This window comes from Bradyrhizobium sp. DOA9, from assembly GCF_000617845.2.
Lineage (GTDB): Bacteria > Pseudomonadota > Alphaproteobacteria > Rhizobiales > Xanthobacteraceae > Bradyrhizobium.
The window spans coordinates 4,951,891-5,177,771 of record NZ_DF820425.1 but is presented as its reverse complement, the minus strand read 5'-3'; the positions used below and the strand labels follow the sequence as shown (position 1 = coordinate 5,177,771).

Sequence of the window (225,881 nt, the reverse complement as noted above, 5' to 3'; positions counted from 1 at the left end):
TCGGCGCGCGTGATCTCGACGGCGACACGCTGCGCAAGAGCTTGCGCGATTTCATCCAGAAGGCCCAGGCGTCGGGGCCGGGCACCGTCGCGATGATCTATCTTGCCGGCTACGGCGTGCAGCTCGCCGGCGAGAATTATTTCATCCCGGTCGATTCCAACATCAGCCGCGACACCGACATTCCGACCGAGGCCTTGCGCGTCAGTGACTATGTGCGCCAGCTCGCAGCGATTCCGCTCAAGGCCAACATCGTCGTGCTCGATGCGGCCCGGGCGCAGCCCTTCATCGAGGGCGGACAGCCGATCGCGAGCGGCCTTGCGCTGGTCGAGCCCGAGGCGAACATGCTGATCGCCTTCAACGCCGCGCCCGGCACGGTCGCACCGGAGGAGCCGGGCCCCTACGGCATCTACGCGCAGTCGCTCGCCGAGATGATCCGCACCGGCGGCCTGCCGCTGCCCGAGGTGTTCGACCGCGTCCGCCTGCGCGTCAACGAAGCCTCCAAGGGCGCGCAGGTGCCCTGGAACGAGCAGAAGATCTCGGCGCCGTTCTCGTTCTTCGAGCGCGCGCCCGATGCGCCGCCGCCGGCGGCCGCGCCCGACCAGGTTGCCGCCATTCGCAACAAGCCGATCCGCGATCTCGGCGTGCAGGACGCCTATGCCGCCGCGCTCGAGCGCGACACGCTGCCGGCCTATGAGGAGTTTCTCGCGGCCTATCCGAGCGATCCGCTCGCCAAGCGCGTGATGGCGATCGTTGCCGCGCGCCGCGAAGCCATCACCTGGCGCCGAACCTACCGGACCGACACGCCGGAGGCCTATTGGTCGTATCTGCGCCGCTATCCCCGCGGGCCGCACGCGGCGGACGCACGGCGCCGCCTTGCGATCCTGACCGCGCCGCCCGAGCCGCCGCCGAGCTTCGCGATGATCGACTACGACGTGCCGCCACCGCCGCCGGAGGAGGTGGTCTATGTCGACCGTCCCGTGCTGTATTTCAGCGATCCCGATTTCGGCTTCGCGCCGCCACCGCCGCCGCCGGTCTATTATCTGCCGCCGCCGCCGCCGGATTTCGTCGTGCTGCCGCCGCCGCTGCCCGTGGTCGGCCTGTTCGTGCTGCCGCAGCCGGTGTTCGTGCCGATCCCGGTGTTCGTCAGGCCGCCGGTCTATGTCGCGCCGCCGCCGAACAACATCATCTATCAGAACATCCACAACACGACGGTCATCAACACCGTGATCAACCAGCCGCCGCCGGCGCCGCCTCCGGCTGCGGGACCGGCGCCCGGACCGGGCAATCTGGCGCCGGCCGTTGCCGGCCGCGCCACGCCGGCAGGTCCGGCCGTGCCGCAGGCGGTCGTCCAGCGCGCCGCCTTGATCCAGCAGGGCAAGGCGCCGATGCCGCCGAGTGCGACGATCCAGCCGATGGCGAGGCCGGGTCTCGCGACACCGGCTCCCGCCAATGTCGCGCCTGGCGCGACAGCGCCGCCGCCCGCAGGCGCCAAGCTGCCGCAGACCACTATCGCGCCGGCGCCGGGAGCTCCCGGCAGCCCGCCGGCCGGAACGGCGCCCGGGACTGCGACACCGGCCGGCGCACCTCGTCCGACCGCGACCGCTCCCGCCGGTACCGCTGCGGCACCCCCGCAAGCGCTGGCGCCGACCAAGCTGCCGCAGGCCAATACGCTCCCTGTGCCCGGCACACCCGGCGGGCCGCCGCCGGCGGGGGCAGGGGCCGCGCCCGGGACTGTCCCGCCCCCTGGCAGGCCCGCCGCGACAGCGACAGCGCCGAGCGGCAACATCCCGCCGGCCCGGCCGAACGCGGCGACGACGCCCAATCTCCCGCCGGCTTCCGGAAGCGCGACGAACCCGTCCGCGGCCTTGCCCAGACCGCCGGGGACAACGACCGCGCCTGCCCCTGACCTCCGCGGCCGGCCGGCCGGGCCCCAGCCGGGCGCTTTGCCGCCGCCGAGCGCGGCCACCGGCAAGCCCGCCGCCCCGACCGCGGCCAGGCCCACGATACCTCCGCCGCCGCCACCAGTGGCGGCGCGGACACCGTCCGGAGCCCAGGACCGTCGGCCACCGCCATCGCCGCAGGCCGCCAGGCCTTCCGCTGCACCTCCGCATCCTCAGGCCCTGGCAAGGCCGACGCCGCCGCCTCCGCCGAGGGTTGCGCCGCCTCCGCCGCCGCGGGCTGCACCTCCGCCCGTGGCGGTAGCGCGGCCCGCGCCACCGCCGCCTGTCGCCCGGCCGGCGCCGCCTCCGCCTCCGCCAGCGATGGCGCGGCCGGCACCACCTCCGCCGCCGGTGGCCCGCCCAGCGCCGCCGCCGATGGCCGCCGCGCCGCATCCGCCTCCGCGACCGGCCGGCCCGCCACCGAAGAGCTGCCCGCCGGGCCAGCCAAAGTGCTAGGAGGCCTAAGGGGCAGGGGACGCTGGGAAGCGACGCAGCCTAGAGGCGTCCCCAAAGGCCGTTATTTCCTTGCTTCTGGCCGAAATGGCGCTATATAGCGCGCCATCTCACACGGAAACATGGCTCACAAGGCCGTCCGGTGGCAGCCGGGGCGAGAACGCTCCGTTTTGCTCACACGTTTCCGGAGGAACCAACCGGAGAATTAGAACGATGGCACTGCCCGATTTCACTATGCGTCAGCTGCTTGAAGCTGGCGTGCACTTTGGTCACCAGTCTCACCGCTGGAATCCGAAAATGGCTCCGTTCATTTTCGGCACCCGCAACAACATCCACATCGTCGACCTCGCCCAGACCGTGCCGATGCTGCACCAGGCCCTCCAGGCCGTCAGCGACACGGTGGCCAAGGGCGGCCGCATCCTGTTCGTCGGCACCAAGCGCCAGGCGCAGGATGGCGTTGCCGACGCGGCCAAGCGCTGCGCGCAGTATTTCGTCAATTCGCGCTGGCTCGGCGGCACGCTGACCAACTGGAAGACGATCTCGGCCTCGATCAAGCGCCTGCGCCACCTCGACGACGTGCTCTCGGGCGGCGAAGCCAATTCCTACACCAAGAAGGAGCGCCTGACGCTTCAGCGCGAGCGCGACAAGCTCGACCGCTCGCTCGGCGGCATCAAGGACATGGGCGGTCTGCCCGATTTGATCTTCGTGATCGACACCAACAAGGAAGACATCGCGATCCAGGAGGCCCAGCGCCTGAACATCCCGGTCGCCGCGATCGTCGACACCAATTCGGACCCGAAGGGCATCACGTATGTGGTCCCCGGCAATGACGACGCCGGCCGTGCCATCTCGCTGTATTGCGACCTGATCGCGCGTGCCGCGATCGACGGCATTTCGCGAGCCCAGGGCGATTCGGGCATCGACATCGGTGCATCGGCCAAGCCGCTCGCCGAAGAGCTGCCGGCTGCATCCTCGAGCGGCTTCCAGGGCCTTGCGGGTCCCCGCGGTACCGCCGACGACCTCAAGAAGCTCCCGGGCGTGTCGGGCGCGATCGAGAAGAAGTTCAACGACCTCGGCATCTTCCACTATTGGCAGCTCGCCGAGCTCGACCACGACACCGCGCACACGATCGGCGAGGAAGTCGGTCTGCCGAGCCGCGCCGATGCCTGGGTGGCCAAGGCCAAGGCGCTGACCGCGGAAGCGGAATAGTCAAAAAGAGCGATGGGTTGGCCGGATAGGATCCGGCCACCATTTCAGTTGACGCGAATCCCTGAGATGGACCGCGGCGGGGCGCTTCGATGCCGCGCCGCTGCAAACCAGCAGGCACAAAGGATTTCAACGATGGCAACGATCACAGCTGCGATGGTCAAGGACCTGCGCGAATCGACCGGCGCGGGCATGATGGACTGCAAGGCCGCGCTCACCGAAAACGACGGCAACATGGAAGCGGCGCAGGACTGGCTGCGCAAGAAGGGCCTGTCCAAGGCCGCCAAGAAGTCGGGCCGCGTCGCGGCCGAGGGCCTGATCGGCGCGCTCACCAAGGGCACCAAGGGCGTCGTGGTCGAGGTCAACTCCGAGACCGACTTCGTGGCGCGCAACGGCCAGTTCCAGGGCCTGGTCAAGATGATCGCGCAGGTCGCGTTCGACGTCGGAGCGGACGTCGAGAAGATCAAGGCCGCCAAGGTCGGCGACGTCACGATCGAAACCGCCATCAATGATGCGATCGCCACCATCGGCGAGAACATGACGCTGCGCCGTGCCGCCCAGCTCGAGGTGAGCCAGGGCGTGGTCTCGCATTACATCCACGGGGCCGTCATCGACGGCGCTGGCAAGATGGGCGTGATCGTGGCGCTGGAATCGCCCGGCAAGGCCGACGAGCTCGCTAGCCTCGGCCGTCAGATCGCGATGCACGTTGCGGCTGCCAACCCGCTGGCGCTCGATCCGTCCGGCCTCGATCCGGCCGTGGTCAAGCGCGAGAAGGACGTGCTCGCCGACAAGTACCGTCAGCAGGGCAAGCCAGAGAACGTGATCGAGAAGATCGTCGAGTCCGGCCTCAAGACCTACTACAAGGAAGTCTGCCTGCTCGAGCAGGCCTTCATCCACGACACCGGCAAGTCGGTGGCGCAGGCGGTGAAGGAGGCCGAGGGCAAGGTCGGCGGCACCGTGAAGATCGCCGGCTTTGTGCGCTATGCTCTCGGCGAGGGAATCGAGAAGCAGGAAAGCGACTTCGCGGCCGAGGTCGCCGCGGCCAGCGGCAAGAAGTAAGCGCCGGAACGTTCCTTCCGGCAAGCCGCCGGAAGCGGCGCCCGGACAAGGAAGGTGCTCATGACTGATCCGGTCTATCGTCGCGTCGTGATCAAGCTGTCCGGCGAATATCTCGCGGGACAGCAAGGCTTTGGCATCGATCAGCCGACCGTGGACCGGGTTGCGGACGACCTGATCGCGGCCCGCCATCTCGGCACCGAGGTCGCGGTCGTGATCGGCGGCGGCAACATGGTCCGCGGCGTCGAGGTCTCCTCCCGCGGGGTGTCGCGCACCACCGGCGACACCATGGGCATGCTCGCCACCATGATGAACTGCCTCGCGCTGGAAGCGGCGATCGAGCGCAAGGGCACGCCGGCACGGACGCTGTCGGCCTTCGTCATGCCCGAGATTTCCGAGCTGTTCACCCGCACCGCGGCACACAAATACCTGGCCGAGGGCCGGATCGTGCTGCTCGGCGGCGGCACCGGCAATCCGTTCTTCACCACCGACACGACCGCGGTGCTGCGCGCCGCCGAGATCGGTGCGCAGGCGGTCCTGAAGGCCACCAATGTCGACGGGGTCTACTCGGCCGATCCGAAGAAGGATCCGGCCGCCACGCGGTTCGACCGCCTGACGCATTCGCAGGCGATCGAGGGCGGCTACAAGGTGATGGATGCGACCGCCTTCGCGCTTGCCCGCGAGACATCGCTGCCTATCATCGTATTCTCGATCGCGGAGCCGGGCTCGATCGGCGCGATTCTGCGTGGCGTCGGCCACGGAACCATCGTCGCCGGCTGACGGCTCATCTGGCGCGCCCGAAAGGGAACGGCGCGGAGCGGTCGCCGGGATTTTGAAGGAGAGAACGTGATGGCCACGGGTAATTTCGACCTCAACGAAGTGAAGCGCCGCATGCAGGGCGCCGTCGCCTCGCTCAAGCACGAGCTCGGCGGCCTGCGCACGGGACGCGCCTCGGCCTCGATGCTCGATCCGGTGCAGGTCGAGGCCTATGGCAGCCACATGCCGCTCAATCAGCTCGCCACCGTCAGCGTGCCGGAGCCGCGGCTGATCTCGGTGCAGGTCTGGGACAAGTCGATGGTCAAGGCCGTCGAGAAGGCGATCGTCGATTCCAATCTCGGCCTGTCGCCCGCGACCGAGGGCCAGGTGCTGCGCCTGCGCATTCCCGAGCTCAACGAGGAGCGCCGCAAGGAGCTGGTGAAGGTCGCGCACAAATATGCCGAAGCCGCCAAGGTCGCCGCGCGCCACGTCCGCCGCGACGGTCTCGACGTGCTCAAGAAGCTCGAGAAGAATCACGAGATGTCGGAGGACGACCAGAAGCGTCACGCCGACGAGGTGCAGAAGGCGACCGACGGAACCATCGCCGAGATCGACCAGTTGCTGGCCGCCAAGGAAAAAGAAATCCTCACCGTTTAAGGCATCGCCTTCATGTCCAACGCCGCCGCGCCCGCAACGGAAGGGCCCGACAGGTCCGAGGCGCCCGCGCATGTCGCCATCATCATGGACGGCAACGGGCGTTGGGCGGCCGCGCGCGGTCTGCCGCGTGCGGAGGGGCATCGCCGCGGCGTGGACGCGCTGCGCCGCGTCGTGCGCGCATCGCACGAGCTCGGCATCCGCTATCTCACCATCTTCTCGTTCTCGTCGGAGAACTGGTCGCGCCCGGCGAGCGAGATCGGTGATCTGTTCGGCCTGCTGCGGCGCTTCATCCGCAACGATCTGGCGAGCCTGCACCGTGACGGCGTCAAGGTCCGCATCATCGGCGAGCGCGAGGGGCTCGAGAGCGACATCTGCACTTTGCTGAACGAGGCCGAGGAGCTGACGCGCGACAATACGCGACTGACGCTCGTCGTCGCCTTCAACTACGGCTCGCGGCAGGAGATCGCGAAGGCGGCGCAGAAGCTGGCCCGCGAGGTCGCGGATGGCAGGCGCGATCCTGCCACGATCGATGCCGAGACGCTCGGCGCCTATCTCGATGCGCCCGACATTCCCGATCCCGATCTCATCATCCGCACCAGCGGCGAGCAGCGCCTGTCGAACTTCCTGATGTGGCAGGCCGCCTATAGCGAGCTCGTGTTCGTGCCGATCCATTGGCCCGACTTCGACAAGGCGGCGCTGGAAAGCGCGATCGCCGAATTTGCCAGGCGTGAACGCCGTTTCGGCGGCCTGGTCGCAAAGACCGCCTCGTGAACGAACCGGATCCTGCATCGGCGGGCGCCAAGCCTGCCCCGAGCAATCTGGTGATGCGGATCCTCGCAGCGCTGGTGCTGGCGCCGCTGGCGATCGCGATCGCCTATGCCGGCGGATGGTTGTGGGCGCTTCTCGTCACCCTGGTCTCGATCGGGCTGTTTGCGGAATGGCTGATGGTGGTGGGCGCAGCATCGGCCGCGCTGACCGGGGCAGGGACGGTCGTGATCGCCATGATGGGAGCCTCCGTCGCGTTCGGCGCGCTGAAGACCTCCGTCGTCACCGGCCTCATCGGCGGCGCCATCGTGACGCTGATCGCGCGGGGCAAGTTCGTGTGGGCGGCCACCGGCTTCGCCTACGCGGCGGCGGCGCTGCTGGCCTCGATCCTGGTGCGGAAGGATCTCGTCAACGGCTTCTCCGCGCTGATGTTCGTGCTGCTCGTGGTCTGGGCGACCGACATCGGCGGCTATTTCGCGGGACGCAGCATTGGCGGTCCGAAATTATGGCCTCGCGTGAGCCCGAAAAAGACCTGGGCCGGCGCGCTCGGCGGCCTTGCGGCGAGCCTTGCGGTCGCGGCCGGCTTTGCCGCCTGCGGGATCGGAAAAGCGGTTCCACTGCTGGTCGTCGGCGCCGTCCTGTCGGTCGTGTCGCAGCTCGGCGATCTCTTCGAATCCGCTGTGAAGCGGCGCTTCGGTGTCAAGGATTCCAGTCACTTAATTCCCGGCCATGGCGGGCTTATGGACCGCCTGGACGGTTTTGTCGCCGCCATCCTGGCGGCCTGGATTATCGGCTTTTTCCGCCATGGTGTGCATAGCGCCGGAAGCGGTCTTATGGTTTGGTGAGGATATGAGCGCCGTTCCCTTGCGTAACAACAGGCTTGCTGCGTCCGACATTCGCAGCGTCACAGTCCTCGGTGCCACCGGCTCGATCGGCGACAGCACGATGGATCTCTTGCGCGCCTCGCCCGAGCGCTACCGTGTCGAGGCGCTGACGGCGAACGGCAATGTCGTGGCGCTGGCCAAGCTCGCCAAGGAATTCAACGCACGCTATGTCGCGATCGCCGACACCTCCAGGCTCGCCGAGCTGAAGGACGCGCTCGCGGGCACCAGCACCGAATGCGGCGCCGGCGAAAGCGCGGTGATCGAGGCCGGTGCGCGTCCGGCGGACTGGGTGATGGCGGCGGTGAGCGGCGCTGCCGGGCTGAAGCCGGCGCTCGCCGCGGTCGATCGCGGCGCGCATGTCGCGCTCGCCAACAAGGAGTGCCTGGTCTGCGCCGGCGACTTCTTCATGCAGCGCGCGGCAAAAGCGGGCGCCTGCATCCTGCCGGCCGATTCCGAGCACAACGCGCTGTTCCAGGCGCTGAGTTCAGGCAATCGCGACGAGCTCGTTCGCGTCATCATCACGGCCTCCGGCGGCCCGTTCCGGACCTGGAAGCCCGCAGACATCGAGCAGGCGACGCTCCAGCAGGCCCTGAAGCATCCGAACTGGAGCATGGGTCAGAAGATCACGATCGATTCGGCTTCGATGATGAACAAGGGCCTCGAGGTGATCGAGGCGTCCTATTTGTTCGCGCTCTCGCCCGACGAGATCGACGTGCTGGTTCATCCGCAGTCGATCATCCACGGCATGGTCGAGTTTTCTGACTGCTCGGTGGTGGCTCAGCTCGGCGCGCCCGACATGAGGACGCCGATCGCCCATTGCCTCGGCTGGCCCGATCGCATCAAGGGCCCGGCGGCCAAGCTCGACCTCGCCAAGATCGGCCAGCTGACCTTCGAGGCGCCGGACTTCGAGCGCTTCCCCGGACTGCGGCTGGCTTACGAATCGCTCCGGACCGGGAAGGGGGCGACCACGGTCTACAACGCCGCCAACGAGGTCGCGGTGGCGGCCTTCATCGCCGGCAAGATCCGGTTCGGCGCGATCGCCCGGCTGGTCGAGGCGACCCTTGAGGATTGGATCAAGGGGGGCAACCAGGCACCCTTGGCGTCCGCGGACGATGCAATCTCTGTTGACCATGTTGCGCGAAATAGGGCTGCCGCCCTATTGCCTCAAATTGCCTTAAAGGCATCCTAGTTGGTTCGGGACCAGGGCCTTTGCGGTGCTGGATGAGGGAATTCGATGATCGACTTTTTCGTCCATAGTTTCAATACGTTGAGCCATGGGCTCCTCGGCTACGCGGTTCCCTTCCTGTTCGTCCTGACCATCGTGGTGTTCTTCCACGAGCTCGGCCATTTCCTGGTCGCGCGCTGGGCGGGCGTGCGCGTGTTAACCTTTTCGCTCGGCTTCGGCCCCGAGCTGGTCGGCTTCAACGACCGCCATGGCACCCGCTGGAAGATCTCGGCGATCCCGCTCGGCGGCTACGTCAAGTTCTTCGGCGACGAGAGCGAGGCCTCGACCCCGTCGGCCCAGGCGTTGGCTTCGATGTCGGCCGAGGAGCGCGCCGGCAGCTTCCACCACAAGAAGGTCGGCCCCCGGGCGGCGATCGTCGCGGCCGGGCCGATCGCCAATTTCATTCTGGGTGCTCTGATCTTTGCCGGAATGGCCCTCTATTACGGCAAGCCGAGCACGATCGCCCGGGTCGACGGTGTCGTCGCCGATGGCGCGGCGGCGGCGGCCGGCTTCAAGGTCGGCGACGTCGTCATCCAGATCGACGGCAAGCCGATCGAGAGCTTTGCCGACATGCAGCGAATCGTTGCGATGAACGCCGGTTCGGCGCTTACCTTCCAGGTGAAGCGCGACGGCGCCATCGTCTCACTGACCGCGACCCCGGCGCTGCTGGAGCGCAAGGACCCGTTCGGCAACAGTCACCGTCTCGGCGTGCTCGGCGTCGAGCACAAGTCGCAGGCCGGGGAGGCCTCGACCACCGCGGTCGGCGTCGGCGAAGCGCTCAAAATCGGGGTTGAGCAGGTCTGGTTCATCATCACCAGCACCTTCAAGTTCCTGGGTGCCCTGTTCGTTGGCCAGGGCAATCCGAACGAGGTCAGTGGCGTCCTGGGAATCGCGAAAATGTCGGGGCAGGCGGCCAGCGCCGGGTTCCAGTTCGTGATCAATCTCTGCGCGGTGCTGTCGGTCTCGATCGGCCTTTTGAACCTGTTCCCGATCCCGCTGCTCGATGGCGGCCACCTGATGTTCTATGCGGCCGAGGTGGTCCGGGGCCGGCCGTTGTCGGAGCGGACCCAGGAAATGGGGTTCCGAATCGGGCTTGGCCTGGTGCTGATGCTGATGGTGTTTGCGACCTACAACGACATCCTGCGGATGGCCGCCTCCTGAGTGGGGCTTTTTTGTGGCGTTGCTGTTGAGCAACGTCTTGCAATGAATTTGAAATTACGGCGCTTTCGGCCGTTTGCGGCGTCGGCGAAATTGGCTACAAGCGGCCTGAACTTGGGGAATCTCCGGACCGGCGTTGGGGTTGGGTCTGGCACGGAATGATAAGGGCGCGTTGCGCGATGAAGTTTGGACTGCGACTCCGGGGGGGCTTGATCGCAACCCTGATCTTGTTCGGCGCGCCGGTGGTTGCCCCGGTTGGGGCTGTTTTCGTGTCTTCGTCTGCGCTCGCTCAGACCGTCCAGTCGATTTCCGTCGAAGGGAATCGCCGCGTCGAGGTGGAGACGATCCGCTCCTATTTCAAGCCGGGTCCCGGCGGCCGGCTGGATCAGGCCGCCATCGACGACGGCCTCAAGGCGTTGATCGAGACCGGCCTGTTCCAGGACGTCAGGATCAACCGCGGCTCCGGCGGCCAGCTGATCGTCTCCGTGGTGGAAAACCCGGTGATCGGCCGCATCGCCTTCGAGGGCAACAAGAAGATCAAGGACGAGCAACTCACCGCTGAAGTCCAATCCAAGGCGCGCGGCACCTTCTCCCGCGCCATGGTGCAGTCGGACACGCTCCGTATCGCCGAAATCTATCGCCGCTCCGGCCGCTACGACGTGCGCGTCACGCCCGAGATCATCGAGCAGCCGAACAACCGCGTCGACCTGATCTTCACGATCGAGGAGGGCGTCAAGACCGGCGTCCGGTCGATCGAGTTCGTCGGCAACAACGCCTTCTCGTCCTACCGCCTCCGCGACGTGATCAAGACCCGCGAGACGAACCTGCTGAGCTTCCTCGGCAGCGGTGACGTCTACGATCCCGATCGCGTCGAAGCCGATCGCGATCTGATCCGCCGATTCTATCTCAAGAACGGCTTCGCCGACGTGCAGGTCGTCGCAGCGCTGACCGAGTACGATCCGGAGAAGAAGGGCTTCAACGTCACCTTCAAGATCGAGGAAGGCGCGCAATACCGCGTCGGCGCGGTCGATTTCCGCAGCTCTATTCCGAACTTCGACCCGACCTCGATGCGCGGCTATTCGCGCGTCAATGTCGGCTCGCTCTACAACGTCGAATCGGTCGAGAAGTCGGTCGAGGAGATGCAGATCGAGGCCTCCCGCCGCGGCTATGCCTTCGCCGTGGTCCGGCCGGGCGGCGACCGCAACTTCGAAGCGCATACCGTGTCCGTCGTGTTCAACATCGACGAGGGCCCGCGCACCTATATCGAGCGCATCAACCTGCGCGGCAACACCCGCACGCGCGACTACGTGATCCGCCGCGAGTTCGACATCTCGGAAGGCGATGCCTACAACCGCGCGCTGGTCGACCGTGCCGAGCGGCGCCTGAAGAACCTCGACTATTTCAAGAGCGTCAAGATCACGACCGAGCCGGGCTCGTCGAGCGACCGCGTCATCCTGATCGTCGACATGGAAGAGAAATCGACCGGCGACTTCTCGGTCTCGGGCGGTTACTCCACGACCGACGGCGCGCTGGCCGAAGTCTCGGTGTCAGAGCGCAACCTGCTCGGTCGCGGCCTGTTCGCCAAGGCTGCGGTGACCTATGGCCAGTATGCGCGCGGCTACTCGCTGTCGTTCGTCGAGCCGTACCTGCTCGACTATCGCGTCGCGCTCGGCCTCGACCTCTATCAGCGTGAGCAGAAGTCCAACAGCTACATCTCCTACGGCACCAAGACGCTCGGCTTCTCGCCGCGCCTCGGCTTCTCCTTGCGTGAAGATCTCTCGCTCCAGCTGCGCTACTCGATCTATCGGCAGGAAATCACCCTGCCGTCCTATCTGGCGAACTGTAACAACGTCGTTGGTTCGTCTGCTTTCAACCCCAGCCCGGCCTTCTCCGCTGCCACCGGTATACCTCTGGATCCGTCCACCAACGGTCTCGGCTGCTACAACGATGGCGAAGCTTCGCTGCCGGTGCGCAAGGAGCTCGCCAACGGCAAGACGCTGACCTCGGCGCTCGGCTACACGCTGACCTACAATACGCTGGACAACAACAAGAACCCGACCGACGGTCTGCTCGTCGACTTCCGGCAGGACTTCGCGGGCGTCGGCGGCGACGTCTCCTATCTGAAGTCGGTCGTCGACGCGAAGTACTACACTCCGCTCGTGTCCGACATCGTCGGCCTCGTTCGCCTGCAAGGCGGTATGCTGAACAAGATAGGCAGCACCGATCTGCGCATGCTCGACCACTTCCAGATGGGCCCGAACCTCGTCCGCGGCTTTTCGCCCAACGGCATCGGTCCGCGCGACTTGAACCCCTTCGGCACGCAGGATGCGCTCGGCGGCACCAAATACTGGGGCGCTTCGCTCGAACTGCAGATGCCGTTCTGGTTCCTGCCCAAGGAAGTGGGTCTGAAGGGCGCGGTCTATGCCGACGCCGGCGGCCTCTACGATTACAGGGGACCGACGAGCTGGACCGCCACCAACGAGGTCAACGCGCCGGGCTGTATCCCGTCGAGCATCAATCCCTCGAGCACGGGGACCTGCACCGGTCTCGTGTATGACGACAGCAAGGTCGTTCGCTCGTCGGTCGGTGTCGGCGTGATCTGGCAGTCGCCGTTCGGACCGCTGCGCTTCGACTACGCCGTGCCGCTCAGCAAGGGCAAATACGACCGTACGCAGGAATTCCGGTTCGGCGGCGGCACCACGTTCTAATTCGATCAGCACGGCACGATCCGGGCCACCGGAGCCGGTTTCCGAAAGGGATCGTGCCGATCCAAGACATGAGGCATGATGCGGCCCGACCGCTTCATGCCGAAGCCGGACCGCGACGGGGTGGAATGGCGCAGCCGACCTTCTTCACAAAACCGCCTGCCGCAGCGTTGGCCGACATTGCCACGCTGACCCAGGCGCAGCTTGTCGACCCCGCGCGGGGCGGCCACGTCATCTCGGGCCTTGCTTCGCTGGGCGAAGCGGGTCCGATGCATTTGGCCTTTTTCGACAACCTCAAATATCTCGAGGAACTCAAAGCGACCCGCGCCGGGGCCTGCCTGGTGAGTCCACGCTTCGAGGCCCAGGTGCCTGCCCACGTGGCCGTGCTGCGGGTGGCGCAGCCTTTCCGCGCCTTCGTCCGGATCGCACGGGAATGGCACGCCGATGCGCTGCGGCCGCAATCCTGGTTCGGCATCGAGGGTGTTGCACCGTCCGCCATCATCGATCCCTCGGCCCGGCTTGAGGACGACGTCATCGTCGAGCCCCTGGCGGTCATCGGCCCCGACGTCGAGATCGGCAGCGGCACGGTGATCGGCGCCGGCGCGGTCATCGGCCCCGGCGTCAAGATCGGTCGGGACTGCAATGTCGGCGCCCGCACGGCGATCCAATGCGCCCTGATCGGCAACAACGTGCTGATCCATCCCGGCTGCTCGATCGGCCAGGACGGCTACGGCTTCATCTTTTTCGGCCCCGAGGGGCATCTGAAGGTCCCCCAGACCGGCCGCGTGCTGATCCAGAACAACGTGGAGGTCGGGGCCGGCACCACCATCGACCGTGGCTCCTTGCGCGACACCGTGATCGGGGAGGGCACCAAAATCGACAATCAGGTCCAGATCGGCCACAATGTGACGATCGGCCGGAATTGCCTGCTGGCGGCCCAGATCGGCCTCGCGGGCAGCCTGACGATCGGCGACAACGTGGCGCTGGGAGCAAAGGTCGGCATCAACAATCACCTCAAGATCGGTGATGGCGCCCAGGTTACCGCGATGAGCGGGGTCAAGGACGACATCCCGCCGAATGGCCGTTGGGGTGGCTTCTTCGCCAAACCGACCAAGCAATGGTTCAAGGAGATCATCGCGGTGGAGCGCCTGGTACGCGACAGCAAGGCCGATCCGAAGGACGAGGGACGGGAATGACGGCGGAATCACCTGTTAAGTTCGAGCTGGTGGACATCAACGCGATTCTGCAGACGCTGCCGCACCGCTTTCCGATGCTGCTGATCGACCGCGTGATCAACATCCGCGCCGATTACAGCGGCATCGGCATTAAGAACGTCACCTTCAACGAGCCGGCGTTTCAGGGGCATTTCCCCGAGCGTCCGGTCTATCCCGGCGTCATGATGATCGAGGCGATGGCGCAGACCGCGGGCGTGATCGGCATCAAGTCGGTCGAGGGCACCGAGAAGCCGCGGGCGGTCTATTTCCTCACCATCGACAAGTGCAAATTCCGCAAGCCCGTGCTGCCGGGCGACACGATCGAGTATCACATGCGCTCGCTCGGCCGACGCAAGGCCATGTGGTGGTTTCACGGCGACGCCAAGGTCAACGGGCAGGTCGTCGCCGAAGCCGACGTCGGCGCCATGCTGACCGACTGAGCGGCCCCGGACTCAGGTGCAATCGTAGCGGCTGCCGGCCGCCTCGCGCCTGATGTTTCGGTTGAAGAACTGGCCCATGGACGGCGCGCCGAGGAGGCGCTCGACCGTGTCCGCCGGCACGCCGCAATAGCGGTGATAGGCGCCGTTGCTCGCGACGATCAGGTCCTGCTGCGCGCGATCGTAACAGACGCGCTGAAGCACCGTGCTGCGGGTGATGTCCCGGCATTCGAAGGTTCGGAGATCGACCAGGCGGTCTTCGCCGGTCTCGACCGCCTCCGACACGATCGGCGTGCTCGCGAGCTGTGCCAGCAGAAGGACCAGGGCCCTGACCACGATCGTTGAAGCTCCGCATGAACTTGTTGATGGGCGGGGAAGGCCGCCTCATCCAGCACTTGAAACACGCCGAGATGATACGTCACTGGACAGATCGGGCATAGTCGCGCTAACCACCCGAAAACCGAGCGACTTCAATACATAACCAGACCTTCTTGACGAGTAAGATTGGCTTGATGAGCAAGATTGATCCCACCGCGCGGATCGCGGACGGCGCCGTGATCGGCGAGGGTACCGAGATCGGACCCTATTGCATCATCGGCCCGAACGTCGTGATCGGCGCGAACTGCAAGCTGATCGGGCATGTGCACGTCACGGCGCAGACCACGATCGGCGACGGCTGCACCATTTATCCGTTCGCTTCGCTCGGCACGCCCCCGCAATCGCTCAGCTATCGTGGCGAGCTGACGCAGCTGAAGATCGGCTCGGGCTGCACCATCCGCGAATCCGTGACCATGAACGCAGGGACCGTCGCCGGCGGGGGCGTCACCTCGGTAGGCGACCGCGGCTATTTCATGAATTGCAGCCACGTCGGCCACGACTGCCATGTCGGCAACGACGTGATCTTCGCGACCTCGGCAACGCTGGGCGGCCATTGCGAGATCGGCGATTTCGTCTTCATCGGCGGGCTGTCCGCCGTGCACCAGTTCACCCGCATCGGGGCGCAGGTCATGGTCGGCGGCGTGTGCGGCGTGCGCGACGACATCATTCCGTTCGGTCTCGTCAACGGCCAATATGCCGTGCTCGAAGGCCTCAATCTGATCGGCATGAAGCGGCGCAAGTTCACCAAGCAGCGGCTCGCCACCGTGCGTGCGTTCTATCAAAAGCTCTTCCATGGCGCCGGCACCTTCGCCGCGCGGCTGGAGGCGGCGCGGCCGCTCGCGGGCGAGGATCCCGCCATCGCCGAGATCCTCGACTTCATCGGCAAGGGCAAGCGCCCGCTCTGTCTTCCCGCCATCGCGAAGTGATGCTGGGATGGCCGAGGGCACGACATCGGCGGCTTTGCAGGTTTCGTCACCGGTCGGCATCGTCGCCGGCGGCGGCGCCATGCCGTTCGCGGTCGCCGAGTCGCTCGCCGCGCACGGAATCACGCCGGTGCTGTTTCCGCTGCGCGGGGCTTGCGATCCGGCACGGGTGGAGAAGTTCCGCCATCGCTGGATATCGGTCGGCCAGCTCGGCCGCGCGATGCGGCTGTTTCGCGAGGAGGGCTGCCGCGACCTGATTTTCATCGGCACGTTGGTGCGGCCGTCGCTGTCGGAGATCCGCTTCGACGTCACGACGCTGCGCCTGCTCGGCAACGTCATCCGCGCTTTCCGCGGCGGCGACGATCATTTGCTGTCGGGTGTCGGGCGCATCCTCGAGCAGGACGGCTTCCGCATGGTCGGCATCAAGGACGTCGCGCCGGATCTCTTGATGCCCGAGGGCTGCATCAGCCGCGCCTGGCCGAGCGACGCCAGCAAGAGCGACATCGCGCGCGGCCGGGCGGTGCTGACCGCGCTTGGTCCGTTCGACATCGGCCAGGCTGCGGTCGTGATCGACGGTCATGTCGTGGCGGTCGAGGACATCGAGGGCACCGACGCGCTGCTCGCCCGCGTCGCGCGGCTGCGCGAGGAGGGCCGCATCCGCGCCGCCACGGGACGCGGCGTGCTGGTGAAGGCGCCGAAGAGCGGCCAGGATCTGCGCTTCGACCTGCCGACGATCGGTCCGCGCACCATCGAGGGCGTCGCGGCCGCCGGCCTTGCCGGCATCGCCGTCATCGCCGGCAACACCATCGCCGCCGAGCCGCAGGCGATGATCGCGCTCGCCGATGCCAAATATCTCTTCATCATCGGCCTGCCCGCGTGATGTCGCGCGATCCCAAGCGCAAGATATTCCTGATCGCGACGGAGGAATCCGGCGACAGGCTCGGCAGCGCCCTGATGAAGGTGCTGCGCCAGCGCCTCGGCGGCGGCGGTGTGCAGTTCGTCGGCGTCGGCGGCCGCACCATGGCGCGCGAGGGCCTGGACTCGCTGTTTCCGATCGAGGAGCTGTCGATCGTCGGATTTGCCGCGGTGGTGCAGCAATTGCCGAAGATCCTGCGGCTGATCCGGCAGACGGCCGACGCGGTGACCGAGGCCGCGCCCGACGTGCTCGTCATCATCGACAGCCCCGACTTCACCCACCGCGTCGCCCGCCGCGTGCGCTCGCGCAGTCCGGCGATCCCGATCGTCGATTACGTCTCGCCGCAGCTCTGGGCGTGGCGGCCGGGACGGGCGCGGACCATGCTCGGTTATGTCGACCACGTGCTCGGCCTGCTGCCGTTCGAGCCGGAGGAATACCGCAAGCTGGGCGGGCCGCCCTGCAGCTATGTCGGCCATCCCCTGATCGAGCAATTGGGCTCGCTGCGGCCGAGCGCGGAGGAGCAGAAGCGCCGAGACGATGAGCCGCCGGTGCTGCTGGTGCTGCCCGGCAGCCGCCGCAGCGAGGTCAGGCATCATCTCGACGTGTTCGGCGCAACGCTCGGCCGCTTGAGGGGTGAGGGCCGTGCGTTCGAATTGATGCTGCCGACCATGCCGCATCTCGAAGCCACCATCCGCGAAGGCATCGCAAACTGGCCGGTCAAGCCGGAGATCGTGGTCGGCGAGAACGAGAGGCGGGCCGCCTTCCGCATCGCCCACGCGGCGCTGGCGAAATCCGGCACGGTGACGCTCGAGCTCGCGCTGTCGGGCATTCCGATGGTGACGGCCTATCGCGTCGGCGCCATCGAGGCCTTCATCCTGCGCCGCGCGATCCGCGTCTCATCGGTGATCCTCGCCAATCTCGTGATCGGCAAGGATGTCATTCCGGAGTATTTGCAGGAGGAATGCACGCCGGAAAAGCTGGCACCTGCGCTGTCCGCGCTGCTGACGGATTCGCCGCTCCGCCGCGCGCAGGTCGAGGCCTTCGCCCGGCTCGATCGGATCATGTCGACCGGCAACACGTCGCCGAGCGTGCTCGCCGCCGACATCGTGCTCGCGACGATGCGCCAGGGCGTGCAAACGAGCTGAGAAAGTTCAGCCCACGAACCTGGTTTGCACGGTTTGCTGGTCCAGCTTTTCCGGTTTCGACAATGGCGCGGTCCGATGCGGATTGTCGCGGACCTCGATCATCTTGATCAGCCTGGCATTCTCCAGATCTTGAGGCTGAAAGCCGATCCCGCCGGTGCCCGCGAGCGCGAAGCAATCCACGAACTTCGTCACGTCATAATTGGGCAAGCGATAGAGGTCGGTCGCATGCAGGACGGTGGGGCGCTCCGTGACCCACTCCGCCGTACGGCCGCGTGCCGGAAATTCGATCGGAATTCCGATCGGGGAGGGAAGCGGAATCGTCGGCGCAAGGAGATCGACCGAAAGCGACTTTCCGCCCTTCGATTCATTCTTGATGAAAAAACGGACGTGGTCTGGCGCCATGACGGTCAGAACACATCTGACGTGGTCCCCCGGGTCCACTGGAAAGTTGGGAAGTGTCCACGGACCGGTGTCGCGGTCACCGCGAAACCACCATTGAACCCATGCTTCCGCGGTCGGCGTGCCGACGCTGCCGTCGTTGGCGACCACGATCTTTTGCGTCGTTCCGATCTGCGGCAGCGAAATATCGAAACGCCGATGACCATCGATCCCGATCCAGGTCGAACAGCGATAATCGCCCGGCGCGGGCGAGGGGGCGGTTGGCGTAGGGACCTTCCAGGCCCCCCACACCTGTGTGAACTGGGTGCCCTCCGTCGCCGCAATACATGCGCCCGACCAATTGAAGCTGGTTTCGTGTCGGCCGGGATAGCCCGCGCCCAAACGGCCGCGGTTGACACGAAAGTCGGGAGCGGAGCCCGGATAGATCATAGGCAGGACTTCGATAGGCTTGGAAAAAAGCTTGGCCCATAACGCCTCTGCCGTGCGTCCCGCGCCCGGGGGCGGCTTGGGCGGAAGCCGGTAGAATTCGAGGTCCCGCGCATCGGCAGTCAGCGCGTCGAAGTTCTTGGGCGGCGGTGGCGGTGGCAGCAATATCTGCCGACCCAGACTCGCGTTCAATTCATCCCGCGTAGGAAGCTTGCTCAGCTCGAGACCACTCGCGCGCGCGCTCATGGCCACTCCCCCTTGGCAGCTGTGACCAAGTCATCGAAACTTGGCACGGACGTTTTGTTGTCCAGAATACCGAAGAGATCACTGGCCAATCGAACGCCGGCGTCCGTGTCACTCTGGTAGTGGAGACCGGCGATCTGGCGGTTTCGCGCAATCCGACCTGCGAGCACGGTGAGATCATCCGCCATCGGCTTCACCGACGCCGGGAGGACCAACTTCAGGCAGAGCGCCACCAGATGCGCCTGAGTCGCGTGCCCGCTGGGATAGGACGCGTGGCCGGGAACCTGGATCGGCGGCAACAGCGCGGGGCAGATTTGCGACGGTCGCGGCCGCTTGTAGTAGGCTTTCCAATGCATCGCGACCTGGAGCGCGATCAGGCTTGCCGTCATCATCACGCGACAGGTGTTTGGATGCGAGTTTGGCGTGACGTTGAGAAGCGCCATGAAGTAGCTCAGAAACTCGTCGTTCTGTGCAAAAATCTCGCCAAGCGCATCCGCCCGCTCGTCTTTGGCCATTGTGACGAGCGTGTCGATCTCGGCTCCCGTGTTTGCACTGGGGGCGGTAACCGTGATCGAGCTCCATCCACCGTTAATGGCGAATTCGGCCAGCAGCCGCCAGGCGTACCAGTCCGGAGTCCAGTTGCGCTCCGGGAATTCGGTGACGGTGGTGCGGTTGGTGCTGACGCCTGTTTCCGTGATGAACGGCAGGTCTACGCGATCCGGAAAGATCCAACCGCCGCCAGAGCCTGCATTGCCGACGTTTCCAGCATTCCCAGCGTTGCCTGCGTTTCCTGCATTCCCGGCGTTGCCTGCCATCGCAGCCTCCCAATGATTTGCCGCCTATCTCTTGCTAAAAACTCAGTCTGGAAATCCTGCCGCCTTGAGTCGTTGTCGAAGATTGTCGCGGGTGGCCGCGTTGAGCGGCGTGCGGTCCGCCCAGGCCTGCAAATGGAAATTCGGATCAACCAGCATATGGCGTTGTGCGATCTGGCGCGCGTCTACAAACTTTCCGATGGCCACCAGGCTGGCTGCGAGGATGCGGAAGTTCGAGGTGAAGCGCTCATTATGCTTCGCCGCTCGCCAACCCCAGGCAGCCGCTTCATCGAAATTGCCGTTGATGTAGTGGGCCTGGGAAAGCAGGTGCTCGTGCCAGAACACGTGTGAATCCAGCGGCGACAAGCGCAAGCCATGTTCGGCGCGCAAGACGGCGGTCGAGCCTTCGCCGAGATAGCCGCAGGTCGCACTGCTCATCGTCCATGCCATGGCCGAATTGGGTCCGACCGTGATCGCGCGGTCCAACAGGCGGGTCGCTGTCTCGAAATCCTTGAACAGGAACGAATGCACGTGACCGTCGATCGCCAGAGCGAGCGCATCGTTGCCATCGCGCTCGATTGCCTTGGCGGCGTTGCGCGACGCCTCCATGCTGTCGGCCGCGGCGTCGGTGGACCAGCCCTGGCCGACCCTGAACATGTACCAGTATGCGAGGTATGAATAGGCCGGCGCATAACTGGGATCATGCGTGATGGCCTGCTGCAGCAAGCCGCGCGCCCGCGAGAACGAGTCATAGTCCATGCGGTACAGATAGCTCAGCGCCTGGAGAACCAGATCGTAGGCGGTCAAATTCTGCGGATGCTTGCGCAGGGCCCGTGCACGCTCCCACTCGCGAACATGTGGCGCGATCGTCGTGACCACGCGCGTCGAGATTTGCTCCTGCAGCGCGAACAGCTCGCTGAGCTCGCCTTCGTGACGATCGGAGTAGATGATGTTGCCCGACTCGGTGTCGTTGAGCTCGGTATTGATACGCAGCCGCCCGCCGGAGCGGCGAACGCTGCCGTAGAGCACATAGCGCACGCCCAGTTCGCGCCCGATGGCGCGGACGTCGATGATCTCGCTGCCATAACCCAGCGTCGATCCGCGCGATATCACGAACAGCTCCTTCAGCGCGGAAAGCGCGTGAATGATCTCGTCGACGATCCCCTCGGCGAAATAGGCATCATCCTGACTGGCGAGATTGCGAAATGGCAGAACGACGATGGATGGCCGTCCCTGCGCCCTGACCGGACTATCCGCCAGCGGACGCGGTGACCGCTCGATGCGCAGCCCGAACGCTTTCACGGGACGCGACAGATTCCGAAGATGCAGCTCGCCGAAGTCGACGACGGAGACGCCGGCCTGCTCACTGATCTGATCCGCGACAGCGCCCGAGACCACGATGCCGCCGGGCTCGGAGTAGGTCTGAAGCCGGGCCGCGATGTTCACGCCGTCGCCATAAATATCCTCCCGTTCAAAGATCGCGTCGGCAACGTTGATTCCCATCCGGAGACTGATGAAGCGATGTTCCGGTTCTTCCGCCGACATCGCATTGGCGCCGTGCTGAATTGCGAGCGCGCATTGGGAGGCGTCATTTGCGCTGTCAAACACCGCAAGAAAACCGTCTCCGGTGTTCTTGATCACTTGCCCCCTGTGCTTTGCGATCGTCGGGTCGATAATTGTCGCGCGGAGCGAGAGGACCCGCTTGTGGGTATCTTCCTCGTCCGCTTCCATTAATCGGCTGTAGCCGACAATGTCGGCCGCGAGCACGGCCACCAGCTTGCGCTGGCCGGCAGCAACCTCTCGCGCGGCGTCCGGCCCTACAAGCGCGTCGGGTCTCGGGCTGGCATCGGGTTCACGGGGGATGGCCATAGTGTTTCCGTGGTCACTCTGATGCGTCGGTCCTTGCCGCCGTTTGGACGCTGTTCCCTTAGCTAAGCCTGTTTTCCCGGGTTTCACAAGCCGCGGTTGTTTCGCGCAAATGGATTAATCCTCATTTTCGCAACCAGCCCGTGAATACGGTCGGGGGCAGGTCGCGATTCTCCGGCGAGAACGGCACCGGCCTATGCCGCGTGCGACAGAAGCGGCCTGGTCGATAGCCGCGATCGCCGGCTTGTGACCCCATTGCGGGCGTCAGTCTCCTTCGATCCGAATTCCTGCTTCGCTCAGGGCGTTGAGAATGCGGTCTATGTCTTTGGGGTCAAGCATCGCCCCCTCACAAAGCTCGTTCAGATCATCGAAGGTAATCCTACCGTCAAGTGTACCGATCTCGATGGCTCGTCCAATGATTTCGGGCACGTTCATGTTCTCTCCGTTTCGGCAGCGCCTACTATGGGGGAGAGAGTCGGAGGCCGGGCAGTCGCTATCATTTGAACTGTATTCTTCATGCGGACGAAAGCCTGCCTGGCTATCGTGGTGCAGGGCAAATAAGACGCTTCATCCCATGCCAAAATGGCTTGTTGTACTTGTCGCTCTCCTCGCCGCAACGGCCTACATCCCTCGGGTCCGCCACGGGGCGATCAACTGGCTCAAGACGCACCCTGTGCTCATTGGACCAGCTCTGACCATCGCCGGGATAATGGCAGTCGTGTATTTGCTCATCGATCCTACCACGGTCCTGTTCTTGGCGGTTGTCGCAGTCGTCTCCGGTCTCGCCGCATTTTTTGACCCAAGAACCTATTCGAGCCGATGAGAGCCTCGTACGAACGGCAGCTCGCGGCCTTGGAAGCTGCATATGGCGAATTGCTTCTGCCCGCTTTGCAAGCGTGCGCCAAGGGAGAATGGGGTCTCTTCGGCTCGTATGAACGGGTCGGCTTGCGCAGCCCGGCAAGGGAAGAACTGCTTGAATTGGGCTCAAGAATCGAACGCCTGCGTGACAAGTGCGGCTTGGAGCCCTTCGCGCTTCATGCACGATTCCTGCAGATGGGCACTCGCCTTTCAAACACTCCGGGGGAGCCGAAACTGGCTCAGAGATGGTTGGACGAGCTCACGTAAGCGTTCTCACGGCTGCAATCACGTCCAGGCCACTCCACATGCTCTATTTCGGAGTGCCGGTCTGACCACCCGAGCCGGTGGTCTGCTCACTTCCCGGTCGGCCCGGTGGATGCGGGGAAGCGGCGGGCTTGTCTTGATCGGCCACGTATCCGGACTCTCCGGAGTTGCGAGTCTTGATCCCTTTGTCTGCTTCGCGCTGCATCTGCTCATTGGGCTGGCCAGCCTTGAGTCCCTGGTCTACATCCCGGTTCATCTCCTCCTTGGTTTGCTCACTGGGTGCGGCCTTTTGCTGTTGGGCCGTTGCTTGGAAAGCAATTGCGCTTCCGGCAACTACAATCAATGCGAGAATTGCTGTTCGCATGTCTTCCTCCACCGCTTGCTCCGGCCCCTAAACGCGCGAACGTCCCAAGGTTTCCTGGTTCCGACCATTATTGTCGAAAGCCACGGAGGGCCAAGCAAAGAGGACTCGAACGGTCTTATGCGGACCCGCCCTAGGCGAGTCCGCCATCGACCCTGAAACACTGGCTGGTGATGCGCAGGCTTTCGTCGGAAGCGAGGAATAGCGCCATGTTGGCGATATCCTCGGGCGTCACCGCATCCGGAACGGCCTGGCGGGAGCGCATCTCGGCGATGACCCGATCGTCCGGATACCACAGCCGGCGCTGGCGCTCGGTGATCACCATGCCCGGCGCGATCGCGTTGACGCGAATGCGATCGGGGCCGACCGACCGCGCCAGCGAGTTGGTGAAGCCGACGATCGCCGCTTTCGCCGCGGCATAGACCGGCAGCGCCGGCGCGCCGCGCATCCATGCGATCGACGACATGTTGATGATCGAGCCGCCGCCGCGCGCCTGCATCTGCGGCACCACCGCTTGCGCGGCGAAGAAGACGTGCTTGAGATTGACGCCGACCATCCAGTCGAACTCGGCCGGCGTCACCTCGGCGAGAACCTGGCGTTGATCGTTGGCGGCGTTGTTGACGAGAACGGCGGCATCGCCGAGCGAACGGTGGATTTCTGCCATCGCCTTGCGCAAGGCATCGATGTCGAGGAGATCGCAGGGCACGAACAGCGGCGCGGCCCCGGACGAGGCCGCAATCTCCCGCACCAGGGCTTCGCCGGCGTCCTTGTCGATGTCGAGGAAGGCGACGCGGGCACCTTGGCCCGCGAAGGCCCGGACGAAGGCGGCGCCGATGCCGCTGGCTCCTCCGGTGATCAGGACCACGCGGCCGGCAAGGCTGGAATAGGTCGTCTTCGTCATGCGATCAGTCGCTCCGTCTCGGGGTCGAACAGGCAAATGCGGCGGGTGTCGAGCGCGAAGGCGGCGGTCGCGCCGGACGCGGGACGGATATCCGGCGAGATTCGCGCCATCGCGGGCTCGCCGGCGAGCCGCAGCAACACCATCGTCTCGGCACCGGTCGGCTCGACCAGCTCCACCGGCGCCTCGACGATGACGGGCGCTTCGCTGGAAAACGTGCGGCTGCCCTCGGCAATGCATTCCGGCCGGATTCCGAACACCACCTTGCGCCCGACAAAGGGGGCTGCGGCGTCGTATCCCGCGAGGCGCAGACGAAGCTCGTCCGGCCGCCCCGCGCCGATCACGACGACCGGGCCGCCATTTTCGGCCTCGAGCCGCGCCGGCATGGTGTTCATCGGCGGCGAGCCCATGAAGCGGGCGACGAACAGATTGGCGGGATAGCGGTACACGGTGTCGGGGTCGGCGAATTGCTGCACGCTGCCCTGATGCATCACGGCGATACGCGTCGCCATCGTCATCGCCTCGATCTGGTCGTGGGTGACATAGACGATGGTAGCGCCGATGCGCTGGTGCAGGCGCTTGATCTCCATCCGCATCTCGACGCGCAGCTTGGCGTCGAGGTTGGAGAGCGGCTCGTCGAACAGGAAGAGCAGGGGATTGCGCACCAGCGCGCGCCCCATCGCCACGCGCTGGCGCTGGCCGCCGGACAATTGCGAGGGCTTGCGGCCGAGCAGCGGCTCGATCTGGAGCAGCTTTGCGACATTGCCGACCGCAGCGTCCTGCTCGGCCTTGGGAACGTGGCGGCATTCCATGCCGAAGGTGATGTTCTGGCGCACCGTCATCGAGGGATAGAGCGCGTAGGACTGGAACACCATGGCGATGTCGCGGTCTTTCGGCGCGACGTCATTGACGACGCGCCCGCCAATCTCGATCGTTCCCGCGCTCGGGCGGTCGAGCCCGGCGACGATGTTGAGCAGCGTGGACTTGCCGCAGCCGGACGGGCCGACCAGCACGGTGAACTCGCCGCTCTCGATGTCGAGCGCGATGTCCTTCAGCACCTCCAGATTGGCGTAACGCTTGGACAGGGCGCGGATGCTCAGTGCTGCCATGACAACTCCATTGACGGCAACTCCATCATTTCACGGCCCCGGCAGTCAGGCCGCGGACGAAGTACTTGCCGGCGAGCAGGTAGATCAACAGCGTGGGCAGCGCGGCGATGATCACTGCGGCGCTCTGCACCCCATGCTGCGGGATATCGGCGACCGCGGCGGACAGCGCGATGAGCGCTGCGGTGACGGGCTGCTGCTGGCCGGTGGTGAACGTCACGCCATAGAGGAACTCGTTCCAGATATGGGTGAACTGCCAGATCACCGTGACGATCAGGATCGGGCCGGAGAGCGGCAGGATAATGCGCCAGAAGATGCGGAAGAAGCCCGCGCCGTCGATGCGCGCGGCCCGGATCAATTCAGGGGGAATGGCGACGTAATAGTTGCGGCAGAACAACGTGGTGAAGGAGAGGCCCTGGATGGTGTGGATCAGCACGAGGCCGGTCAGCGTGTTGATGAGGCCGACGTCGCGCAGCACGATGGTCCAGGGCAGCAGGCGCATCTGCTGGGGGAGGAACAGGCCGAGCGTCACGATGCCGTAGATCCAGTTGTCGCCGCGAAAGCGCCAGAGCGACACGGCGTACCCCGCGATTGCGCCGAGCAGGGTCGATAAGATCGTGGCGGGAATCGTGACCAGCGCGGAATTCAGCATGTAGGGCCGGATGCCGGCGCAGGTCTCGGCGACGCAGAAGCCGCTCCAGGCTGCGGCGTAATTGCGCCAGGCGACATGCTGCGGCCAGCCGATCATCGATCCCTGCGCGATCTCCTCGTTGCTCCGCAGCGAGTTCAGCACCACGACGACCAGCGGCGCGAGCCAGGCCGCGGCGATCAAGAAAACCGCGAGATAAATCAAGATCCGGCTTGGTGCGAAGCTGCGATCAGGCATGGGCGGCCCGCCGTCGCTGGATATATCGCCACGCCGCATAGGGCAGCAGTACCGCGAGAAGAATGAGCAACATGAGCACGGCCGCCGCCGCGCCGCGGCCGAGCAGGCTGCGCTGGAACATCAGATCGTACACCACCAGTGCCGGCAGCTGGGTCGCGATTCCCGGCCCGCCGTTGGTGAGTGCGCGCACGAGATCGAAGGTCGAAATCGCGAACTGCAGCTGGATCACGACGACCGTGATAGTGATTGGCCACAGCGACGGCAGGATGATGCGCCGGTAGGTTCGGACCGGTCCCGCGCCGTCGATCTGCGCGGCCTTGATGATGTCGGAATCGACGGAGCGAAGGCCGGCAAGGAAGAGCGCCATGGCAAAGCCCGAGGATTGCCAGATCGCAGCGACGACGATGGTCCAGATCGCCATGTCGCGGTCGATCAGCCAGTCGAACTTGAAGGAGGTCCAGCCGAGGTCGTGGACCAGCTTCTGGATGCCGAGCCCGGGATTGAGCAGCCAGCTCCAGACCGTGCCGGTGACCACGAACGACACCGCCAGGGGATAGAGGAAGATGGATCGCAGCACGTTCTCGCCGCGAATGCGCTGATCGAGCAGGATCGCGAGGATGAGGCCGGTCGCTGCGCTCAACAGCACGAAGGCGCTGCCGAACAGCAGCAGATTGTCGAAGGCGATCTGCCAGTTCCGCGATGCCGCGACCGCCGTGTAGTTGCGAAAGCCCACCCAGCCCGTAACGGGGACCAGCGTGGACGGCGTGAACGAGATCCAGATCGTCCACAGCGAGAACGACACCAGATGCGCGGCCGACAGCAGCAGCGGCACCCAGATCATCAGATATTCGGGCAGCCGGCGTACCCATTCGGGAAGCGCCGGCCGGCCCGGTCTCATCGCAGCGGCATTGCTCAACGCGCGCCCTCGACGGCCTCGGCGAGGCGCGTGGCCGCCTGCTCGGGCTTGATCGACTTGTTCTTCACGTACTCCGTGATCACGTCGATCATCGCGGCCGTCATGCCGTTTTCCTGCGCCATGTTGTGCGCCATGCTGAGGACGGCCTGATTGCTGGCGATGGCGTCCTTCAGGGCCTTTGCGGTCGTTCGTTGCCCATCCGACCAGCCTTCACCGGACAGGTCGACATCGGTGCGCACCGGGATGGAGCCAGTGATCTGCGAATACATCGTCTGAATCGCCGGATCCATGACGAGCTGGGCCATCAGCGTCTGGCCGGCCTGCAGGTCCGCCTCCTTGCGTTGCCAGAAGATGAAGGCATCGGCATTCAACAGGAAGACTGGCTTGCCGTTGTCGCTCGGACCCGGCGTAATCATGAAGTCCTCGAGCTTGAAGCCGGCATTGCGCAATACGCCCTGCGCCCAGCCGCCCATGATCATCATGCCCATGTCGCCGTCGATGAAGCGCTTCAGGTTGGTCGAAAAATGCTGGGCGCCGACGTTGGGGTCCATCCAGTCGGCGATCTTGCGCAGCTGGGCGAACGCGGCCTTGATCTCGGGACCCTCGAGGGCCTTCTTATCGAGATTCATGATGGCCGCGCGATAGGCGAGGGGACTGATGCCGGCGAGAGCGGCCTCGAACTTCTGTCCGTCGTCAGGGCGGGTGCCGCCGTTGGCGATGGGAGAGGCGACGCCGCCCGCCTTCATCTTTTCGGCGAGGTCGTTGAAGTCGGCCCAGGTGACGGGGACCTTGTCCGCCTTGGCCTTGTCCATCGCGCGCTTGGACAGGAACAGCATGTTGGTGCTGTAGATCTGCAGCGGCAGCGCAATCCATTTGCCGCCGGGCTTGTGCAGTTTTGCAAGGTCCGGAGCGACCACCTTCTCGTAGCCGGCGGCCGCGACGAGAGCGTCGAGATTGACGGTCGGGGCAATCTTCGACCAGGCCGCAATCTCGGGACCTTTGAGCTGCGAGCAGGCGGGCGGATCGCCGGCCATGATTTGCGCGCGCAGCTTGTTCATCATCTCGGTGGTGAAGCCGGGGACCGGCGAGTGCTGCCAGACCCCGCCCTTCTCCTCGAATTTCTTGCCGAGCGCCGTAATGGCCGCCCCGTCGCTGCCCGCAGACCATTGCGAGATCGCGGTCAGTCGCGGCTTGGCCGCGCCTTGCGCGCGGGCAAGGTGCGGAAATGCGAGCGCGGCAGCAGATCCAGCGAGCAGACGACGCCTTGTTGTTGTGATCGGCATGGCAGTTCCTCCCGGTGTGAAATCTTTCGCCCTTGTGGGGTCGTTCAGGCTCAGCGCATGTCAGGCCGCCTCCGTCGATGCCGTTGGCATGCCGCCGCGGCTGGCGAGACAGAAGGCGGCGAAGGCGAGCGCAGCCTGCGGGTCGTTGCCGGTCGAGGGCGGCACGAAGGCGAGCGAGACCTGCGCCAATTTGCGTCCGCCCAGCAGGCAGGCGTCGATCCCGTCGACCAGTGCTTTCCGATCCTCGTCCGACAGAAGCGACGGCCAGCCGCTGATCGCAACGCCGCCGCACGGCTTGACGTTCAGCGTGTTGCCGATCGCAAGACCGAGCCGGAACAGCCGCCGGCGCAATTCCTGCCGCACGCGCGATGGGATCGGGACCGTGTTCACCCATTCGTTGCCGAGCTGGAGCAGCTCGATTTCGGAAACGCCGAGAAGCTCGGCCAGCGCGGGGATCGACGCGTAGGCCTCGACGCAGCCGTGATGTCCGCAGCGGCAGCGCGGTCCGTCAGGACCGAATACCATGTGGCCGAGCTCGATCGGCTGCAGGGCATCGGCCTCGGCCGGATCATCCATCCAGGCGCCGGCGACACCGTGGCTGACGAGCACGAACAGATGCGTGTCGCTGAACGGATAGTTTTCCGTGCGGCAGCGATGAAAGGTGGCATGCGCGACGACAGAATTGGTGAATTCGAGCGGCACGCCGGCGAACATCTCGCCGAACATGTCACCGATGCGAGCGACGTCGCAGGGAATGATCGGATTGGCCGAGATGCTGAGGCGGCCGAGGCCGGGAATCGAGACGCCGATCTGGGACAGGGTGATCCGGCGGCGTCGCGTCCAGTCGCGCAGCAACGTCATCGCTTCGCGAAACGCCCGGCCGACGGTCTCGGCATTCGGCGTCTTCGGCAGCGGCACCTGCTCGGTGTAGTGCAATTCGCCCGACAGGCCGCCGACACCGACGCTGAGCCGCTGCGCCGTCAGTTCGAAGGCTGCAAGCGCCACCGCGCCGTCGAGCAACACGAGGCCGGTCGGGCCGCCGACGTAAGGGGCAGGGCGCCGCACTTCCTCGATCAGGCCCTCGGCCTTCAGGTCAAGCAGGATGCGCGACAGGCTCGCTTCCGACAGGCGCACGGCCTTGGCCAGCGGCGGACGAAACGAGCCGCCCGACTGAAGCAAATGAGTCAAAATGGCAGCACGCGTCTGCCGCCGACTTCTCGGCTGCTCCGGCATTTCCATCCCTGTCGTCATTCTTACTTAGTGTAAGAATGCGCGCGGAGCATTTGGGCTGTCAAGGCGCCTGCCGCCGTTAGCATGGACTTGTTGTTGTGCGCGGCAGCATGGATCGGTGGCGTGCTCCGTCTCTCAAATGAAAACGGCGCCATCTTGCGATGACGCCGTTTCGAAGCCGTGATGGCTGACGTTAGCGCTTGTCGATCGGCACGTAATCGCGCTTGGCGACGCCGGTGTAGAGCTGGCGCGGGCGGCCGATCTTCTGCTGGGGATCCTCGATCATCTCGCTCCACTGGCTGATCCAGCCGACGGTGCGGGCGACCGCGAACAGCACGGTGAACATCGAGACCGGGAAACCCATCGCCTTCAGCGTGATGCCCGAATAGAAGTCGACGTTCGGGTAGAGCTTGCGGTCGATGAAGTACTGGTCGCTGAGCGCGATCTTCTCGAGCTCCATCGCCACCTTCAGCATCGGATCGTCGCCATGGCCGGTCTCCTTGAGCACGGCATGACACATCTTCTGCATGATCTTGGCGCGCGGATCGTAGTTCTTGTAGACCCGGTGGCCGAAGCCCATCAGGCGGACTTCGGAGTTCTTGTCCTTCACCTTGGCGATGAACTCGGGGATCTTGTCGACCGTGCCGATCTGATAGAGCATGTTCAGCGCGGCCTCGTTGGCGCCGCCATGGGCCGGGCCCCAGAGGCAGGCGATGCCGGCCGCGATGCAGGCGAACGGGTTGGCGCCCGAGGAGCCGGCGATGCGCACCGTCGAGGTCGAAGCGTTCTGCTCGTGGTCGGCGTGCAGGATGAAGATCTTCTCCAGCGCGTCGGCGAGAACCGGGCTGACCTTGTAGTCCTCGCAGGGCACCGCGAAGCACATGTTGAGGAAGTTCTCGGCAAAGCCGAGCGAGTTCTTGGGATAAACGAAGGGCTGGCCGACGGTGTATTTGTAGGCCATCGCAGCCAGCGTCGGGATCTTCGCGATCATGCGCATGGAGGCGATCATGCGCTGCTTCGGATCGTTGATGTCGGTGCTATCGTGATAGAACGCGGCGAGGGCGCCGACGGCCGCAACCATGATCGCCATCGGGTGGGCGTCGCGGCGGAAGCCCTGGAAGAAGCGGGCCATCTGCTCGTGCACCATCGTGTGATGGGTCACGCGGTAGTCGAAATCCTTCTTCTGGGCGGCGGTCGGCAGGTTCCCGTAGAGCAGGAGATAGCAGGTCTCCAGGAAGTCGCCGTGCTCGGCGAGCTGCTCGATCGGGTAGCCGCGGTATTCCAGCACGCCCGCGTCGCCGTCGATATAGGTGATCTTGGACTGGCAGCTCGCGGTCGAGGTGAAGCCCGGATCGTAGGTGAACAGGCCGGACTGGCCGTAGAGCTTGCCGATATCGACGACGTCAGGCCCGACGCTGCCGCTGAGGATCGGGAGATCGAAATTCTTGTTTCCGACCGTCAGCGTCGCGGTCTTTGGGCTTTCTTTTGCGTCCATCAGAGGTCCCCGATGTGTGGTGAAACGGGCCGGAGCCGGAGTCCCCCAAGGGAGAAATGGGGCAGGCCGGATGTTCCAGAATGTACGGGGAGATGGGTATATTATTGCTATGTGCGCTGCAAGATGGCCACTCGCATGGTCGACTTACGTCGTAGACTGGTCCTCGAGCCGGGCGAGGCTCTCCTGGCGTCCGAGCACGTCCAAAACCTCGAATATACCAGGCGACGTCGTCCGTCCGGTGAGCGCCGCCCTGAGCGGCTGGGCGACCGCGCCGAGCTTGAGACTATTTTCCTCGGCAAAGGCGCGCAGCGCCGCCTCCGTGCTGGCGCCGCTCCACGTCTCGACTTTCTCCAGCGCGGAATGAAGCTGGCCGATCAGCTTGCGGTTTTCGGGCGTCAGCAGCGCCTGCGCCTTGGGATCGGGCGCGAGCGGCCGGTCGGCGAAGATGAAATGGGCGCCGTCGATCAGCTCGATCAAGGTCTTGGCGCGCTCCTTGAGGGCCGGCATGGCCTTGAGAAGCTGCGCGCGCGTGGTGTCGTTTAACTTGGCCTTGATCTCGTCGCGGCTCGGCACGATGTGGTCGAGCACGTCCTCGAACATCCTCACGAGGGATTGATCGTCGGCGTGGCGGATGTAATGGCCGTTGAGGTTTTCCAGCTTGGCGAAATCGAAGCGGGCGGCGGCGCGGCCGACGCTGGCGAGATCGAACGCTTCGATCATCTCCTCGGTCGAGAAGATCTCCTGGTCGCCGTGGCTCCAGCCGAGCCGGACCAGGTAGTTGCGCAGCGCAGCCGGCAGGTAGCCCATGGCACGGTAGGCATCGACGCCGAGCGCGCCGTGCCGCTTGGACAGTTTGGAGCCGTCCGGGCCGTGGATCAGCGGGATGTGGGACATGCTCGGCAGCGCCCATCCCATGGCATCGTAGATCTGCTTCTGCCGGGCGGCGTTGATCAGGTGGTCGTCGCCGCGGATCACATGGGTGACGCCCATGTCGTGGTCGTCGACCACGACCGCAAGCATGTAGGTCGGATTGCCGTCGCCGCGCAGCAGGACGAGATCGTCGAGGTTCTCGTTCTGCCAGACCACGCGGCCCTGGACCTGGTCCTCGATCACGGTCTCGCCGGTCTGCGGCGCGCGCAGGCGGATGGTGGGCTTGACGTCGCTCGGAGCCGTCGCGGGATCGCGGTCGCGCCACATGCCGTCATAGAGGCGGGTGCGGCCCTCTGCGCGCGCCTTCTCGCGCATGGCGGCGAGCTCCTCGGCGGTGGCGTAGCAGCGATAGGCCTTGCCGGCGGCCAGCAGCTGCTCGGCGACCTCGCGGTGGCGGGCGGCGCGGGCGAACTGGTAGATGACCTCGCCGTCCCAGCCGAGCTCCAGCCACTTCAGCCCGTCGAGAATGGCGCCGATCGCAGCCTCGGTGGAGCGTTCCCGGTCGGTGTCCTCGATCCGCAGCAGCATCTTGCCGCCATGCTTCTTGGCGTAGAGCCAGTTGAACAGCGCCGTGCGGGCGCCCCCGATGTGGAGGAAGCCGGTCGGCGAGGGAGCGAAGCGCGTGACGACGGAATCGGACATTCTTGGCAGGGCCTATGCATTGGAGGCGGTGGTGTATAGCAGGAACGGGACATAACTAAAGGGCGACGGCGGACCTCACTGGCCTTGCTTAAGCTCTTGGCGCGGCCACGCGAATTTGGCAGAAGAACCGCTGATTTCCCTACAGGATTTTCGTAATGACAGAACCGGTGGCAGCTGAGGTCGGGCGCGATTTCATTCGTGACATCATCCAGGCCGACCTCGACCAGGGCAAATACAAGGAGATCGTGACCCGGTTCCCGCCGGAGCCGAACGGGTATCTGCATATCGGCCACGCCAAGTCGATCGCGCTCAACTTCGGCATCGCCCAGGAGTTTCCGGGTCGCTGCCACCTGCGCTTCGACGACACCAATCCGGTCAAGGAAGAGCAGGAATATATCGATTCCATCCAGGCCGACGTGCGCTGGCTCGGCTTCGACTGGGGCAAGAACCTGTTCTTCGCCTCGGACTATTTCGACCGTCTGTACGAATGGGCGGAGCAGCTGATCCAGGACGGGCTCGCTTATGTCGACGACCAGACCCAGGAGGAGATTCGCCTGTCGCGCGGCACGCTGACCGAGCCCGGGAAGAACTCGCCGTTCCGCGACCGCAGCGTGGAGGAGAACCTCGACCTGTTCCGCCGCATGAAGGCCGGTGAATTTCCGAACGGCGCGCGCGTGCTGCGGGCCAAGATCGACATGGCCGCGGGCAACATCAATCTGCGCGACCCCGTGCTGTACCGCATCCTGCATGCGCACCATCCGCGCACCGGCACCAAGTGGAGCATCTATCCGAGCTACGACTACGCGCATGGGCAGTCGGACGCGATCGAGGGCATCACGCATTCGATCTGCACGCTGGAGTTCGAGGACCACCGGCCGCTCTACGACTGGTTCATCGAGAAGCTGCCGGTGCCGTCCAAGCCGCACCAGTATGAGTTCGCGCGGCTGAACCTGACCTACACGCTGCTGTCCAAGCGCGTGCTGACGCAGCTCGTCCGCGACGGCCATGTCGCCGGCTGGGACGATCCGCGCATGCCGACCATGGCGGGCATGCGCCGCCGCGGCGTCCCGCCGGCCGCATTGCGCGAGTTCGTCAAGCGCATCGGCGTTGCCAAAGCCAACAGCGTCGTCGATGTCGGCATGCTGGAGTTCTGCATCCGCGAGGAGCTGAACCGCACGGCGCAGCGGCGCATGGCGGTCTTGAAGCCGCTCAGGGTGGTGATCGAGAATTATCCGGACGGGCAGACCGAGGAGCTCGAGGCGATCAATCATCCCGACGATCCATCGGCGGGCACGCGCAAGATCACGTTCGGCCGCGAGCTCTATATCGAGCAGGACGACTTCATGGAGAACCCGCCGAAGAAGTTCTTCCGCTTGTCGCCGGGCAACGAGGTGCGGCTGCGCTATGCCTATTTCGTCAAGTGCACCGGCGTGATCAAGAACGACAAGGGCGAGGTGGTGGAGCTGCGCTGCACCTACGACCCCGCGACCAAGGGCGGCAACGCGCCCGACGGCCGCAAGGTCAAGGCGACCATGCACTGGCTGCCGGCGGCGACGTCGAAGCCGGCGGAGATCCGCATCTACAACCAGCTGTTCGCCAATCCGAGCCCGGACGCTTCGAATTTCGCCGCCGATCTCAACCCGAACTCGCTGGAGATCCTGTCCGATGCGCGGATCGAGGCATCGGTGGCCGAGAGCAATTCGACGGAGCCGATGCAGTTCGAGCGCCAGGGCTATTTCGTGCGCGACAAGGACTCGACGCCGGGCAAGCCGGTGTTCTCGCGCACCATCGGCCTGCGCGATACCTTCGCGAAGGAAGTCGCCAAAGGCTGAGTGACGACAATGAGCAGTGAAGCCGACGCTATCGTTTCCGCCATCATCGCGAAATGGTGTACCGGCTTCGGCAGGCTTGATGCAGCCGCGCTCTCGTCGCTCTATGCGAAGAATGCGTTCTTCTTCGGCTCGAACCCAAAACTCTATCGGGGCAGGGACGGCGTCGCCGATTACTTCAACGGCCTGCCCCGCTGGCGGAAACCCAGCGCGACCTTTTCCGAAGTGAACGCGGAGCAAGCCGGCCCGGGCCTCATCAACATGGGCGCGACCATCACGTTCGATCTCGCCGGCGAACGCCCGGAACTCGTCGTCAAGATGAGCTGGGTCATCATCCGCGAGGACGGTGATTGGAAGATCGTCAATCACCACGCCTCGGCGAAGGCGCCGTTGATCTGATCGGCGTGCACGGCATTGTCATCCCGTCGATGGCAACGAAGGTGCGTCCGGCGCGTTGGGTGGGCTCAAAAGAGGGTCTCACCATGCAGAACATCGCAGAGCATATGGAAGTGATCGGCGCCGACGGCGTCCATGTCGGCACGGTCGACAAGGTCGAGGGCGACCGCATCAAGCTGACCAAAAAGGACAGCGGCGAGGGCAGCCACAAGGGCCATCATCATTTCATCGACAAGGGCCTCGTCGCCGACGTCGAGGGCAACAAGGTGCGGCTGTCCGCCAAGGCGGACGTTGCCGTGACGATGGAAGAGGAAAAGTAGGGCGCACCGTCGCCTGTTCCCGATCTGTACCGCTATTCGTCGGCTTGCACGTTCCGGTAGCCTAGGCGCTGATCACGTCGCGTAGGGTGCAGGGGAATGGCGGAGCCGGGGCGGCCAGGACGCTCCCAGGGAGTTGCGGGGACGTGGCCGGTCGGCCGCGCCGCCCCGGCCGGCGGCTTGGCGCCAGCGGGCCTCGGCATCTGGCCGGCCAGCGTCGACACGCTGCGCCAATGGGCGCGCGCCGAGGCCGGGCCCGGCCGGCTGTTGCCATGGGTGCCGGTCGCCTTCGGCGGCGGCATTGCGCTTTATTTCGCGGCCGATCATGAGCCAGTGCTGTGGGTGGTTGCCGCGACGGCCATCGCGCTGATGCTCGGCGCGGTGCTGCTGCGGCGGAGCCGGCTGTTTGCGCCTGCCATCATGCTCGCGGCGGTCGCGGCTGGTTTTGCCGTGGCGACCGGGAAGTCCGCGCGCATCGCGCACACCGTTTTGGCAAAACCGCTCTATTCGGTGTCGCTGTCCGGCTTCGTGGAAGCGCGCGACATCCGCGAGCGCACCGATCGCTTCGTGCTGCGCGTCAGCGCGATGGAGGCGCAACGCAGCGACGTCAAGCTCGAACGCGTCCGCCTCTCGGTGCGCAAGGGCACGGCGCCCGAGGTCGGCAGCTTCGTGCAGTTGAAGGCGCGGCTGATGCCGCCGATCTCGCCGGTGCGTCCCGGCAGCTATGACTTCTCGCGCGACATGTTCTTCCAGGGCATCGGCGCCTCCGGCTTCGCGATGGGCGCGATCACGGCGTCCACGCCGCCGGACGCCGGCGGCTTGCGGCTGCGCTACGCCGCCTTCATGCAGGGCCTGCGCGACGCGATCGATGCGCGCATCCGTGCAACGCTCGATGGCGACAACCGCGCGATCGCAACGGCGCTGCTCACGGGCCGGCGCGATGCGATCACCGCGCCGGTGAACGATGCCATGTTCGTCTCGGGGCTCGGCCATGTGCTGTCGATCTCCGGCTATCACATGGCGGTCGTCGCCGGCGTCGTCTTCTTCGCGGTGCGCGCCCTGCTGGCCCTGATCCCGGGGCTGGCGGCCGGCTTTGCCATCAAGAAATGGTCGGCGGCGGCGGCGCTGGTCGCGGCCGCGTTCTACCTGCTGCTGTCGGGCGCGGAGGTCGCGACGCAACGCTCGTTCTTCATGACGGCGGTGGTGCTGATCGCCGTCATGGTCGACCGCCGCGCCATCACCTTCCGGACGCTGGCGGTGGCGGCGCTGATCGTGCTCGCGGTCGCGCCGGAAGCGCTGGTGCATCCGAGTTTTCAAATGTCCTTCGCCGCGACGCTCGGGCTGGTGGCGCTGGTGCAGATCGGCATGCCGAACCTGCTCGCCTCACCCGATCATTCCGCGACGGCGCGGATCGCGCTGTGGGGCGGCCGCGAGATCGCGATGCTGCTCCTGGCCTCGCTGATCGCGGGGCTCGCGACCACGCCCTACGCCGCGTTCCACTTCCATCGCGTGACGCCCTACGGCGTCATCGCCAATCTCGGCGCCATGCCGGTGGTATCAGTGCTGGTGATGCCGGCCGGTCTGCTCGGACTGCTCGCGGCGCCGTTCGGGCTCGACAGCGTGTTCTGGTGGCTGATGGGGATCGGCATCGAGTGGATGGTCCTGGTCGCGCGCTGGGTGGCGGCCCTGCCGGGCGCCGTCGGCCGCATTCCGGCGTTCGGGATCGCGCCGCTGATCGCCGCGAGCCTCGGGCTCATCGTGATGGGCCTGTTGCGCACGCCCTTGCGCTGGTCCGGCGCCCTGGTGCTGCTGGCGGCGATCCTCTGGGGTCTGTCAGTGCGGCAGCCCGACATCCTGATTGCCGGGGATGGCGCGAGCGTCGCGGTCCGGGGCGGGGATGGGCGCTTGCAGGTGATCCGCGCCGGCAAGGACGGCTTCCTGCTGAAGGAGTGGCTGGCTGCCGATGCCGATCCGCGCGATGCCGGCAACGCCTCGTTGGCGAGCGGCGTATCGTGCGACGAGTCCGGTTGCGTGGCGCCGCTTGCGGATGGACGGCTGGTCGCGTTGGCGACGCGCATCGACGCGCTGGCTGATGATTGCGCCCGCGCCGCGCTGGTGGTGACGGCGCGGCCCGCGCCGCCCGATTGTGCGGCGATGGTGGTCGATCGGGCGCGCCTTGCCAGTCAGGGCGCGCTGGCTCTGACGCGCAGCGGAGAGGGTTTTTCGCTGCAGGCGGTGCGGGCGAGGGGAGCAAGCCGTCCCTGGCTGCCGGCAGGTGCCGGCGAAGGGGATTTCGACGGCAGCCTTGTGCCGAAGGCGGCCGCGCCCCGCAACCGGGACGCAACGCCATCGGAGGCCGACTTGCAGGCCGACGATTGACGCGGGCGATTACAGATACCAGGCCAGCACGGCGCCAAGCCTTGCGTTGTCGATGACCGGCAGGGCCACCATGCGGCTCAGCCCGGCTGCGCAGGCTTCGGAGCCGGCGATCGAGCCGTCACGGGTGAGATCGTCGTTGAGCGCGGGCATGCCGGCGGCCCAGGCGCCGCCGATGCTGCCTTCGCCCCTGGCGATGGACTGCGCCGCATAGCGTGCGGCGAGGTCGGTCTGCGCGCTGCAATCGCCGGCGCGAAAGACCAGCGCCGAACGGGCCTCGTTCGGGACCCATATCTCGAAGCGTCGCGCAATCGGCGTTGCCTGCGCGGAGAGGAATGTCAGAACCCAGGTCTGGTCGGTGCCGGTTCGGTAGGGCACGCCGACGCCGAGATTGATCCCGACCTTGGCGGCGTCCTCCCAGCGCAGGAAGCTCTTGGCGTCGTGCAGGTCCTTGATGATCAGGGGCAGGCCCGCCTTCCAAGTGCGTCCGGGCAGGCCGAAGCCGCGCGGAAATCTGGTGTGGCGGGAGTTGAATTCGAACATGTCCGCCGTGCCGTAATAGCCGTCGACGAGCTTCATCTCATGCGAGAGATCAGGATCGTTGTGCCAGAGTTCGATCGCGCCGACATGCGCCTCGTCGTCGCCGCAGAACAGCACCAGCACGGCTTGCAGGAATTCGCCCGCGAACACGGGCACCGCCACGCCGCAGGTGAGGCCGGCCGCAAGCGCCTGATCGGTCCGCTTGAAATAGGAGTTGGCGAATTTCGTGAGGATGACGGGGTGGCCACAGGCCCAGGCCTTGCCTGGAAGCCCCTCGTCATATCCGAAGCGCAGCTCTTCGCTGACGGCCTTGAACGCGGACAGTCCTTCGTCGTAAAGGCCGCCGCCGAATTCCAGCCGCATGCGCGTCCGGTCGGGTACCCAGAGTTCAACGACGCGAATGAAGGTCTTCATCGAGCGTGTCCGCCGGCTCAAACCACGGCAGCATCGGTCATTTGGCTGCGGAGCGGACGTTCAAAATTCAGGCAGGGCGGCCCAAACTTCGTGCGGCGACGAGGCGGGGCGGCGGGCTCGCCGATCAAATGTCCTGAAACACAAACCCGCCGGGCTCGCCGGCCTCGGCCGGCGACGGCAATTGCAATCCTTGCCTCGGCCTGTAGGCCGTAGGGCGTCAGCCGATCGGCAGGCGCGTGATCGTGGGCCGCGTGTCGGCGACGATCTGCGGCTTGTGCTCGCGCTCGGGGGCCGGCTGCGTCACCGGCAGTTGCAGCACGGTCGCGCGCTGGCCTTCGACGAGCTGCGTCACCAGCACGTATTTGCCATCAGGGAATTCGATCGCGTCATGATGGCGATCGGGAATGTGCGGGTCGATCTTGCCGAACTTGCCGACGCGGGAGTTGACGGTGCGCGTCCAGATCCAGCGGTTGTCGTAGCGGACGTTGTCGGCGAAAGCGAGCTCCGTCCCCGGCAGCAGACAGACCGCGACGGAGGGATCGGCTTCGGAAGCGAAGCCGCGCGTCGAGGTGCCGCGGAAGGTTGTCGTGACGATCGTCTCGCCGACTTCGGCGGGGCGCGTCGCGACGGCATGCAGGCTGTAGTCACACATCGGGTGCTCCTCATGCTGGGATAGCGACCCGCGTCTCTTTCGAGGCGCGGGCCTCTATCAGAGTGGAAGCCCGCAACGCTCTGCTCGGTTATGGGCAAATCTGCGGCTCGTATCCGCAGCACGCGATCACATTATCTTTCCCGGATACGATAGGAACAAACCTCGCGTCCTTGCATTCGGCCGGCACCATCAGCACTGCCGGCACAACTCTACCGGCGAAGCAGAAGCGGCTGCGTGCCTGCGCGAGCGAACGTCGCGCGGGAAGAGGGGCCGGACAGTCGGCGCAGAACCAGAGAGACCATCCAGCCGGAGCGGACAAGCGTCCGCTCCTAGTTGAGCGACCGCCGGACAGCTCAATATTTCCGGTAGAGCCCGATCAGCTTGCCCTGGATCTTCACGCGGTTCGGCGGAAGAATGCGGACCTCATAGGCGGCATTGGCGGGCTCGAGCGCGATCGAGGCGCCGCGGCGGCGGAAGCGCTTGAGCGTGGCCTCCTCGTCATCGATCAATGCCACCACGATGTCGCCGGTATTGGCGGTCTCGTTGCGCTGGATCAGCGCCATGTCGCCGTCGAGGATGCCGGCCTCGACCATCGAATCGCCGCGCACTTCGAGCGCGTAATGCTCGCCCGCGCCGAGCATGTCCGGCGGTACGCTGATGGTGTGGCTGCGGGTCTGCAGCGCCTCGATCGGCGTGCCGGCGGCGATGCGGCCCATCACCGGCACCGCGACCGGGCGCTCGCCCTCGTCCGCGGGCAGGCCCGAGCTCGCGCGCACCTTGCCGAGATTGCCCTCGATGACGCTCGGGGTGAAGCCGCGGCGATTGCCGGCGGCGGCCTGGAGCTCGGGCAGCTTGATCACCTCGATGGCACGGGCGCGGTTGGGCAGGCGGCGAATGAAGCCGCGCTCCTCGAGCGCAGTGATCAGGCGATGGATGCCTGACTTCGAGCGCAGGTCGAGCGCATCCTTCATCTCGTCGAAGGACGGCGGCACGCCGCTCTCCTTCAGACGTTCACTGATGAACCGCAGAAGCTCGTATTGTTTGCGCGTCAACATCTCGACCAAAGTCCCCCGGTTGATGTCGTTCGATTCCGAGACGGTGAAGTCGGCGATAAGCCGCTACATCCTCGAAACAAATCATGAACGGACACTATATGTTCGATATGTGTTCCGCAACTGCTTAATTTATGGTGAACGAAGCGAAGCTCGCGGAATGCGTGTGGCTCGGCAGCTCAGACGGGCAGCCGCAGCACCTCGCAAGGCGTGCCGGCCACGGCCTTCGGCGCGAACGGTGCGCGCACGAGAAGTACCTGTGCCGCAGCGAGATTCGCAAGCAGGGAGGAGTCCTGATGGCTGACGGGAAGCGCGACGCGCGTGCCGTCGTCGCGCACTTCTAGCCGCGCGCGCAGATAATCCTCGCGCTGGTCGTTGGCGCCGAGATCGCAGGCGAGCACGGCGCGCTCGCGCTGATGATGAATCACGGAACGGCCCGACAAGGCGCGAATCAAGGGCACCATGAACAGGAAGGCGCACACGTATGACGACACGGGATTGCCGGGCAGGCCGATCACGCGCATCGCGCCGAGACGGCCATGCATCATCGGCTTCCCCGGCCGGATCGCGATCTTCCAGAACGCCATGGCGATGCCTTCGCCCTTGAGCGCCTGCTGGACCAGATCGTGGTCGCCGACCGAGGCACCGCCGGTCGTGACCAGGATGTCGGCGCCGCTCTCGCGCGCGCGGCGGATGCCGGCGGACGTCGCCTCCAGCGTATCGGCGGCAATTCCGAGGTCGATGGTCTCGGCGCCCTCGCTGCGGGCGAGCGCGTGCAGGGCATAGCCGTTGGAATAGACGATCTGGCCGGGACCAGGCGTGGTGCCGGGCATCACCAGTTCGTCTCCGGAGGCGAGAATCGCGACCTTCGGGCGGCGGATCACGGCGAGCTGCGGATGATTCATTCCGGCGGCGAGGGCGAGATCGCGCTCGGTGAGGCGGATTCCCTTGCGCAGCAGCACGTCCCCTTCGCGGAAGTCGACGCCTGCGGGGCGGATGTGCCGGCCGAAAATGGCGGCTTCCTTGATCGTGACATGCTTGCCGTCGGCGGCCGTGTCCTCTTGGATCACGACGGCGTCGGCGCCGTCGGGAACGACGCCGCCGGTGAAGATCCGCACGGCTTCGCCGGGGCCGACGCTTCCCGCGAACGGCCGACCCGCCGCGACCTCGCCGATGACGGTCAGCCTGGACTCGACCGCCGCGTCGGCCGCGCGCACGGCATAGCCGTCCATCGCCGACATCGCCTCCGGCGGCTGCGTGCGCCGTGCCGCGACATCGTACGCGAGCACACGGTGGTAGGCCTCGTCGAGGCCGACCTTCTCTTCAGCCAGCGGCTCGACGCCGGCCAGCACCGCGGCGAGCGCGTCAGAAACCGGCATCAGGGCCACGGGCGAACTCCTGCTATGCGCATCAGTCAATGGACGGCGAGAGTTCTAGCCGAGCGGAGGCGTGAGGCAAAGCAGCGCGCAGGATGATTTGTCCCTGCATGATCGCCGGGACGGAGGAGGTCGGCTCAACTCCGCCGCGGCATGATGCGGAAGGCGAGACAGACCGGAACGAGGATAGCCATGGCCAGGACGAGAATGACGAGCGCCACGGCCAACATCGGTCAACGCCCCGTCGGACCGCCTGGACTGATGTCCGCGACGTCGGGCGCCTTGGGGCCTTGATCCTTGTCGGGCAGCGGATCGGCCTGGGATTTCAGGTCGGCTGCCTTGCTGATCAGCTTGGCGGAGAGGTCAGAATCCGAGGTGGTTCTGGCGAATTCGAGCAGGAGAGAGGCTTGCTTGGTGAGGTAGGTCTTGCCCAGCACGTCGATCAGTCCAATGTAGATGTCCCAACAGACTCATGAGTCCGAAGGGTGGTATTCCGTTCCCGGAACTCTGTATAAAAATGCACAAAGTGATTAGGTTCCTCATCAGAACCCAAATTTAGCTCCTGGAACCGAGCACGCTCCTCCGCAGCTCAGATCCCCAGCGCTTTCAATGCGTTCCCGACGTCACGCGGCGAGGTGACATGCACGGCGGTCAAGCCGCGCGCCCGCGCTCCCTCGATGTTCTCGGCGAGATCGTCGAAGAAGACGATTCGCTCGGCCGGTACGCCGATCGCCGCGACGACATGGTCGAACGCCTCGGCATCCGGTTTGCGCAGGCCGATGCTGGACGACAAATACAGCTCGCGGAAATGGCCCAGCAGACCGGCATATTCCCTGGAGAAATAGTCGACGTGCGGCCGATTGGTGTTGGAGAAGGCGTAGAGCGGCATCTGCTTCGCCGCACGCGGCAGCAGCTCGGCGATATCGGGCATCTCGCCGGCGAAGATCGCGTTCCAGCCTTCCAGAAACTGCGCATCCGAGATGCCGATCCCGAGCGAGGACCGCAGCGTGGCGAAATAGTCCGCGTCGCTGATCTTGCCCATCTCATGCAGGCGGTAGGCCTCGTCACGCACATAGCGCGCGATGATGGCCTCCGGCTGGCAGCCGGCATGTCCCGCCCAGCAGGCGATCGCCTTGGAGAAGTCGATGTCGAGCACCACGCGCCCGAGGTCGAACAGCAGCGCATCCGCGCTGCCGGGAGAGAGCGATGTCATTGCGTCCTTTTCACTGCAGTATCGCGCATCAATAACGATAAGGCTCGTGGTCGAACAGCGGGAACGCGCTGAACACGCTGGGCGCGTTGGTCGCGGTCGCCGGATGCAGGCAGGATTTGTCGATCTCGGCGAATGAGGTGGCGCCCAGGAGGCCGAGGCAGCGCAGCACCTCGTCTTCGAGCAGCTCCAGCATCCGCACGACGCCGGCTTCGCCGGCCGCCGCCAGCGCCCAGCATTGCAGCCGGCCGATGCCGACGAGATCGGCGCCCGCCGCGATCGCCTTGACGATGTCGGTGCCGCGGCAGAAGCCGCCGTCGACCATGATCTTGGCGCGGCCCTTCACGGCGTCGACGATCTCCGGCAGCACGTGCATGGCGCCGCGGCCGTGGTCGAGCTGGCGGCCGCCGTGATTGGAGACGTAGATCCATTCGACGCCGTGATCGAGCGCGATCTGCGCATCCTCGGCGGTGGCGATGCCCTTGAGGATCAGCGGAATTTTGAACTTGTCCTTGATCATCTTCACGGTGCGCCACTCCAGGCCCTTCTGGAAATCGCCGCCGGTGGCGCGCAGACGGCTCTCGCGAACGTAGCGCTTGGCGATGTCACGTTCACGACGGCTGTAATGGGCGGTGTCCACGGTCAGGCAGAAGGCGGCATAAGCGTTCTTCTCGGTCCGGCTGACGACGTCGGCGACGAAGGCATCGTCGCCGCGGACATAGAGCTGATAGAGACGCAGCGCATCGGGGGCAGCCTCGGCGGTGGTCTCGAGACCGGGCTCGGACACCGAGCTCAGCATGTGCGCCGCGCCGAACCTGCCCGCAGCGCGCGCGACGCTCGCCGCGCCATCCGGATCGAAGATCTCGAGTGCGCCGACGGGAGCCAGCACCACCGGCAGGCGCATCTTGCGGCCGAACTGCTCGACGCTGCCATCGACCTTGCGGACGTCGCGCAGCACGCGCGGGCGGAAGGCGATCTCGTCGAGCGCCATGCGGTTGCGCCGCATCGTGGTCTCGGTCTCGGCGGCGCCGACGATGTAGTCCCAGGCATTCTGGTTGAGGTTGGCGCGCGCCTTCCGGACGAACTCGTGCAGGTTCTGGAACGGCTCGTCGCTGGCACCGAGCTCGACGTTCCGTTCCGGCCGGATGCGGGGCGCTTCATTCATTGTTGTCCTCCCGAGAATTTGAAGTCTTATCGTCATCGCCTATCGCGTCCGGCCCTCCAAAACCATCCTAAAATCGCATAGCTGCGAGGCGTGGGCGGCCCGACCGGCGCCGTCTTGCGTTGAAGCAGGTTTCGGAACGTTGCCAAAAGTTTAGGCCAAGGCGAAGGGATTTCTTCGGTCTGCCCGCCAGCGTGGCATCCCGGCCTTGAAGAAACCAGAATGGTATTGTGAGAGATGGGCTGGGTCGCCATTTGCATGGCGCGTCCCAGCCTCGAGAGAACCGCCAAGCAAAAGGCACCCCCATCCATGCGGAAATCCCTGCTGTTCCCCCTCGGCGCGCTCACCGGAGCGTGTCTGACCTTTCTGGTAGCCAGCCCGCAGGGCGGCGTATGGGCGGCGCGGGCGGCAGTGAGCGCGGATGATGCCTATGCCCAGCTCAACCTGTTCGGCGCGGTGTTCGAGCGGGTCAAGGCGAGCTATGTCGAGAAGCCCGACAACGCCAAGCTGATCGAGGGTGCGATCACGGGCATGGTCACCTCGCTCGACCCGCATTCGCGCTACATGAACGCGAAGGCCTGGACCGAGATGCAGGAGACCACCTCCGGCGAGTTCGGCGGGCTCGGCATCGAGGTCACCATGGAGGAGGGGCTCGTCAAGGTCGTCTCGCCGATCGACGACACGCCGGCCTCGAAGGCCGGCATCATGTCCGGCGACCTCATCAGCAAGATCGACGGCGAGGCCGTGCAGGGCATGACGCTCGAGCAGGCGGTCAACAAGATGAAGGGACCGGTCGACACCAAGACCAAGCTGACCATCATCCGCAAGGGCGCGGATGTGCCGCTCGACGTTGCGATCACGCGCGAGATCATCCATGTGCGTCCGGTGCGCTTCCGCGTCGAGAACGGCGACATCGGCTATATCCGCATCACCTCGTTCAACGAGCAGACCACCGACGGCCTGAGGAAGGCGATCACCTCGGTCTCCAAGCAGGTCCCGCCGGAGAAGCTCGCCGGCTACGTGCTGGATCTGCGCAACAACCCGGGCGGCCTGCTCGACCAGGCCGTGTCGGTGTCGAGCGCCTTCCTGCAGCGTGGCGAGGTCGTTTCGACCCGCGGCCGCTCTCCGGAAGAAACCCAGCGCTTCACCGCCCATGGCGGCGATCTCACCAAGGGCAAGCCGATCGTGGTGCTGATCAACGGCGGCTCGGCCTCGGCCTCCGAGATCGTTGCCGGCGCCCTGCACGACCACAAGCGTGCGACGTTGATCGGCACGCGATCGTTCGGCAAGGGCTCGGTGCAGACCATCATTCCGCTCGGCTCCGGCAACGGCGCGCTGGCGCTGACCACGGCGCGCTACTACACGCCGTCGGGTCGCTCGATCCAGGCCCAGGGCATCGCGCCCGACATCGAGATCCTCCAGGACGTGCCGCCCGAGCTGAAGGGGCGCATGGACACCATGGCGGAGTCCCAGATGCGCGGGCATCTGTCGGCCGCCGACGGCGGCGAGCAGACCGGATCGCAGTCGTACGTTCCGCCGGAAGAGAAGGACGACAAGGCCTTGCACGCGGCCTACGACTTCCTCCACGGCGTGACCGCAAATGCCGTCGCTGCGAAGCCTGCGACGAAGGCTGCGGTGCCGAACTAGGCCTTACGACGTTCCGGATAATGTTTCGCCCGGGAGCGGATGACCGCTTCCGGGCGAATTCGTTTTGCGCGCCGTTCAGACCTAACCGACCTCGCGGCGGCGGCTCTCGCTGCCTTCGCGCCGGGCGAGCCGGCTGCGGTGCAGGGCGAACAGTTCCAGCATCTTGTCGGCGGGCTTGGCGGCGCTGAACAGATAGCCCTGCATCTCGGAGCAGCCGAGCGTGCGGAGCAGGCGCTGCTGCTCCTCGGTCTCGACGCCCTCGGCCGTCGTGGTCATGCGGCGGGCGGCCGCCAGGTTGACGACGGCCTGAACGATGCTGGCGGAGCCGTCGGGACGGGCGATGTCCTCGACGAAGCAGCGGTCGATCTTGATCTTGTCGAACGGGAAGCGGTGCAGATAGCTCAGCGACGAGTAGCCGGTGCCGAAATCGTCGAGCGCGATGCGCACGCCGATGGCGCGGAGCTGGTGCAAAATTGCGAGCGCGGCATCGTCGTCGCGGATCAGGACCGCCTCGGTGATCTCGAGCTCCAGCCGGCTCGCCGGCAGGTTCGACGCGGCGAGCGCCGCCATGATCTTCAGCGCCAGCGTGCCGCTCTTGAACTGCACCGGCGAGACGTTGACGGCGAGGCGGATGTCGTCGGGCCAGCCTGCCGCGTCCCGGCACGCGGTCGCCAGCACCCATTCGCCGACCTCGTTGATCAGGCCGGTGTCTTCGGCAATCGGGATGAAATCGGCCGGCGAGACCCAGCCGCGCTCGGGATGGCGCCAGCGCACCAGTGCCTCGCAACCGGTGATGCGGTCGTCCTTCAGGCCGAGGCAGGGCTGGTAATAGACCTCGAGCCCGCCTTCGCGACCGCCTTGCGCGATGGCCTGGCGCAGGTCGGCCTCGAGCTGGCGGCGTTCGCGGACCTTGGCGTCCATGTCCGGCTCGAAGAAGCGGTAGGTGCGGCGTCCGGCGGACTTGGCCGCGTACATGGCCATGTCCGCGTTCTTCAGGATCTGGTCGAGCGCCGTGCCGTGTTCCGGCGCGAGCGCGATACCGATGCTGGCGTCGCTGGTGAGATGATGGCCCATGCAGTCGAACGGCGTGCGGATGGTGTCGAAGACGCGCGCGACGAGCTCGTTGACCTGATCGAGCGACGTCACCGCGCCCTGCACGATGGCGAATTCGTCGCCGCCGAGTCGTGCCACGAAGTCCTCCGGACCCGCACAGCGGCGGAGGTTCGCCGCGATCGATTTCAACAGCTCGTCGCCGACGAGATGGCCGAGCGCGTCGTTGACGCCCTTGAACTCGTCGATGTCGATGTAGTGTACCGCGATCTGCTCGCCGTCGCGGGCCGCGGCCAGTTCTTGCCGCAGATGCTCGTGGAACATGGCGCGGTTGGGCAGGTCCGTCAGCGCGTCGTAATGGGCAAGGTGGGTGATGCGCTCCTCGATGCGACGGCGCTCCGTGACGTCCTCGTGGGTCGCCACCCAGCCGCCATCGGCGAGCGGTTCATTGAGGATCTGGATCGAGCGGCCATCGGCGGTCTCGACCACCATGGAGTTACGGAGGTGGATGTCCTTCAGGACGCGCGCGACATAGGCGTCGACGTCGCCGGTGAACGAGCCGGTTGCCCTGCGATGGGCGATGATGTCGCGGAAGCTCGAGCCGGGCTTCACGACCTCGGCCGACAAACCGTACATCTCGATGTAGCGCTGGTTGCACACGACGAGCCGCTGCTCGGCATCGAACAGCAGCAGGCCCTGCGTCATGTTGTTGACGGCGCGGTCGAGCCGCTGCTTTTCCAGGGTCAGCCGTTGGCGCGAAAGGCGGTGCTGCTCCAACAGCTTGCGCACGACGGCAATCAGCACGCCCGCGATCGCGAGCGCGGACGAGGCCGCGACCGAGATCAGAATGCCGATCTGCTCGCGCCAGTCCGCCAGGGCCGCCGCGCGGGTCGTGGTTGCCATCACCAGGATCGGGAAGTGGGGCAGGGCACGGGAGGAGATCAGCCGGTCCTCGCCGTCGACGGGGCTGTTGAAGCGGCCGGCAAAATGATCGAGGCCGAACACCCTCTGATGCTCGAACGGACCCGTCTTGAAGTTTCGTCCCATCAATTCGCCGGCATGCGGATAGCGGGCGAGCAGCGTGCCGTCGCGATGCAGCATCGAGATCGCCGCGCCTTCGCCGAGCACGACGGAGGCGAAGAATTTCTCGAAATTGGCAGGCTCGATGCCGCGTCCGACCACACCGAGAAACTCGCCGCGCGGCCCGACGACCTTCCGGGCGACCAGAATGGTCCATGCACCGGAGATGCGGCTGTGCAGCGGCTCGATCAGGACATCAGGCGCATAGGGATCGTATTTGAAGGTGCGGAAGTAGGCACGATCGGCGACATTCACCTTTGGAGCCGGCCATGCCGTCGACGAATTGATCAGATTGCCTTCGGTATCGACGATGTTGACGCCGCCCATATAGGGCAGCGCCTCGATCTTCGACCGCAGCATCAGGTGCACGTCCTCGCCCGAGAGGCGCTTGCGATAGTCCTCTCCGGTCGCAATTTTGGTGGTACGGACGTAGTCGACGAAATCCTTCTGGATGACCGCGAAGTCCTGCAATTGCTGATCGAAATGATGAGCGAGCAGCAGCACGGTGTTTTCCAGCTCGCGGCCGGAATTGCGCAGCGCCCGCTCCCGGAAGTTCTGCGCCATCAGGACCGAGCCTATGGCGATGGCCGCGATCAGCAGCGTGCCGCCCACCACCAGCCAGCGGATCGGTCCGCTCCGTACGAAGATCTGGTCAAAGAGACGACTGCCGAATTTCATCTTCATGCTGGATCGTTGCCGCGCACACGCCAGGATCAATTCAGGACCCTGAGAACATCCGTTGGTTTACGGGGACGGTGTGGAGGTTAAGTTAGGAAGCGCGGTTAACGAGACGTGAACGGTCGCGCGCAAAAGCAATCCATGCGCGCGGCGCGAAAGTGGGGTGTTAACGCAAGCCCGCTTCAGGCGCGGTAATGGCCGGATTTGCCGCCGAGCTTCTCGACGAGATAGATGCCCTCGATGCGCACGCCGCGCTCGACTGCCTTGATCATGTCGTAGATGGTGAGGCAGGCGACCGACACCGCGGTGAGCGCCTCCATCTCGACGCCCGTCGGTCCCGTCACCTTCACGCTGGCGCGCACCACGCAACCCGGCAGCTTGGCGTCAGGCGCGATGTCGACGATGACCTTCGACAGCGCGAGCGGATGACAGAGCGGGATCAGCTCCGAGGTGCGCTTGGCGGCCATGATGCCGGCGATGCGCGCGGTGCCGAGCACGTCGCCTTTCTTGGCGTTGCCGGACACGATCAGGTCCAGCGTCGCCTTGGTCATGACGACGCGGCCTTCCGCAACCGCCAGCCGCTCCGTCGCGGGCTTGTCCGAGACGTCGACCATCCGCGCCTCGCCGGAGGCGCCGATATGGGTGAGGGCGATACCTGCTTTCTTCGAAGGCTTGGTCGTGGAAGTCTTGCGCGCCATGTCAGCGCGTGCCCGCCGCGCGCGCGAGCAGTGCGCGCGTCGCCGCCGTGACGTCGGCCTGCCGCATCAGGCTCTCGCCGACGAGGAACGTCGACATGCCGACGCGCTCCAGCCGGGCGAGGTCTTCTTGCGTGAAGATACCGCTCTCGCCGACCATCAGCCGGTCCGAAGGGATCAGCGGCGCCAGCGCCTCGCTGGTCGCCAGCGTGGTCTCGAAGGTGCGCAAATTGCGGTTGTTGACGCCGATCATCGGCGACCGCAGCTTCAGCGCCCGGTCGAGCTCGGCACGGTCATGAATCTCGATCAAGACGTCCATGCCGTGGGCGAGGGCTGCGTCCTCGAGGTCCCTGGCAGCGGCGTCATCGAGCGCCGCCATGATGATCAGGATGCAGTCGGCGCCGTGCGCGCGGGCCTCGACCACCTGATAGGTGTCGAACAGGAAGTCCTTGCGCAGCACCGGCAGCGAAGTCGCCGCCCGCGCCGCCACCATGAAGTCGAGATGGCCCTGGAACGAGGGCGTGTCGGTCAGCACCGACAGGCAGGCGGCGCCGCCGGCCTCATAGGCCTTGGCTAGCGCCGGCGGGTCGAAATCGGCGCGAATGAGACCCTTGGAGGGCGAGGCCTTCTTGATCTCGGCGATCAGGGCGTAGCCGCCCTCGGCGTGCTTGGCCTTGATCGCGCGCAGGAAGCCGCGCGGTGCGGAGGCGGCCCTGGCTTGCGCCTCGACGGTGGAGAGCGGACGCGCGCGCTTCGCCGCCGTGATCTCCTCGCGCTTGTAGGTCTCGATCTTGGTCAGGATGTCGGACATGGGGGAGTTCAGCTGTTGGAGACCGCGACCAGGTGCTTCAGCTTCGCGTTGGCCGCGCCGCTGTCGATCGAGCGGATGCCGATCGCGACGCCCTCCTTGAGGTCCTTGGCGCGACCTGCCACGACCAGCGCGGCGGCGGCGTTGATCAGCGCCACGTCGCGATAAGGGCTCGGCTTGCCGTCGAGCACGCTCTGCAACGCGATCGCATTGGCATCGGCGTCACCGCCCTTGAGCGCACCGGCCTCGCAACGCGGGAGCCCGGCTTCCTCCGGCGTCACCTCGAAATTCCGGATCTCGCCGTTGTGGAGCGCGGAGACGAAGGTCGGACCGGTGAGGGTGATCTCGTCGAGACCGTCGGAGCCGTGCACCACCCAGGCGGAGTCGGAGCCGAGATTCTTCAGCACCTGTGCCAGCGGCTGCACCCATTGCCTGGAGAACACGCCGACCATCTGCCGCTTCACGCCGGCCGGGTTGGACAGGGGGCCGAGCAGGTTGAAGATCGTGCGCGTGGCGAGTTCGACCCGGGTCGGGCCGACGTTCTTCATGGCGGGATGGTGGGCGGGCGCGAACATGAAGCCGATGCCGCATTCGCGCACGCAGCGTCCAACCTGCTCGGGCTTGAGATCGATCTTCACCCCGAGCGAGGCCAGCACGTCGGCGGCGCCCGAGCGCGACGACAGGGCACGGTTGCCGTGCTTGGCCACCGGCACGCCGGCGCCCGAGACGATGAAGGAGGCGCAGGTCGAGACGTTGACCGAGCCGGACCCGTCGCCGCCGGTGCCGACGATGTCGACCGCCTCGGGCGGCGCCTTCACGGTCAGCATCTTCGAGCGCATCGCCGTAACAGCGCCGGTGATCTCGTCCACGGTCTCGCCGCGCACCCGCAGCGCCATCAGGAGCCCGCCCATCTGCGAGGGCGTGGCCTCGCCGCTCATCATGGCATCGAAGGCGGACGCGGCTTCGTCACGCGACAGGCTGGCGCCGGTCGCCACTTTTCCAATGATCGATTTCAGGTCGTCCATCGCGTGCTTTCAACTTACTGCTGGTTCGCGCCGGTCACCTGCGCGAAGGCGGCCTGATTAATGGTGGTCCCGATGTCGGTTTCAAGCTTGTTGACGTAGGAGGCGACCTGCTCCTCGGTCTGGGCGCGGTCGAGGCTCTCCTTCAGTTTCTTGACCGCCTCCGAGGCGAAGTCGACCGCGGGATCGACGATCTCGGTGACGCGGAAGACGATCACCTCGCTGCCGCCGCTCACGGCCGTCTGCCCGACGCCGTCCTTGGACGTGCGGAAGGTGGCCGCCACGACGGTGCCGGGCACGCCGGCAGGCGAGTCGTCGCGCTTGAAGCCGGTCGCGGTCTCGACCTTGGCGCCAATTGCGGCCGCCTCGTCCGCGAGCTTGCCGCCCGCTTCGAGCTTCTGCACCATCTCGGTCGCCTTGGCCTTCAGCTTGGCCGCGATCTGGTCCTGCCGCCAGCGCGCCTCGACCTGGTCGCGGACCTCGTCGAGATTGCGGTCGCGCGAGGGCGTGATGGCGAGCACGTCGTACCAGACATAGCCGCCCTTGAACGAGATCGCGTCGTTGTCGACGCCGACATCGGTGTTGAACGCCTGCGACACCACGTCGAGGCCTTGCGGGATGTTGGCGACCGGCTGGCCGTTCGGCGCGCGGCCGGAGCGGTCGACGGCGTCGATGGTCACGGCGGTGAGGCCGAGCTTCTGCGCCGCGTCGATCACGCTCGAGCCGCCGCCGCGCTCGTCTTCCATCTTGTCGCGGAGATCGGCGACCTTGACGCGTGCGCGCTCGGTCGCGATCTCGCGCTTGATGTCGCCGGCGAGCTTGGCGTAATCGGCCTCATTGCCCTGCTCGATCTTGTCGACCTTGACGATGGAGGTGCCGAGGGCGCCCTGAATCGGCTGGCTGATCTCGCCGGCTGCAAGAGCGAAGGCAGCAGCCCCGACTGCAGGATCGAGCGCCGACTTGGTCACCAGTCCGAGATCGACGTCGGAAGCGCTCAGCCCGCGCTCCTTGCCGAGATCCTCGAACGACATTCCGCCGGCGAGGCGCTCGCGCGCCGCCTTTGCCTCGGCCTCGTTCGGAAACACGATCTGGTGGATCTGGCGCTTCTCCGGCGTGCCGAGCCTGTCCTTGCGCTGCTCGAACATCTTCTTGGCGTCCTCGTCGGAGACCTCGGTCCATTTGCCGATTTCTTCCGGCGAGATCACGACGAAGGCGATCTTGCGATATTCGGGCGCGCGGAACTGGACCTTGTGGTCCTCGAAATAGGTCGCGAGGGCTTCGGGCGAGGGCGTCTCGATGGTGCCGGCCTGAGCTGCGTCGAGCTTGACGAATTCAATGGCGCGCTGCTCGTTCTGGAACCGCGTCAGCACGTCGATCATGGCTTTCGGCGGCTCGAGGCCGGCGCCGACCGTGCCGGTGATCTGCCGGCGCAGCGACACCTTGCGCTGCTCGGCGACGTAGCGCTGCTCGGTGTAGCCGAAATTGCGGATCAAGGCCTGGAAGCGGTTGGCGTCGAAATTACCGCCGACGCCCTTGAAGTTGGGGTCGTTCATGATGAGCTGGCGGATCTGCTGGTCGGACTGTCCGAGTCCGAGCCGGCGCGCCTCTTCGTCGAGGGCGGCCTCGGCAATGGTCTGCTGCAGCACCTGGCGGTCCAGACCGAAGGCACGCGCCTGGTCGGGCGTGAGCGGGCGGCCGAACTGGCGGCTGATCTGTTGCAGGCGGTCGGTGTAGATCTGGCGGAACTCGTTGAGCGAGATCTCCGTGCTGCCGATCTTGGCGACGGTAGACTGCCCGAAGCCCTTGAAGATGTCGGCGATGCCCCAAATGCCGAAACTGACGATCAACACGCCCATCACCACGGCCATGACGATCTTGCCGAGCCAGTTCGATGAGGCCTTGCGTATTCCTCGGAGCATTTGGTCCAACTTGTTTGGTCAGGAGGGGAACGGAGCGCGTCTTAATGCAGATTCCGCAAAAGCGCGTCACCAAATTGATAGATCATCATAAAGTGGCGGCTTTCGCCCCGCAACCTCGCCTCATGCGACGGCGAGAAGCTGCGGCTAAAGGGCCTCAGTCTCTGGAACTGCAGGAGCACCTCTGCTAGCGCATGAACAAACCTCCTTCTGCTGGATATTGACATGACCGACGCCATCCGACCGCTGATCGCGGGCAATTGGAAAATGAACGGCCTGAAAGCCCAGGCTGCTGAATTCGACGCCATGCTTAACGGCGCGGCAGACGTAGCTGGCAAGGCCGACCTGCTGGTCTGCCCGCCGGCGACCCTGGTGGCGGCGTTCGCCGAGAAGGCGCGCGGCAAGAAGGTCGCGGTCGGGGCCCAGGACTGCCACCCCAAGGCCGCCGGCGCTCATACCGGCGATATCGCCGCCGAAATGCTCGCCGATGCAGGCGCGACCGCCATCATCGTCGGCCATTCCGAGCGTCGCGCCGACCACGGCGAGGGCGACGCGCTGATCCGGCAGAAGGCCGAGGCGGCCTGGCGCGCCGGGGCCGTTGCGATCGTCTGTATCGGCGAAACGCAGGGCCAGCGCGACGCCGGCCAGACCCTGGACATCCTGCGTGGGCAGCTCGAGGGCTCGCTGCCGGATGGCTCGACGGCGGCCAATCTGGTCGTGGCCTATGAGCCGGTGTGGGCGATCGGCACCGGGCTGACCCCGACGGCGAAGGATGTCGAGCAGATTCATGGCTTTATCCGGGAGCTCCTGACCTCCAGGTTCAAGGGCGAGGGGGCCAGGATGCGGATTCTCTACGGCGGCTCGGTCAAGCCTTCCAACGCGGCCGAGCTGATGGCGGTGAACCACGTCAACGGGGCGCTGGTCGGCGGCGCCAGCCTGAAAGCGGCAGATTTCCTTGCCATTGCCAAGGGCTGCCCCTAACTCGTTCAAACCGTTGGTCCGGATCCGATCGGGGGTGGCAATACCCCCTCCGATCGTGTAACACCGCGCAACTTCAGGAAACCCGCGAAGCGCGATCGGCCGCCGTCAGGCGCCGCCCGCTTGTGACGGAAGGAAATCATGCAGACCGTTGTCATCGTCATCCACCTCATGATCGTCACCGTGATGATCGGGGCCGTCCTGCTCCAGAAGTCGGAAGGCGGCGGCCTCGGCATGGGCGGCGGTGCGGGCTTCATGTCGAGCCGCGGCACGGCGAACCTGCTGACGCGGACCACGGCGATCCTGGCCGTCGGCTTCTTTCTCACCAGCCTGTTCCTGTCCTGGTACGCTGGCTACGACCGCAAGCCGTCGTCGATCATCAGCCAGCCCGGGCAGACCCAGCCGGCCGGCGGGTCGCCGATCGCGCCGCCAACTTCGGGCGGCATCCTGGATTCGCTGAAGAAGGCCGACGAGCAGCAGCAAGCACCGGCTCCGACCGGTCCTCAGGTGCCGCGCTCGCAATAAAGCAGGGGGGCCATGCAGGACGGCTGCTACCGTCCTGCATCAACAATCCCCATCAAGGCACTGTCACCACTCTCAGTTCTGGCTCACCCACAGGCCCGCGAAATCTTTGGGGCGGGATACGAATCGCTTTGGCGAATCGTATTTAGGGGATTAGAGGTTAAGTCCCATGGCGCGGTACATATTCATCACCGGCGGCGTGGTTTCTTCGCTCGGCAAGGGTCTGGCTTCGGCGGCACTGGGTGCCCTGCTGCAGGCCCGGGGCTACAAGGTCCGCCTCCGCAAGCTCGATCCCTATCTCAACCTCGATCCCGGAACGATGTCGCCGTATCAGCACGGCGAAGTGTTCGTGACCGATGACGGCGCGGAGACCGATCTCGATCTCGGTCACTACGAGCGCTTCACCGGCCGGCCGGCCACCAAGGCCGACAACATCACCACGGGACGCATCTACCAGGACATCATCTCCAAGGAGCGCCGCGGCGATTATCTCGGCGCGACCATCCAGGTGGTTCCGCACGTCACCAACGCCATCAAGGAGTTCGTCCTCGACGGCAACGACGATTACGACTTCGTGCTGGTCGAGATCGGCGGCACGGTGGGCGACATCGAGGGCCTGCCGTTCTTCGAGGCGATCCGCCAGCTCAAGAACGAGCTGCCGCGCGACCATGCCGTCTACATCCATCTGACGCTGCTGCCCTACATCCCGAGCGCCGGCGAATTGAAGACCAAGCCGACGCAGCACTCGGTGAAGGAGCTGCGCTCGATCGGCATCCAGCCTGACATCCTGCTCTGCCGCACCGATCGCGAGATCCCGAAGGAGGAACGGCGCAAGCTCGGGCTGTTCTGCAACGTGCGCGAAAGCGCCGTGATCGAGGCGCGCGACGTCGACAACATCTATGCGGTCCCCGAGGCCTATCACAATGCGGGCCTCGACGATGAAGTGCTCGCCGCGTTCGGCATCGGCTCGCGGATTCCGCCGGCGCTGCAGAGCTGGCAGCAGATCAACGAGCGCATCCGCAACCCCGAAGGCAACGTCACCATCGCCATCGTCGGCAAGTACACCGGCATGAAGGATGCGTACAAGTCGCTGATCGAGGCGCTCTCGCATGGCGGCATCGCCAACAAGGTGAAGGTCAATCTCGACTGGATCGAGAGCGAGATCTTCGAGAAGGAAGATCCGGCGCCGTTCCTCGAGCACGTCAACGGCATCCTGGTGCCCGGCGGCTTCGGCCAGCGCGGCGCGGAGGGCAAGATCAAGGCGGCGCAGTTCGCGCGCGAGCGCGACGTGCCGTATTTCGGCATCTGCTTCGGCATGCAGATGGCGGTGATCGAGGCCGCGCGAAACCTCGTCGGCATCGAGGACGCCAACTCCACCGAGTTCGGCCCGACCAAGGAGCCCCTGGTCGGCCTGATGACGGAATGGCTGCGCGGCAACGAGCTGGAGAAGCGCACGCAGGCCGGCGATCTCGGCGGCACGATGCGGCTCGGTGCCTATCCGGCCGCGCTCAATCGCGGCAGCCGCGTCTCGCAGGTCTATGGCGGCGCGACCGAGATCTCCGAGCGCCACCGCCACCGCTACGAGGTCAACACCGCCTACAAGGACCGGCTCGAGCAGCACGGCCTGAAATTCTCAGGGCTCTCGCCCGACGGCGTGCTGCCTGAGATCGTCGAGTACGAGGACCATCCCTGGTTCATCGGCGTTCAGTTCCACCCCGAGCTGAAGTCGCGCCCCTTCGAGCCGCATCCGCTGTTCGCCTCGTTCATTCAGGCGGCGATGGTGCAGAGCCGGCTGGTCTAGCCGGCTCGGTCTTCCCTGACGAAGTCCTGCTCGCACCTCCGGCTACGCGGCCGCGATGTCCATCCTGCGGCAGAAGCAAGATGCCTTGATCGGCACCTCCGCCCGCGACTGGGCAAGGTCAAGTCGCTGCTTGATCAGCGGCCTTTCGGCCTTGTCGCCACGCCGCATGAGACATTCGTGCAAGCCGTGAAGCGACCACAGATTGTCGGGATGCTGGCAGGCCCGGCTCAGCTTTCCATCGATGCCGAGGTCGGATCGGTAGACCGCCTCGGCTTCCTCGATCCGTCCCTGCTCCAGCAGCAGCGCGCCGAGTGCGTGACGCGGTGGCTGCATCCATCCCCACGGCTCGTCATAGGGCAGGGCGTCGCTGAGCGCGACGGATCGGCGCAACTCGGCGAACGCAAGGTCGTAGTTGGCCTTGCGATATTCCAGTTCGCCATTCAACATGGCTTCGGCCACGCCGAGCAGGGCGACGACCTTGTTGTTGTGCACGAGCCGGCTCTCCGGCACGCGCGTCCTCGCGTGTGCGAACAACGCTTTCTCGGTTTCGGCCTCAGTGACGTGGCCGAGCGCCGAATGCGCCACCGCCTTGGCGTAGTGGATCATCGCCGTCACCGAGCAGTATAGCTCGCGATCCTCCGGCAGCCGTTGGGCAATGATGTCGTGCCATTTGCCGAAACGCACGAGAACGTGCTGCTTCATCGTCAAATAGCCTTCCAGGAAGTCCGCCATGGGGGGCGATTGAATGCGCAGCACCGGCTCGGGCACGGTGGCAATGAGTTCCTCGGCCGCTGCGATAGCGGGGGCGTATTGACCCAGGAACATCGCGCCGTAGATGGCGAAGTGGAAGTTGTGGATGACATAGACCAGGTAGACACCCGGATCGTCCGAATAAGCGAGGAACCTGCGGTCGGTCGCCAGCGCCTTCTGATTGTAGAGCAGGACGTCGTTGTACTGCCCGCACAGCACGTCGAGATGCGTCGGCATGTGGATCAGATGGCCGCTATCGGGGACGATCGCGCGCAGCCGGTCGCCAGCCCGCATCGCCCGTTGCGGGAAGGGCGACATCTCCATGAGATGGACGTAGAGGTGAAGCAGTCCCGGATGATTCCACGCAGCCGGCCATCGATCGAAGGCTTGTTCGAGCACGGCCCTGCATTCCTCGGTGCCGGCGCCCCTGGTGGGTTCTCCAGACGCGAGGTCCCACATCAGCCACGGCGTCTCGTTCATGATCGATTCGGCAAAGATGGCTCGGACCTCGAGATCGTCGGGATAGGTGGCGTAGACCTTTCGCATCTCTCGCGTGAAGGCCTTGTCCCACGGCGCCATGTCCTCGATCGCTTCACGCTGCGGATAGCGCGCCGACAAGGCGCGGATCAGCGCTTGCTCGACCGGGCTTGCCTTATCCGCCTGCGCGAGCGCGTCCTGCGTCGCATCGTATGATGCCGCGAGTGCCAATTGACGGCCCTGCGCGTCATAGCGGACCCAGGGCAGGTTGTAGTTGGGACCCGCGGCGTAGCCGATGCCCCAATGTGCCATGGCGCAGCCGTTGTCGAACTCGAGCGCCTTGCGAAAACATTTGATCGCCTCGCCGTGGTTGAATCCGAACACCCAGTTGAGCCCTCGGTCAAACCAGAGCTGAGCACCAGGCGAAGTCGTGGTGATTTTGCGGCTGTAGGGTCCGAGATCAAAATAGGTCATTGCCTTCGCCCCCTTTGATCGCTTCGGTCGTTTTGCCGATTGCCCTCGGGCTGTCGGCGGCCGATACGCCGGACCGATCCTGTAGATTATCAAGCGCGCCGGCCCTGCGCTATCGAGCTATGCGCGAAACGCCATGAGGGTCGCCCGGGCGAGGCTCAAGACAGAGTTGTGGCCAGCAGCTATAACCGCCGCTCCTGTTGAGGGAGGGAGCAAGAATGATCTACGAAATGCGCATCTATCGCTGCGTGCCGGGCCGGTTGCCGGCGCTGCTGAAGCGCTTCGAGACCGCCACGCTGAAGATCTGGGAGAAGCACGGCATCAAGCAGGCCGGGTTCTTCACGACCGTGCTCGGCGAATCCAACCAGGAGCTGACCTATTTCCTCGCCTGGGACTCGCTCGCCGAGCGCGAGAAGAAGTGGGGCGCGTTCATGACCGATCCGGACTGGATCAAGGCGCGCGCCGAGAGCGAAGCCGACGGCCAGATCGTCGCCAACATCGTCAGCCAGATCCTGGCGCCGACCGCTTTCTCCGTGGTGAAGTAGGGCGGCACCGGGCCGGGAACCCTGGCGCAACCCTGATATTCGGGCGGTCCGGGCCGAATGGGGTTGATCCGACCCTCACGGCGGCTATGGTCGCGCCGAAACGAGGGATTTGCCTTGAGCTCTTCGCATTCGGCGGCGCCGGTCGTCACCATCGGCAGGGTCAAATTCGGCAACGACCTGCCGATCTCGGTCATTGCGGGACCTTGCCAGCTCGAAAGCCGCCAGCATGCGCTGGAAGTGGCCTCCGCGCTGAAGGAGATCGCCGCGCGGCTGAACATCGACCTCGTCTACAAAACCTCGTTCGACAAGGCCAACCGCAGCAGCGGGGCGGCGGCGCGCGGGCTGGGCCTCTCGCAGTCGCTGCCGATCTTCGCGGAGATCCGATCCTCGCTCGGTCTGCCCGTCCTGACCGACGTGCACGAAGCCAGCCAATGCGCGGAGGTGGCGCAGGCGGTGGACATCCTGCAAATTCCGGCCTTCCTGTGCCGGCAGACCGATCTGCTGCTGGCCGCGGCCGCGACCGGCAAGGTCGTCAACGTCAAGAAGGGCCAGTTCCTGGCGCCCTGGGACATGGCCAACGTCGTCGCCAAGATCACGAGCGCGAACAATCCCAACGTGCTCGTTACCGAGCGCGGCGCCTCGTTCGGCTACAACACGCTGGTCTCCGACATGCGCGCGCTGCCGATCCTGGCGCGCACCACCGGCGCGCCCGTCATCTTCGACGCCACCCATTCGGTGCAGCAGCCGGGCGGGAAGGGGACGTCCTCGGGCGGCGAGCGCGAATTCGTGCCGGTGCTGGCGCGTGCAGCTGTCGCGGTCGGCGTTGCCGGCGTCTTCATCGAGACCCATCCCGATCCCGATCGCGCGCCATCGGACGGTCCCAACATGGTGCCGCTGCGCGAGTTCGAGGGGCTGGTCGCGCGATTGATGGCGTTCGACGCACTGGCCAAAAATACGTCAAAGAGCACCACGCGCTGATGCACCAGCCTGCGACCAGGCCGTCGTCCGAGCAGAAGTTTCCACCCGCGATCAACATCATTGCGCTCGCCGGCTTCTCGGCTGCACTCTCGACGCGCGCGCTCGATCCCGTCCTGCCGCATGTTGCGGATGATTTCGCGATCAGCATCACGACGGCCGCCAGCATCGCGGCCGGCTTTGCCCTGATCTACGCGCTGGTTCAGCCGGCGATCGGAGCGGCCGCCGATCTGTTCGGCAAGGCGCGATTGATGACGGCATGCCTGGCGCTGCTCGGCGTCGCCTGCATCCTCGGGGCGCTCGCCACCTCCTTCTCAGGATTGTTCGCAAGCCGCATCCTGGCCGGCATCGCCGCGGGCGGCGTGTTCCCCGTCGCACTCGGCCTCACCGCCGATCTCGTTGCGCCGGCCAAGCGGCAGGTTGCGATCGGGCGCACGATGGCGGGCTCGATGACCGGCAATCTGCTCGGCTCGTCCGCCAGCGGAATCATCGGCGATTTCATCGGCTGGCGCGGCGTGCTCGTGATCCTCGGCGCCCTCGGGTTGATTGCGGCCGTGGCGGTCGCGGCGGGATTTCGCGGGGCCGCGCTGACGGCACCTCCGAAGACGGATTTCAGGACGTTGCGGCAGGGCTACCGCACGATCTTCTCCAACCCCAACACGCGCTACAGCTATTCGGCCGTCTTCGTCGAAGGCTGCTGCGTGTTCGGCCTGTTTCCCTTCATCGCCGCGTTCCTGTTCGATCTCGGCGAGAAATCGCTGTCGATCGCGGGCATCGTGATCGCGGGATTTGCGGTCGGCGGGTTGCTCTACACGCTCACCGTCTCGCGCATGCTGCCGTGGCTCGGCGTCAAGGGCATGATGATCGCGGGCGCGAGCCTCGTGGCGTTGCAGCTCGGCGCGCTCGCCTTCGGTCCCGGCTGGCAGCTGCAATTCGCCAGCATGCTGGCGATGGGCTGGGGCTTCTACATGATCCATGGCTGTCTGCAGGTGTTCGCCAGCGAGCTGTCGATCGGGGCGCGGGCGACCGCGATGTCGCTGCATTCGTTCTTCTTCTTCATGGGGCAGACGGTGGGGCCACTCGCCTATGGCTTCGGGCTGCAGCATGGCGGCAAGGTCCCGACATTGCTCGCAAGCGCCGCGATCATGGTGGTGTTGGGCCTCGTCTGCGCGCGATTTCTCAGGTCGCGTGCGCCGGCGGATGCGCGCGTCTGATGGCGCGTCCGGGAGAAGCGCCCTGTCAAAACGCGAGCCGTCTTTGTGGCGCTCAGGCGGCCGCGTGGGCCCCTTGCCAGAGCTCAAGCACCTCGTGGTGCGTAATGCCGCGGGTGATGAACACGATGCGTGAACGGCGGTCGGCATCGGGCCATTTTGCAAGCGCCACCGGCGGATGGAAGACGTGGTGGATGCCGTGGACCGCGACCGGCGTCGCTTCATCGCGAAGATTCAAGATGCCCTTGACCCGCAACAGGTCCTCTCCCCGGGTGGCGCGCAGATGCGCAAGCCAGCGCGATACCGCCATCCAGTCGAGGGGATCGTCGAATGCGATCATGAAGCTGAGGATCGATGCATCGTGGCTGTGATGCTCGTGATGGGCATGGCCGTCATCGTGATGATGGCCGTGCTCATGCGCCGCCTTGGCGAAGCCGGCGAACGCCTGCTCGTTGAGCCAGCGCTCGATATCGGCTGTCTTCTTTTCGGGGTCGACGAGGGCAGCGCCGAACAGCTGGGCCGGATCGATCTCGCCGTTCACCACGCTCTCGATCCTGGCGCCGGGATTGAGCCGACGAAGCCGCAAGTCCAGTGCGTCAGTGTCCCTGACCAAATCGCGTTTGGTGATCAGCAGCCGGTCTGCGAGCGCGACCTGCTTCACCGCCTCGTATTGGCGGTCGAGCTGCCGCGTTGCGTTGACGGCGTCGACGGTCGTCACCACGGTGTCTAGCCGCAGGAAATGCGAGATCAGGGGGTTGTTCAGCAGCAGCTGAGCAATGGGAGCGGGATCGGCCAACCCCGTTGTCTCGACCAAAATCCTGCGGAACGGCGGCACCTCGCCGCGATCGCGGCGCACCAGTAGCGCGCGCAGGGTCTCTTCCAGATCGCTGCGAATAGTGCAGCAAATACAACCACTCGCAAGCACTGCAACTTCGCCGTCCACGCGCTCCACGAGGAGGTGGTCGAGGCTGACCTCGCCATATTCGTTGATGACGACGGCGCTGTCCTTCATCGCGTCATGGCGCAGCAGGCGGTTGAGCAATGTCGTCTTGCCGCTGCCAAGAAAGCCGGTGATCAATGACACCGGAGTCCGCTCGGCGGATTTGTCGCTCTCGAACAGGCTCATCGGCGTCCTCGACCCTGGTCTTATTTTTGTCGCTGGACAACAGCTTAATGGAGCACGAGGATTTCGAAAACAGGTTCTTAAGCCCGATCTTAGCGGGCACAACCCGGGAGGAAACGATGGACGATACCAAAGGCGACGAAGAGAAGGGCGGCGCGGCGACCGATCGGCGAACCTTGCTCCGCACGGCCGGCCTTGCTGGTGCGGCAGGAGCGGCATTCGCAGGTGCGATGCACGGCAAGTTCTCGCTCGCACCGATCACCGCGGCCCAGGCCCAGACCGCCGCGATGCCAAAGGGCGTTGACAAGCCTTGGTGGCCCTCGAAATGGGGCAAGGACGACGAGGCTGGCGCGTCGAACCACATCACGCCGGCGAAGGTTCTCGATGCCGTGAAGTGGATCAAGGATGGCAAGATCTACAAGATCGGCCGCGTTTACGAGCAAGGCATGCCGTTGTTCGGCGCCCGCGCATTCTCGTTGCGCATTCCCGGCGGGCCGACCGGCGGCCCGTTCGGCGACAACAAGCTCGTCTATCACGACGAATTTCTCGCCACCGAAATCGGCCAGACCGGTACGCAATTCGACGGGCTCGGCCATATCGGCATCCAGCTGGGCAAGGACGGCGACAAGAGCGAGATGCGCTTCTACAACGGCTTTACCGCTGCAGAGATCAGCGACGCCTACGGCCTGAAGAAGCTTGGCGCCGAGAAGCTCAAGCCGCTGTTCACGCGCGCCCACCTGATCGACATGGTCGCGCTGAAGGGCGGCATGATGGATGCGGGCCAGGAGATCACCTCGGCCGATATCAAGGCCGCGCTGGCGAAGCAGAACATCGCGGAGAGCGACATCAAGCCAGGCGATGCGATCATGTTCCACACCGGCTGGGGCTCGCTATGGATGAAGAACAATGATCGCTACAACAGCGGCGAGCCGGGCATCGGCCTCGATGCCGCGAAGTGGATCATCGAGAAAGATCTCGCGCTGACAGCGGCTGACACCTGGGCGGTCGAGGTGGTGCCCAATCCCGACAAGTCGCTCGCCTTCGTGGTTCATGCCGAATTGCAGACCAAGCACGGCATTCTCAACCACGAGAACCTGATCTTTGACGAGTTGATTGCCGACAAGAAGTACCAGTTCGTCTACTGCTTCACGCCGTCACCCATCAAAGGCGCTACCGGCAGCAATGGCTGTCCGATCGCGATCACCTGACGCGGACAAGAAAGCCGGTGGGCGGGACGTCCCCGCCCACCACGCGAAGGCCCGCCCAATTAGCCGGCCGCGATAGGCGCGAAGGGGCATTGCTCCCCACCACGACACCGTCGGTCCCGTAAACATGGCGCACGAATCCAGAGCGGCATGGTCAGCGTCAAGCTGCGCAGCGGCGTGCGGCTCGCCTCGCTAGGGCCCGGCATGGAATTCGGCGAGATGGCGATCCTGGAGCAGAGCCGCAGCGCCGACGTCTTCGCCGACACGCCCGTCAGCTGCCTCGAACTGCCGCTGGACAGCTTTGCCGATTACCGCCGACTGCACCCGGAAACATAGTTGAAGATCATGCGCAACCTCGCCGCCATCCTGGCGCGGCGGCTGGTGCTGGCGAATGCCAAGGTGGACCTGCTGAGCGCGTACTGACGATACCAGGCCATTGTTGGTCGTTCCCCGGATGCGACGCAGCGCGCCGCACTTGGGGCGCGGTGCGTTGCTGATCCGGGGGCCGAAATTCGTGGCGCTGGGTCCCGGCACTGCGGGGCGCAGCGTTGCGCACGGCACCTTGCAGGACACGGGTGGGGCTGTCTCACTCCGCCCCCGTCAAACCGGGTGGAGGAGGCTAGCTCACGCAGTTCTTGCGATACTCAGCCGGCGTGACGTTCATGTGCCTGCGGAAAATCCGATTGAGATGGCTTTGATCGGAAAATCCGCTCAGGAGCGCAATCTCTTTCAGGGCGAGCCGATTCTTGCGCAAATGTTGGCAGGCGCGCTCCACCTTGCGACTCAGGACATAGGCATGCGGCCGCATGCCATAGTGCACCTGGAACTTGCGCGCGAACTGCACCGGCGAGCAGTTGCAGATATTGGCTAGCTCCTCGAGCGTGATGTTGCTGGAGATGTTCTGTTCGACATAGTCCTCGATCAGCCTCGCATGCGCTGGCCTGAAGCGCCCCTGCGAACAGGGCAGCTTGAATTCAACCGAGGCATAATTTCGCAAGATGTGCACGCTCGCCTGAAGCGCCAGCGCATCGTAGCAGAGCCGGCCGCCCGGGCTGCCTTCGGACACTTCCTGCACCATCCGGTCGCCGATCCAGGTCAGCACCGGATCTTCGATCCTGAGCAGATCGTGGAGTTCGACGCCTACCGACTCGCGGTCGAACGCCTCGCTCGCGGTCTTCGTCATCAGGCTCGGCGAGATGTAGAAATGGCTGACTTCGAGGTCATTGCTCCAGCGCCAGTTCGAAGGCTCCGCACGTGTCAGCAGGGTTGTGACGCCACGTCCGACGCGATCCTGCTTCCAGGCGCCGGTCACACGGCGGTTCATCGACGTGGTGCCTTCGCGATAGACGACGATCAGGAAATTCTCGGACGGCGGCACCCAGATGTCGGACGGCGCGTAGCGGAAGACGCGCAGCCGAAAGTCGGCCTTGCCCACCGCGGAACTGTCCAGCATCAATTGGCCGGGAGCGTAGCGTGGCAGCTCCTCGACCGTGATGAATTGGCCCATCGCGCGCGACTCCCTCCCTGAATTCTAAGGCGCGGTTGACCGCTTCTGCTTCTCATTGGCCGAACGGCGGAGACGAGCATAAGCCGGTTTTGCCATTTGCCAAGCGAGTCGCGTTGCCGAACTGCAGAACCGGTAACGGACGTGCGGCTTCGTTCAAAGAATTGTCCGATTTGTTCAAGCTCCAGCCGCCGGAATACTCGTAGCTTCCCCCGTCCCGTACTGACGGGATCAACAATGACGCGCTGCACCACCATCCGATCGCATGACGGGCGGGGAAGGTCTTGCGCACGCAAAAATCCTTGAGGAGGAAAAAATGGCGGAAGCCCTGACCAAATCCAATGGAAGCAACGGTTCGCATGGAACAGCGAGGTTCGATGCCGTGGTTGTCGGAGCCGGCGTCGCCGGGCTCTATCAACTCTATCGTCTGCGCGAGCAGGGATTGAGCGTCAGGGGGATCGACGCCGCGTCAGGCGTCGGCGGCACGTGGTATTGGAATCGATATCCCGGCGCGCGCTTCGACTCCGAGGCCTACATCTACCAGTATCTTTTCTCCGAGGAGCTCTACAAGGATTGGAGCTGGAGCGAGAAGTTTCCGGGCCAACCCGAAATCGAACGCTGGATGAACTACGTCGCCGACCGTCTCGATCTGCGCAAGGACATCCAGTTCAGCACGACGGTCAAGAGCGCGCATTTCAACGAGGCCACGCAGCGCTGGCTGGTCACGACCGACCGGGGCGAGGTGATCGACACCCAGTTTCTGGTCACCTGCTGCGGGATGCTATCGGCTCCCTACGTATCCTTTCCGGGGCAGGAGACTTTCAAGGGGCAGTTGTTCCATACGGCGCGCTGGCCGAAGCAGCCTGTCGACCTCGCAGGCAAGCGCGTCGGAGTCATCGGCAACGGTGCGACCGGCATCCAGGTCATCCAGACCATCGCCGGCGATGTCGGCCATCTCAAGGTGTTCATCCGCACGCCGCAATACATCATCCCGATGAGGAATCCGAAATTTGGAGCCGCGGAGGTCGAGGACTACAAGTCGAGGTTCAAGTCGCTCACCGAACGCCTGCCGCGCACCTTCACCGGCTTTGAATACGACTTCGAGCACGCCTGGGCAGACCTCACGCCGGAGCGCCGCCGCGCGGTGATCGAGGCCTGCTGGAATGACGGTTCCCTGAAGCTATGGATATCCTCGTTTGCCGAGCTGTTCTTCGACCCGGAGGTCAATGCCGAGATCTCCGAATTCGTGCGCGGGAAGATGCGCGAGCGGCTCGGGGATCCGAAACTGTGCGATGCGTTGATTCCTGCCGATTATGGCTTCGGAACGCACCGTGTGCCGCTCGAGCAGAACTTCCTCGAGGCCTTCCATCGTCCCAACGTCGAGATCGTCAGCGTCAAGAGCAATCCGATCGATCGCGTAACGCCCACGGGTATTCAGACCGCTGACGGTACGGTCCATGAGCTGGATGTCATTATCCTGGCAACCGGCTTCGACGCCGGCACCGGTGCCTTGACGCGCATCGATATCAGGGGCCGCGACGGTCGATCGCTGAGGGAGGAATGGGGCAGGGACATCCGCACCACGATGGGCCTGCAGGTTCACGGCTATCCCAACCTGTTCACGACCGCCGTTCCGCTCGCTCCGTCGGCCGCGCTGTGCAACATGACCACGTGCCTGCAGCAGCAGGTCGAATGGATCGATGACTGCATCAAGTACATGCGCAGCAAGGATCTGAAGGTGGTCGAGCCGACAAAGGACACCCAGGACAGCTGGGTGGCCCATCACGACGAGATCGCAAACGCGACGCTGATCGCGAAAACCAATTCCTGGTACCTGGGCTCGAACGTCGAAGGCAAGCCGCGCCGTGTCCTGTCGTACTGCGGCGGCGTCGGCGCGTATCGACAGAAGTGCGACGAGGTCGCGGTGAACGGTTACGAGGGCTTCGCGATGCAATGAGCGCTCGCGACGCGAGCGTCGACCACATTAATTGATCCAGCACGGGAGGACGATCATGATCATGAATTTTGGCGCGACGGCAGATGCAGTTCTCGACGGCGTCGTCACATCCACGCCGCGCGTGCCCGGCGTTGTCGCTATGGTGACGGACCGCCGGCGCAACATCTATGAAGGCGCGGCCGGCAAACGCCGTCTCGATCAGCCGGCGGACATGACCACCGACAGCGTCTTTGCCCTTTTCTCCACGACCAAGGCGATTACCGGCACGGCCGTTCTGCAACTCGTCGAGGAGGGTAAGCTCGATCTCGATGCGCCCGCGAAGCGCTACGCGAACGAGATCGGAAAGCTGCAGGTGATCGACGGCTTCGATGCAGCGGGCGAGCCGATCCTGCGTGCACCGAAGCGCGATATCACCACGCGCATGCTGATGACCCACACGGCAGGCCTGAGCTACGATTTCATCAACCACACCTATAACCGGCTGGCCCAGGAGAAAGGGCAGCCCAGCGTGATCACCGCGACCAAGGCCTCCCTGATGACCCCGTTGCTGTTCGATCCCGGCGAGCGCTGGGACTATGGGACGAATCTCGACTGGTGCGGCCAGATCGTCGAGGCCATCACGGGCAAGCGACTCGGTGAAGTCTTCAAGACGCGCATCTTCGAACCGCTCGGGATCAAGGACATGACCTTCGAGCTGACCGACGCGATGCGCCAGAAACTGGCCGGCGTCCACGCGCGAAACGCCGACGGCTCGCTGACGCCTTTGGATTTCGAGCTTCCGGCAAAGCCCGAAGTCCATATGGGCGGCCACGGCCTGTACGGCACGGTCGGCGACTACATGCGTTTCATCCGCATGTGGCTGAATGACGGGGCTGGGGAGCACGGCCGCGTGCTGAAAGCCGAAACCGTGCGGATGGCGGAAAAGAACCATCTGGGCGACAGGAAGGTAACGCCGATCACGGGTGTCATCCCGTCGCTGTGCAATGACGCGGAATTCTTTCCGGGCCAATCCAAATCCTGGGCGCTGAGCTTCATGGTCAACGACGAGGAAGCCCCGACAGGACGTCCCGCCGGCGCGCTGGGCTGGGCCGGGCTTGCCAACCTGTTCTACTGGATCGATCGGCAGAACAATGTCGGCGGGTTCTGGGCCACCCAGATTCTGCCCTTCGGCGATCCGACATCATTCATCGGCTATATGAACTTCGAGACGGCGTTCTACCAGAGCCTGAGGCAGCGCTTGGCAAGCTAAAGCATGATCCGGAAAAGTGCGAAGCGGTTTTCCGGAAAGATCATGCGCAAACAACAAACTAAAGCGCAATGACGATTCATCCAAATCTCATCGCGCTTTAGGACCATGGTGCGAGAGCGGCCTCGTCGCTGTCGACCGAGGCCGTTCTCTTTCGATGGTCAACGTGACCGAGCTATGCCCTAGCCCCGTCCGCGATAGGGCGCGACGCCTTGCTCGGGCAGCCACAGGCCCTTCGGCACGCGGCCGGTCTGCCAGAACACGTCGATCGGGATGCCGCCGCGCGGATACCAATAGCCGCCGATGCGCAGGAATTTCGGCTTGATCTCGGAAGCAATGCGCTTGCCGATCATCACGGTGCAGTCCTCGTGGAAGGCGCCGTGATTGCGGAAGCTTGCGATGTAGAGCTTGAGCGATTTCGACTCCAGGAGCCATGCCCCCGGCGCGTAGTCGATCATCAGATGCGCGAAATCCGGCTGGCCCGTGACCGGGCAGAGCGAGGTGAATTCCGGCACCGTGAAGCGCACCAGATAGTCCGTGCCCTTCTGCGGATTCGGCACGCGGTCGAGCTGGGCCTCTTCCGGTGTGTGCGGCCACTCGACCGCGCGGCCGAGCTGGAGGGATTTCTTCGCCATCGTCCTTGCATCCTGTGGAACATGATCCGGACCCGAAGGGCCGCGTTTGCGCAAAGTGGGCACCGGTTTTCCGAAAAGATCATGCTCAATTAAGAACCAGGAGCGCGATAAGATCGCGCTCCTGAGGATGCCGGGATGGACGCAAACGGGCTCGTCGTCAACCGGCGGCGATGGTCTGGATCATGACGATGCGGTCGTTGCCGGACTCGCAGCCCCACAGCTCGCCCGGACGGCCGTCGAGCTGGCGGACATTGGCGTTGGGCTTGTCGCTGGCGAAGACGTTGAACGTCTCGGTGGCGGGATCGAACCGCACGATGGCGTTGGCGGAGAAGTCGGTCAGCCAGACCTTGTCCTTGTCGTCGACGTACACGGCATAGGCGCGGGGACGTTCGCCCGGCAGCTTCCAGGTCTTCCACGAACCGTCGTTGGGATCATGAACCGAGACGTGGCCGCTGTTCCACTCGCTGACCCAGATCCGGCCTCTCGAATCCGACCAGACGCGCCGTGAACCCTGGTTCGGCGTCGGCGGCTCGACCAGTGTCGCATTGCCGCCCGCGCGGTCGATCTTCGCGATATGGCTGCCGCCGAGGGAGGCGTACCAGATATCACCCTTGGGCGTGACCGTGATGCCGTAGGGGCCGACCCCCTTCGGCGCCTTGAACACATTCATTTCGCCGGTCTTCGGAGACAGCCGGCCGTAATAGCCGGATTGCCCGGTGAACCAGTAGGTGCCGTCCCTGTCGAACACCCCGGTGTTGAGATTGGCGGAGGCGAACTTTTCCGGCAGGCGGAACAGCGTCACCTCGAGATCGGAAGGGTCGACCCGCGCGATCGCGTTCTGCCCGCCCTCGGTGATCCACGGCGCGCCGTCGGGCCCGATGGTCACGCCGTGCGGGGCCGCGCCCTGGCCGAGGCTGATCGTCTTGAAACGGCCATCACGTGGATCGAGCCTGCCGAGCAGGCCCTTGCCTTGCGCCGTGAACCAGATCGTGCCGTCAGGGGCGGGCGTGAGATCGTGCAGGCCGATGCCCGGGCTGATGGGATAATATCTCGTCCGGAACGGGCCTTCCTGAGCAAAACCTGGGCGGGCCGCGAGCAGCGCGGCGGTTGAGGCAAGAAACTGGCGGCGATTCATGGCGTTACCCCGACTGTTTGAGACTGAGGTTGGGTACGCGGACCAGGTGCAGTCGAGGATAATCGGAGGCGCGTCGCGCGTCAGTCGGAGCGGTGCGTCCAAGCGTTCACATTTGCTTGCAGCCCGTGTAAGACCCGCGGCACCGATCAGCCCCAACGAACGGAAGTGAACATCATGACCGCCATCATCGACATCATCGGCCGCGAAATTCTCGATAGCCGGGGCAATCCCACCGTCGAGGTCGATGTCGTGCTGGAGGACGGCGCGCTCGGCCGCGCCGCGGTTCCGTCCGGCGCCTCCACGGGTGCCCATGAGGCCGTGGAACTGCGCGACGGCGACAAGGCTCGCTATCTCGGCAAGGGCGTGACCAAGGCGGTCGGCGCCGTCAACGGCGAGATCTTCGAGGCCCTGAGCGGCCTCGATGTCGAGCAGCAGGCCCAGATCGACCAGATCATGATTGATCTCGACGGCACGCCGAACAAGAGCCGGCTCGGGGCCAACGCCATCCTCGGCGTCTCGCTCGCCTGCGCCAAGGCCGCCGCGAACTCGCTCGACATGCCGCTCTATCGTTACGTCGGCGGCACCTCGGCCCGCCTGTTGCCGGTGCCGATGATGAACATCATCAATGGCGGCGTGCACGCCGACAACCCGATCGACTTCCAGGAGTTCATGATCCTCCCCGTCGGCGCATCCTCCTTCGCCGAAGGCCTGCGCTACGGCGCGGAAGTCTTCCACACGCTGAAGTCCGAATTGAAGAAGGCCGGCCACAACACCAATGTCGGCGACGAGGGCGGCTTCGCCCCGAACCTGCCGTCGGCGGACGCCGCGCTGGAATTCGTCATGAACGCGATCGGCAAGGCCGGCTTCAAGGCGGGCTCCGACATCGTGCTCGGCCTCGACTGCGCCTCGACCGAGTTCTTCAAGGACGGCAAATACGTCTATGAAGGCGAGGGCAAAACCCGCTCGATCTCCGAGCAGGCGAAATATCTGGCAGACCTCGTCTCGCGCTATCCGATCGTGACCATCGAGGACGGCATGTCGGAAGACGACATGGACGGCTGGAAAGAGCTCACCGACCTGATCGGCAAGAAGTGCCAGCTGGTCGGCGACGACCTCTTCGTCACCAACGTCAAGCGCCTCGCCGAAGGCATCAAGACCGGCCGCGCCAACTCGATCCTGATCAAGGTCAACCAGATCGGCACGCTGACCGAGACGCTCGCCGCCGTCGAGATGGCGCACAAGGCCGGCTACACCTCGGTGATGTCGCACCGCTCCGGCGAGACCGAGGATTCCACCATCGCCGATCTCGCGGTCGCCACCAATTGCGGTCAGATCAAGACCGGCTCCCTTGCGCGGTCCGACCGCACCGCCAAATACAACCAGCTCCTGCGCATCGAGCAGCAGCTCGGCAAGCAGGCGCTCTATGGCGGCAAGGCGGCGCTGAAGGCGCTGGCATAAGCCGCGCCCCGACCGCGAAGAGAAGGACAGGGGAGGATCGACATGAGCGACGGCAAGACCGGACTGGAATTGCGTTCGCTGCTGAAGAAGAGCGGCGAGCTGGAATTGTCTCTCGTGACGGTCCCGACGCCGGAGCCGGCCGACGATGAGGTCGTGGTTCGCGTCGAGGCCACCCCGATCAATCCGTCCGACCTCGGGCTCCTGATCGGTCCCGCCGACATGTCGGCCGCCAAGGCCTCCGGCACCAAGGAGATGCCGGTCATTACCGCCACGATGCCGGAGGCGGCGATGCGGATGATGACGGCAAGATTTGATCAGTCGCTGCCGGTCGGCAACGAGGGCGCCGGCACGGTGATCCGGACCGGATCGTCGGACGCAGCCAAGGCTCTGATGGGCAAGACGGTGTCGATGATCGGCGGCGGGATGTACACGCAGTACCGCGTGCTCAAGGTCCGCGACGTCATGGAGTTGCCGCCGGGCACCACCGCGGCGGACGGCGCCTCTTGGTTCGTCAATCCGCTGACCGCACTCGGCATGACCGAGACGATGCGGCGGGAGGGCCACAAGGCGCTCGTACACACGGCCGCCGCGTCCAATCTCGGCCAGATGCTCAACAAGATCTGCATCAAGGACGGCATCGGCCTCGTCAATATCGTCAGGAACAAGGAGCAGGCCGATATCCTGCACAAGATCGGCGCCAAATACGTCGTAGATTCGACTGCGCCAAGCTTCATGGACGATCTCACCAACGCGCTGGTCGAGACCGGCGCCACCATCGCTTTTGACGCCATCGGCGGCGGCAAGCTGGCGAGCCAGATCCTGACCGCGATGGAAATCGCGGCCAACAAGACCGCGAAGGAATACAGCCGCTACGGCTCCAACGTGTACAAGCAGGTCTATATCTACGGCAGCCTCGACACGCGGCCGACGGAGCTGAACCGCTCGTTCGGTCTCAGCTGGGGCGTCGGCGGCTGGCTGCTCACGCCATTCCTTCAGAACATCGGTCCGGCCGAGATCGGCCGCCTGCGCCAGCGCGTGGCATCCGAGCTCAAGACCACCTTCGCCAGCCATTACACCAAGGTGGTGTCGCTCGCCGAGGCGCTCGATCCCGCCAATATCGCGGCCTACGCCAAGCGCGCCACCGGCGAAAAATTCCTCATCAACCCGAACAAGTGATCGGGTTCGGTCGGTTATCGGTAGGCATCAGGCCGCCGCTTGGCGGCCTGCTTGCTTTTGATCGTGCCCGGATCGAGCGCCAAAGGACGCATTTCCAGAAACGCAGCGTTTCCAAATCGGACCGGTTCATGCACTTGCATCTATCGCCCCGGATCGCTTAAGTGCCGTCCCGGCATTCCCGCTCAAGCCTTCAAGGACACCCAATGGCCTATAACATCGTCACGATCGCTGGCAGCCTGCGCAAGGACAGCTTCTCGCTCAAGATCGCCAATGCGCTCGCCAAGCTCGCGCCTGCCTCGCTCAAGCTCGAGGTGATCACGCCGGCGGGCATCTCGTTCTTCAACCAGGATCTCGAGGGCGCGCCGCCCGCGGACTGGCTCGCCTTCCGCGAGAAGCTCCAGACGTCGAACGGCGTCCTGTTCGTCACGCCCGAATACAACCGCTCGATCCCGGGCGTCCTGAAGAACGCCATCGACGTCGCCTCGCGGCCCTATGGCAAGAGTTCGTTCAACGGCAAGCCGATCGGCATCATCTCCAACTCGCCCGGCCCGCTCGGCGGCATTGCCGCGGCCAAGCACCTGCAGAACATCCTGCCGGGCATTTCGGGGCCGCTGCTGCAGCAGCCGGAAATCTACCTCAACGGCGTCGGCGATGCCTTCGATGCGGAGGGGAACCTGACCAAGGACTCCCTCAAGACCGTGCTGCAGCAATACATCGACGCCTTCGCCGCGCATGTGGCGAAGAATCAGGGCTGAGACCGTGGTGTCATTCCGGGGCGATGCAAAGCATCGAACCCGGAATCTCGAGATTCTCCGGTGCGCAATTGCGCACCGGAGTTCGGCTCTTCGAGCCGCCCCGGAATGACCTCTGATGCTGAATTAGCACTCCCTTAACCAAGCTGCCCCATCTTCCGAAGATGGTCTCCCGCGCGCGCCTGAAATCGATCCTGACCGGTCTTGCCCTCTATGCGATGGCGGCGGCGATCGTCGGCTATTTCGGCGTCAACGCCTACACCGGCAAATACGGTCTCAACGCCCGCCAGGAGCTCGACCAGGAGATCATCGCGCTGACCAGCGAGCTGGCTCAGCTCAAGCGCGAGCGCGCCAGGAGCGAACAACGGGTGTCGCTGCTGCGGTCCGAGAAGATCGACCCGGACATGCTGGACGAGCGGGCGCGCTTCCAGCTCGACTATGTCCATCCGCGCGATCTCGTTCGGATGATCCCGGCGAACTAGCGCATCCGCAGCTTTCGAAAGCCGCAGCGAAAGTCGCTGCTGATCCGACCACCGCACCTTTGCCTCCTCCTGCGAAGGTCGTAACCCCGGAACCGGGCGATTGCCTTGACGGCGGCGCCGCGGCGGGCTCATGCCTTTGGTGGGCGCGCGCTGAAGTTGACGCAGATCAACCGGGCAGCACCGGCGCGTCCTACAATCGATATCCGGAGGAAACTGTGATGAATGGGACAATGCCCCGGCATCACGCGGCCCGCGTCGAGGCCGCCATCGCGTCAGGCCAGGCGGCTCGGTCCGCGCTCGTGGCCTCGTGGCGCCGTTCCTCCCGATTGCATCATCTCGATCCCGGCGGCCACGCCGCGCCGATGCGGCTCACCGAAGCCGAGCTGCAGCAGGCGCGCGAGCGCATCACGCCGCTTCTTTCGGCCGCGCAGGGCGCCATGGATCGGCTTTATCAGGCGGTCGGCGCAGCCGGCTGCTGTGTGCTGCTCGCCGATCGCGAGGGCGTGCCGGTCGATCGCCGCGGCACGGTGGCGGACGACGCGACGTTTCAGTCCTGGGGCCTGTGGACGGGCGCGCTCTGGAGCGAGGAGCATGAGGGCACCAACGGCATCGGCACCTGCCTGGTCGAGCAGCGTTCGCTGACCATCGATCGCGACCAGCACTTCTTCGCCCGCAACACGCTTCTGAGCTGCACCGCCGTTCCGATCTACGACCACGAGGCGGCGCTCGCAGGCGTGCTCGACGTCTCCTCCTGCCGCGCCGACCGCACCGACGCCTTCGCCAGCCTGATCGCGCTCGCGGCCGGCGAGGCGGCCAAGCGGATCGAGGCCGACCTGTTTCGCAAGGTCTTCGCCCATGCCCGCATCGTGCTGACGCAGGCGGCGGACGGAAGCTGCGGCGGCCTCGTTGCGGTCGATGCGGACGATCTGGTGATCGGCGCAACGCGCTCGGCCCGGCTGGCGCTCGGCATCGCGCCCGGCGGTGCATTGCGGCCGGTGCCTGCGGCCGATCTTCTCGGCGGCGATGCCGCGCGCGATCATCTTGCCGGCGGCCAGCGTGCAGTGCTGCAGCGCGCGCTGCTGCGCGCCGGCGGCAATGTTTCCGCCGCCGCCAAGGCCCTCGGCGTCAGCCGCGCCACGCTGCACCGGAAGCTGAAGCGGTTCGAGCTGAACCACTAGATTTAGGTCATTGCGAGCGCCGCGAAGCAATCCAGAGTCCCTCTGCGGAAAGATTCTGGATTGCTTCGCTGCGCTCGCAATGACGGTGTGGAGCAGCGAGTGCTCAATTCGTACCGCCTCGCGCCACGACTGTCGCAAAACTGCGACAGGTCGGCGCCGCCATCGCGTCCGCCCGGGCTGACAGAAAACGCCTCCCGCATCATCGTCTGCGCCAAGTCGCGATCAGGCGACGACAAGCGCAAACAGCAACAGCGGGAGTGATCAATGAACAAGGTGGAATTCCTCAGCGTCACCAAAGTGCCCTTTGCCGAACGCTACGACAATTTCATCGGCGGCAAGTTCGTCGCGCCGATCTCCGGGAAATATTTCGACAATGCTTCGCCCCTGACCGGCCAGGTGGTCTGCAAGATCGCGCGCTCCGACGCGCAGGACGTCGAGGCGGCGCTCGACGCGGCGCATGCCGCCAGGGCCGCCTGGGGCCGCACCAGCGTTGCCGAGCGCGCCGCGGTCCTGAACCGGATCGCCGACCGCATGGAAGAGAATCTCGAGCGTCTCGCCATCGCCGAGACCTGGGACAACGGCAAGCCGATCCGCGAGACGCGCGCCGCCGACCTGCCGCTCGCGATCGACCATTTCCGCTATTTCGCCGGCGTGGTGCGCGCCCAGGAAGGCTCGATCGGCGAGATCGACCACGACACCATCGCCTATCATTTCCACGAGCCGCTCGGCGTGGTCGGCCAGATCATTCCCTGGAACTTCCCGCTTCTGATGGCCTGCTGGAAGCTCGCGCCGGCGCTGGCCGCCGGCAATTGCGTGGTGCTCAAGCCCGCCGAGCAGACCCCGGCCTCGATCATGGTCTTCGCCGAGATCATCGCCGACCTGCTGCCGCCTGGCGTGCTCAACATCGTCAACGGCTTTGGCCTCGAGGCCGGCAAGCCGCTGGCGTCGAGCCCGCGCATCGCCAAGATCGCCTTCACCGGCGAGACCACGACGGGCCGGCTGATCATGCAATATGCCAGCCAGAACCTGATTCCTGTGACGCTCGAGCTCGGCGGCAAGTCGCCGAACATCTTCTTCAAGGATGTCACCGCCGAGGACGACGATTTCTTCGACAAGGCGATCGAGGGCTTCGTCATGTTCGCGCTGAACCAGGGCGAGGTCTGCACCTGTCCGAGCCGGGCGCTGGTCCACGCCGACATCTACGACCGCTTCATGGAGCGCGCGCTCAAGCGCGTCGCCGCGATCAAGCAGGGCGATCCGCGCGATGCCACGACCATGATCGGCGCGCAGGCCTCCAGCGAGCAACTCAGCAAGATCCTCTCCTATATCGACATCGGCAAGCAGGAGGGCGCCAAGGTGCTGGCGGGCGGCGGACGCGCCGAGCTCGGCGGCGATCTCGCCGGCGGCTTCTACGTCCAGCCGACCGTGTTCGAGGGCCACAACAAGATGCGAATCTTCCAGGAGGAGATCTTCGGCCCGGTCGTCTCTGTCACGACCTTCAAGACCGACGAGGAGGCGCTCGCGATCGCCAACGACACGCTCTATGGCCTGGGTGCCGGCGTCTGGAGCCGCGACGCCAACCGCTGCTACCGCTTCGGCCGGGAGATCCAGGCCGGCCGGGTCTGGACCAATTGCTACCATGCCTATCCCGCCCATGCGGCGTTCGGCGGCTACAAGCAGTCGGGTGTCGGGCGTGAGACCCACAAGATGATGCTCGATCACTACCAGCAGACCAAGAACCTCCTGGTCAGCTACAGCCCGAAGAAGCTCGGCTTCTTCTGAGCGTGGGAGAGGGCGGCGCCGTTTCGGCGCCGTCCGCTCCGCACGCGCCGTTCTTGGTCCGGTCACGAATCTGCGCGCGCCGTGGCGTGCATAGATTTGTTGCCTGATCAGCGCCAAAGATTTTCCAAAATTTCGATCACGCTGCAGTGCGGCATAATGAAAGTCGTGCCATGCCGCCGCGGTGCTTTCCAAGGGCGTTTGACTTGGGTTAGAGAGGGCGAAAGTTTTCTCTGACCCGGAATTCCCATGGCCGCACCCAAGAAAGCCGCCGCAAGCGCTCCACAGGACAAGATCGACGGCGGTTCGCCCCCGGAATTCACCAGGGAGCAGGAGCTCAAGGCGCTCCGCGACATGCTCCTGATCCGGCGGTTCGAGGAAAAGGCCGGCCAGCTCTACGGCATGGGCGCCATCGGCGGCTTCTGCCACCTCTATATCGGCCAGGAGGCCGTGGTGGTGGGCATGCAGATGGCCCTGAAAGAGGGCGATCAGGTCATCACCGGCTATCGCGATCACGGGCACATGCTCGCGACCGGCATGGATGCCAATGGCGTGATGGCCGAGCTGACGGGACGCCGCGGCGGCTATTCCAAGGGCAAGGGCGGCTCCATGCACATGTTCAGCAAGGAGAAGCACTTCTACGGCGGCCACGGCATCGTCGGTGCCCAGGTCTCGCTCGGCACGGGTCTCGCCTTCGCCAATCACTATCGCGGCAACGGCAATGTCAGCGTCACCTATTTCGGCGACGGCGCGGCCAACCAGGGCCAGGTCTATGAGAGCTTCAACATGGCCGAGCTCTGGAAGCTGCCGGTGATCTACGTCATCGAGAACAACCGCTACGCCATGGGCACCTCGGTCTCGCGCGCCTCGGCGCAGCAGGATTTCTCCAAGCGCGGCGTCTCCTTCAACATCCCCGGCAAGCAGGTCGACGGCATGGACGTCCGCGCCGTGAAGGCGGCGGGCGAGGAGGCGGCGGCCTGGTGCCGCGCCGGCAAGGGTCCCTTCATCCTGGAGATGCAGACCTACCGCTATCGCGGCCACTCGATGTCCGATCCTGCAAAATATCGCACGCGCGAGGAGGTCGAGAAGGTCCGCCACGACCAGGACCCGATCGAGCAGGTGCGCAATCGCCTGCTCGCCGCCAAGGTCAGCGAGGCCGATCTGAAGGCGATCGACGCCGAAGTGCGCGACATCGTCAACGCCTCCGCCGATTTCGCCCAGCACGATCCCGAGCCGGATGCCGCCGAGCTCTGGACCGACGTGTACCGCTGAACGCGCGCAAGCTTTCTTTGGAGAAGACATGCCAATTCAAGTGCTGATGCCCGCGTTGTCGCCCACGATGGAGAAGGGCAACCTCGCCAAATGGCTGAAGAAAGAGGGCGAGCCGATCAAGTCCGGCGACGTCATCGCCGAGATCGAGACCGACAAGGCGACCATGGAGGTCGAGGCGACCGACGAGGGCACGCTCGGCAAGATCCTGATCCCCGAGGGCACCGCCGACGTCGCGGTGAACACCCCGATCGCGACCATTCTCGCCGACGGCGAGAGCGCGGCTGATCTCGCCAAGGCACCCGCAGCGGCCGCGAAGGCTGCGGAGTCCGCGCCGCCCGCCGCGGCAAAGGCCGAGGCGCCCGCGCCGAAAGCTGCGCCTGCTCCGCAGGCCGTCGCCGAGCCCGATCCGGAAGTCCCCGCCGGCACCGAAATGGTGACGCAGACCATCCGCGAAGCCTTGCGCGATGCCATGGCCGAAGAGATGCGCCGCGACGCGGACGTGTTCGTGATGGGCGAAGAGGTCGCCGAATATCAGGGCGCCTACAAGGTCACCCAGGGCCTGCTGCAGGAGTTCGGCGCCAAGCGCGTGATCGATACGCCGATCACCGAGCATGGCTTCGCCGGCGTCGGCGTCGGCGCGGCGATGACCGGGCTCAAGCCGATCGTCGAGTTCATGACCTTCAACTTCGCCATGCAGGCAATCGACCAGATCATCAATTCGGCGGCCAAGACGCTCTACATGTCGGGCGGGCAGATGGGTTGCTCGATCGTGTTCCGCGGTCCGAACGGTGCGGCCGCGCGCGTCGCCGCCCAGCACAGCCAGGACTATTCGGCCTGGTACTCGCACATTCCGGGCCTGAAGGTCGTCGCGCCATATTCGGCCGCCGACGCCAAGGGCCTGCTCAAGGCCGCGATCCGCGATCCCAACCCGGTGATCTTCCTCGAGAACGAGGTGCTGTACGGCCACACCGGCGAAGTGCCCAAGCTCGACGATTTCATCATCCCGATCGGCAAGGCGCGCATCGTCCGCGCCGGCAGCCACGTCACCATCATCTCCTGGTCGAACGGCATGACCTATGCGCTGAAGGCCGCCGACGAGCTTGCCAAGGACGGCATCGAGGCCGAGGTGATCGACCTGCGCACGCTGCGCCCGATGGATACCGAGACCATCGTCAATTCGGTCAAGAAGACCGGCCGGGCCGTCACGGTGGAGGAGGGCTGGGCCCAGAGCGGCGTCGGCGCCGAGATCGCCGCGCGCATCATGGAGAACGCGTTCGATTATCTCGACGCGCCGGTGACGCGCGTCTCCGGCAAGGACGTGCCGATGCCCTATGCCGCGAACCTGGAGAAGCTCGCGCTGCCCTCGGCGGCGGAAGTGGTCGAGGCCGCCAAAGCCGTCTGCTATAGGTAGACCATGGCGGGCCCCAAGGAGCAGCCACTGCCGCCCGACGTCATGACCCGCGACGATGCGGTCGAGATCCTGCGCGTGTTCGTGCTGGACGGCGGGCTGTCGATGGCATTCCAGCGCGCCTTCGAGGAGCCGGACATGTGGGGCCTCCTGCTGGTCGATCTCGCCCGACATGCCGCGCGCGCCTATGCGCGCGAGAGCGAATATACCGAAGAGGACGCGCTGAACCGGATCCTCGACATGTTCCAGGCCGAGATCGAGCGTCCGACCGACACCGGCACCACGACGCCGCGCGGCAAAGGGCACTGACCATGGCGATCGAATCCTATCATTACGATTTCATGCTCGAGGCGATCCGCGAGGCGGAAGCCTCGATCGCGCAGGGCGGCCTGCCGATCGGCGCGGTGCTGACGCGCGACAACAAGATCATCGCGCGCGGCCACAACAACCGCGTGCAGGAGAACAATCCGATCCTGCACGGCGAGATGAGCTGCCTGCGCGAGGCCGGCGCGATCTCGTTCCACGACACCGTCATGTACACCACGCTGTCGCCTTGCTCGATGTGCGCCGGCGCGCTCGGGCTGTTCAAGGTCAAGCTGGTGGTGATAGGGGAGTCCGTCACCTTCGAGGGCTCCAAGGACATCCTGGACAAGTTCGGCATCCCCTGGATCGACCTTGCCGACGACCGCTCCATCACCATGATGAAGAATTGGCGTTCCATCCCCGCCAATGAGCGCCTGTGGCAGGGCGACATCGGCAACTAAACCTGGTCTGTTCGTCTTCGCTGTCGAAAGACGACGTTTTGCAAAGTTCTTCTTGAGGTCAGCATGCCCATCAACATCCTGATGCCCGCTCTCTCGCCGACGATGGAGAAGGGCAACCTCGCCAAGTGGCTGAAGAAGGAAGGCGACAAGGTCAAGTCCGGCGACGTCATCGCCGAGATCGAGACCGACAAGGCGACCATGGAGGTCGAGGCGATCGACGAGGGCACGATCGCCAAGATCCTGGTGCCCGAGGGCACGCAGGATGTCCCGGTCAACGACGTGATCGCGGTGCTCGCCGGCGAGGGCGAGGACGTGAAGGCTGCAGGCAGCGCCAAGCCCAGCGCGTCGGCCGCGCCGCCGAAAGCTGCTGAAGCATCCGCTGCTGCCCCGGCGCCCGCGCCCGCGCCTGCTGCGCCGAAGGCTGCACCGCCGCCCCCCGCGGCTCCGGCCCCTCAGGCTGCAGCGCCTGCCGCGCAGGCCAATGGTCATGGTGGTCGCGTATTCTCCTCGCCGCTGGCGCGGCGCCTGGCCAAGGAAGCCGGCATCGATGTCGGCATGGTCACCGGCACCGGCCCGCACGGCCGCGTGGTCGCGCGCGACGTCGAGCAGGCCAAGTCCGGCAAGGGCCTCAAGGCACCCGCTGCCGCCCCGTCGGGCGCGCCTTCGATCGCGCCGACCATGTCGGACAAGCAGATCCTGTCGTTGTTCGAGCCGGGCTCTTACGACATCGTCCCGCATGACGGCATGCGCCGCACCATTGCCCAGCGCCTGACCGCGTCGATCCAGAACGTCCCGCACTTCTATCTCACCATCGACTGCGACATCGGCAAGCTGCTCACTGCCCGCGAGGAGATCAATGCCGCGGCTCCCAAGGACAAGGAGAAGAAGCCGCTCTACAAGATCTCGGTCAACGACTTCGTCATCAAGGCGATGGCGGTCGCGCTGCAGAAGATCCCGAACTGCAATGTGAGCTGGACCGAAAGCGGCATGGTCAAGCATCATCATTCCGACGTCGGCGTGGCCGTCGCGATGCCCGGCGGCCTGATCACGCCGATCATCCGCAAGGCCGAGACCAAGACGCTGTCGACCATCTCCAACGAGATGAAGGATTTTGCCGCGCGTGCCCGTTCCCGCAAGCTGAAGCCCGAGGAATACCAGGGCGGCACCACGGCGGTCTCCAATCTCGGCATGTACGGCATCAGCCACTTCACCGCCGTGATCAACCCGCCGCATGCGACCATCCTCGCGGTCGGTACCAGCGAGGAGCGTCCCGTCGTGCGCGGCGGCAAGATCGAGATCGCGAACATGATGAGCGTGACCCTGTCCTGCGATCACCGCGCCATCGACGGCGCGCTCGGCGCCGAACTGATCGGCGCGTTCAAGCAGCTGATCGAAAACCCCGTGATGATGATGGTCTGACGCGGCGGCAGAGGGGGCAGCCTTGCATGTCCGTACCCGCTGGCCTTGGATATCGCTGCTGCTCGGCGCCATCGTCGCGCTCAACCCGGTTGGGCTCGACTTTCTTCACTCTGCGTTCTTTGCCGGCGAGCAGCTGGCACGGAACATCGCCCAGCCGATCGTGCTCACCGCGCTGGCCATCATAGTCCTGGTGGTGGTGCTCGAATGGCTGGTGAGGTCTTTTCTGGTCAAGCGCCGCGCCGGCGGCGCCTCTTGAGTTGAACGGGAGCCGCCATGGCCGACACATCCTTCGACGTCATCATCATCGGCTCCGGCCCCGGCGGCTATGTCACCGCGATCCGCGCCGCTCAGCTCGGCTTCAAGACTGCGATCGTCGAAAAGTCCTATCTCGGCGGCATCTGCCTGAACTGGGGCTGCATCCCGACCAAGGCGCTGCTGCGCTCGGCGGAGATCTATCACTACATGCAGCACGCCGGGGATTACGGCCTGTCGGCGGAGAAGGTCTCGTTCGATCCGAAGGCCGTGGTGCAGCGCTCGCGCGGCGTCTCCAAGCGGCTGAACGACGGCGTCGGCTTCCTGATGAAGAAGAACAAGGTCAGCGTGATCTGGGGCGCAGCCTCGATCGATGCGCCCGGCAAGATCACGGTGAAGAAGTCCAACGTCGAGGGCCCGAAGGGCGCGCTGGGTGAGGGGACCTATCAGGCCAAGCACATCATCGTCGCCACCGGCGCGCGGCCGCGCGTGCTGCCGGGACTCGAACCCGACAAGAAGCTGGTCTGGACCTATTTCGAGGCGATGGTGCCGGAGCGGATGCCGAAGTCGCTGCTGGTGGTCGGCTCGGGGGCGATCGGCATCGAGTTCGCATCGTTCTTCCACACGATGGGAAGCGACGTCACCGTGGTCGAGGTGCTGCCGCAGATCCTCCCGGTCGAGGACGCCGAGATCGCAGGCCTCGCCCGCAAGCGGCTGGAGAAGCAGGGCATCAAGATCATGTCCTCGACCAAGGTCACCAAGCTGGAGAAGAAGGCCGACAGCGTCCTCGCCACCATCGACGACGGCAAGGGCAAGCCTGTCACAACCGAGTTCGAGCGCGTGATTTCGGCGGTCGGCGTCGTCGGCAATATCGAGAATCTCGGTCTCGAAAAGCTCGGGGTGAAGACCGACCGCGGCATTGTCGTCGTCGACGGCTACGGCAAGACCAACGTCCCCGGCATCTACGCCATCGGCGATGTCGCCGGTCCCCCGATGCTCGCGCACAAGGCCGAGCATGAAGGCGTGATCTGCATCGAGGCGATCAAGGGCCTGCATCCGCACCCCATGGACAAGAACATGATCCCGGGATGCACCTATTGCCATCCGCAGGTTGCATCCGTCGGTTTGACGGAGGCCAAGGCCAAGGAGAACGGCCGCGAGATCCGCGTCGGCCGCTTCCCCTTCGTCGGCAACGGCAAGGCCATCGCGCTCGGCGAGGACCAGGGCCTGGTCAAGGTCATCTTCGACAAGAAGACCGGCCAGCTGCTCGGCGCTCACATGGTCGGCGCGGAAGTCACCGAGCTGATCCAGGGCTACGTCGTCGCCATGAACCTGGAGACGACGGAAGAAGAGCTGATGCACACGGTCTTCCCGCATCCGACCCTGTCGGAGATGATGAAGGAAGCTGTGCTGGATGCCTATGGACGGGTGTTGAACATTTGACCGCTCGTCATGCGCGGGCTTGACCCGCGCATCCATCCAGCGAAGCGCTCTTCAAGGGATGGATTGCCGGGTCAAGCCCGGCAATGACGGAGGCAAGAAGCTGGCGACCCAAGGAAGAAGAAAGAATCGAGCCATGCACGACAATGACAATCTCACCATCGAACGCCCGACCTTCGTCACGCATCTGGAATGCGCGATGGAGGGCGATCATTACGCGGCCGACCAGGTCCACAACCTCTCCAAGGCCGGCAAGCCGCTTCTGGTCCGCTACGACCTCGCGGGCGTGAAGAAGGCGCTGACCAAGGATGCGCTCAAGGAGCGCCCCGGCGACATGTGGCGCTACCGCGAGCTCTTGCCCGTCCGCAAATGCAAGGACATCGTCTCGCTCGGCGAAGTCACGACGCCCCTGATCCGGCTGCCGAAGCTCGGCGCAAAACTCGGCGGCGGCGAGATCATCGTCAAGGACGAGGGACGGCTGCCGACCGGCTCGTTCAAGGCGCGCGGCCTCGTGATGGCGGTGTCGATGGGCAAGGCGCTCGGCATCAAGCACATGGCGATGCCGACCAACGGCAATGCCGGCGCGGCGCTCGCGGCTTATGCCACGTCCTGCGGCATCAAGACCACGATCTTCTGCCCGGCCGATACGCCGGAGGTGAATGTCAGCGAGATCGAGCTGCAGGGCGCGACCGTCTACCGCGTCAACGGCTATATCGACGATTGCGGCAAGATCGTCGGCGAGGGCAAGGCCAAGGTCGGCTGGTTCGACACCTCGACCTTGAAGGAGCCGTACCGCATCGAGGGCAAGAAGACGATGGGCCTCGAGCTCGCCGAGCAGCTCGGCTGGGACGTGCCCGACGTGATCTTCTATCCGACCGGCGGCGGCACGGGCCTGATCGGCATGTGGAAGGCTTTCGACGAGCTGGAGAAGATCGGCTTCATCGGTTCGAAGCGCCCGCGCATGGTCGCGGTGCAAGCCTCCGGCTGCGCGCCGATGGTGCGCGCCTATGAGGCCGGCACCGAGCATGCGACGCGCTGGGAGGACGCCCACACCATCGCCTCGGGCATCCGCGTGCCGCAGGCGATCGGCGATTTCCTGATCCTGCGCGCGGTGCGCGAGAGCAAGGGCTTTGCCATCGCGGTCGACGACGACAAGATCTCGGCGGCGCTGAACGAGGTCGCGCGCGAGGAGGGGCTCTTGCTCTGCCCCGAGGGCGCCGCCACCTATGCCGCCTACAAGGACAGCCTCGCCGACGGTCGCGTCAGCAAGACCGATCGCGTCATGCTGTTCAACTGCGCGACCGGCCTGAAATACCCGCTGCCGCCGGTCACCCGTACGCTCGATCGTCACAAGCCGATCGACTATTCGCAGTTCTAGCGCGGCAATACGCCACGAATGATTCCTCTTCCCGTACGCGGGAAGAGCAAGAACAATATGACATCTGGGGAGAAGACAATGAAGAAGGCCTTCTGGGCTGCGCTGATTGCTGTTCTCGCTGTTGCAGGCGCTGCGCGCGCCCAGGACTATCCCTCCCATCCCATTACCATCATTGTGCCGTTCGCGGCCGGGGGCCCTTCGGACGCAATGGCGCGGGTGCTCGCCGAGCGCATGCGGGTGCCGCTCGGCCAGCCGGTCGTCGTCGAGAACGTCACCGGAGCAGGCGGCTCGATCGGTGTCGGCCGTGCCGTGCAATCGCCGCCCGACGGCTACACCATCTCGTTCGGCCATCTCGGTACCCACGTCGCCAACGGCGCCGTCTACAAGCTCAAATTCGACCTCGTCGCCGACCTCGAGCCGGTGGTGCTGCTGCCGAGCAACCCGATGATCGTGGTGAGCAAGAACGCGGTGCCCGCGACCTCGCTGAAGGAGCTGATCGACTGGCTGAAGTCGCGGCCCTCGCCGCCGACCGCCGGCACGGCCGGCGCGGGCTCCGGCAGCCACATCGCCGGCGTCTATTTCGAGAGCGTCTCCGGCATCAAGCTGCAATATGTGCCGTATCGCGGCACGGCGCCCGCACTGAACGACCTGATCGCCGGCCAGATCGACATCATCGTCGACCAGACCTCCAACTCCATCGGCCAGGTCCGCGCTGGCACCATCCGCGCCTACGCCGTCACCGACGACAAGCGCCTCGCCTCCGCGCCCGAGATCCCGACCGCGGAGGAGGCGGGCCTGAAAGGCTTCAACATGACGCTGTGGTCGGGCATGTGGGTGCCGAAGGGCACACCGAAGGAGATCGTCGCAAAGCTCAACGCCGCGGCCGTGGAGGCGCTGAACGATCCGGCCGTGAGGAAGCAGCTCGAAAGCCAGGGTCTCGAGATGACGCCCGAGGATCAGCTCACGCCCGAAGCGCTCGGCACGCGGCAAAGGGGCGAGATCGCGAAATGGTGGCCGATCATCAAGGCGGCGAACATCAAGGTGGACTGAGGGCGGGGCGGCGCAGGCCTCGCTGGCCGCGGGGCGCTCACGACGTGGTTTGATGACCCGGTGCCAGCGCACGGTCCAGGCATTGCATCAGATCCGAGGCAGCGAACGGCTTGCCGAGAAAACAGATTGCGCCTGCATTGAGCGCCCGCACACGCACGCCCTCATCCGGGAAAGCTGTGATGAATATGAACGGCGTGGCCGAACCCTGCGCCCGCATCTGCGTCAATAGATCGATTCCGCTCATCAGCGGCATCTGAACGTCGGCGATCACGCAGGAGGTGTCGCTCGGATCGGTCGAGCTCAGGAATTCCTCCGCCGAGGCGAATGTGTGAACGTTGTATCCGCGCGATTCCAGGAGATTGTTGATCGCGGCCCGAACGTAAGGGTCGTCGTCAAGCACCGAGATGACCGAAGCCGCTGACAAGACGTCCGCTCCTCGCCGGGAATTACGCTTGCCGTCGCCACGGCCCCAAAACAAAGGCGTAAGGTGGACCTGCCGGTCATGATTGGAAACTCATACTTAGGTTTGTGCATCGGGCTTGTTCGGGCCAATCCCGAGCGCCTCGCTCATTCTCACCAGGTCGGCCAGCGACTTGGCGCCCATTTTCCGCATGATCTGGCCGCGGTAGATTTTGACGGTGATTTCGGCCAATCCGAGCCGGGCGGCCACCTGCTTGTTCATCAGGCCGGACGTCACCAGTGACAATACGTCTCGCTCCCGCGACGACAGTGTCTCGAAGCGTGATCTGACCGTCGAGACCGTCCTGTTGAGGTCGCGGCGCTTGCGGTCTCGCTCGATCGCGGCCTGGACTGCGTCGAGAATGTCCTGATCGCGGACCGGCTTGGTCAGGAAGTCGATCGCGCCGCTCTTCATGGCCCGAACCGTCATGGGAATATCGCCATGACCGGTAATGAAGATGATGGGCGTGTGGATATTTGCCTTGGCGAGGTCGGTCTGCAGCTCGAGGCCGCTCGTTCCGGGCAGGCGGATGTCGAGCACCAGGCAGCTCGGGACGTCTGGCGGCTTGGCCTGGAGCAGCTGCGGCGCCGAGCCGAATGCCTCGACCTTGAGACCGACCGACTCGAACAGATTGGTGAGCGCGCGGCGCATGGACGCGTCGTCGTCGACGATGAGGACAATCGGTTGATCGCCGTCCTTCTGCGGTGGCGGAGATTCCGCGCGCTCGGTCACGATGCGTCCTCTTGGTGGAGAGGCAAGGTGATCTGAAAAGTCGCGCCGCGCCCCTGATTTGGTATGGCGGAAAGTCGCCCGCCATGGGCCTCGATGATCGATCGGCAGATCGACAGACCCATGCCCATGCCGGACGTCTTCGTGGTGAAGAACGGCGTGAACAGGCGGTCTATCGCCTGTTCGCTGATGCCGCCCCCGCAGTCGGAAACGCTCATTTGCATCGCGCCATCGCCGCTGGCCTGTGAGCGGATCGCCAGTTCGCGCGGGCGATCGAGGACGTCTTCCATGGCCTCGATCCCGTTCATGATCAGGTTGATCAGCACCTGCTGCAATTGGATGCGATCGCCAAAGATCTTCGGCAGTGCCGACGACAGCTCCATGCGGACGGACACGGCGTGGCTGGCCATCTCGCGCTGAACGAGCGCGACGGCCTCCCGCACGACCGCATTGGCGTCCAGCGGAACCATCTCGATGTCAGACCGCTTGGCGAGCGCCCGAACGTGACGGATCACGTCGCCGGCACGCCTGCCGTCCTCGATGATCCATTCGACGGAGCGGCGGGCCGCATTGAGATCCGGCGGACTGCGCTGCAGCCAGGCGAGGCAGGCGTCGGCGTTTGCGATCACTGCAGCGAGCGGCTGATTGATTTCGTGGGCAATCGAGGCGGTCAGCTCACCCAGCGTCGTGACGCGTGTCACATGGGCGAGCTCGGCCTGCGCCTTGCGCAGCGCGTCCTCCGCTTGATTGGCTCGGATCGCCGCGGTTACGTCGGTGCACACGCCACGGTAGCCCAGGAAAGCGCCGTCGGCGTCGAAGAACGGCTTGCCGCTGGTCCGGACGTAGATCGGCTGCCCGCTGCGGTCTTTGCTGCGATACACCAGGTCGCGAAACGGGACGTGGGCGTCGAGCGCCGCTCGATGTTGTCGCCATTTTTCGGGCTCGAGAGCGGCGTCGGGCGCAATATCCCAACGCGTGAGCCCGATCAGGCCGGCGGGGGCGGTGATGGTGTCGGAGTGCTCGGATATCCGGGTGACCCGGTGGTCTGGCCCGGTTTCCCAGAACCAGTCAGATGCAGTTTCGGCATAGTCGCGAAAGCGCTGTTCGCTGTCACGAAGCCTGCGTTCGGCCTCCTTTGTCGCGGTGATGTCGCTGACCGATCCGACGAACTCGACGTGACCGCTCGCATCTCGCATCGCCCGTGCGACTGCGCGAACGTATTTGACGGAACCGTCGGGCATGACCAGCCGGTATTCGTGATCATAATCCTTGCCCTCGCGCGCCGCGCGGCCCGTCGTCTGCTGCACGGCGAGCCGGTCCTCCGGATGGATCCGCTGAAGCATGAATGGGATCGCGGGCTTCGTCCCCTCTTCGCATTGGAAGATGCGATAGGTCTCCTTGGACCAGGTGATCTCGCGGGTTGCGGCCTTCCAGCCGAAACTGCCGGTGTGACTCAATTCCTGCGCCTGGGCGAGGTAAGCCTCGCTCTGTCGCAGCGCGTTCTCCGCCTCCTTGCGCTCGGTGATGTTCTCGCAGGCGACCAGCACGATTGGCCCGCCATTGGCCCGCAGCATGGCCTTGGCGTTCTCGCGCACCCACAGCATCGAGCCGTCCTTGCGAACCTTGCGGATTTCCCAGGTGTGCGACTGATCAACGGTTTCGAGGCACAACGCGACACAGGCGCGGACGGTGGCGCGATCTTCCGCGAGGAAGACATCCAGCACGGATCGGCCGATCAAATCCGCCGGCGTGTAGCCCAGCTGGTCGGCGCCGAACGTGTTCACGTTGATCACGGTACCGGCCGGATCGACCATGAAGTACATGACCGGCGTGTGCTCGAAGACCTGCTGCCACTGCTTGACCGCTTCGAGCAAGTCGGCAGCATTGGGATCGGTGCGCTGCTTGGCGGGTATAGTTTGCCTCAGGCAGCCGACGAGGAACTGCGCGGCTGACTTCCCGAACGTCGCTGCCCGGCCAGGCTTCATCGCAGATGCTCCCGGCACTCACTTCGTGAACATCAGTAGAGCACGTTGCGGCGAGAGGAGCAATTCCGGCCAAAGTCGGATCGACCGTCACGACGTTCAGCTTTGGACTGTCGGCTCGCCGCCGGGTCCGTTGCGGCATCAAGGACACCGTGCCAGTTTTCACGTCGACCGTGCAGCCGGAGCGACGTGCGCCGTCCCGTTGAACATGAGGCTCGACCCCGGGCGAGTACGGAACAAACCTAGGTATAGCTCCTCCATGCCTAGTCATGTCGGCCATTTTACCTCCGTACAATTGAGCGCTTCGTGCCCGGCGGACTAGCCTCTCGACCATCGGGAGTGTCGAAGGGAATAGCTGAGAAAAGCGCAGTAGCAGAGGAAGACAGCAATGTGCGAAATGTCGGTACTTCCTGAGCGTCGCCCATCGGAGTCCGAAAGTTGCTCCTCACTCAACGGCTGTGCGGTGTGCGGCGGCAGGTTTGGTCTGATCCGCTACCATTTCTGGCGTACGGCGCTCTGCTCCAAGAAGTGCGTTGATCGCTTCCGCACGCGGAGCGAACGCGACCGCCGCTGGTTGTTTCGGGCTCAGGTCGCATAGGGCTGCATTGGAGAGCTGATCCGGGAGGCCGCGCGTTGAACCGCACATGCAAGCTCTTCTGCTGGATCGTTCTCATCGCCCCTATCGCGGGCGCCCAGGCACAGGAGACCGGACACGGTGCCGTTCATCGCCAGCACCCGCCCCAGGACCAGGCGCTACACGAAAAGTTCTATTCCACCTGGCACATGCCTGATAACCCGAGCGTCAGTTGTTGCAACAGCGCCGACTGTTATCCGACCGACATCAAGTACGTCGGCGGCCAGATCTACGCGCGGCGCCGGGAGGACGGGAGATACATTCTGATCCCGCCGCAAAAGGTGGAGCGAAACAGGGACAATCCGGACGGCCGAAACCATCTGTGCGCTCCACCGCCCGCACTGTCGCCGCTCGACAGCGTTTACTGCTTCGCTTTGGGAGGTGCCACATGAGATTCGCGTTCGTGCTGGTCAACGGCCGGACCCCGTTCCGGCTGACCTCGTGCATGCAGTGCTGCGAGCCGATCAGCGGCAGCTATCTGCGCGAGATCGCGACCCGTCTGCCTTACTGCGACCATCAGTGCTACGCGTTGTTCTGCGAGACGCTCGCGAAAGATGCCGTGAGAGCGGCTTCATGAAGTTCGTGGTGGTCAATCACGAGCCCCCGCTGCATGCGGCCGCGTGCAGCACATGCTCGCGCTCTCTGCGCTCCGGCTATGTCCGCCATGCGCGGACACAGCGCCGTTACTGTGACGACGTTTGCTACCGGCGCGGCGAATTCTCCACGCTGTTGATGGAATGGCCGGTGTCCGGGCGGACAGGACCGGCCCTGGGAAACGTCGAACTTGCCGCCGTCAGCATGATCGAGACGTTGACGGTCATGGGCGCCGTCTGGTGCTGGAGCTGCACGACCAACACCTGGGCCGTCGCGAGAGCCCTGACCGGCGCATATTTGGACAGTCGCGATCCGATCACGATGGAAGGAGGTGACACCTAGCTGCGCGACTGCAGGCGCGTGGAAGCCGCAGCACCATATCCTTGCAGGCGCCGCGTCCAGCCCCGGCGGCCTCGATCAGGGAACGGGTGCTGCGGCCGCCACGGGCGCCGTCGCGCCGGCCTCGTGTGTCACCACCCGCTGGTCGCTCTTGCCCGCGACCGTGCCGCTGCCCTCGAACCTTGCGCGGTAGACCAGCACGTTCTCGATCACGCGCTGGACGTAGTTTCGCGTCTCGGACAGCGGAATGCGCTCGACCCAGTCGACCGGATCGACATTGGGGTCGCGTGGATCGCCGCGCGCCTGCACCCACTCGCGCACGCGGCCGCGGCCGGCATTGTAGCCGGCGAAGGTCATGATCTGGTTGCCGCGATATTCCGACAGGAGCGCGCTGAGCTCGGCCGCGCCCATCTGCGTGTTGTAGACGGGATCGGACACCATCCTGTCCCAGTCATAGGTCAGGCCGAAACGCCTGGCGGTGTCGCGGCCGGCTTCCGGCGTCACCTGCATCAGCCCGACCGCGTTGGCCGGCGACTTGTCGCGCTGATCGAACGAGCTCTCGGTGCGCGCGACCGAATAGATCACGCTGGTCTCGATCGCGGGCGCAACCTGCTTGTGCTCGGGAATGCCGATGGTCGGGAACGCGTAATGGTCGAGCGCGAGCCCGCGCGCCAGCGCGGTCTTGCCGACCACCAGCATCACCCGCGCATCGTTGCGACGGCCGGCGAGCTCGGCGAGCGCTTCGAGCGCGGCGACATCGGTGCTCTCCTTGGCGAAATCCTCGGCGTAGTAGAACACCATGTCGCGCTCGCCGATGCCGTAGAGCATGTCGGCGGCGCGCACGCGCTCGTCCGCAAGCTGCGTCCCGGCCGCGGCCAGCACGGGCGAGGGCGCACGCAGCTCGATTCCATCGAGGCCGAGCTTGGCCCGGGCGAGCTGGCCGTAATAGGCCGTATGATAGCGCGCCGCCGCCCGATAGCTGATGCGCGCATCGGCCGTCGCACCCATGGCTTCGGCGGCGCGGCCGCGCCAGTAATGGGCTCGCGACAGCGCGATCGGATTGGCCGAGCCATCGTCGATCGCGGCGAAGTGCATCAGCGCCGTCTTGGGGTCGCTCAGAAAGCGCAGCGCGATCCAGCCGCACATGAAGTGATGGTCGACGCGGTAGACTTCCTTTTCCGGCACCGCGGCCGTGCGCACCACCTCATAGGCGGTGCTGGACTTGCCCTGGTCGAGCAGCTTGCGTGCGAGCAGGCGGCGCTCGCGCCACCACGCGTCGGTGTCCTGGGCGGCCATGGTCTCGGGCGCGGCGGCGAGGATCACCTCGGCGGCGTCGTCGATGCGGTCCTTCTGCAGGTGCCATTGCGCGCGGCACAGCACGTAGCCGAGATCGCGGCGCGCATCAGTCGGCACGTCCTCGAGATAGTCCTTGGCCTTGCTGGCCTTGCCGGTGACGGCGGCGCAGGCCTTGACGATGGCAAGCGCATCCTCGCCGAGCCGTCTGGCCGCGCGGCGCGCGCCGTCATAGTCCTTGGCGCCGAGACGCTTGTCCATGCGGGCGCGATGATCGTCCGCCGTGAGCAGATCACGGAAGGCCTGGTAGGAATCCTCTTCGCTCCGCTCGGACAGTTCCTCCGCGCGCCAGGTTTCCCGGACCAGCCGCGCCGCCCTGTCGGTCTCGCCCTCAGTGAGCAGAACGCGCGCGAGCGCGAACTTGCCCTTGGCGCTGGTCGGACGATCCATCGTGAATTTGTGCACGATGGCCGCGTCGGCCTTTTCCTGCCATAGCCGCGCCTCGGCGCGGCGGCGGAGCAGGGCGCTGCTCGGCCAATCGGGATTGGCGGCGAGGAAGGCGGCGTAGCGCTTGAAATTCGCCGTGCTCTCGGAATGGCGCAGCATGAACCAGTCTGCGAGCTTCTGTCCGGCCGGGTCCGTGATGCGCTCGCGCGCAGCGCTCGCGTCCTCGGTCTTGCCCTTGCGCGTCAGATCGATGGCGTCCTTCAGCGCGGCGAGATCGCCGGTCAGCGGCGGCGGCGCCGGCTTGTCGACGGGCTGCTCGACCGTCTTCTTCGATTTGCGCTTGGCCTCGGCGTGCTTGCCATGACGCGCCTTGCCGGCGGCGGCGTGGCGGTGCTTGCCGGCTTTCGCCTCGTGCGTCTTCTTCGGCGCGGATGATTTGTGACTGCTCTTTGCCGCCAGCTCGGTGGGAAGGAGGGCCATCGCGGCCACGGCAACGACACACGCGAGCGAGCGTAGGCACTGGTTCATTCGATGGTCCCCCCTGCGAAACCACTACAAACCAAGGTCCGCACATGCGGCTTGCGAATCAAAGCATCGAACGATGCATCGGCATCGTGTCGCATCCTGAAGCTGTCGCAACAATGCGGCAAAATACGGATCGGAACCGCGGAACTTCCGAAACGGCGGAAGAGGAAGCGGCTTTAACCTTTATTAACGATCAGGGCTCGCGCGACCATTGGCACGGCACAGGACGTCAGAACGGCCCAGATTGCGCGTGTTCCCTCGGCCAAATCCGGTGTATGAGTTCCCTCGCTTCATCCTTTCAACCTTTGCCCTGCACCTATGCCGATTTTCAACCAGTCGATCCGGCGCAAGATCGTCGGTATCGCTCTCGGATTGATCGTCCTGATGCTGGTCACCTCGATCCTGTCGATGGTGATGTCCAGCCAGGTCGGCATTTTGCTCGACGAACTCACCAACCGCTACATTCCGGCCTACAGCCATCTGGCGCGCGCGAACATCCGCTCGCTGGAGCGGGCGCTGGCGCTGCGGCAGATGGTGATGGCCAGGATGGAGTCGCCGTCGGACGAGGCGGCCTATGCGACGCGCCTGCGCGCTTTCGAGGAAACCGACCGCAAGTTCGAGGACGAGGCCGAGGCCGCTCGCAAGCTCATCAACGCGATCATCGAGGACCCCAGGACGTTTTCCGACAATGCCGCACTGGCGCGGATCGATATCCGCATCGAAACCGCCGTCACCGAGCTGCGCCGCGAATTGACCGAGAACCACGCGAAGCTCCTCAAGCAAGTCGACGCCCGGCAGATGGCCGAGGCCCGCGGCACGCTGGAGCACATCGACGTGCTGCGCGATGCCTTCAACCGGAAGGTCGATGCGATCCGCGCCGACATGCTGACGCAGGTCTATTTCTCGACGTCGCAGGTGACCGGCCGCCAGCATCAGGCGATCATCGTTTCGGGCGTCGTGACCCTGCTCGCGGCGATCGTCGGCTTCGTCTTTGCGCTGCTGGTGAGCAGCGGCATCACGCGCCCGGTACGGCTGCTGCTGGCCGGCACCCGCGAGGTCGAGGCGGGCCGGTTCGACAAGCCCATCACCGTCTCGACGCAGGACGAGATCGGCGAACTCGCCGCGGCGTTCAACCGCATGATCGAGCAGCTCAGGCACAACGAGCGCATTCGCGAGACCTTCGGCCGTTACATCGACCCGAAGGTGGTGCAGGGCCTGATCGACCGGCCGGAGGTCGCCATCGACGGCGAGCGCCGGGTGATGACCATCATGTTCTGCGACATGAGCGGTTTCACCTCGATGAGCGAGGGCATGACGCCGCGCGGCCTCGTCAAGGTGATGAACCACTACTTCACCGTGATGTCCGCTCCGATCAGAAACAATCGCGGCATCATCGACAAATATATCGGCGACGCCATCATGTCCTATTGGGGCCCGCCCTTCATCGAGGAGGATGAGCAGGGTCTGCTCGCCGGGCTGGCCGCCGTCGAGATGGCCGACCAGGTGCCTGCGCTGCAGAAGCAGCTGCCGGATCTGCTCGGCATCCGCGCCATGCCGGCGCCGTGCGATCTGCGCATCGGCATCGCCACCGGCGAGGTCCTGACCGGCAGCATCGGATCCGAGCTCATGATGAGCTTCACCGTGATGGGCGATGCGGTGAACCTCGCCTCGCGGCTGGAGGCCGTCAACAAGGTCTACGGCACCCGCATCCTGATCTCGCACGCGACCGCGGACGGGATCGGATCGCGGCTGGAATTGCGCGAGATCGATCGTCTGGCGGTCGCGGGCCAAAGCGCGCCGCAGGCGATCTTCGAGGTGATGGCGAGAGCGGGCGCACTTAACGAGGCGCAAGTGAGCTTGCGCACGCACTATGCCGATGGTCTTGAAGCTTATCGTGCGCGCCGTTTCGACGAGGCCCGCGCCGCTTTCAACGCGGCGCTCGAGGCGGTTCCCGGCGATGGTCCCTCGCGCACGATGCTCGGCCGCATCGCGCAGTTTGCGGCCAATCCGCCGGATCCCAATTGGGACGGCGTCTGGCGGCTGGAGCAGAAATAGCCGCTCCTTGCGGTCCGGCCCCGCGCCGGAAAAAAAGATGCTACTCCATAACGATGTTCGCCGTGACCTATTTCCCGGGCCTAGGCTGCATTCCCTGAGGCGTCTGATGGGGACACGCCGATGACACATCTCGAAGACAGGCTGGAACGGTTCGAAACGCTCACCGCCGAATGTGAGCTGATCGCCAAGCTCGCCACCGACAGCAGCAAGCGCGAGTTCTATTTGAAGCTCGGGGAACAGTACCGTCAGCTGGCCGTCGACATCCGGCAGGCGATCGCGACGACGGCTGCGGCCTGAGGCCGGCTGAAATCCGTTCTTAACGTTTGGCGCGCATCCTTGCAGCAAGCGAGCATCGCTGATCGGCGGCGCTCGTGTTGGGAAGGCCGGGGTTCGCTGCGATGCAGCGCGCCTCGTGAATGTGAATTGCCATGCCTGACAGGGCAATCCCATGCGCCTCGTTGCAGTGATCATATTCGCGCTCATGACGGCGGCCTGCGAAAAGGAGCAGGACATCACCGGCTCGACGACGCCCGCCTGTCCGCTGCGAAGCTACAGCTACAATCCGCGCGACCTGAACCAGTGTGTCAGCGCCTGCAAAGCGTGCGACCGCGGCACGACGGTCACCTGCACGACCTCCTGCACCCTCAAGGGGGCCCGCTGAACGGGCAGGAACCGCAATGGCCCGACGCCGTCGGTGAGGTCGAAACGCGATCGCCCACGCCATGCTTTGCGGACGTGCGGAACCGGTAGCAGCAGCCAAAGGCGGTGCTTGGACACCGGAACGATTCACATGGATTAATCATTGAAGGAAGCGGCAGGATTCGGAGTCCAATGAAATGGGTATGCTCGATCCCGGTCGTTTTCTGGTGTCGTGCTCGCATTGCGATGCCTGGCCGATGGCGGCCAATGTGAAGCGGTTGAACTGGTCGGCGTCCCCGCATGAGGTTCGCTTCGTCTGCACGCGCTGCCGCCGCGAAGAGACGGCGATCGTCTCGGCCTCCGGCGAATTGACGCCTATCAAGCGCGTCGATGTTCCGCCAACCGACGTCGCTGTCGCTTGGGCCCAGGCGCAGCGCTCGCGCGGGCGGTCCTGATGTTCAGGGTCGCCATCTCGTCGGTGTGTCGCTTCTCTGTCAATCGATCCACCTGAAAGTTTCCGCTTTGTCGAAATTCGGAAATATCTTCTATGCCGGCCAACCCGCTGCGAGAAGGCGAAGGGGTGTCCGCGATTCGAAACGCGAGAGAGAAGGGCGATGCTGCTACCTCGTACTCCGTCATTGCGAGCGCAGCGAAGCAATCCGGAATCCCGCCGCGGAGAGGACTCTGGATTGCTTCGCTGCGCTCGCAATGACGACGTTGGGACGACTGTGTACGAACACACCGGTCTCGTGCCCCGGACGGCAGCGCAGCGCTATTCCATCGGTGCGCTGCTGAGCCGGGGCCCATGCGTCAGCGAGTGCGACCCGCTGGGTCCCGGCTCTGCGCTGCAACGCTCCACGCGTTGCAGCTTGTCCGGGACACGAGCGATGCGCCTCGCTCCCAGGACGGGCGACTCACTGCCGGTATACCCGTCGGCCATTCCAGCTTGAGGGTTTTGCGCCTACCGGAAAATCTCAGGTTGTAGCCCATCATCTTCGGGCGGTATCAACGTAGGCCTATCCGTGTCTTCCCGGTAACGATTGTGCTGTGTGAGCAACACCCTCACTGGATTTAACCCTCATCACCGGCCGTTCGCAGCGCCGCCGCTTTTTGGCCACACCCGAACATGAATAAAATCGCTCGAATGTTTTAAGGCAGCGGCGGTCTTCGAGGGCGACGAGAAAATCCCAAGGTCGATTCAAATCTTGGCTCTGATTTTTCGGGTCTGAAAGGGTTGGCCGGGGAAGCTGGTTGCGATGGGCGCGAAGATTGACAAGCAGAGGCTGCCGAGCCGTCACGTGACGGAAGGCCCTGCGCGCGCGCCGCATCGGTCCTATTTCTACGCCATGGGTCTGACCACCGAGCAGATCCACCAGCCCTTCGTCGGCGTCGCCTCGTGCTGGAACGAAGCCGCTCCTTGCAACATCGCGCTGATGCGCCAGGCGCAGGCGGTGAAGAAGGGCGTCGCCTCTGCCGGCGGCACGCCGCGCGAATTCTGCACCATCACCGTGACCGACGGCATCGCCATGGGCCATGACGGCATGCGCTCCTCGCTGCCGTCGCGCGAATGCATTGCCGATTCGGTCGAGCTGACCGTGCGCGGCCATGCCTATGACGCGCTGGTCGGGCTGGCCGGCTGCGACAAGTCGCTGCCGGGCATGATGATGGCGATGGTGCGCCTCAACGTGCCCTCGATCTTCATCTATGGCGGCTCGATCCTGCCCGGCAATTTCCGCGGGCAGCAGGTCACCGTGCAGGATATGTTCGAGGCGGTCGGCAAGCATTCGGTCGGCGCCATGTCGGACGAGGACCTCGACGAGATCGAGCGTGTCGCCTGTCCCTCGGCCGGCGCCTGCGGCGCGCAGTTCACCGCCAACACCATGGCGACCGTTTCCGAGGCGATCGGTCTGGCGCTGCCGTACTCGGCCGGCGCCCCGGCGCCCTACGAGATCCGCGACGCCTTCTGCATGACCGCGGGCGAGAAGGTGATGGACCTGATCGCCCAGAACATCCGGCCGCGCGACATCGTCACCCGCAAGGCGCTGGAGAATGCGGCGGCTGTGGTCGCAGCATCGGGCGGCTCGACCAATGCTGCGCTGCACCTACCGGCGATCGCACACGAGGTCGGCATCAAGTTCGATCTGTTCGACGTCGCTGAAATCTTCAAAAAGACACCTTATGTCGCGGATTTGAAGCCGGGTGGCCGTTATGTCGCCAAAGACATGTTTGAAGTAGGTGGCATACCGCTTCTGATGAAGACGCTGCTCGACAACGGCTTCCTGCACGGTGATTGCCTTACCGTCACGGGCCGCACGATCGCCGAAAACCTCAAGAGCGTGAAATGGAATCCGCACCAGGACGTGGTGCATCCGGCGGACAAGCCCATCACCGTGACAGGCGGTGTGGTCGGTCTGAAGGGCAATTTGGCGCCAGAAGGTGCGATCGTGAAAGTCGCGGGAATGTCCAACCTCAGGTTCACCGGTCCGGCCAGGTGCTTCGACCGCGAGGAGGACGCGTTCGAGGCGGTCCAGAACCGCACCTACCGCGAAGGCGAAGTCATCGTGATCCGCTACGAGGGGCCGAAGGGCGGTCCCGGCATGCGGGAAATGCTCCAGACCACGGCAGCGCTGACCGGCCAGGGCATGGGCGGCAAGATCGCGCTCATCACCGACGGCCGCTTCTCCGGCGCCACCCGCGGCTTCTGCATCGGCCATGTCGGGCCGGAGGCGGCGGTCGGCGGCCCGATCGGGCTGCTCGAGGACGGCGACATCATAGAGATCGACGCGGTGGCCGGTACCCTTAACGTAAAATTGAGCGACGCCGAGCTCGCCCAGCGCAGAACCAATTGGAGCGCCCGCGCGACTAACCACACGTCGGGTGCGCTCTGGAAATATGCTCAGCAGGTTGGACCGGCGGTCGGGGGGGCAGTGACCCATCCGGGCGGCGCGCACGAGAAACAGTGCTATGCGGACATTTAGGCGTGCCACAGTTGCGTTTGTGTTGGGGGCGGCTGCGCTGGCCGCGCCGGCGCTCGCCTTCGACGGTGCGCCGGTCAACCCGAAGGACGCCACTATCCCGGTCGTGACGACCTTGCCCGGCGCTGCGGGTGCGGTGCGCACCAAGGTTCCGCCTGCGGTCGCCACCCAGGAAACCTCGCTCAGCGCCTTGCAATATGCCGCCGAGGGCGGCCACCCCATCGCGCAGTGGAAGCTCGGCCGCATGTACGCCAACGGCGACGGCGTCGCCCAGGACGATCTGCGTGCCTTCGAATATTTCAGCCGGATCGCCAACGCGCATGCCGAGGACAGCCCGTCGGCGCCGCAGGCGCAGATCGTGGCCAACGCCTTCGTCGCGCTCGGCCGCTATTATCTGGCCGGCATCCCGAATTCGAAGGTCAAGGCCGACCCGGACCGCGCCCGCGAGATGTTCTCCTATGCCGCATCCTATTTCGGCAACGCGGACGCGCAGTACGACCTCGCCCGTCTGTACCTGAAGACCCCGGACGCCTCGCGCGAGGACTACCGCTATGGCGCGCGCTGGCTTGGCCTCGCCGCGCAGAAGGGCCAGCACCAGGCCCAGGCGCTGCTCGGCCAGATGCTGTTCAACGGCGACCGCCTGCCGCGGCAGGCCGCGCGCGGCCTGATGTGGCTGACGCTGGCGCGCGACAGCGCAGGCGTCGACGAGATCTGGATCAAGGAGAGCTACAACCGCGCTTTTGCCAAGGCCTCCGACGACGACCGCGCCATGGCCCTGCAAATGCTGGAGCAGTGGGTGCAGGGCCGCCGGGAGTGACCGGCGGAGGCGGCCTCAAGCCGCCTCCAGATCCAGATCCGCCCACACCGGCACGTGGTCCGAGGGCTTCTCCCAGCCGCGCACATAGCTGTCGATGCCGACATTGGCGAGCTTGTCGCTGGCCTGCGGCGACAGCAGCAGATGATCGATCCGCAGCCCCTGGTTCTTCTGCCAGGCCCCGGCCTGGTAGTCCCAGAACGTATAGAGCCCGCCCTCGTCGGTGACGGCGCGCAAGGCGTCGGTGAGACCGAGGCCGAGCAGGGACTGGAAGCTCTCGCGCGTCTCGGTCTTGAACAGGGCGTCCTCGGTCCAGGCGGCGGGATTGTGCACGTCGCGGGCATGCGGGATGACGTTGAAGTCGCCGGCCAGGATCAGCGGGACCTCCTCCTTGAGTCGCTCTTTCGAATAATCAAGAAGCCGCGACATCCATTTGAGCTTGTAGGGATATTTTTCGGTCCCGACCGGATTGCCATTGGGCAGATAGAGGCAGGCGATGCGGACCACGCCGGATTTCAGCGTCACCACGCCTTCGAGAAAACGGGCGTGGGTGTCCTCGTCGTCGCCAGCGAGGCCCGACTTGGTCTCGTCGAACCGGAGCTTGGAGAGCAGGGCGACGCCGTTGAACGTTTTCTGCCCGTGCGTCACCACGTTGTAGCCGAGCGCCTCGATCTCCAGCCGCGGAAAGGCCTCATCGACGCACTTGATCTCCTGCAGGCAGACGATGTCCGGCTGGCACTCTCTCAGCCAGGTCAGGAGCAGATCGATCCGCTGCCGGACCGAGTTCACGTTCCAGGTGGCTACTCTGATGGGCATGGGGAGGGCTCCGGGCAGGGGGCTTGGTTAGAACAAAAAGCAAACACGCCCGTCAAGCCGGCCGCAAAATCTCCCACAAAATTAACCCGGCTTAAGCAGGCCGCAGGCCATTGATCGTCAAGAGGTTCCTCGGATGGATGGCCGGACAAGGCGATGAAGCGAACTCAGCCGCGTGACGGCCTGATCGGCGCGTTCCTGTATTGGCTCGGCGGCTTCGAGATCGAGGACGGCCTGACCGCCGGCCTCAGCGAGCGCGAGATTCGCCGCATCCGTGCCAAGCAGATCGACGCGGTGACCCAGCTGATGCCCGTGACGATGGCCGTGACGATGCTGAATGTCGCCATCGTGCTGATCCTGTTCTGGGGCAGGGGCTGGAACGACTTCCTCGCGATTTGGGGCCTGACGCTCGCCGCCGCCGCCTCGCTAGCGGTGCGCGCGTGGCACAAGTCGCATCAGAACCCGCCGCAGGAGGCATCGCCGCGCGCGGCACGGCAGATGCTGCGGCAGGCGTTTTTTCTCGCCGCGATCTGGGGCGCGCTGCCGCTCGCTCTGTTCAGCCGCATCGAGCCGACCGGTCAATTGATCCTGGCCTGCCTGATGGTCGGCATGATGTCGGGCGGCGCCTTCACGCTCTCGACCTTCCCGCGCGCGGGCCTCGTCTATCTCGCCACCATGACGATCGCCTGCGTCGGCGCGCTCCTCTTGTGCGGCACCGGGCCATATTTGGTGACCGCATTGTTCCTGCTGCTGTTCGCGTTCTTCATGGCGCGCAACATCGTTTCTCAGGGCGATCTCTTCCTCGGCAATCTCAAGGCCCAGCTCGAGCTCGAGCGCCAGACCGAGATCATCTCGCTGCTGCTGAAGGACTTCCAGGAGAACGCCAGCGACTGGCTCTGGCAGACCGACGCCGAGGGATGCCTCGTCGACGTGCCGCAACGCTTCGCCGACGTCGCGCAGCTGCCGCTTGCGCTGCTGAAGGGATCGCATTTCGCCGACGTGCTCGACATGCTCTGCCCCGAGGACAAGAGCGCCGCCTACAACATCGTCGGCCTGATGGAGCAGGCCGAGCCGCTGCACGAGATGAATCTCAAGGTCGTCGCTGGCGGCGAAGCCCGGCTGTGGTCGCTGACGGCGAAGCCGGCCCATGATCGTGACGGTCATTTCCTCGGCTATCGCGGCTTCGGACGCGACGTCACCGAGCGCTGGCGCGCGGAAAAGGCCGAGGCCGAAAGCCGCGCCAAGTCCGACTTCCTCGCTGTGATGAGCCACGAGATCCGCACGCCCATGAACGGCGTGCTCGGGCTTGCGAGCATGCTGCTCGAAACCAGGCTCGATCCGGAGCAGCGCGAGGCCGTCAACACGATCCGCGAGTCCGGCGACAACCTGCAGCGCATCCTCAACGACATTCTCGACCTCTCCAAGCTGGAGGCCGGCCGCTTCCAGTTCGAGGCGATCGACTTCGCGCCACAGGCGCTGGTCGAGACGGTTGCGACCGTGGCGCGCGCCAGCGCCAAGAGCAAGGGGCTCGTGGTCAAGGTCGAACTCGATCCGAACCTGCCGCCGACGCTCCGCGGCGACGTCGCGCGCATCCGCCAGGTGCTGCTCAATCTCGCCTCCAACGCGGTGAAGTTCACCGACGAGGGCGAGGTAACGATAGCGGCGACCTGCCAGGCGCGGCGCGACCTCTTGGCGACCGTCGAATGGACGGTGACCGACAGCGGCATCGGCATCGCGCCGGAAAAGCTCGGCTTGCTGTTCAGCGACTTCGCCCAGGCTGATGCCTCGATCAGCCGCCGCTTTGGCGGTACCGGCCTCGGCCTTGCGATCTCAAGGCGGATCATCGAGCAGATGGGCGGCACGATCGGCGTCACCTCGACGCCGGGCGAGGGCTCGACCTTCCGCTTCACGCTGGTGCTGCCCTGGAGCCAGGCGCAGGCCTCCGATCAGGCCGCCGGGCGCGACCAAGCCGACGAGCTCAAGGCCCGGATCGCCGGCCTCGACCGGCCGCTGAAGGTGCTGGTCGCCGAGGACGATGCGGTCAACCGCATGGTCGTGAGCAAGATGCTGGGGGCCTTCGACGTCGAGCTGCGTGTCGTCACGGACGGGACCGAAGCCGTCGCGGCAGCCTGCGAAGGCAATTACGATGTCGTGCTGATGGACGTGCGCATGCCCGATATGGACGGGCTCGCCGCCACCCGCGCGATCCGCGCGCAAGGCGAGCACTTCGAAGCCTTGCCGATCGTCGCGCTGACCGCCAATGCCTTCCCCGAGGACATCAGGATTTGCCGCGAGGCCGGCATGTCGGACTTCATCGCCAAGCCGCTGCGCAAGCCGACGCTGGTCGGAGCGCTCCTGCGGGCGCTGGACGGTCATGTCATGTCGGAGGACGCACCGCTCCAGCCGGAGCTGTCGCCTGCCGACGTCGAATGGACGGACGAGGAAACGCAGATCACGGGGGCTTGAACTGCCGGTCACAAATTGCCGACGAGGGCATCGCGAGACAATCACCCCCGCCGATCATGGTACTCGCTTGGCGCGCTGCTCAGGCGGCTATTGCCCGCAGAGGTCGCCGGCAAAAGCTTAAAGCGCTCTCCCGGCAGCCATTGCATCCGCGATCGGGGATCTCGCGATGATCATATCCTACCCCTGTTTTGCCCGACGGAGCAAGTCTGATTCGGATAATCAAAAAAACTCAATCCAAACAATGCCCCGCTACTGTGCATGGGGTTGTTTTGCGGATTTCGAGTCCGATCAGATCGAGAAGCTCGTCCCGCAGCCGCAGGACGCCGTCGCGTTGGGATTGTTGACGCGGAACGAGGCGCCGATCAGGTCGTCGACGAAATCGACCTGCGATCCCGCCAGGAACGGCTGCGAGGCGGAATCGACCAGCACCACCGCATTGTCCTGCTCGATCACGAGATCGTCGTCGGTGCGGGCGCGGTCGATGTCGAACTTGTACTGGAAGCCGGAGCAGCCGCCGCCCTCGACCGAGATGCGCAGCATCGCGCCAGAGCCTTCGCCCTTGAGGATCTCCCCAATCCGGCGTGCGGCGCGGTCGCTGATGGTCACGGCAGTCGTCATCGCAGGTCTCCGATCGTCGGTGGCGTCATACCCAATTCATTTGGTATCCCGCGCCCGACATAGTTAAGTGCCACCATACGCAGAATCAAATGGATAGGGACTAAATTCGCCGTGTCCGTCGGAATGGCTGCCCCCCGCGCGCCCTATGCCTGCGACCCCGATCGCAGCCGCGGCCGGCTGGTCGCCGAGCCCCCGAGCCGGACCCGCAGCCCATTCCGGCGCGATTGCGACCGGGTGATCCATTCCACCGCGTTCCGCCGGCTCAAGTACAAGACCCAGGTGTTCGTGTTCCACGAGGGCGACCACTACCGCACCCGGCTGACCCATTCGCTGGAGGTGGCGCAGATCGCCCGCGCGCTGGCCCGCCAGCTCGGGCTCGACGAGGACCTCACCGAAACCCTCGCGCTCGCGCACGACCTCGGTCATCCCCCGTTCGGGCATGCCGGCGAGCGGGCCCTGGACGCCTGCCTGAAGGCGTTCGGGGGCTTCGACCACAATGCCCAGACGCTGCGCGTCGTGGCTTCGCTCGAGCACCGCTATCCCGAGTTCGACGGGCTCAACCTGACCTGGGAATCGCTGGAAGGCATCGTCAAGCACAACGGTCCGCTGACCGACCGCGGCGGCGCTCCGGTCGGGCGCTACCGCGATCACGGCGTTCCCGTCGGGATCGCCGACTACGTCAAGACCTACGATCTCGAATTGTGGAGCTTTGCCTCGCTGGAGGCGCAGGTCGCCGCGATCGCCGACGACATCGCCTATGACGCCCATGACATCGATGACGGCCTGCGTGCCGGCCTGTTCCGGCTCGACGATCTCAAGGTGATGCCGCTGACGGCGGAAATCATCGCCGAGACTGCGGCGCATTATCCCGATCTCGACGACCTCAGGCGCGGCGCCGAGCTGGTGCGCGAGTTGATCTCGCACCTGATCGGTGCGGTGTTCGCCGAGACGCAGAAGAACCTTGCCGCGGTCAAGCCGCAATCGGCCCAGGATGTCCGCCGGCAGAGCCGCGCCCTGGTCGCATTCTCGGCCGAGGTCGCCGAGGAGGAGGCCGCCATCAAGCGCTTCCTGTACCAGCACATGTACCGCCATGCGCGGGTGATGCGGGTGATGAGAGAGGCGGAGCAGATCCTGTTCGACCTGTTCGCAAAATACCTGAAATCGCCGGCCGAGCTGCCGCCGGAATGGCTGATCGGGGCGGAGGGGGACGATGAGGGCGATCGGGCCCGCCGGATCGGCAATTTCATTGCCGGAATGACCGACCGCTTCGCCCTGACCGAGCACCAGCGGCTCTTTGACTCGACCCCGGATTTGCGTTAGGCGGCGGCCATGCCCCAGACCTCCTCATCGCTGCATCTGTTCGCTGACGTGCTCGCACGCGTGCACGCTGCCTGCCGCGCGCTGGCGAAGGACGCCGGCTGGCCCGAGGGCATCGATTTCTCCCGCGTCGTGGTCGAGCCGCCGCGCTATGCCTCCCATGGCGACATGGCGACCAATGCCGCCATGGTGCTTGCGAAAGAGGCAAAGGCCAAGCCGCGCGACCTCGCCGAGCAGATCGCCGAGCGGCTGCGCGCCGATGCGCTGATCGCCAAGGTCGATGTCGCCGGTCCCGGCTTCATCAATCTGACCTTGAGGCCGGCCGCCTGGGCCGAGGCGCTGCGCACCGTGCTGCGCGAGGGCGCCGATTACGGCCGCATCCGGGGCGGCGCCAAGGTCAATGTCGAATACGTCTCGGCCAACCCGACCGGGCCGATGCATGTCGGCCATTGCCGCGGCGCCGTGTTCGGCGACGCTCTGGCGAGCTTGCTCCAGTTCGCCGGCCACGACGTCACGCGCGAATATTACATCAACGACGCCGGCGCCCAGGTCGACGTGCTCGCGCGCTCGGCGTTTCTGAGGTATCGCGAGGCGCTCGGCGAGGACATCGGGGCCATTCCGGAAGGCCTCTATCCCGGCGACTACCTCAAGCCGGTCGGGCAGGCGCTGGCGAAAGAGCATGGCGACAAGCTGCTGGCCATGAGCGAGGCCCAGTGGCTGCCGACCGTGCGCGCCAAGGCCATTGCAATGATGATGGACGAGATCAAGGACGATCTCGCCGCCCTCAACATCCGCCACGACGTGTTCTTCTCCGAGCGCTCCCTGATCGAAACCGGCAACAACAAGGTCGCCGAGACCATCGACTTCCTGAAGGCCAAGGGCGACATCTATGAAGGCCGCCTGCCGCCGCCGAAGGGCGCGCCGGTCGAGGATTGGGAGGACCGCGAGCAGCTGCTGTTCAGGGCGACCGCTTACGGCGACGACGTCGATCGTCCGCTGATCAAGTCGGATGGTTCCTACACCTACTTCGCCTCCGACATCGCCTATCACAAGAACAAGTTCGACCGCGGCTTTGCCGAGATGATCGACGTCTGGGGCGCCGATCATGGCGGCTATATCAAGCGCATGCAGGCGGCGGTGAAGGCGACGACCTCGGCTCAGGGATCGCTCGACGTCAAGATCGTCCAGCTGGTGAAGCTCTTGCGCAACGGCGAGCCGGTGAAGATGTCCAAGCGGAGCGGGGACTTCGTCACTTTGCGTGAGGTGGTGGATGAAGTCGGCCAGGACGCCGTCCGCTTCATGATGCTGTACCGGAAGAACGATGCGGTGCTCGATTTCGACCTCGCCAAGGTTATGGAACAGTCGCGCGACAACCCGGTGTTCTACGTTCAGTACGGCCACGCCCGCGGCCACTCGATCTTCCGCAACGCGAGGACCGAAGTGTTCCCGGACCTGCCGGAGGATGCCGACAAGCGCATTGCCTGGCTGAGTGAGTCGGCGGTGGAGCAGCTGTCAGACCCGGTCGAGCTTGAACTTCTCAAGCGGCTCGCAATATATCCTCGTATGCTCGAAGCCGCCGCTGCGGCCCACGAGCCGCACCGAATTGCCTTTTATCTCTATGATTTAGCCAGCGAATTTCATGCACTTTGGACGAAGGGGCGGGATTTGCCCTATTTACGCTTCATTATCAATAATGATGCAGTTCTAACAAAGGCGCGACTGGCAATGGTCCAGGGCGTCGTCTCGGTCCTGGCATCGGGCCTCGCCATCCTCGGCGTCCATGCCCCGGACGAGATGCGGTAGTTTGGGGCGAACTACTTAAGGGGAATTCGGGGGTAACCGGCAGAAGCCGGATCGCTTAGACTTGGTTGAAAGCCTTGTGGGTCGAAGGCCGCGCCTTGGTCGAGGGGCGCGCGGCTTTCCCGAAGGGACGCATCATCACGATGGCCGAACGATATCAGGACAGACCGTTTCCTTCCGATGACTATGCTCGCGGTGGCGATCAGCGTGGGAAGGCGGAAGGCGATCCCTTGGCCGAGCTCGCCCGGCTGATCGGGCAGACCGATCCGTTCGCCACGCAGTCGCGGTCGACGGCGCGTCCGCCGGCAGCGCCCGCCCAAAGCTATCACGACGACGATGACCGCCAGGTCGATGATCAGCAGGATTACACTGAGCACGCGCCGGCGCCGTCGGGGCCGCCCTCATGGATGCGGCGCGCCAACGTGCAACCGCAGCCGGCGCTGGAGCCTGACTATCCCGTTTCCGTAAGCCCGGTTCACCCGCTGCATCGCTACGCGGCCAAGCCTGCCGCGCCCGAGCCTGTCGTTCATCCACAGCAGGCTTACCAGGACCACTCCTATCAAGATCAGGCGTATCAGGGGCAGGCCTATCAGCAGCACGATCAGGCCTATCAGGAGCAGTCATATCAGGAGCAGTCATATCAGGAGCCGCATGCGCAGCCCGATCCGTCGCGCTACGACGATGCGCTCTATGGTCGGCTGGAGACGGGCGAGCAGGACTATCAGCGCGAGCCGGCCTATCCCGACGACCCTTACGCCTACCAAAGCGACTATCCCGAGGACGAGGTCGAGGAGCCGAAGAAGCAGCGCGGCGGCATGATGACGGTTGCGGCGATCCTTGCGCTTGCCGTGGTCGGCACCGGAGCCGCATTCGCCTACAAGACCTATATCGGCTCGCCCCGCAGCGGCGAGCCGCCGATCATCAAGGCCGACAACACGCCGACCAAGATCGTGCCGGCACCGACGGACTCCGCGGCCAAGGTGCCGGATCGCATGGTCAGCGGTGACGGCACCGAAAAGATCGTGCCGCGTGAGGAGGCGCCCGTCGATGTCAACGCCAAGGCGAGCGGGCCGCGCGTGGTGTTCCCGCCGCTGAACCAGAATGCGAACCCGCCCTCGGTGGCGAGCGTGTCGCCGTCGAACGTGCCGCCGCCGAGCGCGGGGCCGGCCCAGAGCAACGGCACCCTGCCGAACAATTCGCCGCGCCCGATCAGGACCGTGGCGGTAAAGGGCGACCAAACCGATAGCGCCGTGCCGCAATCGGCCGCCGCCAAGCCGACGCCTGCGGCGCCGAAGCCTGTTGCCGCGCCAGTTGCGCCTGCCGCGCCGCGCAATCCGCCGACCTCGGCCAATGCCAGTGCCAACCAGCCGATGTCGCTGGCGCCGCAATCGTCCCCGGCGGCCGAGCCGCCGCAGCGGATGGCTGCGACCAACCCGACGCAGATCGCGCCCACCAGCAGCGGTGGCGGCTACATCGTGCAAGTCTCCTCGCAGCAGAGCGAGGACAGCGCCGCCGCGTCCTACCGGGTGCTTCAGAGCAAATACGGCAGCGTGCTCGGCTCGCGGTCCCCAGTGATCAAGCGGGTCGACCTGACCGACAAGGGCAAGGGCATCGTCTACCGCGCCTTCGCCGGCCCGTATGGTTCGGCCGAGGAAGCGACGCAGGCCTGCAACAACCTGAAGTCCGCAGGCCTGTCTGCCTGCTTCGTCCAGAGGAATTAACGGCCGTTTCCTTGACCCCTTGGCGGGGCAGGGTTAATCGGCCGTTATGAGCACGCGGGCCTTCATTACCGGCGTATCCGGAACGGAACTGACCGCCGCTGAGCGGGAGTTCATCCGTGCCGAACGCCCATGGGGCTTCATCCTGTTCAAGCGCAATGTCGCGACGCCGGCGCAAGTTACTGCGTTGGTTGCGGATTTGCGTTCGGTCGCGAATGCTCCCGATGCGCCGGTCCTGATCGACCAGGAGGGTGGACGGGTGCAGCGGCTGGGGCCGCCAAACTGGCCGGTCTATCCGCCGGGGGCCGTCTTCGCGAATTTGTACGACACTGATTCGGCCCTCGGACTCACCGCGGCACGCCTCAGCGCCCGCCTGATCGCGTCCGATCTCGCCGATCTTGGCATCACCGTGGATTGCCTGCCGCTGGCCGACGTGCCGGTGCCGGGCGCCGATGCGGTCATCGGTAACCGGGCCTACGGCACCGAGCCGGGCAAGGTCGCGGCGATTGCTCGCGCGGTCACCGAGGGCCTGGAGCAGGGCGGCGTGCTCCCGGTCCTCAAGCACATTCCCGGGCATGGCCGCGCCACCGCGGATACCCATTTCAAGCTGCCGACCGTCGATACGCCCCGGGACGAGCTGGAGCGGACGGATTTCGCCGCATTCAAGCCGCTGGCTGATCTGCCGATGGCCATGACTGCACATGTTGTGTTTAGCGCGGTCGACCCCGCCCATCCGGCGACGACATCTGCGACAATGATTGCTGACGTGATTCGCGGCGCAATCGGGTTCCAGGGTTTGTTAATGAGTGATGACGTGTCGATGAACGCGCTGTCGGGGAATATCGCCGAGCGGACCCGCGCGATCTTCGCGGCCGGCTGCGACGTGGCCCTGCATTGCAACGGCAACATCGAGGAGATGCGCGCCGTCGCCGCGGAGACACCAGAGCTGGCCGGCAGGGCACTGGAGCGGGCGAACGCCGCGCTCGCCGCACGCAAGCCGCCGCAGCCGTTCGACCGCGTGGCCGCACGCGCCGAACTGGACGCATTGATCGCACGGGCAAACACGGCATCGGCATGACCGCAGAAATCCTATCGTTCGAAACCGGGCGGCCCGCAGAGCTCGCCGAGGGTGAGCCGGCGTTGGTGGTGGACGTCGAGGGCTATGAGGGCCCGCTCGATTTGTTGCTCGCGCTGGCGCGGCAGCAGAAGGTCGACCTCGCCAAGATCTCGATCCTCGCGCTCGCCGACCAGTATCTGCATTTCATCGAGGCTGCGCGAAAGATCCGGCTGGAGCTCGCCGCGGACTATCTGGTGATGGCTGCATGGCTTGCCTTCCTGAAGTCGCGTCTGCTGCTGCCGGAGCCGCCGAGCGCGGAAGGCCCGAGCGCCGAGCAGATGGCTACCGCGCTTGCCAACCGCCTGCGCCGCCTGGAAGCCATTCGCGAAGCCGCCAACCGGCTGATGAACAGGCCGCAATTGCAGCGCGACATCTTCCCGCGCGGCGAGCCCGAGCAGATCGCCGAGATCAAGCATCCGAAATACACCGCAACGCTCTATGACCTTCTCACCGCCTATGCCGCGCAGCGCCAGTCGCGCGTGCTGGCGAGCGTGCATTTGGCCAAGCGCACGGTGTGGTCGCTCGCCGAAGCGCGCGCCACGCTGGAGCGGCTGGTCGGCAGCATCACCGAGCAGGACGATTGGGGTGTTCTCGACGACTTCCTGATCCGGCATGTCGCCGACCCGACGCAGCGCGCGACGGTGTTTGCCTCGAGCTTTGCCGCCGCGCTCGAATTGGTGCGCGAAGGCCAGCTCGAGCTGAATCAGAAGGAAGCGTTTGCGCCGATCTATTTCCGGAAGGGGCGCCCAAAACCGGTCCCGGACGCAGCTCCTGCGCCTGATGCGCCGGTCGCTTAAGTGCAAGAAGGAGAATCTGCCATGGCAAGCCTGGCTGAAGTGCGGGTAGAAGAGGTCGAGCCGATGGAGAACGAATCCCAGGCGCGCCCCGAAGAATTGCGGCTGCTGGAAGCGCTGCTGTTCGCGTCGAGTGAACCGCTGGACACCGCGACGCTGGCCAAGCGCATGCCCGAAGGCGTCGATGTCAAGGCTGCCCTCGAGCAATTGCAGGCCGATTACGCCTCGCGCGGCGTCAATCTCGTCCGCGTTGCCAACAAATGGACGTTCCGCACCGCCGGCGATCTGGCCTGGCTGATGACGCGGGAGAGCACCGAGACCCGCCGCCTGTCGCGGGCCGCGATCGAGGTGCTCGCGATCATCGCCTATCACCAGCCGGTGACGCGGGCCGAGATCGAGGAGATCCGCGGCGTCGTCACGTCGAAGGGCACGCTCGACGTGCTCTTGGAGACCGGCTGGATCAAGCCGCGCGGCCGTCGCAAGACGCCCGGCCGCCCGCTGACCTTTGGAACCACCGAGGACTTCCTGTCGCAGTTCACCCTGGAACAGCTCGGCGATCTGCCGGGCCTGGAAGAGCTGAAGGGCACCGGCCTGCTGGATTCGCGCCTGCCGACCGGCTTCAGCGTGCCGACACCGTCGGATGATCCGGCCCTGCGGGAGGACGAGGATCCGCTGGAACCGGGCGATGACCTCGATCTCGCCCTTGCGCCTGCGGTCGAGCCCGAGAGTCCGCCAGAAGGCGGCAATGAGGGGGGCGGCGAGGGCGGCGCCGAAGAGTGACTCCCGGCGAATTACGGGCCCCCTGCGACCAGTTAACACTAGCAAGATTGCGTAGCGCCGACAGCGAATTGGCGCTGCCTTGGTCCTTGTTTTTGAGGCCTGCCAAGCCTAGGTTTCGGTGAAGATCGGCCGGGTCCCCGGCCATGCGCGTTTGGAGGGTTGCAGGATGGGTTCACTCAGCATTTGGCACTGGATCTTGGTGATCGCAGTGGTCCTGCTGCTGTTCGGCCGCGGCAAGATTTCGGATCTGATGGGCGACGTGGCGCAGGGCATCAAGGCATTCAAGAAGGGCATGCAGGACGACGACAAGCCTGCCGAGAAGCCCGAGCCGGCCAAGTCGATCGAGCACAATGCGGCGCCGACTGCGGCGCGGTCCGACGTCGGCAGCAAGGCCGTCTGAGCCGGAAGCAGCACGCGAGACGCGGGTAGCGGACCCGATCCTGCGCGCAAGGGATTGGGCCGGCCCCGGCTTCGCGTGAACGGAAGACCTCATGTTCGACATCGGGTGGAGTGAACTGATCCTCATCGGGGTCGTGGCCCTGATCGCCATCGGCCCGAAAGAGCTGCCGGGCGTGCTGCGCATGGTCGGGCAGTGGATGGGCAAGGCGCGCAAGATGGCCGCCGAATTCCAGGGCCAGTTCCAGGAGGCGATGCGCGAGGCCGAGATGGCCGACCTCAAGAAGAGTTTTGACGAGGTCAAGGAAGCCGCCACGGGATTCAATCCGTTGACCTCGCTCCAGCAGGACGTGAGCGACGCGCTTCGCGTCGATGCGCTGGACAAGCCGGCCGAGACGCCGGCCGCCACTTCCGTCGATCCGCCCGTCACGCCCACGACACCGGAAACCCCAACGCCTTCAACCTTCATGGAAGCCGAAGCGCATGCGGCCGCGAACGAGCCGCTCGCGATCACCCGTGAAGTCGAACAGGCAAAGGTTGCGCAGGACACCGCGCCATCCGAAGCGATCAAGGACGCCAAAGCGTCATGACCGACGCCGATATCGAGGCCAGCAAAGCCCCGCTGATGGACCACCTGATCGAGCTGCGCTCGCGGCTGATCAAGGCTTTGCTCGGCTTTGGCGTGGCCTTCATCCTCTGCTTCTTCTTCGCCAAGCAGATTTTCAACGTGTTGGTCTGGCCATATGTCTTGGCCGTCGGCGAGCCCGGAAACGCCAAGCTCATTTACACCGCGTTCCTGGAATATTTCCTGACCCAGCTGAAGCTGGCGATGTTTGGCGCGGCCTTCATCTCGTTCCCGATCGTGGCGGGGCAGGTCTACATGTTCGTGGCGCCCGGGCTCTACAAGCACGAGAAGCAGGCCTTCCTGCCGTATTTGGTCGCGACGCCGTTCTTTTTCGTGCTGGGTGCGACGCTGGTCTATTTCGTTGTGTTCCCGATGCTGGCGCGCTTCTCGCTGGGCATGCAGCAGCTCGGCAGCGACGAGACCGCAAAGATCGAGCTGTTGCCGAAGGTCGGCGAATATCTGTCGCTGATGATGTCGCTGATCTTCGCCTTCGGCATCGCCTTCCAGCTTCCGGTCATCCTGACGCTGCTGGGGCGGATCGGCATCGTCACATCGAAGATGCTGCGCGAGAAGCGGCGCTATTTCATCGTCATCGCCTTCGTCATCGCGGCGGTGCTGACCCCGCCCGACGTGATCAGCCAGTGCTCCCTCGCGTTTCCGCTGATGGCGCTCTACGAGGGCTCGATCCTCGCGGTGGCGATGGTGGAGAGGAAGGCGGCGGCCTCGTCGCAAGCCACCGGCACCGACGTGTCGACGCCGGCTAATCCGGCGGAGTAGGGCACTTTCGCACTATCATGTCGCTGTTCGGCCCATGATTCGTCATGCCCGGGCTTGACCCGGGCATCCACGACTTGATCTAAGGCGGCAGACACGTGGATGGCCGGGACAAGCCCGGCCATGACGGGAAGACAGCCATGCACGACATCAAAGCGATCCGCGACAATCCGCAAGCCTTCGACGCCGGCCTCGCGAGGCGTGGCCTGAAGCCGATGTCGGCCTCGCTGCTCGCGATCGACGAGAAGCGGCGTGCGGCGATCCTGGCCTCCGAGCAGGCGCAGGCGCGGCGCAATGCAGCTTCGAAGGAGATCGGCGATGCCAAGAAGGCCAAGGACGAGGCGCGCGCGGCCAAGCTGATGGCCGAGGTCGCCGGGCTCAAGACCACGATGCCGGAGCTCGAAGCTGCCGCCAAGGCCGCGGACGATGAGCTGAACAAAGAGCTGGCCGCGATCCCGAACATTCCGTTCGACGACGTGCCCGACGGTGTCGACGAGCACGGCAACGTGCAGCATCACGTGTTCGGCAACAAGCGCAATTATAGCTTTGCGCCGAAGCTGCATGACGATCTCGGCACCGCGCTCGGCTACATGGATTTCGAGGCGGCGGCAAAGCTCTCCGGCGCGCGTTTCGTCGTGCTGAAGAAGGGGCTGGCGCGGCTCGAGCGTGCCATCGGCCAGTTCATGCTCGATTTGCACACCACCGAGCACGGCTACATCGAGATCAATCCGCCGCTCCTGGTGCGCAACGAGGTGATGTTCGGCACGGGGCAATTGCCGAAATTCGAGGATGACCAGTTCTGGGCGATCAAGGGCGAGCTGCTCGCCGCGCCGGATCATGAGCGGCTGAAGACCGAGCGTCTCGGTCTAATCCCCACCGCCGAAGTGTCGCTCACAAATCTCGCCCGCGAATCCATCCTCGACGAGAAGCAGCTGCCGATGCGGCTGACCGCGCTGACGCCGTGCTTCCGGGCCGAGGCGGGTGCGGCGGGGCGCGACACCCGCGGCATGATCCGCCAGCACCAGTTCACCAAGGTCGAGCTGGTCTCGATCACGACGCCGGAAATGAGCAAGGACGAGCTGGAGCGGATGCTGTCCTGCGCCGAGCAGGTGCTGCAGAAGCTCGACCTGCATTACCGCGTGATGACGCTCTGCGCAGGCGATATGGGCTTCTCGGCGCAAAAAACCTACGACATCGAGGTCTGGATGCCCGGGCAGGGCGATGGCGGCATGTTCCGCGAGATCTCGAGCTGCTCGGTCTGCGGCGACTTCCAGGCACGGCGCATGGATGCGCGCTCGCGCGGGCCAGACGGCAAGCCGCGCTTCGTGCACACGCTGAACGGCTCCGGCACGGCGGTCGGCCGCGCGCTGATCGCCGTGATGGAAACCTATCAGCAGGAGGACGGCTCGATCGCGGTCCCGGACCTGCTCCAGCCCTATATGGGCGGGCTGAAGGTGATCGGCCGCGACTAGGCTTGCGAAGATCGGGCGGCCGGCTATCCTGCCGGCCCGTCCACCCGAGCCTCTCCGCTCATGGCCTTGCACCGCGATATCTTCTGGGTCGGCCGACAATGGGCAGTGACCGGTGCCGGAATCCAGGCCGTCGATCAGCGCCTGCGCGGCGTGCTCGACATCGAAATCGCTCGCCTCTGGGACGACGATCTCGTGCAGAGCCGGCGGGCCAAGCCCGGGGTCAATGCTGCGGATTTCGACAAGGCGCTGACGGTGGCACGCGAGCGCTTTCCCCAGGAGCCGACGTCTGATCCGTTGGTCGCGCAGCTGAAGGCGCTTGGCGTCATCGAGGCTTCCGTCGTGAACCCGGTCGTGCCGGCGATGCAATTGCGCGCGGAGGGCCGGCTTGCGCGCTTCCTGCCGCAATGGCGCATCCGCCGCTAGCGGGACCAGCCAGGGAACCGGCCGCCGGACCGCAATCGTCCGGTTTGCCTGATCGGCGCTGGCCGGATAAGACGGCTCAGACCCGCTTTCAGGAATCGAACCTTCCGCATGCGCATTCTCTGCACCAATGACGACGGCATCCACGCTCCCGGCCTTGAGGTCGTGGAGGAGATCGCGCGCGCCCTGTCGGACGATGTCTGGGTGGTCGCGCCCGAGCTCGACCAGTCCGGCGTGTCGCATTCGCTGTCGCTGAACGATCCCTTGCGTCTGCGCGAGGTCGGCCCGCGGCACTTCGCCGTGCGCGGCACGCCGACGGACTGCGTCATCATGGGGGCCCGCCATATCTTGGGTGCCAAGCTGCCCGATGTCGTGCTGTCCGGGGTCAACAAGGGCCGCAACGTCGCCGAAGACGTGGTCTATTCCGGCACCATTGCCGGCGCGCTCGAGGGCACCATCCTGGGATTGCCGTCGTTCGCGCTGTCGCAGGAGTTCAGCGTCGAAACGCGCGAACGGCCGCCCTGGGATACGGCGCGCAAATTCGGACCCGATATCCTGCGCAAGGTGATCGCCGCCGGCGTTCCGAAGGACACCGTCATCAACATCAATTTCCCCTCCTGCGCGCCGGAAGAGGTGCAGGGTGTTCGCGTCACGCGGCAGGGAAAGCGCAATCTCGGCTTCCTCAGGATCGATGAGCGCAAGGACGGCCGCGGCAATCCTTATTTCTGGATCGGCTTCGAGCGGACCGCGATGCTCGACACGCCCGACGCCGGCACCGATCTGGCGGCGCTGCGCGACCGCTACGTTTCCGTCACCCCACTCAGGCTCGACCGCACCAATGAAGCGTTTTCGGAACAGCTCAGCGCGACGCTGAAATAGAGCTAGCCGCCGCGAAGCGCGGCTTCGATCGTCCTGCTGAGCGCGTCCAGCTGGAACGGTTTCTGCAGCGCCGGCCGGTCGCGGTACTGTTCGGGCAGGCCGGAGGAGCCGTAACCGGTGGCGAAGATGAAGGGGCAGCCCTTCGCCATGATGACATCGGCGACCGGCGAGATGACCTTGCCGTTGACGTTGACGTCCAGAATGGCGAGATCGAACTCGGTGGATTGCGCAAGCCGCATGGCCTCGTTGATGTCGCCGGCTTCGGCGGCAACCCTGTAGCCGAGCTCCTCCAGCATATCCGCGACCATCATTCTGATCATGACCTCGTCCTCGACGAGGAAAACAGAGCGGCCCGAAAGCCCTGTCGCAGTCATGGTAGAGTCCTTGCCCATTTTCGTAAACGTTCGCAGATAACGATAGACGACGCAATGCGCGTTTCGGCGAACGCAAACCTCGCAAATGGCTTAGCGTTTGAAGGCCTTGTTGTGGTCAAATGCTACGCTGAAAGAATATCATGAGTTCCTGAGCCGGAACAAGATTCTCGTCTCCGGTTCTTGCGGTGCAATACGTCGATCCGCCAGACGAGATGAGCAAAGCAGCAATGACGCCCGACCAGCAGCCGCCGGAAAAGATGATGTTTCAGCTCACGCTGAGACGTCGCGGCATCAGCGATCAGGCCGTGCTGCGGACCATGGAGGAGGTGCCGCGCGAGCTTTTCGTCGACGATGCCGATCGCGAAGGCGCCTATCGCGACAGCGCACTGCCGATCGCCTGCGGGCAGACCATCAGCCAGCCCTTCGTCGTCGCCTACATGACCGAGCAGCTCCAGCTCCGGAAGCAGCACAGGGTGCTCGAAATCGGCACCGGCTCCGGCTACCAGGCCGCCGTGCTGTCGCGGCTCGCCGGCCAGGTGCTGACCGTCGAGCGCTATCGCAAGCTCGCCGACACGGCACGCGCCCGGCTTGAGAAGCTCGATTGTCACAATGTCGAGGTGATGCTCGGGGACGGTCTTAACCTGCCTCCCAACATCGGCCCGTTCGACCGCATCATCGTGACCGCCGCCATGGAGCAGATTCCGGAGAACCTGGTCGAGCGGCTCGAGGTCGGGGGCATCCTGATCGCCCCCGTCGGCCCGCATCAGGGCGTGCAGACGCTGACTCGCCTCAGCCGCACCGAAACGGGAATCGAGCGCAAGGAACTCGTCGAGGTCCGCTTCGTGCCGGCACTGCCGGGCGTGGCGCGGGAGCTGTAGAATTCCGGATTGGCTGTGCTGCCAACAGCTTATTGTGAGGGTTAAGCCGTTATTTACTCGGCGCGTGTTTACTTAAAACACCAGTTCTGTTGCGTACGAGTGAGTAACCATGTCCGCTGTCGCCGAGTTGCTTTACTCGCGCCGCGTGCCGCAGGTCGCGGTGCTGGCGCTGATTTCCTTCAGCTTTGCAGGGTGCAGCGCCGACATGTCGTCGCGGCTGTCCCAGTCGAACTTCTCCAATCCTTTCGCCTCCGAGCAGACCGGCTCGGTGCAGCAGGCACCGCCGCCGCAGCGTGAGCTGCCGCAATATGCGCGGCCACAGACGCAGCCCGGCTACTACCAGTCGCAGGCTTTGCCACCGCCCGCAGTGTCCGCCCCGCAATCCTATCCCGTTGCCTCTGGCGGCGGCGTGTCCGGTGGCGGCCGCGGCGTCAGCTCCTATGCGCCTCCGGCGCAACCGCACCTTGAGACCACGGCCACCGTGCCGCCGCGGTCGGTCGCGGCCGCTCAGCCGGCCGGTGGGACCAAGATCATCGTCGGCACCAGCGACACGCTCGACGTGCTCGCCAAGCGCTATCACGTCACGCCGCAGGCGATCCTGGCCGCCAACGGCTACAAAGGTCCGCGCGCGCTCTCGCCCGGCCAGCAGCTGATCATTCCGTCTCCGGCGACGGCAGCTGCACTGGCGCCCGCCATGGCTCCCGTCGCGGCAGCGCCTGCAGGCAAGCCGGTTGCGGCCGTCGCGGCACCGCCGAGCATGCACTTCGTCAACCGCGGCGACACGCTCGCCAGCATCGCGCGCAAGAACCACATCTCGGCGGCAGAGCTCGCCCGTGCCAACGGCCTCGATCCGTCGGCAAAGCTCAAGCTTGGCACCAAGCTGACCGTGCCCGGCGCCAAGGCCGCCGCCGTTGCGGCACCGGCTGCCGCGGCTCCGGTCGCGGCTGCGCCGATGGCCGGAACGCTCCAGCCCGTTGCTCCGGCGCCCGCGACCAAGATGGCCGCTGTGGCCGCGCCAGTGCAGAGCGCACGCCTCGCCCAGGCCACGAGCAATGTCGAAGAGAAGCCCGCCGAGACGCCGGCGAAGGCTGCGGAGGCGACCGGCGCGCTGCCGACCTTCCGCTGGCCCGTCCGCGGCAAGGTGGTTACGACCTACGGCGCCAAGACCAACGGCAAGTCCAATGACGGCATCAATCTCGCGGTGCCCGAGGGAACGCCGGTCAAGGCGGCTGAAGATGGCGTCGTCGCCTATTCCGGCAACGAGCTGAAGGGTTACGGCAATCTGGTTCTGGTGCGGCACTCCAACGGCTACGTCACCGCATATGCCCATGCGAGTGAGCTGTTGGTGAAGCGCGGCGATACCATCAAGCGCGGCCAGGTCATTGCCAAGTCGGGTCAATCCGGTGAGGTGGCGTCGCCGCAGCTCCACTTCGAGATCCGCAAGGGATCGAGCCCGGTTGACCCGCTTCAATTCCTCAACGGGGCGTGAGGCGTCGCGGCTACGGTCGGGCACAGCCTCGCGAGAAACACGCTGGCATCGTCCGCCTTGTGCGCACTCGCGCACTGGGGCGGACGATCCAGTATTCCAGAGACACTCGTTGTTGAACCGATAAGCCGCGGCGTACTGGATTCCCCGCCTGCGCAGGGAATGACAGTTGTGGATGTGGCGGCTACTTACCCGTCAGCTTCACGCCCAGCCGTCCCGCCAGCTCCTGCACGAACTGCCAGGCGACGCGGCCCGAGCGCGAGCCGCGCGTCGTGGACCATTCCAGCGCCTCGCGCTCCAGCGCCTCGTCGTCGATCTTGATGCCGAAATGGCTGCAATATCCGCGCACCATGGCGAGATATTCGTCCTGGCTGCAGCGGTGGAAGCCGAGCCAGAGGCCGAAACGATCCGACAGCGAGACCTTCTCCTCGACCGCTTCGCCGGGATTGATGGCGGTCGAGCGTTCGTTCTCGATCATGTCGCGCGCCAGCAGATGGCGGCGGTTGGAGGTGGCATAGAGGATGACGTTCTCGGGCCGGCCCTCGATTCCCCCTTCGAGCACCGCCTTGAGCGACTTGTAGGAGGCATCGTTGCCGTCGAAGGAGAGGTCGTCGCAGAACACGATGAAACGGAAGGAGGAGGCCCGCAGCTGCTCCATCAGTGCCGGGAGGGTCTCGATATCCTCACGGTGGATCTCGATCAGCTTGAGCTTGTCGGAGGGTTTGCGTTCCGCGTTGATGCTGGCATGCGCCGCTTTCACCAGCGACGACTTGCCCATGCCGCGCGCGCCCCAGAGCAGGGCGTTGTTGGCCGGCAGGCCGCCTGCGAACCGCTCGGTGTTCTCCATCAGGATGTCGCGCATCCTGTCGACGCCCTTGAGCAGGAACAGCTCGACGCGGCTGACCCGCGGCACCGCCGAGAGGCGTCCGTCCGGGTGCCAGACATAGGCGTCCGCCCGCTTGAACGACTCGGCTTCGACCGCCGGCTTGCCCTGGGCGGAGAGGTGCGCCGCAATGGTCTCCAGGGCGCGGACGATGCGCTCCTGGGCGAGGTCGGGACCTGCCTTGGTGACCGCCGCCGTGGGGCGTTTTGCCGCGACGCGGGTGGGCTTGTTGGCAGGGGTGCGGGGGCCTTTGCCGGCCGGGCTTTTGCTATGGTTTTTGGGCATGTCCGAAGTTCCTGAGAACGCAGCCTTATCGGGCCTCACGGGCCGCCGCAAGGTGGCCGAAAAGGGCGGTCTGGCAGCGTTGCAATTGGGGCAATGGCCGCTATAGTCCGCGCGAATTTGACCGAACCGGTCGCCTTCGAAGGCCTGACCGGCTTTCCCCCGTTCTCACGAGGATCGTCCGAATGCTGATTACCCCTGCGTATGCCCAGGCCGCGGCCGCCGGCGACACCAACAGCATGTTGATGTCGCTGCTGCCGTTCGCCCTGATCTTCGTGATCATGTACTTCCTGATTCTGCGCCCGCAGCAGAAGAAGGTCCGCGACCACGCCGAGCTCGTGAAGAACATCCGCCGCGGCGACACCGTCGTGACCTCGGGCGGCCTCGTCGGCAAAGTCACCAAGGTGGTCGACGATGACCAGATCGAGTTCGAGATCTCCGATGGCGTGCGCGTGCGGCAGATGCGCCAGATGATCTCGGGCGTTCGCGCCAAGGGCGAGCCGGCCAAGGAAAGCGCCAAAGAGAGCGCCAAGGACGACACCGCGGCGAAGTGAGCGGTTCACCGCGAGTCTCTTCAAGTCTCCTGATCTGACAGGTCCAGTCGATGTTGTATTTCACGCGGTGGAAGGCGCTCGGGATCATCCTGACGGCGCTGATCGTGTGCCTCTGCGCGGTCCCGAACTTCTTCCCCGAAGCGCAGGTCAAGACCTGGCCCGCCTGGGCGCAGCGCCGTCTCGTGCTCGGACTCGACCTCCAGGGCGGCTCCTATCTGCTGCTCGAGGTCGATTCCAGCTACGTGAAGAAGGAACGGCTGGATCAGATTCGCGACGAGGTTCGCCGAACGCTGCGTGATGCCAAGATCGGATTCACCGGCGGCGTCACCGTGCGCAACGACGCGGTCGAGGTTCGCATCACCAAGGAAACCGACGTGCAGCCGGCACTCGCCAAGCTGCGCGAGCTGTCCCAGCCGCTGGGTGGCTTGATGGGATCCAGCGGTCAGCGCGACCTCGAGGTGGCGGATGCCGGCGGCGGTGTGATCCGCCTCAGCGTCCCGCAGGCCGCGATGCTCGACCGCATGCGCAAGACCATCGAGCAGTCGATCCAGATCGTCGAACGACGCGTCAACGAGCTCGGCACCGTCGAGCCTGTGATCCAGCGCCAGGGCAACGAACGCATCCTGGTGCAGGTCCCAGGTCTCCAGGATCCGACCCGCCTGAAGGAGCTGCTGGGCAAGACCGCGAAGATGGAATTCCGCATGGTCGACACCTCCGTGCCGCCGGATCAGGCGCAAGCGGGCAGGTTGCCGCCGGAATCCGAGCTGCTGATGAGCGCATCGCCGCCGCCTACGCCCTACGTGATCAAGAAGCAGGTGCTGGTCGCCGGTGGCGATTTGACCGACGCCCAGGCGACCTTCGACCAGCGCACCGGCGAACCGGTGGTCAGCTTCAAGTTCAACACCTCGGGCGCCCGCAAGTTCTCGCAGGCCACGACCGAGAACGTCGGACTGCCCTTCGCGATCGTGCTCGACAACAAGGTGATCTCGGCGCCGGTCATCCGCGAGCCCATCACCGGCGGCCAGGGCCAGATCTCCGGCAATTTCACCGTGCAATCGGCCAACGATCTTGCGATTCTCCTGCGCGCCGGCGCGCTGCCGGCGCCGCTCACGGTGGTCGAGGAGCGCACCGTCGGTCCGGGCCTCGGCCAGGACTCGATCGAGAAGGGCGAGCTTGCGGCCTATGTCGGCTCGATCCTCGTCATCATCTTCATGCTCTTGACCTACCGGCTGTTCGGCGTGTTCGCCAACATTGCGGTGGCCATCAACGTCGCCATGATCTTCGGCCTGCTGTCGCTGCTCAACGCCACGCTGACGCTGCCCGGCATCGCCGGTATCGTGCTCACCGTCGGCATCGCCGTCGACTCCAACGTGCTGATCTACGAGCGCATCCGCGAGGAGCTGCGCGGCGGCCGCAATGCGATCTCGGCGATCGACGCCGGCTTCAAGCGGGCGCTTGCGACCATCCTCGATTCCAACATCACCACCTTCATTGCCGCCGCGGTGCTGTTCTACATCGGCACCGGCCCGGTGCGCGGCTTTGCCGTGACGCTCGGCATCGGCATCATCACCACGGTGTTCACCGCCTTCACCTTGACCCGACTGATCGTGGCGTGGTGGGTGCGGTGGAAGCGGCCGCAGAGCGTGCCGATCTAGGAGCCTGATCGTGACTCAGACCGTTCTCATCGGGCTCGGCGTTCTCATCGCCATTCTCACCGTGGTCTCGGCCCTCGGCCTGCTGCCGTCGCTGCGCATCGTCCCAGACGATACGCATTTCGACTTCACGCGTTTCCGTCGCATCAGCTTTCCGATCTCGGCGGCGCTGTCGATCGTCGCGATCGTGTTGTTCTTCACCCATGGCCTGAACCTCGGTATCGACTTCAAGGGCGGCACGCTGCTGGAGGTGAAGGCGAAGTCCGGCACCGCCGACATCGCGGCGATGCGCACCTCGCTCGACGGCCTGGGCCTTGGCGAGGTCCAGCTGCAGCAGTTCGGCGGTCCCGAGAACGTCCTGATCCGTGTTGCGGAGCAGCCGGGTGGCGATGCGGCACAGCAGGCGGCCCTGCAGAAACTTCGTGGCGCGCTTGGCGACAGTGTCGACATTCAGCGCACCGAGGTGCTCGGTCCGCGCGTCGCCGGCGAGCTCCTGGCCTACGGCATGCTCGGCCTGATGCTCGCGATTTTCGGGATCCTGATCTACCTCTGGTTCCGGTTTGAATGGCAGTTCGCGCTGGGCGCCATGATCGCCAACGTGCACGACATCGTGCTGACGATCGGGTTCATGTCGATCAGCCAGGTCGATTTCGATCTGACCAGCATCGCGGCGCTGCTGACGATTCTCGGCTATTCGCTCAACGACACCGTCGTCATCTACGACCGCATCCGGGAAATGCTGCGTCGCTACAAGAAGATGCCGATGCCCCAGCTGCTCAATGAGTCCATCAACTCGACGCTGTCGCGCTCGATCATCACCCACTTCACGGTGACGCTCGCGCTGCTCGCGCTGCTCCTGTTCGGCGGCCATGCCATCCACAGCTTCACCGCGGTGATGATGTTCGGCGTGGTGCTGGTCGGCACCTATACCTCGATCTTCATTGCAGCGCCGATCCTGATCTATCTCGGCGTCGGCGAGCATCGCGAGGATGCGCCCGACACGGCGACGCCGGCGAAGAAAAGCAAGGCGTGATCCGAACCTCATGCCCTCGCAGGCGTTTGCGAGGGCAGTAAGCCCATTCGGACGAAGCTCATGGCCGGCGATCCCAACGCTCCGCATTTCCCGCGCTCGGCGCCGATCGATGCCTATGGCAAGGGCGGCTTCGCCTTTGCCGGCATGTCGCATCGGGGCTCGCTGCTCTGCCTGCCCGATGCGATCTGGGCCTGGGACGTGACCGACCCCGCGAAGATCGACCGCTATTCGCTGGATCGGGTGTTCACGGCCGCCAACAGCATCGACACGCTCCTGGTCGGCACTGGAACGGGGCTGTGGCTGCCGCCGCTGGAGCTGCGTCAGGCGCTCAAGGCGGTGAGGGTGGTGCTGGACACGATGCAGACGGGCCCGGCCGTGCGCACCTACAACATCATGATCGGCGAACGGCGGCGGGTTGCCGCCGCGCTGATCGCCGTGCCATGAGCAAGCCAGCGCCGCCGCCCGACTCCGTTGCCTTTTGCGCCGATCTCGTGCGCAGCCATGACTTTCCGCGCTACGCCGCGACCCTGTTCGCGCCGGCCGCCGAGCGCCGCGCATTGCTGGCGCTCTATGCCTTCAACGTCGAGATCGTCCGCGTTCGCGACCAGGTGAGCCAGCCCTTGCCCGGCGAGATCCGCCTGCAATGGTGGACCGACATGTTGTCGGGCCAGGTCCATGGCAGCGCCGAGGGCAATCCGGTGGCGGCCGAGCTGCTCCGCGCGGTCCGCGACTTCGATTTGCCGGTCGAGCCGCTGTCGCTGCTTGCCGAGGAGCACCAGTTCGATCTCTACAACGACCCGATGCCGACCATGACCGCGCTGGAAGGCTATCTGGCGGCGACCTCATCGGCGCTGTTCGCCCTGGCAGCGCAGGTGTTGGGACCGCCGTCGGAGGCGGCCGAGCATCTCGCCCGTCACGCCGGGCTGGCGCAGGGCATCGTCCAGGTCATCGCCAATCTGCCGCGCGATGCCGCGCACCGGCAATTGTTCGTGCCGCAGCAGGTGCTGGAGAAGCACAATTGCAGCATGGAGGATGTCTTCGCCGGCAAGGAGACACCCAATCTCCATGCGGTGCTGGAGCAGCTCGCGGGTGAAGCCCGGCAGCATGTGACCGCGGCTTCATCGCTGCTGGCGCAGCTGGCGCCGCCGGTGCGGCCGGCGTTTCTGCCGCTGCGGCAGGCTCAGGCCGATCTCGCGCGCCTGTCGCGCCCGGAACGTAATCCGTTTACGTTGCTGCCGACCTCGCGGCTGCGCACGCTCTGGACGCTGTGGCGCGCCTCGCGATCGCGTGAATTTACCAAATAGACGCCGGCTTATCGCCTGGCCCGTCCAAATGCTCTATGCTGTCCTATGGTTGACATGTCCCAAAGCTCGTCCGACCTCAGCGGCCTTCCGGTCGCACCGGAAGACATTCACGCCGCCGCCAAGACCATCCAAGGCGCCGTCGTCGAGACGCCCTGCAGCTACAGCCGCACGCTGAGCAGCATCTGCGGCTGCGACATCTGGCTGAAATTCGAGAACCTGCAGTTCACCTCCTCGTTCAAGGAGCGCGGTGCGCTCAACCGGCTCACCGCGCTGACGCCGGAAGAGCGCGCGCGGGGCGTGATCGCGATGTCCGCGGGCAACCACGCGCAGGGCGTCGCCTACCACGCCAAGCGGCTCGGCATTCCCGCCACCATCGTGATGCCGATCGGCACGCCCATGGTGAAGATCGAGAACACCAGGCACCACGGCGCCGAGGTTGTGGTCACGGGCGCGACGCTTGAAGAGGCCGCCGCCTTTGCGCGCAGCCACGGTGAAGCGCACGGCATGATCTTCGTCCATCCTTACGACGATCCGCTCGTCATCGCCGGGCAGGGCACGATCGGCATGGAAATCCTGAAGGCCGTCCCGGAGCTCGACACGCTGGTCGTCCCGATCGGCGGCGGCGGTCTGATCAGCGGGATTGCCATTGCCGCGAAGTCGATCAAGCCGTCGCTGCGGATTTTGGGCGTCGAGGCCTGGCTCTACCCCTCGATGTACAACGCCATCCACGACGGCAACCTGCCGGCGCGCGGCGATACGCTCGCCGAGGGCATCGCGGTGAAATCACCGGGCAAGATCACCACCGAAATCGTCCGCCGCCTCGTCGATGACATCGCGCTCGTCAACGAAGCCGAGCTCGAGCGCGCGGTCGCCACCCTGATCTCAATCGAGAAGACCGTGGTCGAGGGCGCCGGCGCCGCCGGCCTCGCCGCGCTGATGTCCGATCCGTCTCGTTTTGCCGGCGAGAAGGTCGGCCTCGTGCTGAGCGGCGGCAACATCGACACGCGGCTGATCGCCTCCGTGCTCACCCGCGAGCTCGCGCGCGAGGGGCGGTTGACGCAATTGTCGCTCGATATCCCCGACAGGCCGGGACAGCTCGCTGCGGTGGCGGCGCTGCTGGCCGAGGCGGGTGCGAACATCATCGAGGTCTCGCACCAGCGGACCTTCTCCGACCTGCCGGCCAAGGCGACGCTTCTGCAGCTCGTCATCGAGACCCGCGATGCCGCCCATCTCGACGAGGTGATGACTATGCTCAGCGCATCCGGGCTGAGCGCGCGCTGCACCTGAGCGGGCGCTAACGTGACGCCAAATCCGCGACGTGGTCGATCAGCCGGTCGATCTCGGCTTGGGTGTTGTAGTAGTGGGGGGAAGCCCGGACGAGCGGCGGCAACTCGCGGATCTCGGCATCGATGAGGGTGCTCGACGGGTCTGAAGCGCCGATCGTGATGCCCGCCGCCGCGGCGCTGCCGACAATGGCCGCCGCCTCATATCCATCCAAGGTGAAGCTGATGATCGCGCCCGGCGCACGTCCGAGGTCGTAAGTGATGACGCCAGGAATGGCGGCGAGGCCGCAGCGCAGGCTGCTGGCAAGCAGGCGGCTGCGCTCTTCGATCGGAGCGAGTCCGATCTCGAGGGCGTAGTCGACGGCAGCGCCGAGCCCAAGCCGGGCGGCGTAATTATTCTCCCATGTCTCGAACCGGCGTGCATCGTCGCGGAGCCGATATTCGTCGCGCGCGACCCAGGGCGCTGCGAAGTGGTCGATCATCGGCGGCTCGAGCTGCTGCAGCAGTGCGCGGCGGACGTAGAGAAAGCCGGTGCCGCGCGGACCGCGCAGGAATTTGCGGCCCGTGGCCGACAGCATGTCGCAGCCGATGGCTTCGACGTCGACTGGCATCTGCCCGACCGCCTGACAGGCGTCGAGCAGATAGGGAATGCCATGCGCCCGCGCGATCCTGCCGATTGCCGCGGCCGGATTGACCAGCCCGCCATTGGTCGGAACCCAGGTGATGGCGATCAGCTTCACGCGTCGGTCGATCATGCGCTCCAGCGCGTGCACGTCGAGCTCGCCAGTGACATCGCTCGGTACGACCTCGATGGTCGCGCCGGTTCGTTTCGCGACCTGAAGAAACGCGACATAGTTGGCGGCGTATTCCGCCTCGGCGGTCAGAATGCGGTCGCCCTCGCGAAACGGAAGCGAATAGAATGCCATCTGCCAGGCGACCGTCGCATTCTCCACGAGCGCGATCTCGTCGGGGGCGGCATTCAGCAGGCGCGCGACCGAGCCATAGACCGCGTCCAACCGCTGGGCTTCGCGGTCAGCGGCGGCATAGCCTCCGATCTCGCTTTCGAGGTCGATATGCTGCTTCATCGCAGTGACAACGGGGGTCGGCATCAGCGCCGCGCCGGCATTGTGGAGATAAGTGAGCCGGCCAGTGGCTGGCGTGTCGGCACGTATTCGGTCGAGGTCGATCACTCACGCCCTCCGCTTCTTGCGATCTTGGTGTAAGAATTAGACGCGTCGAGGACTGCGAGCAAGACGGCGCAGTCTTGGCTCAGATGCAGAGGCTGAGCAGCTTGATGGTGCAGGTGCTGGATTTGGGCTTGTTTGCGCGCGCGGGCTCGCGCTTGACGGCAACCAGCGGCTCCTTGTCCTTCTTCTTCTTGCCCTTGGGCTCATAGTCGCCGGCGATGACCATGGCCCAATAGGTGCGCTTGCCACTGACATTCTTGGCGCTGGCAATGCCGACGCGGGAGGCGTTGTGCAGCAAGAGGTTCTTGCGGTGCCCGGAGGAGTCGATCCATTGGCCCAGCGTCTTCTCGAAACTGTCGTAGCCGTAGGCGATGTTCTCGGCGGCGCGGCCCGCACCGGCGGGTGCGACACGGCGGTTGAACGGGCCGAGTGCGTCATGGCTGAGGTCGTCCTTCGCCGCCATCGCGCGAGCCTGATCCATGGCGATGCGATCGAGGGTGGCATCGCGGACGACACGGGCCTCACCATGCTTGAGGCGAAAGCTGGAGATCAGCTCGGCCGGTGTGTCGGCTATCGCGGGGGCGGCCGACAGCAGCAGAAGGCCGGCAAGCATGCCGCCAACCACACGATGCATCATCGTCCCCCGAGCGCCCATGATCTTTGCCAACCCTGCATGATCCACGCGCTTCTCGAACGCCATTGTGGAGGCTTCAAGGCGCAAACTCGCTTAGCTCGTCGGGAGCTTTGCCTCGAAATTGAAGCGGTCGCGCAGGTTCTTGCGCTGCTCCAGAATGTCCTTGAGGAAGGCGCGGTCCTGCTCGTTCTTCATCATCGGCTCGATCAGGTCGAGCTGGTTCATGGCGACCAGCTGCAAGACCTCAGTGCGCGGCTTGCCGCTGGTGTTGCGCGGCAGGGCGTGCACGACCTGGATATGTTCGGGCGGCTTCGGCCCCTTGGCCGCGGCAAGCTCGCTGCGGAGCTGGCCTTCGAGCGCCGCCTGATCGGCTTCGACGAAGGCATAAAGCCCGACGCCGGAGCGGCGGTCGGGAAAGGCGACGATGGCGGTGTCGCGCACGGCGGGATTGCGGCGGATCAGCTCGGCCAGCACCGGCGCGTCGTTGACGAGCCGGCGGCCGCCGCCCTCGCGGTCGGTGAAGTTGAACAGGCCGCGGGTGATCGCGCGATAGACCTTCTTGCCGGTGGCGAGCCACAGGCTCGCGGCGAACGATTTTCTCGCCAGGATCTTTCGCTCTCGCGGCGTCAGCGCCTCGGGCGCGTAGGACCGCTTGTGCTTGAGCAGATGCCGGAGGTCTTCGTAGGCGAGGATGCGGTAGAGCCGGCCGCGGCGCGCGAAGCACGCGGCGAGCTGGAAGTCGGTCACATAGGCGCGGCCGTCGCGGCCGACCAGCCAGTTCTGCTCCTTGGCGAGATCGTTGTGGCAGATGCCGGCGCGGCGCAGCCGGCGCAGCGCGGCCTTGGCGGAGCGGAAATAGGCGAGATCGCCGTGGGGCTTTGCCAGATGCAGTGCAACGCCATCGACGAAGCCGCGCACCAGGGCGCGGCGCCCGGCCCATAGCAGCTCGGGACCAACGTCGAGGCCTTTGGCGCGTACCAGGGCGTGCTTCTCGCGGGCGAACAGGTGGCGCGCCAGCAGGAACGACCACCAGGGCACCTCGTCGAGCCGGCGCAGCACCGCGTCGATCTCGCCGCTCTCGCTGCGGAAGCGGCCGCGCTCGACGGTCGAGAACACGTCGCGCTTGAGCAGCACGCCTTCGATCCAGCGTGCCGACAGCTCTGCGGCGTCGTCTTTGGGCAGGCTCATCTTGAACTCACGCGGCGGCGGCAATGCGCAGGTGATCGGCGATCCAGCGGTCGAGATCGGCGAGTGCCCGTGCGCTCAGCGCCTGCTTCTTGGCCACCGTCTTCTCGTTGCCGCGCAGACGCGTGCCGTCGGGCTTCTTGGTCGGCACGCTCGCGAGCGGCGGGAACAGGCCGAAATTGATGTTCATCGGCTGGAACGAGCGGGTGCCCGGCTCGATGGTCTCGATATGGCCACCCGTGATGTGGCCGAGCAGCGATCCCAGCGCGGTCGTGCCCGGCGGGCTGACAAGCGCCTCGCCACGTGCGTCCGCGGCTGCATAGAGACCGGCGATCAAGCCGACGCTGGCGGATTCCACATAGCCTTCGCAGCCCGTCATCTGGCCGGCAAAGCGCAGCCGCGGCTGCGCACGCAGGCGCAGCTGGGCGTCGAGCAGCTTTGGCGAGTTCAGGAAGGTGTTGCGATGCAGGCCGCCAAGGCGGGCGAATTCGGCGTTCTCCAGCCCCGGAATGGTGCGGAAGATTCGCTGCTGCTCGCCGTATTTCAGCTTCGTCTGGAAGCCGACGATGTTGTAGAGCGTGCCGAGCTTGTTGTCCTGGCGCAGCTGCACGATCGCGTAGGCCTTGGTCGTGGGATCGTGCGGATTGGTGAGACCGACCGGCTTCATCGGACCGTGGCGCAGCGTCTCGGGGCCGCGCTCCGCCATCACCTCGATCGGCAGGCAGCCGTCGAAATAGGGCGTGTTGGTCTCCCACTCCTTGAACTCGGTCTTCTCGCCGGCGATCAGCGCGGCGACGAAGCTGTCATACTGCTCCTTGGTCATGGGGCAATTGATGTAGTCGGCGCCGTTGCCGCCGGGGCCGACCTTGTCGTAGCGCGATTGGAACCAGGCGACCGACATGTCGATCGACTCGCGGTGCACGATCGGCGCGATGGCGTCGAAGAAGGCGAGCGCGTTCTCATCCGTGAGCTCGCGGATGGCATCAGCCAGCGGCGCGGAGGTGAGGGGGCCGGTCGCGACGATGACGTTGCTCCAGTCGGCCGGCGGCAGGCCGGCGATCTCGCCGCGTGCGATCTCGATGAGAGGATGGTCGTTGAGCGCCTTGGTGACGGCAGCAGAGAAGCCGTCGCGATCGACTGCGAGTGCGCCGCCGGCGGGCACCTGATTGGCATCGGCAGCGCGCATGATCAGCGAGTCGAGGCGGCGCATCTCCGCATGCAGCAGGCCGACGGCGTTGTTGGCGGCGTCATCCGAGCGGAACGAGTTGGAGCAGACGAGCTCGGCGAGCCCGTCAGTGCGGTGCGCCTCGGTCATGCGAGTCGGCCGCATCTCGTGCAGCACCACGGGCACGCCGGACTTCGCAACCTGCCAGGCAGCTTCGGAGCCGGCGAGGCCGGCACCGATTACGTGCACGATGTTGGATTGGGGTCCTGTCATGGGGCGGACAGGTAGCGCTTTTCGGCGGAGAGTGGAATCGCCGAGATCGAGTTTTCTGCCACCAGATACGACAACGCCCGCACGAGGCGGGCGCTATCGGTCCGTTACGGTGCAGGGCTGAACGATATCAGCCCTGATACTGGCCGGCGGCAACGCGCGGGATGTCCGAACGATCGAGGCCGATATCGGCCAGTTCGCGATCGCTGAGCTGGGACAGCTCGGCAACATTGCGCTGATAGTCCCGGAAGGCCTGGATCATGCGGATGAGCGAGAGCAGCATTGGTAGTCTCCTGTAAGTCGATTCAGCTCTTGCTTGGAGCCTCATCGTTGAAATGAATATAGGTGAGAGTGGTGCAGTGCGAAAGTTCCGATGTTGCGATGCAGCTAAGCGAAGAGCGCATAGCATCGGTAAGGGGCGATTAACCTCTTGGCACTCCCGCCCAAGAGCTGGGCGGAAGGGGGTGTTTTCTACAGCAAACGTCCGTGATATCACGGGTTTATGCTAGCATTTGCGGTGCCGACCCCGGGCGAAATAGGTTGCGTTCCCTTGATCCACAACAGCGCTGGATAGCTTGTACGCCCAAGTCTCGCATGCACGAATCGCATGATTCCGGCGCTATAGAAATGGATTAATATTCATATATTGAGTGACGTCACGTGCCAGTTCGGTCCGCCATTGGGCCCGGGGGCTGCTCAGGATCGCCCTGTCGGTGCCGTACACACGCGCAAAGCGCGAGTCTTCATTACGAAGCTGTAACGAAAATCAGAAATCTCGCATTGCGGCTCTGCGCGGCGCGCAACATCACGCAATTCTCGCGGGGAATTTATTGCGACAAGTTGCCGCAACCGGAGGAAAGTCATGTCGCAGATTCCGGCAATGTCGCCGGGTCTGGCCCAAGAACGAGAGAAGGAAAGTAACGTCATGACGAAGTTACTCGGGGTTATCGCAGTCGCCGCTGTTGCATTCGCCGCCGCGCCGGCCCAGGCCGCCAAGCACGCCATGGGCGGCTGCAGCGGAGCCAACCTGGAGAAAACGGAGACCGCGATCGAAAACATGGCCGACGGTGACAGCAAGTTTGTCGCGCAGAAGGAGATCGCTGCGGCTCAGGACTCCCTGCTCAACGGCAAAATGGGTGCGTGCAGCGCGCATCTGAACAAGGCGACGCTCGCCACCATGGGCAAGTAAACGCACCCAAGAGAGGGCCGGTCGCTCGCGATCGGCCCATGCGTTTTGTCGCGTGCTGTTTTAGGGAGCGCGTGCAAGCTGGGCGGCAAAATAGGCAACGGTCTTGGAGTAGACCTCGCTCTTGTTCCACTGCTTGAGCACCTCGAAGTTCGGACTGCCCGGCTGCCAGTCCTTGCCCTTCTGCCAGCCATAGCCGGCCAGGTAATTGGCAGTGGAGGCGAGCACGTCGGGCACGTTATGCAGAAGATCGCGCTTGCCATTGCCGTCGAAGTCGACGGCATATTTCATCCAGGATGACGGCATGAACTGGGTCTGGCCGAGCTCGCCGGCCCAGGCGCCTTTCATGTCGGCAGGCGCAAGATCGCCGCGCTGGGCGATGCGTAGCGCATCCAACAGCTCGGCACGAAACTGCTCGGAACGACGGCAATCGTAAGCGAGCGTGGCGAGCGAGCGGATCGTTGCGAACTTGCCGGTGTTGACGCCGAAATCGGTCTCCAGCCCCCAGATCGCGACGAGGACTTCGCCGGGCACGCCATAGGCTTGCTCGATGCGCGATAACACCGAGCCGTATTGCTTCATCCTGTTGGCGCCGCGCTCCAGGCGCGGTGGCACCATGCGACCGGAAAATTCCTCGAAGCTCTGGCTGAAGACCTTCTGCGAGCGGTCACGGTTGAGCACGCTCTGATCGAGCGTGATGCCGGCAAGCCCGGCGGTGATGGTCTGCTGCGAGATGCCCTTCGCCGCAGCGTCGGTTTTGAAATCAGCCAGCCAGGCGTCGAAATTGCCCGAGCCGCAGGCAACCGCGGCTGGCGCTGGCTGGACCGAGAGAAGGGACGCGAAGACGGTGAAGGCTGCGAGAGCAAGACGAGAAATCGTCGGAGTCATCAGATGAAATGGATTTCCGTGAATTGACCTGACCGGCAGGATAATCTCGGCTGTAACCGCGGCCAAAGCAAGGCGTATGGCCCTGTCCGAACCGGGCAGGGCCATCCGTCACGAGATTGTCAGACCTCCGTCCGATTCCGCCACGGGAAGAGGTTGGCCGGGAAGTCGGCGGCCGGCTTGCGCGGCCGCCGCGGCGGAGGCGGCACAGGGCGTGCGCCCGGATCGGACACGATCACCTTGCGGTAAAGGTGCCACGTGGCGTGCCCGAGCAGCGGGATGACGATGGCGAGGCCGAGGAAGGCCGGGATCGTGCCGAGCGCGAGCAGCACCGCCACGATCAGGCCCCAGGCCGCCATCGGCACCGGGTTTCTCGCGACCACGCGCAGCGAGGTGCTCATCGCCTCGAACGCGCCGGCATGGCGATCCAGCATCAAGGGGAACGACACGGCGCTGAGACAGAGTGCGGCGAGCGCGAACAGGAATCCGGTGCCGCAGCCAACCACGATCAGCCACCAGCCTTGCTGCGTCGTCAGCACGCGCTTGAAGAAGTCCGAGAAACCGGTGACGCCCTCGTAGCCGAACGCGGCAATGTAAATCGCCTGCGCCGTCGCGACCCAGGTGACGAACAGGGCGAGCAGCAACGTGCCGAGGCCGAGCATCGCACCGAACGAAGGCGAGCGCAGTACCTCCATGGCATCCCAGGCGCTGGCCGGTTCATAGCGCTCGCGCCGGCTGGAAAGCTCGTAGAGGCCGAGCGCCGCGAAGGGCCCGATCAGCGCGAAGCCCGCCGCTAGCGGAAACAGCAGCGGCAGCACCGAATAGCCCATCACCACGCGGGCGAGCACGATGCCGAGCACCGGGTAGATGATACAGAGGATGATGGCGTGGCTTGGGACGGCCTTGAAATCCTCCCAGCCGCGCCGGAGCGCATCGTGCAGATCGGACAGTTGGATGGTTCGGATCATCGGTCCAGCCGCATCCGTGGGCTGGGCCATCGTGGGGACATTGCCCGGGTAGAGTGTGGCCATGGTCGCTAGCTCCCTTGCCAGACGGCCGCGTCCGGCGCCGGCAAACGGCGCAAGCGGCCGCCCATTGTCTTGAATTCCCGCGATCCCGACCAGACGCGAATTCCGGATGGCATCGCGAGCTGAACGACAAGCATACTCCCAAGTCCGAGTCCTGTCCCTCACGCTTGGGTGAAATTCGATGCCGCGACGCAACCAACGCGGCGTCATTCTGTCGTCATTTCGCCGCAGATAAGCTGATGCTGCTGTCACACGCGGAACTTCGCGGGCGCTACGCAGTAACTTCGTCTATAAGTGTGCCACTCAGGCCCTTCCAACGGATCCTTTTCGGGGAGCAGATATGAGCATTTTCGGGAAAATCATGAGCGCGATCTTCGGTGGCCAGCCGGCTTCCGCCGCGCCTGCCGGCGGCACAGCACCCAGCAGTGCGCCCGCAGGGACCGCAACGGCGCCCGCGGCAGCGCCCATGTCGGCAGTCGACGTGGCGGCGATCGTCGACAAGGCGGTGGCTGCGCACAAGGGCGAGAAGCTGGAATGGCGGACCTCGATCGTCGACCTCATGAAGGCGCTCGACATCGATTCCAGCCTTGCGGCGCGCAAGGATCTCGCCAAGGAGCTGGGCTACAGCGGCGACATGAACGACTCCGCCAGCATGAACGTCTGGCTGCACAAGCAGGTGATGTCCAAGCTCGCCGCCAATGGCGGCAAGCTGCCGCCGGAGATCAAGCACTGACGACCCGCCCTGGGGTCGTGCCGGAGGGCCCGCGAGCGCGCGGGCCCTTTTGCATTCAGGCGACCAGATCCGCATCCTCCGGATGCCGGTCGAGATAGTCGACGACGAAGCCGCAGCCGGCGATCACCTTCTTTCCGTCGCGCCGGATCAGCTCGAGCGCGCCCTTGACCAGCTCGGAGCCGATGCCGCGCCCGCGGAGCGCGCGTGGCGTCTCGGTGTGGGTGATGATTACGGCGGATGGCGTCAGCCGGTAATTGGCGAAGGCGATGTCGTTGCCGACATCGAGCTCGAAGCGGCTCCTGTCCTTGTTGTCTCGTACCGAAGCCGCCATGCGGGATCCTTCCGAACTGCAGATTGCCTCCTGATCTAGGAGGCTGACACGGCCCTTGCCAAGATGAGACGGAGGGAGATCGGCGCAGAGGAGATATCCGCAAATGCGCGCCACATGGATCGCACGGCAGTATGGATATGGCCCTCCGCGAGCATGGGTCCCGCGAACCGCAAATAATCCCCGATGTCGCTCTTGCAAGCCGGACTTCGGTTCCCACGTCCTGGAAAGGACATACGCCCGAATGCGGCCGGCAGGGTCGTTAGATATTCGGAGTGTCATGATCGCCAGCCGCAGACGTATGCCTCTTTTGCAGGAGGGTACGATGTCGGACTCTGGTTACTTGAATACGCATCGAACATGGGAAGACTGGTGTGGCATGCTGCTGGGCGCGGTGATCGTGGCCTCGCCGTGGTTCCCGATCCAGGATGAAGCGATCGCCGGTCACCAGACGGCCATCCTGAACACGGTCGCGATCGGTTTGGTCGTGTTTGGCATCAGCCAGCTCGAATACGTCGCCTTGCAGCGCTGGCAAGAGGTGACGACGATCCTGGTCGGACTGTGGCTCGTCGCGTCGCCCTACGCGATCGGCTATTCCGGCGAAGGCTTCCTCCGCATCTATCACACGGGCCTCGGTGCGGTGGTGGTGCTGCTCGGCGTTCTCCAGCTGTGGCAGGACTGGGACATGAATGACCAGGACTTGCTCAAGCACGGACAATAGGCGGTAAGCAACCTGCTGCAGACCCGCCGGCCAATGGCGAGGGGCCTGTGCACTCACCGTGTCACGAGATCCGCATAGTCCGGGTGCTTGTCGATCCATGCCTTCACGAACGGGCATTGCGGGATCAGCTTCAATCCGTCGGCCCGGACCTGGTCGAGCGCCCCTTGCACCAGCTTCGAGCCGATGCCCTTGCCGCCAAGCTCCTTCGGCACGTCGGTATGCTCGAAGGTGATGACATCGCCGTCGAGCTTGTAGTGCTCGGTCGCAAGATGACCTTCCACCTCGAGCTCATAGCGGTGATGGGCCTTGTTCTTGATGACGTCGCTCATATCGTTGCCTTGCAGCTGCCGTGCCTTTGCGCACGAGATCGTAACGCACGGTCCGGCCGGCGGGTTTCCGCTCCGAGCCGTTCGGTTCAATCGGTCGCTTTGGCCAGCCTGGAATTTTCGGCCTGTGGTTGCGGGCGGAGGCAGCCCTGGCAGATGACCAGCGAGCGGTTGACCCTAGCGTCCTGCTCGGCCTCGATGCCGTCCTGGGCCTGCCACCATTCCTTCGAATAAGGGGCAAGGCCGGCCTGCGATCGGTCGCGCTCGGCCGTCGCGGTGGCGCGCGCCGCACGCGAGGCCGAACGGGGCTGATTGGGATTCTCGCCGGCGCCATCCCAGGCATAGCGCGCGGGCTTGAAGGCTGGATCGGACACAAGATGCGCTTGCGGGCCGACGGCGCATCCGGCGAGCGCCAGCGACAACACGAGGAGAGCGGGCGGCGCTTTGACCATGATGGAGTACTCTGTACGCGACAATTGGTGAACGTTGCGCTGATCATGTTTAAATTTCCCTGAACGATCCTGGCCGCGCTGGCGACAAACGCGCATGCGCTATCTCATCCTCATGCTCGCTCTGTTCGCCTCGACCGCGCGCGCCGAAGGCGCAAAGCCGTTCGATCCGGCCGACTATCCGCCCGGCGTGCAGAAGGCGGTGCGCTACGCCAATGAGGAATGCGCGAGCCAGGAAGGTGGCCCGGTGGCGTTTGCGCCTGACACGGTGCGCAAGGTCGACCTGACCGGTGACGGCCGCGAGGACTACATCGTCGATTTCCAGGACACCAAATGCGGCGACCGCGAGACGACCTATTGCGGAACCGGCGGCTGCGTCATGAAGATCCTGGTGACGCTGCCGGATGGCGGCGTGCGCGAGGTGTTCGACGGCTACGTGCTCCGCTACAGGATCATGGCCCCATCGGTGAAGCGCGGCGCTGCACGCACCGTCCGCTTCGATCTGCATGGCAGCTTCTGCGGCGGCTTTGGTGCGCAGGCCTGCTCGAAGACCAGGACCATCACGGCAACGCCCTTTGCGTTCAAAGCGCCGTAGGGCAGGCCCGCGGCAGCCGGCCTTGCAGGGCCACCGGCGTTGGCGATAAATGGGCTGCAATGAACGGACGGCGCGCGTGCCGCCCGTCGCCCACGAGGAAGCCCGATGCAGCCCCTGCGCATGTCCCGCCGCGTCATGAATCTCGCCTATATGCTGACCCAGAATGCGCGGCGGCATGGCGCGCGGCCCGGCTTCGTCTGGGGTGACAAATACTGGACCTGGCGCGAGGTCGATGCGCAGGTCTCGGCCCTGGCCGCGGCGCTCGCCGCGCGGGGCATTGGCAAGGGCGACCGCATTCTCGTCCATTCCAAGAACGGCGACGAGATGTTCTTCTCGATGTTCGCGGCGTTCCGGCTCGGTGCCGTCTGGGTGCCCACCAATTTCCGTCTGATGCCGGATGAGGTCAGCTATCTCGCGCAGGCCTCCGGCGCCAAGGCATTTCTGTGCCATGTCGATTTCCCCGAGCACGCGGCCGCCGTGAAGGGCGGTGCGCTGGCGTTCATCTGGAGCATCGAGGGCAACGCCGCGTTCGGCGAACGCTCGGTGGCTGACGCGATCGCCTCGCAGGCGGGAGTCGTTGTGGAGAATGTCGCCGTTGAGCACGACGATCCCTGCTGGTTCTTCTTCACCTCCGGCACCACCGGCCGCTCCAAGGCGGCCGTGCTCACCCACGGCCAGATGGGATTCGTCGTCACCAATCATCTCGCCGATCTGACACCCGGCACGACGGAGCAGGACGCCTCGCTGGTGGTGGCGCCCTTGTCGCACGGCGCCGGCGTGCATCAGCTGATGCAGACCGCACGCGGCGCGCGCACCGTGCTGCTGCCGACCGAGAAATTCGACATCAACGAGGCCTTCCGCCTGATCGAGACACACCGCGTCAGCAATCTCTTCACGGTGCCGACCATCCTGAAGATGATGGTGGAGCATCCCGCCGCCGACAAATACGACCGTTCCTCGCTGCGTTACGTCATCTATGCGGGCGCGCCGATGTATCGCGAGGACCAGAAGGCGGCGCTGAAGAAGCTCGGCAAGGTCATCGTGCAGTATTTTGGCCTCGGCGAGGTCACCGGCAACATCACCGTGCTGCCGGCGGCGCTGCATGATTCCGAGGACGGCCCGCACGCCAGGATCGGCACCTGCGGCTTCGAGCGCACCGGCATGCAGGTGTCGATCCAGGACGACGAGGGCCGCGAGCTCAAGGCCAACCAGAGCGGCGAGATCTGCGTGATCGGGCCTGCCGTGTTCGCCGGCTATTACGACAACCCCGACGCCAACGCGAAGGCGTTCCGCAACGGTTGGTTCCGCACCGGCGACCTCGGCCACATGGACGAGGAGGGTTTTGTCTACATCACAGGACGTGCCTCCGACATGTACATCTCCGGCGGCTCCAATATCTATCCGCGCGAGATCGAGGAGAAGATCCTGACCCACCCCGCGATCGGCGAGGTCGCCGTGCTCGGCGTGCCCGATGCGACCTGGGGCGAGGTCGGTGTCGCCGTCTGTGTCGTTCGTGAAGGCGCGCAGGCCGTGAGCGAAGCCGAGATGGCGGCGTTCCTGTCGCCGAAAGTGCCGCGCTACAAGATGCCGAAGCGCTTCTTCTTCTGGGACGCGCTGCCGAAATCGGGCTACGGCAAGGTGCCGAAGCGCATGGTGCGCGACGAGCTCGAGGCGCGCGGGCTGCTCGACCTCGACAAGAAGGCGGGCTGAGTGCGGGAGATGCGGAGCATCAAGCAGCCGGGACTGCCGCCTCCCGAACGCATTCAATGGGTGGAGGCGAGGGGGCGCGCTTTCTCGTTCACGCTTCAGGCGGGTGTGCCAATGCTGGAGGCTGCGCGGCGTGGCTTTACCGCAGAGGGCTTTGCCGGCGGCGTGCTGAACTTCCGCCGCGGCGCGCTGGGGCCGTTCGCCTATGTCATGCCGGCGCTGTCGAAGACCGGCGAGAATGCGGCGTTCTACAGCGATACGTTCCGCCCCCAAGGCGTGACGCGCGTGAGGCTCGGCAGCATGACGCTCGGCACGCGCGACGGCGCGCCGTTCTTTCATTGCCACGGGCTGTGGACCGAGGCTGACGGCAAGGCGAGCGGCGGCCACATGATGCCGGACGAGACCGTCGTCGCCGAGCCGTTCGAGGTCGAGGCCTTCGGTCTCGACGGTGCGATGTTCACGGCCGAGCCCGATCCGGAGACCAATTTCAAGCTGTTCGGACCGGTCGCGGCCGCGAGCACCGGCGCGCGCACGACGAGCCGCGCTTTCGCGCTCCGTCTGCGCCCGAACCAGGATTTTGCCGGCTGTCTCGAAGCGTTCTGCCGCGCCCACGGAATCGGGCGCGCGAAGATACACGGCGGCGTCGGCTCGACCATCGGCGCCCGCTTCAGCCATGGCGGCGTCACCGAGCCGTTTGCGACGGAGCTGGCGATCACGGCCGGCGCGATCGAGCCCGGCACGTCCGGCGCGCTGGAAGCTGCGCTCGATGTTGCCCTGATCGACTACACTGGCGGCGCTGCGGAGGGGCATCTGATCCGTGGCGATAATCCGGTGCTGATGACGATGGAGCTGGTGCTGGAGGCGCTGGGCTAGTCGCGGCGAGCGGTCAGTGAGCGCGCAGCTTGGCAATGGCCAGGAAGGTCGATTGGCTTATCCCCGAGCTCGATCCCCGAAAAAGGTCGAGCAAGGGGGATTGAGCCTGACCGGTGCTCTGGCTGTTCTTGACGTCATACATGGCGGAGAAACGGCCCAGCAGCTTTTCAACCTTCGCGGGATCGGAGAGATCCTTGATCTTCATGAAGCGGTCCACGAACTTGGCCTGCTGATCGATCGGCATCGCTGCCATCGAATCGGGCAGGTTGAACGTGGTCCTGAACACCTCCGAAAGCGCCTTGTCGGCAAGGATGTCGTATGCGGAGGTGATTTCCCCGGCCTTGCGCTGGAAATAAAGGGCGAGGCGCACGCCTTGGTTCATGTCGCCTTGCTGCTGCTCCAGGCTCTGCTGGAGATAGTTCGCCTGCGTTTCCCGGAATTGATCTCGCTTCTGGGGACCCATCATCGACAGGCGCGCCACGTTGCCCTTGCTGTCGAAATTGAACGACGCCACGATGTCGGCAAAGCGGGAATCGCTCTGCGTGTTCGCAAAACTCTTTGGATCGTTCAGGTCGGAGGCGAAGATCTTCTCGAGGAATTCGGTGCTGACCTTCCTGGGGTCCAGACCCTTGGCCAGGAGAATGAAATCGACCATCGGCCTGTTTGCAAGAAGATCGGACACGCTGTCGATGCCTGCGATCGCCTCCCGATAATCCGTCGCATCCTTGGTGGCTTGTGCCCGCACGGCCGCCTGCTGCTGGGGACTCGCCGTGCTTGCGCTTTTCACCGCTGAAATGACGTAGTCCTTCGTAATCTCGAGCACTTCGGCGGCGTCCTGCGCCACCAGGGGAGTGGTCAGATTGCCCTTTGCATCGAAGTTGAAGGCGCGGGCGAGCTGGACATAGCGATTGTCCTTGAGGGTATAGACGTAGCTCTTGGGATCGCTGAGGTCACTTTCGAGAACGGCCTTGATGGTGGCCTGGGAGACGTTCTTGGGATCGAAGCCGACGGCACCCAGCGCGAAATTGTACACGTCCGGCTTCGATACGAACGCGTCGAGCGAATCGACGGTGAGGAGAGCCGTTCTGAACTGCCTGATTGCGAAAGCCTCGTTCAGCGGGCTTGCCGCCGCATAGACGGCGGACTTGCTGTCGTCGAACCGCTTGGCCGTGAGTGTGACGTTTGCGGCAGTCTGCGCGGGCACGCCCGGCGGAAGCGACCCGTCAGGCGCAAACTCGAATGCGCCGGCCAGGTCGACGAAATCACCGATCGTCGCGATCTGGTCATTGAGGCTGGAAATGCTCTTTGTGTATGATTCCAGGTGATATTTTTCGACCAGGATCTGGACCTTCAACTGGTTCACGTCAGCGCCTGGTTGCGAGAGTTGGGCCGTGTAGTCGGCGATCTTTGCATTGGCGGCGCTCACGTCCGATTTGGCTTGAGCGAGCTGGGCGTTCAGGCCGGTCAACTGGGATGCGAAGGCGGTGTTGACGTAGCTGTTCGGGTCGGATGGATCGCTGCGCAGGACCTGACCAATGGTGTCGGGCGGCCATTTGCTTTGATCGATCCCGAATGCGGAATAGACGTAGTTGCGAAGACGGTCGTTGTTCAGGAGCTGGTCTGCACTGGTGATGTTGCCGATTTGGGCGCTGTAATAATTGGTGTCGGCGGCAAGTGCGTCGACCTGGCTCTTCTTGGTCGCGGTGTACAGGCCGATCATCTCGTCGGTCTGGTCCTCCGATTGCGCAACAGGCGTTGCGCCGCCGTTGAAGGAGAATGCTGCGGCAAACTCCCGGTAACGCTTGTCGACCAGCTTGTTGACGAAGCTGTTTGCGTCGGAGAGGTCGCTCTCCAGGACCTTTCTCATGAACGCCTTGGCGTAGGCCATGTCTTCCAGGCCGTACGCCTTCATGGCAAAGTGGTAGAGGCGATAATCCTTCATGAGATCGTCGACCGTCTTCACCTTGCCGATGTTGGCCTTGTAATAGGCGGCCTCTCGCGAGACGTCGGGTTGCTGTTCGACCCGCGTCAGGGACTGCTTGAGATGGTGCGAAATGTAATTGTAGCTGAAATACGTTGATACCATCGCGCATTCCTCGCGGCTTGGCGGTCCCGGACCTCCGTCAATCATTGCGGGGTCGCGAGGTGGGCGCTGGCCTCATGTCAGCAGACTGTCTCGGCATGCATCCTCAAGGGCGATTCCGCTCCACAACCTGAGATCTCGAGGTGCGGGTAGAGGAACGCGTGCCGGGCATTATTTCTACATGTTTCTCAAATGCAGCTTTCGCGAGCATTGTGTTCCTGTTACGTTCCAGGGGCTCCAGCTGAGATCGGTGGGGAAATGAGCCGGACACGACGCCGTCAGACCACGTTGGCTGCGCCTTATCTCAGGCGCGTCTGGCTCGATCCGTCGCGTGTTCACGATCGGGCGGTCTATCCATTCTGCCTGCCGATCTTTCCGGATGATTTCGAACTCAACTTCGACGCAGCCATCACGATCATCGTGGGGGAGAATGGCACCGGGAAATCAACGATTCTCGAGGGGATTGCGGCGCTCGCCGGCTATGACGATGCCGGGGGCGGGAAGGGTTACATGCCGGTCGATCACTCCGAGGCGCGCGAGAAGATGGGCGGCCAATTGTCCGAGGCTTTGCGCGCGAGCTGGCTGCCGAAAATCACCAATGGCTGGTTCTTCCGCGCCGAGAGCTTCTTCTCGGTCGCGCGATACCTCGACAAGGCTGCCCGCGACGCCGGCCAAATCGGGCCCGATTTCCTGTCGCATTCCCATGGCGAAGGTTTTCTTCGCTTCTTCGAGGAGCGCTGCCAGCGCCAGGGCATCTTCATCTTCGACGAGCCGGAATCGGCGCTGTCGCCGGCGCGCCAGATCGAGTTCCTCAAACTGCTGCGGCGCATGGACGAGTCCCGCATCTGCCAGGTCATCATGGCAACGCATTCGCCGATGCTGATGGCCTATCCCAGCGCGCGGCTGCTGCGGCTCGGCAAATACGGCCTGGAGCCTGTTACGGTGGAGCAGACCGATCATTACCGTGTCATGCGCGAGTTCTGCGACGATCCCCGCGGGTTCGTGGAGGTGAAGCTGGGGGAGTGAACGGCGTAGTTGGCGGTCGTTCTCTCCCTCGTCATTGCGAGGAGCTCTTGCGACGAAGCAATCCAGAGTCTTTCCGCCTAATGAGTCTGGATTGCTTCGCTACGCTCGCAATTACGGAGAGGAGGCGCCTGCATCGAACTCAAAATCGTCCTTATACCGGACACAGGTTCGCATCCTCGCGGCAGAGTCCGCCCGAGCTTTGCTGCATTCGCCACCCTCGAAAGTGCCGAGGGCGCAAGGAAGGCCGGGTGCCGGCTGGCACCCACGGTCCACTGTGCGAAGCGTGTGCTTGGAAAAGCTGCACAGCGGCATACAGGTGAAGCCAAACATCCGGCCTTCCCTGCGCAGTGGGTTGACGGCTTATGTCGCGCTCTCCTCGGGGAGCGATGCACTATTGCCCCCGTCGCCTTGCGGATGGCTGACGCTGCGAGCCCGGTCGGGCGCAACGTCACCGCAAGCCTTGGCGCACAGACCCCGGGCGCCAGGACCACACGATTTTGCCGTACGCGAGACTGCGCCCGTCGTGTGCGCGCAACCGCCTGCTCACGGAGTGACCCGCCCTGCAAACCAATTGCGCGCGACGCGGCCTGCGTCCACCACCTCCCATCCCGCGTTCGTGACGATCGCGATGCGCCCCTCGGCCCGGGTTGGGGTGGCCGCAACATGCGCTAATTCCGAATTCGAGTAAAGCGAATTGTTTCCAGCCCGCTGGGTTGACCCTGGTCTCGTGTGTTTTGCCCGTCGGGCACCGCAAGGGATTGCGGAGCGCGGGCGGCGACCCCTGCCACAGCCGCGCCACGAACAGGTCTCCCCACGGCCCGAAAATGCGTTACGATGACCTCAGCGCGCCCCAAGTCGCGCAGGTTGAGAAACGAGGAAACGACATGAAGATGAGAAGCGGACCGGCGATCGCCGGCGTGGCGGCGCTGGCGGTGGCGGGGATGGCTCTGATGACCGTCTTCGAGCCGGTCCGGGCCCATGGCCCGACGCGGCAGAAGGTGCGGGAATCCATCGAGATCAACGCGGCCCCGGCCAAGGTGTGGGCGGTGATCGGCAATTTCCAGGACATGAGCTGGCTTCAGCCTGTGACCAAGACCGAAGGCGAGAAAGGCAACGAGATCGGCGCGACGCGCAAGCTGACCCTGACGGGCGGCGCCATTGTCGAGGAGGAGCTCTACAAATACGAGCCCGACATGCAGAGCTATTCGTACCGGATCACCAAGGTCGACGTGAAGGTGCTGCCGGTGACCAATTATTCCTCGACCCTGACGGTCTCGCCCGCGCCTGACGGCAAGGCGAAGCTGGAATGGGCCGGCGCGTTCTATCGCGGCTATCCCAACAACGATCCGCCGCCGGAGCTGAGCGACGAGGCCGCGATCAAGGCGGTGAGCGGGCTGTACAAGGCCGGGCTCGAGGCGCTGAAGAAGAAGATCGAGAGCGGTAGCTGAACGTGAAGGCGCTGGTTCTGGCGGCGCTCGCCGCCAGCCTTTGTCATGCGAGCCTCGGCAGCACAGCCGCCGAGGAGGCGTTCGTCACCAACCAGCTCAGCGACGATCTGATGATCGTGGACCTCGCCGGCGCGCGCAGCGTCGCGACCATCCCGATCGGCGGCAAGCCGGCCGGAATCGCCGTCAGTGCCGACGGACGCTTTGCCTATGTCACGAGCCCGGATGCCAAGGCGGTGACGGTGGTCGACGCAGCCACGCGGCAGGTCGCCGGCCGCATCGAGGTCGGTGGCGGCCCGCTCGGCATTGCGGTGGCGCCCGACGGCAAGGCGGTCTATGTCGCCGATTGGTACGCCGCGGCGGTGCGGGTGATCGATACCGCCTCGCGCAGCGTTGTCGCCAGCATCGCGGTCGGCGCTTCGCCGTCGGGCCTTGCGGTGACGCCCGACGGCAAGCTGTTGCTCTCGGCCGACCGCGACGACGACAGCGTCTCGGTGGTGGACATTGCGACGCGCCAGCGCAAGGCCGTGATCAAGGTCGGCACCCGCCCGTTCGGCGTCACCATCGATGCCGACGGCAGGCGCGCCTATACCGCCAATGTCGGCTCCGACGATGTCTCCGTGATCGATATCGCGGAAGGCCGCGAGATCGGCCGCGTGCCGGTCGGCATGCGTCCCTATGCGGTGGCGCTGACGCGAGGGCGCGGCTTCGTCAGCGATCAATATGGCGGCACCGTCAGCGTGTTCGATCTCGCGAGCCTGAAGCCGGTCAAGCGCATCCATGTCGGCGACTATCCCGAAGGCATCGCGGCAACCGCCGACGGCAGGCGCGTCATCGTCGCCTGCTGGGAGAGCAATACACTTCACATCATCGATGCGGTGGAGCTGAAGGTGATCGGCGAGGTGAAGACCGGCGACGGGCCGCGGGCGTTCGGGGCGTTTTTGCGCAGGACGGAGTAGGGTTACGGCACCGGTGAAAACATCGACGCAATCTCATCCATCCGCTCGAACACATGATCCGGCCCCAGCGCCCGCAAGGCTGCCGGCGCCGCATAGCCCCAGCATACCGCGCCGCAGGCAATGCCGACAGCCCGTGCCGCCTCGATGTCGCGAACCTCGTCGCCGATCGAAATCACCTCGCTGGGCTCGACACCCGCGCGGCGGATGACCCGGCGGAATTTTGCGGCCTTGCCGAACAGCGACGCAGAGCAGTCGAAATGCGCGAACAACGCTGAGGCAGGCCCTAGCTTCTCGCGCGCATTGGCCTCGCTGTCGGAGGTCACCAGCGCCAGCTGCACGCCGCTCTCGGCCAGCGTCCGCAACATCGTCTCGACGCCGGCGAACAGCGGAATCTCAGCTGCCGCCTCCGCCTTCAGCCGCCGCGCATGGCGCGCGATCGCAGGCAGTTTCCACAAGGGCACTTGGAGCCGGGTGAGGATCTCGCGGCTTGAGGCGTGCCTGAGCTCCTCGACATCCTCATCCTTTACGCGGCGAAAGCCGAAGCGGTCGGCGACATCGTTGATGGTGCGCAGGAACCAGGGAAAGCTGTCGGCCAGCGTGCCGTCGAGATCGAAGATGGCGAGGGCGTAGGGCATGAGGCCGGATTTTGAGCTCGCTGACAAGCGTGAGGTCACGTGCTAATATTCGCGCAGTTCGAGGACAGCCATGCGACACGAGCGGATTGAAATCAACCCTGCGATCATGAACGGCAAGCCCGTGATCCGCGGCACACGTGTGCCGGTCGAACTTGTGTTGCGCGAGCTGGGCGCGGGCATGACCAACGAGGCGATCATCGCGGAGCACTCGAGGCTTACGCCCGACGACATTCGGGCGGCTCAGGCCTTCGCGGCCGACTATCTGGCTGACGAAGACATCATATATCGCTGAACTGTGCTCTGGCTCGCGGACGAATGTATTGCGGTCTCTCTGGTTCTAGAGCTGCGAAACTCCGGTCACGATGTGCTCTACATCGCCGAATTCGCTGCCAGTCTGAGTGACACGGAGGTCATGGCGCTGGCGTCGCGCGAAGGGCGTCTTCTCCTCACGGCTGACAAGGATTTCGGTGAGCTGGTCTTTCGCCGCGGCCAAGCCGTTCCTGGTCTAATCTTGCTGCGCATCGATCCGGAGAGCGGGCCATTGGTACGAACGCGGCTTCTAGAGGTCGTCGACCAATTTGGTCAGAAGCTTTTTGGCCCCTATGTCGTGATCGACGAAGTCCGTTTGCGGTCCCGTCCGTTGCAGACCTGAATTTTTGCTGCAAGTTGGGCACGTGAATATCGATCTCAATGTTCTTGAAGATCTGAGTGCTTAGATGCAAACTCTCCTCCTGCCGGCGGCGGCGTGCGGAGACCGCTGACATTAGCGAGTTACAGCATCGCCAATAGGCGGATTGATTGCGCTCGAAGAAGCGGTGGCCGACCGCAGCCGCTCACTCACCCATTCGACAAAAGCAGCGCGAGCGGAGAGATCGAAAAAGGCTCGCGCCGGGATGAAAAAGCCGTACCCCGAATTGTACCATATCGCCACCATGGTCGGCGTATCTGTCATGCCTTGGATGGAATGCCAGGAGGTCCGGCGTTCGCTTGCGGGAGTTCTGACGAAAATCGAGGTATCGTCGAGAGTAACGTGCCACGTCATTTGCTCGACGCGATCTACCTCAAATAGCTTGTCCTGGATTTGTCGGAATACCTGCCACGCCAGGAAAAATGCGTGGATCTGGCCAAGCACAAAGCCGACTATCAACACAGACAGAATTTGCAGCGTTGCCCATTCTATAGCCACGGCAAGAAGGCCGGCTACCATCACGACAGCCCAAATGATGAGCGCTTGAACTTGATGGGCTTCCCGATCGAAGTGTACCTGCAGACGTTTGCCTACAAGTTTTCGGAAGGATCTATCGTCCTCTATTGTGACATTGAATTGAAACCGAAAGCTTGACTGATCAATTACATCGCTCAAATCTGATCTCCGCGGCGAAGCCAGTCAAGTATAGCCGTCACTCGCAAAATAACCATAGGTTGAATCGACTGACAACGCAGTCATCTGAGCGACTTTTCGCACCCGCGGCCGCGTCGACCCGACCCAGCGGCCTTCGCCGATGTTTGTCTGATTGCAGACCTTTGGTTTCGCGTAGGCTGGCCGAGTCCAAGCGATGTCACTCCGCCGCCTCGCTCGCCGCACGCCGCCGCTTCGGCTTCCGCGCCTTCTCCAGCACCGGCGCCAAGAATTTCCCAGTATAGCTCCGCGGCGCCTTGGCGATGTCCTCCGGCGGGCCCCAGGCCACGATCTCGCCGCCGCCGTCGCCGCCTTCGGGGCCGAGGTCGATGACCCAGTCGGCGGTCTTGATGACTTCGAGATTGTGCTCGATCACGACGACCGTGTTGCCCTGCGCAACCAGCTCGTGCAGCACCTCAAGCAGCTTCTTGACGTCGTGGAAGTGCAGGCCGGTGGTCGGTTCGTCCAGGATGTAGAGCGTGCGGCCGGTGGCGCGTTTTGACAATTCCTTCGCCAGCTTGACGCGCTGGGCTTCGCCGCCCGACAGCGTCGTGGCCTGCTGGCCGACATGGATGTAGTCGAGCCCGACGCGATGCAGGGTCTGAAAAGTTTCGCGGACGCGCGGCACCGCCTTGAAGAACTCGGCGGCTTCCTCGACGGTCATGTCGAGCACGTCGGCGATGCTCTTGCCCTTGAACAGCACCTCCAGCGTCTCGCGGTTGTAGCGCTTGCCCTTGCAGACGTCGCAGGTGACGTAAACGTCGGGCAGGAAGTGCATCTCGATCTTGATGACGCCGTCGCCCTGGCAGGCCTCGCAGCGGCCGCCCTTGACGTTGAAGGAGAAGCGGCCGGGCTCGTAGCCGCGCGCCTTCGCTTCCGGCAGGCCGGCGAACCATTCGCGGATCGGCGTGAAGGCGCCGGTGTAGGTCGCAGGATTCGAGCGCGGGGTGCGGCCGATCGGCGACTGATCGATGTCGATGATCTTGTCGATGTGCTCGAGGCCCTCGATGCGATCGTGCGGCGCGGCGCCCTCGCTGGCATTGTTCAGCTTGCGGGCGATGGCGCGGTAGAGCGTGTCGATCAAGAGCGTCGACTTGCCGCCACCGGAGACGCCGGTGACGCAGGTGAACAGGCCGAGCGGAATCTCCGCCGTGACGTTCTTGAGGTTATTGCCGCGCGCGTTCACCACCTTGATGGTGCGGCGATGGTTCGGCGGACGCCGCTCCGGCACCTCGACCTCGAGCTCGCCGGTCAGGTACTTGCCGGTGAGCGATTTCGGGTTGCGCATGATCTCGGCAGGGGTGCCTTCGGCGACGATGTTGCCGCCATGCATGCCGGCGCCGGGGCCGATGTCGAGCACGTAGTCGGCGAGGCGGATGGCGTCCTCGTCGTGCTCGACCACGACCACGGTGTTGCCGAGGTCGCGCAGCCGCTTCAGCGTATCGAGCAGGCGGGCGTTGTCGCGCTGGTGCAGGCCGATCGAGGGCTCGTCCAGCACGTAGAGCACGCCTGTGAGCCCCGAGCCGATCTGCGAGGCCAGGCGGATGCGTTGGCTCTCGCCGCCGGACAGCGTGCCGGAGGAGCGGGACAGCGTCAGATAATTGAGGCCGACGTCGAGCAGGAAGGTGAGGCGCTCGCGGATCTCCTTCAGGATGCGGCCGGCGATCTCGTTCTGCTGTGCGTTCAGCGCCTCCGGCACGGTCTCGAACCATGCGCCGGCGCCCTTCACGGACAGCTCCGAGATCTCACCGATGTGCTTGCCGCCGACCTTGACGCTGAGCGCCTCGGGCTTGAGCCGAAAGCCCTTGCAACCCTCGCACGACACGTCATGGAAATATTTCGCCAGCTCCTCGCGCGCCCACTCGCTCTCGGTTTCGCGGTAGCGGCGGTTGATGTTGGTGATGACACCCTCGAACGGCTTCTTGGTATCGTAGGAGCGCACCCCGTCCTCGTAGGAGAACTTGATCTCGTCCTCGCCCGAGCCGTAGAGGAGCGCGTTTTGCGTCTTCTTCGGCAGGTCCTTCCACTTGGTGTCGAGCGTGAACTTGTAGTGCTTGCCGAGCGCGGTCAGCGTCTGCACGTAATAGGGCGACGACGATTTGGCCCAGGGCGCGATCGCGCCCTTGCGCAGCGTCAGGTCCTTCTCGGGGATGACGAGGTCCTCGTCGACATGCTGCTCGACGCCGAGGCCGCCGCAGGCGGGGCAGGCGCCGTAGGGATTGTTGAAGGAGAACAGGCGCGGCTCGATCTCGGGGATGGTGAAGCCGGAGACCGGGCAGGCGAACTTTTCCGAGAACAGGATGCGCTCGGGGCCGCTCTTGTCGTGAATCTTTGCGGTCTTCTTCTTTTCCTCCGCAGGCGCGGCCGCCGCGGGCGCATCGGCGAACTCGACGACGGCGAGGCCTTCGGCGAGCTTCAGCGCGGTCTCGAAGCTCTCGGCGAGGCGCTGGCCGATATCGGCGCGCACCACGATGCGGTCGACCACGACATCGATGTCGTGCGGGAATTTCTTGTCCAGCGTCGGGGCCTCTGCCAGCTCATGGAAGGTGCCGTCGATCTTGACGCGCTGGAAGCCCTTCTTGAGCCACTCGGCGAGCTCCTTCCTGTACTCGCCCTTGCGGCCGCGCACGACGGGGGCAAGCAGATAGAGGCGGGTGCCCTCAGGCAGCGCCAGCACGCGGTCGACCATCTGCGAGACGGTCTGGCTCTCGATCGGCAGGCCCGTGGCCGGCGAATAGGGCACGCCGACGCGGGCCCAGAGCAGGCGCATGTAGTCGTAGATCTCGGTGACGGTGCCGACGGTGGAGCGCGGGTTCTTCGACGTCGTCTTCTGCTCGATCGAGATCGCCGGCGACAGACCGTCGATCTGGTCGACGTCGGGCTTCTGCATCATCTCCAGGAACTGGCGGGCATAAGCCGACAGCGATTCGACGTAGCGGCGCTGACCCTCGGCATAAATGGTATCGAAGGCGAGCGAGGATTTGCCGGAGCCGGATAGCCCGGTGAACACCACCAGCTTGTCGCGGGGAATCTCGACGTCGATGTTCTTGAGGTTGTGCTCGCGCGCGCCGCGGATCGTAATTGCGCGCAGGCTGGAGCCCGCGTTCTGTTGTTGGCGCTTCGCCTTGATCACTTCATCCATCCGAGTTGCCCTCAAGGAAGCCCAAAGGTGCGCGATCGCGCCAACAAAAAAGGCGCGCTTCGCCCGGAACCGGGATCGGCGCCGATGGGTATGGCAGCGAACGTAGGAAGAACGGCGGCGGATTTCCAGTGGGAGTTGCGAATCGTCAACGGATTGTTGGCGTTCTGGCGGCATCTGGCAGCAGAAGCGCGCGGAAACCGCTGTCGGAACCGCCCAGTCAAAGCAAAAGGCCGGCGTGAGCCGGCCTTTCGTGACGATGTGACTTCGGCAGGGAGATCAGTACTTCGCGACGACCGGGCCGCCGAAGGTGTAATTGAGGCGAACGGTGCCCATGTCGACGTCCTGCTTGATGCGGTCGATGCGGTCGTTGACGCCGAGAATCGTGAAGGAGTTGTTGCGCTTGCCCATGAACAGATGGTCGTATTCGATCGCAACGGACCAGTTCGGCGCGAAACCGAACTCGATGCCGGTACCGACCGAGCCACCCCAGCGCGTCTCGCTTGCGCTATCGAAGACGACGCCCCCCAACAGACCGTCGTATTTGGCGTGCGTCAGTGCCGCGCCACCCTTCACGTACCAGAGCACGTTATTCCAGGCATAGCCGACCTGGCCGGTGAACAGGCCGAGCGCATCGATCCTGGTCTGGTTGACGAGCGGTGCAAGAAACAAGCTCGTGTTCGAGCCCTTCAGATTGGCCCAGTCGCCCTGGGCTTCGAGACCGAACACCCAATTACCCGACTGCCAGCGATAGCCGGCCTGACCACCGACGACGCCGCCGGTCGCATTGTGACACCCTTCGGCCGTGTCAGGACCCGGAATACCCAAGATATTGTTGACGTCCCAGCAATTGCGGCTCGATGCACCACCGCCGTTGATGCCGAGGTAGAAACCACTCCAGTTGTACACCGCGATCGGCGCCACCGGAGCCTTGGCGTAGGGGCGGGCCGCCAAATCGGCCGCCGAAGCCGGTGCCAACGCGCCGAGTGCGAGCAAACTGGCCGAAGCCAGCAAAAGCTTCTTCATATGCATTCCCCACTTCCATGTCTCATTCCGGTCTTCCGGAGAGCGGAAGAGCAGCGGACCTTATGACCCAAGTAACGTCGTTGCTTTTACACGATTGAAGCCAAAGGTTGTGTCACTCGGCAGCCACATCCGCCCGAAAACGCGAGCGGACCGGCGGCCGCAACAAACAAAAAGGCCGGCGCGAGGCCGGCCTTTCGTAACGCGGGTGCGTCGGAGACGAAGCTTAGTACTTCGCGACGACCGGGCCGCCGAAGTGATAGTTCACGCCGACCTGCACGGTGTGGAAGTTGAGCGTGCCGGTGGGCACGGTGCCCGAGAAGTAGGTCTCGCCGCCGAGGCTGCGATAGAGGTACTCGCCCTTGACCGACCAGTTCGGAGCAAAGAACGCTTCGACGCCAGCACCGACGGTCCAACCAGAATGGAACTTGCTGTCGGAGATGGTCGTGCCGAGCGCGGTGAAGCTGAGCTTGTTGTCGATCCAGGCGTAACCACCGGTGCCGTAGAGCAGCACGTTGTTGACGGCCCAGCCGATGCGGCCACGCACGGTGCCCATCGCATCGGTCTTCGAGCTTGCCGTCGCGCCAACCACGCCGACGCCGGGAACGAAAACGGCGCCATCGACCGAAGCGCTGACATCAGCCCACGCGCCGTCAGCCTCGATGCCGAATACAACGTTGCCGGTCTGCCAATTGTAGCCGGCCGTGCCGCCGACGAAGCCGCCCTGCATCTTCGGGTCACCGGAAGAGGCTTCCCAGGCGCCGCCGCCGACGATACCGAGGTAGAAGCCGGTCCAGTTGTAGACCGAGGCCACAGCGACCGGAGCCTTGGTGTAAGGGCGGGCCGCCAGATCAGCAGCCGAAGCGGGGGCCGCAAGAGCGAACACAGAGGCCGAAGCCAACAAAATCTTTTTCATCTTCAACTTAATCCCAGTCCCAGTTTCTGTTGTTGCCTTCCGTCGCGGAAGGACATCGGACTCAACGGCCCAACTGACGCTGCATTTACACCACCAAAGCCGCAAGTTGTGTCACTGAAAAGCCACAACAACACAAAAGGTGATGGTTACTGACTCATTGCTGTCACGCGAATTTGCGCCCAAACAACAAAGGCCGGCGCGAAGCCGGCCCTTGATTTCATAGTAGTATCAGCGAGATAATCAGTATCTGGCGATTGCCGGGCCACCCCAGCGATAGTTCACGCGCACGAGGCCGATATCAACGTCCTGACGAACGCGTTCGGTCTGGACGAAGGCGCCGCCCAGGCTGAAATCGACGTTACGATCGCCCAGGAAGATGTGATTATATTCCAGACCCACCGACCAATTCGGCGCGAAGCCAAATTCGAGGCCAGCGCCGACCGTTCCGCCCCAGCGGGTATCGCGGGCCGAACCGAAGATGGTCCCCGCACCCACAAAGCCCGGCGCGATCAGGAGGTCGTATTTGTCGTCGACGACGGCCGCGCCACCCTTCACGTAGAACAATACGTTATTCCAGGCATAGCCGATCTGACCGGTGATCAAGCCGAAGGCGTCGATCCGCGTACGGTTCTGCTGAGCCGGCGCCGTCGGGCTGATGTTGCTCCCGCTGAAATCAGCCCAGTTGCCTTGGCCTTCCAGGCCGAACACCCAATTGGCCGACTGCCAGCGATAGCCGATCTGACCACCGACCGTGCCGCCCGACGCATCATGGCAGCCGTCGTTGACCAGCGTGCCGGTGACTGGCGTGACGAAGTCCCAGCAATTGCGGCTCGAGCCCCAGCCGCCGTTGATGCCGATGTAGAAGCCGCTCCAGTCATAGATAGCGGCGACCATCGGCGGCGGAGCCTTGGTGTAGGGACGCGCGGCGAGATCCGCCGCGCTTGCCGGAGCCGACAGGCCCACTGCCATTGCACTGATAGCGCCAAATAGAATCTTATTCATTGCAGTCTCCCCAGTTGCGTCCGCTTCATGAAAGTCCCCGAAGCGGCTGATCAGGCGCGACGCCCATATGAACTAATTCCAAGGCAAACGTAGCCTAAGAAAAGGGCAGAGTCCGTCTCCGGAATGCCACACTTGCCGCTCGACTGCAGGGGAACAACTTGCTGAATGTTAAGCGGTTTTCGTCGTTCACGGGAACTCGGAAAAGTTCCATTCGCGGGCTGTCCCTGGTTCCGGCGCGGCCAAATGTTTGCCAGGCCGACACCAAGAACAAATCTGGAACAAATCTGGGGACGATGCTATATGTGGGGATAACCCTGGGGGTGGCAGGCTGACCAATGCCCGCAAGCGTATAGGGTCGCCTCAACGGGCGCAGAGAAACGCGGGCAGCGGGATTTGCCCTTTTTGAAATTCAGTGGCATTCGGAGTGGAGAGCGGCGATGGCGGGAAGCGTCAACAAGGTCATTCTGGTTGGAAATCTCGGCAAGGATCCCGAAATCCGCCGCACCCAGGACGGGCGGCCGATCGCGAATTTGAGCATCGCGACCTCGGAGACCTGGCGCGACAAGAACACCGGCGAGCGCAAGGAGAAGACCGAGTGGCATCGCGTCGTGATCTTCTCTGAGCCGCTTTGCAAGATCGTCGAGCAGTATCTGAAGAAGGGCGCAAAGGTTTACATCGAAGGCGCGCTGCAGACCCGCAAGTACACCGACCAGAGCGGCGTCGAGAAGTATTCGACCGAGGTCGTGCTGCAGGGCTTCAACTCCACGCTGACGATGCTGGATGGCCGCGGCGGCGGCGGCGGAGGCGGCAGCTTCGGCGACGAGCCGGGCGGCGATTTCGGCTCCTCCGGTCCCGTCAGCAGCGCGCCGCGGCGCCCCGTGGCCGCGGGCGGCGGCCGCAACAGCGATATGGACGACGACATCCCGTTCTGAGCCTCGGCGGGCCTGTTCGCGCCAGGCGGCAGGACATCTCACCAATTGCCGGGCAGGGCTTGATTTTTCGGCCCTGCCTCATGTGTAGCCTCAAATCTTTGACGGGGCGCGATGTGATGGTATGTTAATCATATTCACATCGCCCTTCGCCCGGACCCGAGCATGAGTCTTGCGCCGCTGCTTGAGGCCGCGCCCACGATCCCGCTGCATGCCTTTGCCGCGATCGTCGTCTTCGTGCTTGGCCTCGTCCAGTTCGCCGCCCCCAAGGGCACGCTGCCGCACAGGACCATCGGCTGGATCTGGGTGGTCCTGATGGTGGTCGTGGCCGCCTCGTCCTTCTGGATTCACACGATCCGTCTGGTCGGGCCGTTCAGCCCGATCCATCTGTTGTCGATCCTCACCCTGGTGGCGCTGCCGCTCGCAGTGTGGCGGGCGCACACCCATCGTATCGCTGATCATCGGCGGATGATGACCCTCATGTTCGCCGGGGCGCTGGTAGTGGCGGGGCTGTTCACGCTGCTGCCCGGGCGCCTCATGCACCGGGTGATTTTCGGGGTGTGAGAGCCGGTTCCGGCCGGTCTGTTCCGGGCCCGTATGCGGCAGGGCCGGGCAGGGCGTAAGTCTCTGGAAAAACAGTCGGAAAAAGCGTGTCCCGAGGCCCGGCAAGGGTGGTTATCGGGGGTGCGATGCGCTATATGATTCCCAGACAAAACCTCACCGGATTCCCCCTTGGCTGACGACGACAACAAGCCCGGCGACCAGCCGGCGCAACCCTCGGACATTCGCCCCGTCTCGATCCTCGACGAGATGAAGAAGTCGTACCTCGATTACGCCATGAGCGTGATCGTGTCGCGCGCGCTGCCCGATGCCCGCGATGGTCTGAAGCCGGTGCATCGGCGCATCCTGTTCTCGATGAACGAGCAGGGCTTCACGCCCGACAAGAAGCACAAGAAGTCCGCCGGTATCGTCGGTGACGTCATGGGTAAATACCACCCGCATGGCGACCAGGCGATCTACGACGCGCTGGTCCGCATGGCGCAGGACTTCTCGATGCGCGCGCTGCTGGTGGACGGGCAGGGCAATTTCGGCTCGGTCGACGGCGACCCGGCGGCGGCCATGCGCTACACCGAGTCCCGCCTGACCAAGATCGCGCTCAAGCTGCTCGAGGACATCGACAGCGACACCGTCGACTTTCAGGACAATTACGACGGTTCCGAGAAGGAGCCGGTGGTCCTGCCGGCGCGGTTCCCGAACCTGCTGGTCAACGGCGCCGGCGGCATCGCCGTCGGCATGGCGACCAACATCCCGCCGCACAATCTCGGCGAGGTCATCGACGCCTGCATCGCGCTGATCGACAATCCGTCGCTGACCATCGACGAGCTGATCAACATCATCCCGGGTCCGGATTTCCCGACCGGCGGCATCATCCTCGGACGCCAGGGCATCCGCAGCGCCTACCATCTCGGCCGCGGCTCCATCGTGATGCGCGGCAAGGTCGCCTTCGAGACCATCCGCAAGGATCGCGAGGCGATCGTCATTACCGAAATCCCGTATCAGGTGAACAAGGCGACGATGGTCGAGCGCATCGCCGAGCTCTACAAGGAAAAGAAGATCGAGGGCATCTCCGACCTGCGCGACGAGTCCGACCGCGACGGCTACCGCGTCGTCGTCGAGCTCAAGCGCGACGCCGTGCCCGACGTGGTGCTGAACCAGCTCTACAAATTCACGCCGCTGCAGACGAGCTTCGGCGTCAACGCGGTCGCGCTCGACAGCGGGCGTCCGCAGACGATGAACCTGAAGGACATGCTGACGATCTTCGTCGGCTTCCGCGAGCAGGTCGTCACGCGCCGGACCAAGTACAAGCTGCGCAAGGCGCGCGAACGCGCGCATGAGCAGGTCGGCCTCGCCATCGCCGTCGCCAATATCGACGAGATCATCAAGGTGATCCGCACCTCCCCGACGCCGGCTGCCGCGCGCGAGACCCTGATGACGCGGGATTGGCCCGCGCGTGACGTCGAGGACATCATCACGCTGATCGACGATCCCCGCCACCGCATCAACGAGGATGGCACGATCCGCCTGTCACTGGATCAGGCGAAGGCCATCCTGGAACTTCGCCTGGCGCGGCTCACCGCGCTCGGCCGTGACGAGATCGGCGGCGAGCTGTCGAAACTCGCCGGCGAGATAGGCGAGTATCTCGAGATCCTGCGCTCGCGCGCCCGCATCCTCGACATCATCAAGACCGAGCTTGCCGAGGTGAAAGCCGAGTTCGCCACGCCGCGCCGCACCGTGATCATGGAGCAGGAGGGCGAGGTCGAGGACGAGGACCTGATCCAGCGCGAGGACATGGTGGTCACGGTCTCGCATGCCGGCTACGTCAAGCGCGTGCCGCTGTCGGCCTATCGCGCCCAGCGCCGCGGCGGCAAGGGCCGCTCCGGCATGCAGACCCGCGACGAGGATTTCGTCAGCCGCTTGTTCGTGGCCTCGACGCACACGCCGGTGCTGTTCTTCTCCTCGCGCGGCCAGGTCTACAAGGAAAAGGTCTGGCGGCTGCCGATGGCGGCGCCGAACGCACGCGGCAAGGCCATGATCAACATCCTGCCGCTGGAGCAGGGCGAGCGCATCACCACCATCATGCCGCTGCCGGAGGACGAATCGACCTGGGGCCAGCTCGACGTGATGTTCGCCACCACGGGCGGCAACGTCCGGCGCAACAAGCTGTCCGACTTCGTCGACGTGCGCCGCTCCGGCATCATCGCGATGAAGCTCGACGACAACGAGGCGATCGTCGACGTGCAGATCTGCACCGAGCGCGACGATGTGCTGCTGACCGCGGCCGGCGGCCAGTGCATCCGCTTCCCCGTCACGGACGTCCGCGTGTTCACCGGGCGCACCTCGATGGGCGTGCGCGGCATCGCGCTCGGCGAAGGCGACAAGGTGATCTCGCTGGCGATCCTGCGTCACGTCGAGACCACCTCGGACGAGCGTTCGGCCTATTTGAAGATGCGCCGCGCGGTCGCGGGCGAGGCCGCCGCGGACGAGGCGCCGACTGACGCCGAGGCCGAGGAGACCTCGGGCAGCTTCCAGCTCCCGCAGGAGCGCTATGTCGAGATGTCGGCAGCCGAGCAGGTCGTGCTGACCGTCTCCGTCAACGGCTACGGCAAGCGGACCTCGTCCTACGAGTACCGCACGACGGGGCGCGGCGGCAAAGGCATCGTCGCCATGAGCGTCAACAACCGCAACGGTAATCTGGTCGCCTCGTTCCCGGTGGAGGAGGCGGATCAAATCATGCTGGTCACCGACAAGGGCCAGCTGATCCGCTGCCCGGTCGAAGGCATCCGCATCGCCGGCCGCTCGACGCAAGGCGTGATCGTGTTCGACACCGCCGAGGACGAGCACGTCGTCTCGGTCGAGCACATCACGGAAGAGGCGGAGAGCGGCAACGGCGAGAACGGCAACGGGGCGTGACGCCCCGTCCTAGGCGCCGTTCGCAAGCTCCCTCGTCAGATCGGCAAGCGCGCCCGACGGGCCATTCCGTCGGGCGCGAATATCATGCAGTCTGCGACGGGACGTCGCAAATATCCATGGGGGTTTCTATGAGGTCCGGACCAGGCTTGCTGACGTGAAGCTGACGGACCCGGCTACGGCGTGCGGTCGGCGGTCACGAGGCGTGCCTCACGGACATTGGCCTTGCTGCCGGCGCTGCGCAGGCAGGAGGCTTCGAAGTTCGGCCAGGCCTGCTGCGAGCAGTCACGGCCGACAGTGCGGATGTCGAGCCGGTCGCTCTTGGCGAGCGGCTGCGGCACGCTGGCTTCGACCTTCGGGGCAAAGCCGGGCAGGAGGGTGAGGGCCGCGGCAACACACGCAGACAGAGCGATCGCTGAAAGAGCCTTGATCATTGACAGTCCCCTGTGATGCGGCCGCCTACGCCCAGTGGGCGGCCCGTCTTTCGTTGGCCGGATTAGTAACCATGGCCAGTTTCCGGACGTCTTCGCCGATGCGGGAAATGGTTTCGTTCGCGGTCCGTTTTGTTTCGTGGCTGCCCCGAGGACGAAACAATTCGGGCGATTCCGACATGCTCTTGCGGAAAACCGGCCGGGAACCGGGGCGGCTTGCCGGCCCGGGCCGGGCGCGGTAGGACGGGGCCATGTCGCGCATCGCCTTCTACCCTGGTTCCTTCGACCCCATCACCAACGGCCACCTGGACGTGGTCCGGCACAGCGTTTCCTTGTGCGACAGGCTCGTGGTCGCGATCGGGGTGCATCCCGGCAAGAAGCCGCTCTTCTCGACCGAGGAGCGCCTCAAGATGCTTGAGGACGTCTGCGGTCCGATCGCGGCGCAGGCCGGCTGCGTGCTCGAGGCGACGACCTTTGACGATCTGTCGGTCGCCGCGGCCCGCAAGCACGGCGCGACCATCATGATCCGGGGCCTGCGCGACGGCACCGACCTCGACTATGAGATGCAGCTCGCCGGCATGAACGAGGCCATGGCGCCCGAGGTGCATACGGTTTTCCTGCCGGCCTCTCCCATGGTCCGCCCGATCACCGCCACTTTGGTGCGCCAGATCGCCGGCATGGGCGGGGACGTCTCGGCCTTCGTCCCGCCGCAGGTCGCGGCGCAGCTCAAGGCCAAATTCGCCAGCTAACGGCGCGCTTCCACTTCTTTCTGATCCGGAGTTGTCATGATCCGAATTCTCGCAGTTCTTGCCGCGCTTCTGTTCGCAGTGCCGGCGGTGGCGCAGCAATTGCCGGCAAATCTCGACAAGGCCAACGCCATCGTCATCGACAGCACCAAGGGCCGCATCGTCATCAAGCTCAGGACTGACATCGCGCCCCAGCATGCCGAACGCATCAAGCAGCTCGCGCGCGAAGGCTTCTACAACAACGTGCCGTTCCACCGCGTCATGGACGGCTTCATGGCGCAGACGGGCGACGGCCAGAACGGCAACGGCACCGGCGGCTCGAAATACCCGAACCTGAAGCAGGAATTCTCCAAGGTGCATTTTGCCCGCGGCATCGTCGGCATGGCCCGGCGCGGCGACAGCGTCGACAGCGCCAACTCGCAGTTCTTCATCATGTTCGCCGACGGCGGCAGCCTCGACGGCCAGTACACCGTGATCGGTGAGGTGGTGCAGGGCATGGACGTCGTCGACAAGCTGAAGAAGGCGCCCCCCGGCTCGCCCGGCGGCTCCGTCACCGACCCCGACAAGATGGTGAAGGTGCAGGTCGCCTCCGACATCAAGTAGAACAGCACGATGGCGCGCTGCGGTGACAAGCTTCTGCTGGTTGCCGCGGTGCTGCTGTCCAGCCTGTCGGGTGCTGCCGCCCAGGAGGGGCGGGTCGACACCATCAAGGACGTGTTCCGGCATCTGCACGGCTGCTGGAAGCCGCCGCCGACAGCCAAGGCCCGCCCCCTCGACATCACCGTCGTCGTGAGCTTTAACCGGTCCGGCGACATTCTGGGCCATCCGAGGATTACCTATGAATCCGCGGAGGCCTCCGACAATGACCGGCTGCAATACCGGATCGCGGTGATGGAGGCGTTGCAACGCTGCACGCCGATGCCATTTACCGATGCAATGGCCGGCGCCGCAGCGGGGCGTCCCTTCGCGATCCAGTTCCGCAGCCGCAAGACGTCACCCGACAAGACTTCACCCCCAACGCAAGAGAGACGAGCATGAGCGCCACCGAAAACACCCTGATCCTCGAGACCACGCAGGGGCCCGTCACCATCGAGATGCGGCCCGATCTCGCGCCGAACCACGTCGCGCGCATCAAGGAGCTGGTGCGCGAGGGCTTCTACGACGGCATCGTGTTTCACCGCGTGATCGAGGGCTTCATGGCGCAGACCGGCTGCCCGCACGGCACCGGCACCGGCGGCTCCGGCAAGAAGCTGAAGGCCGAGTTCAACAAGGAGCCGCATGTGCGCGGCACCGCTTCGATGGCGCGCGCCGCCAACCCTGACTCCGGCGACAGCCAGTTCTTCATCTGCTTCGACGACGCCCGCTTCCTCGACAACCAGTACACGGTGTGGGGCAAGGTCACCGAGGGCATGGAGAACGTCGACAAGATCAAGCGCGGCGAGCCGGTGCAGAACCCCGACAAGATCGTCAAGGCGCGCATGGCTGCGGACGCGGAGTAACTCCGTCTTTCCAGGGGCGCGCGTTCTCGCGCCTCTGGAGGTACGTCACGAATGCGCACCGATCTGTTCGATTTCGATCTGCCCCCGGAGCGCATCGCATTGCGCCCCGCGTCCCCGCGCGACACCGCCAAAATGCTGGTCGTCGAGAACGGTGCGCTGCGCGACCAGATCATTTCCGACCTGCCGCAATGGTTGAGGCCGGGCGACCAGCTCGTCGTCAACGACACCAAGGTGATCGCGGCGCAATTGAAGGGCCGTCGCATCGGCCGCGAAACCGAGCCCAAAATCGAGGCCACGCTGATCAAGCGCCTCGACGGCTCGCGCTGGCAGGCGCTGGTGAAGCCGGCGAAGAAGCTCGCCGCCGGCGACCGCATCCGCTTCGGCAATGAAGGCAAGGTCTGCCTGCTCGGCCATCTCGACGCCGAGGTCGAGGCCAAGGGCACCGAGGGCGAGGTGACGCTGTCGTTCTCGTTCCACGGCCCGGCGCTGGACCAGGCCATCGCCGATCTCGGCAGCCCGCCGCTGCCGCCCTACATCGCCTCCAAGCGCACGCCTGACGATCAGGATCTCGCCGATTACCAGACCATGTTCGCGGCGAACGAGGGCGCTGTTGCGGCTCCCACAGCGGGTCTGCATTTCACGCCGGCGCTCGAGCAGGCGCTGCGCGCGCGCGACGTCGGCATCAACCGCGTGACGCTGCATGTCGGAGCAGGGACGTTCCTGCCGGTGAAGGTGGAGGACACTGAAGGCCACAAGATGCATGCCGAGTGGGGCACGATCTCGGCCGCAACGGCGGAGCGGCTCAACGCCGCGCGGAAGCATGGCGGCCGTATCGTTGCGGTCGGAACCACGTCATTGCGGCTGCTGGAAAGCGCCGCGAGCGAAGACGGCACGATCCAGCCATTCGCCGCCGAGACGTCGATCTTCATCACCCCCGGCTATCGCTTCCGCGCGGCCGATATTCTGATGACGAATTTCCACCTGCCGAAGTCGACGCTGTTCATGCTGGTGTCGGCGTTCTCGGGGCTCGAGACGATGAAGCGTGCCTATGCGCACGCGATCGCGAGCGGATACCGGTTCTATTCGTACGGTGATGCGTGTTTGCTGTTCCGGGCACAGCGGTAGGGTGGGTTAGCCGCAAGACGTAACCCACCACTGCTCGTCTCCGCGAAAGCACAAGAGGCGGATTACGCCTTCGGCCAATCCACCCTATGCACCTTCTGTTACGCCATCACCCGCTGCGGCAACAGCTCCGCGATCTGAACCGCGTTGAGCGCCGCGCCCTTCAGCAGCTGATCCGCCGCGACGAACATCGAGATCGAATGCCCTGATGGATCGCTGAGATCCTTGCGGATGCGGCCGACCAGGACGTCGTCCTGGCCCGAGGCGTCGATCGGCATCGGGAAGTAGTTCCTGGCGCGGTCGTCGACCACCTTCACGCCGGGCGCCTGCGCCATGATGGCGCGGACCTGGTCCTCGCTGATCGGCTTCTCGCATTCGAAGGTGATGGCCTCGCAATGGGCGCGCAGCACCGGCACGCGCACGCAGGTGACGCCGACGGCGATCGTCTCGTCTTCGAAGATCTTGCGGGTCTCCTTGATGACCTTGGTCTCCTCGTCGTTGTAGCCGGTCTCGGGATCGACGGCGGTGTTGTGGTTGAACAGGTTGAAGGCGTAAGGGTGCGGCATCACCTTGGGCGTGTAGACCTGCCCGTTGAGATTGGCGCGGGTGGATTCGACCAGCTCCTCCATCGCGGCGGCGCCGGCGCCGGAGGCCGCCTGATAGGTCGAGATGATCACGCGCTTGATGCGGTTCTTCTGGTGGATCGGCCACAGCGGCACCAGCGCGGTGATCGCAGCGCAGTTCGGGTTGGCGATGATGCCCTTGTGGTCGCGGATGCGGCTGGCGTTGATCTCGGGGATCACCAGCGGCACGTTGGGGTCCATGCGGAAGGCGGAGGAGTTGTCGACCACGACGGCGCCCGACTTGACCGCGATCGGCGCATACTTCTTCGAAATGCTGCCGCCGGCGGAGAACAGGGCGATGTCGACGCGCTCGAAGGAGCGCTCGGTCAGTTCCTCGATCACGATGTCCTTGCCGCGGAACGACACCGTCTTACCGGCCGAGCGGGCACTGGCGAGCGCCTTGAGCTTACCGACGCGAAAGCCGCGCTTGTCCATGGTGGCGATGAATTCGGCGCCCACCGCACCGGTGACGCCGACAATCGCGACGACGGGATCGTTACTCACTTTGTCCTCCATTGGATTGAGAATTCAGACAACAAAAAAGCCCCGGACCATCGAGGGCGGGGCTTGCCGTAGAGCTGATGCGTTTAAGTCGACGACCTACGCGCGCACGCCTCCCCGGGCCCCTTCGGCCGTGGTGGTTTTGGTCGTGCGTTTGGTGGTCGTGAACATGGCGGCGACTTATGCGGGAGAGTCTTGCCTCCGTCAATGGCTTTTCGGCCCGGTCGATGCCGGGGGAGGCCAGCCGCTATTCGGCACCCGCTATTTCCCCTTGGCGCCCGGCGGCTCCAGGGTGACCTCCTTGAGGTCGTCGCCGCTGACGACGACGATCGAGAAGTTCAGCCGGCCGCGCTCGCGGACCAGCCCGCCGCTGATGGCCTTGCCCGCGGCGGCGCGCTCGGCGACGCGCACGGCATCGGAGAGGCGGTGCCTGATCGCACCGAGCGCTGCGAGGTTGCTGCGGTCCTCGCGGTCGAGCTCGGTGAGGGGCAGGGCGGCTTCCCCGCCGACCAGCTCGCCGGTTGAAGCATTGATGGTGTGGCGCCAGATCCGGTCGTTGTGCAGGGTCTTCACGCGGTAGACCGGCACGCCAGAGCCGCCGTCGAAGCTCACATCGGCGGTGGTGGCGCCGGCATGGCGCGCTTCGGCAATCGCCATGGCCTGGCTGATCGTGATCGACGAGCTGCGGAATCGTTCGATTTCGCGGCTGACTGCCTGGCGATCCGCCTCAGTATCACCATCTGTGTCGCCGTGAAGCGCGGTCGGCGTGCTCGTGGTCACGATGGCCTGTGCCGGCGCGGCGACGAGCAGCGCGGGCAATGCGATCGCAATCAGGTGCGAGGTCCATCGTTTGGCAGTCGTCATGCTCGAAACCCTCGGCCAGCGAGTGTGCCGGATGATCGTAAAGAATTCGCGGCCGGCCTTGGGCATCGGCCGGCCGCGGAGCGCCCGCGGAGGGCTGTACCCGCCGCGACGTTCGAAGCGGGTCCGGACCTCTTTGGGGCTGGTAAAAAGCGGCCCGAACCGACTGTAATAAAACCATACCGTATCGTTTCGTTTTGGTCAATGACGCTGCAGCGTCACCCCATGGGGAAAGTACGCAAGCTCACGGATTTGTCAGCGCGAGGAACGGCGTTTCGGCGCGTCCTGAACGCGGTCGGCCCGTCCCAGCGCGCCGGCCAGGAACAGCTTGATCGCCGCGCGCATGCGCTTCTCGGCGGCCTTCGGCTCCAGAGCCGTACCGAAGGTCGCCATCCGGTGGGTGTGACCGACCACGACGTCGAGGAACACCTCGGCTGCGATGGTGGTGTCTTCGACATCGAGCGCGCCTTGCGCCACCAGATGGTCGAAGAAGCGCGCCGTGGTGGCGACGGCCTTGAGCCAGCCTTCCTCCTTGCCGAGCTTGGCGACGTCGGGAAAGTTGATGGCCTGCGCCGTCATCATGCGGCTGAAGGCGACGGCATCGGGGCCGCAGGTGAAGGTCAGCATCTCGCGCCCGATCTCCACCAGCCGCTGCTCGACCGGAATGTTCGAGGCGCTGGAGAGCTGCGTCTCTGCCGCCGCCGACAGCGGCGCGAGCCAGCGCTCGATCTCGCGCCTCAGCACGGCCGCGAACAGGCCGCGCTTGTCGCCATAGCGGGAATACACCGTGGGCTTGCTGACCCGCGCGGCTTCCGCGACCGCATCGAGCGAGGTCGCGTCGAAGCCGCGGTCCAGGAACAGGCGGGTGGCGACCTCGATCAGCCGCTGATCGCGCTCGATCGCGGCGGTCTTCGTCGGCCGGCCGCCGCGCGATTTCGGCACCTCGCGCCGTGGCGCTGCCGGTTTGGTCCTGGTCGCAGTCAATCCCATGCCCAATGATTCCTGCGCGGTCGTGATATCGGTCACTCGCTCTATATCGCGCAGGAGCGGAGGCGTCATCGCGAATCTGGCCGAATTGGCCCTATCGTCAACGGTTTCGCTATCGTCTCGTTCCGTCGCGAGGGATCACGGCATCGTCGAGGTCCAGGCCCGGCCGGATGCCGCCTTCTCGTATCCGTACTGATAGAGCGCCCGCATATAGCCGGTGTCGAACCCCTCCGACGGCGGGGCAGGATAGTCGCGCGCAATGTAGGAGAGATGGAAGCCCAGCCGGTTGCGCTTGGCGAAATCGTAGGTCGAGAAGATGATCGAGCGCGTCTGCGATTGGGTGATCGCCGACAGGCTGCGCGAGGCGACGTCGATGGTGCCGTTGGACACCAGCTCGAAGTTGCGCTCGATCTTCTTGTTGACGAGGATGTAGATGTCCATCTTCGCATTGCCGGGCAGGCGGCCGCTCTGGAACAGCAGAGCTTCCGGCAAGGTCAGCACCGGCGCCGTCACGCCGCCGTCGACATGCATCTCCTGAAACTTGCGGCCCTGGCCTTCGGCATCGATCATGATGGGCGGAAACACCAGGGGAATGCTGGCGGAGGCCGCCATCACGTCGCGAAACAGCTTGAGCGCCTCCGGCGTTCCGACCGCGGCGATCTTGCCCATGTCCCAGATCGCGGTGCGCTGCGTGTCGAGGTCGGTCGTCACCACCAGCAGCTTGCGGCCTTTGGCGTCCTCGCGCGCAACCTGCTCCATGATCTCCGGCCCGACATAGCGGGCCACGAGCTCGCGCAGCCTGGTGTTGCCGAACAGGCCGGATCCGAACAGCACGCGCATGATGCTGGGGTCGTTCAGGAGGCTCTCTGCGATGCCGCTGGTGTAGACCTCCTTCAGCGTGTCGTCATATTGCGGCCCGAGAAACGCGAACGGCGCGATCAGGCCGCCGGTGCTGACGCCCGAGACGACCGAGAAGGTGGGGCGGGTTCTCGCTGCGGTCCAGCCGTTGAGCACGCCGACGCCATAGGCGCCGTCGGCGCCGCCGCCGGAGAGCGCCAGATAGGTTTTCGTCGCGGCGCTATAGTCCTTCTCGAAGCTGAACCTGGTGACCGGCTCGTCGGCGTAGCGCCTGAGCCCGTCGATATCCAGCACGCGCGAGACGCTGGCCTCAGCGGCCGTGTAGGGCGTCCGGGGCAGGGAGGTGCAGGCGCCGAGCGCCAGGCTGCAGATCAGGACCGCCGATCCGATCAGGCTGACTCCAGTCCGCCCGATCCGGTCATGCGAGGGGACGGATGCGGCGGTCGAACACGAAGGGTACGGCATTGTCGGTGGCTGGCGATCACGCATCTACCGCCGCAGGCAAGTTCGCCGCGGCATCTCGTCCAGCCCCATGTACAAAACTACACGGTTTCGTTTCGTTTTGCAAGGGCGCAGCTCGCAAACCTTGTGTTTGGTCGGTGTCCCAGTCTGACGCACAAGCCGGCCCGGGTAAGGTCTGGCGGGTTGATCGGCCTCCTCCGACACGCAATAAGCACCGCCATGAATCCCGACAATGACCTTCCCAATCACTTTGAGTTGCTCGCCACCGACGGGGCCGCGCGCACCGGGCGGCTGACCACCCCGCACGGCGTGGTGCGGACCCCGGCGTTCATGCCGGTCGGCACCGCCGGTGCCATGAAGGGCATGCACTGGCGCGAGGTGCGCGATGCCGGCGCCGACATCGTGCTCGGCAACACCTATCATCTGATGCTGCGTCCGACCGCCGAGCGGATCGCAGCGCTCGGCGGCCTGCAGAGGTTCACCGGGTGGAACGGACCGATGCTGACCGATTCCGGCGGCTTCCAAGTGATGTCGCTGGCGGATTTGCGCAAGGTCAGCGAGCACGCCGTCACCTTCCGCTCGCATATCGACGGCGCGAAGGTCGAGCTGTCGCCGGAGCGCTCGATCGAGGTGCAGCGTTTGCTCGGCTCCGACATCGCCATGCAGATGGACGAATGCGTGCGGCTGCCCGCCGAGCGCGCCGACATCGAGCGCGCGATGCAATTGTCGCTGCGCTGGGCCGAGAGAAGCAAGCGCGCCTTCGACAATGCCCCGGACGGCTACATGCTGTTCGGCATCGTGCAGGGCGGCGACGTGCCCGAGCTTCGTCATGCGAGCGCGCAAGGCCTCGTCGAGATCGGCTTCCACGGCTATGCGATCGGCGGTCTTGCCGTCGGGGAGCCGCAAGCCGTGATGCTGGCGATGATCGACGAGACCGCGCCATTGCTGCCGAAGCAGCGCCCGCGCTATCTGATGGGCGTCGGCACGCCCGACGACATCCTCGAAGCGGTGAAGCGCGGCATCGACATGTTCGATTGCGTGATGCCGACGCGTAACGGCCGGCACGGCGTCGCCTTCACGCGCTATGGCGCGGTGAATTTGCGCAACGCGCGCCACGCCGACGATCCACGCCCGCTCGATGAAGAGAGCTCATGGCCGTCGACGCGCAGCTGCGCGCGCGCCTATCTGCATCATCTCGTCAAGGCCGGCGAGACGCTGGGCGCAATGCTGCTGTCGGAGATCAATGTCGCGTACTACCAGTCCCTGATGCAGGGCATCAGGGACGCGATCGCACAGGGAAAGTTCGAGGAATTCTATCAGCGTACGCGCGCGGACTGGGCGAGAGGCGATATCGCCCCGCGCTAGATCAAGGGTCCAAACTCAGTTGCACACGATCCGCCGCTTCACGGCATGCTTGGTCACGAAGCCGTAGCCGCAATTGTCGCACGTCCAGAGATAGCTGATGACGTGGTCCGAGACGTAGGCAGATGCTTCGGCGGCGACCATGGAGTCGGCGCAGACGGGACAGGTCGGCAATTCGCTGCAACGCGGATCACGCCTTAGCGATACGGTCGACATCACTTCAGCAACTGCTGACATCGTGGTGACCTCCCTGCTTTAAGACCTAAGTCTAACATAAGCAGAATCAGTTGACGAGGTCGCAACACAAATACGTTGGTTTTCTGCTAATTAAAGCTCACGCGATTTTGCGATGCAGCGTATTTAACATGTGCCGCAATTGTCGCTTGCGTGTTCTCGCAGGCTATCCGTAACTGCGCACGTGCTGCGTAAGAAGCGCAAATCGTCGCCACAGGGAGTTCAGCATGGACGCATCGTCCAACACGGGTGCAGCGCACCAAGCCGGCCGCGGCCGGATTTATGACTCGATCGTCGAGGCGTTCGGCAATACACCCATCGTGCGCTTGCGCCGGCTGCCCGGCATGCACGGCGTGAACGCGACCATTTTGGCAAAACTTGAATATTTCAATCCGGCCGCAAGCGTGAAGGACCGCATCGGCGCGGCCATGATCGTCGCGATGGAGAAGGCGGGCATCGTCAAGGCGGACACCGTGCTGATCGAGCCGACCTCCGGCAATACCGGCATCGCGCTCGCCTTCGTGGCGGCCTCGCGCGGCTACCGGCTCAAGCTGGTGATGCCGGAATCGATGTCGATCGAGCGACGCAAGATGCTGGCCTTTCTCGGCGCCGAGCTGGTGCTGACGCCGGCGGCGCAGGGCATGAAGGGCGCGATCGCGGCGGCCGAGGAGCTTCTGAAAACGACGCCGAATTCGGTGATGCCGCAGCAGTTCAAGAACCTCGCCAATCCCGAGGTGCACCGCCGCACCACCGCGGAGGAGATCTGGAACGATACCGGCGGTAACATCGACTTCTTCGTAGCCGGCGTCGGCACCGGCGGCACAATCACCGGCGTCGGCCAGGTGCTCAAGCCGCGCAAGCCCGGCTTGCGCGTCGTCGCGGTCGAGCCGGAGGAGAGCCCGGTGCTCTCGGGGGGACAGCATACCCCGCACAAGATCCAGGGCATCGGCGCCGGCTTCGTCCCCGACATTCTCGACCGCTCGGTGATCGACGAGATCGTGAAGATCAACTCGACCACGGCCGTCGAGACCTCGCGCGCGTTGGCGCGGCACGAGGGCATTCCGGGCGGCATCTCCTCGGGCGCGGCGATCGCCGCCGCGATCGAGATCGGCAAGCGGCCGGAAGCTTCCGGGAAGACCATCCTGGCGATCGTACCGTCCTTCTCCGAGCGGTATCTTTCAACGGCTCTGTTCGAGGGAATCTAGGACATGGCAGATCAACCGAGGCGGCCGCGCACGCTGGGCGACGCGCGATCGGAGGCCGAGGCGGCGTTCAAGAAGGTGACCGCCAAGGTCGCCGCGGCGCCGCCGAAGCCCAACGTGGCGCCGGGGATCAAGGAGCAGGTCACGCTGCGCATCGACCAGGACGTGCTCGAGTTCTTCCAGGAGGGCGGCCCCGGCTGGCAGGACCGCATCAACGAGGCACTGCGGAAGGCGGCGGGGAAGTAGGGGAGCGATCCGCAGGCTGGAACGTCCCTGCGCTCGCATCTCTATCCCAATCTCTCGTCATTGCGAGCGAAGCGAAGCAATCCAGAATCCCTCGGCCGAGACAGTCTGGATTGCTTCGCTTCGCTCGCAATGTCGGCGTGTGCGGCAGCGCCGTCCTCCCGTTTGTCTTCCCGTACGAGAATGGCAAAAAGCCCGGCGCGAGCCGGGCTTCTGTCGTCTGGGATCCGTCTCGCTCTCAGCGGCGGAACATGCCGCCCATCATGCCGCCGACCACGCCGCCGACGAAGGCCGCACCCGCGGCGTCGCCGGGATTGCTGCGCTGCTGCGGCGCCGGGGCGCTGCTCTGAGCCGGGGCGGTGGCGGCGCGCCGAGCCGGCTTCTGGCTGGTGTCGCTCGCCGTGGCCGGGGCAGCCACGACCTCCGAGAGCAGGGCCTTGTGCTGGTTCTTGTTGAAATAGCCCGATGAGGGATAGCCGCGCGCAGCCTGCCAGCGCTTGATCACCGCGCGGGTCTCGTCGCTGAACACGCCGGTCTGCTTGGTGTCGAAGCCGAGACCGTTGAGGCGGCGCTGTACGTCGCGGCGCTGCGTCTTGTCGAGGCCAAGCTGGTCTTCGGTGAGCTGGTTGGCCTCGTCAGTGAAGGTCGCAGGATCGATGCCGGCGTTGAGCGTGCGGGTCGCAGTCGAGGGGCCGCTCTTGATCGCCGCAAGCCGCGCCAGCGCCAGCGCCTTGAACTGGCCGTTCGGGTAAGCGGTGAGATAGGCGTTGAGCTCCTCGGCCTTGTTGGATTCCTTGACCGAGCGCCAATATTCCAGCTCGACACCGTCCGAGCTTCCGGTCGCCGCCGGCACGATGCCGGTCGCGGTCGGGGCCGCGGCGGCGACCTGGGTGGTCGGGGCCTGATTGAGATAGACGGAGCCGGTCAGGTTGGTGTGGCCCCAGGGCAGCTGGCCCTTGCGCGTCTCCTCATTAACCTGAGCGCGCACCGACGTCATCGCCTGCTGGATCTCGACGCCGGGCTTGGTGATGTTGTCGATTAGCGCACGGGTGAACGGGCTGTTGTTGCCCTCCTGGCCGTCGAGCGCGGTCTGGCCCGGGCCAGTGGCGAATGCGATCAGCGTGCCTTCGCCGGACTTCATCTCGGCGAGGCCGCTCTGGACGTTGACGCTGCGGGTCGCCGAATTCGACTTGATCTTGGCGGCGAACGGATTGTCGCGGCAGGCATCGAGGAAGACGAGCTTGACCTTGGCATCGCCCATGGTCTGCTCGAGCGTCAGGTCGATGTTGATCGCCGCGCCCAGCTTGACGTCCATCTCCGACTTGATGTCGGCGTCGACGGGCAGCAGGTAGTTGGTGCCACTGACGGCGATGCCGTGGCCGGCATAATAGAACAGCGCGATGTCGGAGCCCTGCGCCTTGCGGCCGAAATCGAGCAGCTTCTCGGTCATCTGGTCGCGGCTGAGATTGGAGCCTTCGATCACCTCGAAGCCGACATTGCGCAGCGTGGCCGCCATCGCCTTGGCGTCGATCGGCGGGTTCGGCAATTGCGCGACGTTCTTGTAGGAGCCGTTGCCGACCACGAAGGCGACGCGGCGGTCGGCCTTGGCGGCACTGATCGACAGCGCCATGCACATCAGCGAAGCGAGGAGGGTGAGATAGCGCATTCTGAAATCCCCAGAATCGAATTGCAGGCAGCAACAAATTGGCAGCGAACCTACACGAAGTGCCCGACTTCGTGCCACCAAAACGGTCAGTCCGTTGCGTTCAACCCGCCGCTGTGTGGCCGAATGTGCACGATGGAGCGTCTCTCCAGCGTGATCAAGATCACACGGCCACTTGGTTTTGTCGCGGGAGGCGGCGTGAGGTTCACGGTGCGCGGGCGGGAACCGGCGAAGCGGGCTTCAAATTGAGAAGATTGCCGAACAGGATCAGCACGGCCCCGAGCACGGTCCAGGCATCGAGCTGTTCGGAATACAGCAGCCAGCCGGCGGTTGCGGTCAATGGAACCCGCAGGAAGTCCATGGGAACCACGATCGTCGCGTCGGCGTAGCGCATCGCGCTGGCGAGGCAATAATGTGAGAACGTGCCGCAGACGGCGATCACGCCGACCCAGGCCCAGACATACAGCGATGGCCAGGTCCAGACGAACAGCGTCGGAACGAAGCCTGCCACCGACTGAACCACGAGCATCCAGAACAGGATCGAGAGCGCGCTCTCGGTGCGGGTCAGCGATTTGACCTGCGCCATCGAGACACCGAATCCCATGGCCGCGCCGAGCGCGATGAGCTGGCCCGGATTGATCTCCCCGGCCGCCGGTCGGACAATGACGATGACGCCGACGAGGCCGAGAACGATGGCGGCGATCTTCCACGGTGTCATCCGCTCGGACAGGAAGCTTGCCGCGAGGAGGGCCGTCCAGATCGGCATGGTAAACTCGATGGCCACCACTTGGCCGATCGGAATCAGTGTCAGCGCGAAGAACCAGCCGAGCTGCGCAATATAGTGCACCAGATTGCGGGCGACATGCTGCGGCAGGCGCGATGTCTTGAGCGCCTTCAAGCCGCCGGCGCGGTAGATGATCGGTGACAGCAACACGAAGCCGGCCAGCGACCTCACTTCCATGATCTGAAAAACATTCAGCTCGCGCGTGGTCTCGCGCCCGGCCACCGCCATGACGAGCATCAGCGACAGCCAGCCGGCCATCCACAGTGCAGCCATCATTTTCGACGGTGTGGTGCTCATTTCGGCGGGGTGGAATACGAAGGGGCGGCCGGTATCGGCGACATTGCCGCCGTTTGCAACGGCCAAATCTGCGGATGCAGCGATGCAGGTCGGCATGTTAAGGCATCGGCCGAACAACGAGAACATCGGGAGAGATTGCTCATGCGTATCCTGCAGCCGGCCGAGTGGAAAAAACCGCGCGGCTTTTCCCACGGCGTCGCAGTCGAAGGGCCGGGCCGGTGGGTGGTTCTGGCCGGACAAACCGGCGGCGACGAGGCGGGCAATTACGCGCCCGACATGGCAGCCCAGGTCGCGACTGCGCTGAAGCGGATCGTCAAGCTGCTGGGTGAGGCCGGCGCCGGCCCCGAGCACATTGTCCGCCTGACCTGGTACCTGACCAGTCGCGCCGAGTACGAAGCGGCAGGTGCCGGCATTGGCGCGGCCTGCAAGGAAACGCTCGGGCGCAATTTTCCGCCCTCGACGCTGCTCTATATCGGAGGCCTCGTCGACGAGCGTGCCAAGGTCGAGATCGAGGTCACGGCGTTCGTGCCCGGCGCATAAAAATCGATCCGGCGAGGGCGCCGGATCGATCGTCCTGTCACCTGGTGTCCTACTTCGACATCGAGATGTTCGCGCCGCGGAACTGGCTGTCCGCGCGCATCGTGACGTGCTGTTTGCTTCCGGACGTCTTCAGAGAGATGTTGGCGTTGAAGCCGGCGGTGGAGGCTACCAGCTCGTAGTTTCCGCCACTGCCGCGGCCCTGGAGCGAACCGGAGATGTTGCGGCTCGTCTCAGACCAGCTGCCCGCGATGGCGCCGCCTTCGGCCTTTACGTTGGCGCCGAGGTTGAACTTGTAGGCATCGCTGGCGCAGGTCAGCGACATCTCCATGGTCGGTCCGATCGGAGCGTATTTGGCCCGGCAGCGGATCCGCTCGGTCGAGCCGTCATCCAGCGTGACCGTGCCACCGCCGCTCCAGCTGCCGGCCAGCGGGGCGAACGGACCGGACTGGGCCTTGCTTTGGGTACTGGCGATCCCCGCCGCAAACAAGACGGCGGCCGCAATCAGCAGCCGCCGGTTCCGGGCGCGAGCTTCAATTGGTTTATTGGCGCGATGCTTCCCACCGCCCGCTGCACGGTATGCCTGCAGATGCTCCATTCCACTTCCCCGATCCGGCGTTGCCGCTGAGTTGACCGTTGGCATATGCACCATTGATCGAAACTTTCACAAGGCCCCCATTGCCGATGGTGCCGGAAACGTTAGCGCCGGGCGCGGTGATCTTGCCGTCGGCAACCGTCAGCATGGAGCTTGCGGTCGGCTCGCACGAACCGCTCTTGGTCACAATGGTGACCTGCCAATTGCCGTCATAGGGATTCTGGGCGAAGGCGGGAGCGGCGAGGGTGCCGGCGAAAACTGAGGCGGCACAGAACACCGCAATGCGACCAAAACGCATGAATTCGTCCTTGAATGTGTCTGATTACCTGACGGTTATTCGGACGAAATGTGACGGAAATTTGTTGCGATGCCAAAGCGAAAATTGTTCCTGTGGGAACAATGGTTTATTTGCCCTTTTGGCTCCGATTTCCGAAGCGGAATCAAGGCCCCCTCACGTTAAGGGTAAACGTCAGGACGACTCAGGAAGGCGTGGCTCAGGGGGTTTGGCCTAAGAGAGGCTCGGTGCGGAGGTCGCGAACTGCTCGTCCTGGGCTTTGGCGGGCAGCGCCTTGTGGACCTTGGCGTAGTCGATCACGTCCGCCAGCAGCTTGAGCCCGAGCGGCGCCAGCGCGCGCTCCCAAAGCTCCCGTGCGGTCTCGCCCTTCTTGACGAAGCACCAGTCCTGGGCGGCGATCGCACCGGCATCCATGCGGTCGGCGAGATGGTAGATCGTGCCGCCGGCGATCGGGTCACCTTCCTTGATGGTCCATTCCACCGCAGCCTTGCCGCGGTGGCGCGGCAGCAGCGAGGGATGATAGCCGATCCCGCCGAGCCTGGCAGCGGCGAGCGCATCCTTGCCGATCCTGGCATGGCTGTGTGCGGTGATGATGAGATCGGTGTTCGGGGCGATCTCGGAGGCCACCACCAGCTTGGGGTTGGCTTGCACCTGGACCTCGATGTCCGCCGCCTTGGCCGCCGCGGCGAGGCGGTCGTCGGCGTCGACCACGACGACCCGGACGACCGAGACGCCGTGCTCCCGGAGCATGTTCAGGGTGGTCACGCCGAAATGGCGGGAGCCGACGAGGGTAATGCGCATGGGTGTCCGATCCGTCTCGCAACTGCGTCATCCCCGATAACACGTCCGCACGCCCTGTCACCACCCGCACAGCATTTGCGTGGGTTATCAACAATGCAACCGGGCGCCGATTGCGTGAACTCCGGGATTGCACGGCCGAGCTGACCGGTGCTTCCATGCGGGCATGACACCGGCGCGGGAGCGAGCGCATGCACAGCATGGGGTTTTTCGTCGTCGCGACACTGATGGCGGTCACTTCGGCCCAAGCTGGCGGGCCTTACCCGGCGGTGCCGCCCGAGACCGGGGTCGCGCCATCAATCGGCCCGACTTGGGACGCCTACCGTTGCGCGCAGGGGCCGGTGATCAATTTCTATCACGGCGCCTATTACGGCGAGGAGCCGCCGGCGGTCTATCGCGGCTACGCCTACCGGCCGTACTACCGTTACCGCGCCTATCGAAAATTGCCGCGCACCTATTTCTGCGTCATCGACGAGAGCACGTAACGGGTTCCTGTGTTTCGTTCTTAACGAAGATATCTCCGATGGCTGATAAAGTGCGTCAACCGGGGCTGGCGACATTTCAACCCGCATTCGTTTTCGAACCCGGCTTTGGCCGCCGGCGTGACCGCCGGCGGCCTTTTCGTGTCACGCACCACGAAATCATCGAACGGTAACACGATCTCAACCAGCTTGGCGTATCGATGAATCCGTCGCGGATTTGTATTGCGTACCGCGACACTTGAAATCGTCCGACGGCGTGGGTACGCCGCCGGGCCTTTTCGTCGGGACAGATTTCATGCCGAGCGCGATCGAACAGATCGTCGACGCCTATGTGCGTCTGAAGAACCGCCGTGGACTCGACGAGCTGATGTTGCACAGGCAGCGGCTCGCGGTCGATCTGAAGAGCCGGTCCGGCTATGATTTCAGCCTGCCGATCGGCCAGATCGACGAGGAGATCGCGATCATCGAGGCGGGACTCAGCCGGCTCAAGGCGGAGAGTTCCACGATCTAGTAAAGACTGCATCGCGAGCGGGATTGGGCGCCGACGCATTGTCGCAGTCCAGGCCCAGTTCATGCAGGGTTCAGGCCGGCCGTGTCTCAATTGTCAGGTCATTTCGTGGGACACGAATCCTGATAGGCTTGTCCCCGTGATTTGGAGGAATCGTTATGATCGAGCTTGCGCTGGCCGGCCTGCTTGCGTTCGCAACCGTGCCTGCGGCACCGACAGCGCCCATGGTGGAGCAAGTGCAATTCAGAGGCGGTCCGGGCGGGCAATGTCCGCACGGCTACGACTACAACCACTCGAACGGCCGTTGCTATCCCAATGACTATCACGCGCCGGGTGTCTATACGCGGGATCCCGGACCGGGCGAATATTATGGACGACGCGGCGGCCTGTGCCCGCACGGTTATGACTACAACTACTCCAACGGCCGCTGCTATCCGAACGGAGCGCATGCGCCCGGCGCTTACGGTCAGCCCGAATATTCCGGACGACGTGGCGGGCTCTGCCCCCACGGCTTTGCGTATAATTATGCGGACGGCCAGTGCTACCGCAACGGCATGCAACCGCCGGGACTGTACGGACGCTAGCTGATCGCCCGCGCGTTGACCGCTCAGTCGCGCCTGCCGCCGTCGATGACCGTGAACAGCGGCCGCGCCGGTGTCGGCTCCACCAACAACTCCTCCACCAGTGCGGTTGCCGCGTCGACATATTTGCGGGTCGGCTTGTCGAGAGGGCGCTTGGCCTCGTCGTCGAGTGCGACTTTTGCGGCCTCGACCAGCTTGCGCATGCGCGCGGCATGGTCGTCGCCCGCGGTCAGCGTCGCGCGCGCCAGCGAGCGCAGCACAAACAGCTCGCCCTCGAGGCGGAGCAGACGGTCGTTGAGCCTGGTCAGGATGGCGTTGAGGTCGGCCATGGTGTTCGAAGCGGAGGGGCCGTCCTGATCTAGCCCCGATCGGTGAACGGAGTCCAAACGGCGCCGGTGCAATTCGGCCGATCCGGGATCATCGCGGGCGGCTTACCACTCGACGCCGGCCCAGCGCCTCCCGAACACAGGCGGCTTCGTCTTCACGGCCTGCCAGCCGAAGAAATGATGCTTGCCGGACCAGGCGTGCACGACGCCGTTGCAGATGCCGCATTTGAAGCTGCCGCTGTGGGCCTCGCTGTGCTCCTCCTTGGTCGCGGTGTAGTTCATGCCGCAACTCGCACAGGTGAATTCTTCGATCGTCCAGATGCTGTTGGCCATGGCCCGGAATGCGTTTCGGTGACTGCGAACGGAAGGTAGTCTCCAGCATTTGCAGCGGCGTAAACCGGCGCGGGGAAATCCGGTTAACGGGCGTTAGCCAACCGGGGTTGGACTTGCCCGGATTCTGTTCCCCGTCGGGGCTGCCGCCGGTTCCAGTCGTCTTGACGCCAGATGCGTTGCTGGCAATAACGGCTGGACCCGCAAGCGCGGACGTTGCGTTCATGCCGCAAGGAAAGCTGTGCCCGTGAAAAGCCTCCGTCAGCTGCTGACGGGTGAGGACGTCATCCAGCTCGTGATCCGGCTCGGCCTGCTTGCCCTGCTGATCATCTGGACCTTCCTGATCATCCGCCCGTTCGTGCCGATCCTGGCCTGGAGCGGCGTGCTGGCGGTCGCGTTCTATCCGGCGTTCAGCTGGGTTGCCAAGATCCTGGGAGGACGGCCCAAAACCGCGGCCGCGATCCTGACCCTGATCACGCTGGGCATCGTCATCGGTCCGGCGACCTGGCTCGGCATCAGCGCCGTGGACGGCGTGCGCGAGCTGGCGCGCCAGCTCGGCACCGGCGACCTGGTGCTCCAATCGGCGCCCGAGCAGCTCAAGTCCTGGCCGCTGGTCGGCCCCTGGTTGTACGAGCTCTGGGATCAGGCCTACAACAACATTCGGGCGGTGGTGCGCGAGGTGGCGCCATATCTCCAGCCGCTGGCTGGCCCGCTGCTCTCGCTCGCGGGCGATGCCGGCGTCGGCACGCTCCAGTTTCTGGTCTCGGTGTTCGTCGCGGGCTTCCTGTTTCCGCATGGACCGCGCCTGGTCGCCGCCGGCCGCGGCTTCCTGTTTCGGATCGTGCCGGAGCAGAGCGAGCATTTCCTCTCGCTGGCCGGTGCGACCATCCGCGCCGTGGCGCAGGGCGTGATCGGCGTCGCGATCGTGCAGGCGCTGCTGGCCGGTATCGGCTTCAAGCTCGCATCGATGCCGAGTGCGGGCCTTCTTGCCTTCATCGTGCTGCTGCTCTCGATCGTGCAGATCGGTGCTTTCCTGGTGCTGCTGCCGGTGATAATCTGGATATGGACCGCCAAGGACGTCACCACGGCGCTGCTGCTCACCGTGTTCTTCGTCCTGGTCGGCTTCATCGACACCATGCTGAAGCCGCTCGTCATGGGCCGCGGCCTGACCACCCCGACCATCGTGATCTTCGTCGGCGTCATCGGCGGCACGCTGGCCCACGGCATCGTCGGACTGTTCATCGGACCGATCATCCTGTCGGTGGCCTGGGAATTGATGATGGCCTGGATCAGGACCGAGGACCGGGCGGAGGCGGGGAAGGGTTGACCTCGCCCCGCCAGCGCTGTGTCTGCCGCCCATGTCGGGTAGCGCGCGGCCTGTGATCAAGCCGCGCCGCCAACTTGTCTGTTCGACTAGACAAGTTACCATTGGGTCGATTCTGTTTTCGACAACGGCAGCAATGGCGAAGTCTTCCAAGCTGGTTGCCGCCAGACGCGGCAAGGTATTGTTGGTCAGACGCCGGTCCGACGGCCTGTGGATGTTTCCGGGCGGCCGCAAGCGTGCGCGCGAGTCGGAGAAGGACTGCCTGCGCCGGGAGATCAAGGAGGAACTGCCCAAGCTGAAGCTCGGCAGGATCAGCCTCTGGAAGGAAGTGAAGGCGAGGAACAAGCGCTCCGGCCGCAAGATGAGCGACGCGATCTTCATCGCAAAGTCCGCCAAGGGCAGGCTGGCGATCGGCGACAAGAAGGAGATCGACCGCGCCGCCTGGCACAAGCCGCGCGGCATCCGCCTGACGCCGACCTCGCGCTATATCCGCGACCGCCTGTTTCCGCGCAAGCGGCGAAGCTGAGCCGCTAGTCCTCCCGCGTCGCCGATCGCGTCCTGCCTGCAAATCTCCTCGACTGCGCCACCTCCGGCTCGGATGCGGCAAGCCTCGCGGCCTGCAGCTCCCGCATCTCCTTGCGGACCTGGCGCGCATGGCGCATCGCCCGCTTGATGAAGGGATGTTGAGAGTCCTCGCCGAAGAACAGGACGACTTCGCAGCTCGGACATTGCCTGGAATAGCCGTCCTGCAACCGCCCGGCGTGATCGCGAAACACGTTCTTGCACCGCGTGCACTGGATCTGGACCGAACTCATGCGCGGATGACAATCGCTTTGAAAATGGATCGTCAGCTGATCCGAAATATCTGAAGAAAGCTTGAATGCCGTCGGCCCGTCGCAGACGATTCCGGTCGAAACAGTCGGTCAGCCGCTATTGCTTGGCCGCCATCGTTTCCAGGCAACGGTTGAGGAAGGCGGTGCGGTCCCTCGGCAGCACCTTCTCGAGATCGGCCTGCCGCGCGCATTCGCGCTGGCGCAGCTGCTCGGCCCGGCGCTTCTCGGCCGCCTCCCGGTATTCGGGAGCGACCTTGCTGGGATCGACCAGCGTCTGTGCATGGCAGGGGACCGCCGCAAGCAGCGCGACGGCGCCGATGAAAATGAATGGTTTCAAATGATCCTCCGTCAAAGCGGGCATCATAGCGCGCGGCGAGGGCGCGCTCAAACCGGACGATGCGGTAGCCCGTTCCGGCCGGCCGGAGTTGGTCCGATCGGCCAGTCCTGGAACCTCGAATGCGTGTGAACCAATTCACAAGCGCCCGGCGAACCCGCTGCTAAGAAGAGGTCATTGCTTAACCGATTCATTTTGAACGAAACGCCCCAGCGTGGCTCCAAGCGCTGGGGTTTTTCGTGCCGCCATTCTCACGGTCAAAAGCCGGATCGAAAGGGATCGCGCCGCCGCCTCGAACGTTGCCGGGGAGGGGTGCGTTCGCATGGCAAATCCCATATGCATGGCGGCGAGCTGCCGATTCGAGGATCGAGGCGGCTCGCACTCAGTTTGCGGCGATTCAAGAGCAGAAGCGGGATCAAGTGAGGCTTTCCAAGAAGGCGGGCGTGACCAAGAAGCCGCCGAAGAAGAGCAAAGGATCGCAGCGCGCCACGATCTCGTCTTCCTCGCCTCTCGGCATGATGGCCCTTCATCTGCTTGCACAATGGAAGCAGTCCGGACGCAGCGGCATCGTCTTTCTCGCCGAGAGCGAGAACAGGGCCGAGCGGCTCGGCAGCGTCATTCACGCGCTCGACCCTTCCTGCGAGGTGATGGTGTTTCCGCGCTTGAACACGTTGCCGTTCGATCAGCTGGAGCCGTCGCACGAGCTTGCAGGGCGCAGAGCCTCCGTTCTGAGGCGTCTTGCGAAATCCAAGAAGCCGGTGTTTCTCGTCTCGACGGCGGAGGCGGTGATGGAGCGCCTGCCGCCGCCGGCCAGCCTGTCGCGCCTGAGCCTGAGCTTGAAGGTGGGCGGCCCGTTCTCCGAGCACGACCTCGAGTCCCGCCTCCAATCCCTCGGTTACGATCTCGACGACGAGCCGGACTATCCGGGCGGGGCGCTGTTTCACGGCCAGACCTTCGAGATATTTCCCGCCGGCGCGCTGGGGCCGTTCCGGATCGAGCATTCGCAGCAGACGATCAAACGGATCGTGGCGTTCGACCCGCATGAGCACAGGATCATTTTCGAAACCAGGGAGCTGCTCGTCGATCCCATGTCGGAGCGGCTCGGCCTTGCCGGCAAGGGCGGCAAGCGCGCGAGCCTGTTCGATTATTGCGCGGGCGCCAAATGGATCGCCGATGCAAGCGTTCCCTTGCACGCCGACGGATGGCTCGACACGATCGAGGAGGCCGCGCCCCGCAGCGAGCGGCAGCGCGAATATCTCGGGCGGAGCGATTGGAAGCGGCTCTCCAAGGGCATGAAGGTGTTGCCGCGGACGGCGCCGTGCCAGGCCATCCCGGAGTTCTCGAAGCTGACATCCTCCCGAAAGGCGTTGCGCGGCTTCGTCGAGGAGACGCGCCGGGCCGGGTCGCGGCTGGTCCTCGTCGCCGCGCACGAGGACGATCTGCGCGTGATGGAGCGGATGAGCGGCGTCAAGGCGGAGCGCTGTGAGGACTGGGGGGAGGTGGCGCGCGGACGGTGCGGCGAGGCGGCGCTGCTCGCCGATCTCGATGCCGGCTTCGTCGTGCCGGGGAAGAAGCCTCTGGTCGTGGTGACGGCGTCCGACGTGCTCGGCAGCCGCGCGCATCATCCGCAACCGTTGGCGCGCGCCTGGAGCGCGGCCTTCGACCATGCCGACGCGCCGGAGCAGGGCACCGTGGTCGTTCATCTCCAGCGCGGCCTTGCCGTGCTCGACGGCCTGCAGACGGTCAACACCGGCGGCGGCGCGATGCGCGAGATGATCCGCCTGAAGTTCGCCGGCGACAATGCGGTGCTGGTGCCGCCGCCCGATCTCGCCTTGATGTGGCCTTACGCCGCCGAGCTCGGCAAGGTTTCGCTCGACAAGGCGGACGGCAGCACATGGTGGGCGCGCCGCGGCGAGGCCGAGCGCGAGATCCAGATCGCGGGCAAGGCGCTCGCCAGGCACATCAGCCAGCGACGGCGGCGGCGCGGCGAAAAGCTGGTGCCGCCGGGATCGGCCTACGAGAAGTTCGTCGCGCGCTTTCCCTACTTCACGACCATCGACCAGGCCCAGGCGATCCGGGACGTGCTGGACGATCTCGCATCGGGCCATCCGATGGACCGGGTGATCTGCGGCGACGTCGGCTTCGGCAAGACCGAGGTCGCGCTGCGCGCCGCGGCCGCCGTGGTGCTGTCGGGCAAGCAGGTGGCGGTCGCGGTGCCGACGACGGTGCTGGCCCGCCAGCACGTCGCGACGTTCCAGAAGCGCTTTGCCCCGTTCGGCATCGAGGTCGGCAACCTGTCGCGCGCCACCTCGGGCGCGGCGCTGCGGGACACCAGGGAGGGCCTGCGCAGCGGCCGGATCAAGGTCGTGATCGGCACGCAGGCGCTCACCGGCAAGGACGTCAGGTTCGACGATCTCGGCCTCGTCATCGTCGACGAGGAGCAGCATTTTGGCGCGGCGGAGAAGGCCAAGCTCGCAGGGCTCGCCAGGAACGTCCATGTCCTGATGATGAGCGCGACGCCGATCCCGCGCACGCTGGCCGCCGGCCTTGCCGGCTTCCGCGATCTCAGCGTGATCGCTTCGCCCCCGGTGCACCGGCTTCCGGTCGCGACAAGGATCGCGCCGCTGTCGGATGCGGCGATCGCCTCGGCACTGCTCCGCGAGCAGCGCCGCCACGGCCAAAGTTTCTTGATCTGCCCGCGCATCCAGGATCTCGATCCCATGCTGGCGCGGGTACGGGCCGTGGCGCCGGACCTTCGCATCGTCTGTCTGCATGGCAGGCTGGCGGCCGACGAGATCGACGACCGCATGATGAGCTTCGTCGAAGGCCATGCCGACGTCCTGCTCGCGACCAACATCGTGGAGAGCGGCCTCGACATTCCCCGCGCCAACACCATCGTGGTGTGCTGGCCGGAAAAGTTCGGCCTTGCCCAGCTGCACCAGCTGCGCGGACGCGTCGGCCGCAGCGGCATCCGCGCCTTCGCGCATCTGCTCACCGAGACGGCATCAGGACAATCCGAGAAGCGCCTCGCCGTGCTCGAGGAATTCAGCCGGCCGGGCGCGGGCTTTGCCATCAGCGAGCGCGACCTCGACCTGCGAGGCGCGGGCGATCTGTTCTCGGAGCAGCAATCCGGCCACGTCCAGGTGTTCGGACCGGTGCTCTACAGCCACCTCCTGAAAATGGCCTCGGAGAAGACTGACGAGCAGCACGCTGCGCTGTGGGTGCCCGACCTCAACCTGCCGGTCGGGGACATGCTGCCCGAGAGCTACGTGCAGTCCGAGCCGGTGCGGCTCGAGCTCTATGCCCGCGCCGCGCGATGCAACGACGAGGACGATCTCGACGACCTCGAGGAGGAGACCTCCCGCCGCTTCGGACCCTTGCCGAAGCTCGCGCGCGACTTCTTCGCCGCGGCCAAGCTCAGGATCGAATGCAAGCGACGCGGCATCATCCGCCTCGACGTCGGCCCGGAAGCCGCGGCCGCGACGTTCCTGCCCGGACGCCTGCGCAAGTCACGCGGCAAGTCACTGCAACGCGACGGCGACCGCGTCGTCTATCATAGCCCGATGCGCGATGCGCCGTTCGAGCGGGTGGAGGAGCTGTTCGAGCTGCTGGACGAGGGGTAAATCAAAAACTGCGAAAACAACCCCATGCACAGTAGCTAAGTCATTGTGCGGTCATGCGTCCTGCACCGGAGACGATGGACCCCGACGTTCGACCCTTGATCCGTCGGGCAAAACAGTGGCATGATGCCAGAATTCGGAAAATCCGTTGCGGAGGCGGCCATGGTTGGGGCTGTGCGGCGAGAGCGTGCAGATCCGTAATCGACCGGGGTTTCCGAGCCGTCTGCCGGCCCGGCCGCTAACGTGGAATTAATCAGAAAAGCTCACAATTTTAGGCAGTTGTGTAAGGGTGCTGCGTACAAGGACTCGTCGTGAGGACGTTCCAAGGGCGGCCGCCTGTTGCTCGCTCATTGGGGTCCAAGCACGTGACCACGTCCTTCGAAACAGCAAGCTTCGCCGAAGAGCTCGACGCCGTCGCACTGGCCGATGCCGCGGCATCCCGGCAATCCGAGACTCCCGAGGCCGCGGAGCCGGTCAAGCGATCCAGCCGCAAACCGATCATGGCCTTTGCGCTTTGTGCGTTGGCCATCAACGGCGCGGCGGCCGTCTACACCTCGCCGGCGGATTTTTCCTCGCTGAACGTCGCTCGCCTGGCCGAGCTGCTTCCGCGTCCGGAAGCGCCCGAGCCGAAGCCGGACCCCGTCATCGCTGCGTTGAAGGACATTCAGGCGGCCCAGCAGCAACACACCGCGTTGCTGCAGCAGAACAACCAGGCGGCGGACCAGAACTCGGTTCTGCTGCAGCAGGATTCGATGCTGCTGCTGTCGCTGCGGCAGAGCATCACCGACGAGCGGATCGACGTGAAGAAGATCTCCTCGCAGCTGTCGACGCTGATCGCCAAGGTCGAATCGCTGCAGAACGTGATGATGTCGGACGTGACGTCGTCCGTTCGCAGAGCGAACGCGCGCTACGGCCTGTCCGCCGCGATGCGCAAGCGGCTGGTGCGCGAGCCCAAGCCGCTGGGGCCTCTGGGCCCGGTGTCGATCGGAGGGGCGCCACTGACCGCGCCGGCTACGGTCGCAGTGCCGGACAGCTGAAGCGAGGCGCGCTAGGCCGCTTGCTCCTCGAACGAAGAGTAGACCCGGCCGGCGGGATCGACGACCTGAACGTCCCAGCAGCCGTCCTCGACCAGCTCTCGGGCCTTCTTGAGGGCCGCCGCGAGTGAAGGCCGCTTGAGGCTGACGACGCCCGCCGTGTCGAAACCCTTGATTTCAAACATGCCGCTCCTCCGGTTTTGGGGAAGCGTACACGTTTCGCAGGCGTTGTCAGCGGGTTTTGTGGATTTCAACTACCCGGCCGCAGCGCAGCGCGGCGCAAGTACGAGGGGACGGGGATGGGGCGATGTTCCATCCCGGCAGCCTCGATCCAACACGCGATGGCATCCTGATATTGATCGCGGGTCACTGCGGCGCTGGTTGATAGGTTTCACAAGAGTATACCCACCGAATTGATCGTGGCGTTCGCCAGATGCCTCGACATCGCCCTGACGATCGCGATTGAGCGGCGGCGGACGGCTTGTGACACCGAGAGGCGAGCTTGAGAGTATCCGCTTCACAGGAGGGTGATCTGGCTCACAGTCGGCCGCAGTGGCCGGACACATTCTCGCCTGCGCAGCTATGGTACTGCAAAAGGAGAGACCAATGACCAATACAGCCGATTTCAAGGTTACCGAATTGGACTCTGATGAACTCGATCGCGTGGTGGGCGGAATTATCGTCGTAGGTGGATTACAGCACCGATTTGCCGTTTCGCACCAAGCCTCCGCGCTCGACCGTGTGGCCCTCAATCCTCAGCCGCTTCCCCCGAAGGTGTTTTTGTTGGGCCATTGAGCCCGCCGAAACCCGTCGGCTTCCCGGGCCGGCGGGTTTTTGCTGACCTGGGAAATTTACGGGCGGTCTCAAAGCGAGGTCGTATCCCCGGCCAGCCCGTTGCATTTAGAGAGGATCGTCATCGCCAGCGAAGTACGTCGGCGACAGCATATTAGGGAATGCCTTGCAGAAGTCCGCCACGATCGCCTCTGCGGTCTGCGCCAAATGCTTCAAAGCCAAAATCGCCGGCTGGCCTGCGAAGGGACCATCCAAAAGAATCAAATGCAGCGTCATATCAAAATTGCTCAGATCGACGGCTCCGCTTCTGTCCATGTAGATCGGAAAGCCGCCTGTCAGAATGGTCTTCTTGTGTAGAGGTCCCATCAGAAGTTCGTTGGCTGGGACGTAGTCGTTTGGCGGGGGCGCCTTTGTGGAGAGCCGCGGATTTCCGCCACCTGTGAAAGTGGCGTCGTCAGCCGATGTTTATCCCCGTTGTTGAGCTGATCGAGTCCGTTGATGGCATCGCTGTACTTCTCAACGATCTTTACGGCTTCATCGCCAGCCCTGATCAGGAATGTGCTTTTGATCGCTTGCTGAAGACCGTTCTTGCCGGGGAACGGGTACTGAATTTTCCTCTGCAGATTTTCATCGGGAACGTGTCGCGACGTCACCTTCCAGGCAATGTGGTCGAGCGTGGATCTCAGGTTATTGGCGACATCCCCAATCATCAGGCCGAAGCGAAGCGGTACGCTGTAGGGCGCATTGAACAGCATGCGCGTGCCGCCGGCCAGGCCGGATCGCTGTAAACGAAAGGTGCAAGTGGCTTTCAGATGCTCGGATGATTGCCGATCCAATTCGGCGATGTGCCTGTTTGCCCATTCGAGCTTTGCCGCAGCACTTTGAAAAATTCCCTCTACGCGGACCATCTCAAGAAAGGTGCGATCTCGGTCGCGCCGCCCGGGAAAGAATCCGAATTTCGGCGTGTCGGTCATTTCCCCTTCCTCAGCCGGATCTCGACCAACTGGCAGCTTTTACCTAAGTCGTTTGCAGTGTGGCTTGGGCAGCCGCAACTTCGTTCGGCACGTTGGCAGCCTCAGCCTTCTCCCTCTCTGACGCCTTCTTGAGTTTTTTCACATATGCTGTGGCGGCCTGTGCCTCTTCGCTGTCGACCAGTTCCCGCTTTACTATTTCATTTTCCAACAACGAGGACAGATATTCAGGATCTAGCCTTAGGCCCGAGAGCCGGCGAACCTCCTTGCGGATAGCTTCCAACATCTTGTCGGTTCGCAATATGGCAGCGATTGTATATTTGCTACTGGTTTGCTTTTCGGTCAGCAGCTCGGTCAGCGAGTCCTTCGAATAGCCTTCGGCGCTTAAGCTGCCGAAGCATCCAACTACGTCGTCGCTCTTGCAATCGCATGACAGTACGTCGATTTCGAAGACGAGCGTCTTATCGATCGGTTTGCCGAATTTCAGATTGTACAGTCTCCAGATCGCGCCATTCGACAGGACAACCCAAGACACGCCTTCGTTGGCAGCATAGTCGACAGCTTGCTTGACGTGAGAATCCTTCAGCTCGACGCCAATGGCTTTTGCCTCAATTAAGAACCGCTTCTTATTATCGACCGTTACGACGCGGTCGACGTAGGTGCCGCGGATGGCATGCTCACTGGAAACTTCCTTGTATTTGTCGTAGCCCAGCGCGTCGCAGAGGAAGTCAGTGATGATAGTTACTGTATCGGCTTCGCCTATGTCCCGCTGCTTCGCCGTTTCCAGCACCTTCTGATATTTTTTTAGTTGTGCTGAGATTCGCGCCGATACTTTCCCTGAAACCCCCATGCGCCGCCCCCAGTAAAATAGCTCTGAAAACTGCATGATTCCGCACCTCCGCCGCTCGGGCAAGGGTTTAGGTGGACCAGTTTATCGCGCGATGACGTTATGGTTTCTTGAGCCCGATCTCGACAAGCCGGCGGATCGCCTCGGAGCGGGTCTCTAACCATGCACGGCCCGCTATCCGTCGAGCGCCGCCAGCGGCGCTGTGCAAATGGCCGGCCTAGCTCGATATACAATAGTAGCACGTCCGTCCGAATGTGAGCGGGGTCACTGAAGAGGCCCGCTCGTTGGACCATGCTGTAGGAGTAAGAAGCAGCTCGTACAGCGGAGAAGACAAATGAATCCCGAACATATCCTCAGCGATGAAGAACTGGAGAAGGTGTCTGGCGGAAAAGAAGCAACGGCCATTCTGCAGCTGAGTATTCCCGGTTTCAAGTTCACGTACTACGATAACGGCACCTCCATCACGACCACCCCGGAGCGCAGCATGATTCAGACGCGCGGCGGATCGGCCCATAGGGTCTAATCTGGCCGGGAATAGGCCACCGAAACGAAACGCCACCAAGCCGGATCACGCTGGTGGCGTTCCGCTCTCGCGCAACGAACGAGCGAGCTTGATGGCCTCTATTTGCGCTTCCGTTTCGCTAGGCAAATCGTGCGCTCCGAAGTCCGAAACGAAATGCGCATCAATAAGCTTGTAAGTAAAAAGAGGCATCGGGATTGCCCGAGATAGCGCGAACAGCAAAGCCCCTGATGGACTAGCCAAGCAGGGGCTCGCGGATGGACCGGCGTGAGGCTCGAGTATGAGGTGTCGCCCCAAGTACCCGCATTACTGAAACAAACGACCGGCTCAGTTGGCTCGCAGAAATATTGTGCAAGCCGCGCAAATAAAAGGCCCGCCGCGCCGGGCCTTCAATGCCTCGCGAGATTCGAAGCGAAAAACTCGTTCCGCAAATGGCGTTTGATATTCTCGGGGTGGCGCTCGCCTTGGGCAGCGAGCTTGAGGACGCGTTCGGCGACCTCGACTGCGGTCCGTCGATTCTGCTGGGTGAATGTCGGACTGGAAAGAACGTCGTCCAGGACGTCGCGAAGCATTTGCACGGTGGCTGCATCATAAGACATGAGCCAGTTCCTAATAGTTAGAGCTACAACGAGCGGCGCCGAACTCGAAATACGCGTCTCGGCGGGCCTATTTTCTAACTGGGCTCTGAAATCCCAGTTGGCTCTCAAAATGCAATGGCTGTGCCACAGGCTTGTGACGGAGCAGGGCGCCGCCGCTGTTACAGCGTCGGTTCGAGCTTCCTGATCTCCTCAAGCCGGGCCAGGCAAAACTCGCGGTACAAGGTGGCAATAAGCGTCCACATGGCAATCCCCCTTAGGTCAACAAAGCGACGCGCTAGGACGGCTTTGTTTCAGTGGTGCTTCGAGGCCCGAGGGAAATGGCTTCGTGAGCTGGCAACGAGTTTGCGCGAAGTGTCTGCCACCGGATTGGGCTTTAGGTCGCCCGCTGTAAACGCCGGCAGCTGCCGCTCGGCCCGTCCTGCCGATCACCGCCCGCGCCAGCACTGTGGGAGATGCGGGCCAATCCCGGGCATTTCCGTGATTTGTGCCCCTGACGTGCCCCCAGACTGCAGCAAGCAATGATCTGATCAGCCACAACCTACTGATTTTACTGGTGAGCGCGCTGGGGCTCGAACCCAGGACCCCGTGATTAAAAGTCACGTGCTCTACCGGCTGAGCTACGCGCTCCCATGGCCGCTGATGGCTAAGAATAAGAGATCGCCATCGTCGTCGGACATTCGAGAGGCATGTCTTGCCGCTTCGCATAAAGGTCGCGTCGCGGGGAAAACCGGCTGTTTCCGGATCATGCCTTCGGCCCGCGCTGTGTAGGGGGAGTGGCTGCGGAGGTCAATAGTGCGGGTGGTTGCCGAAGATCGCGGCAGCAGCGGGGATTTGTTTGGGCTATCCGCCGCTTAGGCCACGATTCTCATCTCAATTGGTGGCTGGTCATCCACGCCGAAGACCTCGTCGATTTGAAGCACGAGGTCCCAAGACCGGCGTGGAGCAGGGTCAGTTCGCCTCCCGCCGCACCTCGGTCGGCACGGCTTGCGGCGCGCCTACGGGGGGCAGCGCGACCGGACGCAGGCCAATCAGCTCGGCGGTGCGGATCGCGCTGTCGTGCCAGAACTGGAACGAGTTGATGCGGCTCAGCTCGAGGATGGCGATCGCGACAGCGGCCAGGAACGGCAGGCTCTGCAACACCAAGACGCCGGCGAAGATGTAGATCTCGGTGATCTGCCGATAATTGTTGGTGGCGATCAGCACGCCGGCGCCGATCAGCAGGAGCGCGCCGATCACGGCCTCCCAGAACGCCTGGAACTCGATCGACATCCTGGACAGGCCGCCCTTGGAGGTGCGGGCGAAGGCGATGTGCTCGGTGATCAGGCCCTGCGCCACCGCGCGCGACACCGTCCATTGCACGCTCATCGCCGCGATCATGGCGCCCAGCATCTGGCCGGGCTTGATGGCGACGCGGGCGCGGTACATCGACAGGAAGTGCGCCAGCGAGACGATGAAGGCGCCGATGATCGGGAGCGTCAGGATCTTGTCGGGGATGGCGATGTCGGCGAAGGCGACGATCGGCACCCAGACGAGGTTGAGCAGCGCCACCACCACGCCGAGGCTTTCGGCGCCCAGCCAGTTCAGCCAGCCGAGGCCATATTCGCGCTTCTGGTCGGGCGTCAGCCGGCTCGCGCCGGGCAGGAAGCGGCGCCAGTGCTTCTTGACGATCTGCAGGCCGCCATAGGCCCAGCGGTGGCGCTGCTTCTTGAAGGCCTCGTAGGTGTCGGGCAAGAGGCCCGCGCCGTAGCGGGTGTTGGTGTAGTGGGTGGTCCAGCCGAGCTCCTGGATGGCAAGGCCAAGATCGGAATCCTCGCAGATCGTGTCGCTCGACCAGCCTCCGGCCATGTCCATCGCGGCGCGGCGGATCAGGCACATCGTGCCGTGCACGATGATGGCGTTGGCCTCGTTGCGCTGGACCATGCCGATGTCGAAGAAGCCGGCATATTCGCCGTTCATGATGTAGTGCATGATCGACAGGTCGCCGTCGCGGTGCTCCTGCGGCGCCTGCACGAGGCCAACGCGCGGGTCGGCGAAAGCGGGCACGAGGTCCTTGAGCCAGTCGGGCTCGACGACATAGTCGGCATCGAGGATGCCGATGATCTCGGCATCGGCCGCGGTGCGGTCCATCGCGATTCGTAGCGCGCCGGCCTTGAAGCCCTGCACCTTCTCGGCGTTGATGAACTTGAAGCGTTCACCGAGCGCGCGGCAATGGTCCTGGATCGGCTGCCAGAAGGCGGGATCCGGCGTGTTGTTGATGATCACCACGCATTCGTAGTTCGGATAGTTCAGCCGCGACAGCGCATCCAGCGTCTGCTTCAGCATCTCGACCGGCTCGAAATAAGCGGGGATGTGGATCGAGACCTTGGGGCAGTAATTCTCGGGCACGTTCGCGACCGGCTTGTCCTTCGTGATCAGCCGCTGCGGCGGCCGGCCGAAGGCGACCGCGGCGATCTCGTCGATGCGCGCCATCGCGATGAGGACGAGCGGAACGAGCAGGATCATGCCCAGCGTCAACGCGAAGGCCGAGCCGAAGATGAAGTAGTGGCTGTTCCAGAACGCGAACACGGTCGCGGCCCAGGCGCCGACGCCGTTGGCGGTCGCCGACAGCAGGAAAGCTTGCCTCGCGGTCGCCTTTTCGATCCGCAGGATCGGCAGCGACAGCAGCACGCCAACCAGCAGCGCGATGCCCATCAGCTTCCAATAGTCCGGATTCTCGACCGGGCCGGTCCAGGCGAATTTCGGCTCGCGGCTGGCGTTGAGCACGCCCCAATACGGACCGACGCCGCCTTCGAAGAACTTCCAGGGCTGATCGATGGCTTCGACGATGTTGTATTCCATGCCGATGGCTTCGGCGCGGCTGACGAAGTTGCGCAGCACCAGCGCCTGCTGGAACGGGCCCGGATCGGCGTTGCGTAAGTTGTAGCCCTGGCTCGGCCAGCCGAACTCGGCGATCACGATGCGCTTGCCGGGGAACAGGTTGCGCAGCAGGTTGTAGCGGTCGACGGCCTGATCGACGGCCTGGTCCGAGCGGAAGTTTTCCCAATAGGGCAGCACGTGCGCCGCGATGAAATCGACACTGGAGGCGAGCTCGGGATTGTCGCGCCAGATGTTCCAGATCTCGCCGGTGGTGACGGGCACGCGGACCGCGCCCTTCACCTTCTTGATCATGTCGATGAGGTCTTCGACCTTCTGCTCGCCGCGGTAGATCACCTCGTTGCCGACGACGACGCCGACGACGTTGCTGTTCTTGCGGGCGAGCTCGATGGCCGCCTTGATCTCGCGCTGGTTGCGATCCTTGTCCTTGTCGATCCAGGCGCCGACGGTGACCTTGAGGCCGAACTCGGCCGCGATCGGCGGCACCAGCTCCACGCCGCCGGTCGACGAGTAGAGGCGGATCGCGCGCGTCATGGTCGACAGTGTCTTCAGGTCGGCGCGGATTTTCTCGACCGTCGGGATGTTGTCGATGTCGGGGTGGGCCGAGCCTTCGAACGGCGCGTAGGAGACGCTGGGCAACAGGCCTTTGAAGTCAGGCGCGGGTTCCTTCTCGCGCAGGACTCCCCAGACGCCTGCATGGAGCGCAGACACGAGCAACAGAACGGCGGCGACAACGCGCATCGCGGCTAAACCAATAGGGGCTGAGGTGGCAGGGAAGCGGATCTGACCCCGAGATCCGACCGTGTCCGCGGCAAAGGAAGCATACCTCCACCGCGCGGTTTCACAACTGTCATGGCCTCATGTCCTTATGAGGGCATGGCATTTTGGGACGAGCGGCAGTGCCGACCGCAGATATCGCCCGTCGTTCCTGAACGGAGGCTGAAGCCGGCCTGCGACTATTTGGATGGGCCCGGCGTCGGACTGGCCGCGGGCGAGGGGCTCGCTGCCGGCTGGGGCTGCGAGGCGCCGGGAGCCGGGGTGGGCGACGGTGAGGCGGCCGCCGTCGTCTGCTGCGGCTGCGCAGCCGGGTTGATCCAACAGGCCTGGGTCAGATTGTTCAGGGTATTCGGAGCCTTGTCGTCGATCTGAGGGAGAAAGCGGGTCAAGCAGCGGAACGCGGCCTGGATGTGGCCGCCGGGACAGCCGAACCGATCGTAGAGATCGATGTGGCGGAAGGCGGTATCGAGGTCGTCCCTGTACATCAACTGAACCGCACGGCGGCCGAGCCAAACGCATTCGGGGTTGCCGGCCGGACCGTTGATGGTGCGGGCAGCCTCGGCGAACTCGTCAGTTCGCTTCTGGTTCTGATTCTGGGCGGCGTCCTTGGCGGCCTCGGCGGGCTGGGCGGCCGCCTTGCCCTGGTCGGGGGTCGGCGTGCCGCTCTGGGCGGAGGCGCCGCCAACGGCGATCAGAACGAGCAGGCAGGAGACGGCCAAGGTGGCGGCGAACTGCCGCAGGACCGCATTTCGTGACTCGAACACCCGTTGCCGCATGAATTCCCCAATGTATCCGCTGGCCGTCCGCGTCAGGAGGTCCGCGGACGCGCCAGCTGATGGCGTCCAAATGGGTCTCCAATGCGGCGGAAAAGTCTTTCGGAGTCCATGACCTGTATTTCGAATTTTGTCCAGCAAAGTCACGATCCTAGATCACGGTCGAACGGCCAAAGGTAAATTCCCTGGGGGCGCGAGGGATCCACCTTGGGTGCCCCCTTGGCAGACGGCGTGGATGCAGGTAATCGACGGCCCTTCGCGGAGGACGGAACCGATTTCTCTTCGTACGCCACTGGCGCTTCTGCTCGTCTCACTGGGTGCGATCGCTGCCGTGTGGTGGTGGCTTGCCACGCCGATCACGCTCGCGCGCGCCCCGATCGACCCCGCCGACAAGGTTCAATGCGTCTCCTACGCGCCGTTCCGCGGCGAGCAGACGCCGCTGGAATCCTGGACCCATATCGAGGCCGACCAGATCGAGCAGGACCTGCGCCAGCTCAAGGAGATCACCGACTGCGTCCGCACCTATTCGATGGAGAACGGGCTCGACCAGGTGCCGGCGATCGCCGCCAAGGTCGGCGGACTGAAAGTGCTGCAGGGCATCTGGCTCTCCAGCAACCGCACCAAGAATTACGAGCAGGCCGGGCTTGCCATCCGCCTCACCAAGCAATTCCCCGACATCATCACCTCGGTCATCGTCGGCAACGAGGTGCTGCTGCGCGGCGAGATGACGACGGCGGACCTCGTCTCGCTCATCCGCCTGGTGAAGACGCAGGTCAACGTGCCCGTCACCTATGCCGATGTCTGGGAATATTGGCTGAAGAACCGCGAAGTCTATGACGCGGTCGACTTCGTCACGATTCACATCCTGCCCTACTGGGAGGATTTCCCCATCAAGGCGAAATTCGCCTCCGCTCATATCCAGGCGATCCGCGAGCGCATGGCGGTGGCGTTTCCCGGCAAGGAGATCCTGATCGGCGAAACCGGCTGGCCGAGCGCGGGCCGCATGCGCGACGGCGCGCTGCCCTCGCGCACCAACCAGGCGCGTGTCGTTTCGGAAATCCTGGCCCTCGCGAAGGCGCAGAAATTCCGCGTCAACCTGATCGAGTCCTACGACCAGCCGTGGAAGCGCAAGCTGGAAGGCACCGTCGGCGGCTATTGGGGCCTCTACGATTCCGTGGGGCGGAATCTGAAATATCCGCCGGGCCAGTCGATCAGCAATTTCCCGTACTGGAAATGGTACATGGGCGCCGGCATGGGACTTTCCGTGCTGGTGTTCGCGGTCGCGCTGATCACGCTGCGCCGGCGGCCGTGGACGCCGCGCTTCCCGGCCTGGCTCGGCGTCGGCCTCTCGGCGACGACGGCCGGAATCCTGCTCGGGATCGGCGCCGACAAGATGTATTACGAGAGCTACGGCATCGGCGGCTGGCTGCTCTGGGGCGCGCTGCTGCTGGCCGGCATCCTGTCGCCGATCTTCTGCGCGCAGGCGATGGTGATCGGCCGCAGCCTGCCGACCTTCCTCGACCTGCTCGGCCCGCGCGAGGGCCGGAAATGGTCGAAGCTCACCGCGGTGCTCGGCCTGACGCTGGCGGTGACGGCGGTGATCGCGGCCGCGACCGCGCTCGGCTTCGTGTTCGACCCGCGCTACAAGGATTTCCCCTACGCCGCGCTGACGATGGCGGTGGTGCCGTTCGCGCTCCTGATGCTGAACCGGCCGCAGATCGGCCAGCGTCCGATCGCGGAGGCGGTGTTCGCGGGAGTGCTGGCGCTGTCGGCCGTGTACGTGCTCTTCAACGAAGGCCGCGACAATTGGCAGTCGCTGTGGACCTGCGCGGTCTACCTGCTGTTCGCCCTCACGCTGTGGCGGGCGCGGGCCGAGCAAAGCCAAGGATGAGCAGGCCGATCGCAAGGCCCGACAGCACGACATTGTAGAGCACGATGCCGAGGCCCGCGGCGACGAGGCCGACGGTGAGCAGCACGATCGACGGCCGCATCAGGTTCAGCGTTGCGACCACCAGCGCCACGATGCCGAACACCGAATTCTTGAACAGCACGGTTGCGACCGACCGCGACTTGCAGACCAGCGTCTGAAGCCCGGCGTCGCAGGCGAGCGCAACCTGCGAAAACTCGATCGCGAGATAGCGCACGTAGAGCGCGCAGCCGAGGGTGACGAATCCCACCACGAGCAGGAACTGCACCTGGTAGGGCGTGAGGCGGAAGGGCTTCTTTGTCATGGCGGCAATATGGTCGGGAAGGCGCGGGCAGGCAACAGGGCAGGCGAGGTTTCTATTGATCCGCCCGGACACCGTCCAGGAACAGGCGAGCCTCCCGCTGGTTCTCAACATGTGTTGCCGAAGGCATTGCCGTCGAGGAGTGAGGCATGGAGAAGCCGACGCAGGAGCAGCTCAGCGAGCTCAAGAGGCTGAGCAAGGAGGCGCGGGTCGAGGATTGGTCGGACATCGTCCAATCCAAGGACGAGGCGGAGATGCGCATCCGTGACCTGAAGGAAAAGGCGCGCATGGAATAGTCGTCGCCTGCGCCGACGGCGATCAGCGGGCGATCAATTGCGACCTTGCGTGTTCCGGCTCTGCTCCGCCAGCCGGCGCTCGTATTTTTCAGCCAAGGCGAGCAGTCGTTTCCTGATGTGGGGATCGGCCCGGTCGGCCAGGTCGCGGATCAACGCGAGTTGCTCCCGCAGAAAGTTCGCGTCGGTCATCTCCGCTCCGAATCGAATTCGTTGCGGATAGTGCCGTCTTACGCAAACCTCTTCCGTATCATTTGGTACGTCCCGGCAGGCCGCCGGCGCGCTATTTCAAGCCCAGCCGGCGCTCGACCCAGCCGAGAACGAACAGCACGAGCAACGTCACCGCGATCGCGGCGCCGACGAGCAGCCACGCGCCGAGCGCGCACGCAATGCCAAGGCCCGCCGCAATCCACACGGTTGCGGCCGTGGTGAGGCCGTGAACCGTCTTCGCCTTGGCGTCGTGCAGGATGACGCCTGCGCCGATGAAGCCGACACCGGTCAATACGCCGGCAACGACGCCCTGGATGACCCGGGAGATCGCATCCGGATGCTCGCGCAGGTTCTGGAACTCGATCACCGAGATCGACACCAGTGCGGAGCCGAGAGCGACCAGCGCCAGGGTTCGCATTCCCACCGGCTTGTCGTTCATGTCGCGGTCGATGCCGATCAGGAGGCCCGTACCCGCCGCGACGAGCAGTCTCAGCACATCATCAAGTTCGTTCATCGGATGCCGCAAGGTTTGGACGGGGCGGGGCGCTGTGAAAGAACGCAAACCTGCCAGCTCGGGTCCAAGCGTCCGATCGCCGCATGCAAGCGGCTTCGGTCGCGGCGGGGCGTTCTAAAGCGCGATGAGATTTGGATGAATCGTCATCGCGCTTTAGTTTGTTGCTTGCGCATGATCTTTCCGGAAAACCGCTTCGCACTTTTCCGGATCATGCTTTAGCGCCTGAAGATCGACGACAGCGTCGATGTGGCCGACGCGGCCTCCGGCTTGGCCGGCGTCGGCTGCGCCGCAGGCGGGGGCGCGGGCTCCTCGCGCTTGGAACGTTTCGACGAATAGCTGCGGCGGCGCTGCGGCTTCTCGGGCTTTGCACTCGACGTCGGCGCGGCTTCGGCCTGCGGTGCGGCGTCCTGGCTCCTCTCGACGCTGTTGTCCTGAACCCTCTCTTGCACCCTCTCTTGGGACTTCTCCTGTCCCTTGTCCGGCGTCTTGTCGGAGCCGCGCATCGACAGGCGCTGGCCGTCGAACACGGTGGTCTCGCAGTGACGGGCGTTCTCGGCGAGGCTTGCGCAGAATTTTGCGGCGGCGGCGGCGTTGACCAGGGGACCGGCGCCGAGGCGGAGCTGCATGCCGAGGCCGGTGGTGCCTTCCTTGATCATGATGATCGGCCGCAGCGCTGCGATCTCCGGGTTGGACTTGGTCACGCCGCGCCAGAGCGCGCGCAGGCCGTCGATCGAGTTGGCGCCGCCGAGATCGATCGCAAAGCGCGTCTGCTGAACGGCGATGGCCGGGGATTCGGTCTCGGCTGTGTCCGGCGCTTTCGTTGCTGTCGCGACGATCTCGGCCGCGGCGGGCGCCGGCTCGGCCTTCTTCTCGGCGGCCTTTTCAGCCGCTTCGGGCTGCATCAGTTTCGATGCGGCCGGATCAGGCGGGGCCATGAGCGACTTGGCGGGCACCAGCGGAATGGTCGGCAGCGCCGAATTCATGACCGGATTCTGCTGCACGAGCGAGGCGGCGGCCGCGGTCTGCGGCGCTGGGCTCGCCGGCTCCTTCAACGCTTCCTTCGAAGTGTCCTTCTGAGAATCCTTCTGAGCATCCTTGGTGGCTTCGCTGCGCGGCTTCTCGCCCGCCGGGGTCGGCGTCGAGGCGACCGGCGCGACACTGGGCGCTGCCAGTGCTGCGTCCTGCGGCTTCGCGGGCGGCGGCGTGGCGGCCTGCTTGGCAATGGCGCCGGTGACGGAATCGAGCCCTTGCTCCAGCACGGTGACGCGCGAGTACAGCCGGTCGCGGTCGCTGTTCAGCGTCTCGATCGCGGCGGCGAGCCGGCGCGCTTCGTTCTGGCTGTCCTTGGTCAGCAGCTGGAGCCGGTCGGCCTGGCGCACGAGATCGGCGGACGCAACCTGGTCGCGCCGCCAGCCGAGCTGGGCCTGGTTGGCCATCACGGCAATGACGACGGCGCCGACGGCCGCCACGCCCCACGAGCCCAGCCGCCACATCATGCGCCGGTCGAAGGCGTTTTCCTCGGCCAGAAGTCCGGAGAACAGCCCGCCGGTCTCCTTGGTGGAGAAGGCATCCGCCAGTGGGTCGGAATCCTTTGCCATGAATCTTAAGCGCCCAGCCCCGTCCGGCTTCCCCGAATCAATCAGGGAACATTAACAGGAAAAGCGCGCCGCACTTGAATTCCGGGCGTTTGCGGGGGTAGCAAGGCGGTAGCTTCCGAGGGCCGCACCGCCCGCCGCGCCAATTTGATTCGGCCATAGCCGTCAGGATTTCGATGACCGCCCGTTCCAGCCTCACGATCGTGCTCGCCGCCGGCGAAGGCACGCGCATGCGATCGAGCCTGCCGAAGGTGCTGCATCCGGTCGCTCACCAGAGTCTGCTCGCCCACGTGCTCGCCGCCTCACCCAAGGGAACCGGCACCTCGCTCGCGGTCGTCATCGGCCCCGATCACCAGGCGGTCGCCAATGAGGCCAGGCGCATCCGCCCCGACGCGCTGACCTTCGTGCAAGCCGAGCGGCTCGGCACCGCGCATGCGGTGCTGGCGGCGCGCGAGGCCATCGCGCGCGGCGTCGACGATCTCCTGATCGCGTTCGGCGACACGCCGCTGATCTCGGCCGAGACCTTTGCGCGGCTGCGCGCGCCGCTGGCCCGCGGCGCCGCCATTGCCGCGCTCGGCTTTCGCGCCGCCGACCCGACCGGCTACGGCCGCTTCATCGTCGAGGGCGACCGCCTGGTTGCGATCCGCGAGCAGGCCGACGCCAGCGCCGACGAGCGCAAGATCGATTTGTGCAATGCCGGCGTGATGGCGATCGACGGCCGCCGCGCGCTCGACATTCTCGGGCAGATCGGCAACGCCAATTCCAAGGGCGAATATTATCTGACGGATGCGGTCGAGATCGTCCGCAGGCAGGGATGGGAGTCGGTGGTGATCGAGACCAGCGAGGACGAGGTGCGCGGCATCAACACCAAGGCGCAGCTCGCGGAAGCGGAAAGCGTGATGCAGGCGCGCTTGCGCAAGGCGGCGCTGGAGGCCGGCGTCACGCTGATCGCGCCGGAGACCGTGTATCTGTCCGCCGACACCGCGTTCGGCAAGGACGTCACGATCGAGCCGTTCGTCGTGATCGGCCCGGGCGTGTCGATCGCGGACGGCACGGTGATCCATTCGTTCTCGCATATCGTCGAGACCACGCTCGGCAAGAACGTCTCGATCGGTCCCTATGCGCGGCTGCGTCCCGGCACCTCGCTCGGCGACGGCGCGCGGATCGGCAACTTCGTGGAGACCAAGGCGGCGACGCTGGAGGCCGGCGTCAAGGTCAACCATCTCTCCTATATCGGCGATGCTACAATCGGCGCCAATTCCAACATCGGCGCCGGCACCATCACCTGCAACTACGACGGCTTCAAGAAGCACAAGACGGTGATCGGGCAGGGCGCCTTCGTCGGCACCAACTCCTCGCTGGTCGCCCCGGTGACGATCGGCAAGGGCGCCTATATCGGCTCCGGCTCGGTGATCACGAAGGACGTCCCCGACGATGCGATGGCGCTGGAGCGGAGCCCGCAGACGATCCGCGAAGGCGGCGCGGCGCGCTATCGCGAGCTGAAGACCGGCGGCAAGAAGCCGAGGACGTGAGCGCCGCTATTCCTCGTCGGCGAATTCGGAGAAGATCGCGCGGGTCAGGCGCCAGCCGCGCGGCTTGGCGCGCTTGGCGGGTTCGCCCTGCACATGCTTGACGAAGACGGGCTTGCTTTCCTTGCCGCGCTGTGGCGGCGGCCAATGCGCGAGGTGCGTGCCCGTGGTCTCGCTGGCGCGCAGATACATCGACGATAGACCCTTGCGGTCGGACGAGCCTTTCATGACCTTGTTCTCCGGCCTGAATCGTTGGTCAAATCCGTTGACAACAAGTTAACGTGCACGGTTTAAGGTCGGCCAATTCGACGCAGGCCAAGCTCGATCGCGATTCCAGCGCTGTCTCAATCAGCAATAATTATTGAGTATCTGGTTCCCTGCGATTTTCGCTAAAAACCGGGCGCGTCGTTTAGGCGATTTTTCGACGATTTGGGGGATAGTGATCCGCATGTGCGGGATTGTCGGCATTCTCGGGCGCGAGCCGGTTGCAGAGCAATTGGTGGATTCGCTCAAACGTCTCGAATATCGCGGCTACGATTCCGCGGGCGTCGCCACGCTCGAAGGCAAGCACCTGGAGCGCCGCCGCGCCGAGGGCAAGCTGAAGAACCTGGAGAAGCGGCTGGAGGCCGAGCCGCTTCTGGGCACCACCGGCATCGGTCACACCCGCTGGGCCACCCACGGCAAGCCGACCGTCAACAACGCCCATCCGCACGCGACCGAGCGCGTCGCCGTGGTCCACAACGGCATCATCGAGAATTTCCGCGAGCTGCGCGAGGAGCTCGAAAAGAAGGGCACGGTGTTCCACACCGAGACCGACACCGAGATCGTGCTGCATCTCGTCGACGATCTGCTCACGCGCGGCAACAAGCCCGTGGAAGCGGTGAAGCTGACGCTGGCGCGCCTGCGCGGCGCCTTCGCGCTCGGCTTCATCTTCGCCGGCGACAACGACCTCATGATCGGCGCCCGCAACGGCCCGCCGCTGGCGATCGGCTACGGCGACGGCGAGATGTATCTCGGCTCGGACGCCATCGCGCTCGGCCCGTTCACGGACACGATCAGCTATCTCGAGGACGGCGACTGGGTGGTGCTGACCCGCAACAGCGCCGCGATCTTCGACAAGGACGGCCATGCCGTCCAGCGCGACAAGATCAGGCACGCCGCCTCGACCTCGCTGGTCGACAAGGCCAACTACCGCCACTTCATGGCCAAGGAGATCCACGAGCAGCCGGAGGTGGTCGGCCACACGCTGGCGCGCTACGTCGACATGGCGACCGAGCGCGTCGCGCTGCCGGTCGAGCTGCCGTTCGATTTCAACGACATCCGCCGCATCAACATCACCGCTTGCGGCACCGCCAGCTATGCCGGGTTCGTCGCAAAATACTGGTTCGAGCGCTTCGCGCGCCTGCCGGTCGAGGTCGACGTCGCCTCCGAATTCCGCTACCGCGAGGCACCCTTGCGCAAGGGCGATCTCGCCATCTTCATCTCGCAGTCCGGCGAGACCGCCGACACGCTGGCGGCGCTGCGCTATGCCAAGGCCGAGGGCGTGCACACGATCGCGGTCGTCAACGTGCCGACCTCGACGATCGCGCGGGAGAGCGAGACGGTGCTGCAGACGCTGGCGGGACCCGAGATCGGCGTCGCCTCGACCAAGGCCTTCACGTGCCAGCTCATGGTGCTGGCAAACCTTGCGATCGCGGCCGGCAAGGCGCGCGGCGAATTGTCGGACCAGGATGAGACCAAGCTGGTCCACGGCCTCGTCGAGGTTCCGCGCCTGATGGCCGATGCGCTCACCAGCGAGCTCCAGATCGAGAAGCTGGCGCATCGGATCGCCAAGTCGCGCGACGTGCTCTATCTCGGCCGCGGCACCAGCTTCCCGCTGGCGCTCGAAGGCGCGCTGAAGCTGAAGGAGATCTCCTACATCCACGCCGAGGGCTATGCCGCCGGCGAGCTCAAGCACGGGCCGATCGCGCTGATCGACGAGACCATGCCGGTCGTCGTCATCGCACCCCACGACCGCGTGTTCGAGAAGACCGTCTCCAACATGCAGGAGGTCGCCGCGCGCGGCGGCAACATCATCCTGATGACCGATGCCAGGGGCGCGGCGGAGGCGACCGTGGAGTCCCTCGTCACCATCGTGATGCCGGACATGGCGGCAGCCTTCACGCCGATGGTCTATGCCGTCCCGGTGCAGCTGCTCGCCTATCACACGGCTGTCGTGATGGGGACCGACGTCGACCAGCCGCGCAATCTCGCGAAATCGGTGACTGTGGAATAGGCAATCGGATATCGGTCGGCCGCTCTCTTCCAAAACCTGCTAGAAGACCCTAGCTTGTTGGCAGCGACCGACCTGGAACCCGAATGACCCCCCGCGACGACGCGCCTGCGCCTCTTGATCCCGTTCCGGAACCTCATACCGGCCTGATGGGCCGTTTCCGCAACTACTTCCTGACCGGCCTCGTGGTGACGGGGCCGATCGCGATCACCCTCTACCTGGTCTGGTGGTTCGTCACCTGGGTCGACGGCGTGGTGCGGCCGTTCGTGCCGCTGGCCTATCGGCCGGAAACCTATCTTCCCTACGTCATTCCCGGCTGGGGACTGATTGTCGCATTCTTCACGCTGACGCTGGTCGGCTTCCTCGCGGCCAACCTGATCGGCCGCACGCTGGTGGATGTCGGCGAGACCTTTCTCGGCCGGATCCCGGCGGTGCGCGCGATCTATCGCGGCCTGAAGCAGGTGTTCGAGACGCTGTTCTCGGGCAAGGGATCGAGCTTCCGGAAAGTGGGCCTGGTCGAGTTTCCTTCGCCGGGCATGTGGTCGATCGTGCTGATCTCGCAATCGCCGAACGAGGACATCTCGCGCAGCCTGCCGGGGCAGGAGGAGCATGTCTCGGTGTTCCTGCCGTGCTCGCCGAACCCGACCACCGGCTTCTTCTTCTATGTCCCCAAGAGCAAGATCATCGAGGTCGATCTCACCGCCGAGGACGCCGCGACGCTGATCATGTCGGCCGGCGTGGTGCAGCCGGGCTCGGCGCCCGATCCGAAGAAGGCGGCCGCGCTTGCGGGCATGGCGAATGCCGCGCGTATCGCCAATGCCTCCACGCTCCGGCCCGAACCTGCGAAGGCTGAGTAGGGCCATTCCGCCGCGGGATGGCCGCTTTCACGCAGGCGCATTCGTCCTCTGCTAGTCTCAGGGTCGAGCGAGGCTGCCGCTCGGAATTCGACCTGGAGTGCACGATGTCCAAAACCATTGCGATCCTCGCCCCCGGCGCCATGGGCAGCGCGGTGGCCCGCCGCCTCGGCGAGAACGGTGCGCGCGTGCTGACGTCGCTGCAGGGGCGGAGCGAGGCGACGCTGAAACGCGCGGCGGATGCCGGCATGGTCGGCGCCGAGGACGACGCGATCGCGGACGCCGACATCATCCTCTCGATCGTGCCGCCGGGCGAAGCCGTGGCGCTGGCCGAGCGGCTGGCCGCGCTGATCGCGAGGCGCGAGAAGAAGCCGGTCGTGGTCGATTGCAACGCCGTCAATGTCGATACCGTGCAGAGAATCGAGGAGATCATCGGCTCGGCGCAGGCGCCGTTCGTCGATGCCGGCATCATCGGCTTTCCGCCGCAGCGAGGTGGCAAGAGCCCGGCCTTCTACATGTCGGGCGAGCATGCCAAGGACGTCGCCGTGCTCGGGGATCTCGGTCTCGACGTGCGGATCGTCGAGGGGCCGGTCGGCGCGGCGTCGGCGCTGAAAATGTCCTATGCCGGCATAGTCAAGGGTCTCGCCGGCATCGGCTCGGCGATGGTGATCGCCGCGACGAAAGCGGGCGCGGCCGATGCGCTGCGCGACGAGCTCGCGCTGAGCCAACCCGCCATTTTGGCGCGGCTCGAAGTCGCACTGCCCGACATGATCCCGAAGGCCTATCGCTGGGTCGCCGAGATGCGGGAGATTTCCGGATTCCTGGGTCCGGACCATCCCGCCAGCCAGATCTACGAGGGCTTTGCGCGGTGGTTCGAGCATCTCGCCGAGGATGCGAAGGGCGAGGCGGCGGATGCGGAGCTGATGAAGGCGTTTGCGGCGAGCATCGCGCGGACAAAATCCTGATCGCGCGCATTCTCGCTCCCTCAACACGTCATTGCGAGCGCAGCGAAGCAACCCAGACTGCCTCCGCGGAAAGATTCTGGATTGCTTCGCTGCGCTCGCAATGACGAGGAGGATCCGGTGCCCTTGCGTTTGTTACGAACCTTGCGGCACTGCCTCAAAGCTATCCCGCCCCAATCAGCGGAATAGCCTCATCGCGTTCGTAGAGATACAGCAGGCAGCGTAGCGCCTCGCCGCGCTCGCCTTTCAGCTTGGGATCGTCCTTGAGGATGCGCAGCGCCTCGTCTCTGGCCTGGGCGATGAGCTGGCCGTGCACCTCCGCCCGCGCGATGCGGTAGCCGGGCAGGCCGCTCTGGCGCACGCCCAAGACGTCGCCTTCGCCGCGCAGCTTCAGATCTTCCTCGGCGATGCGGAAGCCGTCGGTGGTCTCGCGGATCACTTTCAGCCGCGCCTTCGACATCTCGCCGAGCGGCTCGCCGTAGAGCAGGATGCAGGTCGAGGCTTCCGAGCCGCGTCCGATGCGGCCGCGCAGCTGATGCAACTGGGCAAGGCCGAAGCGCTCGGCGTTCTCGATCACCATGATGGTCGCCGCCGGCACGTCGACGCCGACCTCGACAACGGTGGTCGCGACCAACAGGCCGATCTGGTGGGCGGCGAACTGGGCCATGACGCGGTCCTTCTCGGTGCCCTTCATCTGGCCGTGGACGAGCCCGACGTGGTCGCCGAAACGCTTTTGCAGGGTCTCGAACCGCTTGGTCGCGTTGGTGAGATGCTCGGTGCCCTCGGCGTCGGATTCATCCACCAGCGGGCAGATCCAGTAGACCAGCTTGCCGGCTTCGAGCGCGCGGCCGACGCCTTCCATGACCTCGCTGATCCGGCTCATCGGCACGGCGCGGGTATCGATCGGCTGGCGGCCGGCCGGCTTTTCGCGCAGCTCGGAGATGTCCATGTCGCCGAAATAGGTCAGCACCAGCGTGCGCGGGATCGGGGTCGCGCTCAGCACCAGCACGTCGACGGCCTCGCCCTTGGATGTCAGCGCGAGGCGCTCGCGCACGCCGAAACGGTGCTGCTCGTCGACGATGGCAAGCGCGAGATCCCTGAAGATCACGTCATCCTGGATCAGCGCATGAGTGCCGACGAGGAGGTCGATCTCGCCTTCGGCGAGCTGGAGGATGATCTCGCGTCGTTCCTTGCCCTTCTCGCGGCCGGTGAGGATGGCAACGCGCATGCCAGCGCGCTCGGCGAGCGGGGCGATGGTCTTGATGTGCTGGCGCGCCAGGATTTCGGTCGGGGCCATCAGCGCGGCCTGCTTGCCGACTTCGGCGACCGCGGCGGCCGCGAGCAGCGCCACCACGGTCTTGCCGGAGCCGACGTCGCCCTGCAGCAGGCGCAGCATGCGCAGCGGCTGCTTGAGGTCTTCGGCGATCGCCGCCGCAGCGCTGCGCTGTGACGGCGTCAGCGCGTAAGGCAGGGCGTCGATGATCTTGTTGCGCAGGTGTCCATCGCCGGCGTTGCGCACGCCGGCGGGGCGGCGCAGCTGCGCGCGGATCAGGGCGAGTGCGAGCTGGCCGGCCAAGAGCTCGTCGAAGGCGAGGCGCGACCAGAAGGGACGGTCGGGCAGGATGTCGGTCAGCTCAAGCGGCTGGTGCACGCGATTGAGCGCTTCCGCGATCGGCGGGAAGTCGCAGCGGCGCAGCACGTCCGGGCTGATCCATTCCGGCAGGGCCGGCAGCTTCAGCAGCGCTTGCGCAATCGCACGGCGGAGCGAGCCGAGCGCGAGGCCTTCCGTGAGCGGATAGACGGGATCGATGCCCGACAGCTTCGAGATCGCTTCCTCGTCCAGCACACGGTCGGGATGCACGATCTGCGGAATGCCGTCATACATCTGCAGCGTGCCGGAGACGTAGCGCTTCTCGCCGACCGGCAGCAGCTTTTCGACATAGCCGGGCTTGGCACGGAAGAAGGTCAGCACGACGTCGCCGGTGTCGTCGCTGGCATTGACCAGATACGGCGCGCGCGAATTGCGCGGCGGCGGCGGGCGGTGGCGATCGACGGTGACCTCCAGCGTCACCATGGTTCCCTGGGCCGCGTCGCGGATCTTCGGCCGGGCCCGGCGGTCGATCACCTGGCTCGGCAGATGCAAGAGCAGATCGACCAGCCGCGGCGTCTCGCTGCGGCTGAGCAGGTACTGCAGCAGCTTGTCCTGCTTCGGACCGACGCCGGGGAGGCTGGTCACGGGAGCAAACAGCGGATTGAGCAGGCTAGGGCGCATTCGTGCAACAATCGTCATGCGCGGGCTCGACCCGCGCGTCCATCTTTTCAAGAGGATGGATTGCCGGGTCAAGCCCGGCAATGACGACCATAAACAATTGCAACAACAAGGGCTGACATAGCCACCCCGAGTGGCTATATCACCCCCGCCCGGCACGTCCGGGCTTTCTGCGTTTGACTGGATTTGGGACATGACGGGAACGACACGATCGAGCAGCGGGCTGGACGACCGCCGCAAGCGGCTTCTGTTCCGCTGCTGGCACCGCGGCACGCGCGAGATGGACCTGATCCTCGGCCGCTTCGCGGATGCCGAGATCGGCAATCTGTCCGATGACGAGCTCGGCGAGCTCGAGCGCCTGCTCGAGGTCAACGATCCCGATCTCTATGCCGCCATCACCGGCGACAAGGTGCTGCCGGCCGACGTCACCGGCGCGCTGTTTACCCGCATCAAGGCGTTTCCGATCGCGGACGGCAACGCATGAAGCAGGGCATGAAATCTCCGGCCGAGCTGCTCGCGCCCGGCCGTGCCCTGACGCTTGCCAATGTCGCCGAGGGCGCCGAAGGGCTCGTGGTCTCGGACCTCGCCCGCGCCATCGCGGCGAGGCCGAAGAAGCCGGCCGTCAGCCTTGCGGTCGTCTGCCGCGACGGCGGGCGCATGCAGTCGCTCGAACGGGCCCTGCGGTTCTTCGCGCCCGATCTGCCGGTGCTGACCTTTCCGGCCTGGGATTGCCAACCCTATGACCGCGTCTCGCCGCATGGCGGCATCCTGGCGCAGCGCCTGACCACGCTGGCGCGGCTCGCCTCGCTCACCGGCAGCGACAAGCCGCTGATCGTGCTGACCACGGTGAACGCGGTGGTACAGCGCGTGCCCGCGCGCGAGCTCGTGGCGGCGCAGGCGTTGTCGGTTGCGCCCGGCAACGTGGTGCCGATGGACACCGTCGTCGCCTGGCTGGAGCACAACGGTTACAACCGCTCTTCGACCGTGCGCGAGCCCGGCGAATATGCCGTGCGCGGCGGCATCCTGGACCTGTTTCCGGCCGGCCTGGAGCAGCCGGTGCGGTTCGATTTCTTCGGCGACAGCCTGGAATCGATCCGTTCGTTCGATGCCGAGACCCAGCGCACGCTGCTCGACATGCGTTCGCTCGACCTCGTGCCGGTGTCCGAGTTCCAGCTCGTCACCGACACCATCCGCAGATTCCGCATGGGTTATGTCGCCGAGTTCGGCGCGCCCGAGCGCGACGATGCGCTGTACGAGGCGGTCAGCGAAGGCCGCCGCCATCCCGGCATGGAGCACTGGCTGCCGCTGTTCCAGGACCGCATGGACACGGTGTTCGACTACCTGCAGGGCGCTGCGATCGCGATCGAGCCGCAGGCCGAGGACGCCGTGCGCGAACGCTTCAAGCAGATCCTCGACTATTACGAGGCCAGGCGCGAGGCCATGGAGCATCCCGGCGGCGGCGCCATCTACAAGCCGTTGCCGCCTGACCGGCTGTATCTGACCGAGGAGGAATGGGGCAAGCGCCTCGGCGCGATCCCGCTGGCGCGGTTGACGCCGTTCTCGGTGCCGACAGATGGGACGAGCGTCGTCGATGCCGGCGCGCGCAAGGGCCGCGACTTCGCCCCGGAGCGCAACGACAGCAAAGTCAACGTGTTCGAGTCCGTCGTCGGCCACGTCATGGCGCTGCAGGCGCAGCGCAAGAAGGTCGTGATCGCGCTGTGGACGGAGGGCTCGCGCGACCGCATGACTTCGATGCTGCGCGACCACAAGCTCGCCCACACCACCAGCGTCAATTCCTGGCGCACGGTGCAGGCGACGCCGCGCAACGAGACCATGCTCGCCGTGCTCGGCCTCGAAAGCGGCTTCGAGACCGACGAGATCGCACTCATCAGCGAGCAGGACATCCTCGGCGACCGCCTGGTGCGGCCGCGCAAGGCGAGCCGCAAGCTCGACAATTTCATCTCGGAGGTGACGAGCCTCACCGCCGGCGACATCGTCGTCCACGTCGATCACGGCATCGGCCGGTTCATCGGCCTGCAGACGCTCGACGTCGCCGGCGCGCCGCACGACTGTCTCGAGCTGCATTATGCCGCCGAGACCAAACTGTTCCTTCCGGTCGAGAACATCGAGCTGCTGTCGCGCTACGGCTCGGACCAAACGACGGTCGAGCTCGATCGTCTCGGTGGCTCGGGCTGGCAGACCCGAAAAGCGAAGCTGAAGAACCGCATTCGCGAGATCGCGGGCGAGCTGATCAAGATCGCGGCCGAGCGCATGCTGCACGAGGCGCCGAAGCTGCCGGTGCATCAGGGCCTCTACGACGAGTTCTGCGCGCGCTTCCCCTATGACGAGACCGAGGACCAGCTCGGCGCCATCGAGTCGACGCTGAAGGACCTCGAAAAGGGCCGCCCGATGGATCGTCTGATCTGCGGCGACGTCGGCTTTGGCAAGACCGAGGTGGCGCTGCGTGCCGCCTTTGCGGTGGCACTCGACGGCAAGCAGGTCGCGGTCGTGGTGCCGACCACGCTGCTCGCGCGCCAGCACTACCGGACCTTCAGCGAGCGATTCAAGGGCTTCCCCGTCAACGTCGCGCAAGCCTCGCGCCTGATTCCGACCAAGCAGCTCAACGAGGTCAAGAAGGGGCTCACCGACGGCTCGGTCGACATCGTCGTCGGCACCCACGCGCTGCTCGGCAAGGCGATCAAGTTCCGCGACCTCGGCCTGCTCATCGTCGACGAGGAGCAGCATTTCGGCGTCAGCCACAAGGAGCGGCTGAAGGCGCTGCGCGCCGAGGTGCACGTGCTGACGCTTTCGGCAACCCCGATCCCGCGCACGCTGCAGCTGGCGCTGACCGGCGTTCGCGAGCTCTCGATCATCGCATCGCCCCCGGTGGATCGCCTCGCAGTGCGCACCTTCGTCGCCCCGCACGATCCCCTGATGATTCGCGAGGCGCTGCTCCGCGAGCGCTATCGCGGCGGCCAGGCGTTCTACGTGGTGCCGCGCATCGACGACCTCGCCGAGGTCAAGGACTTCCTCGACAAGAACGTGCCCGAGATGAAGGTCGCGGTCGCGCACGGGCAGATGCCGCCGGCCGTGATCGAGGACATCATGACCGCGTTCTACGACGGCAAGTTCGACATCCTGTTGTCGACCACGATCGTCGAGTCCGGCCTCGACATTCCCAATGCCAACACGCTGATCGTGCACCGCGCCGACATGTTCGGCCTTGCCCAGCTCTACCAGCTGCGCGGCCGCGTCGGCCGCTCCAAGCTGCGCGCCTATGCGCTGTTCACGCTGCCGGCGCAGCAGAAGATCACGGCGCAGGCCGAGCGCCGGCTCACCGTGCTGCAATCGCTGGAGACGCTGGGCGCCGGCTTCCAGCTCGCCTCGCACGACCTCGACATCCGCGGCGCCGGCAATCTCCTGGGCGAAGAGCAGTCCGGCCACATCAAGGAGGTCGGCTTCGAACTCTATCAATCGATGCTGGAGGAGGCGATCGTCAACCTCAAGGCCGGCGTCTCCGAGCCCGCCGCCGACCGCTGGTCGCCGTCGATCACCATCGGCATGCCCGTGCTGATTCCGGAGGATTACGTCAGCGACCTCTCGGTGCGGCTGTCGCTGTACCGGCGCCTTGCCGATCTCGACACCGAGGAGGAGATCGAGAATTTCGGCGCCGAGATGCGCGACCGCTTCGGCGTGCTGCCGGACGAGGTGCGCTATTTGTTCAAGGTCGCTGCGATCAAGGCGTTCTGCCGCCGGGCCAATGTCGAGAAGATCGACGCCGGCCCGAAGGGCGCCGTCATCGTCTTCCGCGACAATTCCTTCGCCTATCCCGATCGCCTCGTGACCTTCATCCGCAGCTACGGCCAGGCCGCCAAAGTGCGGCCCGACATGAAGGTGGTGTTCCTGCAGGACTGGGAGACGCCGGAAGAGCGGCTCGCGGGCACGACGGAGATCATGCGGCAGCTGGCGCAGCTCGCCGAGAGCAAGAAGGCGGCGTGAGGCGAGGCGGGATCTCGTAGGGTGGGCAAAGGCGCTCTTGCGCCGTGCCCACCATCTTTCGATGATGCGAGAATTCGTGGGCACGCTTCGCTTTGCCCACCCTACCGCACCGAGGTTGTCGCTACGATGCCGCCCGTGACGCGTCCGCCGACAGTCGCGCCAGCAGAGACCTTGCCGTATCCGACGGCGACAGCGAGTCCACGCTGACCACGGGATCGCTGCGCATCTCGTGCTTGCCGTTCGAGGTGTGCCGCATCACCGCGGACAGGCGGCGGGCGATCATGTGCGCGGTGCGGAAGTCGGTTTCCGCGAACACGACGATCACCGAGCCGTCCTTCTGCGCGGCGCCAAAATCCATCTGCCGCATCAGGCGGCTGAGGATGCGGGCGGCGTCGAGCTGGGCGCGGGGATTGTTGGGGTCGAAGGCGAAGCGCGCCACCGACAGGCCGCCGCCGCGGGCGAGCGTCTGCTCGACCGCCTTGGCGAAATCGCGGGCGAAGGCTTCGACCGTGAGCAGGCCGCTGCGCGGATCGAGCCAGCCGCCGGCATCGATCGAGCGCAGTGTGCGGCTCAGCTGCGCTTCCATGGCGTGCTGGCGGATCAGCGGCAATGCATTGGCTGCGATCCTCGTCGGCTCGCCCGCGATCAGCTCGAGATTGGGCAGGTCGTAGCTCTGGGTGAGCTGGTGGGCGGTCACGACCACGGGGAGGCTGCGGAAGCGGGTGTCCTCGGCGAGCACGGTCAGAAACGCGTCGGTCACGCGCGGGGTAAAACCTTCGGCGAGCACGACGCCGTCGAGATCGCGGGTGTTGAGGTGCTTTGCGGCGGCCTCGATCGAGAGCGCGCCGACCACGCCGACGCGTTCGCCGAGCGCGACGGAGAGCGCAGGGTAAGCGGCGCCGCGGCCGATCAGGAGCACGGTGGCATCGCGCGCGGGATCGCCTTCCGGCAGCGCGACCTTCACTTCGGGCAGCCGGCGCAAGACCGTTGCGTGCAGCGTCCGCACGCGCAGCGCGGCCCGGAGCCGCGCGATCAGCCGGTCGGGATTGCCGCCGCGCGAGGAGAAGGGCAGGGCGTTGTGCGGCATCGAGCCCGCCGCGTCCAGGGCCACGAAGGGCAGGTAAGGCGATTGATCGGCGATCTTCTTTGCAAGCCGCGTCACATGCCCCTCGTGCCCGACATGCACCGCAGCGAGAACCGCCGCCGGCTGCACGTCGTCGACCGCGCGCGATGCGCTGGTCCAGTCGGTGTCAACGACGGGAAACAGCCGGGCCTCGTCCAACGCCGCCACGAAGGCGGGGCGTTCGGCATCGGACACAAACAGGATCGGGCCCGCCTGGGACATCGAGACACTCAAGATCACGCGACAGATGCGCGCAATCTAGTTTGGCCGTCTTAATGCTGCGTCAACGCAGGCGCTGAAACCGCGCCTAGGCCGCTCCGGAGCGGTCGCGAAAAGCCTCGACCATCAGGGGGTTAAGCCCGAGCTCGCTGAGCGCCTCGCGGGCGCGGGCATTGTCCTGGGCGCGGCCGGCGAGCCGGTGGCCGGAGAGCCGGTCGGGCAGCGCCGTGAGCAGGGCGCCCTGGCCGAGCCGGCGCGCCCATTCCTGCAAATCGTTGGAGAGGAAGCGATAGCCGCCGACGGCCATGATGCCGGAGGGCGGCGCGGTGATGCAGATCGCGCCGCTCGGGCGGTCGAGCCGCGCGGCATAGCCGGTGTCGACATAGTCGCGCGGCGGCTGCGCCGTCAGGGTGTCGCCGACCGGCTTCGGCGGGGCGTAGGCGGCGATCGGCACCATCGCACCGCGCAGGCCGAGCGTGCCCTTCGGCGTCAGCAGGATCTCGCCCGCGATCGAAGAGCCGGACTGCTCGCGCGGGGCGCCGTGCGGCCCCGGCATCACCGTAGCAGGCATGCCGTCCTCCCCGCGGCGGGCGCCGAACAACCCGGCCTCGCCGAACAGATAGACGTCGGTCAACGGCGCATGCGGCGCGATCCAGGCATCGCTCGCCGCCACCTGCTCGGGCGCGCGCCACAGGCCGATGACGTTGCGCAAAGTAGGCAGCCGCGCCGCGAGGTCGGCATCGCCGAGCCGCAGCGCAAGCTGCGCCGGCGCGATCAGCACCTCGCATTCGTGCTCGTTGATCTGCTGCTCCAGCACATCGTTCTCGAACGGATGGTGCAGCGCCAGCGTGCCGCCCGAGAGCAACCACACCGCGAGCGAGGAGGCGAGCCCTGCGAACGACATCGGCGTGAACGCCGCCATGACCGTTGCGCCCTGCTTGATGTCGGCTTCGAGCGACATCGCAAGGCCGCCCGCGATCAGGCTGAAATGCGGCCGTGGCACCGGCCGGAAGCCCTCCGCCGTGACGTCGAAGGAGATCATGGCCGCCTTGCGGCCGTCCTGGATCACGGCGCGCGTGGTGCCGGGCGGGCGCGCCAGCACGTCGTCGAGCGAAGCCATGCCTTCGGGCAGGTCGCTTCCGAAGCCGAACACGTGCCGGATCGAGAACGCCTCGGCCGCGGCGTGCATGGCGAGATCGGCATAGCTGACGCCGTCGACCGTGCTCATGGTGACGATGGCGCGCGCGGCGGTGCGGTTGAGCGCGGCGGTCAGTTCCGCATGGCGCCACAGCAGCGGCAGCACGGCGACGACAAGGCCGGCACGATGGGCGGCGAGCACGGTCAGCACGAACTCGACCGTGTTGGGCAGCTGGATCGCGATGACGGAATTGGCCGGCAGGCCCGATTCGACGAAATGCGCCGACAGCGCCTCGATGGCGGTATCGGCCTCGGCATAGCTCATCCGCCGCGGCTGGTGCCCGGTGATGCGCCCTTTGTTCAGCGGATCGAGCAGGGCGGTCGCGTGCGGCTGCCGCGTCAGCGTGCGCTGAAACAATGTGTCGAGCGTCGGCGATATGGCTGGCTGGTTCACGGCGTCACTTCGCTTGATGAGCTTGCGGCTGCCCCTTCGACCACCAGGTCTCCGGCAAATAGCCCGAGAGCGAGGTGGCCTTTGGCCGTTCTATCCGATTCCAGCGCGCGATCCATTGCTCCGAGACGTTAAACAGCGGGATTGTGTAGAAGCCCGCGATCAGGACGCGGTCGAGCGCGCGCACCGCCGAAACGAAATCCGTATGTTCACGGGCCTCGAGCAGGGCGGCGATCATGGCATCGACGGCGGGGTCCCTGGCGCCCATGTAGTTGCGGGTGCCCGGATTGTCCGCGGCCGCGCTGCCCCAATAGAAATATTGCTCGTTGCCGGGCGACAGCGACTGGTCCCAGCGGTTCTGGATCATGTCGAACTCGTAGCCGAGCCGGCGCTGGTCGAATTGCACGGGATCGACCGAGCGCACGCTGGCCTCGATGCCGGCGCGCCTGAGGTCGCGCTGGAATGCGAGCGCGATGCGCTCCTGGTCGCGCGTCGTGACCATGATCTCGAAGGTGAGGGGGGCCTTGGTCGCGCGGTTGCGCAGCAGAGTGCCGTCGAGATCGTAGCCGGCCTCCGACAGCAGCTTCAGCGCGGCGCGCAGTGTCGTGCGGTCGCGGCCCGAACCGTCAGTCACGGGCAGGCGGTACCTGCCCTCCAGGATGTCGGGTGGGATCTGTGCGGCGAACGGTTTGAGCAGCTCCCGCTCGCGCGCATCCGCAGGCCTGCCATAGGCCGACAGCTCGGAGCCTGCGAAATAGCCGGCCACGCGCGAATAGAGCCCGAAGAAATAGCTGCGGTTGACCAGCTCGAAATCGAACAGCAGTGTCAGGGCCTGCCGCACGCGGATGTCGGCGAAGACGGGACGGCGGGTGTTGAACACCAGGAATTCGGACGGCTGCGGCATGCCGGGCCTGACGGTGTCGCGGATCACCTCGCCGCTTTTGGCGGCTGGAAAGTCATAGCCGTCGTGCCAGCGCAGCGGCTCGTGCTCGACGCGGAAATCGTAGAGGCCGCGCTTGAAAGCCTCGAACTGGCCGTTGGCCTCGCGAAAATAGTCGAGCCTGATCTCGTCGAAATTGTAGAGCCCCCGGTTGATGGCGAGGTCGCGGCCCCAATAATCGGGATTGCGCGTGAGCGTCACGCTGGCGCCAGGCTTCACCGCCGTGACGCGATAGGGGCCTGTGCCAAGCGGCGCCGCCAGCGTCGTCTCCTCGAAGGTCGCGACGTCGATCGCGTGCTTGGGCAGGATCGGCATCAGGCCGAGAATCAGCGGCAGCTCGCGGTCGTGGGCGCCTGCCAGGTCGAATCGGACGGTGAGGGGATCGGGTGCTTCGGCCTTGGCGACCTTGCCGTAGTATTGCCGGTGATTGGGGCGGCCGTGGTCGCGCAGCAGCTGCCAGGAGAACAGCACGTCCTCGGCCGTGACCGGCTTGCCGTCGGAGAAGCGGGCGCGGGGATCGAGGCGGAAGGTGACGAAGCTTCGCTCGTCATTGGTTTCGACCGTCCTGGCGAGCAGGCCGTACAGCGTGAACGGCTCGTCCTGCCCGCGCGCCAGCAGGCTCTCGACCACGTAGCTGCGGACCGGCTGCACTGCCAATCCCCTGACGATGAAGGGATTGAGGCTGTCGAAGGTGCCGAGAATGCCCCAGGTCAGGCGACCGCCCTTCGGGGCATCGGGGTTGGCGTAGGGCATGTGTCTGAAATCGGCGGGCATCGCCGGCCTGCCGTGCATGGCGATCGCATGGGCCTCCTCGGCCGCGGCGGCGCCCGCCGACAGCCCCCCGGCAAGCGCAAGGGCAAGCGCAAGGGCAAGCGCACAGAGGCGGAGGCCGGGGCCCTCGAAGAGGCGCAGGAACATGAACATCGGCACACAGTGATTCGAGAACCGGCGGGGGCCGAATCTTATCACAGGGAATTTGATGGGGGTTTTGCACCAGACCGGCCAAAGACGCTTGTCGGCATTGATCTTTTCGTCGGCCACGTTAAGAAGGCACCCGATCGCGCAAGAGCGTCGAGCCCGTCACTTATCCGCCTCAATTGACGGGGAGAGAGCCGCGCCCAAGGCGGCCAGGTTCGGCGCTTCGGAGCGGTTCGGGCACTTCCCGTTCAGAAAGGGTTTTCCGCAATGAATTTCCGTTACTTGGCCGCGTCCGTCCGGCCGCGCGGGCGACTTCTCGCCCTGTTGGCGGCGACGGCATTGGCCGTTCCGTTTGCCGCCGAGGCCCAGACCCCTGCGCCGGCTCCCGGCGCCCCCGCCGCGCCCAAGGCCAACCCGGCTCCGAAGGCGCCGCCCAAGGCAGCCCCCAAGGCTCCGGCGCCGGCAGCATCCCCGCAGGCCCAGCAGGCTCCGGCGCAAGGCGCCCCGCAGCAGGGCGCAGCCCAGCCCGCCGACCAGCAGATCCAGCTGATCTATGCGCCCTGGACCAAGTTCTGCCTCAAGGGCCAGGACGCCAATGCCAAGCAGGTCTGCTTCACCGGCAAGGACGGCCGCATCGAGTCGGGCCAGCCGGTCATCGCAGCCGTGATCATCGAGCCGGAAGGCGAGCCGAAGAAGATCCTGCGCGTGACGCTGCCGCTCGGCATGCAGCTCGTGCACGGCACCCGCATCATCGTCGACAGCAACGCGCCGCTGCAGCAGCCCTATGTGATCTGCTTCCAGAACGGCTGCATGTCCGACTACGAGGCGACGCCCGAGCTCATCAACAACATGAAGAAGGGCCAGAATCTCGTTGTCCAGGCGATCAATGCCAACGGTGCGCCGCTGACGCTGCCGCTGCCGCTCGCCGGCGAATTCCAGAAGGCCTATGACGGTCCGCCGACCGATCCGAAGGTGTTCGAGGAAAACCAGAAGAAGCTTCAGGAAGAGCTTCAGAAGAAGGCTGACGAGCAGCGCAAGAAGCTCGAGCAGGGCGGTGGTGTCCCCGGCGCCGCTCCGACCGGTCAGAAGTAATCGGGAGCAAATCCCTGACGTGAAAAAGGCGCTCGGTTCGAGCGCCTTTTTTGCTGGCCGATGACCGGCGACGATCAGTTCAGCGAGGGATTGCGCGGGCGATAGCCGCCGGCCTTGTCCTTGATGAAGATCTCGGCCACCTGGGAATGCCGGACCGGCTCGCCGGAATCGTCGGGCAACAGGTTCTGCTCCGAGACGTAGGCGACGTATTCGGACTCCGCGTTCTCCGCAAGCAGGTGATAGAACGGCTGGTCCTTGTGGGGCCGCACCTCCTCAGGGATCGACAGCCACCACTCCTCGGTGTTGTTGAATTCCGGATCGATGTCGAAAATCACCCCCCGGAACGAGAAGATCCGGTGGCGAACGACCTGTCCGATCTGGAATTTGGCGGTCCGCGCTTTAATCATTCCCCGTCGATAGACCAGGATTGTGGCCGATGCTAGTGCCCTTAGCCGGAATTAACCTTCGTTTCCGGGACGGATAGCCCCCAAGCCTTCAGAAGAAACTTCAGCAATGGTCGATATCCTCAATCTGGCACTGCCTTATTTCGGCTTGATCTTCGTCGGTTTCGCCTGCGGCAAGGTCAAGTCCATCCCGGAATCGGGGCTGGCCTGGATGAACTTCTTCCTGCTCTACGTGTCGCTGCCGGCGCTGCTGTTTTCGATCATGTCGAAGACGCCGTTTTCGGAATTGAACAATCCGCCGTTCCTGGTGGCGACGACGCTGTCGACGGTCGCGGCATTCACCCTGGCGCTGGTGGTCGGCAAGCTGCTCGGACGGCTGACGCTGCGCGAAGCGACGCTCGCGGGTCTCTCCGGCGGCTACGGCAATATCGGCTATATGGGCCCGGGCCTCGCGCTCGCGGTGCTCGGGCCGAAAGCGGCTGCGCCGACCGCGCTGATCTTCTGCTGCGACAGCATCTTCCTGTTCACGATCGTGCCGCTCTTGATCGAGCTTTCCGACCGCGACCATCCCTCGCTCGTCCACGCCTTCGGCGTCGTGCTCAAGCAGATCGTGCTCAATCCGCTGATCATGTCGGCCTGCTTCGGCGCTGCGGTGGCCGCGCTGCATATCGAGCTGCCGGTCGCGCTCGACCGCACCATCACCTTCCTGCAGAACGCGGCCGCGCCGACCGCGCTGTTCGTGCTCGGCGTGACCGTGGCGCTCCGTCCGTTCGATCGGGTACCGTGGGAGGTGCCCGGCGTGATCGCGGTCAAGCTCGTGATTCATCCACTCCTGGCGCTCGCCCTGATGCTGGCGTTCGGCCCGTTCGCGCAGCCCTGGGCCGCCACCGCCGTGCTGATGGCCTCGCTGCCGCCGGCGCTCAACGTGTTCGTCATCGCCCGGCAGAACGACGCCTGGATCGAGTCCGCCTCCGTCGCGGTGCTGCTCGGCACCTTCGCATCGGTGGTCACGCTGACCAGCGTGATGTGGGCGATCCAGACGGGACGGCTGGCGTTTCCGTGAGGCGTTCAACTCCTGACAACACGAACGGTGCGCTCCCTCTCCCGCTTGCGAGAGCTTTGCGTAATGAGTTGTGCTGGAGTGAAGTTCGATATGGGGCTTTTTTTGAACGGCCTCGCGTAGCCCCAGAGGGGTGGGGCGTCTGTTTTTCGTGGCCGCGGGGTAGCGGCGGGTGGTGGTCACGCTGCGGCTCCTATCGGGCACAGCACCGCCCATCGTTTGAGGTTCATGGCGAGGCAGATCAGGCGCAGATGCGTCTGATTGCGCGCCAAACCCAGATAGCGAGCGCGCGCCCAGCGGTAGCTGCCCTTGAGGCGCGCGAAGACCTGCTCGACCGGTGCGCGGCGCTTTCCCACGGCATTGTTGAAGCGCTTCTGCCGCTCGGTGAGCGGATGATGCTTGTTCGGCCGGAACATCAGCCTCGGCTTGATTCCTCGCGCGGCGAGCCCGCTGCGGCGCTCGTGCTTGTCATAGGCTTGGTCGGCATAGACCGCCTTCTCATCACCACAGACCAACTCGTCGGCGGGCACCGTGTCGTTGACCGCAGCGTCGGTCAGCTTGCTGCGGCGGACGATGGCCGAACTCTGATCCATGCCGATATGGGCTTTGTAGCCGAAGTACCGCTTGCCGCCCTTCTTGGTCCAGCGTGCATCTGGATCGCGCTTGCTGTTGACCAGCTTGCTCGGTTCACGGCCGTCCGGGCCGGGCGGCTGCGGGTCCTTTGGCGGCTTCGGCGGCTTTACTGCTGCCGAGATCAGGCTCGCATCGATCAATGTGCCCCGGCGCAGCACCAGCCCGCGTGCGTCGATCTGATGCAGGATCTCGGCGAACAGCTTCTCGTCCAGACCGGCTCGCTGCAAAGCCTCGCGGAATCGCCAGATCGTCGTGTGATCAGGCGTCTCGTCGCTCAGCACAAAGCCGCAGAAGGCGCGGAACGAGGCCCGGTCGTCGAGCGCTTCCTCGAGCGCCGGATCGGAAAGCCCATACCATTGCTGCAGCAGCAGCGCCTTGAACAGCACCAGTCGCGGATAGGGCGGAGGGCCGCGCTCCGGCTCCGGAAGACCATTCAGCACTCTCTCCACTGCCGCCCAGTCGACCAGTTCGCCAATCCGCTTCAGCACCGGGCTACCCTTCCCTCGCCGCGATACCAGCGCATCCGCGAAGCTCAGTTGCCCAACCTCTCGATATGCCATCCGAATCCGCCTCCACCACAGGCCCTAGAGAATCGCAAATCCTCCTCTTGTGCAAAGCTCTCGCTTGCGGGGAGGGTTGGGGAGGGGCTCTCTCCGCATCGGAATTGTCGGCGAAGGTCCCTGAATGGAGAGAGCCCCCACCGGCGCTTCGCGCCGACCTCCCCCGCAAGCGGGAGGGGTTGCACCGAGCCAGCGGTGAAGCCGTCCAACCTAACGTGCTTCGGAGCTACCGCCGCCAAGTCGGAGTCAGGCCTTCGCGCATCGCAAAGCGCCGGAGTGGGCCGATGGCGCCGAGCAAGTGCATGCCGACGGCGCGGACCGGCTGCAGCGGCAGGAAGTCGTTGAGCAAGGAGCGGTTGGCGATGTCGATCGCAAAGGTGCGGCTCAAAATGTCTGGCCGGCGGGCGCGGTCGTAGCGCTTGAGCACGTCGTCCGCGCCGGGATCCTGTCCCGCGGCGATGGCCTCGCCGGCGAGGCGGGCGATGTCGGCGGCATCGCGCAGGCCGAGATTGAGGCCCTGAGCGCCGATCGGCGGCACCACATGGGCGGCTTCGCCGACCAATGCGATACGGTCGCGGCCGAAGCATTTCGGACGCTCGATCGCGAGCGGGAACAGGTTGCGCCCGGGCTCCACCGTCATGCGTCCCAGGATCGAATGCGACTGCTTCTCGATCGCGGCCGACAGTTCCTCGTCGCTCAGGCCGCGTAGCCGTTCGGCCTCCGCAGGCGCCGCGACCCAGACGATGCTGGAGCGGTCGCCGGGCAGGGGCACGAACACGCAAGGCCCGTGCGGCGTGTGGAACTCGGTCGAGACGTTGCGATGGGGCCTGCTATGGCCGACGTTGAAGGTCAGCGCGGTCTGGTTCAGCTCGCGCCGCGTCACCTCGATGCCGGCCGCCTCGCGGCACAGCGAGTGCCGGCCGTCGGCGCCGACCACGAGGCGAGCCGAGAGAAATTGTCCGGACGCCGTGCGCAGCGCGACGTCGTCGGCTTCGATGACGACGCTTTCGGCCTCGTCGTCGAAGCGGACCAGATTGGAGAGTTCGGCCGCGCGCGCTTCCAGCGCCAGCATCAGCGAGCGGTTGTCGATGTTGTAGCCGAACGCGTCGAGGCCGATTTCGTGACAGGAGAAGCGCACCTCGGGGCTGCGGAACAGCCGCCCGGTATCGTCGACGAGGCGCATGACTTCCAGCGCAGCCGCCTTGTCCCGGCAGCGCGACCAGACGTCGAGGCTTTCCAGCAGATCGATGGAGGCACCGAGCAATGCGGTGGTGCGATTGTCGGCATAGGGAACACGGCGCGCCACCAGTGCGGTCCGGGCGCCCGCCTGCGCCAAAGCGATCGCCGCGGCAAGGCCGGCCGGTCCGCCGCCGACCACGGCCGCGTCGTGGAGTGTCGATGCGTCTGTCATGGAACGACATTTGACACGCCGGGCGGCAAATTCAAGCCCACCTATATTTCCCTGTTTTTATGGCGAATTGGGCGATCGTGCGCCGCAATGGCGGATGTGCAAACCGGTCGCATTCTGATAGCAGAAGCCATGGATATTCAGCAGGATTCCCTGAAGCCGAAACCGGCGATCCGCGCCGCGGCCTTCTCGGTGCACATCTTCACCGCGTTCGGCGCGGCGATCGCGCTCCTGGCGATGCTGGAGGCCGTGCGCGAGCACTGGGCGGCGATGTTTCAATGGCTGGGCGTCGCGCTGATCATCGACGCGATCGACGGGCCGATCGCGCGCCGGCTCGACGTCAAGAACGTGCAGCCCAACTGGTCGGGCGACGTGCTCGATCTCGTGGTCGACTTCGTCACCTATGTTTTCGTGCCGGCCTACGCGATCGTCGCCAGCGGCATGCTGCTGCCGGTTGCGGCTCCCTTGCTCGGCATCGCCATCATCGTCACCAGCGCATTGTATTTCGCCGACCAGCGCATGAAGGCCGACGACAATCATTTCCGCGGCTTCCCGGCGCTGTGGAACGCGGCCGCGTTCTATCTGTTCCTGCTGCATTGGCCGCCGCTGTGGTCGACGCTGCTGGTCGCCGCGCTGGTCGTGCTGACGTTCGTGCCGTTCCATGTGCTGCATCCGGTCCGCGTCGTGCGGCTGCGCTGGCTGACGATGTCGCTGATCGCGATCTGGGCGGTGCTCGCCTTCTACACGCTGCAAATGGATTTTCGAGTCGGCGCCGGGGTGACCATCGTGCTCTGCGCCATCGCGCTCTGGATCAGCTTCAGCGACGCCTTGATCCGCATGGCGAGATCCTTGGCGTGATGCGCGACGCACGAGAATCACGGCGAGGTCGAAGCCGATGAGGGCGAGGCGAAGTCCGCGCAGCCGCCGGAGAGCCGCCAAATAGTCGCGTTGGGTCGTTCCTGCGGGCGTCGAGTTGACAAGGCGGGCGCGATGGCTTTCGCTCAGCCGCGAGAAGAGGAGGTCAGGTGATGACCAAAGCCATCCGTGTGCACAAGGTCGGAGGCCCCGAAGCCCTGGTCTATGAGAGCGTCGACGTGCCGGCGCCCGGGCCCGGCGAGGTGCGCATCCGCCAGCATGCGGTCGGCCTCAACTTCATCGACGTCTATTATCGCACCGGCCTCTACAAGGCGCCGGGACTGCCCTTCATCGCCGGCAACGAGGCCTCGGGCGAAGTCGTCGCGGTCGGGCCCGGCGTCACCAATTTTCATCCCGGCGATCGCGTCGCCTATTACCACAATCTCGGCGCCTATACCGGCGAGCGCAACATCCCCTGGGAGAAGCTGGTCAAGCTGCCCGATCACATCACCTACGAGCAGGGCGCCGTGCTGATGCTGAAGGGGCTGACGGTCTGGTACCTGCTGCACAAAACCTTCAAGGTCGAACCGCATCATCGCGTGCTGGTCCACGCCGCCGCCGGCGGCATCGGCCTGCTCGCCTGCCAATGGGCGAGGGCGCTCGGCGCGCATGTCATCGGCACCGTCGGCTCGCGCGAGAAGGCCGAGCTTGCGGAGGCCAATGGCTGCGACCACGTCATCCTCTACAACGAGGAGGATTTCGTCGCGCGCGTGAAGCAGATCAGCCGCAACGAGGGCTGCGACGTCGTCTATGACGGTGTTGGCAAGGCGACGTTCCCGGGCTCGCTGTCATGCCTGAAGCCGCGCGGCATGTTCGTGTCGTTCGGCAATGCCTCGGGTCCCGTGCCGCCGTTCGCGATCGCCGAGCTCAACAATCACGGCTCGCTGTTCGCGACGCGGCCGAAGCTCAACGATTATGTCGGCACGCGCAAGGAACTGCTCGAAGGCGCCGACACCCTGTTCGCCGCGGTGATCAACGGCAAGCTGCACGTGCCGATCAACCACGCCTACGCACTCAAGGACGCCGCCAGGGCGCATGTCGATCTCGAAAGCCGCAAGACCACGGGCGCTTCGATCTTGAAGCCGTAACCTGCGTGTCCCGGACAAGCCGCAATGCGCAAGCATTGCAGCGCCGAGCCGGGACCCAGTTGCAACCACCACTGCGTAGAGATGGGCCCCGGCTCTGCGGCGCACCGCCGCAGAGGCGCTGCGCTGCGTCCGGGGCACGAGATCAGCACTACGCCACCCGCCGTGCCGCGCCGGCCTTGGTCAGAATCGCGTCGAGACATTCGATCATCTCGGCGATCTCGCTCCTCGTGACATTCAGCGCCGGCATGAAGCGCAAGCTGTCGAGCTGCGGGGCGTTCAGCAGCACGCCGGCCTCGAAGGCCTGCGCGACGATGCCGGGTGCGATCGGCAGCTTGAGGTCGAGCGCGAGCAGCAGGCCGCGCCCGCGCACGCCGCCGAGGCCATGCCGGGCCGAGACCTTCTGCAGCTCGCTTTCGAGCAGGAGGCCGGTCTCGGCCACCTGCTTCAGGAAGTCGGGCTTCTTGATCTCCTCAAGCACGGCAAGGCCTGCCGCGCACATGATCGGGTTGCCGTTGAACGTGCCGCCCTGGTCGCCGTGCTCGAAGCATGAGGCGCGTTCGGTCGCGAGCAGGGCCGCGAGCGGCACGCCGCCGCCGATGCCCTTGCCGAGCGTCATGATGTCGGGCGCAATCCCTGTGTGCTCATAATGGAACAACTTTCCGGTTCGGCCCATGCCGGTCTGGATCTCGTCGAGGATGAGCAACAGGCCGTGCGCCTCGGTCAGCGCGCGCAGCTGCTGCAGGAACTGATCGGTCGCAGGCCACACGCCGGACTCTCCCTGGATCGGCTCGAGCATCACGGCGACGGTGTTGGCGTTGATCAGCTTTTCCACCGAGGCGATGTCGTTCAGCTTGGCCTTCTTGAAGCCCGCGACCTTCGGCTCGAACAGCGGCTCGAACGCCTTCTTGCCCGAGGCCGACATCGTCGCCAGCGTCCTTCCGTGGAAGCCGCCTTCGAAGCTGATGATCTCGAACGCGCCGCCTTTGTGCAGGCTGCCATATTTGCGCGCGAGCTTGATCGCGCCCTCATTGGCTTCCGCGCCCGAATTGGCGAAGAACACCTGGTCGAACGCGCTGTTCTCGACCAGCGCCTGCGCAAGCTTCATGCTCGGCTCGTTGTAGAAGGCCGGGCTCGGCGTGAGCAGCCGCTTGGCCTGCGCGGCGAGCGCGTCGGCGATCGCGGGCGGGGAGTGGCCGAGGCAATTCACGGCCCAGCCCTGCACGAAGTCGAGATAGCGCTTGCGGCCGTCGTCCCAGAGGTAGGAGCCGGCGCCGCGGACGAACACGGTCTTCGGCCGTGCGGTGATGTCCATCAGCGCGTCATACGGATGCGTGGTCATGTCGTACTCCTCTGGAGGCGGGTGGAAGACGGGCGCAAAAAGCCAAGAAGGCCGCACCTTGCGGGTGCGGCCTTCTCGAAAACCTCGGCTGAATTTTAGTGGTTCAGCGGCGTCGTCGGACATGGCGCACCCTCTCATCGTCGCGGGAGCGACGACGGAGCATTGCGGTGCGCTGGTTGGTCCGGTTGATCATGGGGCGCGGCAATACATGCGAATGCCGGGGCTTGTCAAGCGGGCGTTTTGCCGAACATCCGCTTGGCGTGCGTCGGTCAGGTCAGGTGAGCGGCTTCCTCGGCGTCTTCGTCGCCCCAATCCGCCTCCGCCATCGCGGTGTCGATCAGCTCGCCGTGCATCAGCTTGAGCGGCGAATTCCAGTACAGCGCAATGTTGTGGAACGGGTCGGTCAGCACCTTGAACGCCCATACCAGGCCGGTCGTGACGTCGCGCGTGACGAAGAGCTGGAGCATGCGTGCCAGCCCGCCGCCGATTCCGATCGCGAGCCAGAGCGTGCCGACGTGCCGGATGAAGTCGAGGCGGGAGGCCGGCGCGTCTAACAGTCCGAACAGCGTCGGATAGAAGTACAGCGCGATCGGCGCGCTGCCCCAGACCAGCAGCAGCACGATCTTGCGGGTCTGGTTGTAGCCGACCTTGATCGCTTCCTTGTACTCGTTGCTGACGCCATTGACGGCGTCGTAGCCGTTCGGCTCGAAGAAGAAATGCCCGGTCTGCCGCGTCAGCATAGCAAGCCAGCCGACGATGCCGGCGAGCGCGGGGTCTATGAACAGCAGCGCGTAGCAGAACAGGAAGATGACGGCGCTGAAGAGGTGCAGCGTCTGGTTGACGGTGCTCTGGTGGTAGAAGCGGTAATCGTCGAAGCGCTGCGTGCGCAGCATGTCCGAGAGGCGGCTCATCCTCGTTCCTCGCTCGCGTTGAAAGCGCGGGCAGAGTTAGGCCGAGTCCGTGACCCCTGCGTGAATGCACTATAGTGTCATATTGCGGTGCGCAGGCCGTCTCGCCGTGTCATGCCGTGCAGCAACCATTGCATCACTGGCGCGTTTGTGATCATGGGATGCGATTTGGTTCGAACCGGATTGACGTCGGTTCAGACCAAGCAAGACGGGACCAATCAGACAGTTTCAGCCTTGTCCGACACGCCTTACCCGATCGACCTCGACAGCATTCGCGGCGCATTTCCGCCGGGCATCGACGCGCCTCCGCTGCTGGTCGATTTCGCCGCCTGGCTCGAGGGCCGTCCCTGGGGCAGCGTCGGCCGCTTCTCGCTGCAAGGCCAGTTCTCCGATTCCGCACCGATCGTCGACGGCAGTCCCTTGCGCGAAAGGTTTTCGTTGTTCATGCGCCTGCCGGACGGCTCGGCCGTCGGCGGCTGGTATGGCGCCGGCCTCGACCGCGACAATCCGCCGATCGTCGGGCTGGGCTCCGAGGGCGATTACGAATTGCTGGCGCCAAGCCTCGACGGGCTGCTGGCCAAGCTGACGTCGCAAGCTTTCGACAGGGCCTGGAGCGATCTCAAGCCCCATGACGAGGTCCAGTGCCAGACCGTCGAGCTGGCGCAATGGCTCGCGGAACGGCCGGCCGGCGAGGCCGCTGCAGCGGACGAGGACGCATCGGAGCTGCCTGATTTCCGCGGCTTCATGGAAAAATGGAGCCGGGATCGCGAGGACTTTTGGGCCAACCATCGCCTGATGGCCGAGCTCGGCTGGCGGCTCGCCGCCCATCTGCCCAAGGGCAAGAATGCCTGGGACAAGACGCGTTTCGAGGTCGCGATCGTCGGCAAGCAGTATCAGGCGCGCGTGCTGACGCGCGGGCCGCAGCCGTTCGAGGAAGCGGCTTCGATCGAATCCCTGCTGCGCGATCTGCGCGAGGAGATGTGGAAGGCTCAGCCTGAGCTCGGGTTATGGTATGCGATGAGGTTCGGACTCTACGCCGACGGCCGCGTCATGCCGAGCTTCGAATACGAGGCGCGCCCGACCATCGACGGCGAGCCGGCATTGCTCTCCGAGGCGAAAGCCGACCTCGCCCGCGCGCCAAGGCCGGAGCGCTGGGTGCCGAAATGGCTGGCGTAGCCGCCTCCACATCGTCATTGCGAGCGCAGCGAAGCAATCCAGAATCCCTCCGCGGAAGCAGTCTCGATTGCTTCGCTGCGCTCGCAATGACGGAGAGCTTCAGAACCCCGCAACGCTGCCGTGCAGGTCGTACGCGTCGGCGCGCTCGATCTTGGCGGTGACGATCTCGCCGACGCGCAAGGGGCGGCGGCTGGAGAGATAGACCGCGCCGTCGATCTCGGGCGCATCGGCCTTGGAGCGGCCCTTCGCAACGGTCGGGCCGACCTCGTCGATGATGATTTGCTGGCGCGTGCCGACCTTGCGCTTCAGCCGGCGCGCCGAGATCTTCTGCTGGCGGGCCATCAGCGCGTTGTAGCGCTCCTGCTTGATCTCTTCCGGCACCGGGTTCTCGATCGCGTTCGCGGTCGCACCCGCAACCGGCTCGTATTTGAAGCAGCCGAGGCGATCGATCTCGGCCTCCTCGAGCCAGTCCAGCAGATAGGCGAAGTCGGCATCGGTCTCGCCGGGGAAGCCGACGATGAAGGTCGAGCGCAAGGCGAGATCGGGACATTGCTCGCGCCAGCGCTTGATCCGCTCGAGCGTCTTGTCCTGGGCGGCCGGGCGCTTCATTGCCTTCAGCACGTTCGGGCTCGCATGCTGGAACGGGATGTCGAGATAGGGCAGCACCTTGCCCTCGTTCATCAGCGCGATGACCTCGTCGACATGCGGGTAGGGGTAGACATATTGCAGTCGCACCCAGGCACCTAACTCGCCGAGCTCGCGCGCGAGGTCGAGAAATTTGGCGCGGACCTGGCGGTCCTTCCACGGGCTCTCGGCATATTTCAGATCGACGCCATAGGCCGAGGTGTCCTGCGAGATCACCAGCAGCTCCTTGACGCCGGCGCCGACCAGCCGCTCGGCCTCGCGCAGCACGTCGTCGGCCGGGCGCGAGACCAGGTCGCCGCGCAGCTTCGGAATGATGCAGAAGGTGCAGCGATTGTTGCAGCCCTCGGAGATCTTCAAATAGGCGTAGTGCCGCGGCGTCAGCTTGATGCCCTGTGGCGGCACCAGGTCGAGATGCGGATTGTGCGCCGGCGGCAGCGCACGGTGCACGGCATCGAGCACGCTCTCATATTGCTGCGGGCCGGTGATGGAGAGCACGCCCGGATAGGCCTGCTCGATCGCTTCCGGTTCCGCGCCCATGCAGCCTGTCACGATCACCTTGCCGTTCTCGGCCATGGCCTCGCCGATCGCCGAGAGCGATTCCTGCTTGGCGCTGTCGAGGAAGCCGCAGGTGTTGACGATGACGATGTCGGCCCCGTCATGCTTGCGGGCGAGCTCGTAGCCCTCCGCGCGCAGGCGCGTGATGATGCGCTCGGAATCCACCAAGGCCTTGGGGCAGCCGAGTGACGTGAATGAAATGCGCGGCGCTCTGTCCATGTAATCGCCTGGGCCCTATCTGAATTGTCTGGATTTGCGATCCAAGTAATTGAACCGATGGCGAAATTCAACAACTAACGTATGCGACGCGAAGCCAAGGCAGTCCTCGCGCGTTGCTTGATTTCACGGAGCTTGACCACGATGCGCCGTTTCATCCTCGGCTTGGCTTTCGTTGCCGCTTCTTGTGGCGCCATGTTCCCGGCGCGAGCTGAAGTCGACAAGATCATCCATGTCTGCGATCGGCAACAACGAATGTGTCCGGAATTCAGGCCACGCGTGACGGCACCCGATGGGTGGACCAGGGACGAGGCCGCGAGCCTCAAATACGGCGCCTCGATGTTCGTGCCCAAGGGGAAGACCTTCGGTAACGCAGAGGCAATCATCTATGCCGAAGGCCGCTACAACAAGGACGGGACCGAATTGGGTCGATGGGTTGCAACGAGCGATAGGGAATGGGCAACGACATCCGGCAAGAATGCCAAGATCAGCACGCTTCCCTCGGTCAACCCAAAGGTCATCATCAACCGCTACGACAATCCGTCCCTGAAGGACCAGCCGATCGAAGTGATCGCCCATTACGCCGATGTCGACAGCGACGGCAATTCCTACGTCGTGCGGCTGGCGGTCTCCGGGCGCAAAGAGGCGACGGTGCTGGCGGCCCTGCCGCTTCTCGACAAGATGATCCTTGGCGCGAAGATTCCCTGAGAGCGTAAGCTCAGATCAGCTGCCGTCGGGCACAGTGGGCGGCACCGAAAGTTTACATTCGTTCCCTCACACGCGCACGAGCGACACGAAGCTGAGCTTGGGCGCAGCCGTCTGATCCATATCCGATCTGCCCGATTGACCGGCCTGAGCTAGTTCCAATTGCCCATAATTACAACCCTTTGCAGGGCGATCCGGCGTGCTATGGATGAATCAGCTGCCGTGAGTGAGCCATGAGCGCCGAACAGTCGCCCAAAATCGTGATCGTCGACGAAAGCCCGATCCGGGCCGCGATCCTGGAGGAGGGATTGCGCGAGGCCGGGTTTACCCAGGTCGTCCATATCAGCGAGATGCAGAGCCTCTTGGCCCGTATTTATGCGGCTGACCCCGACATCATCGTAATCGATCTCGAAAACCCCAGCCGCGACGTGCTGGAGGCGATGTTCCAGGTCAGCCGCGCGGTGAAGCGGCCGGTCGCGATGTTCGTCGACCAGAGCGATTCAGCCTCGATCCAGGCCTCGGTCGAGGCGGGGGTGTCGGCCTATATCGTCGACGGGCTGAAGAAGGAGCGCATCAAGCCGATCCTCGACCTGTGCGTGTCCCGCTTCAATGCCTTCGCCAAGCTTCAGGAGGAGCTGGAGCGTACCAAGTCGCAGCTCGAGGACCGCAAGGTCATCGAGCGCGCCAAGGGCATCCTGATGAAGGTGAAGGGCCTGACCGAGGACGAGGCCTATGTGCTGCTGCGCTCCACCGCGATGCGCGAGAAGAAGAAAATCGGCGAGATCGCCCAGTCGATCATCACCGCGTCGGAGATGCTGAAATGACCGTTCCCCTCCGCATCGGGTTCATTCCGCTGGTCGACGCCGCCGCGCTGATCGTCGCGGTCGACAAGGGCTTTGCCGCCGCCGAGGGGCTCGACGTCGAGCTGGTGCGCGAGGTCTCCTGGTCCAACGTCCGCGACAAGCTCAATATCGGCCTGTTCGATGCCGCGCATCTGCTTGCGCCGGTGGCGATCGCGTCCTCGCTCGGGCTCGGTCACGTCAAGGTGCCGATCGCCGCGCCCTTCAATCTCGGCATCAACGGCAACGCCATCACGGTGTCGCCGGCGCTCCATGCCGCGCTGATGGAGCAGATCGACGGCGATCGCTTCGACCCGATGGCGACGGCGAAAGCGCTGGCGAAGGTCGTTGCCGTCAGGCGCAAGGCAGGGGCCGAGCCGCTCACCTTCGGCATGACCTTCCCGTTCTCCACCCACAATTATCAATTGCGGTTCTGGATGGCGGCGGCGGGCGTCGATCCCGACGAGGACGTGCGCCTCGTGGTGCTGCCGCCGCCCTATATGGTCGACAGTCTCAAGAACGGCCATGTCGATGCGTTCTGCGTCGGCGCGCCCTGGAACTCGGTCGCGGTCGATCTCGGCATCGGCCACATCCTGCATTTCGTCTCCGACATCCTGGTCCGTGCGGCGGAAAAGGTGCTGGCGGTCCGGCAGACCTGGGCCGATAAGAACCCTGATGTGGTCGCAGCCCTGGTGCGGGCCGCCGTAAAGGCCGCCGAGTTCATCGAGCATCCCGAGAACCGGACCGAGGCAGCTGAGATCCTGGCGCAACCGGAACGGATCGGCGTCGATGCCGAGGTCATCCAACGCACCCTGACGGGGCGCCTGAAGATCTCGCCCGATGGCACCTTCCGCGAAAGCAGCCGCTACCTTTTGGTCGGACGCGAAGGGGCAGGACGGCCCGATCCGGTCCAAGCCGCCTGGCTCTATGCGCAGATGGTGCGCTGGGGCCAGACGGCGCTGACCCCTGACGGCGTCAAGACGGCGATGGCGGTGTTCAGGCCCGATCTCTACGACGCGGCGCTCGGCAACAGGGCGCCGACCGAGGCTCCCGCAGCGTTCGGCGCCTTCGTCGGCCCGACCTTCGACCCCGCCAATATCCGCGGGCATCTCGAGGCCTTCGGGGTCGGGCGCTGGAAGGCCTGAGTTCGGAGCTGCTCCGTTTTTGAGCATGCCGGCTGTTTGGCTAATGTTTGAGCGCACTGCATGAATTTCGGGAAAGTTCCCCGGCGGGATCCGCTCCCCCTTGTTTTAACTATCTGAAAATTCAAGATTTTCGATTTCCGTCAGGCTGGCACGCAACTTGAATATTGCACTGCGGCCAGCTTGTCATAGGTGCCTGCTGAGCCAAGTCCCACAGCAACGAAGCTGATCGGACCGTCGGGTAGCGAAGCAGGCGTCAGAGCCAGCTGAGTTCCCACGGGTCGCGCAATTTTCCGTCGATGCCACCGAGGTGGCCGCAGGAGCTTCGTTACCGACCATGAAAATCGATACCGTCTCAGTCGACTTTACCGACGAGCAGAAACGCTATCTCGAAGGCTTCACGACCGGCCTGCAGATCAGCCGCGTCGGCCGCGGCCTTGGCGGCGGCGGCAAGGCGAATGCCGAGCCAACCGGTCCCGACGCCGTGCATATCAAGGCGCAGGACAAGGTGATCGCGTCGGGCAAGAAGCTCGCCGACCAGGAGAAGTTCAAGCGCGACGAG

At 65.0% G+C, this 225,881-nt stretch carries 216 protein-coding genes and 1 tRNA gene (2 of these 217 only partly in view); 124 read left to right on the top strand and 93 right to left on the bottom strand.

Annotated features, from left to right (window positions below; all coding sequences use genetic code 11):
• The 12 genes from BDOA9_RS24260 to fabZ form a co-directional block, all read left to right on the top strand.
• Positions 1-2,396, top strand: partial view of a caspase family protein gene (locus BDOA9_RS24260; protein ID WP_025036560.1) — the 3' portion only. The gene continues 202 nt to the left of window position 1, outside the view; 2,396 of the gene's 2,598 nt are visible here — the last part of the coding sequence; its start codon lies off the left edge, out of view; it ends in the stop codon at positions 2,394-2,396.
• A 210-nt stretch (positions 2,397-2,606) separates the two neighbouring features.
• Positions 2,607-3,602, top strand: coding sequence for a 30S ribosomal protein S2 (locus tag BDOA9_RS24255; protein ID WP_042336442.1), 996 nt, complete (start codon positions 2,607-2,609; stop codon positions 3,600-3,602).
• Positions 3,603-3,734: 132 nt separating this feature from the next.
• Entirely contained in the window at positions 3,735-4,658 is a 924-nt protein-coding gene (gene tsf / locus BDOA9_RS24250) for a translation elongation factor Ts (RefSeq protein ID WP_025036558.1), read from the top strand.
• Between the two features lie 60 nt (positions 4,659-4,718).
• Positions 4,719-5,435, top strand: coding sequence for a UMP kinase (pyrH, locus tag BDOA9_RS24245; protein WP_025036557.1), 717 nt, complete (start codon positions 4,719-4,721; stop codon positions 5,433-5,435).
• A 69-nt stretch (positions 5,436-5,504) separates the two neighbouring features.
• Complete coding sequence (frr, locus tag BDOA9_RS24240; protein ID WP_025036556.1) at positions 5,505-6,068, top strand: ribosome recycling factor; 564 nt, start codon at positions 5,505-5,507, stop codon at positions 6,066-6,068.
• Positions 6,069-6,080: 12 nt separating this feature from the next.
• Positions 6,081-6,839, top strand: coding sequence for an isoprenyl transferase (locus BDOA9_RS24235; protein WP_025036555.1), 759 nt, complete (start codon positions 6,081-6,083; stop codon positions 6,837-6,839).
• Positions 6,836-7,678 carry a phosphatidate cytidylyltransferase gene (locus BDOA9_RS24230; RefSeq protein ID WP_025036554.1) on the top strand — a complete coding sequence of 281 codons (843 nt, stop codon included), beginning with the start codon at positions 6,836-6,838 and terminating at the stop codon, positions 7,676-7,678. The genes BDOA9_RS24235 and BDOA9_RS24230 overlap by 4 nt, the downstream gene beginning before the upstream one ends.
• A 4-nt stretch (positions 7,679-7,682) precedes the next feature.
• A complete protein-coding gene (gene dxr / locus BDOA9_RS24225; protein WP_025036553.1) occupies positions 7,683-8,906 on the top strand; it encodes a 1-deoxy-D-xylulose-5-phosphate reductoisomerase in 1,224 nt (407 codons plus the stop codon).
• Positions 8,907-8,951: 45 nt separating this feature from the next.
• Positions 8,952-10,103, top strand: coding sequence for an RIP metalloprotease RseP (gene rseP / locus BDOA9_RS24220; protein ID WP_025036552.1), 1,152 nt, complete (start codon positions 8,952-8,954; stop codon positions 10,101-10,103).
• 176 nt (positions 10,104-10,279) lie between these two features.
• Complete coding sequence (gene bamA / locus BDOA9_RS24215; RefSeq protein ID WP_025036551.1) at positions 10,280-12,808, top strand: outer membrane protein assembly factor BamA; 2,529 nt, start codon at positions 10,280-10,282, stop codon at positions 12,806-12,808.
• Positions 12,809-12,933: 125 nt separating this feature from the next.
• Positions 12,934-14,001 carry a UDP-3-O-(3-hydroxymyristoyl)glucosamine N-acyltransferase gene (lpxD, locus tag BDOA9_RS24210; protein WP_025036550.1) on the top strand — a complete coding sequence of 356 codons (1,068 nt, stop codon included), beginning with the start codon at positions 12,934-12,936 and terminating at the stop codon, positions 13,999-14,001.
• A complete protein-coding gene (gene fabZ, locus BDOA9_RS24205; RefSeq protein ID WP_024341283.1) occupies positions 13,998-14,459 on the top strand; it encodes a 3-hydroxyacyl-ACP dehydratase FabZ in 462 nt (153 codons plus the stop codon). Before lpxD ends, fabZ begins: the two co-directional genes overlap by 4 nt.
• A 12-nt stretch (positions 14,460-14,471) precedes the next feature.
• Here fabZ and BDOA9_RS24200 read toward each other — a convergent pair whose 3' ends face one another.
• Positions 14,472-14,792, bottom strand: coding sequence for a KTSC domain-containing protein (locus BDOA9_RS24200; protein WP_025036549.1), 321 nt, complete (start codon positions 14,790-14,792; stop codon positions 14,472-14,474).
• 176 nt (positions 14,793-14,968) lie between these two features.
• Here BDOA9_RS24200 and lpxA point away from each other — a divergent pair, with 176 nt between their 5' ends.
• From lpxA to lpxB, 3 genes are read left to right on the top strand one after another with little or no spacing between them, the layout of a single operon-like run.
• Positions 14,969-15,760, top strand: a complete 792-nt coding sequence (gene lpxA, locus BDOA9_RS24195; RefSeq protein ID WP_025036548.1) for an acyl-ACP--UDP-N-acetylglucosamine O-acyltransferase — start codon at positions 14,969-14,971, stop codon at positions 15,758-15,760.
• Between the two features lie 7 nt (positions 15,761-15,767).
• Positions 15,768-16,637, top strand: coding sequence for an LpxI family protein (locus tag BDOA9_RS24190; RefSeq protein WP_025036547.1), 870 nt, complete (start codon positions 15,768-15,770; stop codon positions 16,635-16,637).
• A complete protein-coding gene (gene lpxB, locus BDOA9_RS24185; protein WP_042336438.1) occupies positions 16,637-17,818 on the top strand; it encodes a lipid-A-disaccharide synthase in 1,182 nt (393 codons plus the stop codon). Before BDOA9_RS24190 ends, lpxB begins: the two co-directional genes overlap by 1 nt.
• 6 nt (positions 17,819-17,824) lie before the next feature.
• Here lpxB and BDOA9_RS24180 read toward each other — a convergent pair whose 3' ends face one another.
• The 13 genes from BDOA9_RS24180 to gltX form a co-directional block, all read right to left on the bottom strand.
• Complete coding sequence (locus tag BDOA9_RS24180; protein ID WP_082847869.1) at positions 17,825-18,889, bottom strand: G1 family glutamic endopeptidase; 1,065 nt, start codon at positions 18,887-18,889, stop codon at positions 17,825-17,827.
• Positions 18,886-19,701 carry a phosphatase PAP2 family protein gene (locus BDOA9_RS24175; RefSeq protein WP_025036544.1) on the bottom strand — a complete coding sequence of 272 codons (816 nt, stop codon included), beginning with the start codon at positions 19,699-19,701 and terminating at the stop codon, positions 18,886-18,888. Before BDOA9_RS24175 ends, BDOA9_RS24180 begins: the two co-directional genes overlap by 4 nt.
• Before the next feature lie 42 nt (positions 19,702-19,743).
• Positions 19,744-21,567, bottom strand: a complete 1,824-nt coding sequence (locus BDOA9_RS24170) for an adenylate/guanylate cyclase domain-containing protein (protein ID WP_082847868.1) — start codon at positions 21,565-21,567, stop codon at positions 19,744-19,746.
• Between the two features lie 261 nt (positions 21,568-21,828).
• Positions 21,829-21,999, bottom strand: coding sequence for an RNA polymerase sigma factor region1.1 domain-containing protein (locus BDOA9_RS24165; RefSeq protein WP_042336437.1), 171 nt, complete (start codon positions 21,997-21,999; stop codon positions 21,829-21,831).
• Between the two features lie 733 nt (positions 22,000-22,732).
• Complete coding sequence (locus BDOA9_RS24150; RefSeq protein ID WP_152033439.1) at positions 22,733-23,050, bottom strand: hypothetical protein; 318 nt, start codon at positions 23,048-23,050, stop codon at positions 22,733-22,735.
• A gap of 130 nt (positions 23,051-23,180) precedes the next feature.
• Positions 23,181-23,948: an SDR family NAD(P)-dependent oxidoreductase gene (locus tag BDOA9_RS24145; protein ID WP_025036540.1), complete on the bottom strand. Its 768-nt coding sequence runs from the start codon at positions 23,946-23,948 to the stop codon at positions 23,181-23,183.
• The gene (locus BDOA9_RS24140) at positions 23,945-25,054 is read right to left on the bottom strand and encodes an ABC transporter ATP-binding protein (protein ID WP_025036539.1); all 1,110 of its coding nucleotides are present in this window, start codon (positions 25,052-25,054) and stop codon (positions 23,945-23,947) included. The genes BDOA9_RS24145 and BDOA9_RS24140 overlap by 4 nt, the downstream gene beginning before the upstream one ends.
• A 25-nt stretch (positions 25,055-25,079) precedes the next feature.
• Positions 25,080-25,937 (bottom strand): carbohydrate ABC transporter permease, encoded by an 858-nt coding sequence (locus BDOA9_RS24135; RefSeq protein ID WP_025036538.1) that lies wholly within the window; start codon positions 25,935-25,937, stop codon positions 25,080-25,082.
• Complete coding sequence (locus BDOA9_RS24130; protein WP_152033673.1) at positions 25,930-26,835, bottom strand: carbohydrate ABC transporter permease; 906 nt, start codon at positions 26,833-26,835, stop codon at positions 25,930-25,932. Before BDOA9_RS24130 ends, BDOA9_RS24135 begins: the two co-directional genes overlap by 8 nt.
• Before the next feature lie 14 nt (positions 26,836-26,849).
• Positions 26,850-28,136 carry an ABC transporter substrate-binding protein gene (locus tag BDOA9_RS24125; protein WP_025036536.1) on the bottom strand — a complete coding sequence of 429 codons (1,287 nt, stop codon included), beginning with the start codon at positions 28,134-28,136 and terminating at the stop codon, positions 26,850-26,852.
• Between the two features lie 60 nt (positions 28,137-28,196).
• On the bottom strand, positions 28,197-29,375 hold the full coding sequence (locus BDOA9_RS24120) for an ROK family transcriptional regulator (protein WP_192859658.1): 1,179 nt from the start codon (positions 29,373-29,375) through the stop codon (positions 28,197-28,199).
• A 184-nt stretch (positions 29,376-29,559) separates the two neighbouring features.
• Complete coding sequence (gene gltA, locus BDOA9_RS24115; RefSeq protein ID WP_025036534.1) at positions 29,560-30,861, bottom strand: citrate synthase; 1,302 nt, start codon at positions 30,859-30,861, stop codon at positions 29,560-29,562.
• A 144-nt stretch (positions 30,862-31,005) separates the two neighbouring features.
• Positions 31,006-32,433 carry a glutamate--tRNA ligase gene (gltX, locus tag BDOA9_RS24110; protein WP_025036533.1) on the bottom strand — a complete coding sequence of 476 codons (1,428 nt, stop codon included), beginning with the start codon at positions 32,431-32,433 and terminating at the stop codon, positions 31,006-31,008.
• Positions 32,434-32,588: 155 nt separating this feature from the next.
• Here gltX and BDOA9_RS24105 point away from each other — a divergent pair, with 155 nt between their 5' ends.
• The 4 genes from BDOA9_RS24105 to BDOA9_RS24090 all read left to right on the top strand — a co-directional run bounded on the left by BDOA9_RS24105 (position 32,589) and on the right by BDOA9_RS24090 (position 37,354).
• Positions 32,589-34,265, top strand: a complete 1,677-nt coding sequence (locus tag BDOA9_RS24105; RefSeq protein WP_025036532.1) for a glutamine--tRNA ligase/YqeY domain fusion protein — start codon at positions 32,589-32,591, stop codon at positions 34,263-34,265.
• Positions 34,266-34,274: 9 nt separating this feature from the next.
• Entirely contained in the window at positions 34,275-34,661 is a 387-nt protein-coding gene (locus BDOA9_RS24100; protein WP_025036531.1) for a nuclear transport factor 2 family protein, read from the top strand.
• Positions 34,662-34,744: 83 nt separating this feature from the next.
• Complete coding sequence (locus BDOA9_RS24095; protein WP_025036530.1) at positions 34,745-34,978, top strand: DUF2171 domain-containing protein; 234 nt, start codon at positions 34,745-34,747, stop codon at positions 34,976-34,978.
• Positions 34,979-35,074: 96 nt separating this feature from the next.
• Positions 35,075-37,354 (top strand): ComEC/Rec2 family competence protein, encoded by a 2,280-nt coding sequence (locus tag BDOA9_RS24090; RefSeq protein ID WP_025036529.1) that lies wholly within the window; start codon positions 35,075-35,077, stop codon positions 37,352-37,354.
• A 9-nt stretch (positions 37,355-37,363) separates the two neighbouring features.
• On the opposite strand, the gene BDOA9_RS24085 is transcribed toward BDOA9_RS24090, so the two are convergent.
• The 7 genes from BDOA9_RS24085 to BDOA9_RS24055 all read right to left on the bottom strand — a co-directional run bounded on the left by BDOA9_RS24085 (position 37,364) and on the right by BDOA9_RS24055 (position 43,760).
• Entirely contained in the window at positions 37,364-38,305 is a 942-nt protein-coding gene (locus BDOA9_RS24085; RefSeq protein WP_025036528.1) for a GAF domain-containing protein, read from the bottom strand.
• Positions 38,306-38,522: 217 nt separating this feature from the next.
• Entirely contained in the window at positions 38,523-38,957 is a 435-nt protein-coding gene (locus BDOA9_RS39025) for a hypothetical protein (protein WP_025036527.1), read from the bottom strand.
• Positions 38,958-39,310: 353 nt separating this feature from the next.
• Positions 39,311-40,012: a transcriptional repressor LexA gene (gene lexA, locus BDOA9_RS24075; RefSeq protein WP_025036526.1), complete on the bottom strand. Its 702-nt coding sequence runs from the start codon at positions 40,010-40,012 to the stop codon at positions 39,311-39,313.
• A 176-nt stretch (positions 40,013-40,188) separates the two neighbouring features.
• Complete coding sequence (locus BDOA9_RS24070) at positions 40,189-41,397, bottom strand: molybdopterin molybdotransferase MoeA (protein WP_025036525.1); 1,209 nt, start codon at positions 41,395-41,397, stop codon at positions 40,189-40,191.
• Positions 41,398-41,618: 221 nt separating this feature from the next.
• Positions 41,619-41,822 (bottom strand): hypothetical protein, encoded by a 204-nt coding sequence (locus BDOA9_RS24065; protein ID WP_025036524.1) that lies wholly within the window; start codon positions 41,820-41,822, stop codon positions 41,619-41,621.
• Positions 41,823-41,974: 152 nt separating this feature from the next.
• Positions 41,975-42,598, bottom strand: coding sequence for an HAD family hydrolase (locus BDOA9_RS24060; RefSeq protein ID WP_025036523.1), 624 nt, complete (start codon positions 42,596-42,598; stop codon positions 41,975-41,977).
• A 28-nt stretch (positions 42,599-42,626) separates the two neighbouring features.
• Positions 42,627-43,760 (bottom strand): alpha-hydroxy acid oxidase, encoded by a 1,134-nt coding sequence (locus tag BDOA9_RS24055; RefSeq protein ID WP_025036522.1) that lies wholly within the window; start codon positions 43,758-43,760, stop codon positions 42,627-42,629.
• 306 nt (positions 43,761-44,066) lie between these two features.
• Here BDOA9_RS24055 and BDOA9_RS24050 point away from each other — a divergent pair, with 306 nt between their 5' ends.
• The gene (locus tag BDOA9_RS24050) at positions 44,067-45,404 is read left to right on the top strand and encodes a S41 family peptidase (protein WP_025036521.1); all 1,338 of its coding nucleotides are present in this window, start codon (positions 44,067-44,069) and stop codon (positions 45,402-45,404) included.
• 81 nt (positions 45,405-45,485) lie between these two features.
• Here BDOA9_RS24050 and BDOA9_RS24045 read toward each other — a convergent pair whose 3' ends face one another.
• The 5 genes from BDOA9_RS24045 to BDOA9_RS24025 all read right to left on the bottom strand — a co-directional run bounded on the left by BDOA9_RS24045 (position 45,486) and on the right by BDOA9_RS24025 (position 52,656).
• Positions 45,486-48,218: a bifunctional diguanylate cyclase/phosphodiesterase gene (locus tag BDOA9_RS24045; RefSeq protein ID WP_025036520.1), complete on the bottom strand. Its 2,733-nt coding sequence runs from the start codon at positions 48,216-48,218 to the stop codon at positions 45,486-45,488.
• Between the two features lie 176 nt (positions 48,219-48,394).
• The gene (gene moaC / locus BDOA9_RS24040; protein WP_025036519.1) at positions 48,395-48,910 is read right to left on the bottom strand and encodes a cyclic pyranopterin monophosphate synthase MoaC; all 516 of its coding nucleotides are present in this window, start codon (positions 48,908-48,910) and stop codon (positions 48,395-48,397) included.
• A gap of 1 nt (position 48,911) precedes the next feature.
• Complete coding sequence (gene trpC, locus BDOA9_RS24035) at positions 48,912-49,718, bottom strand: indole-3-glycerol phosphate synthase TrpC (protein ID WP_025036518.1); 807 nt, start codon at positions 49,716-49,718, stop codon at positions 48,912-48,914.
• Between the two features lie 8 nt (positions 49,719-49,726).
• Positions 49,727-50,740 carry an anthranilate phosphoribosyltransferase gene (gene trpD / locus BDOA9_RS24030; protein ID WP_025036517.1) on the bottom strand — a complete coding sequence of 338 codons (1,014 nt, stop codon included), beginning with the start codon at positions 50,738-50,740 and terminating at the stop codon, positions 49,727-49,729.
• A gap of 14 nt (positions 50,741-50,754) precedes the next feature.
• Positions 50,755-52,656: a SurA N-terminal domain-containing protein gene (locus BDOA9_RS24025; RefSeq protein WP_025036516.1), complete on the bottom strand. Its 1,902-nt coding sequence runs from the start codon at positions 52,654-52,656 to the stop codon at positions 50,755-50,757.
• Between the two features lie 222 nt (positions 52,657-52,878).
• On the opposite strand from BDOA9_RS24025, the gene tpiA reads away from it, so the two are divergent.
• The 3 genes from tpiA to BDOA9_RS24005 all read left to right on the top strand — a co-directional run bounded on the left by tpiA (position 52,879) and on the right by BDOA9_RS24005 (position 55,954).
• Positions 52,879-53,634 (top strand): triose-phosphate isomerase, encoded by a 756-nt coding sequence (gene tpiA, locus BDOA9_RS24015; protein ID WP_025036514.1) that lies wholly within the window; start codon positions 52,879-52,881, stop codon positions 53,632-53,634.
• A gap of 138 nt (positions 53,635-53,772) precedes the next feature.
• Positions 53,773-54,156 carry a preprotein translocase subunit SecG gene (gene secG / locus BDOA9_RS24010; protein ID WP_025036513.1) on the top strand — a complete coding sequence of 128 codons (384 nt, stop codon included), beginning with the start codon at positions 53,773-53,775 and terminating at the stop codon, positions 54,154-54,156.
• A 166-nt stretch (positions 54,157-54,322) separates the two neighbouring features.
• Positions 54,323-55,954, top strand: coding sequence for a CTP synthase (locus BDOA9_RS24005; RefSeq protein WP_025036512.1), 1,632 nt, complete (start codon positions 54,323-54,325; stop codon positions 55,952-55,954).
• A gap of 42 nt (positions 55,955-55,996) precedes the next feature.
• On the opposite strand, the gene BDOA9_RS24000 is transcribed toward BDOA9_RS24005, so the two are convergent.
• Positions 55,997-57,655 (bottom strand): hypothetical protein, encoded by a 1,659-nt coding sequence (locus BDOA9_RS24000; RefSeq protein ID WP_025036511.1) that lies wholly within the window; start codon positions 57,653-57,655, stop codon positions 55,997-55,999.
• Between the two features lie 215 nt (positions 57,656-57,870).
• On the opposite strand from BDOA9_RS24000, the gene BDOA9_RS23995 reads away from it, so the two are divergent.
• The 3 genes from BDOA9_RS23995 to BDOA9_RS23985 all read left to right on the top strand — a co-directional run bounded on the left by BDOA9_RS23995 (position 57,871) and on the right by BDOA9_RS23985 (position 60,386).
• A complete protein-coding gene (locus tag BDOA9_RS23995; RefSeq protein WP_025036510.1) occupies positions 57,871-58,197 on the top strand; it encodes an NIPSNAP family protein in 327 nt (108 codons plus the stop codon).
• Positions 58,198-58,311: 114 nt separating this feature from the next.
• Entirely contained in the window at positions 58,312-59,175 is an 864-nt protein-coding gene (kdsA, locus tag BDOA9_RS23990) for a 3-deoxy-8-phosphooctulonate synthase (RefSeq protein WP_025036509.1), read from the top strand.
• A complete protein-coding gene (locus BDOA9_RS23985) occupies positions 59,175-60,386 on the top strand; it encodes an MFS transporter (RefSeq protein ID WP_025036508.1) in 1,212 nt (403 codons plus the stop codon). Before kdsA ends, BDOA9_RS23985 begins: the two co-directional genes overlap by 1 nt.
• Before the next feature lie 52 nt (positions 60,387-60,438).
• On the opposite strand, the gene BDOA9_RS23980 is transcribed toward BDOA9_RS23985, so the two are convergent.
• Positions 60,439-61,509 carry a CobW family GTP-binding protein gene (locus tag BDOA9_RS23980; protein WP_025036507.1) on the bottom strand — a complete coding sequence of 357 codons (1,071 nt, stop codon included), beginning with the start codon at positions 61,507-61,509 and terminating at the stop codon, positions 60,439-60,441.
• Positions 61,510-61,625: 116 nt separating this feature from the next.
• On the opposite strand from BDOA9_RS23980, the gene BDOA9_RS23975 reads away from it, so the two are divergent.
• Both BDOA9_RS23975 and BDOA9_RS23970 read left to right on the top strand, forming a co-directional pair.
• A complete protein-coding gene (locus BDOA9_RS23975; protein WP_025036506.1) occupies positions 61,626-62,714 on the top strand; it encodes a cyclase family protein in 1,089 nt (362 codons plus the stop codon).
• A 147-nt stretch (positions 62,715-62,861) separates the two neighbouring features.
• Positions 62,862-63,047, top strand: coding sequence for a cyclic nucleotide-binding domain-containing protein (locus BDOA9_RS23970; protein WP_025036505.1), 186 nt, complete (start codon positions 62,862-62,864; stop codon positions 63,045-63,047).
• 283 nt (positions 63,048-63,330) lie between these two features.
• Here the strand turns inward: BDOA9_RS23970 and BDOA9_RS23965 are convergent, their stop codons facing one another.
• Entirely contained in the window at positions 63,331-64,218 is an 888-nt protein-coding gene (locus tag BDOA9_RS23965; protein WP_025036504.1) for a helix-turn-helix domain-containing protein, read from the bottom strand.
• A gap of 313 nt (positions 64,219-64,531) precedes the next feature.
• Here BDOA9_RS23965 and BDOA9_RS23960 point away from each other — a divergent pair, with 313 nt between their 5' ends.
• Together BDOA9_RS23960 and BDOA9_RS23955 are read left to right on the top strand one after the other, a co-directional pair.
• Positions 64,532-66,172: a flavin-containing monooxygenase gene (locus BDOA9_RS23960; protein WP_025036503.1), complete on the top strand. Its 1,641-nt coding sequence runs from the start codon at positions 64,532-64,534 to the stop codon at positions 66,170-66,172.
• A gap of 55 nt (positions 66,173-66,227) precedes the next feature.
• A complete protein-coding gene (locus BDOA9_RS23955; protein ID WP_025036502.1) occupies positions 66,228-67,421 on the top strand; it encodes a serine hydrolase domain-containing protein in 1,194 nt (397 codons plus the stop codon).
• A 179-nt stretch (positions 67,422-67,600) separates the two neighbouring features.
• Here BDOA9_RS23955 and queF read toward each other — a convergent pair whose 3' ends face one another.
• Both queF and BDOA9_RS23945 read right to left on the bottom strand, forming a co-directional pair.
• Positions 67,601-68,053 carry a preQ(1) synthase gene (queF, locus tag BDOA9_RS23950; RefSeq protein ID WP_025036501.1) on the bottom strand — a complete coding sequence of 151 codons (453 nt, stop codon included), beginning with the start codon at positions 68,051-68,053 and terminating at the stop codon, positions 67,601-67,603.
• Positions 68,054-68,210: 157 nt separating this feature from the next.
• A complete protein-coding gene (locus tag BDOA9_RS23945; protein ID WP_025036500.1) occupies positions 68,211-69,188 on the bottom strand; it encodes a Vgb family protein in 978 nt (325 codons plus the stop codon).
• A 174-nt stretch (positions 69,189-69,362) separates the two neighbouring features.
• Between BDOA9_RS23945 and eno the strand changes: the two genes are divergently transcribed.
• The 15 genes from eno (at position 69,363) to BDOA9_RS23870 (ending at position 84,996) form a co-directional block, all read left to right on the top strand.
• Positions 69,363-70,646, top strand: a complete 1,284-nt coding sequence (eno, locus tag BDOA9_RS23940; protein ID WP_025036499.1) for a phosphopyruvate hydratase — start codon at positions 69,363-69,365, stop codon at positions 70,644-70,646.
• Positions 70,647-70,688: 42 nt separating this feature from the next.
• Positions 70,689-71,822, top strand: a complete 1,134-nt coding sequence (locus BDOA9_RS23935; RefSeq protein ID WP_025036498.1) for a zinc-binding dehydrogenase — start codon at positions 70,689-70,691, stop codon at positions 71,820-71,822.
• Between the two features lie 203 nt (positions 71,823-72,025).
• A complete protein-coding gene (locus BDOA9_RS23930; protein ID WP_025036497.1) occupies positions 72,026-72,577 on the top strand; it encodes an NADPH-dependent FMN reductase in 552 nt (183 codons plus the stop codon).
• 161 nt (positions 72,578-72,738) lie between these two features.
• Positions 72,739-73,056: an FtsB family cell division protein gene (locus BDOA9_RS23925; protein WP_025036496.1), complete on the top strand. Its 318-nt coding sequence runs from the start codon at positions 72,739-72,741 to the stop codon at positions 73,054-73,056.
• A gap of 218 nt (positions 73,057-73,274) precedes the next feature.
• Positions 73,275-74,234 carry a helix-turn-helix domain-containing protein gene (locus BDOA9_RS23920; protein WP_025036495.1) on the top strand — a complete coding sequence of 320 codons (960 nt, stop codon included), beginning with the start codon at positions 73,275-73,277 and terminating at the stop codon, positions 74,232-74,234.
• 264 nt (positions 74,235-74,498) lie between these two features.
• The gene (gene adh, locus BDOA9_RS23915; protein WP_025036494.1) at positions 74,499-76,016 is read left to right on the top strand and encodes an aldehyde dehydrogenase; all 1,518 of its coding nucleotides are present in this window, start codon (positions 74,499-74,501) and stop codon (positions 76,014-76,016) included.
• Between the two features lie 246 nt (positions 76,017-76,262).
• Positions 76,263-77,285, top strand: coding sequence for a pyruvate dehydrogenase (acetyl-transferring) E1 component subunit alpha (pdhA, locus tag BDOA9_RS23910; protein WP_025036493.1), 1,023 nt, complete (start codon positions 76,263-76,265; stop codon positions 77,283-77,285).
• 28 nt (positions 77,286-77,313) lie between these two features.
• Entirely contained in the window at positions 77,314-78,696 is a 1,383-nt protein-coding gene (locus BDOA9_RS23905; RefSeq protein ID WP_025036492.1) for a pyruvate dehydrogenase complex E1 component subunit beta, read from the top strand.
• 3 nt (positions 78,697-78,699) lie between these two features.
• Positions 78,700-79,002 (top strand): DUF5076 domain-containing protein, encoded by a 303-nt coding sequence (locus BDOA9_RS23900; RefSeq protein WP_008547332.1) that lies wholly within the window; start codon positions 78,700-78,702, stop codon positions 79,000-79,002.
• A gap of 2 nt (positions 79,003-79,004) precedes the next feature.
• Complete coding sequence (locus BDOA9_RS23895) at positions 79,005-79,457, top strand: nucleoside deaminase (protein ID WP_025036491.1); 453 nt, start codon at positions 79,005-79,007, stop codon at positions 79,455-79,457.
• A 63-nt stretch (positions 79,458-79,520) separates the two neighbouring features.
• Entirely contained in the window at positions 79,521-80,876 is a 1,356-nt protein-coding gene (locus BDOA9_RS23890) for a pyruvate dehydrogenase complex dihydrolipoamide acetyltransferase (protein ID WP_025036490.1), read from the top strand.
• Positions 80,877-80,898: 22 nt separating this feature from the next.
• Complete coding sequence (locus tag BDOA9_RS23885; protein WP_025036489.1) at positions 80,899-81,132, top strand: hypothetical protein; 234 nt, start codon at positions 80,899-80,901, stop codon at positions 81,130-81,132.
• Between the two features lie 17 nt (positions 81,133-81,149).
• Positions 81,150-82,571, top strand: coding sequence for a dihydrolipoyl dehydrogenase (lpdA, locus tag BDOA9_RS23880; RefSeq protein ID WP_025036488.1), 1,422 nt, complete (start codon positions 81,150-81,152; stop codon positions 82,569-82,571).
• Between the two features lie 133 nt (positions 82,572-82,704).
• Positions 82,705-83,946, top strand: coding sequence for a threonine synthase (locus BDOA9_RS23875; RefSeq protein WP_025036487.1), 1,242 nt, complete (start codon positions 82,705-82,707; stop codon positions 83,944-83,946).
• A gap of 78 nt (positions 83,947-84,024) precedes the next feature.
• The gene (locus BDOA9_RS23870) at positions 84,025-84,996 is read left to right on the top strand and encodes a tripartite tricarboxylate transporter substrate binding protein BugD (protein ID WP_025036486.1); all 972 of its coding nucleotides are present in this window, start codon (positions 84,025-84,027) and stop codon (positions 84,994-84,996) included.
• A 37-nt stretch (positions 84,997-85,033) separates the two neighbouring features.
• Here the strand turns inward: BDOA9_RS23870 and BDOA9_RS23865 are convergent, their stop codons facing one another.
• From BDOA9_RS23865 to BDOA9_RS23855, 3 genes are all read right to left on the bottom strand, one after another.
• Positions 85,034-85,420, bottom strand: a complete 387-nt coding sequence (locus BDOA9_RS23865) for a response regulator transcription factor (protein ID WP_025036485.1) — start codon at positions 85,418-85,420, stop codon at positions 85,034-85,036.
• Positions 85,421-85,516: 96 nt separating this feature from the next.
• Positions 85,517-86,188: a response regulator transcription factor gene (locus tag BDOA9_RS23860; protein ID WP_025036484.1), complete on the bottom strand. Its 672-nt coding sequence runs from the start codon at positions 86,186-86,188 to the stop codon at positions 85,517-85,519.
• Positions 86,185-88,170, bottom strand: a complete 1,986-nt coding sequence (locus BDOA9_RS23855; protein ID WP_025036483.1) for a PAS domain S-box protein — start codon at positions 88,168-88,170, stop codon at positions 86,185-86,187. Before BDOA9_RS23855 ends, BDOA9_RS23860 begins: the two co-directional genes overlap by 4 nt.
• Positions 88,171-88,800: 630 nt before the next feature.
• Here BDOA9_RS23855 and BDOA9_RS23850 point away from each other — a divergent pair.
• Genes BDOA9_RS23850 through BDOA9_RS23840 form a run of 3 tightly spaced genes read left to right on the top strand, consistent with a single transcriptional unit; the run spans position 88,801 to position 89,737 of the window.
• Entirely contained in the window at positions 88,801-89,193 is a 393-nt protein-coding gene (locus tag BDOA9_RS23850) for a hypothetical protein (RefSeq protein ID WP_025036482.1), read from the top strand.
• Entirely contained in the window at positions 89,190-89,378 is a 189-nt protein-coding gene (locus BDOA9_RS23845; protein WP_042336422.1) for a hypothetical protein, read from the top strand. The genes BDOA9_RS23850 and BDOA9_RS23845 overlap by 4 nt, the downstream gene beginning before the upstream one ends.
• Positions 89,375-89,737 carry a hypothetical protein gene (locus tag BDOA9_RS23840; protein ID WP_025036481.1) on the top strand — a complete coding sequence of 121 codons (363 nt, stop codon included), beginning with the start codon at positions 89,375-89,377 and terminating at the stop codon, positions 89,735-89,737. Before BDOA9_RS23845 ends, BDOA9_RS23840 begins: the two co-directional genes overlap by 4 nt.
• A 75-nt stretch (positions 89,738-89,812) precedes the next feature.
• Here the strand turns inward: BDOA9_RS23840 and BDOA9_RS23835 are convergent, their stop codons facing one another.
• Positions 89,813-92,002, bottom strand: coding sequence for a lytic transglycosylase domain-containing protein (locus BDOA9_RS23835; RefSeq protein WP_025036480.1), 2,190 nt, complete (start codon positions 92,000-92,002; stop codon positions 89,813-89,815).
• Between the two features lie 315 nt (positions 92,003-92,317).
• Between BDOA9_RS23835 and BDOA9_RS23830 the strand changes: the two genes are divergently transcribed.
• The 6 genes from BDOA9_RS23830 (at position 92,318) to BDOA9_RS23810 (ending at position 98,485) form a co-directional block, all read left to right on the top strand.
• Entirely contained in the window at positions 92,318-94,054 is a 1,737-nt protein-coding gene (locus BDOA9_RS23830; RefSeq protein WP_025036479.1) for an adenylate/guanylate cyclase domain-containing protein, read from the top strand.
• 120 nt (positions 94,055-94,174) lie between these two features.
• Positions 94,175-94,351: a hypothetical protein gene (locus BDOA9_RS39020; protein WP_167361664.1), complete on the top strand. Its 177-nt coding sequence runs from the start codon at positions 94,175-94,177 to the stop codon at positions 94,349-94,351.
• Between the two features lie 151 nt (positions 94,352-94,502).
• A complete protein-coding gene (locus BDOA9_RS23825; RefSeq protein ID WP_025036478.1) occupies positions 94,503-94,715 on the top strand; it encodes a hypothetical protein in 213 nt (70 codons plus the stop codon).
• A 175-nt stretch (positions 94,716-94,890) separates the two neighbouring features.
• On the top strand, positions 94,891-95,148 hold the full coding sequence (locus BDOA9_RS23820; RefSeq protein WP_025036477.1) for a hypothetical protein: 258 nt from the start codon (positions 94,891-94,893) through the stop codon (positions 95,146-95,148).
• An 801-nt stretch (positions 95,149-95,949) separates the two neighbouring features.
• Positions 95,950-97,671: a dihydroxy-acid dehydratase gene (gene ilvD, locus BDOA9_RS23815; protein ID WP_025036476.1), complete on the top strand. Its 1,722-nt coding sequence runs from the start codon at positions 95,950-95,952 to the stop codon at positions 97,669-97,671.
• Positions 97,658-98,485, top strand: a complete 828-nt coding sequence (locus BDOA9_RS23810; RefSeq protein ID WP_025036475.1) for a tetratricopeptide repeat protein — start codon at positions 97,658-97,660, stop codon at positions 98,483-98,485. The genes ilvD and BDOA9_RS23810 overlap by 14 nt, the downstream gene beginning before the upstream one ends.
• Positions 98,486-98,500: 15 nt before the next feature.
• Here the strand turns inward: BDOA9_RS23810 and xth are convergent, their stop codons facing one another.
• The gene (gene xth / locus BDOA9_RS23805) at positions 98,501-99,298 is read right to left on the bottom strand and encodes an exodeoxyribonuclease III (RefSeq protein WP_042336420.1); all 798 of its coding nucleotides are present in this window, start codon (positions 99,296-99,298) and stop codon (positions 98,501-98,503) included.
• A gap of 153 nt (positions 99,299-99,451) precedes the next feature.
• Between xth and BDOA9_RS23800 the strand changes: the two genes are divergently transcribed.
• A complete protein-coding gene (locus tag BDOA9_RS23800) occupies positions 99,452-101,761 on the top strand; it encodes a hybrid sensor histidine kinase/response regulator (RefSeq protein ID WP_025036473.1) in 2,310 nt (769 codons plus the stop codon).
• Between the two features lie 288 nt (positions 101,762-102,049).
• Here BDOA9_RS23800 and erpA read toward each other — a convergent pair whose 3' ends face one another.
• Entirely contained in the window at positions 102,050-102,379 is a 330-nt protein-coding gene (gene erpA, locus BDOA9_RS23795; protein ID WP_025036472.1) for an iron-sulfur cluster insertion protein ErpA, read from the bottom strand.
• A 111-nt stretch (positions 102,380-102,490) separates the two neighbouring features.
• On the opposite strand from erpA, the gene BDOA9_RS23790 reads away from it, so the two are divergent.
• The 12 genes from BDOA9_RS23790 to surE all read left to right on the top strand — a co-directional run bounded on the left by BDOA9_RS23790 (position 102,491) and on the right by surE (position 114,471).
• Positions 102,491-103,699 (top strand): deoxyguanosinetriphosphate triphosphohydrolase, encoded by a 1,209-nt coding sequence (locus tag BDOA9_RS23790; protein WP_025036471.1) that lies wholly within the window; start codon positions 102,491-102,493, stop codon positions 103,697-103,699.
• A 9-nt stretch (positions 103,700-103,708) separates the two neighbouring features.
• A complete protein-coding gene (gene argS, locus BDOA9_RS23785; RefSeq protein ID WP_025036470.1) occupies positions 103,709-105,499 on the top strand; it encodes an arginine--tRNA ligase in 1,791 nt (596 codons plus the stop codon).
• A gap of 140 nt (positions 105,500-105,639) precedes the next feature.
• Entirely contained in the window at positions 105,640-107,217 is a 1,578-nt protein-coding gene (locus BDOA9_RS23780) for an SPOR domain-containing protein (RefSeq protein WP_025036469.1), read from the top strand.
• A gap of 46 nt (positions 107,218-107,263) precedes the next feature.
• Positions 107,264-108,292, top strand: a complete 1,029-nt coding sequence (gene nagZ, locus BDOA9_RS23775) for a beta-N-acetylhexosaminidase (RefSeq protein WP_025036468.1) — start codon at positions 107,264-107,266, stop codon at positions 108,290-108,292.
• Positions 108,289-109,128, top strand: coding sequence for a segregation and condensation protein A (locus BDOA9_RS23770; protein WP_025036467.1), 840 nt, complete (start codon positions 108,289-108,291; stop codon positions 109,126-109,128). Before nagZ ends, BDOA9_RS23770 begins: the two co-directional genes overlap by 4 nt.
• 21 nt (positions 109,129-109,149) lie before the next feature.
• Positions 109,150-109,905, top strand: a complete 756-nt coding sequence (gene scpB, locus BDOA9_RS23765) for an SMC-Scp complex subunit ScpB (RefSeq protein ID WP_025036466.1) — start codon at positions 109,150-109,152, stop codon at positions 109,903-109,905.
• Positions 109,906-110,071: 166 nt separating this feature from the next.
• Positions 110,072-110,305, top strand: a complete 234-nt coding sequence (locus BDOA9_RS23760; protein ID WP_018642198.1) for a twin-arginine translocase TatA/TatE family subunit — start codon at positions 110,072-110,074, stop codon at positions 110,303-110,305.
• A 91-nt stretch (positions 110,306-110,396) separates the two neighbouring features.
• Positions 110,397-110,891, top strand: coding sequence for a Sec-independent protein translocase protein TatB (gene tatB, locus BDOA9_RS23755; protein ID WP_025036465.1), 495 nt, complete (start codon positions 110,397-110,399; stop codon positions 110,889-110,891).
• Positions 110,888-111,703, top strand: a complete 816-nt coding sequence (tatC, locus tag BDOA9_RS23750) for a twin-arginine translocase subunit TatC (protein WP_025036464.1) — start codon at positions 110,888-110,890, stop codon at positions 111,701-111,703. The genes tatB and tatC overlap by 4 nt, the downstream gene beginning before the upstream one ends.
• A gap of 137 nt (positions 111,704-111,840) precedes the next feature.
• Positions 111,841-113,172, top strand: a complete 1,332-nt coding sequence (gene serS, locus BDOA9_RS23745) for a serine--tRNA ligase (RefSeq protein WP_025036463.1) — start codon at positions 111,841-111,843, stop codon at positions 113,170-113,172.
• 60 nt (positions 113,173-113,232) lie between these two features.
• On the top strand, positions 113,233-113,595 hold the full coding sequence (locus tag BDOA9_RS23740; RefSeq protein ID WP_025036462.1) for a hypothetical protein: 363 nt from the start codon (positions 113,233-113,235) through the stop codon (positions 113,593-113,595).
• Positions 113,596-113,703: 108 nt separating this feature from the next.
• On the top strand, positions 113,704-114,471 hold the full coding sequence (gene surE, locus BDOA9_RS23735) for a 5'/3'-nucleotidase SurE (RefSeq protein WP_025036461.1): 768 nt from the start codon (positions 113,704-113,706) through the stop codon (positions 114,469-114,471).
• A 2-nt stretch (positions 114,472-114,473) separates the two neighbouring features.
• Here surE and BDOA9_RS23730 read toward each other — a convergent pair whose 3' ends face one another.
• Positions 114,474-114,845 (bottom strand): response regulator, encoded by a 372-nt coding sequence (locus BDOA9_RS23730; protein WP_025036460.1) that lies wholly within the window; start codon positions 114,843-114,845, stop codon positions 114,474-114,476.
• Between the two features lie 227 nt (positions 114,846-115,072).
• Here BDOA9_RS23730 and BDOA9_RS23725 point away from each other — a divergent pair, with 227 nt between their 5' ends.
• Both BDOA9_RS23725 and BDOA9_RS23720 read left to right on the top strand, forming a co-directional pair.
• Positions 115,073-115,723 carry a protein-L-isoaspartate(D-aspartate) O-methyltransferase gene (locus tag BDOA9_RS23725; protein WP_025036459.1) on the top strand — a complete coding sequence of 217 codons (651 nt, stop codon included), beginning with the start codon at positions 115,073-115,075 and terminating at the stop codon, positions 115,721-115,723.
• 109 nt (positions 115,724-115,832) lie between these two features.
• A complete protein-coding gene (locus tag BDOA9_RS23720) occupies positions 115,833-117,212 on the top strand; it encodes a LysM peptidoglycan-binding domain-containing M23 family metallopeptidase (RefSeq protein WP_025036458.1) in 1,380 nt (459 codons plus the stop codon).
• Between the two features lie 181 nt (positions 117,213-117,393).
• Here BDOA9_RS23720 and BDOA9_RS23715 read toward each other — a convergent pair whose 3' ends face one another.
• Entirely contained in the window at positions 117,394-118,377 is a 984-nt protein-coding gene (locus BDOA9_RS23715) for an ATP-binding protein (protein ID WP_025036457.1), read from the bottom strand.
• Between the two features lie 182 nt (positions 118,378-118,559).
• Between BDOA9_RS23715 and yajC the strand changes: the two genes are divergently transcribed.
• From yajC to BDOA9_RS23685, 6 genes are read left to right on the top strand one after another with little or no spacing between them, the layout of a single operon-like run.
• Positions 118,560-118,928 carry a preprotein translocase subunit YajC gene (gene yajC, locus BDOA9_RS23710; protein ID WP_025036456.1) on the top strand — a complete coding sequence of 123 codons (369 nt, stop codon included), beginning with the start codon at positions 118,560-118,562 and terminating at the stop codon, positions 118,926-118,928.
• 50 nt (positions 118,929-118,978) lie between these two features.
• Positions 118,979-120,583 (top strand): protein translocase subunit SecD, encoded by a 1,605-nt coding sequence (gene secD, locus BDOA9_RS23705; RefSeq protein ID WP_025036455.1) that lies wholly within the window; start codon positions 118,979-118,981, stop codon positions 120,581-120,583.
• Between the two features lie 10 nt (positions 120,584-120,593).
• On the top strand, positions 120,594-121,613 hold the full coding sequence (gene secF, locus BDOA9_RS23700) for a protein translocase subunit SecF (RefSeq protein ID WP_025036454.1): 1,020 nt from the start codon (positions 120,594-120,596) through the stop codon (positions 121,611-121,613).
• A gap of 60 nt (positions 121,614-121,673) precedes the next feature.
• On the top strand, positions 121,674-122,057 hold the full coding sequence (locus tag BDOA9_RS23695) for an Mth938-like domain-containing protein (RefSeq protein WP_025036453.1): 384 nt from the start codon (positions 121,674-121,676) through the stop codon (positions 122,055-122,057).
• On the top strand, positions 122,054-122,917 hold the full coding sequence (locus BDOA9_RS23690) for a phytoene/squalene synthase family protein (RefSeq protein WP_025036452.1): 864 nt from the start codon (positions 122,054-122,056) through the stop codon (positions 122,915-122,917). Before BDOA9_RS23695 ends, BDOA9_RS23690 begins: the two co-directional genes overlap by 4 nt.
• 45 nt (positions 122,918-122,962) lie before the next feature.
• On the top strand, positions 122,963-124,204 hold the full coding sequence (locus BDOA9_RS23685) for a threonine ammonia-lyase (protein WP_025036451.1): 1,242 nt from the start codon (positions 122,963-122,965) through the stop codon (positions 124,202-124,204).
• Positions 124,205-124,211: 7 nt separating this feature from the next.
• Here the strand turns inward: BDOA9_RS23685 and BDOA9_RS23680 are convergent, their stop codons facing one another.
• The 5 genes from BDOA9_RS23680 to BDOA9_RS36870 form a co-directional block, all read right to left on the bottom strand.
• Positions 124,212-125,390 carry an aminotransferase class V-fold PLP-dependent enzyme gene (locus BDOA9_RS23680; protein ID WP_025036450.1) on the bottom strand — a complete coding sequence of 393 codons (1,179 nt, stop codon included), beginning with the start codon at positions 125,388-125,390 and terminating at the stop codon, positions 124,212-124,214.
• A gap of 79 nt (positions 125,391-125,469) precedes the next feature.
• Positions 125,470-126,021: a CAP domain-containing protein gene (locus BDOA9_RS23675; protein WP_025036449.1), complete on the bottom strand. Its 552-nt coding sequence runs from the start codon at positions 126,019-126,021 to the stop codon at positions 125,470-125,472.
• A 93-nt stretch (positions 126,022-126,114) separates the two neighbouring features.
• Positions 126,115-127,209 (bottom strand): AMP-binding enzyme, encoded by a 1,095-nt coding sequence (locus BDOA9_RS23670; RefSeq protein ID WP_025036448.1) that lies wholly within the window; start codon positions 127,207-127,209, stop codon positions 126,115-126,117.
• 7 nt (positions 127,210-127,216) lie between these two features.
• Positions 127,217-128,644, bottom strand: a complete 1,428-nt coding sequence (gene trmFO, locus BDOA9_RS23665) for a methylenetetrahydrofolate--tRNA-(uracil(54)-C(5))-methyltransferase (FADH(2)-oxidizing) TrmFO (protein ID WP_025036447.1) — start codon at positions 128,642-128,644, stop codon at positions 127,217-127,219.
• Positions 128,645-128,771: 127 nt separating this feature from the next.
• Positions 128,772-128,924 carry a DUF1127 domain-containing protein gene (locus BDOA9_RS36870; RefSeq protein ID WP_007590701.1) on the bottom strand — a complete coding sequence of 51 codons (153 nt, stop codon included), beginning with the start codon at positions 128,922-128,924 and terminating at the stop codon, positions 128,772-128,774.
• 579 nt (positions 128,925-129,503) lie between these two features.
• Between BDOA9_RS36870 and BDOA9_RS23660 the strand changes: the two genes are divergently transcribed.
• On the top strand, positions 129,504-129,830 hold the full coding sequence (locus tag BDOA9_RS23660; RefSeq protein WP_025036446.1) for a hypothetical protein: 327 nt from the start codon (positions 129,504-129,506) through the stop codon (positions 129,828-129,830).
• Positions 129,831-129,890: 60 nt separating this feature from the next.
• Here BDOA9_RS23660 and BDOA9_RS23655 read toward each other — a convergent pair whose 3' ends face one another.
• Both BDOA9_RS23655 and BDOA9_RS23650 read right to left on the bottom strand, forming a co-directional pair.
• Complete coding sequence (locus tag BDOA9_RS23655; RefSeq protein ID WP_025036445.1) at positions 129,891-130,715, bottom strand: lytic murein transglycosylase; 825 nt, start codon at positions 130,713-130,715, stop codon at positions 129,891-129,893.
• 119 nt (positions 130,716-130,834) lie between these two features.
• Complete coding sequence (locus BDOA9_RS23650; protein WP_025036444.1) at positions 130,835-131,743, bottom strand: DUF2189 domain-containing protein; 909 nt, start codon at positions 131,741-131,743, stop codon at positions 130,835-130,837.
• 337 nt (positions 131,744-132,080) lie between these two features.
• Here BDOA9_RS23650 and BDOA9_RS23645 point away from each other — a divergent pair, with 337 nt between their 5' ends.
• Positions 132,081-132,473: a DUF3597 domain-containing protein gene (locus BDOA9_RS23645; protein ID WP_025036443.1), complete on the top strand. Its 393-nt coding sequence runs from the start codon at positions 132,081-132,083 to the stop codon at positions 132,471-132,473.
• A gap of 55 nt (positions 132,474-132,528) precedes the next feature.
• On the opposite strand, the gene BDOA9_RS23640 is transcribed toward BDOA9_RS23645, so the two are convergent.
• Positions 132,529-132,804: a GNAT family N-acetyltransferase gene (locus BDOA9_RS23640; protein ID WP_025036442.1), complete on the bottom strand. Its 276-nt coding sequence runs from the start codon at positions 132,802-132,804 to the stop codon at positions 132,529-132,531.
• 322 nt (positions 132,805-133,126) lie between these two features.
• Between BDOA9_RS23640 and BDOA9_RS39015 the strand changes: the two genes are divergently transcribed.
• Positions 133,127-133,522: an SPW repeat domain-containing protein gene (locus tag BDOA9_RS39015; RefSeq protein WP_025036441.1), complete on the top strand. Its 396-nt coding sequence runs from the start codon at positions 133,127-133,129 to the stop codon at positions 133,520-133,522.
• Between the two features lie 53 nt (positions 133,523-133,575).
• Here BDOA9_RS39015 and BDOA9_RS23630 read toward each other — a convergent pair whose 3' ends face one another.
• Both BDOA9_RS23630 and BDOA9_RS23625 read right to left on the bottom strand, forming a co-directional pair.
• On the bottom strand, positions 133,576-133,851 hold the full coding sequence (locus BDOA9_RS23630) for a GNAT family N-acetyltransferase (protein ID WP_025036440.1): 276 nt from the start codon (positions 133,849-133,851) through the stop codon (positions 133,576-133,578).
• Between the two features lie 86 nt (positions 133,852-133,937).
• A complete protein-coding gene (locus BDOA9_RS23625; RefSeq protein WP_025036439.1) occupies positions 133,938-134,300 on the bottom strand; it encodes a hypothetical protein in 363 nt (120 codons plus the stop codon).
• Positions 134,301-134,394: 94 nt separating this feature from the next.
• On the opposite strand from BDOA9_RS23625, the gene BDOA9_RS23620 reads away from it, so the two are divergent.
• The 3 genes from BDOA9_RS23620 (at position 134,395) to BDOA9_RS23610 (ending at position 137,472) form a co-directional block, all read left to right on the top strand.
• Positions 134,395-134,892 carry a hypothetical protein gene (locus tag BDOA9_RS23620; protein ID WP_025036438.1) on the top strand — a complete coding sequence of 166 codons (498 nt, stop codon included), beginning with the start codon at positions 134,395-134,397 and terminating at the stop codon, positions 134,890-134,892.
• A gap of 105 nt (positions 134,893-134,997) precedes the next feature.
• Entirely contained in the window at positions 134,998-136,602 is a 1,605-nt protein-coding gene (locus BDOA9_RS23615; RefSeq protein WP_025036437.1) for an acyl-CoA synthetase, read from the top strand.
• Positions 136,603-136,611: 9 nt separating this feature from the next.
• Positions 136,612-137,472: a PCC domain-containing protein gene (locus tag BDOA9_RS23610; protein ID WP_025036436.1), complete on the top strand. Its 861-nt coding sequence runs from the start codon at positions 136,612-136,614 to the stop codon at positions 137,470-137,472.
• Positions 137,473-137,485: 13 nt separating this feature from the next.
• On the opposite strand, the gene BDOA9_RS23605 is transcribed toward BDOA9_RS23610, so the two are convergent.
• Positions 137,486-139,558 (bottom strand): DUF1217 domain-containing protein, encoded by a 2,073-nt coding sequence (locus tag BDOA9_RS23605; protein ID WP_025036435.1) that lies wholly within the window; start codon positions 139,556-139,558, stop codon positions 137,486-137,488.
• Positions 139,559-139,813: 255 nt separating this feature from the next.
• Here BDOA9_RS23605 and BDOA9_RS23600 point away from each other — a divergent pair, with 255 nt between their 5' ends.
• The 3 genes from BDOA9_RS23600 (at position 139,814) to BDOA9_RS23590 (ending at position 142,985) form a co-directional block, all read left to right on the top strand.
• Positions 139,814-140,581, top strand: a complete 768-nt coding sequence (locus tag BDOA9_RS23600) for an AAA family ATPase (protein ID WP_025036434.1) — start codon at positions 139,814-139,816, stop codon at positions 140,579-140,581.
• Positions 140,582-141,465: 884 nt separating this feature from the next.
• The gene (locus BDOA9_RS23595; protein ID WP_025036433.1) at positions 141,466-142,029 is read left to right on the top strand and encodes an SRPBCC family protein; all 564 of its coding nucleotides are present in this window, start codon (positions 141,466-141,468) and stop codon (positions 142,027-142,029) included.
• Positions 142,030-142,031: 2 nt separating this feature from the next.
• Entirely contained in the window at positions 142,032-142,985 is a 954-nt protein-coding gene (locus BDOA9_RS23590; RefSeq protein ID WP_025036432.1) for a YVTN family beta-propeller repeat protein, read from the top strand.
• A gap of 2 nt (positions 142,986-142,987) precedes the next feature.
• Here BDOA9_RS23590 and BDOA9_RS23585 read toward each other — a convergent pair whose 3' ends face one another.
• Positions 142,988-143,620: an HAD family hydrolase gene (locus BDOA9_RS23585; RefSeq protein ID WP_025036431.1), complete on the bottom strand. Its 633-nt coding sequence runs from the start codon at positions 143,618-143,620 to the stop codon at positions 142,988-142,990.
• Positions 143,621-143,690: 70 nt separating this feature from the next.
• Here BDOA9_RS23585 and BDOA9_RS23580 point away from each other — a divergent pair, with 70 nt between their 5' ends.
• Positions 143,691-143,912: a DUF433 domain-containing protein gene (locus tag BDOA9_RS23580; protein WP_025036430.1), complete on the top strand. Its 222-nt coding sequence runs from the start codon at positions 143,691-143,693 to the stop codon at positions 143,910-143,912.
• Between the two features lie 3 nt (positions 143,913-143,915).
• On the top strand, positions 143,916-144,272 hold the full coding sequence (locus BDOA9_RS23575; RefSeq protein WP_025036429.1) for a DUF5615 family PIN-like protein: 357 nt from the start codon (positions 143,916-143,918) through the stop codon (positions 144,270-144,272).
• Between the two features lie 111 nt (positions 144,273-144,383).
• Here the strand turns inward: BDOA9_RS23575 and BDOA9_RS23570 are convergent, their stop codons facing one another.
• From BDOA9_RS23570 to BDOA9_RS23550, 5 genes are all read right to left on the bottom strand, one after another.
• Positions 144,384-144,983, bottom strand: a complete 600-nt coding sequence (locus BDOA9_RS23570; RefSeq protein WP_025036428.1) for a YcxB family protein — start codon at positions 144,981-144,983, stop codon at positions 144,384-144,386.
• Positions 144,984-145,179: 196 nt separating this feature from the next.
• Complete coding sequence (gene uvrA / locus BDOA9_RS23565) at positions 145,180-148,161, bottom strand: excinuclease ABC subunit UvrA (RefSeq protein ID WP_025036427.1); 2,982 nt, start codon at positions 148,159-148,161, stop codon at positions 145,180-145,182.
• A gap of 276 nt (positions 148,162-148,437) precedes the next feature.
• Entirely contained in the window at positions 148,438-149,184 is a 747-nt protein-coding gene (locus tag BDOA9_RS23560; RefSeq protein WP_025036426.1) for an outer membrane protein, read from the bottom strand.
• A gap of 223 nt (positions 149,185-149,407) precedes the next feature.
• The gene (locus tag BDOA9_RS23555; RefSeq protein WP_025036425.1) at positions 149,408-150,097 is read right to left on the bottom strand and encodes an outer membrane protein; all 690 of its coding nucleotides are present in this window, start codon (positions 150,095-150,097) and stop codon (positions 149,408-149,410) included.
• Between the two features lie 240 nt (positions 150,098-150,337).
• Positions 150,338-151,099, bottom strand: coding sequence for an outer membrane protein (locus BDOA9_RS23550; protein ID WP_025036424.1), 762 nt, complete (start codon positions 151,097-151,099; stop codon positions 150,338-150,340).
• A 437-nt stretch (positions 151,100-151,536) separates the two neighbouring features.
• On the opposite strand from BDOA9_RS23550, the gene BDOA9_RS23545 reads away from it, so the two are divergent.
• From BDOA9_RS23545 to gyrA, 3 genes are all read left to right on the top strand, one after another.
• Positions 151,537-152,031 carry a single-stranded DNA-binding protein gene (locus BDOA9_RS23545; RefSeq protein ID WP_025036423.1) on the top strand — a complete coding sequence of 165 codons (495 nt, stop codon included), beginning with the start codon at positions 151,537-151,539 and terminating at the stop codon, positions 152,029-152,031.
• 162 nt (positions 152,032-152,193) lie between these two features.
• Positions 152,194-152,592, top strand: coding sequence for a DUF2306 domain-containing protein (locus tag BDOA9_RS23540; RefSeq protein ID WP_025036422.1), 399 nt, complete (start codon positions 152,194-152,196; stop codon positions 152,590-152,592).
• Positions 152,593-152,760: 168 nt separating this feature from the next.
• Positions 152,761-155,499: a DNA gyrase subunit A gene (gene gyrA / locus BDOA9_RS23535; RefSeq protein ID WP_025036421.1), complete on the top strand. Its 2,739-nt coding sequence runs from the start codon at positions 152,761-152,763 to the stop codon at positions 155,497-155,499.
• A gap of 173 nt (positions 155,500-155,672) precedes the next feature.
• Here the strand turns inward: gyrA and BDOA9_RS23530 are convergent, their stop codons facing one another.
• A complete protein-coding gene (locus BDOA9_RS23530; protein ID WP_025036420.1) occupies positions 155,673-155,930 on the bottom strand; it encodes a hypothetical protein in 258 nt (85 codons plus the stop codon).
• 248 nt (positions 155,931-156,178) lie between these two features.
• On the opposite strand from BDOA9_RS23530, the gene coaD reads away from it, so the two are divergent.
• The 5 genes from coaD to queA are packed head-to-tail and all read left to right on the top strand — an operon-like array spanning position 156,179 to position 159,297.
• Entirely contained in the window at positions 156,179-156,676 is a 498-nt protein-coding gene (coaD, locus tag BDOA9_RS23525) for a pantetheine-phosphate adenylyltransferase (protein ID WP_025036419.1), read from the top strand.
• A gap of 36 nt (positions 156,677-156,712) precedes the next feature.
• A complete protein-coding gene (locus BDOA9_RS23520; RefSeq protein ID WP_025036418.1) occupies positions 156,713-157,276 on the top strand; it encodes a peptidylprolyl isomerase in 564 nt (187 codons plus the stop codon).
• Between the two features lie 9 nt (positions 157,277-157,285).
• Complete coding sequence (locus BDOA9_RS23515; RefSeq protein WP_025036417.1) at positions 157,286-157,711, top strand: hypothetical protein; 426 nt, start codon at positions 157,286-157,288, stop codon at positions 157,709-157,711.
• Positions 157,708-158,172: a peptidylprolyl isomerase gene (locus BDOA9_RS23510; protein ID WP_025036416.1), complete on the top strand. Its 465-nt coding sequence runs from the start codon at positions 157,708-157,710 to the stop codon at positions 158,170-158,172. Before BDOA9_RS23515 ends, BDOA9_RS23510 begins: the two co-directional genes overlap by 4 nt.
• 51 nt (positions 158,173-158,223) lie before the next feature.
• On the top strand, positions 158,224-159,297 hold the full coding sequence (queA, locus tag BDOA9_RS23505; protein WP_025036415.1) for a tRNA preQ1(34) S-adenosylmethionine ribosyltransferase-isomerase QueA: 1,074 nt from the start codon (positions 158,224-158,226) through the stop codon (positions 159,295-159,297).
• 98 nt (positions 159,298-159,395) lie between these two features.
• Here the strand turns inward: queA and BDOA9_RS23500 are convergent, their stop codons facing one another.
• The 4 genes from BDOA9_RS23500 to BDOA9_RS23485 form a co-directional block, all read right to left on the bottom strand.
• Positions 159,396-160,433: an aspartate-semialdehyde dehydrogenase gene (locus tag BDOA9_RS23500; RefSeq protein WP_025036414.1), complete on the bottom strand. Its 1,038-nt coding sequence runs from the start codon at positions 160,431-160,433 to the stop codon at positions 159,396-159,398.
• Between the two features lie 246 nt (positions 160,434-160,679).
• Positions 160,680-161,282, bottom strand: coding sequence for a PepSY domain-containing protein (locus BDOA9_RS23495; RefSeq protein WP_025036413.1), 603 nt, complete (start codon positions 161,280-161,282; stop codon positions 160,680-160,682).
• A gap of 252 nt (positions 161,283-161,534) precedes the next feature.
• Positions 161,535-162,269 (bottom strand): TetR/AcrR family transcriptional regulator, encoded by a 735-nt coding sequence (locus tag BDOA9_RS23490; RefSeq protein WP_025036412.1) that lies wholly within the window; start codon positions 162,267-162,269, stop codon positions 161,535-161,537.
• A 135-nt stretch (positions 162,270-162,404) separates the two neighbouring features.
• Positions 162,405-163,613 (bottom strand): patatin-like phospholipase family protein, encoded by a 1,209-nt coding sequence (locus BDOA9_RS23485; RefSeq protein WP_025036411.1) that lies wholly within the window; start codon positions 163,611-163,613, stop codon positions 162,405-162,407.
• A 192-nt stretch (positions 163,614-163,805) separates the two neighbouring features.
• On the opposite strand from BDOA9_RS23485, the gene tgt reads away from it, so the two are divergent.
• Positions 163,806-164,951: a tRNA guanosine(34) transglycosylase Tgt gene (gene tgt, locus BDOA9_RS23480; protein ID WP_025036410.1), complete on the top strand. Its 1,146-nt coding sequence runs from the start codon at positions 163,806-163,808 to the stop codon at positions 164,949-164,951.
• Positions 164,952-164,966: 15 nt separating this feature from the next.
• Here the strand turns inward: tgt and BDOA9_RS23475 are convergent, their stop codons facing one another.
• Positions 164,967-165,185 (bottom strand): hypothetical protein, encoded by a 219-nt coding sequence (locus BDOA9_RS23475; RefSeq protein ID WP_025036409.1) that lies wholly within the window; start codon positions 165,183-165,185, stop codon positions 164,967-164,969.
• 224 nt (positions 165,186-165,409) lie between these two features.
• On the opposite strand from BDOA9_RS23475, the gene cysK reads away from it, so the two are divergent.
• Both cysK and BDOA9_RS23465 read left to right on the top strand, forming a co-directional pair.
• Positions 165,410-166,387: a cysteine synthase A gene (gene cysK / locus BDOA9_RS23470; protein ID WP_025036408.1), complete on the top strand. Its 978-nt coding sequence runs from the start codon at positions 165,410-165,412 to the stop codon at positions 166,385-166,387.
• A gap of 3 nt (positions 166,388-166,390) precedes the next feature.
• On the top strand, positions 166,391-166,630 hold the full coding sequence (locus tag BDOA9_RS23465; protein ID WP_025036407.1) for a BrnA antitoxin family protein: 240 nt from the start codon (positions 166,391-166,393) through the stop codon (positions 166,628-166,630).
• Between the two features lie 235 nt (positions 166,631-166,865).
• Here BDOA9_RS23465 and BDOA9_RS23460 read toward each other — a convergent pair whose 3' ends face one another.
• Positions 166,866-168,293 (bottom strand): caspase family protein, encoded by a 1,428-nt coding sequence (locus BDOA9_RS23460; RefSeq protein WP_025036406.1) that lies wholly within the window; start codon positions 168,291-168,293, stop codon positions 166,866-166,868.
• 202 nt (positions 168,294-168,495) lie between these two features.
• Positions 168,496-169,371, bottom strand: a complete 876-nt coding sequence (locus tag BDOA9_RS23455; protein WP_025036405.1) for a DMT family transporter — start codon at positions 169,369-169,371, stop codon at positions 168,496-168,498.
• A gap of 141 nt (positions 169,372-169,512) precedes the next feature.
• On the opposite strand from BDOA9_RS23455, the gene BDOA9_RS23450 reads away from it, so the two are divergent.
• Positions 169,513-169,911 carry a RidA family protein gene (locus BDOA9_RS23450; RefSeq protein WP_025036404.1) on the top strand — a complete coding sequence of 133 codons (399 nt, stop codon included), beginning with the start codon at positions 169,513-169,515 and terminating at the stop codon, positions 169,909-169,911.
• Between the two features lie 49 nt (positions 169,912-169,960).
• Here the strand turns inward: BDOA9_RS23450 and BDOA9_RS23445 are convergent, their stop codons facing one another.
• The 3 genes from BDOA9_RS23445 to BDOA9_RS23435 form a co-directional block, all read right to left on the bottom strand.
• Positions 169,961-170,506 carry a hypothetical protein gene (locus BDOA9_RS23445; protein ID WP_042336411.1) on the bottom strand — a complete coding sequence of 182 codons (546 nt, stop codon included), beginning with the start codon at positions 170,504-170,506 and terminating at the stop codon, positions 169,961-169,963.
• On the bottom strand, positions 170,451-170,801 hold the full coding sequence (locus BDOA9_RS23440; RefSeq protein ID WP_025036402.1) for a hypothetical protein: 351 nt from the start codon (positions 170,799-170,801) through the stop codon (positions 170,451-170,453). The genes BDOA9_RS23445 and BDOA9_RS23440 overlap by 56 nt, the downstream gene beginning before the upstream one ends.
• 210 nt (positions 170,802-171,011) lie before the next feature.
• Positions 171,012-171,599, bottom strand: coding sequence for a formyltransferase family protein (locus BDOA9_RS23435; RefSeq protein ID WP_025036401.1), 588 nt, complete (start codon positions 171,597-171,599; stop codon positions 171,012-171,014).
• A gap of 188 nt (positions 171,600-171,787) precedes the next feature.
• On the opposite strand from BDOA9_RS23435, the gene BDOA9_RS23430 reads away from it, so the two are divergent.
• The 3 genes from BDOA9_RS23430 to BDOA9_RS23420 all read left to right on the top strand — a co-directional run bounded on the left by BDOA9_RS23430 (position 171,788) and on the right by BDOA9_RS23420 (position 173,170).
• Positions 171,788-172,081, top strand: coding sequence for a hypothetical protein (locus BDOA9_RS23430; RefSeq protein ID WP_025036400.1), 294 nt, complete (start codon positions 171,788-171,790; stop codon positions 172,079-172,081).
• A 292-nt stretch (positions 172,082-172,373) separates the two neighbouring features.
• Positions 172,374-172,589, top strand: coding sequence for a hypothetical protein (locus tag BDOA9_RS23425; protein ID WP_025036399.1), 216 nt, complete (start codon positions 172,374-172,376; stop codon positions 172,587-172,589).
• Positions 172,590-172,822: 233 nt separating this feature from the next.
• Entirely contained in the window at positions 172,823-173,170 is a 348-nt protein-coding gene (locus tag BDOA9_RS23420; protein ID WP_244521517.1) for a hypothetical protein, read from the top strand.
• Between the two features lie 23 nt (positions 173,171-173,193).
• On the opposite strand, the gene BDOA9_RS23415 is transcribed toward BDOA9_RS23420, so the two are convergent.
• The gene (locus BDOA9_RS23415) at positions 173,194-173,496 is read right to left on the bottom strand and encodes a hypothetical protein (protein WP_025036397.1); all 303 of its coding nucleotides are present in this window, start codon (positions 173,494-173,496) and stop codon (positions 173,194-173,196) included.
• Between the two features lie 102 nt (positions 173,497-173,598).
• Positions 173,599-173,826: a hypothetical protein gene (locus BDOA9_RS23410; RefSeq protein WP_025036396.1), complete on the bottom strand. Its 228-nt coding sequence runs from the start codon at positions 173,824-173,826 to the stop codon at positions 173,599-173,601.
• 244 nt (positions 173,827-174,070) lie between these two features.
• Between BDOA9_RS23410 and BDOA9_RS23405 the strand changes: the two genes are divergently transcribed.
• Together BDOA9_RS23405 and BDOA9_RS23400 are read left to right on the top strand one after the other, a co-directional pair.
• Positions 174,071-175,150: an AI-2E family transporter gene (locus BDOA9_RS23405; protein ID WP_025036395.1), complete on the top strand. Its 1,080-nt coding sequence runs from the start codon at positions 174,071-174,073 to the stop codon at positions 175,148-175,150.
• A 133-nt stretch (positions 175,151-175,283) separates the two neighbouring features.
• On the top strand, positions 175,284-175,673 hold the full coding sequence (locus BDOA9_RS23400; protein ID WP_025036394.1) for an NUDIX hydrolase: 390 nt from the start codon (positions 175,284-175,286) through the stop codon (positions 175,671-175,673).
• Positions 175,674-175,677: 4 nt separating this feature from the next.
• On the opposite strand, the gene BDOA9_RS23395 is transcribed toward BDOA9_RS23400, so the two are convergent.
• On the bottom strand, positions 175,678-175,962 hold the full coding sequence (locus BDOA9_RS23395) for a hypothetical protein (protein ID WP_025036393.1): 285 nt from the start codon (positions 175,960-175,962) through the stop codon (positions 175,678-175,680).
• Positions 175,963-176,077: 115 nt separating this feature from the next.
• Positions 176,078-176,317 carry a hypothetical protein gene (locus BDOA9_RS23390; RefSeq protein ID WP_025036392.1) on the bottom strand — a complete coding sequence of 80 codons (240 nt, stop codon included), beginning with the start codon at positions 176,315-176,317 and terminating at the stop codon, positions 176,078-176,080.
• Positions 176,318-176,829: 512 nt separating this feature from the next.
• Between BDOA9_RS23390 and BDOA9_RS23385 the strand changes: the two genes are divergently transcribed.
• Together BDOA9_RS23385 and BDOA9_RS23380 are read left to right on the top strand one after the other, a co-directional pair.
• Complete coding sequence (locus tag BDOA9_RS23385; protein ID WP_025036391.1) at positions 176,830-179,937, top strand: DEAD/DEAH box helicase; 3,108 nt, start codon at positions 176,830-176,832, stop codon at positions 179,935-179,937.
• Between the two features lie 362 nt (positions 179,938-180,299).
• Positions 180,300-180,971, top strand: coding sequence for a hypothetical protein (locus BDOA9_RS23380; RefSeq protein ID WP_025036390.1), 672 nt, complete (start codon positions 180,300-180,302; stop codon positions 180,969-180,971).
• A gap of 11 nt (positions 180,972-180,982) precedes the next feature.
• Here BDOA9_RS23380 and BDOA9_RS39010 read toward each other — a convergent pair whose 3' ends face one another.
• Positions 180,983-181,153, bottom strand: coding sequence for a hypothetical protein (locus BDOA9_RS39010; protein ID WP_192859608.1), 171 nt, complete (start codon positions 181,151-181,153; stop codon positions 180,983-180,985).
• Between the two features lie 421 nt (positions 181,154-181,574).
• On the opposite strand from BDOA9_RS39010, the gene BDOA9_RS23375 reads away from it, so the two are divergent.
• On the top strand, positions 181,575-181,763 hold the full coding sequence (locus BDOA9_RS23375; RefSeq protein WP_152033426.1) for a hypothetical protein: 189 nt from the start codon (positions 181,575-181,577) through the stop codon (positions 181,761-181,763).
• Positions 181,764-181,868: 105 nt separating this feature from the next.
• On the opposite strand, the gene BDOA9_RS23370 is transcribed toward BDOA9_RS23375, so the two are convergent.
• Genes BDOA9_RS23370 through BDOA9_RS23360 form a run of 3 tightly spaced genes read right to left on the bottom strand, consistent with a single transcriptional unit; the run spans position 181,869 to position 183,617 of the window.
• Complete coding sequence (locus BDOA9_RS23370) at positions 181,869-182,126, bottom strand: hypothetical protein (RefSeq protein WP_025036388.1); 258 nt, start codon at positions 182,124-182,126, stop codon at positions 181,869-181,871.
• The gene (locus BDOA9_RS23365) at positions 182,126-182,734 is read right to left on the bottom strand and encodes a hypothetical protein (RefSeq protein WP_025036387.1); all 609 of its coding nucleotides are present in this window, start codon (positions 182,732-182,734) and stop codon (positions 182,126-182,128) included. The genes BDOA9_RS23370 and BDOA9_RS23365 overlap by 1 nt, the downstream gene beginning before the upstream one ends.
• Positions 182,735-182,777: 43 nt before the next feature.
• Positions 182,778-183,617 carry a type I restriction enzyme HsdR N-terminal domain-containing protein gene (locus BDOA9_RS23360; protein ID WP_210183843.1) on the bottom strand — a complete coding sequence of 280 codons (840 nt, stop codon included), beginning with the start codon at positions 183,615-183,617 and terminating at the stop codon, positions 182,778-182,780.
• A gap of 295 nt (positions 183,618-183,912) precedes the next feature.
• On the opposite strand from BDOA9_RS23360, the gene BDOA9_RS23355 reads away from it, so the two are divergent.
• Positions 183,913-184,101, top strand: coding sequence for a hypothetical protein (locus BDOA9_RS23355; RefSeq protein ID WP_025036385.1), 189 nt, complete (start codon positions 183,913-183,915; stop codon positions 184,099-184,101).
• A gap of 1,147 nt (positions 184,102-185,248) precedes the next feature.
• Here BDOA9_RS23355 and BDOA9_RS23345 read toward each other — a convergent pair.
• The 3 genes from BDOA9_RS23345 to BDOA9_RS23335 all read right to left on the bottom strand — a co-directional run bounded on the left by BDOA9_RS23345 (position 185,249) and on the right by BDOA9_RS23335 (position 189,124).
• Positions 185,249-185,324 (bottom strand) — tRNA-Lys (locus tag BDOA9_RS23345).
• 321 nt (positions 185,325-185,645) lie between these two features.
• Entirely contained in the window at positions 185,646-188,312 is a 2,667-nt protein-coding gene (locus BDOA9_RS23340) for a glycosyltransferase (protein WP_025036383.1), read from the bottom strand.
• Positions 188,313-188,527: 215 nt separating this feature from the next.
• Positions 188,528-189,124 carry a hypothetical protein gene (locus BDOA9_RS23335; protein WP_025036382.1) on the bottom strand — a complete coding sequence of 199 codons (597 nt, stop codon included), beginning with the start codon at positions 189,122-189,124 and terminating at the stop codon, positions 188,528-188,530.
• Positions 189,125-189,356: 232 nt separating this feature from the next.
• Between BDOA9_RS23335 and BDOA9_RS23330 the strand changes: the two genes are divergently transcribed.
• Entirely contained in the window at positions 189,357-191,012 is a 1,656-nt protein-coding gene (locus BDOA9_RS23330) for a glycoside hydrolase family 17 protein (RefSeq protein ID WP_152033425.1), read from the top strand.
• On the opposite strand, the gene BDOA9_RS23325 is transcribed toward BDOA9_RS23330, so the two are convergent.
• Complete coding sequence (locus tag BDOA9_RS23325; RefSeq protein ID WP_025036380.1) at positions 190,972-191,352, bottom strand: hypothetical protein; 381 nt, start codon at positions 191,350-191,352, stop codon at positions 190,972-190,974. The two genes, BDOA9_RS23330 and BDOA9_RS23325, sit on opposite strands and share 41 nt — an antisense overlap.
• Before the next feature lie 146 nt (positions 191,353-191,498).
• Between BDOA9_RS23325 and BDOA9_RS39005 the strand changes: the two genes are divergently transcribed.
• The gene (locus BDOA9_RS39005) at positions 191,499-191,645 is read left to right on the top strand and encodes a DUF3072 domain-containing protein (RefSeq protein WP_192859607.1); all 147 of its coding nucleotides are present in this window, start codon (positions 191,499-191,501) and stop codon (positions 191,643-191,645) included.
• 33 nt (positions 191,646-191,678) lie between these two features.
• On the opposite strand, the gene BDOA9_RS39000 is transcribed toward BDOA9_RS39005, so the two are convergent.
• The 3 genes from BDOA9_RS39000 to BDOA9_RS23315 form a co-directional block, all read right to left on the bottom strand.
• Entirely contained in the window at positions 191,679-191,834 is a 156-nt protein-coding gene (locus tag BDOA9_RS39000) for a hypothetical protein (protein WP_192859606.1), read from the bottom strand.
• A gap of 91 nt (positions 191,835-191,925) precedes the next feature.
• The gene (locus BDOA9_RS23320) at positions 191,926-192,366 is read right to left on the bottom strand and encodes an MgtC/SapB family protein (protein ID WP_025036379.1); all 441 of its coding nucleotides are present in this window, start codon (positions 192,364-192,366) and stop codon (positions 191,926-191,928) included.
• A gap of 215 nt (positions 192,367-192,581) precedes the next feature.
• Positions 192,582-193,964, bottom strand: a complete 1,383-nt coding sequence (locus BDOA9_RS23315; protein WP_025036378.1) for a hypothetical protein — start codon at positions 193,962-193,964, stop codon at positions 192,582-192,584.
• A gap of 173 nt (positions 193,965-194,137) precedes the next feature.
• On the opposite strand from BDOA9_RS23315, the gene glmU reads away from it, so the two are divergent.
• Entirely contained in the window at positions 194,138-195,493 is a 1,356-nt protein-coding gene (glmU, locus tag BDOA9_RS23310) for a bifunctional UDP-N-acetylglucosamine diphosphorylase/glucosamine-1-phosphate N-acetyltransferase GlmU (protein WP_025036377.1), read from the top strand.
• 6 nt (positions 195,494-195,499) lie between these two features.
• On the opposite strand, the gene BDOA9_RS23305 is transcribed toward glmU, so the two are convergent.
• Positions 195,500-195,718, bottom strand: coding sequence for a hypothetical protein (locus tag BDOA9_RS23305; RefSeq protein ID WP_025036376.1), 219 nt, complete (start codon positions 195,716-195,718; stop codon positions 195,500-195,502).
• Between the two features lie 220 nt (positions 195,719-195,938).
• Between BDOA9_RS23305 and glmS the strand changes: the two genes are divergently transcribed.
• The 3 genes from glmS (at position 195,939) to BDOA9_RS23290 (ending at position 199,581) form a co-directional block, all read left to right on the top strand.
• Complete coding sequence (glmS, locus tag BDOA9_RS23300) at positions 195,939-197,765, top strand: glutamine--fructose-6-phosphate transaminase (isomerizing) (RefSeq protein WP_025036375.1); 1,827 nt, start codon at positions 195,939-195,941, stop codon at positions 197,763-197,765.
• A gap of 83 nt (positions 197,766-197,848) precedes the next feature.
• Positions 197,849-198,619, top strand: a complete 771-nt coding sequence (locus BDOA9_RS23295; protein WP_025036374.1) for a DUF502 domain-containing protein — start codon at positions 197,849-197,851, stop codon at positions 198,617-198,619.
• Between the two features lie 104 nt (positions 198,620-198,723).
• On the top strand, positions 198,724-199,581 hold the full coding sequence (locus BDOA9_RS23290) for an NAD(P)-dependent oxidoreductase (RefSeq protein WP_025036373.1): 858 nt from the start codon (positions 198,724-198,726) through the stop codon (positions 199,579-199,581).
• 160 nt (positions 199,582-199,741) lie between these two features.
• On the opposite strand, the gene recG is transcribed toward BDOA9_RS23290, so the two are convergent.
• Complete coding sequence (recG, locus tag BDOA9_RS23285) at positions 199,742-201,850, bottom strand: ATP-dependent DNA helicase RecG (protein ID WP_025036372.1); 2,109 nt, start codon at positions 201,848-201,850, stop codon at positions 199,742-199,744.
• Positions 201,851-202,040: 190 nt separating this feature from the next.
• Here recG and BDOA9_RS23280 point away from each other — a divergent pair, with 190 nt between their 5' ends.
• On the top strand, positions 202,041-202,331 hold the full coding sequence (locus BDOA9_RS23280) for an FAD assembly factor SdhE (protein ID WP_025036371.1): 291 nt from the start codon (positions 202,041-202,043) through the stop codon (positions 202,329-202,331).
• Entirely contained in the window at positions 202,328-205,846 is a 3,519-nt protein-coding gene (gene mfd / locus BDOA9_RS23275; protein WP_025036370.1) for a transcription-repair coupling factor, read from the top strand. Before BDOA9_RS23280 ends, mfd begins: the two co-directional genes overlap by 4 nt.
• Before the next feature lie 121 nt (positions 205,847-205,967).
• Here mfd and BDOA9_RS23270 read toward each other — a convergent pair whose 3' ends face one another.
• From BDOA9_RS23270 to BDOA9_RS23260, 3 genes are all read right to left on the bottom strand, one after another.
• A complete protein-coding gene (locus BDOA9_RS23270) occupies positions 205,968-207,191 on the bottom strand; it encodes a hypothetical protein (protein ID WP_025036369.1) in 1,224 nt (407 codons plus the stop codon).
• Positions 207,192-207,276: 85 nt separating this feature from the next.
• The gene (locus BDOA9_RS23265; RefSeq protein WP_025036368.1) at positions 207,277-208,779 is read right to left on the bottom strand and encodes a class I adenylate-forming enzyme family protein; all 1,503 of its coding nucleotides are present in this window, start codon (positions 208,777-208,779) and stop codon (positions 207,277-207,279) included.
• A 4-nt stretch (positions 208,780-208,783) separates the two neighbouring features.
• Positions 208,784-210,640 carry an extracellular solute-binding protein gene (locus tag BDOA9_RS23260; protein WP_025036367.1) on the bottom strand — a complete coding sequence of 619 codons (1,857 nt, stop codon included), beginning with the start codon at positions 210,638-210,640 and terminating at the stop codon, positions 208,784-208,786.
• A 261-nt stretch (positions 210,641-210,901) separates the two neighbouring features.
• Here BDOA9_RS23260 and BDOA9_RS23255 point away from each other — a divergent pair, with 261 nt between their 5' ends.
• The gene (locus BDOA9_RS23255; protein ID WP_025036366.1) at positions 210,902-211,726 is read left to right on the top strand and encodes an invasion associated locus B family protein; all 825 of its coding nucleotides are present in this window, start codon (positions 210,902-210,904) and stop codon (positions 211,724-211,726) included.
• Between the two features lie 74 nt (positions 211,727-211,800).
• On the opposite strand, the gene hspQ is transcribed toward BDOA9_RS23255, so the two are convergent.
• A complete protein-coding gene (gene hspQ / locus BDOA9_RS23250; RefSeq protein ID WP_008564941.1) occupies positions 211,801-212,133 on the bottom strand; it encodes a heat shock protein HspQ in 333 nt (110 codons plus the stop codon).
• Between the two features lie 106 nt (positions 212,134-212,239).
• Between hspQ and BDOA9_RS23245 the strand changes: the two genes are divergently transcribed.
• Complete coding sequence (locus BDOA9_RS23245) at positions 212,240-213,193, top strand: AEC family transporter (protein ID WP_025036365.1); 954 nt, start codon at positions 212,240-212,242, stop codon at positions 213,191-213,193.
• Between the two features lie 176 nt (positions 213,194-213,369).
• Here BDOA9_RS23245 and BDOA9_RS23240 read toward each other — a convergent pair whose 3' ends face one another.
• Together BDOA9_RS23240 and BDOA9_RS23235 are read right to left on the bottom strand one after the other, a co-directional pair.
• The gene (locus BDOA9_RS23240) at positions 213,370-214,383 is read right to left on the bottom strand and encodes an IS5 family transposase (RefSeq protein WP_025033457.1); all 1,014 of its coding nucleotides are present in this window, start codon (positions 214,381-214,383) and stop codon (positions 213,370-213,372) included.
• A 226-nt stretch (positions 214,384-214,609) separates the two neighbouring features.
• The gene (locus BDOA9_RS23235) at positions 214,610-215,794 is read right to left on the bottom strand and encodes a UbiH/UbiF family hydroxylase (RefSeq protein ID WP_025036364.1); all 1,185 of its coding nucleotides are present in this window, start codon (positions 215,792-215,794) and stop codon (positions 214,610-214,612) included.
• Between the two features lie 87 nt (positions 215,795-215,881).
• On the opposite strand from BDOA9_RS23235, the gene pcsA reads away from it, so the two are divergent.
• Together pcsA and BDOA9_RS23225 are read left to right on the top strand one after the other, a co-directional pair.
• Positions 215,882-216,649 carry a phosphatidylcholine synthase gene (gene pcsA, locus BDOA9_RS23230; protein ID WP_025036363.1) on the top strand — a complete coding sequence of 256 codons (768 nt, stop codon included), beginning with the start codon at positions 215,882-215,884 and terminating at the stop codon, positions 216,647-216,649.
• A 170-nt stretch (positions 216,650-216,819) separates the two neighbouring features.
• A complete protein-coding gene (locus BDOA9_RS23225) occupies positions 216,820-217,794 on the top strand; it encodes a quinone oxidoreductase family protein (RefSeq protein WP_025036362.1) in 975 nt (324 codons plus the stop codon).
• A gap of 148 nt (positions 217,795-217,942) precedes the next feature.
• Here BDOA9_RS23225 and BDOA9_RS23220 read toward each other — a convergent pair whose 3' ends face one another.
• Both BDOA9_RS23220 and BDOA9_RS23215 read right to left on the bottom strand, forming a co-directional pair.
• Complete coding sequence (locus tag BDOA9_RS23220) at positions 217,943-219,133, bottom strand: acetylornithine transaminase (RefSeq protein ID WP_025036361.1); 1,191 nt, start codon at positions 219,131-219,133, stop codon at positions 217,943-217,945.
• Between the two features lie 269 nt (positions 219,134-219,402).
• Positions 219,403-220,044 carry a membrane protein gene (locus tag BDOA9_RS23215; RefSeq protein WP_025036360.1) on the bottom strand — a complete coding sequence of 214 codons (642 nt, stop codon included), beginning with the start codon at positions 220,042-220,044 and terminating at the stop codon, positions 219,403-219,405.
• 231 nt (positions 220,045-220,275) lie between these two features.
• Between BDOA9_RS23215 and BDOA9_RS23210 the strand changes: the two genes are divergently transcribed.
• Positions 220,276-221,217, top strand: coding sequence for a hypothetical protein (locus BDOA9_RS23210; RefSeq protein ID WP_025036359.1), 942 nt, complete (start codon positions 220,276-220,278; stop codon positions 221,215-221,217).
• 99 nt (positions 221,218-221,316) lie between these two features.
• On the opposite strand, the gene rimO is transcribed toward BDOA9_RS23210, so the two are convergent.
• Entirely contained in the window at positions 221,317-222,636 is a 1,320-nt protein-coding gene (gene rimO, locus BDOA9_RS23205) for a 30S ribosomal protein S12 methylthiotransferase RimO (protein ID WP_025036358.1), read from the bottom strand.
• A gap of 141 nt (positions 222,637-222,777) precedes the next feature.
• Here rimO and BDOA9_RS23200 point away from each other — a divergent pair, with 141 nt between their 5' ends.
• The 4 genes from BDOA9_RS23200 to BDOA9_RS23185 all read left to right on the top strand — a co-directional run.
• Positions 222,778-223,341, top strand: coding sequence for a hypothetical protein (locus tag BDOA9_RS23200; protein WP_025036357.1), 564 nt, complete (start codon positions 222,778-222,780; stop codon positions 223,339-223,341).
• A gap of 230 nt (positions 223,342-223,571) precedes the next feature.
• Positions 223,572-224,162 (top strand): ANTAR domain-containing response regulator, encoded by a 591-nt coding sequence (locus tag BDOA9_RS23195; RefSeq protein WP_025036356.1) that lies wholly within the window; start codon positions 223,572-223,574, stop codon positions 224,160-224,162.
• Positions 224,159-225,322 carry a CmpA/NrtA family ABC transporter substrate-binding protein gene (locus BDOA9_RS23190; protein ID WP_025036355.1) on the top strand — a complete coding sequence of 388 codons (1,164 nt, stop codon included), beginning with the start codon at positions 224,159-224,161 and terminating at the stop codon, positions 225,320-225,322. Before BDOA9_RS23195 ends, BDOA9_RS23190 begins: the two co-directional genes overlap by 4 nt.
• A gap of 334 nt (positions 225,323-225,656) precedes the next feature.
• A protein-coding gene (locus tag BDOA9_RS23185) for a NirA family protein (RefSeq protein WP_025036354.1) crosses the window boundary here: on the top strand, positions 225,657-225,881 show its 5' end (the start). It continues 1,554 nt past the right edge of the window; only the first 225 of its 1,779 coding nucleotides appear in the window; the start codon lies at positions 225,657-225,659; the stop codon falls past the right edge of the window.

Coding starts and splice junctions, on each gene's coding strand:
- BDOA9_RS24255 (WP_042336442.1), top strand. CDS start 2,607: ATGGCACTGCCCGATTTCACTATGCGTCAGCTGCTTGAAGCTGGCGTG.
- tsf (WP_025036558.1), top strand. CDS start 3,735: ATGGCAACGATCACAGCTGCGATGGTCAAGGACCTGCGCGAATCGACC.
- pyrH (WP_025036557.1), top strand. CDS start 4,719: ATGACTGATCCGGTCTATCGTCGCGTCGTGATCAAGCTGTCCGGCGAA.
- frr (WP_025036556.1), top strand. CDS start 5,505: ATGGCCACGGGTAATTTCGACCTCAACGAAGTGAAGCGCCGCATGCAG.
- BDOA9_RS24235 (WP_025036555.1), top strand. CDS start 6,081: ATGTCCAACGCCGCCGCGCCCGCAACGGAAGGGCCCGACAGGTCCGAG.
- dxr (WP_025036553.1), top strand. CDS start 7,683: ATGAGCGCCGTTCCCTTGCGTAACAACAGGCTTGCTGCGTCCGACATT.
- rseP (WP_025036552.1), top strand. CDS start 8,952: ATGATCGACTTTTTCGTCCATAGTTTCAATACGTTGAGCCATGGGCTC.
- bamA (WP_025036551.1), top strand. CDS start 10,280: ATGAAGTTTGGACTGCGACTCCGGGGGGGCTTGATCGCAACCCTGATC.
- lpxD (WP_025036550.1), top strand. CDS start 12,934: ATGGCGCAGCCGACCTTCTTCACAAAACCGCCTGCCGCAGCGTTGGCC.
- fabZ (WP_024341283.1), top strand. CDS start 13,998: ATGACGGCGGAATCACCTGTTAAGTTCGAGCTGGTGGACATCAACGCG.
- lpxA (WP_025036548.1), top strand. CDS start 14,969: ATGAGCAAGATTGATCCCACCGCGCGGATCGCGGACGGCGCCGTGATC.
- BDOA9_RS24190 (WP_025036547.1), top strand. CDS start 15,768: ATGGCCGAGGGCACGACATCGGCGGCTTTGCAGGTTTCGTCACCGGTC.
- lpxB (WP_042336438.1), top strand. CDS start 16,637: ATGTCGCGCGATCCCAAGCGCAAGATATTCCTGATCGCGACGGAGGAA.
- BDOA9_RS24180 (WP_082847869.1), bottom strand. CDS start 18,889: ATGAGCGCGCGCGCGAGTGGTCTCGAGCTGAGCAAGCTTCCTACGCGG.
- BDOA9_RS24175 (WP_025036544.1), bottom strand. CDS start 19,701: ATGGCAGGCAACGCCGGGAATGCAGGAAACGCAGGCAACGCTGGGAAT.
- BDOA9_RS24170 (WP_082847868.1), bottom strand. CDS start 21,567: ATGGCCATCCCCCGTGAACCCGATGCCAGCCCGAGACCCGACGCGCTT.
- BDOA9_RS24165 (WP_042336437.1), bottom strand. CDS start 21,999: ATGAACGTGCCCGAAATCATTGGACGAGCCATCGAGATCGGTACACTT.
- BDOA9_RS24150 (WP_152033439.1), bottom strand. CDS start 23,050: ATGCGAACAGCAATTCTCGCATTGATTGTAGTTGCCGGAAGCGCAATT.
- BDOA9_RS24145 (WP_025036540.1), bottom strand. CDS start 23,948: ATGACGAAGACGACCTATTCCAGCCTTGCCGGCCGCGTGGTCCTGATC.
- BDOA9_RS24140 (WP_025036539.1), bottom strand. CDS start 25,054: ATGGCAGCACTGAGCATCCGCGCCCTGTCCAAGCGTTACGCCAATCTG.
- BDOA9_RS24135 (WP_025036538.1), bottom strand. CDS start 25,937: ATGCCTGATCGCAGCTTCGCACCAAGCCGGATCTTGATTTATCTCGCG.
- BDOA9_RS24130 (WP_152033673.1), bottom strand. CDS start 26,835: ATGAGACCGGGCCGGCCGGCGCTTCCCGAATGGGTACGCCGGCTGCCC.
- BDOA9_RS24125 (WP_025036536.1), bottom strand. CDS start 28,136: ATGCCGATCACAACAACAAGGCGTCGTCTGCTCGCTGGATCTGCTGCC.
- BDOA9_RS24120 (WP_192859658.1), bottom strand. CDS start 29,375: ATGGAAATGCCGGAGCAGCCGAGAAGTCGGCGGCAGACGCGTGCTGCC.
- gltA (WP_025036534.1), bottom strand. CDS start 30,861: ATGGACGCAAAAGAAAGCCCAAAGACCGCGACGCTGACGGTCGGAAAC.
- gltX (WP_025036533.1), bottom strand. CDS start 32,433: ATGTCCGATTCCGTCGTCACGCGCTTCGCTCCCTCGCCGACCGGCTTC.
- BDOA9_RS24105 (WP_025036532.1), top strand. CDS start 32,589: ATGACAGAACCGGTGGCAGCTGAGGTCGGGCGCGATTTCATTCGTGAC.
- BDOA9_RS24100 (WP_025036531.1), top strand. CDS start 34,275: ATGAGCAGTGAAGCCGACGCTATCGTTTCCGCCATCATCGCGAAATGG.
- BDOA9_RS24095 (WP_025036530.1), top strand. CDS start 34,745: ATGCAGAACATCGCAGAGCATATGGAAGTGATCGGCGCCGACGGCGTC.
- BDOA9_RS24090 (WP_025036529.1), top strand. CDS start 35,075: ATGGCGGAGCCGGGGCGGCCAGGACGCTCCCAGGGAGTTGCGGGGACG.
- BDOA9_RS24085 (WP_025036528.1), bottom strand. CDS start 38,305: ATGAAGACCTTCATTCGCGTCGTTGAACTCTGGGTACCCGACCGGACG.
- BDOA9_RS39025 (WP_025036527.1), bottom strand. CDS start 38,957: ATGTGTGACTACAGCCTGCATGCCGTCGCGACGCGCCCCGCCGAAGTC.
- lexA (WP_025036526.1), bottom strand. CDS start 40,012: ATGTTGACGCGCAAACAATACGAGCTTCTGCGGTTCATCAGTGAACGT.
- BDOA9_RS24060 (WP_025036523.1), bottom strand. CDS start 42,598: ATGACATCGCTCTCTCCCGGCAGCGCGGATGCGCTGCTGTTCGACCTC.
- BDOA9_RS24055 (WP_025036522.1), bottom strand. CDS start 43,760: ATGAATGAAGCGCCCCGCATCCGGCCGGAACGGAACGTCGAGCTCGGT.
- BDOA9_RS24050 (WP_025036521.1), top strand. CDS start 44,067: ATGCGGAAATCCCTGCTGTTCCCCCTCGGCGCGCTCACCGGAGCGTGT.
- BDOA9_RS24045 (WP_025036520.1), bottom strand. CDS start 48,218: ATGAAGATGAAATTCGGCAGTCGTCTCTTTGACCAGATCTTCGTACGG.
- moaC (WP_025036519.1), bottom strand. CDS start 48,910: ATGGCGCGCAAGACTTCCACGACCAAGCCTTCGAAGAAAGCAGGTATC.
- trpC (WP_025036518.1), bottom strand. CDS start 49,718: ATGTCCGACATCCTGACCAAGATCGAGACCTACAAGCGCGAGGAGATC.
- trpD (WP_025036517.1), bottom strand. CDS start 50,740: ATGGACGACCTGAAATCGATCATTGGAAAAGTGGCGACCGGCGCCAGC.
- BDOA9_RS24025 (WP_025036516.1), bottom strand. CDS start 52,656: ATGCTCCGAGGAATACGCAAGGCCTCATCGAACTGGCTCGGCAAGATC.
- tpiA (WP_025036514.1), top strand. CDS start 52,879: ATGACCGACGCCATCCGACCGCTGATCGCGGGCAATTGGAAAATGAAC.
- secG (WP_025036513.1), top strand. CDS start 53,773: ATGCAGACCGTTGTCATCGTCATCCACCTCATGATCGTCACCGTGATG.
- BDOA9_RS24005 (WP_025036512.1), top strand. CDS start 54,323: ATGGCGCGGTACATATTCATCACCGGCGGCGTGGTTTCTTCGCTCGGC.
- BDOA9_RS24000 (WP_025036511.1), bottom strand. CDS start 57,655: ATGACCTATTTTGATCTCGGACCCTACAGCCGCAAAATCACCACGACT.
- BDOA9_RS23995 (WP_025036510.1), top strand. CDS start 57,871: ATGATCTACGAAATGCGCATCTATCGCTGCGTGCCGGGCCGGTTGCCG.
- BDOA9_RS23985 (WP_025036508.1), top strand. CDS start 59,175: ATGCACCAGCCTGCGACCAGGCCGTCGTCCGAGCAGAAGTTTCCACCC.
- BDOA9_RS23980 (WP_025036507.1), bottom strand. CDS start 61,509: ATGAGCCTGTTCGAGAGCGACAAATCCGCCGAGCGGACTCCGGTGTCA.
- BDOA9_RS23975 (WP_025036506.1), top strand. CDS start 61,626: ATGGACGATACCAAAGGCGACGAAGAGAAGGGCGGCGCGGCGACCGAT.
- BDOA9_RS23970 (WP_025036505.1), top strand. CDS start 62,862: ATGGTCAGCGTCAAGCTGCGCAGCGGCGTGCGGCTCGCCTCGCTAGGG.
- BDOA9_RS23965 (WP_025036504.1), bottom strand. CDS start 64,218: ATGGGCCAATTCATCACGGTCGAGGAGCTGCCACGCTACGCTCCCGGC.
- BDOA9_RS23960 (WP_025036503.1), top strand. CDS start 64,532: ATGGCGGAAGCCCTGACCAAATCCAATGGAAGCAACGGTTCGCATGGA.
- BDOA9_RS23955 (WP_025036502.1), top strand. CDS start 66,228: ATGATCATGAATTTTGGCGCGACGGCAGATGCAGTTCTCGACGGCGTC.
- queF (WP_025036501.1), bottom strand. CDS start 68,053: ATGGCGAAGAAATCCCTCCAGCTCGGCCGCGCGGTCGAGTGGCCGCAC.
- BDOA9_RS23945 (WP_025036500.1), bottom strand. CDS start 69,188: ATGAATCGCCGCCAGTTTCTTGCCTCAACCGCCGCGCTGCTCGCGGCC.
- eno (WP_025036499.1), top strand. CDS start 69,363: ATGACCGCCATCATCGACATCATCGGCCGCGAAATTCTCGATAGCCGG.
- BDOA9_RS23935 (WP_025036498.1), top strand. CDS start 70,689: ATGAGCGACGGCAAGACCGGACTGGAATTGCGTTCGCTGCTGAAGAAG.
- BDOA9_RS23930 (WP_025036497.1), top strand. CDS start 72,026: ATGGCCTATAACATCGTCACGATCGCTGGCAGCCTGCGCAAGGACAGC.
- BDOA9_RS23925 (WP_025036496.1), top strand. CDS start 72,739: ATGGTCTCCCGCGCGCGCCTGAAATCGATCCTGACCGGTCTTGCCCTC.
- BDOA9_RS23920 (WP_025036495.1), top strand. CDS start 73,275: ATGAATGGGACAATGCCCCGGCATCACGCGGCCCGCGTCGAGGCCGCC.
- adh (WP_025036494.1), top strand. CDS start 74,499: ATGAACAAGGTGGAATTCCTCAGCGTCACCAAAGTGCCCTTTGCCGAA.
- pdhA (WP_025036493.1), top strand. CDS start 76,263: ATGGCCGCACCCAAGAAAGCCGCCGCAAGCGCTCCACAGGACAAGATC.
- BDOA9_RS23905 (WP_025036492.1), top strand. CDS start 77,314: ATGCCAATTCAAGTGCTGATGCCCGCGTTGTCGCCCACGATGGAGAAG.
- BDOA9_RS23900 (WP_008547332.1), top strand. CDS start 78,700: ATGGCGGGCCCCAAGGAGCAGCCACTGCCGCCCGACGTCATGACCCGC.
- BDOA9_RS23895 (WP_025036491.1), top strand. CDS start 79,005: ATGGCGATCGAATCCTATCATTACGATTTCATGCTCGAGGCGATCCGC.
- BDOA9_RS23890 (WP_025036490.1), top strand. CDS start 79,521: ATGCCCATCAACATCCTGATGCCCGCTCTCTCGCCGACGATGGAGAAG.
- lpdA (WP_025036488.1), top strand. CDS start 81,150: ATGGCCGACACATCCTTCGACGTCATCATCATCGGCTCCGGCCCCGGC.
- BDOA9_RS23875 (WP_025036487.1), top strand. CDS start 82,705: ATGCACGACAATGACAATCTCACCATCGAACGCCCGACCTTCGTCACG.
- BDOA9_RS23870 (WP_025036486.1), top strand. CDS start 84,025: ATGAAGAAGGCCTTCTGGGCTGCGCTGATTGCTGTTCTCGCTGTTGCA.
- BDOA9_RS23855 (WP_025036483.1), bottom strand. CDS start 88,170: ATGAAGCCTGGCCGGGCAGCGACGTTCGGGAAGTCAGCCGCGCAGTTC.
- BDOA9_RS23845 (WP_042336422.1), top strand. CDS start 89,190: ATGAGATTCGCGTTCGTGCTGGTCAACGGCCGGACCCCGTTCCGGCTG.
- BDOA9_RS23840 (WP_025036481.1), top strand. CDS start 89,375: ATGAAGTTCGTGGTGGTCAATCACGAGCCCCCGCTGCATGCGGCCGCG.
- BDOA9_RS23835 (WP_025036480.1), bottom strand. CDS start 92,002: ATGAACCAGTGCCTACGCTCGCTCGCGTGTGTCGTTGCCGTGGCCGCG.
- BDOA9_RS23830 (WP_025036479.1), top strand. CDS start 92,318: ATGCCGATTTTCAACCAGTCGATCCGGCGCAAGATCGTCGGTATCGCT.
- BDOA9_RS39020 (WP_167361664.1), top strand. CDS start 94,175: ATGACACATCTCGAAGACAGGCTGGAACGGTTCGAAACGCTCACCGCC.
- BDOA9_RS23825 (WP_025036478.1), top strand. CDS start 94,503: ATGCGCCTCGTTGCAGTGATCATATTCGCGCTCATGACGGCGGCCTGC.
- BDOA9_RS23820 (WP_025036477.1), top strand. CDS start 94,891: ATGGGTATGCTCGATCCCGGTCGTTTTCTGGTGTCGTGCTCGCATTGC.
- ilvD (WP_025036476.1), top strand. CDS start 95,950: ATGGGCGCGAAGATTGACAAGCAGAGGCTGCCGAGCCGTCACGTGACG.
- BDOA9_RS23810 (WP_025036475.1), top strand. CDS start 97,658: ATGCGGACATTTAGGCGTGCCACAGTTGCGTTTGTGTTGGGGGCGGCT.
- xth (WP_042336420.1), bottom strand. CDS start 99,298: ATGCCCATCAGAGTAGCCACCTGGAACGTGAACTCGGTCCGGCAGCGG.
- BDOA9_RS23800 (WP_025036473.1), top strand. CDS start 99,452: ATGAAGCGAACTCAGCCGCGTGACGGCCTGATCGGCGCGTTCCTGTAT.
- erpA (WP_025036472.1), bottom strand. CDS start 102,379: ATGACGACTGCCGTGACCATCAGCGACCGCGCCGCACGCCGGATTGGG.
- argS (WP_025036470.1), top strand. CDS start 103,709: ATGCCCCAGACCTCCTCATCGCTGCATCTGTTCGCTGACGTGCTCGCA.
- BDOA9_RS23780 (WP_025036469.1), top strand. CDS start 105,640: ATGGCCGAACGATATCAGGACAGACCGTTTCCTTCCGATGACTATGCT.
- nagZ (WP_025036468.1), top strand. CDS start 107,264: ATGAGCACGCGGGCCTTCATTACCGGCGTATCCGGAACGGAACTGACC.
- BDOA9_RS23770 (WP_025036467.1), top strand. CDS start 108,289: ATGACCGCAGAAATCCTATCGTTCGAAACCGGGCGGCCCGCAGAGCTC.
- scpB (WP_025036466.1), top strand. CDS start 109,150: ATGGCAAGCCTGGCTGAAGTGCGGGTAGAAGAGGTCGAGCCGATGGAG.
- BDOA9_RS23760 (WP_018642198.1), top strand. CDS start 110,072: ATGGGTTCACTCAGCATTTGGCACTGGATCTTGGTGATCGCAGTGGTC.
- tatB (WP_025036465.1), top strand. CDS start 110,397: ATGTTCGACATCGGGTGGAGTGAACTGATCCTCATCGGGGTCGTGGCC.
- tatC (WP_025036464.1), top strand. CDS start 110,888: ATGACCGACGCCGATATCGAGGCCAGCAAAGCCCCGCTGATGGACCAC.
- serS (WP_025036463.1), top strand. CDS start 111,841: ATGCACGACATCAAAGCGATCCGCGACAATCCGCAAGCCTTCGACGCC.
- BDOA9_RS23740 (WP_025036462.1), top strand. CDS start 113,233: ATGGCCTTGCACCGCGATATCTTCTGGGTCGGCCGACAATGGGCAGTG.
- surE (WP_025036461.1), top strand. CDS start 113,704: ATGCGCATTCTCTGCACCAATGACGACGGCATCCACGCTCCCGGCCTT.
- BDOA9_RS23730 (WP_025036460.1), bottom strand. CDS start 114,845: ATGACTGCGACAGGGCTTTCGGGCCGCTCTGTTTTCCTCGTCGAGGAC.
- BDOA9_RS23725 (WP_025036459.1), top strand. CDS start 115,073: ATGACGCCCGACCAGCAGCCGCCGGAAAAGATGATGTTTCAGCTCACG.
- BDOA9_RS23720 (WP_025036458.1), top strand. CDS start 115,833: ATGTCCGCTGTCGCCGAGTTGCTTTACTCGCGCCGCGTGCCGCAGGTC.
- BDOA9_RS23715 (WP_025036457.1), bottom strand. CDS start 118,377: ATGCCCAAAAACCATAGCAAAAGCCCGGCCGGCAAAGGCCCCCGCACC.
- yajC (WP_025036456.1), top strand. CDS start 118,560: ATGCTGATTACCCCTGCGTATGCCCAGGCCGCGGCCGCCGGCGACACC.
- secD (WP_025036455.1), top strand. CDS start 118,979: ATGTTGTATTTCACGCGGTGGAAGGCGCTCGGGATCATCCTGACGGCG.
- BDOA9_RS23695 (WP_025036453.1), top strand. CDS start 121,674: ATGGCCGGCGATCCCAACGCTCCGCATTTCCCGCGCTCGGCGCCGATC.
- BDOA9_RS23690 (WP_025036452.1), top strand. CDS start 122,054: ATGAGCAAGCCAGCGCCGCCGCCCGACTCCGTTGCCTTTTGCGCCGAT.
- BDOA9_RS23685 (WP_025036451.1), top strand. CDS start 122,963: ATGGTTGACATGTCCCAAAGCTCGTCCGACCTCAGCGGCCTTCCGGTC.
- BDOA9_RS23675 (WP_025036449.1), bottom strand. CDS start 126,021: ATGCATCGTGTGGTTGGCGGCATGCTTGCCGGCCTTCTGCTGCTGTCG.
- BDOA9_RS23670 (WP_025036448.1), bottom strand. CDS start 127,209: ATGAGCCTGCCCAAAGACGACGCCGCAGAGCTGTCGGCACGCTGGATC.
- trmFO (WP_025036447.1), bottom strand. CDS start 128,644: ATGACAGGACCCCAATCCAACATCGTGCACGTAATCGGTGCCGGCCTC.
- BDOA9_RS36870 (WP_007590701.1), bottom strand. CDS start 128,924: ATGCTGCTCTCGCTCATCCGCATGATCCAGGCCTTCCGGGACTATCAG.
- BDOA9_RS23660 (WP_025036446.1), top strand. CDS start 129,504: ATGTCGCAGATTCCGGCAATGTCGCCGGGTCTGGCCCAAGAACGAGAG.
- BDOA9_RS23655 (WP_025036445.1), bottom strand. CDS start 130,715: ATGACTCCGACGATTTCTCGTCTTGCTCTCGCAGCCTTCACCGTCTTC.
- BDOA9_RS23650 (WP_025036444.1), bottom strand. CDS start 131,743: ATGGCCACACTCTACCCGGGCAATGTCCCCACGATGGCCCAGCCCACG.
- BDOA9_RS23645 (WP_025036443.1), top strand. CDS start 132,081: ATGAGCATTTTCGGGAAAATCATGAGCGCGATCTTCGGTGGCCAGCCG.
- BDOA9_RS23640 (WP_025036442.1), bottom strand. CDS start 132,804: ATGGCGGCTTCGGTACGAGACAACAAGGACAGGAGCCGCTTCGAGCTC.
- BDOA9_RS39015 (WP_025036441.1), top strand. CDS start 133,127: ATGTCGGACTCTGGTTACTTGAATACGCATCGAACATGGGAAGACTGG.
- BDOA9_RS23630 (WP_025036440.1), bottom strand. CDS start 133,851: ATGAGCGACGTCATCAAGAACAAGGCCCATCACCGCTATGAGCTCGAG.
- BDOA9_RS23625 (WP_025036439.1), bottom strand. CDS start 134,300: ATGGTCAAAGCGCCGCCCGCTCTCCTCGTGTTGTCGCTGGCGCTCGCC.
- BDOA9_RS23620 (WP_025036438.1), top strand. CDS start 134,395: ATGCGCTATCTCATCCTCATGCTCGCTCTGTTCGCCTCGACCGCGCGC.
- BDOA9_RS23615 (WP_025036437.1), top strand. CDS start 134,998: ATGCAGCCCCTGCGCATGTCCCGCCGCGTCATGAATCTCGCCTATATG.
- BDOA9_RS23610 (WP_025036436.1), top strand. CDS start 136,612: ATGCGGAGCATCAAGCAGCCGGGACTGCCGCCTCCCGAACGCATTCAA.
- BDOA9_RS23605 (WP_025036435.1), bottom strand. CDS start 139,558: ATGGTATCAACGTATTTCAGCTACAATTACATTTCGCACCATCTCAAG.
- BDOA9_RS23600 (WP_025036434.1), top strand. CDS start 139,814: ATGAGCCGGACACGACGCCGTCAGACCACGTTGGCTGCGCCTTATCTC.
- BDOA9_RS23595 (WP_025036433.1), top strand. CDS start 141,466: ATGAAGATGAGAAGCGGACCGGCGATCGCCGGCGTGGCGGCGCTGGCG.
- BDOA9_RS23585 (WP_025036431.1), bottom strand. CDS start 143,620: ATGCCCTACGCCCTCGCCATCTTCGATCTCGACGGCACGCTGGCCGAC.
- BDOA9_RS23580 (WP_025036430.1), top strand. CDS start 143,691: ATGCGACACGAGCGGATTGAAATCAACCCTGCGATCATGAACGGCAAG.
- uvrA (WP_025036427.1), bottom strand. CDS start 148,161: ATGGATGAAGTGATCAAGGCGAAGCGCCAACAACAGAACGCGGGCTCC.
- BDOA9_RS23560 (WP_025036426.1), bottom strand. CDS start 149,184: ATGAAGAAGCTTTTGCTGGCTTCGGCCAGTTTGCTCGCACTCGGCGCG.
- BDOA9_RS23555 (WP_025036425.1), bottom strand. CDS start 150,097: ATGAAAAAGATTTTGTTGGCTTCGGCCTCTGTGTTCGCTCTTGCGGCC.
- BDOA9_RS23550 (WP_025036424.1), bottom strand. CDS start 151,099: ATGAATAAGATTCTATTTGGCGCTATCAGTGCAATGGCAGTGGGCCTG.
- BDOA9_RS23545 (WP_025036423.1), top strand. CDS start 151,537: ATGGCGGGAAGCGTCAACAAGGTCATTCTGGTTGGAAATCTCGGCAAG.
- BDOA9_RS23540 (WP_025036422.1), top strand. CDS start 152,194: ATGAGTCTTGCGCCGCTGCTTGAGGCCGCGCCCACGATCCCGCTGCAT.
- BDOA9_RS23530 (WP_025036420.1), bottom strand. CDS start 155,930: ATGATCAAGGCTCTTTCAGCGATCGCTCTGTCTGCGTGTGTTGCCGCG.
- coaD (WP_025036419.1), top strand. CDS start 156,179: ATGTCGCGCATCGCCTTCTACCCTGGTTCCTTCGACCCCATCACCAAC.
- BDOA9_RS23520 (WP_025036418.1), top strand. CDS start 156,713: ATGATCCGAATTCTCGCAGTTCTTGCCGCGCTTCTGTTCGCAGTGCCG.
- BDOA9_RS23515 (WP_025036417.1), top strand. CDS start 157,286: ATGGCGCGCTGCGGTGACAAGCTTCTGCTGGTTGCCGCGGTGCTGCTG.
- BDOA9_RS23510 (WP_025036416.1), top strand. CDS start 157,708: ATGAGCGCCACCGAAAACACCCTGATCCTCGAGACCACGCAGGGGCCC.
- queA (WP_025036415.1), top strand. CDS start 158,224: ATGCGCACCGATCTGTTCGATTTCGATCTGCCCCCGGAGCGCATCGCA.
- BDOA9_RS23500 (WP_025036414.1), bottom strand. CDS start 160,433: ATGGAGGACAAAGTGAGTAACGATCCCGTCGTCGCGATTGTCGGCGTC.
- BDOA9_RS23495 (WP_025036413.1), bottom strand. CDS start 161,282: ATGACGACTGCCAAACGATGGACCTCGCACCTGATTGCGATCGCATTG.
- BDOA9_RS23490 (WP_025036412.1), bottom strand. CDS start 162,269: ATGGGATTGACTGCGACCAGGACCAAACCGGCAGCGCCACGGCGCGAG.
- BDOA9_RS23485 (WP_025036411.1), bottom strand. CDS start 163,613: ATGCGTGATCGCCAGCCACCGACAATGCCGTACCCTTCGTGTTCGACC.
- tgt (WP_025036410.1), top strand. CDS start 163,806: ATGAATCCCGACAATGACCTTCCCAATCACTTTGAGTTGCTCGCCACC.
- BDOA9_RS23475 (WP_025036409.1), bottom strand. CDS start 165,185: ATGTCAGCAGTTGCTGAAGTGATGTCGACCGTATCGCTAAGGCGTGAT.
- cysK (WP_025036408.1), top strand. CDS start 165,410: ATGGACGCATCGTCCAACACGGGTGCAGCGCACCAAGCCGGCCGCGGC.
- BDOA9_RS23465 (WP_025036407.1), top strand. CDS start 166,391: ATGGCAGATCAACCGAGGCGGCCGCGCACGCTGGGCGACGCGCGATCG.
- BDOA9_RS23460 (WP_025036406.1), bottom strand. CDS start 168,293: ATGCGCTATCTCACCCTCCTCGCTTCGCTGATGTGCATGGCGCTGTCG.
- BDOA9_RS23455 (WP_025036405.1), bottom strand. CDS start 169,371: ATGAGCACCACACCGTCGAAAATGATGGCTGCACTGTGGATGGCCGGC.
- BDOA9_RS23450 (WP_025036404.1), top strand. CDS start 169,513: ATGCGTATCCTGCAGCCGGCCGAGTGGAAAAAACCGCGCGGCTTTTCC.
- BDOA9_RS23445 (WP_042336411.1), bottom strand. CDS start 170,506: ATGGAGCATCTGCAGGCATACCGTGCAGCGGGCGGTGGGAAGCATCGC.
- BDOA9_RS23440 (WP_025036402.1), bottom strand. CDS start 170,801: ATGCGTTTTGGTCGCATTGCGGTGTTCTGTGCCGCCTCAGTTTTCGCC.
- BDOA9_RS23435 (WP_025036401.1), bottom strand. CDS start 171,599: ATGCGCATTACCCTCGTCGGCTCCCGCCATTTCGGCGTGACCACCCTG.
- BDOA9_RS23430 (WP_025036400.1), top strand. CDS start 171,788: ATGCACAGCATGGGGTTTTTCGTCGTCGCGACACTGATGGCGGTCACT.
- BDOA9_RS23425 (WP_025036399.1), top strand. CDS start 172,374: ATGCCGAGCGCGATCGAACAGATCGTCGACGCCTATGTGCGTCTGAAG.
- BDOA9_RS23415 (WP_025036397.1), bottom strand. CDS start 173,496: ATGGCCGACCTCAACGCCATCCTGACCAGGCTCAACGACCGTCTGCTC.
- BDOA9_RS23410 (WP_025036396.1), bottom strand. CDS start 173,826: ATGGCCAACAGCATCTGGACGATCGAAGAATTCACCTGTGCGAGTTGC.
- BDOA9_RS23400 (WP_025036394.1), top strand. CDS start 175,284: ATGGCGAAGTCTTCCAAGCTGGTTGCCGCCAGACGCGGCAAGGTATTG.
- BDOA9_RS23395 (WP_025036393.1), bottom strand. CDS start 175,962: ATGAGTTCGGTCCAGATCCAGTGCACGCGGTGCAAGAACGTGTTTCGC.
- BDOA9_RS23385 (WP_025036391.1), top strand. CDS start 176,830: ATGATGGCCCTTCATCTGCTTGCACAATGGAAGCAGTCCGGACGCAGC.
- BDOA9_RS39010 (WP_192859608.1), bottom strand. CDS start 181,153: ATGTTTGAAATCAAGGGTTTCGACACGGCGGGCGTCGTCAGCCTCAAG.
- BDOA9_RS23375 (WP_152033426.1), top strand. CDS start 181,575: ATGACCAATACAGCCGATTTCAAGGTTACCGAATTGGACTCTGATGAA.
- BDOA9_RS23370 (WP_025036388.1), bottom strand. CDS start 182,126: ATGGGACCTCTACACAAGAAGACCATTCTGACAGGCGGCTTTCCGATC.
- BDOA9_RS23365 (WP_025036387.1), bottom strand. CDS start 182,734: ATGACCGACACGCCGAAATTCGGATTCTTTCCCGGGCGGCGCGACCGA.
- BDOA9_RS23360 (WP_210183843.1), bottom strand. CDS start 183,617: ATGCAGTTTTCAGAGCTATTTTACTGGGGGCGGCGCATGGGGGTTTCA.
- BDOA9_RS23355 (WP_025036385.1), top strand. CDS start 183,913: ATGAATCCCGAACATATCCTCAGCGATGAAGAACTGGAGAAGGTGTCT.
- BDOA9_RS23340 (WP_025036383.1), bottom strand. CDS start 188,312: ATGCGCGTTGTCGCCGCCGTTCTGTTGCTCGTGTCTGCGCTCCATGCA.
- BDOA9_RS23335 (WP_025036382.1), bottom strand. CDS start 189,124: ATGCGGCAACGGGTGTTCGAGTCACGAAATGCGGTCCTGCGGCAGTTC.
- BDOA9_RS23330 (WP_152033425.1), top strand. CDS start 189,357: ATGCAGGTAATCGACGGCCCTTCGCGGAGGACGGAACCGATTTCTCTT.
- BDOA9_RS23325 (WP_025036380.1), bottom strand. CDS start 191,352: ATGACAAAGAAGCCCTTCCGCCTCACGCCCTACCAGGTGCAGTTCCTG.
- BDOA9_RS39005 (WP_192859607.1), top strand. CDS start 191,499: ATGGAGAAGCCGACGCAGGAGCAGCTCAGCGAGCTCAAGAGGCTGAGC.
- BDOA9_RS39000 (WP_192859606.1), bottom strand. CDS start 191,834: ATGACCGACGCGAACTTTCTGCGGGAGCAACTCGCGTTGATCCGCGAC.
- BDOA9_RS23320 (WP_025036379.1), bottom strand. CDS start 192,366: ATGAACGAACTTGATGATGTGCTGAGACTGCTCGTCGCGGCGGGTACG.
- BDOA9_RS23315 (WP_025036378.1), bottom strand. CDS start 193,964: ATGGCAAAGGATTCCGACCCACTGGCGGATGCCTTCTCCACCAAGGAG.
- glmU (WP_025036377.1), top strand. CDS start 194,138: ATGACCGCCCGTTCCAGCCTCACGATCGTGCTCGCCGCCGGCGAAGGC.
- BDOA9_RS23305 (WP_025036376.1), bottom strand. CDS start 195,718: ATGAAAGGCTCGTCCGACCGCAAGGGTCTATCGTCGATGTATCTGCGC.
- glmS (WP_025036375.1), top strand. CDS start 195,939: ATGTGCGGGATTGTCGGCATTCTCGGGCGCGAGCCGGTTGCAGAGCAA.
- BDOA9_RS23295 (WP_025036374.1), top strand. CDS start 197,849: ATGACCCCCCGCGACGACGCGCCTGCGCCTCTTGATCCCGTTCCGGAA.
- BDOA9_RS23290 (WP_025036373.1), top strand. CDS start 198,724: ATGTCCAAAACCATTGCGATCCTCGCCCCCGGCGCCATGGGCAGCGCG.
- recG (WP_025036372.1), bottom strand. CDS start 201,850: ATGCGCCCTAGCCTGCTCAATCCGCTGTTTGCTCCCGTGACCAGCCTC.
- BDOA9_RS23280 (WP_025036371.1), top strand. CDS start 202,041: ATGACGGGAACGACACGATCGAGCAGCGGGCTGGACGACCGCCGCAAG.
- mfd (WP_025036370.1), top strand. CDS start 202,328: ATGAAGCAGGGCATGAAATCTCCGGCCGAGCTGCTCGCGCCCGGCCGT.
- BDOA9_RS23270 (WP_025036369.1), bottom strand. CDS start 207,191: ATGTCCCAGGCGGGCCCGATCCTGTTTGTGTCCGATGCCGAACGCCCC.
- BDOA9_RS23260 (WP_025036367.1), bottom strand. CDS start 210,640: ATGTTCATGTTCCTGCGCCTCTTCGAGGGCCCCGGCCTCCGCCTCTGT.
- BDOA9_RS23255 (WP_025036366.1), top strand. CDS start 210,902: ATGAATTTCCGTTACTTGGCCGCGTCCGTCCGGCCGCGCGGGCGACTT.
- hspQ (WP_008564941.1), bottom strand. CDS start 212,133: ATGATTAAAGCGCGGACCGCCAAATTCCAGATCGGACAGGTCGTTCGC.
- BDOA9_RS23245 (WP_025036365.1), top strand. CDS start 212,240: ATGGTCGATATCCTCAATCTGGCACTGCCTTATTTCGGCTTGATCTTC.
- BDOA9_RS23240 (WP_025033457.1), bottom strand. CDS start 214,383: ATGGCATATCGAGAGGTTGGGCAACTGAGCTTCGCGGATGCGCTGGTA.
- BDOA9_RS23235 (WP_025036364.1), bottom strand. CDS start 215,794: ATGACAGACGCATCGACACTCCACGACGCGGCCGTGGTCGGCGGCGGA.
- pcsA (WP_025036363.1), top strand. CDS start 215,882: ATGGCGGATGTGCAAACCGGTCGCATTCTGATAGCAGAAGCCATGGAT.
- BDOA9_RS23225 (WP_025036362.1), top strand. CDS start 216,820: ATGACCAAAGCCATCCGTGTGCACAAGGTCGGAGGCCCCGAAGCCCTG.
- BDOA9_RS23220 (WP_025036361.1), bottom strand. CDS start 219,133: ATGACCACGCATCCGTATGACGCGCTGATGGACATCACCGCACGGCCG.
- BDOA9_RS23215 (WP_025036360.1), bottom strand. CDS start 220,044: ATGAGCCGCCTCTCGGACATGCTGCGCACGCAGCGCTTCGACGATTAC.
- rimO (WP_025036358.1), bottom strand. CDS start 222,636: ATGGACAGAGCGCCGCGCATTTCATTCACGTCACTCGGCTGCCCCAAG.
- BDOA9_RS23200 (WP_025036357.1), top strand. CDS start 222,778: ATGCGCCGTTTCATCCTCGGCTTGGCTTTCGTTGCCGCTTCTTGTGGC.
- BDOA9_RS23195 (WP_025036356.1), top strand. CDS start 223,572: ATGAGCGCCGAACAGTCGCCCAAAATCGTGATCGTCGACGAAAGCCCG.
- BDOA9_RS23190 (WP_025036355.1), top strand. CDS start 224,159: ATGACCGTTCCCCTCCGCATCGGGTTCATTCCGCTGGTCGACGCCGCC.